General features: G+C 47.2%; 185 protein-coding genes and 8 pseudogenes (2 of these 193 running past the window's edge). 116 read left to right on the plus strand and 77 right to left on the minus strand.

Annotated elements, in window-relative coordinates; translation table 11 throughout:
- The 21 genes from EL628_RS23605 to EL628_RS23695 form a co-directional block, all read left to right on the plus strand.
- Positions 1 to 500 carry the final stretch of an O-methyltransferase gene (locus EL628_RS23605; RefSeq protein ID WP_161975713.1) on the plus strand. Its footprint begins 673 nt before the window's first position, so 500 of the gene's 1173 nt are visible here — the last part of the coding sequence; its start codon lies beyond the left edge, outside the window; its stop codon occupies positions 498 to 500.
- A gap of 42 nt (positions 501 to 542) precedes the next feature.
- On the plus strand, positions 543 to 1175 hold the full coding sequence (locus EL628_RS23610; RefSeq protein WP_126582470.1) for an HAD family hydrolase: 633 nt from the start codon (positions 543 to 545) through the stop codon (positions 1173 to 1175).
- Positions 1175 to 2020 carry a phytanoyl-CoA dioxygenase family protein gene (locus tag EL628_RS23615; protein WP_126582471.1) on the plus strand — a complete coding sequence of 282 codons (846 nt, stop codon included), beginning with the start codon at positions 1175 to 1177 and terminating at the stop codon, positions 2018 to 2020. Before EL628_RS23610 ends, EL628_RS23615 begins: the two co-directional genes overlap by 1 nt.
- Positions 2021 to 2036: 16 nt before the next feature.
- Complete coding sequence (locus EL628_RS23620; RefSeq protein WP_126582472.1) at positions 2037 to 3707, plus strand: hypothetical protein; 1671 nt, start codon at positions 2037 to 2039, stop codon at positions 3705 to 3707.
- A 102-nt stretch (positions 3708 to 3809) separates the two neighbouring features.
- The gene (locus EL628_RS23625) at positions 3810 to 5189 is read left to right on the plus strand and encodes a condensation domain-containing protein (RefSeq protein ID WP_161975714.1); all 1380 of its coding nucleotides are present in this window, start codon (positions 3810 to 3812) and stop codon (positions 5187 to 5189) included.
- Positions 5190 to 5200: 11 nt separating this feature from the next.
- Entirely contained in the window at positions 5201 to 5944 is a 744-nt protein-coding gene (locus tag EL628_RS23630; protein ID WP_126582474.1) for a class I SAM-dependent methyltransferase, read from the plus strand.
- Between the two features lie 21 nt (positions 5945 to 5965).
- Positions 5966 to 6952, plus strand: coding sequence for an NAD-dependent epimerase/dehydratase family protein (locus EL628_RS23635; RefSeq protein WP_126582475.1), 987 nt, complete (start codon positions 5966 to 5968; stop codon positions 6950 to 6952).
- An 11-nt stretch (positions 6953 to 6963) separates the two neighbouring features.
- Positions 6964 to 7110, plus strand: coding sequence for a hypothetical protein (locus EL628_RS29940; protein ID WP_161975715.1), 147 nt, complete (start codon positions 6964 to 6966; stop codon positions 7108 to 7110).
- A complete protein-coding gene (locus EL628_RS23640; protein WP_126582476.1) occupies positions 7107 to 7862 on the plus strand; it encodes a hypothetical protein in 756 nt (251 codons plus the stop codon). The genes EL628_RS29940 and EL628_RS23640 overlap by 4 nt, the downstream gene beginning before the upstream one ends.
- A gap of 44 nt (positions 7863 to 7906) precedes the next feature.
- Positions 7907 to 8635 carry a Stf0 family sulfotransferase gene (locus EL628_RS23645; protein ID WP_126582477.1) on the plus strand — a complete coding sequence of 243 codons (729 nt, stop codon included), beginning with the start codon at positions 7907 to 7909 and terminating at the stop codon, positions 8633 to 8635.
- Between the two features lie 24 nt (positions 8636 to 8659).
- A complete protein-coding gene (locus EL628_RS23650) occupies positions 8660 to 9424 on the plus strand; it encodes an alpha/beta hydrolase (protein WP_126582478.1) in 765 nt (254 codons plus the stop codon).
- Positions 9425 to 9448: 24 nt separating this feature from the next.
- The gene (gene asnB, locus EL628_RS23655; RefSeq protein WP_126582479.1) at positions 9449 to 11251 is read left to right on the plus strand and encodes an asparagine synthase (glutamine-hydrolyzing); all 1803 of its coding nucleotides are present in this window, start codon (positions 9449 to 9451) and stop codon (positions 11249 to 11251) included.
- 29 nt (positions 11252 to 11280) lie between these two features.
- Complete coding sequence (locus EL628_RS23660) at positions 11281 to 12096, plus strand: hypothetical protein (RefSeq protein ID WP_126582480.1); 816 nt, start codon at positions 11281 to 11283, stop codon at positions 12094 to 12096.
- On the plus strand, positions 12093 to 13640 hold the full coding sequence (locus tag EL628_RS23665; protein ID WP_126582481.1) for a class I adenylate-forming enzyme family protein: 1548 nt from the start codon (positions 12093 to 12095) through the stop codon (positions 13638 to 13640). Before EL628_RS23660 ends, EL628_RS23665 begins: the two co-directional genes overlap by 4 nt.
- Positions 13641 to 13719: 79 nt before the next feature.
- Positions 13720 to 14643: a glycosyltransferase gene (locus EL628_RS23670; protein WP_126582482.1), complete on the plus strand. Its 924-nt coding sequence runs from the start codon at positions 13720 to 13722 to the stop codon at positions 14641 to 14643.
- 13 nt (positions 14644 to 14656) lie between these two features.
- The gene (locus EL628_RS23675) at positions 14657 to 15700 is read left to right on the plus strand and encodes a glycosyltransferase family 4 protein (RefSeq protein WP_126582483.1); all 1044 of its coding nucleotides are present in this window, start codon (positions 14657 to 14659) and stop codon (positions 15698 to 15700) included.
- A 41-nt stretch (positions 15701 to 15741) separates the two neighbouring features.
- On the plus strand, positions 15742 to 17172 hold the full coding sequence (locus EL628_RS23680) for a glycosyltransferase family 4 protein (RefSeq protein WP_126582484.1): 1431 nt from the start codon (positions 15742 to 15744) through the stop codon (positions 17170 to 17172).
- 8 nt (positions 17173 to 17180) lie between these two features.
- Positions 17181 to 19007, plus strand: a complete 1827-nt coding sequence (gene asnB / locus EL628_RS23685; protein ID WP_126582485.1) for an asparagine synthase (glutamine-hydrolyzing) — start codon at positions 17181 to 17183, stop codon at positions 19005 to 19007.
- A gap of 227 nt (positions 19008 to 19234) precedes the next feature.
- Positions 19235 to 19393 carry a hypothetical protein gene (locus EL628_RS29945; RefSeq protein WP_161975716.1) on the plus strand — a complete coding sequence of 53 codons (159 nt, stop codon included), beginning with the start codon at positions 19235 to 19237 and terminating at the stop codon, positions 19391 to 19393.
- A 120-nt stretch (positions 19394 to 19513) separates the two neighbouring features.
- Positions 19514 to 21265: an ABC transporter ATP-binding protein gene (locus EL628_RS23690; RefSeq protein ID WP_126582486.1), complete on the plus strand. Its 1752-nt coding sequence runs from the start codon at positions 19514 to 19516 to the stop codon at positions 21263 to 21265.
- Positions 21262 to 23022 carry an ABC transporter ATP-binding protein gene (locus tag EL628_RS23695; protein ID WP_126582487.1) on the plus strand — a complete coding sequence of 587 codons (1761 nt, stop codon included), beginning with the start codon at positions 21262 to 21264 and terminating at the stop codon, positions 23020 to 23022. The genes EL628_RS23690 and EL628_RS23695 overlap by 4 nt, the downstream gene beginning before the upstream one ends.
- A gap of 74 nt (positions 23023 to 23096) precedes the next feature.
- Here EL628_RS23695 and EL628_RS23700 read toward each other — a convergent pair whose 3' ends face one another.
- Positions 23097 to 26405 (minus strand): AfsR/SARP family transcriptional regulator, encoded by a 3309-nt coding sequence (locus EL628_RS23700; protein WP_126582488.1) that lies wholly within the window; start codon positions 26403 to 26405, stop codon positions 23097 to 23099.
- 240 nt (positions 26406 to 26645) lie between these two features.
- On the opposite strand from EL628_RS23700, the gene EL628_RS31080 reads away from it, so the two are divergent.
- Positions 26646 to 26810: an IS66 family transposase gene (locus EL628_RS31080; RefSeq protein WP_126582489.1), complete on the plus strand. Its 165-nt coding sequence runs from the start codon at positions 26646 to 26648 to the stop codon at positions 26808 to 26810.
- Between the two features lie 595 nt (positions 26811 to 27405).
- A complete protein-coding gene (locus EL628_RS23710; RefSeq protein ID WP_126582490.1) occupies positions 27406 to 28029 on the plus strand; it encodes a P-loop NTPase family protein in 624 nt (207 codons plus the stop codon).
- Positions 28030 to 28067: 38 nt separating this feature from the next.
- Here the strand turns inward: EL628_RS23710 and EL628_RS23715 are convergent, their stop codons facing one another.
- On the minus strand, positions 28068 to 29219 hold the full coding sequence (locus EL628_RS23715) for a methyltransferase domain-containing protein (RefSeq protein WP_126582491.1): 1152 nt from the start codon (positions 29217 to 29219) through the stop codon (positions 28068 to 28070).
- Between the two features lie 291 nt (positions 29220 to 29510).
- Positions 29511 to 30146, minus strand: coding sequence for an HAD family hydrolase (locus tag EL628_RS23720; protein WP_126582492.1), 636 nt, complete (start codon positions 30144 to 30146; stop codon positions 29511 to 29513).
- Between the two features lie 464 nt (positions 30147 to 30610).
- On the opposite strand from EL628_RS23720, the gene EL628_RS31085 reads away from it, so the two are divergent.
- Both EL628_RS31085 and EL628_RS23730 read left to right on the plus strand, forming a co-directional pair.
- Positions 30611 to 30757 (plus strand): acyl carrier protein, encoded by a 147-nt coding sequence (locus EL628_RS31085; protein ID WP_371859704.1) that lies wholly within the window; start codon positions 30611 to 30613, stop codon positions 30755 to 30757.
- Positions 30758 to 30956: 199 nt separating this feature from the next.
- On the plus strand, positions 30957 to 32567 hold the full coding sequence (locus EL628_RS23730) for a hypothetical protein (protein ID WP_126582493.1): 1611 nt from the start codon (positions 30957 to 30959) through the stop codon (positions 32565 to 32567).
- Here the strand turns inward: EL628_RS23730 and EL628_RS23735 are convergent.
- Together EL628_RS23735 and EL628_RS23740 are read right to left on the minus strand one after the other, a co-directional pair.
- A complete protein-coding gene (locus EL628_RS23735; RefSeq protein WP_126582494.1) occupies positions 32564 to 32743 on the minus strand; it encodes a hypothetical protein in 180 nt (59 codons plus the stop codon). The genes EL628_RS23730 and EL628_RS23735 overlap by 4 nt on opposite strands.
- Positions 32740 to 33474, minus strand: coding sequence for a carbohydrate ABC transporter permease (locus EL628_RS23740; protein ID WP_126582495.1), 735 nt, complete (start codon positions 33472 to 33474; stop codon positions 32740 to 32742). Before EL628_RS23740 ends, EL628_RS23735 begins: the two co-directional genes overlap by 4 nt.
- A 285-nt stretch (positions 33475 to 33759) precedes the next feature.
- Between EL628_RS23740 and EL628_RS23745 the strand changes: the two genes are divergently transcribed.
- On the plus strand, positions 33760 to 34281 hold the full coding sequence (locus EL628_RS23745; protein ID WP_126582496.1) for a DinB family protein: 522 nt from the start codon (positions 33760 to 33762) through the stop codon (positions 34279 to 34281).
- A gap of 148 nt (positions 34282 to 34429) precedes the next feature.
- Here EL628_RS23745 and EL628_RS23750 read toward each other — a convergent pair whose 3' ends face one another.
- The 11 genes from EL628_RS23750 to EL628_RS23800 form a co-directional block, all read right to left on the minus strand.
- Positions 34430 to 36310 carry a DEAD/DEAH box helicase gene (locus EL628_RS23750; RefSeq protein WP_126582497.1) on the minus strand — a complete coding sequence of 627 codons (1881 nt, stop codon included), beginning with the start codon at positions 36308 to 36310 and terminating at the stop codon, positions 34430 to 34432.
- Positions 36311 to 37025: 715 nt separating this feature from the next.
- Positions 37026 to 37793, minus strand: coding sequence for a hypothetical protein (locus EL628_RS23755; protein ID WP_126582498.1), 768 nt, complete (start codon positions 37791 to 37793; stop codon positions 37026 to 37028).
- 589 nt (positions 37794 to 38382) lie between these two features.
- Entirely contained in the window at positions 38383 to 43311 is a 4929-nt protein-coding gene (locus tag EL628_RS23760; protein ID WP_126582499.1) for an outer membrane protein assembly factor BamB family protein, read from the minus strand.
- Positions 43312 to 43375: 64 nt separating this feature from the next.
- On the minus strand, positions 43376 to 46990 hold the full coding sequence (locus tag EL628_RS23765) for a glycosyltransferase (RefSeq protein WP_126582500.1): 3615 nt from the start codon (positions 46988 to 46990) through the stop codon (positions 43376 to 43378).
- 562 nt (positions 46991 to 47552) lie between these two features.
- Positions 47553 to 48302, minus strand: coding sequence for a thioesterase II family protein (locus EL628_RS23770; protein WP_126582501.1), 750 nt, complete (start codon positions 48300 to 48302; stop codon positions 47553 to 47555).
- 741 nt (positions 48303 to 49043) lie between these two features.
- Complete coding sequence (locus EL628_RS23775) at positions 49044 to 50693, minus strand: efflux permease Rv1217c-related protein (RefSeq protein WP_126582502.1); 1650 nt, start codon at positions 50691 to 50693, stop codon at positions 49044 to 49046.
- A complete protein-coding gene (locus EL628_RS23780; protein WP_126582503.1) occupies positions 50683 to 51609 on the minus strand; it encodes an ABC transporter ATP-binding protein in 927 nt (308 codons plus the stop codon). The genes EL628_RS23775 and EL628_RS23780 overlap by 11 nt, the downstream gene beginning before the upstream one ends.
- Positions 51610 to 51711: 102 nt before the next feature.
- A complete protein-coding gene (locus tag EL628_RS23785; protein ID WP_126582504.1) occupies positions 51712 to 52428 on the minus strand; it encodes a TetR/AcrR family transcriptional regulator in 717 nt (238 codons plus the stop codon).
- Between the two features lie 187 nt (positions 52429 to 52615).
- On the minus strand, positions 52616 to 53197 hold the full coding sequence (locus EL628_RS23790; protein ID WP_126582505.1) for an arsinothricin resistance N-acetyltransferase ArsN1 family B: 582 nt from the start codon (positions 53195 to 53197) through the stop codon (positions 52616 to 52618).
- 182 nt (positions 53198 to 53379) lie between these two features.
- On the minus strand, positions 53380 to 54228 hold the full coding sequence (locus EL628_RS23795) for an alpha/beta fold hydrolase (protein WP_245994396.1): 849 nt from the start codon (positions 54226 to 54228) through the stop codon (positions 53380 to 53382).
- A gap of 17 nt (positions 54229 to 54245) precedes the next feature.
- The gene (locus tag EL628_RS23800) at positions 54246 to 55448 is read right to left on the minus strand and encodes an oxalate decarboxylase family bicupin (protein WP_126582506.1); all 1203 of its coding nucleotides are present in this window, start codon (positions 55446 to 55448) and stop codon (positions 54246 to 54248) included.
- A gap of 546 nt (positions 55449 to 55994) precedes the next feature.
- Here EL628_RS23800 and EL628_RS29950 point away from each other — a divergent pair.
- The 3 genes from EL628_RS29950 to EL628_RS23810 all read left to right on the plus strand — a co-directional run bounded on the left by EL628_RS29950 (position 55995) and on the right by EL628_RS23810 (position 59926).
- The gene (locus EL628_RS29950; RefSeq protein ID WP_161975717.1) at positions 55995 to 56132 is read left to right on the plus strand and encodes a hypothetical protein; all 138 of its coding nucleotides are present in this window, start codon (positions 55995 to 55997) and stop codon (positions 56130 to 56132) included.
- A gap of 276 nt (positions 56133 to 56408) precedes the next feature.
- Entirely contained in the window at positions 56409 to 58163 is a 1755-nt protein-coding gene (locus EL628_RS23805) for an ABC transporter ATP-binding protein (protein WP_161975718.1), read from the plus strand.
- Positions 58160 to 59926, plus strand: a complete 1767-nt coding sequence (locus tag EL628_RS23810) for an ATP-binding cassette domain-containing protein (protein WP_126582508.1) — start codon at positions 58160 to 58162, stop codon at positions 59924 to 59926. Before EL628_RS23805 ends, EL628_RS23810 begins: the two co-directional genes overlap by 4 nt.
- A 186-nt stretch (positions 59927 to 60112) precedes the next feature.
- On the opposite strand, the gene EL628_RS23815 is transcribed toward EL628_RS23810, so the two are convergent.
- The 7 genes from EL628_RS23815 to EL628_RS23845 all read right to left on the minus strand — a co-directional run bounded on the left by EL628_RS23815 (position 60113) and on the right by EL628_RS23845 (position 66385).
- Complete coding sequence (locus EL628_RS23815) at positions 60113 to 61189, minus strand: metallophosphoesterase (protein ID WP_161975719.1); 1077 nt, start codon at positions 61187 to 61189, stop codon at positions 60113 to 60115.
- A 187-nt stretch (positions 61190 to 61376) separates the two neighbouring features.
- A complete protein-coding gene (locus tag EL628_RS23820) occupies positions 61377 to 61817 on the minus strand; it encodes an NUDIX hydrolase (protein ID WP_126582510.1) in 441 nt (146 codons plus the stop codon).
- Positions 61818 to 61924: 107 nt separating this feature from the next.
- Positions 61925 to 62485 (minus strand): GNAT family N-acetyltransferase, encoded by a 561-nt coding sequence (locus tag EL628_RS23825; protein ID WP_161975720.1) that lies wholly within the window; start codon positions 62483 to 62485, stop codon positions 61925 to 61927.
- A 114-nt stretch (positions 62486 to 62599) separates the two neighbouring features.
- Positions 62600 to 63580, minus strand: coding sequence for a P1 family peptidase (locus EL628_RS23830; protein ID WP_218028985.1), 981 nt, complete (start codon positions 63578 to 63580; stop codon positions 62600 to 62602).
- Between the two features lie 891 nt (positions 63581 to 64471).
- The gene (locus EL628_RS23835) at positions 64472 to 65209 is read right to left on the minus strand and encodes a YhfC family intramembrane metalloprotease (protein WP_161975721.1); all 738 of its coding nucleotides are present in this window, start codon (positions 65207 to 65209) and stop codon (positions 64472 to 64474) included.
- A 5-nt stretch (positions 65210 to 65214) separates the two neighbouring features.
- A complete protein-coding gene (locus EL628_RS23840) occupies positions 65215 to 65796 on the minus strand; it encodes a helix-turn-helix domain-containing protein (protein WP_161975722.1) in 582 nt (193 codons plus the stop codon).
- 37 nt (positions 65797 to 65833) lie between these two features.
- Positions 65834 to 66385 carry a hypothetical protein gene (locus EL628_RS23845; protein WP_126582514.1) on the minus strand — a complete coding sequence of 184 codons (552 nt, stop codon included), beginning with the start codon at positions 66383 to 66385 and terminating at the stop codon, positions 65834 to 65836.
- Positions 66386 to 66612: 227 nt separating this feature from the next.
- On the opposite strand from EL628_RS23845, the gene EL628_RS23850 reads away from it, so the two are divergent.
- The 3 genes from EL628_RS23850 (at position 66613) to EL628_RS23860 (ending at position 68029) form a co-directional block, all read left to right on the plus strand.
- Positions 66613 to 66906 (plus strand): hypothetical protein, encoded by a 294-nt coding sequence (locus tag EL628_RS23850; RefSeq protein ID WP_174719975.1) that lies wholly within the window; start codon positions 66613 to 66615, stop codon positions 66904 to 66906.
- 236 nt (positions 66907 to 67142) lie between these two features.
- Positions 67143 to 67370: a nucleotidyltransferase domain-containing protein gene (locus EL628_RS30165; RefSeq protein WP_126582515.1), complete on the plus strand. Its 228-nt coding sequence runs from the start codon at positions 67143 to 67145 to the stop codon at positions 67368 to 67370.
- Positions 67371 to 67456: 86 nt separating this feature from the next.
- Positions 67457 to 68029, plus strand: coding sequence for a hypothetical protein (locus EL628_RS23860; protein WP_126582516.1), 573 nt, complete (start codon positions 67457 to 67459; stop codon positions 68027 to 68029).
- A 227-nt stretch (positions 68030 to 68256) separates the two neighbouring features.
- On the opposite strand, the gene EL628_RS23865 is transcribed toward EL628_RS23860, so the two are convergent.
- The 9 genes and pseudogenes from EL628_RS23865 to EL628_RS23900 all read right to left on the minus strand — a co-directional run bounded on the left by EL628_RS23865 (position 68257) and on the right by EL628_RS23900 (position 79222).
- Entirely contained in the window at positions 68257 to 69087 is an 831-nt protein-coding gene (locus EL628_RS23865; RefSeq protein WP_161975723.1) for a HEAT repeat domain-containing protein, read from the minus strand.
- Between the two features lie 339 nt (positions 69088 to 69426).
- Positions 69427 to 69798, minus strand: coding sequence for a VOC family protein (locus EL628_RS23870; protein ID WP_126582518.1), 372 nt, complete (start codon positions 69796 to 69798; stop codon positions 69427 to 69429).
- 188 nt (positions 69799 to 69986) lie between these two features.
- On the minus strand, positions 69987 to 70712 hold the full coding sequence (locus EL628_RS30625) for a group II truncated hemoglobin (protein WP_245994398.1): 726 nt from the start codon (positions 70710 to 70712) through the stop codon (positions 69987 to 69989).
- Positions 70713 to 70850: 138 nt separating this feature from the next.
- Complete coding sequence (locus EL628_RS23880; RefSeq protein WP_126583598.1) at positions 70851 to 71204, minus strand: DoxX family protein; 354 nt, start codon at positions 71202 to 71204, stop codon at positions 70851 to 70853.
- 142 nt (positions 71205 to 71346) lie between these two features.
- A complete protein-coding gene (locus EL628_RS23885; protein ID WP_126582520.1) occupies positions 71347 to 71640 on the minus strand; it encodes a YciI family protein in 294 nt (97 codons plus the stop codon).
- A 112-nt stretch (positions 71641 to 71752) separates the two neighbouring features.
- Positions 71753 to 72208 carry a carboxymuconolactone decarboxylase family protein gene (locus EL628_RS31090; RefSeq protein ID WP_126583599.1) on the minus strand — a complete coding sequence of 152 codons (456 nt, stop codon included), beginning with the start codon at positions 72206 to 72208 and terminating at the stop codon, positions 71753 to 71755.
- A 123-nt stretch (positions 72209 to 72331) separates the two neighbouring features.
- Positions 72332 to 72505, minus strand: a pseudogene (locus EL628_RS31250) (DUF8691 family protein); the annotation flags it as partial.
- A 213-nt stretch (positions 72506 to 72718) separates the two neighbouring features.
- Positions 72719 to 75958 carry a winged helix-turn-helix domain-containing protein gene (locus tag EL628_RS23895; protein WP_126582521.1) on the minus strand — a complete coding sequence of 1080 codons (3240 nt, stop codon included), beginning with the start codon at positions 75956 to 75958 and terminating at the stop codon, positions 72719 to 72721.
- A 201-nt stretch (positions 75959 to 76159) separates the two neighbouring features.
- Positions 76160 to 79222 carry a tetratricopeptide repeat protein gene (locus tag EL628_RS23900; RefSeq protein ID WP_126582522.1) on the minus strand — a complete coding sequence of 1021 codons (3063 nt, stop codon included), beginning with the start codon at positions 79220 to 79222 and terminating at the stop codon, positions 76160 to 76162.
- Positions 79223 to 79552: 330 nt separating this feature from the next.
- On the opposite strand from EL628_RS23900, the gene EL628_RS23905 reads away from it, so the two are divergent.
- The 3 genes from EL628_RS23905 (at position 79553) to EL628_RS23915 (ending at position 82404) form a co-directional block, all read left to right on the plus strand.
- Positions 79553 to 80308 (plus strand): SDR family oxidoreductase, encoded by a 756-nt coding sequence (locus EL628_RS23905; protein WP_126582523.1) that lies wholly within the window; start codon positions 79553 to 79555, stop codon positions 80306 to 80308.
- A 267-nt stretch (positions 80309 to 80575) separates the two neighbouring features.
- Positions 80576 to 81430, plus strand: coding sequence for an alpha/beta hydrolase (locus EL628_RS23910; protein ID WP_126582524.1), 855 nt, complete (start codon positions 80576 to 80578; stop codon positions 81428 to 81430).
- Between the two features lie 332 nt (positions 81431 to 81762).
- Complete coding sequence (locus EL628_RS23915) at positions 81763 to 82404, plus strand: pentapeptide repeat-containing protein (protein WP_245994404.1); 642 nt, start codon at positions 81763 to 81765, stop codon at positions 82402 to 82404.
- Positions 82405 to 82691: 287 nt separating this feature from the next.
- Here EL628_RS23915 and EL628_RS23920 read toward each other — a convergent pair whose 3' ends face one another.
- Positions 82692 to 84350 (minus strand): FAD-dependent oxidoreductase, encoded by a 1659-nt coding sequence (locus EL628_RS23920; RefSeq protein ID WP_126583601.1) that lies wholly within the window; start codon positions 84348 to 84350, stop codon positions 82692 to 82694.
- Between the two features lie 108 nt (positions 84351 to 84458).
- Entirely contained in the window at positions 84459 to 84605 is a 147-nt protein-coding gene (locus tag EL628_RS29955) for a hypothetical protein (RefSeq protein ID WP_161975724.1), read from the minus strand.
- Between the two features lie 889 nt (positions 84606 to 85494).
- Here EL628_RS29955 and EL628_RS23925 point away from each other — a divergent pair.
- Positions 85495 to 85815, plus strand: a complete 321-nt coding sequence (locus tag EL628_RS23925) for a hypothetical protein (protein ID WP_126582525.1) — start codon at positions 85495 to 85497, stop codon at positions 85813 to 85815.
- A gap of 159 nt (positions 85816 to 85974) precedes the next feature.
- Positions 85975 to 86742, plus strand: a pseudogene (locus tag EL628_RS31095) (phosphotransferase family protein).
- Between the two features lie 184 nt (positions 86743 to 86926).
- On the opposite strand, the gene EL628_RS29960 reads toward EL628_RS31095, so the two are convergent.
- Entirely contained in the window at positions 86927 to 87094 is a 168-nt protein-coding gene (locus EL628_RS29960) for a hypothetical protein (RefSeq protein ID WP_161975726.1), read from the minus strand.
- A 45-nt stretch (positions 87095 to 87139) separates the two neighbouring features.
- On the opposite strand from EL628_RS29960, the gene EL628_RS23940 reads away from it, so the two are divergent.
- Entirely contained in the window at positions 87140 to 87559 is a 420-nt protein-coding gene (locus tag EL628_RS23940; protein ID WP_126582528.1) for an EamA family transporter, read from the plus strand.
- A 97-nt stretch (positions 87560 to 87656) separates the two neighbouring features.
- Here the strand turns inward: EL628_RS23940 and EL628_RS23945 are convergent, their stop codons facing one another.
- Positions 87657 to 88652, minus strand: a complete 996-nt coding sequence (locus tag EL628_RS23945) for an LLM class flavin-dependent oxidoreductase (protein WP_126582529.1) — start codon at positions 88650 to 88652, stop codon at positions 87657 to 87659.
- Between the two features lie 186 nt (positions 88653 to 88838).
- Here EL628_RS23945 and EL628_RS23950 point away from each other — a divergent pair, with 186 nt between their 5' ends.
- Entirely contained in the window at positions 88839 to 89693 is an 855-nt protein-coding gene (locus EL628_RS23950; RefSeq protein ID WP_126582530.1) for a helix-turn-helix transcriptional regulator, read from the plus strand.
- A 267-nt stretch (positions 89694 to 89960) separates the two neighbouring features.
- On the opposite strand, the gene EL628_RS23955 is transcribed toward EL628_RS23950, so the two are convergent.
- On the minus strand, positions 89961 to 90734 hold the full coding sequence (locus tag EL628_RS23955; RefSeq protein ID WP_161975727.1) for an LLM class flavin-dependent oxidoreductase: 774 nt from the start codon (positions 90732 to 90734) through the stop codon (positions 89961 to 89963).
- 133 nt (positions 90735 to 90867) lie between these two features.
- On the opposite strand from EL628_RS23955, the gene EL628_RS23960 reads away from it, so the two are divergent.
- Both EL628_RS23960 and EL628_RS23965 read left to right on the plus strand, forming a co-directional pair.
- Positions 90868 to 91341: a GNAT family N-acetyltransferase gene (locus EL628_RS23960; protein ID WP_126582532.1), complete on the plus strand. Its 474-nt coding sequence runs from the start codon at positions 90868 to 90870 to the stop codon at positions 91339 to 91341.
- Between the two features lie 476 nt (positions 91342 to 91817).
- Positions 91818 to 93224, plus strand: a complete 1407-nt coding sequence (locus EL628_RS23965; protein ID WP_126582533.1) for a phosphotransferase family protein — start codon at positions 91818 to 91820, stop codon at positions 93222 to 93224.
- A gap of 21 nt (positions 93225 to 93245) precedes the next feature.
- On the opposite strand, the gene EL628_RS23970 is transcribed toward EL628_RS23965, so the two are convergent.
- Positions 93246 to 94007: an LLM class flavin-dependent oxidoreductase gene (locus EL628_RS23970; protein WP_126582534.1), complete on the minus strand. Its 762-nt coding sequence runs from the start codon at positions 94005 to 94007 to the stop codon at positions 93246 to 93248.
- 774 nt (positions 94008 to 94781) lie between these two features.
- On the opposite strand from EL628_RS23970, the gene EL628_RS23975 reads away from it, so the two are divergent.
- Positions 94782 to 96425: a hypothetical protein gene (locus EL628_RS23975; protein WP_126582535.1), complete on the plus strand. Its 1644-nt coding sequence runs from the start codon at positions 94782 to 94784 to the stop codon at positions 96423 to 96425.
- A 177-nt stretch (positions 96426 to 96602) separates the two neighbouring features.
- On the opposite strand, the gene EL628_RS23980 is transcribed toward EL628_RS23975, so the two are convergent.
- The 5 genes from EL628_RS23980 to EL628_RS24000 form a co-directional block, all read right to left on the minus strand.
- Positions 96603 to 97052: an acetyl-CoA carboxylase biotin carboxyl carrier protein subunit gene (locus tag EL628_RS23980; protein WP_126582536.1), complete on the minus strand. Its 450-nt coding sequence runs from the start codon at positions 97050 to 97052 to the stop codon at positions 96603 to 96605.
- Between the two features lie 135 nt (positions 97053 to 97187).
- Entirely contained in the window at positions 97188 to 98462 is a 1275-nt protein-coding gene (locus tag EL628_RS23985) for a DMT family transporter (RefSeq protein WP_126582537.1), read from the minus strand.
- Positions 98463 to 98523: 61 nt separating this feature from the next.
- On the minus strand, positions 98524 to 98742 hold the full coding sequence (locus tag EL628_RS23990) for a hypothetical protein (protein WP_126582538.1): 219 nt from the start codon (positions 98740 to 98742) through the stop codon (positions 98524 to 98526).
- 505 nt (positions 98743 to 99247) lie between these two features.
- Complete coding sequence (locus tag EL628_RS23995) at positions 99248 to 100372, minus strand: gamma-glutamyl-gamma-aminobutyrate hydrolase family protein (RefSeq protein WP_161975728.1); 1125 nt, start codon at positions 100370 to 100372, stop codon at positions 99248 to 99250.
- Positions 100373 to 100473: 101 nt separating this feature from the next.
- Positions 100474 to 101874, minus strand: a complete 1401-nt coding sequence (locus EL628_RS24000) for a WD40 repeat domain-containing protein (RefSeq protein ID WP_161975729.1) — start codon at positions 101872 to 101874, stop codon at positions 100474 to 100476.
- A gap of 376 nt (positions 101875 to 102250) precedes the next feature.
- Between EL628_RS24000 and EL628_RS24005 the strand changes: the two genes are divergently transcribed.
- Positions 102251 to 102505, plus strand: a complete 255-nt coding sequence (locus tag EL628_RS24005; RefSeq protein WP_126582541.1) for a hypothetical protein — start codon at positions 102251 to 102253, stop codon at positions 102503 to 102505.
- Positions 102506 to 102735: 230 nt separating this feature from the next.
- Here EL628_RS24005 and EL628_RS24010 read toward each other — a convergent pair whose 3' ends face one another.
- The 3 genes from EL628_RS24010 to EL628_RS31100 all read right to left on the minus strand — a co-directional run bounded on the left by EL628_RS24010 (position 102736) and on the right by EL628_RS31100 (position 104439).
- Complete coding sequence (locus tag EL628_RS24010; protein WP_126582542.1) at positions 102736 to 103530, minus strand: SMI1/KNR4 family protein; 795 nt, start codon at positions 103528 to 103530, stop codon at positions 102736 to 102738.
- A complete protein-coding gene (locus tag EL628_RS24015; RefSeq protein WP_126582543.1) occupies positions 103527 to 104051 on the minus strand; it encodes a hypothetical protein in 525 nt (174 codons plus the stop codon). The genes EL628_RS24010 and EL628_RS24015 overlap by 4 nt, the downstream gene beginning before the upstream one ends.
- 154 nt (positions 104052 to 104205) lie before the next feature.
- Complete coding sequence (locus EL628_RS31100) at positions 104206 to 104439, minus strand: hypothetical protein (protein ID WP_371859682.1); 234 nt, start codon at positions 104437 to 104439, stop codon at positions 104206 to 104208.
- A gap of 20 nt (positions 104440 to 104459) precedes the next feature.
- Between EL628_RS31100 and EL628_RS31105 the strand changes: the two genes are divergently transcribed.
- The 4 genes from EL628_RS31105 to EL628_RS24030 all read left to right on the plus strand — a co-directional run bounded on the left by EL628_RS31105 (position 104460) and on the right by EL628_RS24030 (position 105942).
- Positions 104460 to 104591, plus strand: coding sequence for a transposase (locus EL628_RS31105; protein WP_443098314.1), 132 nt, complete (start codon positions 104460 to 104462; stop codon positions 104589 to 104591).
- Entirely contained in the window at positions 104588 to 105085 is a 498-nt protein-coding gene (locus EL628_RS31110) for a hypothetical protein (protein ID WP_371859683.1), read from the plus strand. The genes EL628_RS31105 and EL628_RS31110 overlap by 4 nt, the downstream gene beginning before the upstream one ends.
- A 116-nt stretch (positions 105086 to 105201) precedes the next feature.
- Positions 105202 to 105471 (plus strand): hypothetical protein, encoded by a 270-nt coding sequence (locus EL628_RS24025; RefSeq protein ID WP_126582544.1) that lies wholly within the window; start codon positions 105202 to 105204, stop codon positions 105469 to 105471.
- Positions 105472 to 105576: 105 nt separating this feature from the next.
- A complete protein-coding gene (locus tag EL628_RS24030) occupies positions 105577 to 105942 on the plus strand; it encodes a hypothetical protein (protein WP_126582545.1) in 366 nt (121 codons plus the stop codon).
- 156 nt (positions 105943 to 106098) lie between these two features.
- On the opposite strand, the gene EL628_RS24035 is transcribed toward EL628_RS24030, so the two are convergent.
- Positions 106099 to 106671, minus strand: coding sequence for an IS3 family transposase (locus EL628_RS24035; RefSeq protein WP_126582546.1), 573 nt, complete (start codon positions 106669 to 106671; stop codon positions 106099 to 106101).
- A 125-nt stretch (positions 106672 to 106796) separates the two neighbouring features.
- Here EL628_RS24035 and istA point away from each other — a divergent pair, with 125 nt between their 5' ends.
- Complete coding sequence (gene istA / locus EL628_RS24040; RefSeq protein ID WP_161975730.1) at positions 106797 to 108029, plus strand: IS21 family transposase; 1233 nt, start codon at positions 106797 to 106799, stop codon at positions 108027 to 108029.
- On the plus strand, positions 108026 to 108811 hold the full coding sequence (gene istB, locus EL628_RS24045) for an IS21-like element helper ATPase IstB (RefSeq protein WP_126582548.1): 786 nt from the start codon (positions 108026 to 108028) through the stop codon (positions 108809 to 108811). The genes istA and istB overlap by 4 nt, the downstream gene beginning before the upstream one ends.
- A gap of 78 nt (positions 108812 to 108889) precedes the next feature.
- Here istB and EL628_RS24050 read toward each other — a convergent pair whose 3' ends face one another.
- Both EL628_RS24050 and EL628_RS24055 read right to left on the minus strand, forming a co-directional pair.
- Positions 108890 to 110503, minus strand: a complete 1614-nt coding sequence (locus EL628_RS24050) for an ISL3 family transposase (protein ID WP_126582549.1) — start codon at positions 110501 to 110503, stop codon at positions 108890 to 108892.
- Between the two features lie 69 nt (positions 110504 to 110572).
- Positions 110573 to 110761, minus strand: a complete 189-nt coding sequence (locus tag EL628_RS24055) for a hypothetical protein (protein ID WP_126582550.1) — start codon at positions 110759 to 110761, stop codon at positions 110573 to 110575.
- A gap of 374 nt (positions 110762 to 111135) precedes the next feature.
- On the opposite strand from EL628_RS24055, the gene EL628_RS24060 reads away from it, so the two are divergent.
- The 4 genes and pseudogenes from EL628_RS24060 to EL628_RS31115 all read left to right on the plus strand — a co-directional run.
- The gene (locus EL628_RS24060; protein ID WP_126582551.1) at positions 111136 to 111390 is read left to right on the plus strand and encodes a hypothetical protein; all 255 of its coding nucleotides are present in this window, start codon (positions 111136 to 111138) and stop codon (positions 111388 to 111390) included.
- A gap of 1110 nt (positions 111391 to 112500) precedes the next feature.
- Positions 112501 to 112740: pseudogene (locus EL628_RS24065) on the plus strand (transposase); the annotation flags it as partial.
- Positions 112741 to 112908: 168 nt separating this feature from the next.
- Positions 112909 to 113571 carry a hypothetical protein gene (locus EL628_RS24070; RefSeq protein WP_126582552.1) on the plus strand — a complete coding sequence of 221 codons (663 nt, stop codon included), beginning with the start codon at positions 112909 to 112911 and terminating at the stop codon, positions 113569 to 113571.
- Positions 113572 to 113683: 112 nt separating this feature from the next.
- Positions 113684 to 113889 (plus strand): annotated as a pseudogene (locus EL628_RS31115) (hypothetical protein); the annotation flags it as partial.
- A gap of 228 nt (positions 113890 to 114117) precedes the next feature.
- On the opposite strand, the gene EL628_RS24080 reads toward EL628_RS31115, so the two are convergent.
- Positions 114118 to 115305 (minus strand): helix-turn-helix domain-containing protein, encoded by a 1188-nt coding sequence (locus EL628_RS24080; RefSeq protein ID WP_126582553.1) that lies wholly within the window; start codon positions 115303 to 115305, stop codon positions 114118 to 114120.
- A 163-nt stretch (positions 115306 to 115468) separates the two neighbouring features.
- On the opposite strand from EL628_RS24080, the gene EL628_RS24085 reads away from it, so the two are divergent.
- From EL628_RS24085 to EL628_RS24105, 5 genes are all read left to right on the plus strand, one after another.
- Entirely contained in the window at positions 115469 to 115729 is a 261-nt protein-coding gene (locus EL628_RS24085; protein ID WP_126582554.1) for a hypothetical protein, read from the plus strand.
- The gene (locus EL628_RS24090) at positions 115704 to 116081 is read left to right on the plus strand and encodes a hypothetical protein (RefSeq protein WP_126582555.1); all 378 of its coding nucleotides are present in this window, start codon (positions 115704 to 115706) and stop codon (positions 116079 to 116081) included. Before EL628_RS24085 ends, EL628_RS24090 begins: the two co-directional genes overlap by 26 nt.
- Positions 116082 to 116290: 209 nt before the next feature.
- Positions 116291 to 116488, plus strand: a complete 198-nt coding sequence (locus tag EL628_RS24095) for a hypothetical protein (protein WP_126582556.1) — start codon at positions 116291 to 116293, stop codon at positions 116486 to 116488.
- A gap of 150 nt (positions 116489 to 116638) precedes the next feature.
- Positions 116639 to 116944: an HNH endonuclease gene (locus EL628_RS31120; RefSeq protein ID WP_371859685.1), complete on the plus strand. Its 306-nt coding sequence runs from the start codon at positions 116639 to 116641 to the stop codon at positions 116942 to 116944.
- A gap of 230 nt (positions 116945 to 117174) precedes the next feature.
- The gene (locus EL628_RS24105; protein ID WP_126582557.1) at positions 117175 to 117642 is read left to right on the plus strand and encodes a macro domain-containing protein; all 468 of its coding nucleotides are present in this window, start codon (positions 117175 to 117177) and stop codon (positions 117640 to 117642) included.
- Positions 117643 to 117966: 324 nt separating this feature from the next.
- On the opposite strand, the gene EL628_RS24110 is transcribed toward EL628_RS24105, so the two are convergent.
- The 5 genes from EL628_RS24110 to EL628_RS24130 form a co-directional block, all read right to left on the minus strand.
- Complete coding sequence (locus tag EL628_RS24110) at positions 117967 to 119169, minus strand: hypothetical protein (RefSeq protein ID WP_126582558.1); 1203 nt, start codon at positions 119167 to 119169, stop codon at positions 117967 to 117969.
- Positions 119170 to 119425: 256 nt separating this feature from the next.
- Entirely contained in the window at positions 119426 to 120274 is an 849-nt protein-coding gene (locus EL628_RS24115; RefSeq protein ID WP_126582559.1) for a hypothetical protein, read from the minus strand.
- On the minus strand, positions 120271 to 121998 hold the full coding sequence (locus EL628_RS24120) for a hypothetical protein (RefSeq protein WP_126582560.1): 1728 nt from the start codon (positions 121996 to 121998) through the stop codon (positions 120271 to 120273). Before EL628_RS24120 ends, EL628_RS24115 begins: the two co-directional genes overlap by 4 nt.
- Positions 121999 to 122241: 243 nt before the next feature.
- Complete coding sequence (gene rpoC, locus EL628_RS24125; RefSeq protein WP_126582561.1) at positions 122242 to 125769, minus strand: DNA-directed RNA polymerase subunit beta'; 3528 nt, start codon at positions 125767 to 125769, stop codon at positions 122242 to 122244.
- 133 nt (positions 125770 to 125902) lie between these two features.
- Positions 125903 to 126622 carry a hypothetical protein gene (locus EL628_RS24130; protein ID WP_126582562.1) on the minus strand — a complete coding sequence of 240 codons (720 nt, stop codon included), beginning with the start codon at positions 126620 to 126622 and terminating at the stop codon, positions 125903 to 125905.
- A gap of 673 nt (positions 126623 to 127295) precedes the next feature.
- Between EL628_RS24130 and EL628_RS24135 the strand changes: the two genes are divergently transcribed.
- Together EL628_RS24135 and EL628_RS24140 are read left to right on the plus strand one after the other, a co-directional pair.
- Complete coding sequence (locus EL628_RS24135) at positions 127296 to 127490, plus strand: hypothetical protein (protein ID WP_126582563.1); 195 nt, start codon at positions 127296 to 127298, stop codon at positions 127488 to 127490.
- Between the two features lie 225 nt (positions 127491 to 127715).
- The gene (locus tag EL628_RS24140) at positions 127716 to 128267 is read left to right on the plus strand and encodes a peptidase inhibitor family I36 protein (RefSeq protein ID WP_161975731.1); all 552 of its coding nucleotides are present in this window, start codon (positions 127716 to 127718) and stop codon (positions 128265 to 128267) included.
- A 279-nt stretch (positions 128268 to 128546) separates the two neighbouring features.
- Here the strand turns inward: EL628_RS24140 and EL628_RS24145 are convergent, their stop codons facing one another.
- Positions 128547 to 129170, minus strand: a complete 624-nt coding sequence (locus EL628_RS24145) for a DUF2690 domain-containing protein (protein ID WP_126582565.1) — start codon at positions 129168 to 129170, stop codon at positions 128547 to 128549.
- Between the two features lie 1135 nt (positions 129171 to 130305).
- Between EL628_RS24145 and EL628_RS24150 the strand changes: the two genes are divergently transcribed.
- From EL628_RS24150 to EL628_RS31125, 3 genes and pseudogenes are all read left to right on the plus strand, one after another.
- Entirely contained in the window at positions 130306 to 132444 is a 2139-nt protein-coding gene (locus EL628_RS24150; RefSeq protein WP_126582566.1) for a DUF262 and DUF1524 domain-containing protein, read from the plus strand.
- Positions 132445 to 133707: 1263 nt separating this feature from the next.
- The gene (locus EL628_RS29965) at positions 133708 to 134115 is read left to right on the plus strand and encodes an IS3 family transposase (RefSeq protein WP_161975732.1); all 408 of its coding nucleotides are present in this window, start codon (positions 133708 to 133710) and stop codon (positions 134113 to 134115) included.
- Positions 134116 to 134312: 197 nt separating this feature from the next.
- Positions 134313 to 134459 (plus strand): annotated as a pseudogene (locus EL628_RS31125) (IS3 family transposase); the annotation flags it as partial.
- A gap of 93 nt (positions 134460 to 134552) precedes the next feature.
- On the opposite strand, the gene EL628_RS24165 reads toward EL628_RS31125, so the two are convergent.
- From EL628_RS24165 to EL628_RS24185, 5 genes are all read right to left on the minus strand, one after another.
- Entirely contained in the window at positions 134553 to 136535 is a 1983-nt protein-coding gene (locus EL628_RS24165) for a replication-relaxation family protein (RefSeq protein WP_126582568.1), read from the minus strand.
- Between the two features lie 8 nt (positions 136536 to 136543).
- Entirely contained in the window at positions 136544 to 139606 is a 3063-nt protein-coding gene (locus EL628_RS24170; RefSeq protein ID WP_126582569.1) for a hypothetical protein, read from the minus strand.
- A gap of 308 nt (positions 139607 to 139914) precedes the next feature.
- Positions 139915 to 142983 carry a VirB4 family type IV secretion system protein gene (locus tag EL628_RS24175; protein WP_126582570.1) on the minus strand — a complete coding sequence of 1023 codons (3069 nt, stop codon included), beginning with the start codon at positions 142981 to 142983 and terminating at the stop codon, positions 139915 to 139917.
- An 87-nt stretch (positions 142984 to 143070) separates the two neighbouring features.
- The gene (locus tag EL628_RS24180; RefSeq protein WP_126582571.1) at positions 143071 to 143331 is read right to left on the minus strand and encodes a hypothetical protein; all 261 of its coding nucleotides are present in this window, start codon (positions 143329 to 143331) and stop codon (positions 143071 to 143073) included.
- Positions 143332 to 143350: 19 nt separating this feature from the next.
- Positions 143351 to 144205, minus strand: a complete 855-nt coding sequence (locus EL628_RS24185; RefSeq protein ID WP_126582572.1) for a hypothetical protein — start codon at positions 144203 to 144205, stop codon at positions 143351 to 143353.
- Positions 144206 to 144888: 683 nt separating this feature from the next.
- Between EL628_RS24185 and EL628_RS24190 the strand changes: the two genes are divergently transcribed.
- The 18 genes from EL628_RS24190 (at position 144889) to EL628_RS24275 (ending at position 163612) form a co-directional block, all read left to right on the plus strand.
- Complete coding sequence (locus EL628_RS24190) at positions 144889 to 145713, plus strand: hypothetical protein (RefSeq protein ID WP_126582573.1); 825 nt, start codon at positions 144889 to 144891, stop codon at positions 145711 to 145713.
- A 716-nt stretch (positions 145714 to 146429) separates the two neighbouring features.
- A complete protein-coding gene (locus EL628_RS24195) occupies positions 146430 to 147179 on the plus strand; it encodes a class I SAM-dependent methyltransferase (protein WP_161975733.1) in 750 nt (249 codons plus the stop codon).
- Between the two features lie 920 nt (positions 147180 to 148099).
- Complete coding sequence (locus EL628_RS24200) at positions 148100 to 149089, plus strand: PP2C family protein-serine/threonine phosphatase (protein WP_161975734.1); 990 nt, start codon at positions 148100 to 148102, stop codon at positions 149087 to 149089.
- 48 nt (positions 149090 to 149137) lie between these two features.
- Positions 149138 to 150154, plus strand: a complete 1017-nt coding sequence (locus EL628_RS24205; RefSeq protein WP_161975735.1) for a bifunctional DNA primase/polymerase — start codon at positions 149138 to 149140, stop codon at positions 150152 to 150154.
- A 185-nt stretch (positions 150155 to 150339) separates the two neighbouring features.
- Positions 150340 to 150963 (plus strand): hypothetical protein, encoded by a 624-nt coding sequence (locus tag EL628_RS24210; RefSeq protein ID WP_126582577.1) that lies wholly within the window; start codon positions 150340 to 150342, stop codon positions 150961 to 150963.
- A gap of 243 nt (positions 150964 to 151206) precedes the next feature.
- A complete protein-coding gene (locus EL628_RS24215; RefSeq protein ID WP_126582578.1) occupies positions 151207 to 151410 on the plus strand; it encodes a helix-turn-helix domain-containing protein in 204 nt (67 codons plus the stop codon).
- A 226-nt stretch (positions 151411 to 151636) separates the two neighbouring features.
- The gene (locus EL628_RS24220; protein ID WP_126582579.1) at positions 151637 to 152122 is read left to right on the plus strand and encodes a hypothetical protein; all 486 of its coding nucleotides are present in this window, start codon (positions 151637 to 151639) and stop codon (positions 152120 to 152122) included.
- Positions 152109 to 152351 carry a hypothetical protein gene (locus tag EL628_RS24225; RefSeq protein ID WP_161975736.1) on the plus strand — a complete coding sequence of 81 codons (243 nt, stop codon included), beginning with the start codon at positions 152109 to 152111 and terminating at the stop codon, positions 152349 to 152351. The genes EL628_RS24220 and EL628_RS24225 overlap by 14 nt, the downstream gene beginning before the upstream one ends.
- A 1-nt stretch (position 152352) precedes the next feature.
- A complete protein-coding gene (locus tag EL628_RS24230) occupies positions 152353 to 152655 on the plus strand; it encodes a hypothetical protein (protein WP_126582581.1) in 303 nt (100 codons plus the stop codon).
- A gap of 181 nt (positions 152656 to 152836) precedes the next feature.
- Positions 152837 to 154687 carry an AAA family ATPase gene (locus EL628_RS24235; protein ID WP_126582582.1) on the plus strand — a complete coding sequence of 617 codons (1851 nt, stop codon included), beginning with the start codon at positions 152837 to 152839 and terminating at the stop codon, positions 154685 to 154687.
- Positions 154688 to 154833: 146 nt separating this feature from the next.
- Positions 154834 to 156225, plus strand: coding sequence for a hypothetical protein (locus tag EL628_RS24240; RefSeq protein WP_126582583.1), 1392 nt, complete (start codon positions 154834 to 154836; stop codon positions 156223 to 156225).
- A gap of 142 nt (positions 156226 to 156367) precedes the next feature.
- On the plus strand, positions 156368 to 157564 hold the full coding sequence (locus EL628_RS24245) for a hypothetical protein (RefSeq protein ID WP_126582584.1): 1197 nt from the start codon (positions 156368 to 156370) through the stop codon (positions 157562 to 157564).
- Positions 157565 to 157761: 197 nt separating this feature from the next.
- Complete coding sequence (gene dnaN / locus EL628_RS24250; RefSeq protein WP_126582585.1) at positions 157762 to 158970, plus strand: DNA polymerase III subunit beta; 1209 nt, start codon at positions 157762 to 157764, stop codon at positions 158968 to 158970.
- A gap of 218 nt (positions 158971 to 159188) precedes the next feature.
- A complete protein-coding gene (locus EL628_RS24255; protein WP_161975737.1) occupies positions 159189 to 160772 on the plus strand; it encodes an FAD-dependent oxidoreductase in 1584 nt (527 codons plus the stop codon).
- 298 nt (positions 160773 to 161070) lie between these two features.
- On the plus strand, positions 161071 to 161697 hold the full coding sequence (locus EL628_RS24260; protein WP_126582587.1) for a hypothetical protein: 627 nt from the start codon (positions 161071 to 161073) through the stop codon (positions 161695 to 161697).
- Positions 161698 to 161865: 168 nt separating this feature from the next.
- Entirely contained in the window at positions 161866 to 162051 is a 186-nt protein-coding gene (locus tag EL628_RS24265) for a carbon storage regulator (protein ID WP_126582588.1), read from the plus strand.
- 342 nt (positions 162052 to 162393) lie between these two features.
- Entirely contained in the window at positions 162394 to 163125 is a 732-nt protein-coding gene (locus EL628_RS24270; protein ID WP_126582589.1) for a hypothetical protein, read from the plus strand.
- Positions 163126 to 163312: 187 nt separating this feature from the next.
- The gene (locus tag EL628_RS24275; RefSeq protein WP_126582590.1) at positions 163313 to 163612 is read left to right on the plus strand and encodes a hypothetical protein; all 300 of its coding nucleotides are present in this window, start codon (positions 163313 to 163315) and stop codon (positions 163610 to 163612) included.
- Positions 163613 to 164009: 397 nt separating this feature from the next.
- Here the strand turns inward: EL628_RS24275 and EL628_RS24280 are convergent, their stop codons facing one another.
- A complete protein-coding gene (locus tag EL628_RS24280) occupies positions 164010 to 165077 on the minus strand; it encodes a tyrosine-type recombinase/integrase (RefSeq protein WP_126582591.1) in 1068 nt (355 codons plus the stop codon).
- Between the two features lie 439 nt (positions 165078 to 165516).
- Between EL628_RS24280 and EL628_RS24285 the strand changes: the two genes are divergently transcribed.
- Positions 165517 to 165834 (plus strand): hypothetical protein, encoded by a 318-nt coding sequence (locus EL628_RS24285; RefSeq protein WP_126582592.1) that lies wholly within the window; start codon positions 165517 to 165519, stop codon positions 165832 to 165834.
- Positions 165835 to 166016: 182 nt separating this feature from the next.
- Here the strand turns inward: EL628_RS24285 and EL628_RS24290 are convergent, their stop codons facing one another.
- Together EL628_RS24290 and EL628_RS24295 are read right to left on the minus strand one after the other, a co-directional pair.
- Positions 166017 to 166466 carry a hypothetical protein gene (locus EL628_RS24290; RefSeq protein ID WP_126582593.1) on the minus strand — a complete coding sequence of 150 codons (450 nt, stop codon included), beginning with the start codon at positions 166464 to 166466 and terminating at the stop codon, positions 166017 to 166019.
- A complete protein-coding gene (locus EL628_RS24295; protein WP_126582594.1) occupies positions 166463 to 166759 on the minus strand; it encodes a hypothetical protein in 297 nt (98 codons plus the stop codon). The genes EL628_RS24290 and EL628_RS24295 overlap by 4 nt, the downstream gene beginning before the upstream one ends.
- Positions 166760 to 166858: 99 nt before the next feature.
- Here EL628_RS24295 and EL628_RS30245 point away from each other — a divergent pair.
- The 8 genes and pseudogenes from EL628_RS30245 to EL628_RS24330 all read left to right on the plus strand — a co-directional run.
- Positions 166859 to 166993: pseudogene (locus EL628_RS30245) on the plus strand (transposase); the annotation flags it as partial.
- A gap of 277 nt (positions 166994 to 167270) precedes the next feature.
- Complete coding sequence (locus tag EL628_RS24300; protein WP_126582595.1) at positions 167271 to 168440, plus strand: Druantia anti-phage system protein DruA; 1170 nt, start codon at positions 167271 to 167273, stop codon at positions 168438 to 168440.
- A gap of 158 nt (positions 168441 to 168598) precedes the next feature.
- Positions 168599 to 169606 (plus strand): hypothetical protein, encoded by a 1008-nt coding sequence (locus EL628_RS24305; protein ID WP_126582596.1) that lies wholly within the window; start codon positions 168599 to 168601, stop codon positions 169604 to 169606.
- A gap of 133 nt (positions 169607 to 169739) precedes the next feature.
- Positions 169740 to 171029 (plus strand): hypothetical protein, encoded by a 1290-nt coding sequence (locus EL628_RS24310; RefSeq protein ID WP_126582597.1) that lies wholly within the window; start codon positions 169740 to 169742, stop codon positions 171027 to 171029.
- A gap of 24 nt (positions 171030 to 171053) precedes the next feature.
- Positions 171054 to 172787, plus strand: coding sequence for an ATP-binding protein (locus tag EL628_RS24315; protein WP_126582598.1), 1734 nt, complete (start codon positions 171054 to 171056; stop codon positions 172785 to 172787).
- 10 nt (positions 172788 to 172797) lie between these two features.
- Complete coding sequence (locus EL628_RS24320) at positions 172798 to 173622, plus strand: 3'-5' exonuclease (protein ID WP_161975738.1); 825 nt, start codon at positions 172798 to 172800, stop codon at positions 173620 to 173622.
- Positions 173623 to 173653: 31 nt separating this feature from the next.
- A complete protein-coding gene (locus EL628_RS24325) occupies positions 173654 to 174121 on the plus strand; it encodes an HNH endonuclease (protein ID WP_126582600.1) in 468 nt (155 codons plus the stop codon).
- Positions 174122 to 174324: 203 nt separating this feature from the next.
- The gene (locus tag EL628_RS24330; protein WP_126582601.1) at positions 174325 to 176079 is read left to right on the plus strand and encodes a DUF262 domain-containing protein; all 1755 of its coding nucleotides are present in this window, start codon (positions 174325 to 174327) and stop codon (positions 176077 to 176079) included.
- A 71-nt stretch (positions 176080 to 176150) separates the two neighbouring features.
- Here the strand turns inward: EL628_RS24330 and EL628_RS24335 are convergent, their stop codons facing one another.
- The 8 genes from EL628_RS24335 to EL628_RS24370 form a co-directional block, all read right to left on the minus strand.
- Complete coding sequence (locus EL628_RS24335) at positions 176151 to 177182, minus strand: tyrosine-type recombinase/integrase (protein ID WP_126582602.1); 1032 nt, start codon at positions 177180 to 177182, stop codon at positions 176151 to 176153.
- A gap of 594 nt (positions 177183 to 177776) precedes the next feature.
- Positions 177777 to 178622, minus strand: a complete 846-nt coding sequence (locus EL628_RS24340; RefSeq protein WP_245994411.1) for a PP2C family protein-serine/threonine phosphatase — start codon at positions 178620 to 178622, stop codon at positions 177777 to 177779.
- A gap of 100 nt (positions 178623 to 178722) precedes the next feature.
- The gene (locus tag EL628_RS24345; protein WP_126582603.1) at positions 178723 to 179598 is read right to left on the minus strand and encodes an MbnB/TglH/ChrH family RiPP precursor modification enzyme; all 876 of its coding nucleotides are present in this window, start codon (positions 179596 to 179598) and stop codon (positions 178723 to 178725) included.
- A 186-nt stretch (positions 179599 to 179784) separates the two neighbouring features.
- The gene (locus EL628_RS24350; RefSeq protein ID WP_161975739.1) at positions 179785 to 181950 is read right to left on the minus strand and encodes a glycosyltransferase; all 2166 of its coding nucleotides are present in this window, start codon (positions 181948 to 181950) and stop codon (positions 179785 to 179787) included.
- Between the two features lie 866 nt (positions 181951 to 182816).
- A complete protein-coding gene (locus tag EL628_RS24355; protein WP_126582605.1) occupies positions 182817 to 184172 on the minus strand; it encodes a hypothetical protein in 1356 nt (451 codons plus the stop codon).
- A gap of 381 nt (positions 184173 to 184553) precedes the next feature.
- Positions 184554 to 184931, minus strand: coding sequence for a hypothetical protein (locus EL628_RS24360; RefSeq protein WP_126582606.1), 378 nt, complete (start codon positions 184929 to 184931; stop codon positions 184554 to 184556).
- Positions 184900 to 185292, minus strand: a complete 393-nt coding sequence (locus tag EL628_RS24365; protein WP_126582607.1) for a response regulator — start codon at positions 185290 to 185292, stop codon at positions 184900 to 184902. The genes EL628_RS24360 and EL628_RS24365 overlap by 32 nt, the downstream gene beginning before the upstream one ends.
- Positions 185261 to 185518 (minus strand): hypothetical protein, encoded by a 258-nt coding sequence (locus EL628_RS24370; RefSeq protein ID WP_126582608.1) that lies wholly within the window; start codon positions 185516 to 185518, stop codon positions 185261 to 185263. Before EL628_RS24370 ends, EL628_RS24365 begins: the two co-directional genes overlap by 32 nt.
- Before the next feature lie 220 nt (positions 185519 to 185738).
- Here EL628_RS24370 and EL628_RS24375 point away from each other — a divergent pair, with 220 nt between their 5' ends.
- Complete coding sequence (locus tag EL628_RS24375) at positions 185739 to 187178, plus strand: helix-turn-helix domain-containing protein (RefSeq protein ID WP_126582609.1); 1440 nt, start codon at positions 185739 to 185741, stop codon at positions 187176 to 187178.
- Complete coding sequence (locus EL628_RS24380; RefSeq protein ID WP_126582610.1) at positions 187175 to 187696, plus strand: flavoprotein; 522 nt, start codon at positions 187175 to 187177, stop codon at positions 187694 to 187696. Before EL628_RS24375 ends, EL628_RS24380 begins: the two co-directional genes overlap by 4 nt.
- A gap of 291 nt (positions 187697 to 187987) precedes the next feature.
- Here the strand turns inward: EL628_RS24380 and EL628_RS24385 are convergent, their stop codons facing one another.
- Positions 187988 to 188272, minus strand: a complete 285-nt coding sequence (locus tag EL628_RS24385; protein WP_126582611.1) for an SbcC/MukB-like Walker B domain-containing protein — start codon at positions 188270 to 188272, stop codon at positions 187988 to 187990.
- 306 nt (positions 188273 to 188578) lie between these two features.
- Here EL628_RS24385 and EL628_RS24390 point away from each other — a divergent pair, with 306 nt between their 5' ends.
- From EL628_RS24390 to EL628_RS24405, 4 genes are read left to right on the plus strand one after another with little or no spacing between them, the layout of a single operon-like run.
- The gene (locus EL628_RS24390) at positions 188579 to 190954 is read left to right on the plus strand and encodes a type I restriction-modification system subunit M (RefSeq protein WP_126582612.1); all 2376 of its coding nucleotides are present in this window, start codon (positions 188579 to 188581) and stop codon (positions 190952 to 190954) included.
- On the plus strand, positions 190948 to 192216 hold the full coding sequence (locus EL628_RS24395) for a restriction endonuclease subunit S (RefSeq protein WP_126582613.1): 1269 nt from the start codon (positions 190948 to 190950) through the stop codon (positions 192214 to 192216). Before EL628_RS24390 ends, EL628_RS24395 begins: the two co-directional genes overlap by 7 nt.
- 1 nt (position 192217) lies before the next feature.
- Positions 192218 to 195295, plus strand: a complete 3078-nt coding sequence (locus EL628_RS24400; RefSeq protein WP_126582614.1) for a type I restriction endonuclease subunit R — start codon at positions 192218 to 192220, stop codon at positions 195293 to 195295.
- A 2-nt stretch (positions 195296 to 195297) separates the two neighbouring features.
- Positions 195298 to 196014: a M48 family metallopeptidase gene (locus EL628_RS24405; RefSeq protein ID WP_126583604.1), complete on the plus strand. Its 717-nt coding sequence runs from the start codon at positions 195298 to 195300 to the stop codon at positions 196012 to 196014.
- A gap of 22 nt (positions 196015 to 196036) precedes the next feature.
- Here EL628_RS24405 and EL628_RS24410 read toward each other — a convergent pair whose 3' ends face one another.
- Positions 196037 to 199822 carry a helicase-related protein gene (locus EL628_RS24410; protein WP_126582615.1) on the minus strand — a complete coding sequence of 1262 codons (3786 nt, stop codon included), beginning with the start codon at positions 199820 to 199822 and terminating at the stop codon, positions 196037 to 196039.
- Between the two features lie 18 nt (positions 199823 to 199840).
- Positions 199841 to 202972 carry a hypothetical protein gene (locus EL628_RS24415; protein ID WP_126582616.1) on the minus strand — a complete coding sequence of 1044 codons (3132 nt, stop codon included), beginning with the start codon at positions 202970 to 202972 and terminating at the stop codon, positions 199841 to 199843.
- Positions 202973 to 204349: 1377 nt separating this feature from the next.
- Here EL628_RS24415 and EL628_RS24420 point away from each other — a divergent pair.
- The 3 genes and pseudogenes from EL628_RS24420 (at position 204350) to EL628_RS24430 (ending at position 205832) form a co-directional block, all read left to right on the plus strand.
- Complete coding sequence (locus EL628_RS24420; protein ID WP_126582617.1) at positions 204350 to 204649, plus strand: hypothetical protein; 300 nt, start codon at positions 204350 to 204352, stop codon at positions 204647 to 204649.
- Positions 204650 to 204847 (plus strand): annotated as a pseudogene (locus tag EL628_RS31130) (DUF4145 domain-containing protein); the annotation flags it as partial.
- A gap of 58 nt (positions 204848 to 204905) precedes the next feature.
- Complete coding sequence (locus tag EL628_RS24430) at positions 204906 to 205832, plus strand: Card1-like endonuclease domain-containing protein (RefSeq protein WP_126582619.1); 927 nt, start codon at positions 204906 to 204908, stop codon at positions 205830 to 205832.
- Positions 205833 to 206044: 212 nt separating this feature from the next.
- Here the strand turns inward: EL628_RS24430 and EL628_RS24435 are convergent.
- Positions 206045 to 206326, minus strand: a pseudogene (locus EL628_RS24435) (helix-turn-helix domain-containing protein); the annotation flags it as partial.
- Positions 206327 to 206892: 566 nt separating this feature from the next.
- On the opposite strand from EL628_RS24435, the gene EL628_RS24440 reads away from it, so the two are divergent.
- From EL628_RS24440 to EL628_RS24470, 7 genes are all read left to right on the plus strand, one after another.
- A complete protein-coding gene (locus EL628_RS24440; protein ID WP_126582621.1) occupies positions 206893 to 207528 on the plus strand; it encodes a hypothetical protein in 636 nt (211 codons plus the stop codon).
- A gap of 11 nt (positions 207529 to 207539) precedes the next feature.
- Positions 207540 to 208907 carry a 7-cyano-7-deazaguanine synthase gene (locus tag EL628_RS24445; protein WP_126582622.1) on the plus strand — a complete coding sequence of 456 codons (1368 nt, stop codon included), beginning with the start codon at positions 207540 to 207542 and terminating at the stop codon, positions 208905 to 208907.
- A gap of 44 nt (positions 208908 to 208951) precedes the next feature.
- Positions 208952 to 210172 carry a helix-turn-helix domain-containing protein gene (locus EL628_RS24450; RefSeq protein WP_218028986.1) on the plus strand — a complete coding sequence of 407 codons (1221 nt, stop codon included), beginning with the start codon at positions 208952 to 208954 and terminating at the stop codon, positions 210170 to 210172.
- 184 nt (positions 210173 to 210356) lie between these two features.
- Complete coding sequence (locus tag EL628_RS24455; protein ID WP_126582624.1) at positions 210357 to 210752, plus strand: hypothetical protein; 396 nt, start codon at positions 210357 to 210359, stop codon at positions 210750 to 210752.
- Between the two features lie 1812 nt (positions 210753 to 212564).
- Positions 212565 to 213728: a glycoside hydrolase family 99-like domain-containing protein gene (locus tag EL628_RS24460; protein ID WP_126582625.1), complete on the plus strand. Its 1164-nt coding sequence runs from the start codon at positions 212565 to 212567 to the stop codon at positions 213726 to 213728.
- Positions 213729 to 213730: 2 nt separating this feature from the next.
- Positions 213731 to 216094 (plus strand): alpha-L-rhamnosidase-related protein, encoded by a 2364-nt coding sequence (locus EL628_RS24465; RefSeq protein WP_126582626.1) that lies wholly within the window; start codon positions 213731 to 213733, stop codon positions 216092 to 216094.
- Positions 216095 to 216503: 409 nt separating this feature from the next.
- The gene (locus EL628_RS24470; RefSeq protein ID WP_126582627.1) at positions 216504 to 217868 is read left to right on the plus strand and encodes a hypothetical protein; all 1365 of its coding nucleotides are present in this window, start codon (positions 216504 to 216506) and stop codon (positions 217866 to 217868) included.
- A 152-nt stretch (positions 217869 to 218020) separates the two neighbouring features.
- On the opposite strand, the gene EL628_RS24475 is transcribed toward EL628_RS24470, so the two are convergent.
- Positions 218021 to 219076, minus strand: a complete 1056-nt coding sequence (locus EL628_RS24475; RefSeq protein WP_126582628.1) for a LacI family DNA-binding transcriptional regulator — start codon at positions 219074 to 219076, stop codon at positions 218021 to 218023.
- Positions 219077 to 219501: 425 nt separating this feature from the next.
- On the opposite strand from EL628_RS24475, the gene EL628_RS24480 reads away from it, so the two are divergent.
- The 10 genes from EL628_RS24480 to EL628_RS24525 form a co-directional block, all read left to right on the plus strand.
- Positions 219502 to 220119, plus strand: a complete 618-nt coding sequence (locus tag EL628_RS24480) for a carbohydrate ABC transporter permease (RefSeq protein ID WP_126582629.1) — start codon at positions 219502 to 219504, stop codon at positions 220117 to 220119.
- Positions 220120 to 220155: 36 nt separating this feature from the next.
- Positions 220156 to 221070 (plus strand): carbohydrate ABC transporter permease, encoded by a 915-nt coding sequence (locus EL628_RS24485; protein WP_218028987.1) that lies wholly within the window; start codon positions 220156 to 220158, stop codon positions 221068 to 221070.
- Positions 221071 to 221505: 435 nt separating this feature from the next.
- A complete protein-coding gene (locus EL628_RS24490) occupies positions 221506 to 223359 on the plus strand; it encodes a discoidin domain-containing protein (protein WP_126582630.1) in 1854 nt (617 codons plus the stop codon).
- Between the two features lie 93 nt (positions 223360 to 223452).
- Entirely contained in the window at positions 223453 to 223779 is a 327-nt protein-coding gene (locus EL628_RS24495; protein ID WP_126582631.1) for a hypothetical protein, read from the plus strand.
- Between the two features lie 518 nt (positions 223780 to 224297).
- Positions 224298 to 224813 carry a MarR family winged helix-turn-helix transcriptional regulator gene (locus EL628_RS24500; protein ID WP_126582632.1) on the plus strand — a complete coding sequence of 172 codons (516 nt, stop codon included), beginning with the start codon at positions 224298 to 224300 and terminating at the stop codon, positions 224811 to 224813.
- Between the two features lie 34 nt (positions 224814 to 224847).
- Complete coding sequence (locus EL628_RS24505; RefSeq protein WP_126582633.1) at positions 224848 to 226017, plus strand: hypothetical protein; 1170 nt, start codon at positions 224848 to 224850, stop codon at positions 226015 to 226017.
- 15 nt (positions 226018 to 226032) lie between these two features.
- Positions 226033 to 226599 carry a hypothetical protein gene (locus tag EL628_RS24510; RefSeq protein ID WP_126582634.1) on the plus strand — a complete coding sequence of 189 codons (567 nt, stop codon included), beginning with the start codon at positions 226033 to 226035 and terminating at the stop codon, positions 226597 to 226599.
- A 606-nt stretch (positions 226600 to 227205) separates the two neighbouring features.
- Complete coding sequence (locus EL628_RS31135) at positions 227206 to 227706, plus strand: carbohydrate-binding protein (RefSeq protein ID WP_371859687.1); 501 nt, start codon at positions 227206 to 227208, stop codon at positions 227704 to 227706.
- Positions 227707 to 228337: 631 nt separating this feature from the next.
- Entirely contained in the window at positions 228338 to 229828 is a 1491-nt protein-coding gene (locus EL628_RS24520; protein WP_245994418.1) for an ABC transporter substrate-binding protein, read from the plus strand.
- Positions 229829 to 229948: 120 nt separating this feature from the next.
- Positions 229949 to 230686: the 5' portion of a carbohydrate ABC transporter permease gene (locus tag EL628_RS24525; RefSeq protein WP_126582635.1), read on the plus strand. The gene runs 243 nt beyond the window's last position; the window shows 738 of its 981 coding nt (coding positions 1–738); the start codon lies at positions 229949 to 229951; the stop codon falls past the right edge of the window.

The following is a 230686-nucleotide window of genomic DNA, read 5'->3' on the forward strand; positions in this document are numbered from 1 at the left end:
GTCTTGCATCTGCTGTTGCGCATCGTCCTCAGGCGCGAGTTGTAACCATTGATCCGCATCCGCGCACTGAGCGCTATTTTGAACGCTGGGATTTATGGGCCGCTTTACCTGAACCAATGCAATCCTGTATTGAGACACGCCAAACCCGCTCATTAGAAGGCTTAAAGGCTGCTCTGGATGCCGGAGAAGTGTATGATGCTATTCTTCTCGACTCTATTCACTCTGAAGAATATGTCTGGGAAGAATTTCAACTAGCCATTCAACTCGTGTGTGCTGGTGGTTTAATTCTGATCCATGATGCCATTCTGAAATTCGGCACAGTTGATCGAGCTCTCGCACGAATCGAGGATGCTGGTTACAATGTGACACGACTGTGGGCTGCTGAAGGTGGAGTGCCTGAAGAGGATCGTCTCGGCCTGGCAGTCGTTGAAAAGCGGCCTAGAAGTAGTAAAATTGAAATAAACGCTAGTAGTATTGATCTTCTTCGTAAGTCTCTATAAAACGTAAAAAGATTTGTTCATTCAGTCGAAAAGGTGTAGAGCATGCCCATTCGCGCATTGTTACTTGATTGCTTTGGAGTACTTGTACAGACCGCAGAAAGCTCCGTCCAGCATAGACTTGAGGAACAAGGCGGCTGGCAAAAAGGGACAATCGACAAACTGGGCATGACACTGCTCAATTCTCACTATTTCCAGAGTGCCACTATCGGCGATGTCTCTGCTGAATTGATCTGGAAAGATGTTTCCGTCCAACTCTATGGATGCGCTACGCACTGGAAGGATGTGCAAGAACTCTATCTAGCGGCTCACCAGCGCAATGATGAACTCCTCGCATATATTCAGGAACTGAGAAAATTATGCAAAGTGGGCATTCTTAGTAATGCATTTTCCGATGCGCGTACTTTTATAGCGGGGAGATTGGGTCTTGCAGAAATGGTCGATGATATTCTTATTTCCGCAGAGGAAGGGATAGCCAAGCCCGCTCGAAGTCTCTATCGAAAAGCGGCTGAACGTCTCCAGGTTGTTCCCAGCGAAATACTGTATCTTGATGACACACTCCTATATACACGTCTGCTTAAATCTATCGGAATGTCAACTATCTGTTTTCAGAACAACACTCAGGCTCTTGCTGAGATACAGCACTATTTTCGTGTTTCAGAAAGGACAGAGGCATAATGCCAGTGCTTACTTTAGAACAACGCCAATTTTTTGCTGACAATGGCTATCTTGTAATACATAATCTGTTTGATTTGGAGCTGATTAACCAGATCAAAGAGGCCATTTTTTCTATCTTTAATGGACAGCATACGGGCATTCGCCATCGTTCGGAAATCCAACGGCCTGATGGAACGGTGCTTACCAATATTCAACAGTTATATAGAGCTCATCCTGTTTTGTCTCAATTTATCAAGCACCCTTACATGGGCAGCATTGCGTCAGCATTGATGGATGATACGCCAGAAGTGAGATTATGGCATGATACGCTGATATATAAAGAAAAGCTGGAGGGAGGGGCAGTCCCCTGGCATCAGGACTACTATCTGCTTCAGCATGTTGCTCCGGCTGATATCGTAACTGGCTGGATAGCACTGAGCAAGAGCAACGAAGAAAGTGGATGCCTGTATGTCGTACCAGGCAGCCATAAATGGGGATTAATGCCTTCACATGCACTGAATAATATTGGCCCAGATAGCGAGCGATTTCTGAAACGTAGCGTCCATGAAGCACTTCGCCCCCTCATTGTGAAGCAGCCGCTTGTTTTAGAGCCTGGAGATGTCTCGTTTCATCATTGTTTGACCATTCATGGCAGTTATCAGAACAGGTCGGATTACCCTCGCCTTGGCTATATCCAGCATTATTTCCCTGCCCACCTGCGACGCGTCGCAGTATCAGGATTAGATTATGCCCAGGCGTATGAAGTGACAGTCCCAACAGGTGAGCTTGTGCGAGGTGATGCGTTTCCTTTAGTCTGGTCAGCAACTCCTAATGAGAACCACACTGATACTGACATTCTTTGCTAGAAATAGGAGCTAAGCCATGTTTATAGAGAAGTTGCATCAGGCGTTACTGGAAAATATATGTAGGAGCGATAGTAGTATAACTCTCATCGATGATTGTTTTCAAGAGATCAAGGAATGTCGCGATGAACGTTCTTGCCTACGAATAGCTGAAAAATTTGTGAGTAGTTATAAAAATATTTCTAACCAGGATGAGAAGGACAAGGCTCTTCTTATCAGATATTTACTCTCGGAAGTTGTAACATCTAAGCCATCCTGGTTTGGCAATGACGCTGATCTTTTACGTGATTTTCTTACTGAGAGTGCACAGTTATCTATCCGTGAGGACATGCAAAAAAGAGCTCAGCTTGACCTAGAACTGGCAACTATGGAAAGAGGTCAGCCTCTTCTCCAGCGGACGAAACACCAGGTCGATGCATTCACAAGAATACAGGCGCATAAACCTGTCGTTTTGGCCATGAATTCCATTGGTATGGGAGATGTTTTGTTACTACTTCCAGCGATATTGGATTTTGCGGAGACCCTAAATGTAGTGGGTTCTAAGAGCATACTCAAATTGGTTGTGTATGAAAAATTAGCCTCACTCCTTCAGCACATAGTGAAAGATTATGAAAACATCTGTCTTTATGCCAAAGGGAAGGAGAATAATGTCGCTTTTCTTTCATCATTAGCACTGGAAGAACAAGCAGCGAAGCAAGAGGAAATAAATCTTCAACTGACTGAGGACAGGCCTACAACCGGTGGTATAGTCATTCTCTTGAATACATATAATATAAAAAGAATATCAACAAAAAATAAAACTATATATCGTAGGTTGACTTTTATTATCAATAAAGATTTCAAGTTAAATAATATTTTTAATTCAAATAATTGCAATAAAGCTGCCCAGCGGAATATTTCAGCCATATTTGGTGCAAAAATGTTTACGAATGCAAATAATACTGCATTCACTGTATCTGAAAAAATGAAACAGTATATTCGCTCTTATCAAGAGGACCGCAAGCGAAGTCAGCGTTATATACATGAAAGCAAAAGCCATAGCACCAAAAATGGATACATTTGTATTATCGATAAAGGCTCCCAACCTTCTAAACATGTCATCCCAACTTTGTTTTCCTTTATTATAGAAATACTTTCTGATTTTTGTATAGAGAGAAAAATATCCATATTTCTTATAAAAACAGGAAAAGAAGAAAAAGACACTGAATATGATAAGTCTAGCACACTCGCGTTGCAAAAGAATGGCCTCTATTATGAAATATGTATTGATAGCGACCTTGCTTACACTTTGACTTATTTACATCAATCATGTGGTGCTATTGGACCAGATACATTTTTAATACACGCAGCAGAATATCTTATGAATATTCCTGTAGTAAATATTTTTGTTGATTCTAGTTGCCAGACATATCGTGTCAATAATGAAAGCATTGCGATTGAACACCCTATTGCGCACCAGGCGGATTGTAGTCTGGATATCTATGTCCCTGCCCTAAGCGAGATATATATGCGCGAGTGTATTCATCCATGTACTCCATTGATCAATGAAGGTGCGGCTGATCATTTGCATCCTCTTATCAAAGAAACGCAAAACATATTCACACAAAGATTGGTGCAAGGACTCGAGCTCTTTAAGCAAAAAGTCCAATGCTCATTTGAGAGAAGAGAAGTACAAAGCGAACATTTGTGAGGAAGAAAAAATATATGCGTATTGGTCTTGGTATTAACAATGCCAGTTCTCTTACTAGACTCATTTTTATTTTTAATAAAAAGCGATACAAGGAGGGTGATTATGGGCAATATTTTGTTGCCAGATAGAAATCAAGAGCAAGAAGCGATTACTGGAATGGTTCCCATTCCACAATTTTTACAGTGCCTCTTACAAACCACCAATCCTTCCCCAAATTCTTTTGTGCTTGTGCGGGAGTTTCATCTTTTGTATGATATAAAACCTGAAAAGATAGAAAAAGCGGTTTCGGCGATTGCCTTTCAGCATGATGCACTGCGTTCCAGATTTATGAAAGATGGAGGTGAATGGAAGCAATCTATTGTTCCTCCGGAAGAGAACCAATCTTTTCGGCTCGTGGATCTCTCTTGCTATCCTGAGGAAGAACAAAATCAGCACCTCATATCGATAATTGCTTCGGAAGTTTATACACTGGATATTACTTCTGGACCGTTGTTTAAATGCGTTGTCGTCAATTATGCAGAAAAAAAGAGCCAATCACTGTTCGTTAGTGTAAGCCATCTTATCGCAGACGGAATTTCACTCAAAATTATCTTGCAAGATTTGTATACTGCGCTAGCTCAATTAGAGCAAAACCAGAACATCCATCTTCCGAAAAAAACGACCTCTTTAAAGACATGGGGAGAGTGGTTAGCTTCATGTGTAGCTTCCAATACATACAATGCAGATGTTGAGAAGCTTATTCTCTACAAGAAGTCATGGCCTTCAACCGGGTTTCTCAAAGTCCTGCCATTAGATTACCCCCTTGGAGACATGACGAAAAAAGTTACTGATGCTGTTAACGTTCAATTGAGCGTCTCTGAGACGAAATCCTTTTTGGAGGTCACCCAAAAAAATGCCCATGTGAGCTCCCTAGATATCTTACAAACTGCACTGGCATTTGCTCTTGCGAAATGGTCTGGGATTTCCATTATTCCAATATGTGTAGTTGTTCATGGAAGAGATTCTGGCTCAGCCCGTGTTAATATCACCCGTACCGTTGGCTTTTTCTCGTTGAAATTGTTAGAAGTGATAACGGTTCAAGAAAACATGCAGCCAATTCATACTCCGCAGGCAAATCCGCAATTACGTTTCGCCCAAGAACTTCTTTGTTTTTCAGGAGAATATGAGAGAAAGTTTGAAGCTAATGTGAATAACAATGCATTTTATGATACTTATTGCCCGAATGTAGTGTTAAACTACATTCGTCAATTGGATGCAAATAAGATGGAAAAAGAATTGCTATGGGAACCTGTACCAGGTTATATAAGTGATTCAGAGAATAATAGTCCTCGGGTGGGGGCTCAATCACTGGATTGTTATGCAAAAATCTTTCACGGACAGCTTCATCTATTCATCCAATATAGCCCCCAATATTTCTATCCCGCAACCATAGAAAATGTAGCGCAACAATTTTTAATTGCTATCCAGACATACATTAAGTAAAGGAGTCCTTTATGACCATCTCGAAAACGTATGATAATGCATTAGATGTGTTAAAGCAGTCTTTTTCTGGAAGTGAATGCGAATTGTGGGTCGACGAGGTACGAAACCATTTTATTCCTCAGCCACTTCGTATTCTTGATATAGGGATAGGGACTGGAGAGTCTATCCAGAAAAGGCTTCTTCAACTCTCATGGAACGGCTATAGTGCTGATTTACATGGGCTTGATCCTAATTTATGCGTTGAGACTGTAACAAGGCATGTCTATGATGACGCACATTTATATAAGACTCGTTTTGAGGAAGCAACATTCTCACAAACTTTTGACGTGGTTAACGCATCTCAATCTATCTACTATATGCAGAATATTCCTGCTATGCTGCGTAAAATGACCCAATTGGTGCAGCCTGGCGGTATGGTGACTATCACTCTTTGGTCGCAGCATTGCTCACTGTATCAATTACAACGTACTGTCTTTGGAGCCGGAGCGACGCTAGTTACAGCGGAACAAGTTGCAGAGCAGTTAGTACAACAACATCTGTTGCGTGATGTAAAACTAGTCAGTTGTAAGGGCCAACTCAATCTCTCTAGACTACGAGCATCTGAACAAGGGCTTGACGCTATATTGACTATTATTTCACGAAAATTTGGTGATGTTTTCCTTATCCCTCAATATCGCGCCAAATTGGAAAAAGCGCTTCTCTCTCTTCCAGATGTAGCTCCTAGAATAAATTATATGCTAGTGGGCCAAAAATAAAATGTATAGGAGCTGAATAGCATGAAATGTATTGTCACAGGAGTTGCAGGCTTTATTGGGTCTTCGATCGCAGAAAAATTATTACAAGAGGGACATGAAGTTATTGGGATCGATATGTACAATGACTTCTACCCGCGCATTTTCAAAGAGTCTAACATTCAAGTTCTCAAAGAATACAGCCGTTTTCATCTAGTTGAGGCTGACCTGAATACTTGTGTGCTGGATGACCTGTTGTATGGTAGCGACTGGATTTTTCATTTGGCTGCTCAGGCAGGAGTACGAAAAAGCTGGGGACAAGATTTCCAGAGTTACCTCACCAATAATGTTGCGGTAACCCAGCGGCTTTTAGAGGCTGCTCTGCATATTCCCTCTCTCAAGCGTTTTGTCTATGCGTCGTCCTCATCGGTTTATGGAAATACAGCCACGTTACCAATTGCCGAAACTGCACCCACACACCCTCTATCTCCCTATGGGGTAACGAAACTTGCTGCCGAACATCTCTGTTCCCTGTACTGGCATGTACATCGAGTCCCGACCGTTTCGCTGCGCTACTTTACTGTTTATGGCCCTCGGCAACGCCCTGATATGGGATTGTTCCGCATGAGCATGGCATTGCTTTATGACCAGCCACTTTCCATTTATGGCGATGGTTTGCAGACACGCGATTTTACCTATATTGATGATATTGTTGCTGCAAATATTCTTGCAGCAACTACCCCCAATATAGAAGGAAACGTTTTGAACATAGGCAGTGGCTTTCCCGTCACTTTGCGAGAGGCCATTGAAGTGATCGAGCGCCAGTTCAATAAAAAGGCACTTCTCCACTACTATCCGCAGGCCCCCGGAGATATGCGTGATACCAGTGCTGATATTTCACTGGCCAGTCGTCTGCTAGGATATCATCCAGGTACATCATTAGAAGATGGTATCGCAGCTGAATGCGATTTTATCTATCATATCATGAAAATCAAGAAGTTACATAACAGGGTGTTTGAATATATACGATGAAAGTTGCGAATATGAAAGAAAAAGAAGTTGCCCTGAGCTTTGATCCAAACATCTCTCTTCAAACGAAAGGTGAAGCTATGTTACAAAAGTTTATGGCAAATTTAAAGTATAGTGAGGAAAGCTTGAGTGCTTTAGAAAGCAAGATAGAGCAATCATGATCATTTTTCGCTGGGCAATCTGGGGAAAAGCGTATGACGCTTGTATGTTAAGCCAAAGTATCGCCACCTTCCAACATTTTTTTGGCGATAAAGCGCGGTACATTGTTTTTACTGATGCACGCGAATATCTACTTTCCCGCATCCTGGTGGCTGCTGAAATCTATCAGTTCGATCAAGCGCCAGATCCAGAGTATCTTGATAAAGGGGCAACATGGCAAAAGTGGGCTCCGCATTGTCGGCTTGACAGCGAATGTTCAGAGTTCAAAGTAGATGCTGATATGTTTTTGCTTGCTGATCCTATTGAGCTCAGAGCTTTTTGTGACTCTTCCAACAGAAAGCAGCGTTTCATGGCGACCATGGAGCACTTTCGCGAAACTTGGCCGTATGGTAATTTCGGGCATAGACTCCCAGCTGACTTTACACCTATCAATGCTGGTTTTATCGGGCAGGCTCAAAGGGCCGATTTTTCTAACGATCTTGCTGCTCACTATCAATGGTGGAAAATGAATGTAACCGCGGATATGGTGAAGTACCACGATGAGCAAGGGGCTATTGCAATGACACTCCAACCTTACATTCAGCGAGATGAAGTCCTTTTGCTCTCACCCCAGCGCTATCGAATTGTCAGCCCGCTCAATCCGCTTGCTCCTTCGGAACGTGATGCACTGGTACTGCTCCATGCTACCTATCCAGAACATCCAGCTTTTTACGATTTTTTACCAGAAATTAAGCAAATAAGCGGGATACAATAATTTAATTATGGCTATTGTATCCATAAAGAAAGGACAAATAAAAAGTGGAAGCAAACATTACTCCCAGAAAATCTTACATAATATGTGCCACCAGGCGCGTTGGAAGCCACTTATTATGTGACCTCCTCTCACAAACCGGCATTGCTGGGAATCCGGCCTCATATTACTGGGATAGTGATTTTGGACAGCCTTCCCCCTATCCTACGTTTCTCCGCAAGGGGACTACTCCTAACGGTGTTTTTGGTATTAAAGTAATGTGGGGCTATTATGCGGATCTGGTCAACAAACTTCGCCACTTACCTGGATGTGCTGCACTAGAAGTGCCAGAACTAATGCAAAAAGTATTACCAGACTTACGCTATATATTTCTGACGCGTCACGATAAAGTGCGTCAGGCTATTTCGTATTGGAAAGCTCTACAAACAAATGTATGGGTGCTTGAAGGCAAGGATGCTCATAATCTAGAGCCTCACAGTAAGGTATATTTTGATTTTGCCCGTATTGAGCAACTCCTTCAGGAAATCCGGGACGATGAAGATCATTGGCTACAGTATTTTGAACGCTGTAAGGTAAGTCCCCTTGTGCTTTCTTACGAAGAAATAGTCTCTCATCCATTGGAAAATGTCAAACGAGTGATTAACTATCTTGATATTCCTGTCCAGACTTCTATTCAGGTAGGGGAGAGCAAGCTACGAAAACAGGCTGATATGACAACAGAAGCATGGATACAACAGTACTATGCCATAAAAATGAAAAGAATGTTGGATTCTTGAGTAGAAGGAAGATGAGAATAGCAGATGGAAGAGCCAATTCACTTTCAGTGGCAGGGAGAAACCCTGTTGGGTGTTCATCATCGCCCACAACGCAAGGATGTCCCGGGGGTGATTTTTGTGCATGGGCTGATGGGAAATCGTGTAGATGTACGACGACTGTTTGTGCGCCTTGCTCGACATCTCTATCACTCTGATATTGCCAGTTTGCGCATTGACTTTCAAGCCTCAGGTGTGAGCGATGGGACATTCCATATGATGACCTACACCAATCAGCTCTCCCAATTGTTGTATGTGATTGAAGAAGTACAGCGGCGAGCATTATGGGGTGGCCCTCTCATTTTGCTTGGAGCAAGCCAGGGGGCCAAATTGGTAATCGCTGCTGCTCGTTGCCATCCAGCCGTTGCAGGCGTCTGTTTATGGAGCGGCCTGCTGGCGAATGAGGACCGTGAACTGGTTCAAATTGCACCAACAAACAGGAAGCTTCGTAAGATTGGAAAAACCATTGCCTTTGATTCACCATGGGGCGTATGGTGCAATAAGCAATTATACAGCGATTTTCGGCATATGACGATTCATAGCCCTTATGATTTGCCCTTGATCCCTCTGCTCGGCATCTATGGAGACAATGATCCGGCAACATTGGCCACGCGCGCCTTTTTGCAGCAAACAGAGCATGAACTTGTTGTGATCCCTGGTGGTGATCATTTGCTTTCCCAACAGGTGTGGGAAGGGGAATTGATAGAAAGCGTTCCCAGATGGATAAACAAGCATTTTCAAGCAAATGAATAATAGCCAGATAACGAGGAGTTTTCTATGTGTGGTATTTGCGGTATCATAGGAAATCCAACTGAACAAGACACTTCCCTTGTCCTCCGGATGATGGAACATCAGTCTCATAGAGGTCCTGATGATGCCAGTATGTTTGCCTGGGAGCAAGGTTGCATTGGATTTCGCCGTCTCACGATTGTCGGTGGTGAAGAGGGAAAGCAGCCAATTATGAGCGAGAACCAGCGTATTGTTGTTTTTTGCAATGGTGAAATTTACAACTATAAACAGCTTCGGTCTTTTCTTCTTCACAAGCAGCATCAATTTTTGACCTCTTCTGATGTTGAGGTGATTGTTCATCTCTATGAGGAGTATGGGTGTCACGCCTGGGAGCATCTAAAGGGAGATTTTGCATTCGTCCTGATAGATAGAGATGCTAAACGTACTTTTCTTGTTCGTGATCGTGTTGGCGTCAAGCCTCTCTATGTTGCCAATGTGCATCAGCGTTGGTACTTTTCTTCCGAAATACAGCCTCTTTTGCAGGCGGCCCCTGAATTGAGGTGCATAAATGAGGATGCACTACGCTCCTTTTTTCAGTATCGCTTTGTGCCCCACCCTTTAACCCCTTTTAAGCATATTTATAAAGTAAGTCCAGGGAGTGAACTATGCTTTACGCAGGAAGGAGTTCAGCATCGGCAATACTGGCACATTCCTGGCAGCAGCCAGGGATATAGTGGAACGTTTGATGAGGCATGTGTTCAATTGGATGAGATAGTGCGCTCATCAGTAGCGGCCCAGGGGGTGAACGAAGTACCAACAGGCATACTGCTCAGTGGTGGTATTGATTCAAATGTCCTGTTGTCGCACATGGCAGAGAAATCCAGGCCTCCGTTCTATGCTTATACCGTTGATTTTGAACAGGCCTTTGATCACCAGGGAGTGTCAGAGTTTTCGCTTGCACACGAAATGTGTGAGACTGTAGGAGCTACCCATGTTCGCGTACCAATAACACCCCAAGAGTATGCTGAAGCTTTGCCTGCCACTATTGCCTGTACTGAAGAGTTTACCGCCGACCCTGCGAATACCCTGCTCTATTTAGTATTACAACGTGCTCATCGAGATGTTCGTGTCCTCCTTGCAGGAGATGGGGTAGATGAATTATTTGCTGGTTACCCTGCCTATCGGCGTTTTCTCAACAATCCTCATCAGCAGCTTTATGGACGCCGGATCCTCTCACCAGACTATGAAGCTTCTCTTTTGAAGACGGAATACCGCTTCGCCAGTGTTGGAGCCTGGCAACAAGCTAGTCTCCCCTCATGGGTAAAAGCCCAGGGGATCTTTCAGACTGATCCTCATGAACTCACTCAACTCCAGACTGACGATCAGCGTTTACAGAAGATGCTTGAGAACGATATACGCTTCTGGTTATGTGACAATTTATTGTTACGTATGGACAAGATAACTATGCGTTGGTCGGTTGAAGGTCGTGTACCTTTTCTTGATCACGATCTCATCAATTTTGCCTTGACACTACCCAATAACTGGAAGCTTCATCCTCAATATGAAAAATATATTATGCGTTACTATGCACGGCGATATCTTCCTACCCATCTTGTTGAAAGGAAGAAGACAGGATTTACGCTTCCACTCGATGCATGGTTGCAGGGCCCCTTGCGGTCTACTGCTAGAGATCTCTTATTAGACGCGCAATTCCTCAGCCGATATATACACCGTTCCAAACTTGAGGCGTGTATTAAGTCGTATTTTTCTGGAGAGCCAGGCATTCCTGCTCATATGATCATATCACTGATGTGTTTAGAGTATTGGCACAGATTGTTTTTAGCGGTATAGGTTCTCTACATTGAAAAGGTTAATGCAAAATGGCAGTAGAACAATTCTGGTTTGGCGATCCATCGCTTCGTCAGTTTGGTATTTTGCGTAATACTGATACAAAAAAGGGCTCGAAAGGAGTTCTCTTTTTTCCTGGATTGGCGGAGACCAAGGCTGGTCCGGTATTTCTGTTTACCCGGATCGCTCACGTTCTTCCAACCTTTTTGCCTGTGTTGCAGTTCGACTATGCCTGTTGGGGAGATAGCGAAGGAGAGATGGAAGAGAGTTCTCTTGAAGGTCTCATAGAGAGTGCTCGTCTCGCAGTGAAAGTCTTGCAGCAGCGCGCAGGCTGTGAAGAGTTTCTTTTTATTGGTCATGGCGTTGGAAACTGGATTGCGGCAACGATAGGGCAATGGTATGCAAAATCATCACTCATTATGCTTTTGCCATATGCCTCACCATTTAATAAGGATGATTTTTTGTTGCAGACACTGATTGAGAAAAAAGATAACACGCCTCATGTATTGCTTGACACAGGTCGTAGTGATCAGTGGCAACGAGGAGGGGCGATGCGTACACTGTTTTGTAAGCTGGGCGCTGATCATTATACAACCAAGGGAATAGTGATCCGTGAGCAATTGCTCAATGATATTGCAGATATAGATGCAAAAAAACTTTTGCGCAACCATACTGGCTCTCTCCTGGAGTTTCATCCTCAGGATCAAAATGCCCTGGCTTTTCTGGCTCATCAGCAAAGTATAGCTCTTCCATTTGAGGATAGCTATCTCACTAATCCTTACAACTGCGATTTTATTGTGGAACAAACCTGCGCATGGATACAGAAAGAATGTGAGAGCGTACTATGAAAAGTGATCAGCATACAAGTACCTTGATCAGTGATGCTATCTTCTCTGCTGCCAGCATCTGTCCTGAACGCGAAGCAATTATCGCTCCTGGGAGACGGCTTACATATAGTGCGTTATCTAAGCGTATAGAAGCTCTCCATATTGAGCTTCAAAAGCACAATATTCGTCCCTTAGAAAAAATTGCCTGGGCAGATGTTGGCACAAGCCACTTTGTCGAACTTCTCTATGCCATTGGAATGAGCGATGCCGTTGGTGTGCCTCTGCATGCAGGAGCTCCATCTGAGGAATGGAGCATGCATTGTGAGCTCTGCGATGTTTCTACTATTATCGTCCCTGCTGCGTTCATGCAGAAAGGACAGGAAATTTTTGCGCGTGATGCGAGGCTACAGCGTATTTTGCTTATCGAAGAACACAATGATAAGCCTGTTTTAACGCTTCTCCACACCCGTGAGAGAAAAGAAGAGCACGATGAAACGAACAAAAGCGAGCCAGGAGATGCAATCATTCTCTGTTCTTCAGGAACGACTGGTCGTCCTAAGGCGATTGTGTTAACCCATCGGAACTTGTTGATCAATCAAGCCTCTCTGATTCAGTATATGCATATTACTCAGCAAGATCGTTTGCTGGTAAGTAAACCAATGATCCACTCGTCAACCCTGATAGAAGTTCTCTCTCTTCTACAAGCTCAAGGAAGCATTGTGCTCAGTCCATGGCTGACGGCACGAGGAACCCTCGCAGTAATACAGCGTGAGGAGTGTACCATGTCCTGTATAGTGCCAGCAATGGCGCGAGAATTGTTGTCTGTTATAACGCCAGGCAGCGAGCAGTCTCTGCTTTTACGCGCCCTTTCTGTAAGTGGTTCTCCTGTCGCTTCTCAACTTCTTCTCGATCTATCCGCAAACTTGCCCCATTGTGGCATCTATCATGCCTATGGGCTAACGGAGGCGGCCCCACGTGTCTCCGCACTTCTGCCACATGAACTCCACCAACATAGCCGGTCCGTTGGTAGATCCATTCCTCATGTGAAGGTCTGTATTGTTGATGCTAACGACCAACCTGTACCCTTGGGGCAGATTGGAGAGCTGATCGTTTGTGGTGAAAATGTCATGCGTACATATTATGGTAATCCAGTAGAGACAAAAAAAGCCCTGAGAGCTCCTGGTTTACACACAGGCGACCTTGCTTATATTGATGAACAAGGGTTTATTTACCTGCAGGGAAGAATAGATGACCTCATTAATTGTGGTGGGCAAAAAGTTTATCCCTTAGAAATTGAGCAAGTGTTATTGAACCACCCCGCCATTGCTGAAGCGTTGGTTCAGGGTCAGACTGACGAGCGTCTGGGATGTATTCCTGTTGCTAGCGTTGTTCCCGTTGCTGGTCAATATTTGGAAGAACAGTCTATTCGTGCGTACTGTCAACTCCATTTGGCGGCATATAAGATTCCTCGCCACATCGCGATTTGTACCGCGCTTGCCCATACACCTTCGGGCAAAGTACAACGGCGGCGACAGATTACTGAAAGTGTATCGAATGTAAAATAGTGGCTTCATAAAATGATGCTGTCTGCTCTCAACCTGTTGGAAAAAGTGTGCAGATAGTCATCCATGAAGAAAGGAGAACATGATGAGCAGTGAAGGGGTGAGTGTGATTATTCCAACCTATAACCAGGCATCACGTCTCGCAATGACACTACAAAGCCTCTGCCATCAGCAAGTTGGAGCTGATGATCTCTTTGAAGTCATTGTGATTGATGATGGTTCAGAGGATGAAACGCCTACAGTTCTGCGTGATTTTGCCAATTTGCTCCCGCTTAAAAGCTGTTTTCAACAACGAGCGGGCCGGGCCGCAGCCAGGAATGCAGGAATAGCAATGAGCAGCTATCCGTTGATACTGTTTACTGATGCGGATCGCCCGCTGGAAAATACCTGGATCAGAGCTCATAGAACCTTTCATGAACGACAGAACCGGGCTGTGGGTATTGGCGATATTCAGGAGTTCTATTTTTCTCACCTTGAGGAGAAAATTCCTCTTCTTAGGGAGGAGATGAAAAGCAACTATACCGGTCTGCTCCGCCTTTCACGACCCTATCGTTACTGGAAACTCATCAAACAGACCCTTGACGACACAGGGTGTTGTCAACTCGGAGCTCCCTGGGCGATGTGTCTGATTGGCAATCTCTCAGTACGTCGGGAACTCCTTGAAGCCAGCGCTGGCTTCGACCAAACGTTTACCGGCTGGGGTTTTGAACATTTTGAGTTAGGCTACCGCCTTTATCAGCAAGGTGCCTCATTCTGGTACGTCCCACAGGCAACGAATTATCATCTTGCGCATGCTCGTCCTGATGGCTTTTATCGTGAACAAATGGCGTATAGTTTTGCTCAATTTGTAGCGAAGCATCCTGATGCCGCAGCGCAAAATTTTATTCATTTTCTTCAAGGAGAGATAACACTTGGTGATTTTGACAGGATCGCCACTGCTGGCGTTTCACAATTATCATTAGAAAAGCAGCAAATGAAGCTATCGGTTTTGGCATTTAATTCATAACTTAGAGGGTAACATGAAAATTCTGCAAATTGCGAGTAGCTGGGGGAGTACGCCGCCGTCTATCTATGGACCTGTGGAGCAACTCGTCAGTGATTTGACGGAAGAATTGAAGCAACTGGGTCATGATGTGACGCTTTTTGCGACCGCCAATTCGCACACAAGCGCGAAGCTAGCGTACGAACTTGAAGAAGGGGTTGGTGAATATAATCAAGAGCAGCGGGGACATTTTGCTCGCCGCCACGCGCAAGCCGCTATTGCTTTTGCCAATGCTCATGACTTCGACATTGTTAGTAACCACGAAACCAATTACTGTATTCCGCTCTGTACCCAACTCAAGCATCCTCAGGTTACGCGAATGGGCTGGCTGGGAGATGAGCGTCTGAAAAAGACTATACAGGCGCTGACAGTCCAGGAATACAGGCGTTTACAGTTTATTGCAGTCAGTAATAGACTGCGCCAGGTTGTTCCATATCTGCATTGGGCTGGGACCATTTACAACGGAAGACAGATCGCGCAATTTCCTTTTCAGAAACAAAAAGAACCTTTTCTCCTGTTTCTCGGACGCATGACAGAAGAAAAAGGACCAGATAAAGCCATTCGGATTGCGAAGGAGACGGGTATTCCTCTTATTATGGCTGGAGTCGTTCCAGCATATGCTCAGGACTATTTCCTCACGCACGTCAAGCCCCATATTGACAATCAACATATTCGCTGGGTAGGCCCAGCAGATCAAACAGTAAAACGAGAGCTTTTTGCGAAGGCGATGGCTTTTCTTATGCCTATCACGTGGGAGGAGCCATTTGGCAATGTAATGGTGGAAGCAATGGCTTGTGGCACCCCTGTCATTGCATTACATGCAGGCTCCGCCCCCGAAATTGTCGCTCATGGGAAAACAGGATTTGTGGTTCACACAGTCGAAGAAATGATCCAGGCTGTTCAGCACCTACCCACCATTCAGCCAGATGATTGCCGAGAACATGTTGAAGCTCATTTTTCTGTGCAGGTTATGGCACGTAATTATATACAAATGTATCAGCACATACTTGATCATCAATAGAAACTTGTTTGCGAACTATTCAGAAAAAGGAGATATCTACTATGAAGATTGCCGCTTTTTCAATGGGACCGATTTTTCCCCAATTTGTGCATGGTGGTTCTCAGAGGACCCTGCGGACCATATTAATGCATTTAGGAAAAGAAAAACATGATGTGACTTTATACTGTACCAGGCGTGACGATAATAATACCGATTTTCAGCTTGCGCCAAATGTATGGGTACGGCCAATCCTCCGTTTTAAACAAACCTATCCGGAAACCTATTACACTCCACCTTATAATCTTGCGAATGTCATCGGCACACTTGCAGAAGCGATTGATACGCATGATGCTTTTTATATCCATGATAGTGAGCTTGCCTTTCATTTTCTCTACACTAATATTCCCACAGTAGTTTCATTCAGGGACTTCGTCTATCCCGATACTCTGGCAAGCGCTTTTTCTTTTCGTCGTGATCATCTCGTACTAAATTCTTCCTATCTTAATAATTGTGTAGAGAGCATTTTCTCAACATTTCGAGATATCAGGTCACAGACAAGCATTATTCCCAATGGGTTTCAGATGGATCTTTTTCAGAGGCGGGACAGCCAACAATTGCGCTCTCGTCTGAAATTGAGTGATGATGCTATCCCAGTCCTGTATCCCCATCGCCCTGATCCCAAAAAAGGGTTGTACGAGTCTATGGATGTTCTTGCAAGAGCTAGAGCCTATATTCCGGCAGCACTTTTTCGTAGAATCAAACTCCTTATCCCTCGCTGGATAGATTCAAACGTTGTCGAGGAAGGATCATACGTTTTTCAGAACATCTATAAAGATATTCTTGACTATGCCCACCAACGCGATATTGCTGATTTGATTCATATCCATCCCTGGATTGGCGTCGAGGACATGCCTGCCTATTATTCATTGGGTAGAGCCACACTTTGCATTGGGAATTTTATTGAATCTTTTGGCAATTCCTCGATTGAGTCAGAACTGTGTGGGACGCCCGCCCTTATCTCGCGTGTAGCGGCTCAACGTTCCATTTTGCCTGAAGAGATTTCATTCAAAGTGGACTATCAGGATATTGAAGGTGCTGCATTCCTTTTAGGAAAGATTCTCTGTGAAGGAGCAAGTCATACCAGAGAGATTCGCGAGTATATCAACACCCATAATAATGAAAAGGATATGGTCAGACGCTACGCCCAAACCCTGGAGCAGACCACTGTCATATCACCAATCATGGAAAGCTATCGTTATACATGGAATGAAGATGATCTTATCAAAATACCTGCCTGGTGCTCAAATACAAAGAGCGGATACTATAACGACTATAGCTATGGTTATTCTACAGATCAAGAACTTTTATCAATTGTCCAACAGTTAGAGCATCCATGCACTCTTGGAAGCCTACAGCAACACGGTATTTCAGAAGGAAGCATCCTTGAATGGGTAGAAAAGGGATTTCTTGTAAGAATTCCATATGAAAGATAGGATTATTTATGTGTGGTATTTGTGGTATTATCGGCCCTGTTCGGATTGAGGATGGCCAGCACATTGAACGAATGAAGGGTGTTCAATCTCATCGCGGGCCTGATGGCACAGGTTTTTATCAGGGGAAGCAGGGAAGCCTTGGATTTAGCAGGCTGGCTATTGTTGGAGATGAGCAGGGTCAGCAGCCCATTTTTAATGAAGATGCCTCTATTATTATGATAGGAAATGGTGAAATCTATAATTATAGAACCTTGCGAGAGCAACTCATACACAGCGGGCATCGCTTTCATACATCATCGGATATTGAAGTGATTGTCCATCTTTATGAGGAGTATGGTACAGAAGCCTGGAGCTATCTGAAAGGGGATTTCGCCTTTGCCTTACTCGATGAAAAGCGTGGAAAAAGTTTCCTCGTCAGAGATCGTTTGGGGGTAAAACCCCTGTATGTTACAAAAATTGGTGAGCGATGGTATTTTGCGTCAGAGCTCCGAGCTTTATTGGCCATCCAGCGATCTCGAGTACCGATGAATACGACTGCTTTGCGTTTATTCTTCCGCTATCGTTTTCTCCCTCATCCCTTCACCCCCTTTGAAGGGATCTATAAACTGAGCCCCGGGCATGAATTGCAGCATGACTGCTCTGGCATACAAATCCGTCGTTATTGGAACCTTTCTGTCGAGCCAACTACGGATATTCATGATCTGGCGCAGGCTGCCAATCGTTTTGGCGAGCTGTTTGAACGTGCTACCTGCTTACAGGGTCTGAATGATGTGCCAACAGGTATCGTATTGAGTGCTGGTCTCGACTCCAGTTTGCTTCTCGCGCAACTGGCTCGGCAAACGGGCTCGCTACGAGCCTACACTATTGATTTTACTGACGAAAATGACCAGGAGCAAGTATCGGAATTTGCCCAGGCTCACGAGCTCTGTACAATGCTCAATGTCTCTCATACCCGCGTCGCAGTAAGCCCACAGGACTACCTTGAGGCGATCCCTGCCACCATGTCTTCTTTTGAAGAACCAGTGGGGGATGCTGCAGCCCCACTCCTTTATCTCCTTCTCAAGCAGGCCAGTCAAGACGTCCGTGTCGTCCTGGCTGGCGATGGCGGTGATGAACTGTTCGCTGGCTATCCCAGCTATCGCCATTTCCTTCAACAACCAGCCCTTTTTCCTGAAAGCCGCCACGTCTTTAAGGGCCATGATGAGCAATCTTTGTTGAGGGCTCAGTATCATCCTGATGTTCCTCTCAAGCAGGAACTGCAAAGGGCGGGTGGAGATTTTTGGCTGCAAGAAGGAGGAGTTTTCAATGATAGCCACTTCGCCAAACATGCCTTTTCGCCTGAACAAGATCGCCGCTTAAATGCATTGTTGCTTGGTGATATTCATGGTTGGCTCTGCGATGATTTGCTATTGAAACTGGATAAACTCTCTATGCACTGGTCAATTGAGGGCCGCGTCCCATACCTGGATCATGATCTCCTCCAGTTTGCTTTTAGTTTACCAGCCTGGATGAAGCTCAATGATCACTGTGAAAAAGTAGTCATGCGTACCTACGCTGAGCGTATACTCCCTCATCGTTTTGTTCACCGAAAGAAAACAGGCTTCTCTCTTCCAGTGCACAGTTGGATCTCTGGTCCATTGCGTGCTATTATTCAAAAAAAGTTGCGCGATGGTAGCTTTATTGCCCAGGAATATGTCAATGCTGACGCATTTCGTACATATGTTGACAACTACTTTCAAGGGCATACCGATGATCCGATCTATCACAGTTTTACACTACTTGGAATGCTGTATCTTGAATATTGGCATGAAGGTCTATCATGTTTGTATACATAAAATGTGAAGAGTGTCTAAAGTAAACTCATATATAAATGACTGTAAACAGTGTTACTGGAGGCGTGAACCCTATGTGAACAGCAGATGAGTACTATAAGTCTTGAGGAAAGATTGTTATCAGAAACATATTTTTCTGTTTTTCGCTTCTATTATCTCGTGCGAGGCTGCATACCATATTGGAAGCGATAAAATGGAGAATAGGTTTCATGCTTTTAGGAGTATAAACAATGAAACGTCGATTATCCATCTTGCTGTTTACTCTCGTTGCTCTCACCCTCTGTTTCTGTCTGATTAAAGAAGAGGTTTTCTTTGTCACCCATGCAAATGCAGCGATTTTTGTTGTTGCGCCTGGCGTAAGCTCTGATGAGGGTCCCTGGCCCTTGTAATGGTAAAACACATCTCTAACGCGAGAGTGTGTCTTCTACCTCTCCATTGTCTTTGTACTAGATTCATACCTACTTTGTAAAAAAACGTTGCCAGGCATGCAACGTGGAAAGCTACGATTCATGCCAAAGTTACAATCTTTTACGCAATACATTCGTCTACTTGCAAGATACCTGAAGCCTCAATGGCGAGTTACGCTTGTGATGGTTATGCTCATGTTTTTGAGCATAGTACTCCAATTATTGAGCCCGCAGGCGCTGCGAGCTTTTATTGATGTTACTTTGCGGGGCGGAATCACTGGGATACTTGTGCTGATTGCGCTCCTGTATCTAGCACTATCACTTCTAAACCAGGGAGTGACGGTTATTGCGAACTACTTAAGTGAGAAGGTAGCCTGGACTGCAACCAACCAGCTTCGTATCGATCTAATGGCCCATATATTAAGTCTGGATCTTTCATTTTACTATTCTCATACAGCTGGAGAATTAATCGAGCGTATTGATAGTGATGTGGACCAGTTGTCAAACTTTTTTTCAAAAGTTTTTGTTCAAATGGGCTTTTATCTCGCTTTGCTGGTTGGCACACTGATTGCGCTTGCTCTCACTAACAGGCTTTTAGGGCTGATTATGGGATGCTACGCACTTATGGTCTTGCTCGTTGTAATGTGGCTCCGTCGCCCGGTAGGTGCTCAACAGATGAAGTGGCGAGAAGCTGATGCCCGTTTCTTTGGTGCTTTAAGCGAGCAACTCGTAGGAGTCGAGGATCTTCGTGCCAATGGGGCTGTAGGGTATGTTATGCATCGTTTTATACAGCTTTATAATTACTGGTTTACGACGATCAAAAAGGCTGGTTTAACTGGAGCAAGGCCCTGGATTCTTTCTCAGATGATGTATACTTTGGGAGGTATCCTTGGGTTAGTGCTGGGAGCGTATTTGTGGGCTATTGGCCTGGCTACCCCTGGAACAGTCTATCTGATTTTCACCTATAGCACCCTTTTGACACAACCACTTGGTCAAATCATCTTACAGCTTCAGGATCTCCAACAGGCGCAGGTCTGTATTCAGCGCGTCCAGGAACTTCTCTCCAGGGTTTCGACCATTCAAGATGGCGAGGAGTCAGTTACTCTAAGAGCCGCACCAGCAATCACCTTTGAACAGGTTTGCTTTGGATATCAGAAGAACGAGCTTGTGATACAGGACCTGTCGTTTGTCCTGCCTGCTGGACGGGTATTGGGAATACTGGGACGTACGGGAGCAGGGAAGAGCACTATCGCACGTTTGTTGTTCCGTTTGTTCGATCCAGACTCGGGCGTGATACGCCTGGATGATCGCACCCTTCCTCAGATGCGCCTGCGAGATCTAAGAAAGCAGATTGGCATGATTACCCAGGAGGTCCAACTCTTTGAGGGCTCCGTTCGTGATAATCTCACCTTTTTTAACCGTGAGATTCCTGATGACCATATCCTGCACGCGCTACACGAAAGTGGCCTGGCCCAATGGTATGCTCGCTTACCAGAGGGATTGGATACTCAATTGAGCGCCGGTGGAGCGGGGCTTTCAGCGGGTGAAGCTCAATTACTGGCGTTTGCAAGGGTTTTTCTTAACGATCCCAAAGTCGTTATTTTAGACGAAGCCTCATCTCGCCTTGATCCCGCTACTGAGCAAACGGTAAAACGTGCAATGGAGAAGCTTTTCTGCCAGCGTACTGGGATTATTATTGCGCATCGTCTCACAACGATTGAGTGGGTCAATGACATTATAGTGCTTGAGAAGGGACGTATTGTGGAGTATGGTTCGCGGAGTGATCTTGCAAACGATCCAGACTCGCATTTTTCCGGTCTCCTTCAGCATACTGTAGAAGTGATGAACGCATGAAAATAACAAAAATTATCTGGAGCATAACGCGTTACCGACTATTTTATGAGGTGAGTAGATTTATCTGTGGCATCATCGCGAACGTCGCTACTCTGGCTTTCGGTCTTTTGATGCAACAATTGTATAATACTCTTTCATCTCATCCACATTTTGATCAACCATTATTCATATTGCTTTGTTTGATGATTGTGCCAGCTCTAACGACTATGGTCATGAGCTTCTTTGGCATCCATAACCTTATTGAGACGCATTTTCCTGTGCGTGGTCTGCTTATGCGTAATGTTTTGGAGCGTATTTATCAGCAGCCAGCAGCCAGAGCCATCCCTTGTTCTACGGGAGAGGCACTGAATAGGATGCGTGATGATGCAACAACCATCGCTGATGCTCCACGCGATTACCAACTGCCAGCCATGATCTATGCACTCATCGCTTTTATTATCCTGTTAAGAGTAAATGTTCTTGTTACTGTGTTTCTTTTTCTTCCGCTAGCTGCTGTTATTGCGATTGCCCGCTCGTTAATGAAACGCATAGAACGCTATCGTATTGCTAGTAGAGAAGCGGCCGGTCGAGTCAGTGGTCTCATTGGAGAGGTTGTAGGAGCGGCGCAGTCAATCCAGGTCGCGAGCGCAGAAGAGCCTGTCATCAGGTATTTCAGTCAAATAAATAATCATCGTTTAAAGCAGGTGCTGCGAGAACGTTTGCTCAACGACACACTTGATGCGTTTCTTCAAAATACAGTAGGTATAGGTGTTGGTCTGGTTTTGTTTCTGGCGGCATTGAATGCTCATAACTCGCCGCTCAGTGTGGGAGATCTGGCGCTTTTTCTCACCTACCTCAGCTATATTTCTGGATTTATGCTTGGTTTTGGTGGGCTCTTTGGCTGGTTTGCTCAAGTGTCCGTCTCTTTTTCACGCTTGAGGGCGCTGGTACCAGAAGCCAGTCCAGAGGAGCTTGTGGAACATCATTCCCTTGCCAGTGTGCCTGTTAGCCAGAACCAGCAAGTAGTAGTGAAAAGCACACCTCTGGAAAGTTTACGCGTTGAAAATCTAACCTATCGCTATCCAGAAAACGGCAAAGGTATTGAACCTATCAGCTTTGAAGTGAGTAGAGGAGCGCTCGTGGTTATTACAGGACGAGTGGGTTCAGGAAAAACAACATTGGTACGGGCGATCCTTGGCCTGTTGCCAAAGGATGGAGGGCAACTCTATTGGAACGGAGAACTTATCACTGACTCTGGCCGTTTTTTTGTGCCACCACATTCGGCCTATACTCCGCAAGTTCATCATCTTTTTAGCACAACGCTGCAAGAAAATATTCTTCTGGATCTCCCTGAAGATCAAAAAAGTGTGCAGGAATCTCTCTATCAAGCGGTTATGGATCAAGACGTTGCAGATTTTTCACAAGGGTTGCTGACTGAGATTGGGACACGAGGGATGAAACTCTCGGGTGGACAGGCCCAGCGTAGCGCTATTGCTAGAACGGTAGTGCGCCATGCTGAGCTTTGCGTTTTTGACGATCTTTCGAGTGCTCTTGATGCAAAAACCGAAAGCTTGCTCTGGCAGCGGCTGTTTCAGCGTGACTCTGAGCAGACATACCTGGTGGTTTCCCACAGTCGTGAACTTTTACGACGCGCTGACCAGATTATCGTGTTGCAAGATGGTCAAATGGTTGCTCATGGAACACTTTCCTTTTTGCTCGAACATTCAGCAGAGATGCAAGCCTTATGGCAAGATGAACATATTCCAAATGAACAATAATTCGTCACATAAATTAGCACGTGTTCTGTCTGTTACTCCGGAGAAGGCTAGAGATAAGAAAACAAAGCTGTTTTTTAATACACCTCCTCCGTTTGTATTAAGCGGCGATACAACTTCTGGAGTGTGGGGCCAGGAGTAATCGAGAGCTCTCTTTGAAGAACTTCGGTGCAATGCTGGTATTGGCGAATAGCCAGCTCGCGTTTACCCAGACGCTGATAACAACGCATAAGACCGTAATGAGCTTCTTCGGAGCAGTCATCGATATTCAGCAACTGTTGCCAGTGATGTAAGCTTTCATCGAAATTTTCATCTCTCCAGGTAATAAAAGCAATCTCTTTTCTGGCATTAACGTAGATACGGCGTAATTCGTCGCGCCTCACATGACACCAGTTATTATAGAAAGGCAGAAGGTAATCTCCTTTATAGCAACTAAGCATCTGAGTAATATAGTTATACGCAGTTTGATCATCATCTTCGGCAAGTGCCTGTTGAGCCTGTGTATAATACTGTCTAAAGACAGCAACATCATACCAAAAGGCGTTACCGTATACGGCATCCAGTCTCAGTTGGTAAGCATTTCCGATGTACACAAGACATTCCTGACCAATGATTTTACGTAAATGATATACCGTAGAACGGAACGTTTGCTGAATGGTATCGTCTTCATCAGGCCAGAGTGTGGCGATGATATGTTCTTTGCTAATGGCCCGGTCATGATCTAGCAGAAAGAAGTACAGTTCCTGTGAGCGTGCCATCCGCCAATGAGTCACTGGTGAGCCATCAATCAGAACGGCGGGCTCACCAAATGTGTGTATCTGTAAAGTGGGAGCATGGACACTGATGCAGGCTTGTTGGTAAGTAGGCTGGACTTCACCTGGGGCATGGATATGTGGGCCTTCCTCCAACTGGCTTTCAGCAAGGATAGTCGTGGTAGGTTCATAATGCAGTGCCTGTCGTACGAGCGGGAAACGCTGCACCTCAATTTTGACAATATGCTCTAAATCACCTTGCTGAGCCCGTTTGGAGACTGTCTGCATTGTTTGATATGCTTGCTGATATAGACCTAGTGCGACCTGACAACAAGCTAGACGAATAAAAGCTGACAGAGAATGGGCACGGTTATTATGCTGTATAACTATTGATTCAAGGTTGCTGAAGCAGCTGTGTGCATCTTCATACTGCTGCTGGAGCAACAAGATAGTCCCTCGTGTCAGTTCGCGATAGAATGTTTCATAGCTGCTAGAGGTTGTTTTTATCTGAACGCGTTCGATCAAAAGAAGAGCAGTATGTGTATCTCCCATAAATGAGTAGCTCATTGCTAACGAACAAAGCAAATGATTCTCGAGATAGCTATCTTCAATTTGTTGCGCAAGGATCAGGGCCTCCTCGCTCAGAGCAAGAGCTTTTTCAAAGGCTCCCTGAAGTTGATAGGCCTCACTCAGACTTAATTTCGCATATGCTTCACCACTGGGGAATTGTTCTTTTTGCGCGCTTGCGATAATATCGAGAAGCATTGCTATAGCATTTTCAATGTCTCCTCTATTTCGTTTGGCAATAGTAATCCAGATCAGATTATTAATGCGGCCACGAGTATCGCCAAGCTTATCATATAAAGTAATGGCGCGGGAGCGATGGTGGTCGGCAAGAGCCAAAGTACCGATTACCGTATAGGCATTAGCCAGGCCGCTGTGAAGATGGGCTAATTGGATGGTTACTTGTTGAGAGCCCTTTAATTGAAGCGCTTGCTGCATCTGAGCAATACCAGTAAGGTAATCGCCTTGTAAACAGGAGCAAATTCCCATCCTTTGATAGGCCTGGGCATATAAATCTTTTTCATTCTCAGGCAACAGCTGAATGGCTTGCATGCATAGTTCCTGCGCTTTGGAGTAAGCACCATCCCGGAAAAGAAGGGTGCTTTGAGCTATAAAGACCTCAGCCAGTAGCACGGTTGTAGAAAGGGTACTCCCCTCTACTTCCTTATCTTTCAACAAGGTACAGGCTCGATCAAGGAGTGGGCGCGCTTTTAAATAGTCGTAGTTGAGAAAGTAGATTTTTGCCTGTAACAGTAATAATACTGGAGAGCGCTCAAGCATTGGAAGAGCAAACATATGCAGCCATCGTATCACTGTCTCTACATAGCCCTGAGCCAGGGCTTGCTGAGCGGCAATTTGCACGATTTGGGCTGCGTTTTCGTCGTCCTCTGCTCCCAGGGCATGATGAATGGCCTCTTCGTAATTTTGTTGAGCGAAAAAAAAGTGTGCAGCACGTTGATGCAGGTGTTTTTTACGATCTGGCTGTTGCTGTGCTAACTCTGCATAGAAAAGTTCACGCAGAACAGGATGGCAGATAAAAAACTGTTGCCCCTCCTTTTCGCTGCGAACAACAAACAGCCCTTGTTGTTCTACATACATCAGCATTTTTGCTGAGCTTGTTGAGTCAAGAAGATAGTCGCAGATGTCAGATGTCATCTCTTGCAACAGAGATGTATCTTTTAAAAACGCATAAGCTTCGAGGTCCTGTTTAAAAACCTCATTTGCGAGATAGGCAAAGAGTGTCTGTCGATCCATGCTGATGGCTGGCGAGCCCCAGGTTGAGATAAAAGACTGAGACGAAAGAAATTGAATATTGCCAAGCCGAGTACCCAGTAAAATACCAGCGATCCATCCGTTAAAAGGCGCTATGAGTTGTTTCAGCTCTTTCTCTGCCAGCGTCTCGCTGTTTTGCAGTTGTGATAGAGCCAGAATTTCTTCGGTGCTAAAACGAAGGCTATTACTGCCGAGTCCAAATACCTGTCCTGTTACAACCAGTTTTGTGAGATCGAGAGCTGGAAAAGCTCGCGTTTCGATGATCATGGTACAGTGCTTAGGGAGATTAAGAAGCAAGTGATTCATAAATAAACGAATTTTTTCATTCTCGTTTACTATGTGATAATTGCAGAGAAAGAGTAGAAAGTGGTTTGGTATATCATTTTCAATAGCGTTTAGAATTGCATCAGTTAATGCGGTAAGGTGGTCGAAATAGTGCGTGTCATTGATGAGCGCAAAACGTGCTTGTTCTAACTGGCTGTCCAGTGCAGGTCCAAATTGAGGATAACATTGGCGAATACAGGTAATAAAAAGTTCCACGAAGACCCATATATCATTGTCTGATTCACTAAGAAAGTACCAACCGCATTGTAATTGTAGGTGATTGGCAAAATCAGCTAATAATGTAGTTTTACCATAACCGGCAGGGGCACAGAGAAGTATGAGCTTATAATTTGTCTGCGCAGAAGAAGATGTTGGAACGACATTTTGCAAAGCCTGAATAATTGACGAGCGATGAAGCAATTTTGGAGTAAGCGGTGGCGGTGCTAGTTTTCGTTGTGTATATGATGTGAGCATGTTTTAGCTTCCTTGACGATTTAACTAAATATTCCGCAACTACTCAGAATTTGCGCACGAAGAACACTTCTGGACCTGGACTGATGAGCTCAAAGACCTGTTGTTTCAGATGAAAGAAGCCGTTGAGCAGGCCAAAAGCTAGGAGCAGTCGTCTCTTTCTCCCCCTCATCTTTGCGAGTTGGAAGCCCACTATCAAGCATAGCTGCGATAGGGAGAGGTATTCAACTGATCGACCTCTCGATGTCCACAGGCACTAAACGAGGACCCAAGAAACGGGGTGTCATCCGGTGCCTGCTGGATCGTCTGCGTTCGCACCAGGATGAGGTCCTGACCTTTTTTCATGATGGTACGGTTCTCTTTGACCACAATAAAGCAGAACGGGATATCCGCATGATGAAGGTTTAGCAAGAAGTCTCGGGCTGTTTGCTGTATTCGTAGATACCTTTCAACTATGCGGCAAACAAGGGCATACCCTTTGAGGTGATTCTTGTCGGTCATGCTCTTTCCCCGCATTCGGGCCCCTACCTGGGTAGTTACAATATTCCAGCATTATGCAGAATCTCGTACATAGAATCGCACTATTTTGTATAATGTCGAATTTTTCTATAAGTTCCGTCCAGGCAGAACTTATACTTAATTATAAGCAACATATGGTGTGAATGTCAAGATATTTTGATGTATTACTTTCAGCAGGCGTAATGTTTTTGATCAGCAACTTATTACGACTATACTACTTTTCATGATTTTTTGAACAGCTCTATTATAAGATTGACTTTTCAACAAGAATTTTATATGATTGCTATTGTAGTGCAATTTTATTGTAATGGGCACTATACGTTTCATTGAATGATTTAAAAAATTGCAAAAAAAGATGAGGAGTGTATAAGCAGAAAAACTGTTAGTATATGGTTTAACTATTTTGTGAGTGGTTGTGCTCTTCCATTTGTGTATGTTGAATTTTTCAGATATTTGTGGATTTTTTTTGTAAAAAAGGCGTAGCATGAAAATCACTATTCTTGGTGGCTCTGGTAGTGGAAAAACAACATTAGCAACAGAAATCTCTGTTCTACTCAATATACCTCATTACGATCTTGATCAGTTTGGCTTGAAGCATGTTGCTAATTTCCCGGCTTATATCGAGGACACTTTTGCTCTTTGTCTTAAGCCAGACTGGGTTGCGGAAGGCTGTTTTTTGCTCTGGACCGATCCTTTACTCTATGATTCCGATTATATCATTTTGTTGGAGATTCCCTGGTGGATAGCATCCTACCGTATTCTCTGGCGCCATTTTTCTAAAACGCTTCGCCGCTGCAATCCTTATCCCACTAGCAAGCTCTATAGATTTATGAATGATTGTCGCAGGCACTACCTCAACCGTGCAAGAGAGGTAGAACAAATACAAATGCGCATGTATCTTGAAACCTATCCCGAGGTTATTCCTCCTTTTACTCCCAATCGTCTGCTAGAACATTGGGAAGAATACAAAGAGATTTGTTACCCACCAACTGCTACATTTTTACGTCAATATCTTATAAGATACAGAGAAAAACTACTAATTGCTCGTAATGAATATGAAATTAGGAAAATTATTAATGTTATCGAAAAATTGCATAAAAAAAGTTAAAAATATTTCATACTGAAATATGTGTTTACAGATTGAAGTTATTTCCTTTCTAAGCTATAAATACGTGGATGTAAACCTCCCTGATAAACTTTTAAGCATTCAACAAGCGTCCAACTATCGACAAAAGAAGGTAATATATTTTCAAATAATTGCACGTTATGCGTTATCAAAACAAAGCGAGCTTTATAGGTTGCAATTCTAGCGACTTCGCGCAGCATATTAGGATATAAAGTACTGTTTTCTTCAATGCTGCCGACTAATTGTCCCCATGGCAGGTCAGCGCAAATCACATCAAATGAGTTCTCTTCAAAAGGGAGCTGACACACATCAAATCTCATCAAGGTTATTTCGTGTTCGAAACCACTTGCTGAGATGTTTCTTTTTGCATTCAAAAGAGTATCTTTGTTGATATCTCCACCAACGATTGTTTGTACTTTCCCTCGTTGTAATCTTTCAATGAGAAGAGTGCCAGAACCGCACATAATGTTAAGGAAGCGATCATTAGCGTTTGGCTTTGTCATTTCTAACATAGCAGAGGCAATAGTTGCGTTAAGTGCTCCTTTCATATTGAATACCCGCCAACCTCTTGTCGCAAGTGGCCGTGGAGAAATACGCGTAAATACTTCCCAACTATCCTTATAAAGGATAGAAGGTCGAATGCGTAAAAAGAGATCTCCGTTGTTGGGATCGTAAGGGAGATGGATATCATCCTCAATGGCATCTTTTATTCGTGAAAATACAGAAGAATCCTTTCCGGGTGCGCTAATGCGAAAACTATCAAATGTTCCTTTCGGATACAAATTTAAAACCTCATAAATAGCATCTATCATTTTTTCTCTATTTTGCTGTCCTAGCAAAGCCTTTGGTCGCGGAATATGAAATTTGTTTAGCAAATATATAGCTACAATAGTTTTTACACTTAGCAAATCTTTTAAAGAACCTTTATATTCAAAATAGAGCATTTCAGCATCATTTGAAGGAATGATGCTGATCCTATTTTTAAATTTTCTATATAGTTCGTCTATTGCTATGTCTTTTAGACCCACCAATATATCCGCACATAATGTATAAGTTTTTTTTTCAAGATGATTAGAACGACCTCCATTGATTTTTTTGCTATTCGGATCTTTTAACACATTTATGGATTTTTGTCTTTTCATTTCACCCAAGTAAAAATTATTTTTTTGCACAACAATATCCTTTACATGTTGTAGAAAAAACTGAGTAATGCAAGCTTCTTTCAGTACCGAAGTTACCCGCACTAGTGAGAAAATCTAAAACCTCAAAATACGATATCTCATATTGTACCGTATTGTCAATGTTTTCCATGACTAGTCCCACTAGCTGATTAAATTGCTTGATAAAATACACCAGGCAGTTGCTTGAAATTCACCCTTTATTCGAATATCTATCAGTCTTGGCAAAAGAGGGCGCTGATGTCGTTTCCATCTTATTCCAAGCCCACGCTTTTTGGTTCTTTCCTATCTATATGATAGGTTTAATTCTTGAAATAAGGTTTTAGGATCAGTGAATACAAAGGTTGGCGACAATTGCACAAGAATTTCGCGATTACCTTCACCCCATAAAGCTGCCCCACTCTTCATGCCAGCAGCATGAGCTGCTTCAATATCGGTTAACTGATCACCAATATAAACACAATCATTGACATGAATGTCTAAATGTTGCGCTGCATGTAAAAGAGGGAGGGGGTGAGGTTTATGCTCTTGACAATCTTCTGCTGAAATTATTGTTTGGAAGTAGGATTTAAGATCAGTATTAGCGAGTACTTTTTCAGCGAAAATTCTTAATTGTGAAGTAACTATTCCCATCTTCAGTCCTGCTGAAGACAACTCCTGTAGCATGTCGTGAATCTGATCGTAAGGCCTAATCTTTTCGAGGTGTTGCTCATAATAGTAAAAAATTGTCGTTAGTATCTCTGTCTCCTGGCCCGGAAAATTTGTAAGAAAAACAGAAATCGGTTTTCCTGCAATGTGCTGTATTTCTAGTGGAGACAAATCACGTTGTACAACTTGCCTAACGCCATAGTTATAAGATTCTTTTGCCAACCATTCGCTATTAATCAAAGTGCCATCTAAATCGAACAAAATAGCTTTCATGTATTCTTTCTCCTTACCATATTGTTTAATACAAGCATCACTTGCAGCAAAATTACATATGAAAGTAGATGATATGGTGATTGATATCGCTGCGTCTTTCCTCTGCTGAGATAATCATAGGAGGATTGGATAATGACCCAACTTCAGATGACCTATATAATGTAGCAGAAGAGATTATTCTTTGTCTAGATATATAGGAACGATAGGATACGGCTCGGATTTTTACAGTGATATAGGTAGAAGAAAGAAAAGAGGTAACCTGCAACTGACCTTGACCCGGTTTCACTAAACCGGGCCAATGACACAGTGAGGTATTTTTATTGTGGTGAAGAAAAGTGTTAACTCCATTGAAGAATGGAGTTAACTAGGTGTGAACCTCGTGACTACATGTCAGACGTTATGCTTTTTTTATCGAAAGCAAGAGACCCCAAACACACTCAGCGAAGAGTATAAAGCACTTAGAAATTTGGAGGGATTATGGTGTTGAAGGAGATTTCGGTCCTGATACCACTCTCGTTGCGTTAAGTTTCGATTCTTTAAGTCCTCTGGAACTAGTAGTAACACTTAAAGATCACTTTCAGATGGCATTTAATGATGAAGATCTGACGTAGCTTCAATATGGAGCAAAATGTACGATCGCAAATGGCATCTGTTGGTTGATACCCTTAGCTTGCGGCCAGGATTTATTTAGATCTTCTTATTGCTGGACTACTTTCCGCTCTCATTCTGGCATACTCTTATACAATAAGGTAACAGCTGCTAAAGCGCCCTGTTTTTACAATAGTAAGATTCTTTTTTTAAAAGAACGAAATGAAACAAGAACATATGAAGGAAGGTGCCATTATGCATATTGATTTGAGAATATCAAATGCTCCCCAAATGATGTGTTTTGAAAAAGCTATTGCAACAGTAGCAACTTCTTTAGACCGAAGGTATGAAATGGCTTTTTCGAAGACATTATTTTTAAGTTTCCAGATAAAAGATTACACTATGAATAGTACAGCTGATATGTTTTCTATTGGTGATTGGGAAATAATTCAGTTATTAAGTACTTTCCACAGTTTGAATTTTGTGAATAAAAGCACAATTGATATTGATGAGATAGAAAAGCTTTTAAGTGCTAATATTCCATCTGTGGTACAATTTAATAATGAACTTTTAAAAGGGACGAATGATGCCGAAAAAAATTCTACCATTGGGCCTTATTTAGTTGTATCAGGTAAAGATGATAAGAATATTTACTATCACGATGTACATAGAGGATTAAATAATCATATTTGTTTTGAAGATTTTTTTAACGGAGCAACTTTCTTCCATATTCCTGAATTATCTCATACTATAAATACACAACTGGATTGCTTAAACTTTTTAAGTGAATATTTGCATAGCATAAAACAGGCAAATTCTGAAGGAATGGATATATACGACCAGATTAAAAACTTTGCAAACTTTATTGAAAATGTTTTTGATCCAATGCAAGAATTTGGGGCGGAAAATTCATATAATGACTTTTTGTGGGTATTGATTTCAATAAGTAGAGGAAGAGGGTTATTTGCTCTCACTCTCAAATACTTAAGCGAAATTTGTAATATTCCTGAATTTTTATCTCTATCTTGTACGATGCAACAAATTTCATCAAATTGGGTCTCTATTAGAGGCCTGATACACACTTTTTCATGTTCTCATAATTTTAATCAATATAATAGAAAGCGAATTTCAAGAATGATAAAACAGTGTGCAGAGAATGAAAAGCTTCTCATTAATAAATTTTTAGAAGTGGCAACGGGTATAAAAAATGGTATAATTAATAATGCGGAAAATATTTTTTATGAATCTCGTCAAATTGTGCCAAATACTTTTAATTACGTTAAAAAAATAAATATAAATAATTATTGTAATGAAAAGGGATTTGGGTCTCTTCATTCGATAAAACCAATCGGAATGTCAGGAATGGGTGAATTTTTTCTAATTGATAAGAATGCAGAAAAAATGGAATGGATTGTTGATAATATGGTATTTGATGTATGTAACATTGTTGGAGAGCAATATGATAATATTTCATGTAATAGACAGGTAATATCGATAGATAATGGTGATTATTCCACATTAATGCTTCTTGGTTGTTCCTTATTAGGTGATCTCTCTGATGTTTTAAACGTAGAGTACATAGACGGATATATCGAGGAAGTAAGATTTGGTCTAACACAACTAAATCAAAGGATACCTGTTTTTGGTGAAAGAATTGCATGGGAGGGAAAAAGAGCCTCTCTTCCAAGCTGGTCTGATGCTATTACCTCTACAGATGAACCATCGTGTTTATTTGCCAAAGAACTATTATTAAAGCATAAAAGCAAAATAAAAAGTATTATTTTACCTAATTGTCCTGAAATACATATATTTGCTCTTTCATTGGGTCGTTAGAGGACAACTATGCACACAACTTCTGAAATCTTGTCACCACAGCGGTCCAGGCCGTATTTGCAGCCCTTTTTATAATGGAGAATGAGCAGTGGCAGGATAGAACCACGAAAGCGCCGCCATCGCCGTTGATGTAAGAGTGTGTTCGTCGGTGCCACCCGACCAGATGTAATGTTCATGCAATCACCTCTCTTCGTCGCAGTAAGACCAGCGCGATCACTGAGATCACCAGGATCAGTAAGAACGAGAAGAGCCCGGTCGCCGAGGCATAGCCGAAATTGAAGAGGGTAAAGGCCTGCTGATACACGTCGATCAAGATCGTTTGTGTGGCATAGGCCGGTCCTCCATTGGTCATAATAAAGATGATATCGAAGACTTTGAGAGAGCCAATGATGCCCAGGACCAGGTTGATGGTAAAGGCTGGAGCGATCAGGGGCAGCAAGATCTGACGTACGCGTTGCAGATAGGAGGCACCGTCTACCCGTGCCGACTCTAACAATTCCGGAGGAACCGATTGAATCCCCGCCACATACACGACCATGCTGAAGGCCACCGATTGCCAGAGAGCTGCCACAATAATACTACCCAAAGCGGTATGGGGATCACCTAACCAATCGTGCGTCCATGCCTGCAAGTGTACGGCTGTGAGCATGGTATTGAGCAAACCACCATTGGGCGCGTAGATGTAATCCCACACATAGCCAACCGTGATCCCGCTGATCAGACCAGGGATCAGAAAAATGGTGCGCAACACCCCCACGCCAGGCAAGCTTCCAACGGTGTCCAGGCAGAGCGCCAACAACAGAGCCAGACCATTTTGCAAAAGCACCGCGACCACGGCATAGATACAGGTTGTGCGCAGTGACGCCCAGAACTGGGTATCGTGCCACAGTTGCTGAAAGTTGGCCATCCCCACAAACGCCGGTGAGGGATCGAGCGCATTCCAATTGGTCAGGCTGTAGTAAAAGCCGCTGATGGACGAGAGCAGTCAGGGTCTTATGTTGCCTTACGATGGGCTCTGCCCGCAACTTTTTTTCGTGATCTGGTGCACATATCTCAACAATGCCATTCCAACCACATTTCCGCTTTTGAAGCCTTAAGAAAGAAGAGCTATTAAGGCCCTGGAACACGAGTTCTCAGCAGAGCTCCACTCGGTATGTAACCGTAGTGCTTCAAAAGTAAGGAGTAAGGACTAATGCCGGAACAGACATATCCACTGATCACGTTCTACAAAGGCTGGGAGAATTACCAGCGACGACTGGTTGAAATGATTGCGCCGCTTTCATCCGAACAATTGGCATTGCCTGCCTCATCACATACATGGACGCTTGGAATGCTGGCTCAGCATATCATAGCCAACCGGGTCTGGTGGTATCAGGTATGGATGGGCGAGGGAGATCCTTCTCTTGCCCATATTGCGCACTGGGACCCTGCAGATATCGCGTGGCAGCCTGTAGTTGACACGGCCACCCTGGTTTCCGGGCTTGAGTCCACCTGGGAGATGGTTGCCAGTGCCCTCGCTCGCTGGACTGCTGCTGACCTTGAGCATGTCTTCCAGCCTCCATCGGCATTGAGAGAAGACGAGCGAGAAAAATTTCCTCCATTCTCACGGCGGTGGATCATCTGGCACGTTCTCGAACACGAGATTCACCATGGGGGTGAGCTTTCCTTAGTGCTTGGTGGGCATGGTCTCCTGGGGATCTATGGCGACATGTAATGACAAGATCCGGAACACGTTGAATGAGTTGGTTTGCATAATGTTTCCCGGGGTAGAGCGCACTCTGGCAAATACCCTGTCCAAACCCTCTTAAACACAGAGCACCCGTCTCAACCTGTGAGGCGGGTGTTCTGTGTTTAAGAGAGTGTTAGCGGGTGGATGCTGATGTTCTGCGTCCACGACCGGCGGGAGCTGTTTTGAATTTTGGTTTGCCTGGACGCTGTGAACCTGATGCTGCAAACGAACTGGATCGAGGCTTGCTTGCAGAACCTTTGCTGAAGCTAGAGGATCGAGCGCCCTCAAATGGACGATCAAAGCCTTCAGATTTTCGAACACTAACAGGTTCCTGGCTATCCTCTTTCACACGTTTGCGGGTGCTAGAGACCTTAGGCGCATCATCTGACTTGGGCCAGGTGAATGAGCCATGAGCACCTTCCGGTGAGAAAGAGCGGCGAGAGCGAACTGGTCGACCCTCACGACCCTCACTAAAGTGTTCGCGCCCAAACTCTTGCCCAAAGGATTTGTGGCCTCGAGGTGCATGTTGTTCGTGGTATTGATCACGTTTCTCTTCGCGGCGGAAATACCGATTCTCTGAAACGGGGCGCTGCTCGCGCTCAGCTTCCTGAGCAAAAGGCTTGCGATCGCGTACAGGAGGCTGTTCACGTTCGAATTCAGGAACAAAAGGTTTACGTGTACGTGTTGTTTCCTGTCCACTGAACTGATCGCGCTCAAAATCCGGAGTAAAAGAGCGGCGACCGAAGGTAGGGCGCTTATCTGCATATTGATCGCGCTCACGATTGCTGGCAAAAGGCCTGCGATCACGGGCTGGGCGACGATCGCTAAAGCGCTCGCGTTCAGGCTCTTGCACCACCTCAGGCTCTGGTCGGAGGACTGGTTTTGCCGTCATATTACTCTCATCGAGCGTCAATTGATGCAAGGTCACCGTCTGCTCCAGGCTACGGGCCATGCGGCGCCATTTTGCAAGCTCAGAAGGAACAAGCAGCGTAATCGCTTTACCCTGGCGGCCCATACGACCAGTACGGCCAATCCGATGCGTAAAGAGCTCACTGGACTCAGGAAGCTCGTAATTGATCACCTGATGAATACCCTGGATATCAAGCCCACGGGCAGCCACATTTGTTGCCAGCAGCGTCTGAACTTTGCCACGGCGGAAAGCCATCAGCACATCCTCACGAGCGCGCTGACTCTTATCACCATGGAAAGTTCCCACAGTAAAGCCCAGCTCACTCAACTCCTCGCCAAGTTTCTCCACCCCTAACTTTGTTTTTCCAAAGATCAGAGTGCTTTCACCTTCCGCAGAGTTCAATAAATTGCACAGAGCAACCATCTTTTTGCCACGAGGGACTTGATAGGTAATCTGCTCAATAGTGCTCTCGGCTCCGGTAGCAGGCGTAATCTCAACCTTCACAGGATCTTTCAGGAACTTCTCCTGGAGCTTGGCAATCCATTCAGGCATAGTAGCTGAAAAGAGCGCCATCTGGCGATTCTCGGGAGTGGTCGTAAGAATCTCTTCGATCTCGGGTGCGAAACCGATATCCAGCATCTGATCGGCCTCATCAAGGACACAGATGCGCAAATTTTTCAAGACCAACGTTCCGCGTTCGATATGATCCTTAATACGGCCAGGCGTCCCGATAACAATCTGAGCGCCATAGCGGAGAGCGGAGATCTGGCTATTATAGGGTCGGCCACCAACCAGTAAAGCTGTCGTCAGGCGACGGCGACTGGCAAAAGTGCTTAAAACATTGTTCACCTGAACCGCAAGTTCACGGGTAGGGACAATCACAAGCGCCTGCACTTCGCGCTTCTCGCGGGTGAGACGCTCCACAATAGGAATGCTATAAGCGAGCGTCTTGCCGGAACCGGTAGCAGACTGTCCAAGGACATCGCGGCCCTCAAGGAGGGCTGGAATAGCTTGAGCCTGAATGGGTGTGGGCTCGGAGATCTGCATTGTCTCTAGTACTGAGCGTGTTGCGGGCTGCAAAGAAAAATCGTTAAAAGATGGCATGAACAAACAAAACCTTTCGGCCAAGGCGCCTCAAAGGGCGCGATACAGTTTTACTGAAGGCACAGTGCCAGCAGAGAGTGTACTAGGAGCAGGTCGTAGGATATAGGAGCGCTAGCTGATATCAGATACGAACGTGCATGCAAGAAGCGAAAATTCTACAGAGGATTGCCTAAAGGTCTTTCTTTAGCATCTTGACTGGGGAAAGGGACTTGCTCGCCGCCTGCTTCCTAACTCGTGCGGCTGAATAATCCGTCTTCAAGCAGGGGAGAAAATGCCGCTGTTTTTCTCTATGTTATATGACCCTGTTTCTCTCGCGGGAGGACCCATGTGATAGGTACGGATTGCGCCGGTAACGTTTGCCTCATAAATGATAGGTGATAGTGTACTGTCTGAGTTAAGGGCTTGAGTATTTAATGAACACCACCCAGAAGTGCTAGTGCAAAGAGCTGGCACACACCCTTTGATTGGATCTGGTCCCTGCACCTATCAGAGCTCGATGATCTTGTTTATCAGATAGCCATCGAGAGTGGACAAGCAAGCTTGTGCGTCAACACAAGTTCACAGTTTCTAGCCGTGAAGATCTTGAAGCCATGCAAACATCATAACTTGTAGTAGTGTACAACCTCTAGCACGAATAGTCAAGCCTCTCAGGCCCTTTGTTTTGAGAAGGTAGCCAGATGTGAGGTTATTGGTCTGAATGTCATTCGTATCTTCCTCACGAGCCAGTCTGTTCATGCGCATGGACAATATGACGAGCTATTCCCTGGAATGCATCGGCTATATCTTCGTGGTGGAGGTGAGCCATGAGAAGTCTTCCGCTTTCAAACGCCTCCGCACAGAGAGGATTAAAGTCAATCGACGAGCATAAACAGGACAACGCCTCCAACAATGGCTCCCCTGGCTGAAAGTCGACATGATTTGCAACAATCTCCTGGGGAAAGAGCATCTTGAAGCGTGTGAGGTTGGCTTGAGCTAAAAGTTCACTCCGAGGAGTAACCTGGATGCCGCGAACCGTTCCCCCCTTTCTTGCCAGCAGGCCAGGGCCATCCAATCGATAGGCCATATCCAGCGCTAGCAGTGCCGCAGTCACTCCTTGCAGATCGTTCGTTATGCGTTGCTCGATTGCACGACTGTATTTCTTGGGGTCGTCCCATGACAGCAATAATCTCGTTTTGTAAAACTGGAGGCTCGCCAGCCTCATCCGGACCTTACCCGTTGCGAGAGGCGCATCGGGGTCCCAGGGGGCTTGTCGCATTCTCAGGAGATTTATATGTAGAACCAATGTGTTTAGGAACACGAAACCAGTGAGAAACAGGGGCTTTCGGAGTTGGTTGAAACTAAAGAGCACCGCAACAACAGAGATCCAGAAAGAGCTGAAGATACCAAAGTCGTGCCCTCCTTTGATATCCAGGATAATCATGAAGAGAGAGATACTCAGCAGGAGTATTGAAAAGGCGATGACCAGACGAAATCTTTTTCCCACAACTGTCTTCTTCCTTGTTGGCAGGCTTATAGGCTTGTAGGAAATGGCTCAGTCGAGCCGATGTGCCGCTTCAGGCTTGTTTCTTCTTGCTAAAGAGCAGAATGCCTCATGTAAGATGAAATTCCTTTTGTCTCACCAAAACACTTACGACGTATACTATCCTTTTCCAATGCTGGACTGCTTATCGCAAAGCATTCGAGAGCCTGATCACGTTGTGCCTCTCAGAGAGACGTAAGCGATGCTGATGCCCGTGCCATAACCGATTGCCTCTCTCTTTGAAATGGGAGTATGCAGAACGGTCACTCCTCAAAGTATACTTGATACGATATAGAATGATCAAGAAAATACGACACAGAATTTTGTCATTGACACTTGATGACCATCATGATGATGCTCACCAATAGCTGCGTTGGTTTGTGTCTGTTTCGCGCACACGGTATGATGATGGCTGACCCACAGGAGACTTCAACGGCCTCGGTCCCTGCTTGACGCAAACGCTATATGATGGCCATAGACTGCAAGGGGCCTGAGTCCCCCCGCAGTCTGCAACCGCCATCAGGCTTCTCTGAATTGCCTGCTAAGATGTGATCTATCCGATTGTTACTGTATCAAATGTCGCGCTACTCAGACTATTCTCATTATGAGAATTTACGGCCAGTCCTGCCAGGAGGGAACCATTCAAGGAAAGCATGACTTGTGATCCCGCGATAGGTATCCAGGTAGTGCCATTCTGAGAGGTGTAAGCGGTATAGGTTGTTCCCGTATGATCGACTTTGAGATAGATCCCAACCCCGCCGGGAATAGCCAGCGTGGTCGTAGTTCCTCCTACAGTAGAGCGGTATTGGACCGAGATTCCATTGCCTGGTGTGATAAAGATCCCATAATACGGGGAGTCGACGGCTGTTGATTGACGGAGCATTACACCTGCCCTGGCCCAGGGATCTGTGTTCCCCTGAGCAGTGATATGGGCGCTGATTCCACCATCTATTGTCAGTGTTTGCCAGATAGCGTGGAACTCATCGCTTGTGCCCCAGAGATCTGCTCCATCTCCCTGAATAGTCCAGGTTCCATTGGTTAGCGTCTGAGATCCCGGTAGAGTGGGGGTTCCAATATCTGCACAGGACCAGTTAGTGGGACAGGCTGGTGCAGGTGGTGGTGGGGCTACCGGGCTCTGTGTGACGGTATCCAGTACAATGGTTGCCAGATAGCCATCATTGTGGGATGTTGCGGCCAGACCAGTCAGCAGTGTGCCTGTCATATTCAAGCGGACAGACGAATTGGGGATGGGCGTCCAGCCTGTCCCATCTGTTGACGTATAAGCGGTGAAGACATTGCCTGAGCGAGCAATCTGCAGATAGACAGGCACAAGACCTGCGATCTGTACCTGTGTCGTTGCCCCACCCTGCGTTGATCGATATTGAACAGCGATTCCATTGCCCGGCGTGACAAAAACGCCGTAATAGGTAGAGCCCACATCCGTGGATGTGCGGAACATCACGCCAGCTTTGGCCCAGGGGTCGGTATTGCTTTGTGACGTTATATGCGCACTAACGGTTCCATCGGCAGTCAATGTCTGCCAGATAAAGTGGAAGGTATCGGCTCCATTCCAGATATCCTGTCCGCCTGTATTGATGGTCCAGGCCCCATTCGTGAGTGTTTGATTGCCAATAATGGATGGGTTCCCGATATCAGAGCAACTCCAGGTCGTGGGACATGGTGGAACAGGTGGCTGCGGAGCTGTCGTGGTGACAGAGACAGTATCGAATGTGGCGTTATTAATGAGCGACACGTTATGCGAGGTGACGGCCAGACCCGCGAGCAGTGGACCTGTCAGGTTTACCATACGAATACTCGATTGTGCCAGTGGCGTCCAGGTCGTTCCATCGGACGAAGTATAGGCGGTAAAGACAAGGCCAGAGCGTGCTACCTGGAGATAGTTTGGAGTGGTCAGACCTGGAAAAGTGAGTTGAACGGTATTTCCTCCAAGCGCTGTGCGGTATTGGACGATGAGACCATTATCGTGAGAGGCAAAGGCAGCGTAGTAGGCTGAGCCCTGATCGGTGCTTTGTCTGAGCATCACGCCAGCTTTGGCCCAGGGATCAGTATTGGTCAATGTGTTGACATGGGCTCCAATGGTGCCATCTCCATTCAATGTCTGCCAGACATAATGGAATTGATCTGTGCCTCCCCAGATATCGGTGCCTCCTCCACTGACGGTCCAGTTGCCACCATTCAGCGTCTGGTTGCCAATCAAGAGGGGGTTGCCAATATCCAGGCAGTTCCAGGTGTCTGGACAGTTGCTGGGAGGAGGAGCCGCAGACGTCGTTACGACAACGTTATCAAGGACCGCTGTGGTGCGAATGGCCGTACTATGGGAGGTGACTGCAATACCAGCCAGGAGCGGGCCTGTCCAGGAGAGGCGCAGGCTACTGCCAGCGATTGGCGTCCAGATCGTTCCATCTGCTGATCCATAAGCGGTAAAGACGGCTCCTGCTCGGGCAACTTTGAGGTATGTGAAGGCCGGATTTGTGGCTGGTATCAGCATCTGCGAGCTGGGTCCAAATGTGGTCAGACGATACTGCACCACAATACCGTTGCCAGCCGATTGAAAAACTCCATAGTAAGGTGAACTGGCATTGGCATTCTGACGAAGCATCAGTCCCACTTTGGCCCAGGGATCGGTATTCTGAAGCGAGACAATATGAGCGCTTAGCGAGCCATCGGCGGGAATTGCCTGCCAATCGAAGTGAAACTGGTCATAGAGCCCCCAGATATCGCTGCCACCTGCGCGGATCGTCCAGGTGCCGTTGGCGAGTGCTTCACTGCCCGTCGGAACCGAGTTCGCGACATCGCCACAACTCCAACCAGTTGGACAGAGGACAGGGGGAACAATGGCCGTGTTCGTCAGGATCACAGCCTGCATGGTACTACTGCCAATTCCCCCCGCAGCCGAAGTCATGGCCAGCCCAACTTGCAAGGTTGCAGGCAGATTGAGGGTAATGGTAGAGTCATCAATCGGCGTCCAGGTTGCACCATCTCCCGAGGTATAGGCAGTAAAGATCGATTGCCAGCGGGCAATGCGGAGATAGATCGGTGTATTTCCTGCAGCACTACCGAGATTGATTGTATTAAGGCCAAGGGTATCCCGATATTGAACAACAATCCCTTTTTGTGGTGTGACAAATACCCCATAATAGGGAGAGCCAGGATTGGTGCTCTGACGCAGCATAAGTCCTGCCCTGGCTCCAGGGCTGGTATTATCTTGCGCCGTAATCTGAGCACTCAAGGTCGTATCGCCTGTAACGGTTTGAAAGACAGCGTGGAAATGATCGGCATAATTGGCTATCTCGTTCCCCGATGCCTTGAGCGTCCAGACGCCATTCGTGACTGTCTGATCCCCAACAAGTGTTGGATTGCCGATATCGGTACAGCTCCAACCGGCAGGGCAGGGTGAAGCGGAGCCTGGAACCGCTACAGCACTCAGCGGACCAATTGTTGGCGGAGTGAGAAGCGCCGTCCCGGTTATTCCGTTGGCCCCCGAACTTACGGCAACGCCAGTGACTGTTGTAGCCGGGAAGACCTGCGTCACGGTACTCCCAGGAACAAGCGTATAGTTGATGCCATCGGTTGAGGTAGCCGCCTGAAGGCTATCCCCTTTTCGTTGGAGTGCGAGATAGATAGGAAGTTGAAGCCCGGTCAATTGTTTGAGGAGAGTGGTGTTGCCACCATAGCCAGCGCGATATTGAATCGCAAGACCATTATTGGGAGTCACAAAGGCCCCATAATAGGAAGAGGCCGGGTCAGTGCTCTGGCGAATACTTATCCCTACCTGTGCATTAGCCGTCTGGGGCTGTGCCAGAACCTGTATTGCAATCTGTTGATCGCCAACAACTGTCCTGGTGATTGAGCGATAGTGATCCGCTGTACCCTGGAGCCCTGTTCCAGCGGCGGAGATATTCCAGGTCGTTCCAGTGCTTGTTTCACTCCCTGCCGGGGTGGGATTTCCTATATCCTGACAGCTCCAGCCAGATGGACAATTCGCGTCAACGGGTGGAGGCGCAGGAATGGGGGCAGGCGTAAAGGCATAGACGGTTCCATTCAGTGCTCCATCGACAAGGAGCCCATCGCCAACGCTGGCCGCGCCATAAAAACCATTTGCTGAATAATAGGTCGAGAGCCGCTGTCCAGTAGAGGCATCGCGAACCTCAAAATTCGGGCCAGCCTCATCGATAATCAGACCATTAGAATAGGTGACAGCCGGAATAATGGGATTGGGCGTCCCCTGTTCCCAGAGAATCTTGCCAGTGCTGGGATCAAGAGCACGAATAGAACCAGGGTAGCCCTGACCTCCGATCACCGTATTGCCCCCCGCCATATAGATTCTGCCACCACCATACGCCCCCGTTGAGACCGTTCCATTGCCACAGGGTGGGCAATCCCCCGTTTCAGCCACTACCGTCTGCCAGACCGGACCGGCTGCAAGATTCGCTGGATTAAAGGCATAGAAGATCCCATCTTTATTGGCAGCCCCAACCAGTTGATTGCCATGAATATCTGTAAAAAAGAGGGGGGAATTGCCCCAATCAAGATCAATGCCTGCCTGGTCAGGAGGGATCTGCCAATAATCTTGAATCTGTAAGGTTGTGGCATTGATTGCCACTAAAGATTGTGCATAGAGTTGAGTTGTGAGACTGATCGTGCCCGTATCCATAAAGATAGTATTGGTGGCAGGGTCGATCAGAGGTGTTGTCCAGACTCCAGCTCCAACCTCACCAGTATTGACAAGATTTAACGTCTGGCTAATCTGATGGGTTGTCAGATCTACTTTAAGAAGCTGTCCCTGGACCAGTGGTCGATCACAATTACTCGCTACGCCAATATAAGCATTGCCATTGTAAATAAGCGGGCTGGACCAGTTATAGTGTCCTCCAGTGGCACTATTATCGCCCGTGTCTACCTTCCAGAGGATTGCCCCACTGACCGCGTCTAATGCATACCAGTAGCGATCCCCGCCGCCTACATACACGATTCCGTTCTGAACAGCCGCCGATGAATTAATCCCAATCGTTGCGGGAACGCAATCGGGAGCTATCGTTTGCCCTAAAAAGGTCTTCCACTTTATTGCCCCGGTTGTCGCATCAAAGGCATATTCGTAGCCATCCCAGGAACCAATATAAACGACGCCGTTGACGATCGCTGGTTGAGAGGAGATGCCCCCTCCTGTCTGGTAAGTCCAGAGTGGTTTCAGTTGATTGGCATTAGCGGTGCTAAACGTTGTATCAGTACTCGCGCTGGTGTGTGCAATATCATGTAAATACATCGGCCAATCGTTACTGACAGCTTGCGGAAGCGCAACCGAAACAGCATGTGCCGAGACGGTTTGCCCGTTTTCCCAGAGCAAGGCAGAGAGCAGGATGACCAGGAGAAGACCATGCACCCCCGCGTGCGGGCTGAGTCTGAAGAGCGCTCTGTGCTTCCAGGCCTTCATGGCCTGGAGCACGTGGAATCTGTGTATCATACAACCTCCTTGTTAGAAGCCAGTTTTTACAGTGCTGAAGAACAGGGAATAGCCTGTATATTGCCTATGGTTTATGGTTGGGGTCACCCTGACCACATTGAGCATGAAGATTGATCAGTTGTGTTGAGAGGGTATGAGTAGGAAGGGGGGCCAGACCCTTGCGATGAAAGAGAAGCAAGCCTTTGGGTTCTTGTGTCACAACCTCATACTGAGCCAGAAACTCAGGAGTATGCACATCGATTTTTTGTGCAATAAGATCATCAGGATTGGTTGGATTGACAAGAATCCAGTCTACAGAGTGGGTAGGATGAGCGAGGGCCGCCTGCCACAATGGGCCAGAACCCTCATAGATCACATCTTTAAACGAGATCTGTGGTACGGGCGAGGTAAACGTATCTTCTAGAATCAGCCCATGGTCATAGTGTTGGGCAAGAAAGAGAACGCTCTCATGGAAGGGGGCGCAGTCCAGTCCATAAAGGCCATCGTTCAGCGAGACAATCCCATTATGAGCGGTCCAGCAGGCCTGACCAAGAATGACCCCTAGAAAGAGGATCGGCAGCGAAAACAGATAGACCTTCTGAGCCATTGCTTTGCGAGCCTGAGTCAGCGAGAAATTCTGCAGTGGATGAGCGGCAAAAAAGGTATGAGTCAGAAATGTTTTCACACGTTGCCCAACCTGTACAATATGAATCTGCATTAAGCGACTGATCAGTACCGCCACAAAAAAAGCTGTTGGCGCGACCGATTGAACGCCATAGCGAGCATTATAGAGGCCATTGGGCGCACTGGGGGGAACTGCTGCTGTCACATAGAGCGCGGCCTGACCGGTATAGAGAGAGACAACATAGAAGATAAAAGGAATAAAAATCGTCAAGCCAGCAATGACATCGGGCGTGAAACGGCGTCGGCAGAGATACACGATCAGCGCAACCCCCCCCAGGGTAAAAGTGAGCCAGCCAACATTCTCCAGCGAATCAATCGTAAAATAGCGTATTGATTGCCAGAGATTATGATAGGTGTAGAGAATATGCAGCTTAATCAAGGATGTTTGCTGAGCCTGCGAGGAGAAAGGGCCACGCTGGAAATAGAGCGGATCATTAAAAATAATCGCATTCCAGAGCATCCATAGGAGAATCCCTAAGCCGCCAAGAGCACCAAATGTGAGCAGATTAGCCTCAATCTGTTGACGGCGCTGACGTTTTAAGAGACCAACCAGCACAATCAGCCCCAGAAGAGCCAGGAAAAGAAACCAGGCATCATAGCGCGAAAGGGTTGCAAAAAACGTACCCAGTGCTGCCAGCAACAATTGCAGCAGCTCCTCATCCTGAGTCCAGGCAATAAAGTAGTAGCAAGCCATCAACATGGACGCAATCAGAACAATCTCACTCAATGGAGTCGTCTGAATATAGAGAATGTTGAGATTGAAGACAAAGAGCAGGGTGCCAATAAAACTGGCACTTCGATTCTGTGTCAGCCGATACGCCGAAAGATACAGATAGATCGCCGCAATCACAAAGCAAGGCATCGCTGCAAAGCTTCCTGCCAGGCCAGTAAACCAGAGAAAATTGTTCCAGATAAACGGCAGCATCAGCAGATGAGGGAGCGGGAGCCAGACGCCTCCGATCTGGGCCAGTCCGGGGGTCGCGCTATCAAGAATGCGGCGTGCAATCAAGAGATGTGAATAGGAGTCGCCATACGTGAGAAGCTGATCGTTCTGATAGAAATACCAGAGCGCTCCCAGGCTGGTGAGGCAAGAGAGCAAGATCAGTACCAGCAACCAGGGATCAAAGGCATTGTGCTTTTTTGTCGGCAGAACCTGTTGTAAGCGATAGAGCAGCGTATCTGTATTGCTTTTCTCACTGGTTTTGCTCTTCAATTGTATTGCAGGTGAGAGCGTCAGAAGCGAAGAAGAGATGCTGGCTGCAGAGAGCTGTAGTCCAGACGAGACCAGGCCCGTACTGGATGAAGACGTATTTGGATCTGATTGGACTTTTGCTGTCTCCAGTGATATGTCCTGTAATACGGGAGCTACCGTCTTTCCAGACGCGAGCACGTTTGTTGTGACGGCAGAGGTATTATTCTGGGCATAAGCGAGATGCAGGCCATGTTTCGTCTTTTCCCAATAGTGAGGCTTAAAGATCAGCTGATAGAGTGCAATAAAACCGGCCAGACTCGTCATCGCCCAATAGATAGGGATCAATAAAGTGGCGAGAACCAGTTCGTAGCGCTGCCGTTTCATACATCCAATAATATGGGAGTAGAGATAGAAGAAGTTGCCAAAGACCAGACAGATCGAACCAGTATAGAGGACCGAACGCGGGAAAAGTGTCTGATAGGCTTCCCCCACAAACGGACGAAAGGCGAAATAGAGGATCACCATCAACCACATCAAAGGATTGATAAAGAGGACCGCCGTACGCGCTCCAATCACAATCTGAAGCCCCAGGAATTCTTGAAGCCTTTCAGGTCGTAGATATTGCGAAGGTTTGCGCATATAGACCAGATATGTCTGCATGTAGCCTTTGATCCAGCGCGAACGTTGACGCAACCAGTTGCGGAACTGCGAATTGGCCTCTTCATACGTTGTCGAGTCCAGAACCGCCGTTTTTAAGTGATAATGAGCCAGACGTTGTCCCAGATCACAATCCTCCGTCACATTGAAAGGGTCCCAGGCACCAAGCATACGAAGAGTCTCAGCACGAAAGTGATTAGAGGTACCCCCTAAAGGCAGCGGAAGGCCAGCACGTTGCAGGCCTGGGAGCGTCAGATCAAACCAGAGCGAATACTCAGCCGTAAACCAGCGCGTTAAAAGATTTTGATTGGGATTATAAAAATTAAGTTTTGCCTGAACACAGGCAACGGTAGGTCCTTGTTTGGCAAAGGTCAGGACCGCCTTTTTGAGCTGGAGCGGATCAGGAATATCCTCTGCATCGTAGATCACAATATAATCGCCGGTTGCCTGGATCAGACCATAATTACAGGCACGCGGCTTGGTACGAGGTTCGCCAGCGGGGACAGTAATCAGAGAGAAATGTGAGGGAACATGCATCTGACTGATTGCATCACGCGTCTCCTGATCATCCTCTTCGGTCAGCAAGAGAATCTGGAGCTTCTCAACTGGATAATCCAGAGCCTCCATAGCTTTAATAAATTGAGGAACAACCTCCACCTCGCGATACAGTGGGCAGAGAATCGTATACTTTGGCCATTCGGCATGGACCAGCGCATGAACAACCTTATCCGTAATATCTTCTGCCGCAGAGCTCTTTAACGTACCAGTTGCGAGAAAGAACGTAAAGAGCAGATCCCCTGCGTAGATAATCATCAATACAGAAAGGATAAGAGAGAGCAGAGTAATACCCCAATAGAACAGCCCCACAAGCAGGCCAAGGATCAGGCAGCCGATAGCCACGATCTGGAGGCGGGTCATCGTATGAAATGCGGAGAGATGGTAGCGAAAAGGAGCGAAGGGATTAATTTTTTTGCCACGGATCGTAAACGTCTGTGAAGCCTCATGTATGTACTGTCTGGCCTGGTCTAATTTGCCCGGAACAGTGTCATTCGCGAGCCAATCGAAGTAGATAGCAGCCTGTTGACCAGTCGTCGTTAAGATAGAATCTTCCTCTTGAAAATCTTGTACGGCAACAGCATGCGTATGGTCATTATTATCCTTAATCATCAACTAGATCCCTCTAAAGTCGCACCAGGTATAAAATACATTAAAAAATTTGGACACACAAAAGAAAGCCTTTACATGATTGCGGATCACACATTCTTTGTGTTTTTCCAGCACAACCTGAAGTAAAAGCCGGACGAGAGGAAGGAATGCTTCTATGGCGAGGGCTTCAATGCCGTTTTACTAGCTCATTCTGAGGGTTATGTAATATATGAACGGCAGACAGATAGAAAAATGGGCTTCCATTATTACGCTATACTTCGCGTGGAGAAAATGGCTTGAATTACAGAAGATTCTCTAATGTATAAAGATTGTATCCATTATCTTTCTCTGAAAAAGCAAGCGGGTAATGTATTCTACAGGCAAGGAAAAATAACATTATTTTACTTTCATCGAGAGAATACAAGTAACTATTATCATAAGTATAAGTATTTGTCAATGCAAAGCAGAATAGAGTAAGAATAAATAACCTTTTGGGCATGAAGGCATAGCAAAAATTTTCTATGAGAAGAGCTTCATCTTTACAGATAAAGGAGCGTGCTCTGTTCTTTGCCCGGGACTCTGGTTAGCACCTGGCAAGAGCCTGGTTCAGGACATACATCACGTCCTGTCTGACGGGTTGAATAAAAAAGTGATTCCCGGCAAACATATGGAGGGTAAAGCGGCGATTGGTCTGTGTACGCCAGGCGTCCAGTTGACTCTGAGACACCTCCGGATCGGAGAGACCGCCCAGTGCGGCAATAGGAACTGCGAGAGGTTCTTCTTCCTGATAGCTATAGGTTTCGCAGAGCTCAAAATCGGCTCGTAGAATGGGTAAGATAAGCTGAAGGAGCTCGGGTTCGCGTAAAACAGCTTCTGGCGTGCCACCTAATTTTTGAATGGCAGAAAGAAAATCTGGCTCTGGCAGGTTATAGATGGGATCTTCTTTATGCCAGACCTGAGGAGCACGCCCACCCGAGACAAAAAGATAGCGAGGAAGTGGTTGTTGAGCGCGGCGTAACCAGCGAGTAAGCTCAAAGCTGACTAACGAGCCCATACTATGCCCAAAGAATGCATAGGGTCGATCCAGGAAAGGCAGTAAGATAGGGCCCAATGTCTCGCACAACAGTGGGATCTGGTTAATCGATGGTTCTATTAACCGATTTTCGCGGCCTGGAAGCTGGATGGGACAGATATCAATATCTGGTGGTAAGAACCGGGACCATTCGCGATAGATACTGGCACCTCCGCCTGCATAGGGCAGACAGAAGAGGCGTAGATGCGCTTGAGGATTCGGGCGTACTTGAAATAACCACTTATTGTTCTCAATTTTCATGCATTGAAATCCATTTCTCTATAATCCTTTGGATAAATTATAGCGCAATACATGCCCCTGTTGTCAATCAATCTTCAACGTATGCTATGAATAGGGAATGGTGCAGGATTGGCGAGAGAGGGAAGAGATCCTGCCATGGTACCGTTTAAAGCACATAAGATACTATTTTCACTGTAATAAATGAAAAGTAGGGTGTCTCCTTCCTGATTGTGAAGCTCCACTCTGTGAGCCCCTCCATAGCATCGTTTCCAATGGAGTCATGGAGGGGCTCACAGAGTGGAGGGGGACGAGAGGAAAGAGACAAGCGGCTTTCCCTACTTTACATCGTATGATATGTTTTTAGATTGTGAGAGGATAAAACAAGTAGGGAAGGTTGCTTGTCTCCTTCTTGAACATCAATCTCCGCTATGATTCCCCCTCCATAGGAATCGTTTCCAATGAAGCTATGAAGGGGTTCACAGAGCGGAGTGAGAACAGCGGAAAGAGACAAGCGACTTTCCCTACTTGGTATTGTTTTATATCATAAATAGAGCATAATATTATAATAGAAGTAGGGAAGGTTGCTTGTCTCCTTCCTGATGGTGCAGCTCCACAATGGTAGCCCCGCCATAGCATTGTTTCCAATTGAGCCATGGAGGGGCTTACAGGGCGGAGTGGGAATGGGAGGAAAGAGACGCCCTACCTGGAATTATATACGATGTAAAAACGCTCCTGGTACCGCAGAAAAGATATGGAGACCACTTATCGTCCAATATCTTTGCGGATAAAACGGATAGAAGCCACCGCTAATGCTACTACGGCGACTGCGAGCACCCCCAGCATATCCAGGAATGGCAGACCATGTAACAGCGGTGTTCCATAATAATAAAAGGCTGAGAGCCTCAGCGTCGTCTCTGACCAGTTCAAGCCAGGCCCAACAAAGCTGATAAAGAACCAGACGATCAACAGAAAGCTCAAGAGGCCAGTATCTATCGCTGTACGTAGCCAGCCAGCCAGCAAATAGCCCAGAGCAGCCATCAGTAGCCCCAGTGGAATAATTGAAAGCGTTGCAGCAGCCAGATTGCTATCATCGAGAGAGAGGCCACTGGCTAGCGCGGCCAGTGCTGTAACGGCCAGCGTCACAACACTGATACAGATGGTAGCAGTAGTGAGCGCTGCAAAACGCCCTAAGAGCACCCGCAAACGTGGCTGTGGCGTAGAAAGCACCAGATCCAGTCGTCCCTCTTCCTCATCGGCAGACCAGCGATTGGCCTGCGTAATGGCAAAGATCATGATCAGTACCGGAAGAAAGACAAAGAGTGCACTCAGAATAGTCGCATTTGTTGCAATATCGCCCCCTCCAACTTTCGTCAGAAGATCTTTCAGGACTGGAGAGCTCTGGAACAGAGTTGCCATATTCGCCTCTGTCTGTTTGACAATGGCAACCATCCAGCCAGCAAGTCCAGCAATGGCTAAGGTCCACCAGCAGGTAGGAGCTATAATCATGCCCAGGCTCCGTGTATAAATGGAACGTAGCGACCAGGCATTCACTGGAAGGGCCTTCTCTCTTGAGACGGTTCGAGCTGGCTGGTGCAGGAACGCAGGAAGAGCCACCGTTCCTCCGACATCGCGCCGCCTGAAGAAGAACAATGCGGCCCCACTGAGCAGAATATTCAAAGCCAGGAGGAGCAGCATCGCGCCAGGATTCGTTCCATACCCAGGAACCAGCGGTTTGCTGAGATTATAGTAATAGATGGGAGAGATCTGGCTGATCCATTCTGTACCAGGGATAACTCGATGGACGATATCTAGCAGAATGAATAGAATCAATAAACCAGTTGTCCACCCAGTAGCGGTACGACGTTCCTGAGTGAATTGGGAGATGAAGAGGGTAAGAGATCCAAAGAAGCCACCAATCAATATCACATTGAGACTGAAGAGCAGAGCATCGCCCAGTGTAAAGTTTGCGCTTACACTCTGACCACCTCCAAAGGTAAGCAACGTAATCAGTAGACCCATGATCAGCAGGGTCGTCCAGACAGCGGCCAGCTTTTCCAGTAGAATACGCACGCGCCCCTGGGGGAGTGAGAGCAGAACGTCCAGCGAGCCACGTTCTTCTTCTCCACGTATGATGCGGCTACATGTCAGCAGCGGCCAGATGGCTATGACCAGGATGGTCAGACCATATTTCCAGGTCACATAGCCACCAGGCGTGTCCACACCCACAGGATCAGCAAACCAGGCAAACTCTTTTGCCAGATCGATAAGCGAAGCGCGAGCCTGTGGTGTCGTCAACAGAGAAGGGACAGCAGCCAGAACCGCATACATAAGGAGTCCCATACCGATGCCCCAACTAAACATCGCGATGCGGAACTCGCGTAGCGTTTTGAGATAGATACTTTTAAACCACATGAGAGGCCTCCTTCGCAGCCTGTCCGTCACTTTCGTAGTAACGGAGGAAGATATCTTCCAGGCTGGGCTCGTGGCTGATCAAACTCACAACAGCATACTGGGCTGCGGTTTTGACCACAGCATCAGCTCCCCCCTGTAGAGAGAGATGCAACGTACGTCCATCCGCCAGGAGCTCCACCTGTTCTACGCCGTCAAGCCCCTGGAACGCATCGAGAGGTACCTCACTGGCAAAGGTAATGGTAAGCTCGTGGCGTTTAATATCCTTCAACTCGGTGACCAGACCCACACGCACCAACTGGCCCTCTCGAATAATTGCAACCCGATTGCACGTTTGCTCTATCTCAGTCAGAATATGTGAAGAAAGAAAGACAGTCCGTCCGTCGGCTCGTACCTCTTTGACCATGCGCTCAAATTCCTGCTGGTTCAACGGGTCCAGACCACTGGTGGGTTCATCGAGAATCAGCAGTTGAGGTCGATGCATAAAAGCTTGAATGATACCGATCTTGCGTTTATTTCCGCTGGAGTATTGCCGAAACTTGCGACTGGGATCACAATCCAGCCGTTCAATCAGTTGTTTGAGATAGGCTTGATCAACACCACCACGGAGATGTCCAAAGTATTCCAGAATCTGCCCACCTGTCAGATTGGGATCGAACGAAAGCTCGCCTGGTAGATAGCCAATCAGCCGTTTGATCGCGATGGATTGTTGCCAGACGTCCAGTCCAGCAATGCGCGCGGTGCCTGCATCTGCATGCAGGAGAGCCATCAGCAGGCGAATAGTCGTTGTTTTGCCAGCCCCATTGGGGCCGAGAAAGCCAAAAACCTCTCCTTCTTGCACCTGGAAGGATACATCGAGAATGCCCCGTTTCGTGCCATAGCGTTTAGTCAGACCAGCAACTTCGATAATCGCAGTCATGTCCTTTTCCTTTTTGGCTTGATTATGTATGAGATTAAGAATGTCAGTGTCGAGATTGCTCTCTCAAGTGAGTTGAAAGAGTACTGATCTATCACGTTCTTGTCAGGGCGATGCGGGCGGTCCATGCTCGGAGGATGAGACCAGCCATTGTGAGAGCTCTGTGCGCGAAGCACGCTGTAAGCAACCAGCTGGTGCTCCTAACACAGATTCGAGCGCATCGGTCGTAGCGGAGACGATGCGTTCAAGACGAGAGAGATCTTCGCGCTTCTGTTCCTCTGCCAGAAGAATTTCGGCTGTAGCATAGCCAAGATCTTCAAGCAAGGTGAGGATCATTCTTGCCGCTTGATCAGGATAACGCGTCGTCAGGACCCCCTCTTGTATTCCCTGGCTAACAATCTTCTCCAGCCAGGGAGTAAAGCGTTTGACGCGCGCCAGATAGAGTTTTTGACGCACAATAGCATTCTCATCTGCATACCAGATACGCAGGTAGGCTAGCACCAGATGCTTATGCTCGATTTTTCCATGGTCCAGTGCAACAAAGAAATGGTGAAGTTTGTCCAGAGCACTAAGGTGGGGATTGTGGACAATCGGGAGCAGCCGTTGTTCGACCTCATCTCCGATACGTTCAATGAGTGCCAGGAGCAGTGAGAGTTTGGAGTCAAAGTAGTGATAAAAAGCACCTTTAGAGATCTGGAGCGCAGCGAGAATATCTTGAATGGCCATCTGCTCATAGCCTCGGGTCTCGACCAATCGCTGCGTGACATCAAGAATGGCGCTGCGTCTCTCGGCATACTCCTGTTCGTTGACTGTACGTCCCATCTCTACTCCTTTTAAATAAACCGACCGTCGGTTTATTATTATAACTATAGCTCAGGAATACGCAACTGTCAATGCTAGCGCTTACGAAAATGAGGTCAGTGCTTTTTTGCACTGACCCTATGAATAGTAGTGATGCCTGGGTGTATGGTAGTGTCCTACTGTTGAACGAGAGTATGGTCTGATGATGCTATTGTCCACTGGTGAGGGCTGTTTGCCAGCCTGCAAGAAGTTGAGCTTCAGCGAGACTGAGGGGCGGAAGAGGATTCTCTTGATAGTCCTGGAGATTTCCTTGCCACCAGCCTACATCCTGCCAGGCCCCGTTTTTATAGCCAACCTTCTGATAGATGCCAACAGGGATCATCCCCATCGCTTCATGGAGTGCGACACTCCCCGGATTGGGGAGGGAGATACCTGCATACACATTATAAAAACCTTGCAGACGAAGAAGTGCAAAGAGCGAGGTATAGAGTGCTCGTCCTAAGCCCTGTCCCCGATTCTGCTCAGCGATGTAGACCGAAATATCTGCCGACCACTGATAGCCCAGGCGTGAGCGATGCTGGCTGGCATAGGCATACCCCAGAAGGTCTCCCTCTTTTTCTGCAACCAGCCATGGATGCGTCAGAAGCGTTTTGATAATACGCTCCTGTATTTCTTCAGGGCCAGGAGCTTTGAGCTCAAAAGAGGTCGCTGTTCGTTCGACAATGGGAGTGTAGATAGCTGAAATTGCGTCGGCATCGGAGGCCCGAGCTAAACGAAAAAGTGTTTGCATAAAAATTGCCGATCTCTCCTTTAGCAAATGACGACTATACTGGTGATAAGTAAAATTATTTACCATTATAGTCACAACTTTATAGTCATTACTTCAGGAGACGATCGCCAATTTTTTACCTATCCAGAGTGGAATTCTCTCAATAAAAGGAAAGGATTCCACTTTGCTGCATAGGCATTGTGCTATGCTTTAAGAAAGCTCAGGAGATCCGTATTAAACTTGTCTTTATGCGTGCTGAACAGGCCATGTGGCGCTCCAGGATAGACCTTCAAGGTCGCATTTTTGATGATCTTGGAGGAACGCAGAGCCGAGGCACCGATTGGTACAATCTGGTCATCATCTCCATGGATAATCAGGGTAGGGACGTCAATCTTTTTGAGGTCTTCCGTGAGATCGGTCTCTGAGAATGCCTTGATGCAGTCATAGGCCCCCTTAATCCCTACCGTCATGGACCAGAGCCAGAACTCCTCTCGAATGCCCTGAGAGACCTGGCTGCCAGCTCGATTAGCTCCATAGAAAGGTGCGCTGAGATCCTTATAGTATTGCGAGCGATCGGCGAGAACACCTTTGCGGATCTCATCAAACACCTCGATGGGCTGACCATCAGGGTTGGCTGGAGTTTTGAGCATAAGTGGAGGAATAGCACCGACAAGGACCGCTTTTGCCACGCGTGAGGTGCCGTGGCGGCCCATATACCGTGTTACTTCTCCCCCTCCTGTTGAATGTCCCACTAAGAGAATGTTGCGCAGGTCAAGCGCTTCAATGAGTGTAGCGAGATCATCAGCGTAGGTATCGAGATTATTGCCATCCCAGGGCTGGCTGGAACGACCACCTCCTCGACGGTCATGGGCAATGCCGCGAAATCCACTCATCGCGACCAGATTGAGCTGGTCGTCCCAGGCATCGGCGGTAAGTGGCCAGCCATGACTGAAGACAACAGGCTGTCCGCGTCCCCAATCTTTATAAAAGATCTGTGTGCCATCCTTTGTCGTAATCATATTTCGAGCATGTTCTGTCGCAGTTCTGCTCATGGCTTGTGCCTTTCGGTTTATCTGACAATGATTTTCTTCTGTTTGGATAGTGCATGTAAAACGTTCTGGTTCAGATTTAAATGAGCCTGAACGAGCTCTGGCGGTGTCAATGCCAGCCACTGATTGAGTGAGATATCGGCGAAACGTGCGCTCTTGAACATTTCCAGAAAGCGCAGGGGCGTATCACCACTATTTTCGATATAGTGACCCATCGCAAAAGGGACATACCCTACATCACCAGCCTGGTAATTGAATGTACGTGCTTTGCCTTCAGAAGCAAATACGGTCATCCGTCCACGTCCCTCGATGTAGTATTGCCACTCGTCATTGTTGGGATGCCAATGCAGCTCACGCATAGCACCAGGATCAACCTCTACTAATGCCGCTGCAATAGTGGAGGCGGCAGGAAAGTTTTTTGAATCGACGATGCGTACGCGGCCTCCCGTGGCCTGTATCGGCTCCTGATCCAATAAGCGGTAGGTCAGGTTGAGCTGCCCTTCGGTATTGTTGGGATCATTGACCCTATCTCTGTTGAGTGGACCAGGTACAGGAAGAGGGAAGATATAGCGTATATGCTCAAGATCTTTTGTGGGGAGATCAGCAAAATCATCTTCCGACACCCCAAAATTCCTGGCCAGGATTGACCGGGGTGTATGGGCTAACCAATCTGTCAGCAAGAATGTCGAATCTTCAGAGAAGTCTCCATCGTCAAAGACAAGAAGAAACTCACAGCCTTCCTCCAGAGCCTGAATCGAATGCGGAAGGCCAGCCGGAAAATTCCATAGATCACCAACACCAACATCATCCAGAAAGTTATGACCAGCCTGATCAATCGCACTGACGCGGGCTCGGCCAGCAAGCATATAGGCCCACTCAGCCTCTTTATGCCAGTGTAGCTCGCGGACGGCCCCAGGTTTCAGGCGCATATTCACACCGGCCAGTGTTGTTGCAACTGGCAGCTCGCGTACGGTAACCTGTCGTGCCCACCCTCCTTGCTGGAGTCGATTATGTGCCATGGAGAATGAGAATTTCAAGTTGGGGATAGTTCCGGCGTCCGTAGCGGGAGGCGCGAGCGTATCCGGGTTCTGTTGATCAAGCGCTACATTGCGAGGACCAGGATCGGTTGCACCATCTATGCCTCTGATTGGTTGTGGCAACTGATGGTCTGTTCCAGAGCGTTGCGATGATACGTTTTTGATGGTAGTGCTCCTTCCAATCATTCATGCTCTGAGCTAATGGCGTTTCACGTGGTGGTTGATGGGAACGCTCTCACCCCTTTTTGTATCAATGTGCACTGTACAATGAGTGGAAGCTTTTCAGTATGCCATCATCTCATACGGATGAGTAGATGTGCGTTCTTCCGCATGATAAAAAGATAGGGCAACACCCCCTCCTTTGGCTTTCTTTATAGCTGATGAAAAGCAGAAAGAGGAAAGACATTCAGAGAAGTTGTGAGTAACCTTTCTTGATCATATGTTTTCGCTTGATTGATTGTCAAGCAGAAGTATGGATCATTCCGATAAAATCGAGAAATTGTCTCTTAGAGAGGACATGTTTTTTCATCTCTGCCGAGGGGTTCGCAAAAAATGGATCGTCCTCATCCTATTCGGAAAGCTTGACATATATTCACTTGTTCAGGTAGAATTTTATCATAGTACTCTTATTTCAGGTAAAGGAACAAATCCTCCTTATGGCGAAGCAGTTATGTCGCCCAACGGCAGTTTGCTAGACACGCGCTGTCTTTGGGCTATGATGGGACAGATCAAATGGTGAAGCGTGTCTCACGGTATCATCCCGATCATTACTCGCCGGTCGATACCGTGTCGATATGGAATATTATGCGCTATGCTCTGCTGGTGCTTGCCTCGATACGTCTGAACGTTGCCTCAAGCGGGAAACGGTAAGCGGCGTATTTGCTGACCAGGGATGCGCCTTTTCATGGCCTTTCCTTTTCTTTTTGCATGCGCTGTTTTTCCTATCAGATTCTCCTGCGTTTCACCCTCTCGTTTTCCTGCAGAGCCTTTCCTCAAGGATGTATTTGGCATCCTTGCGAACTTCTTTCTCTGAAGTCTACTCAGCGCCGTGTGTTGCTGTCTGAGAAGATTTTGGGCCATTTTCTGCTTTGTCTCCTCACAACACACGACGCCTTTGTATCCAAAAGCACGAAGGTGATTCTTCCTATGAACACATTCTTGTCAACGTATTGGTCCTTCTGTTGGATCTATCTTCGCCCCTATCGCTGGAAGGCGTTATTCTTGCTGCTTCTTTTGCTGAGCAGTATCGGTCTCCAGATCTTGAATCCACTCATCTTGCGTTGGTTTATCGATGATGTGAGCACATATCAGCCCTTTTCGCTGTTGTTGCACACAGCCCTACTCTTTGTGGTCATCGCGCTGGGAGAACAGGTGGTCTCGATGCTCGAAAACTACCAGGCCGCCGATCTTGCCTGGCTGACGACCAACGAACTGAGGACAGATGTCATGCGCCATTGCCTCTCCCTCGATCTGGATTTTTATCAGGCACATACGCCTGGGGAGATGATTGAGCGGATTGATGGTGACGTCAACTTGCTCAGTCAGTTTTTCTCGCGCTTTCTCATGGCAGTGATCGCGAATGTCTTATTCCTGCTTGGAATCGTTGCAGTAATTTGGGTGATCGATTGGCGCATCGGCTTATCCCTCGGTCTATATATGCTGTTCGTCCTCTTCATCCTGGTGCGTATGGGCCCTCTGGCGATCCCCTTCTGGACGGCCAGCCGCCAGGCGAGCGCAGATCTGTTTGGCTTTCTGGAAGAGCGGCTCTCTGGCACCGAAGAGGTGCGTGCCTTTGGTTCAGCTTCTTACCTGCTTTCCCGCCTTTTTCCGCTCATACAACGATCTCTACATGCAGAGCGCAGAGGGACACTGGTCAGCGTCTTGCTTTGGGGGACAAGCTCTCTCCTCTTTACGCTTGGGACTGCTATGATACTCGGCGTGGGGGCCGGTCTTTTCCGTGCTGGAGTGCTCACATTGGGGGTGGTGTTCCTGTTGTTTACCTATGCACAGCAGGTGGCACAGCCGCTCATGGAGATCACTCGGCATCTGGGCTCATTCCAACAGGCTGCTGCGGGAATGAACCGCCTGTTCACCCTTCTGCGCACACAGCCAACGCTCACGGATGGAAGCGGGACACAATTGGCTACCAGGAGACCAGGAGCACCAGCCGTCGAGTTTCGAGATGTGTCCTTCAGCTACATGGGTGGAGAGCCAGCTTTGCAGAACCTCTCCTTTACCGTTGCGCCGGGTCAGGTACTGGGGGTACTCGGTCAGACTGGGAGTGGCAAAACCACATTGGCGAAACTCGTGTTTCGGCTGTACGACCCGCAGCATGGCTGCATTTCCATCGACGGTGTGGATATCCGCAATGAGCGTCTTGCCGGGCTGCGTGCAAGCATCGGTTTTGTGACGCAACAGGTGCAGATTTTTCACGCCACCGTGCGCGAGAACGCGACTATGTTTGATTCCTCTATCACAGATACTGCGCTTCTCGCCGCCCTGCGCGATCTTGGCCTCTGGGAATGGTATCAGCGCTTGCCTGATGGGCTTGATACCATGCTCACTGCCGCTGGCGATGCGCTCTCCGCCGGGGAGGCTCAGCTTCTTGCACTGACACGCATCTTTCTCTCCCAGCCATCTCTGATTGTGCTGGACGAAGCAACTGCACGCGTTGACCCGGCGACAGAAGGGCTCATTGAGCGCGCGCTGGACCGGCTCTTACACGACCGCACTGTTATTCTCATCGCTCATCGTTTATCAACGGTGCGACGTGCGGATATGTTACTTGTCTTACAAAACGGACGCATGCGTGAGTATGGGACGCGTGCGTCGTTAGAAAGTAATCCCCAATCGCACTTTGCCCATCTACTCCGTACCAACGACGAGGAGGTGCATGCATGAGCCCCGCGAAAGTTCTCTGGCGATTGGCCTGTTTTCGTCCAGGCCAATACCTGGCGGTTTTTACGCTGCATCTGCTCAATCGGCTCTTTTTCCTGGTACCGGGATTGCTTGTGCAGGCCGTTTTTGATCTGCTGACGGGGAAGGCACCTTCTGGACGCGATCTCTGGTTGCTGGTTGCCTTGCTGGTCGCGGCTCAAGCAGCACAAACGGCAACCACCCTGGCCACATATCTCCGTGAACTGAATGTCCGCTTTGCACTCAGCTCGCTTTTGCGTAAAAACCTCTTCCAAAGCATTCTGCAGTACCAGGGTGCTTCTGCACTTCCTTCTGCGCCTGGAGAAGCAGTGGCGCGCTTGCGTGATGATGTCGACCAGATCGCAAAATACCTCAGCATCGAACTGTTGGATTTCCTGACGATCTGCCTTTCATCGCTCGTGGCGCTCGTGGTCTTATGGCGTACCAGCGTAATGGTGACGTTGGTTTCATTCTTGCCATTGTTCGCGATCATGCTTGCAACCCATCTGGCCCGCATGCGGATCGATGCATACCAGAAAGCCGATAGCCAGGCTTCAGCGGAAGTAACTGGTGCGATCGGCGAGATGTGTGGAGGTATCCTGGCACTCAAAGCTGCAGGAGCAGAAGAGCGTCTCCTCCAACGCTTTCGGTCTTTGAGCGCGACGCGACGAAGAGTTGCGCTGCGTAACACGTTCTTTGGGAGCGTACTGGACACCCTCTATCAAGGCTCGACGACCTTTGGAACGTGTCTGGTGTTACTCGCTGTGGTGGGGTTGATGCATACCGGTTCGTTCTCGGTAGGGGACCTGGCTCTCTTTGTGTACTACCTGGGCTATATCATGGGAACGCTCGGCGGTGGGGGATCAGTATTGGCCCATTTCCGTCAGATTGGCGTGGCCTGGCAGCGCCTCTGCGCACTACAGCCAGATGCGCCCAGTTCGCAATTACTGGCGTATGGACCAGTCTACCTGCGTGGAACGGTCCCTGCACCATTCTATGAGGAAAAACGACCGATACATCGTCTGGAGGCACTTGAGGTTCATGGACTTTCCTATCTATATCCTGGCTCCAACGGTGGGATCAAGGAGTTCAATCTCCAGATGCGCCGTGGACAGTTTGTGGTGATCACAGGGCGCGTCGGCTCTGGGAAAACAACGCTCCTGCGAGTGCTGCTGGGGCTGCTGCCAAAAGCCTCGGGGCAGGTGTTCTGGAATGGCCAATTGGTGGAGAAGCCCGAGATGTTTTTCACTCCACCACGCAGTGCCTACACCGCGCAAGTTCCCCGCCTGTTTAGTGAGACACTCAGAGAGAATATCCTGTTTGGCCTTCCTGCTGAGTATGCGAACCTGTCTGAAGCAATACATGGAGCGGTGCTGGAGGCAGACCTCGCTCAGCTTGAGCATGGGCTAGATACGATGATTGGCGTGCATGGAGTCAAATTGTCTGGAGGCCAGGCTCACCGTGCGGCAGCAGCGCGGATGTTTGTGCGCGATCCTGAACTCTTAGTTTTCGATGACCTTTCGAGCGCCCTGGATGTCGAAACCGAACAACGCCTTTGGCATCGACTTTTTGCACAGAGAGAAGTAACTTGTCTGGTTGTCTCACACCGGCATGCTGCCTTGCGCCGCGCCGACCATATTATTGTGTTGAAGCAAGGCCAGATCGAAGCACAGGGAACGCTTGATCAGCTTCTGGCCACTTCTGAAGAAATGCGGCAATTGTGGTATGGCCAATCACAAGGAGCGTAGTCTCAAAGTGGGTGCGAGCAGAAAGGCTCGCACCTCTTTTACCACCGTGAGAATCTGAGGAGCGCTTCTTCTTTTTTCAAAAGCGTACATACTTTAACTATTGAGTAATTGTACCGTTCCCGATGTGATGCCATTTCCAGGTGCACTGCTTATCCATCTGCCTGAGCTCCTGCTCTTTATTGCTGGCTATGATGTCAGATGCCAGGTGTTCTCTTCCTCGGGCGACTTGATGTATATGTCTCTGGTGGGAACAAAAGGTTGTTCGCTCTTCGCAATCGGCACATAGGCGAAAACGTATTTCTCCGGATTATTGAGGCGAATCAGCAGCCCTTCCAGATCTTCTTCATATTTGCCTCCGTTGTGTTTTTCTGGAACAGGCGTATGCCCATAAAACCAGCGTTGCACCTTCTCCCTGATGCCCAGATTGTCCAGCGTCTCCTCAAGGGCTGTGGGATGAATGCCTCGACTGGAGGTCAACTCCTTGACCACCTCGCGCGGACGCTCAGGATTTTGTAGCTCCGCCCGGGATAAAGGGATAAGCGGCAATGTGTGCGTTACGACATAATAGTTTCCTTGTGCAAATAGGGGTAATGCCCGCTCAAAGCGCGTCCAGGCGTCGAGAAACGTCTCCCCCCACCCTTCTCTGGTGAGCACCCAGTCTTTGACTATACCTGATTCACCTTTATCAGCAGTGAAAACAGGCTTCCCATCAATTTCTATCACTTCTTTCTGATCGTTACATTTGAGCCCGACAAACTTTCTATATGGTCCCATTTCCATTGCCATATCATCGTGATTACCGCGTAAACAGTGGAAATGTTGGGGATAACATATTTTGAGATACATGATCATCGCACCCATTCCCAGTGAGTACGTCATCTCCCTCTCCAGCAGTTCAGGCGTCCACTCCCCATCCAGATTGACTACCCAATGATCGCGTTTTTCCGAGTGCACAATGTCACCAACGCAGACGACCTGCAAACGGCCCTGTTGGAGAAGCTCAAAGATTGAATAACCACTGAGGGGACCTTCGCTGAAGCGTGTCCCCAGAATGGTGACGAGCATCTCTCGGCGCGCATGCAGATCAGGGATGATGATCGTTGGCAAATCTTGTAACTCGAGCAGACTACCCCGTTGAGGCAAAACATTGCTAACAGCGTCAAGTGCCGCCAGATAGGTTGTAGGGAGCTCAAGCTGATCGTGTTTTGCAAAGGCGCTGAGCGCGTCCAGGCTAACGGCAGGATTTACAAATGGATGGTGCATAAATACGTTTCCTCCACGATACATGACAATAATATAATTGTATATTTCTTTGCTTGTATTTTACTCTATTCCAATTTTGATTGCTATTGGTATTCCTGGATTGAACGGGGGTATAATCGCAGCTGACAAGAAATTACGGACGGTTCCGGACCGGTAGGATGGGAATTAAAGACGCATGAAAGCATCCTCATCGAATATTTGTCTGTTGAAGATATGCAACCCAGGAAGCAATTGACTTTTTATATCCTTCAGGCATATTGAGATGTGGGATCTCCTCAGGAGTAAATTGACCTACAGCTTTATGCTCTAGGCTATGAGTGACTTGAGCAAAAGGAGTTGGATAACAACCATAGCTGAGAATGAGAACAGATACTCCCTCAAAAATATGATAAACCCAGGAATCGAGCAATGGGCCAGTTTGAGCCGTCAACCCGAGCTCTTCTTCAATTTCTCTGGTTACTGCGGATTCTGGAGATTCCCCAGGCTCTAATTTGCCGCCTGGAAGCTCCCATTCGTCACGCTCATTTTTGAGCAACACAACTTTCCCATGATGATAAATAATCCCTTTTACCGAGACGGGAAAGCGATAGGATGTATTGTCTGGTGGTATTGGATGTAAAGAAGCCATCAATAGGAAGCACTCCTCTCCGTATTTGCTTGCTGTTTGATGTATTCGATGCTACTGAAAGTATATCATCTGGAGGGAGGTATTCAGAAAAAGGCAGCAAAGAACTTTTACTGAAACATGCGGATAAACCACATCGTGAAGCCTAATCGTTCGTAAAACATTGCAATTTTCTTCCAATCTTTGCTTGAAGAATACAGAGAAAAATGCTCAATACCCTGGCTCCTTGCCGTTTGCATCACCGTGTTCATGAGTTGCGTCCCGACCTTTTTTTCTCGATAGGGCGCAAGAAGGTAGAGATCGTCAATCTCTAGATAGGAGCCACCTGTCGGGAAAAGAGCGATTTCCCCTGGACTTGCCTCATGAAGAGATGCTGTGAGAAATCCCACAATTGTTTCGCCGTCAAGGGCAAGCAAGAAAAAAGGGCTGATTTTCCCTCGAAAATAATCTGCATCATCAGCACCATAGCCGGTCGTAATCTGTTCTTCTTCCCAGTGTGACGACAATGTTACGACATGCTGAAGGTCTTCCTCCCGGCAAGGGCGAATGGTCAATGAGACCATTTGATTAACAGATTCGTTCGAGAACATGAAATTCCTCTGCTTTCTTTGTTGATCGTACCATTTGTCCGTCAACCATACTCCAATCGGTTTTTCCTGCTTAAACGTCATTTGATCTTTCATCCGGGAGAGCGGCAATGTCCAGATGCAGAAAGGAGATGTATCATCTTGATCTCCCCTTTTCATTGTAGATGAATGTCTCGTAAGGGAAACTGCCCCAGTCTCTTATTGCGTTGGTCCGCTTGCGAGAACCGCATCCCAGGCCAACTCTGATGCCAGTATCCCCAGCATCGTTGGACTGATGAGAGAGTTCTCCACTTCGTTGGTGGTCGCTGTATAGAGTACATCGCCATCGTTGAGGGTCTGAAATGGCTGAATGGCGCGTGACATAGAACTATGGACGTGTCTTCCTACTTGCCTCAACTCTTCTGGACGCAACCTTTGATTCGTAACGACAAGTGTCAACGTGGTATTGCCAAAGGCTGTTTTCACTGCTTCACCACGAGCAAGACGCTGTTCCAACTCCTCGATTGGAGAGAGGCGTAGACCTGTTTTAGGATCGCGGTTGCCTCGCACAATCTGCCCTTGTCGATTAACAATGACGCCAACTGCGTTAACGACTGTAAAGACGCCGATCTTTGTTGGGCCAATCTGACGAAAGGCCCCACCTTGTCCAGAGGCTTCCTTGTGTGCGATATTCATGATATTGCCGCAGGTTACTGATCGGCCTGCTCCCCGTGCACCGAGAGGAAAGAGACCCGGACGCGCAGCAAGGAGGGCAGCCTTTCCCAGTTGATGATCGGGATAGATGATATTCTCACGGAAAATGTAATCGTTGAGGATGGCCCCAGAAACCACTGCCACATGTTGACTCGAAATTGCGGCCTTCGTTTGCAGAGCCATGGCTCGCTGCTCAAAGAGTGCTGCTGTTACTCCACTTGCGGCCTCAAGCCCATATACAGAGCCCCCTGCGAAACAAAATGCATGCTTGAGGTGATCGCGTTCATAATCACCTGACGTAACAACAAGGCCTCCACGTGCATCCTTCGCTGTTGCTACTCCATCAGGGAAGTAGAAAATGGTACATCCTGTTGGTCCCTCAGCATATTCAGCGATGCCAATATGTAAAGCAGGAAAATTAAATTCTAAGGTTGGTCCTTCAAAGGAGGTCTGAGGAACAAGAGGAAAAGAGCTATTCATCAACATTTACTGTACTCCTTATCTACATATAACGGCTACTTATGTAGGATGTGTGGATCTTGTTATTAGAGAAGAGAACTCATACTGGCAAGAAAAGCGATATGACGGAATATTTATAATGGCCTTTGGCGAGAAAACCACGAAGTCTTCAGCTTCGTGGATGAATCGCCGGATGTGCAGAACCCTTCAAAAGAAACCAGCACACCCATGGACTCAAAAAACTCCGGCAGAGCCGGGTGATGCGTATCTACTGGCTGTGACCACCAGGAGAATCCGACCTCATCTCGACAAGGTTCAAAAGGCTTGTTGTGCTTGGAGCACCGATCCTTTCCTCAAATCTTCTTAACTCCAAACGACAGAGCAGCGGTCTGATGCGTCAACCGCAGGTGTCATGACCAATTGAACGGAGCTCCCATTTCTGGGGCTGAGTCTGGTGAACTTGAGCTTCCGAAGAAGCGACCAAACCGTCGATCCAACGGCTTCCGAAGAAGCCGCTGAGTCTTCAGCTCAGCGGTAGTTCACGCTACTCACTCCTCTGTGTAAACGCGATCACTCATCAAGTATACCATGTATAGAGAGTTCAAAGAATATGAGACGCATGGAACCCAGGGCTTTCCAATTTTCACAGGGTTTTCCATTTCTGGGTGAGTCCTCTGACAGCCAACACGATTCTCGCATCGGGAAGAGCACAAAGAAGAGGAAGATATTGCATCAGGTTATTTATCGGGCGCGACTGCGGTCTGGCCCGTGTCATCAGCCACAATGAATTGATCCCTGACACCTTCTCAATTCATTGTCCCCCAGATAGACCGCAGTCGCGTCCGCTGAGCTTGCCCACCCACCTCGCTTCCTCTTCCTGGCTCATGGCCTCTTCTGTGAGAATCAGACCAGTAGTTGTTAGATGCGACCGAAGATTGCCAGTCCGGCGACAAAGATCAGGGCGCTAATGATGAAGAGGATGATTTCACCCAGCACAACGTTTTTGCGTGTGAGAGCGACGATCATGGCATTGATACCACTGTGTGTTGGTATCGTGAGCAATACCAACCAGGGGAGCCAGGCGAGCATAAGGGTAAAGCTAATGTGCAAAAAGCTGGCTGAGAGCCGCTCTAGCATTCCTAGAGGAGCATTTGGCTGGATGTTGCCCTGCCCCGTTTCTGCCAGCGCCGTTTTTGCTTGCCGTGCTTTCTCATCATCGCGCGACAGGAGGGCCACCGTCAAAATACTCTGCACGATGGCACACCATGCCTCAATGGCTGCCCAGCCCAGGCCGATAGAGAGCGCAATTGGAAACATCCGACCAAGTAGCAGCAGAGCAAGCAGACGCACAACCTCTTCGCATGGCCCTGAAGCAAGCAGGATGACTCGTGGTATAGTTGTGTTCTTGTGAGCAAGCTGTTTTGTCAGCAGTACTATAGGTAGGCGTAGTGATAACGCAATGATCCAACCCAATGCGCCAGCCCCTACAGCCAGCCAGTTGAGTGCTGTGCCCGTCAAAATGAATGCCAGAAACAAGGCGACTATCACAACGACAATCCCGACACACGTCAGAAAGACGTTGCGCTTATATGTAGGGGTAATGGTGAAACCACTGGTATCTACGTTGTTATTGCTGTATGAAGGTGAAACTTCCATGTTTATCATTCCTCCGGTGTTACATGTTGACCTGATTCTTCTTTATCTTGGAGAAGAGACGTATCTGTTTGATGATCAGTAATAATGACTCTGCTAAAGAGACGTCGTTTGTGTTCTTCGTCTGGCTGTTTTGTCAGCCAGGGCAGTAGAAAATTGTGTAGCTGTTGTATGAAAAGAGGCATTTCTTCATCGCTGATATAGAGCGGCGTCTGGCGATAGCCTACATCTTGATAATTCGGGTCATGTGGCCCTTCAAGGTAACGTGCCATATCGCCGAGCATGTTTATGGCGAATATCTGAAAATACTTCATCATCTGTTCAGGTGCGATCTGTGAGAGATCTTCTGGCCTCAACACAGCTCCCTCTGCTGGCAAGGTGTATGTTCTTTCATATGTCCCGCGCTTCTTCTGCTCTTTGACAATCTCGATCAATCCTGCTTTCAGAAGAAGGTTTAGATGATTGTAGAGCGTTGGAGTGGCAACCTCTGGTAACTCCTGACCAAGCTGTTGCGCTGTTTGTACTCCACGACTGATTGCCGCCACAATTTTTATTCTTACAGGGTGCATCAGCACTTCAGCTTTATCCATCGCCCCTCCTTTCATTATTATAAAAAAATAGAATAATCTATAAATTAATAATAATCTCTAAACTAGAAAAAGTCAACGGTTGATGGCACGTAAATGGGGCTATTGTAAAAGTTTGCTGAGGCAGGTAGCTATCTTCTCCCTGCCGATACCAGGGCACTTCGCGAATATCCCCATAGACGAGATTGAACTGCTCTCCCTCTCGGCTCGCGGCCAACAAGAGGCCATGGATCACCTGTTGCTTGACGAGACGCCCTGCCTGCCCGATGTCGCTGGGGAGATCGCGCCGCAATCTCTCCTCGTAGAGACCAGGATAGGTAAACTGACTGAACCCGCGATACTGTTGAAGAAACAATTTTTGCATGGGATATCCTTTCTGTGTGTTCGCCAACAGAGCGAACAGATCGTCTGTCAACGTTTCAGCGCGGATGCTAGAAACCAGTGGCTGCTCTTTTCTCAGGTCGATGATATGTTCAGGCTTCCTGCTCCTTTCAATGACCAAAAATAAAAAGCGCGGGAACCGAATTTTCGTTTTTTCGGTTCCCGCGCCTGGGATACTGTGCTTTTTTTGTTGTTGGTCAGCCCTGTTCATGAGGAACCCATCCTCCTGCGAACATAGGCAAACGCTGTTGTTGTTTTTCTGGTTTCATATCAACCTCGCTCTCGTGAAAGCATACGATTTACCCGTCGTATTGTCAAGAGAATTGGAGTGAGCCCTCAGGACAATCACTTTTAAGCTCAATCAAGAGTGTCTGGAAGATTGGCCCACGTGGTGTCAAGCTCTCCGGGGGACAGATACAGCGTGCTGCGGCAGCGCGGATGTTTGCGTGGAATACAGACCTGATCGTCGTTGATGATCTCTCCAGTGCCCTCGACGTTGAGATAGAACAAACGTTGTGGGAGGAGGAGCGCATTGCGCAATTGCGCCACGTCTCCTGCTTGGCCGTCTCGCACCGTCGCGCCGCCTTGCAGCGGGCGGATCATATTATCGTCTTGCAGGATGGCCGGGTTGAGGCCCAGGGAACGTTGGCCGAACTGCTCTCCACGTCGCCGGAGATATGCGCCGTCTTTGGGTGTACAGCCAGCAAGAGGAGCAAAAGTGGACACCGATGATGATGCAAGCTTTCAGTTTAAGTTTGATCTTTCCCATCATAGCCCAAAGACAGCGTGTGTCTAGCAAACTGCCGTTGGGTGACATAACTGCTTCGCTATAAGGAGGATTTGTTTCTTTACCTGGAATAAGAGTACTATGGTAAAATAGTATCTGAACAAGTGAACGTATGTCAAGGCTTCCGCAGAGGACAGGGGCGATGCATTTTTTTGCGAACCCCTGGCAGAGATGAAAAAACATGGTACCAGAGAAGAAAGGCTTCAATCTAATGACGCTGCCCAATTGGGTCTCCCCTTCAGTTCGCATGCACATTCAGATGCTCAGTGAGCACCTCCAAACGCTTCTCAATGACAATTTAATTGGAGTCTATCTTCATGGCTCATTAGCAATGAATTGCTTCAACCCTCAACACAATGACCTCGATCTCCTGGTGCTTAATCAGCATCAGATATTTTTTTATTTTTAATGGGTGTAGGCGTTCTTCATATTGTAATGATATTTTCCGATGATGGTGGTACCGCCGCTTTTTTTTCAGTATAAGGAGCGACATAGGTGCAAAAACAGCAAAAAACACAAAAATTCGTGCTTCAACAGACTGAAGAAGGATGGACAATCACCAAACGGCCCTTTGATGAGCACGTTGAATGGCCACTCCGTATCATCCGTGTCAGTGGCGGGTATATAACGGTTCCGCAGGGCAAACGCTTGAATGACCTTGCATCGATATCCACTCTTCTTTTGCGAATAAAATTGGCCGGATTGATATGCGGGTTATTAACTGGTATAGCCACTATCATAGCCGCACTTAGCGGCTATGAGTTTTGGGCATTGCTGGGATCGTGTTTTACTGCCGCCTCTGCTGTCTACGTGGGTTTCATGGGCCCCTGGAGTGTTCGAAGGCAGCTACGCGCATCAAGGGTTCTGGTCGTTCCAAAAAATCTCATGGCAAGGCATGTTTATAGAACGTGCAAAGATTTAGATATAGAGCTGCCTATTGCCCTATTCCTCTACAATCCTGCGGCTAGTCGGCGCTTAGTTGAGCTGTATAAAAGAGAAGGGTTCACCGCAGCGGTCAAAAATTTGCTTGAGGACCTGATTCGCAGCGCTCCTGCTAATGGGCAGTAGTTTCAGTATATCAAAATCTGAGATGGTACGAAGCCTTCGCCAGCCTAGTGTAAAAAGACGCTTTTCTGTGCCGGATCTTTCTGTTTCAGGGTAACCCTATGTATATAGTGGTGAGGGGGTGAACCGACCAGAAAGAAGCGTCGCTCAACTGGTTGATCGTTGGGTGTCGCAGCTGGTGCTTCAAGACCCGTTAATGATGGTGAATAAATGCCATGATCCTTAGTTGATCAAGAAATGTCAAAATACGATGGCAACATCTGTGTGATGCGTTCAATATCCGAATGGAGGGAAGGTTCTTTATGGAGGATGTCTTGTAGCGTAGAATGAATCCCTTCTTGATCTGTTGTGAGATCAAATAGTGAGCTCTTTTCTACCAGATCAGAAAGGATCATAAGCACATTGCTCATGAACTCATAATCATTTGTTTCTGAAAGTAATGCGAGTAGAGCATAGAGATGAGATTGGTGCCCCAATCGATAGCTAAGAGAGGATAGCTCGGCTTTGATCAGCGGATCTTTCTTCTCATCAAGCAGGGCACTGGTCACAAATGGTGCAATTTTGGGATCGTGTAAAAATTGACCAAGGGCTTGTATAGCAGAGCGCTGAACCTCTAATTCAGAATCGGAGGAGGCATGCAGAAGCGCTGGAATACTACCAGGATCTCCCAGACGTCCAAGTGCTTCAGCTGCGGAAGAACGTACGAACCAGAATGGATCTGCCTTAAGGAGGTTTTGTAATGGTCCAGTAGCAACTTCATACTGTAGAAAACCAAGCGTCTCGGCAGCGTTATTTCGCACCTTCTCGTCTCCATCAGTGAGAGCAGCAAGGAGTGGAGGCCCAACAGTCGGCAGTAGAGATGATTGATGCCCGAGAGATCTGAGTAAGAAGGCAGCTTCGGCACGCACATCTTTGTCTGGATCTGTGGAGAGGAGATGTAACAAAAGAGGAGCGATCTCAGAATATTCAAGCTCGTTTAATGTATACAGTGCTTCGATGCGAGTAGATGAATCTTCTGACTTTGTCGCTTGAATATACTTTTTTTCCTCTGGATTATTCACGGGTAGACAGTCCTTTACTCCTGGCAGAACGAGATAATACAAACTGCTGACTTTTATTATTTCCCTTTTTTACTACTGTTTTTCCCTGTATTATCTTTACCATTGTTATTCTTTTCCCGTTGTCCACGTTCTAATTTCTTCAACCCTTGCGAGCAACTCTCCTTAGCTCGTGTCTTAATAATTCTGCCATGCCTGCTCGTCCTTGTTTGAGATGTGCGCCGTAGTGAGCCGCTCGATGGCGCACATCTGGACTCGCCAGCCTTCCTTCTCCACACGCATCCCAGTTTCGTCTTAATGCAAGACCTGTGCCTTGCGGATCGTTGCCTGATCCTCCCTCAACTAAGCCTGAACCACCAGCCAACGGTTGCCATCGGGATCAGTGATCTCAAACCACTTGACGCCAGAGCCTGGGCCATAGAGATCATCCTTCACTTCGTTGACACTGGCCCCCTTTGTTTGAAGCTCGTTGTATGCCGCTTCAAGATCCGAAGTTGTAAGATAGAGCTTCATCGTCCCAGGCTGCATGTTTTCATGCATGGTGGTTAGATTGAGCGAGGCGCCTCCTCCGGGGAGCTCAAGAGAGACCCAATGCTGATCGCCCTGCCCGAAGTCTTTGATCACACGGAAGCCTAACTGCTCCGCATAGAATGCTTTTGCTTGTGCCATCTCGGTGACCGCTATCGTAAACATCGAAATTTTCTCATTTGCCATGAGTATTATCTGCCTTTCCTCTATCGTAACAGAATATGTTTTGTGTTCTTCTTATTAGACTGGAGCCAGCGCGTTTTCGTTCGCGTATCGTCGCATGTTTATGCTTCACTTCTCTGACGCGCACAGTATGCAGAAATGTGACTGACTTCCGGCTCATCTGCGTTCGCCGCTCGGAACCTGCCTCCAGGTTAGCGAGCCATACCAGAGGTCATCCAGCGTTGGAAGAGTTCTACTTGTTCGTGTGGCCAGGTACCATCACAGGGCATCGACCCTTGCTGGAGCCGGTGGAAAATGCCCTGCGCGTGCCTGGTCACATCTTCGTAGGACCAGAGATCAAAAGCCCATTGCATGGATTGGCGATCCTTCGCGCGGAAGAGGGGTTGAATATGCTGCGTGAAGGTAATTGGTTCGTTTGACCTCTTCTGTCCTTTTGTTTCTTGTGAGGAACCTGTGGGTTCCGGCAAGGCTTCCCCCCAATCCCAGTGTGGGACAGGCTGATGCAGCGGTGGATTTGCTCCGGGGGCCGAGTAGGTGACCGCCAGATGCGTTCCCCACTCAATATAGGAGACAAATGCCGCGCGAAATGCGTGATCTGTTGGCAATCCGGCGTCATCAGCTGCCTGACAGATGAGACTGGCCCAGCGTGCCCGCTGCTCCTCACTCAAACCTTTGTCGAGATGACGGGAGATCATATGTGCATGACCACCATAGCGCTCTGTATATGCCTCTGGCCCACCGAATACCTCACCAAGCCAGGTGGCGACGCGTTCCGGGTGGTCAGGTGCCATCCCTGCAAACAGCGGAGCCAGCAGTTCATCCTGAGGAACATACTTCTCGTAGAAGATGTGGGTCAAACGTATGAGTGCTGGTAATCCTCCCATCCACTCATAGAGAGTTGGTTTCTGATTTTCCATAATCATTGAATATCCTTTCAAGAAGTGTGCATCTCCAAGACGGCCTGGCAGGCTCAGACAAGAAATTCTCCGAGTGCTTTGGCATGAGAGAGGTTGAGATCAGGCCGCACCGCACCTGCTGACCCGCCAATTGCCTGTTTATGCCCGTTTCAGGATACTGCCGAAACTCTCGGTCAGCTTCCCAAGGGTGCGACTTTGGGGTCGAAGCGCCCAGGAAGCGACCACGATCAGAAGGACTGAGCCAGTATAAATGAGATGAAATTTGCTATCGCCAACAATGGCGTGGGAGAGAAACGCGCCAGTCATGTTGAAGAACATACCAGCATATGCCCATTCCTTGAGCCGAAGAAAGCGCGGCATGACGATAGCTATGACCCCGAGAATCTTCCATGTCCCGATGATATTCAGGAGGAAGAGTGGATATCCAAGGACCGTGTGTGTTTCCACGGTTCCAAACTGCTGTGTCAACTCTCCTATAGCGCCTGAGAGCATCACAAACACAAGAGCCGCAGTGACCGTCCAATAGGCTATCGCTTTTGTTTTTCTGAGAGTTATTGATCCTGTCTGTTCCGATACTGTCTGTTCCACGTTGTTGTTCTCCTCCTGATGTGAGAATGTATGGTTGTCTAAAGTATTATTTTAAGGTAAAAATCTCCACCGTGTATTCATCACCAAGAGAGAGATAGGGGTGGCTCTGCACCAGGCGCAGGGCTTCCTCCCTCTCTTCCGCTTGAATGATACTGTAGCCATTCATGGGAGTCGCGCGCTCATCGGTTGAGCCATCCCCATTGAGAGCGCATCCCTGTTTTATGGCCGATCCCACGTCAATCAGGTGCTCTCCTAGCCCGGTAAACCATTGTCGCCATCCGTCGTGTGAGGCATCTGGCGATGTAGCTGGCCCTTTATAGAGCAACAGAAACTTGTTCATAGTCTTCTTCCTTTCTGGTATGAATCTCTGTGTGTCAGCATATTCGGCTGGTCAGTTGACGTTCACCCGGATGTTGCAAGGATGCACGCCAACTGGCCAGTTTCTGATCAGCTTACCAACCCTGGCCCGCCATCTGCCTGGTTGTGGCGTTCAGGCGATTAAAGAGGTTGGTCGTAGCAATCATGAGAATAATCGCCGCCAACCCCTTTTCATCGTAGTGCCGGGTGGCCTCTTCCCAGATCTCATCGGGGACCGCGTCAGCCTTATCGGCCAGACGTGTGGCTGCCTCGGTGAGCGCGAGCGCAGCACGCTCCGCATCGGTGAAGTAGGGCGTCTCTCTCCAGGCAACCACGGCAAAGAGCCGCTCGTCTGTTTCTCCAGCCTTCCTGGCGCTACGCGTGCCATAGTCCACACAGTAGCTACAGCCATTAATCTGGCTTGCGCGTAAATGGACCAGTTCAAGCGTCTTCTGTGGCACACCGCCCTGTCGAGTAGCCTTGAGCAGCGCCTGGATGGGTTGTAGAACCTCAGGAAAGATGGTTGCCGGATTGCTCATTCGTGCTTGCATGATGAATAGTTCTCCTTCAGGTGTTTTCAGTTCTGTCTGTTTCGATAAAGCTGCATCGGGATGGCCTGCATCCCATCTTCGCTGTTCTTGCGCTTCGGCAGCCTCATATGTCTCAAGGGAGAGCAAGATCAAACCCAAACGGTGGATCTTGAGCAGCACCCCAAAGAGGGCCGCCTGATCAGGCAAGGGACCGGCAAGACTCGTAGTTCCAACTGGCTCATGGACCATCGTAAGTCCAGCTAACCAGTCCTTCCAGAAAGGATCAAGGTATCCTTTGATCCGAATGTGATAGTGCATCAGCCGCTTCTCCCTGTGTGGTTCTCTCCACACACATAAGGATAGCGCACAGACAGCCTGGAGACAGTCGTCAAAAGTCTACCGCAGGGAGAATATTGCGAAGGGAAAGAGCAGTGTGTTGGGGTTCTCCGTTGGGGAGGAAAATCGAAGTCGATGCCGCCCGCCACCACCAGGGAACCTGCTGTCGAAGTTCCAGGTGGTGGTGGAAGCTGTTTAGAGGAGAGAGGCAGCGCGTGCCTGGGCAATCGCCTGAGTGCGGCTCTCTGCTCCCAGTTTCGCAAGCAGACTGCTGACATGTTTCTTAACGGTGGAAAGCTGGATCACGAGCGCGTTCGCAATCTGCTGGTTGGAGGCACCCTCTGAAAGCCACCGCAAAACCTCCAGTTCACGCTCGGTCAGCGGCTCGATGATCTGTAGTGAGGCAGCTACAGCGCGTTCTGGAACAGGCACAGCTTGAGCTGTTTGGATTGGAAGGGCATGAGGCGCGCGCGTTGACTGTTCCTCCTGTTCAAAGGCAGCCAGCAGGCGTAAGATGTAGGATCGAGAAACGGCCACCGTCGCTCCATCGCGTTCATCCTCCTCCGGCTCCACGTCCAGCAACGCCACCAGGGTCTGGCGCATCGGTCTCCCTTCATCGAGATAGACACGCAGATGGCCTTCCGGTTCTGTGAGCGCAAACAGGCGTGCCGCGACGCACATTGCTTGCGCACTCTTGCCCGCGTGATGCAAGGCGAGCAGGTGTAAGGCGAGAAACTCGATGACTGTGTCAACAGAACCTTCTCGATCAAGGTGGTGGCTGAAGCGCGAGAGCATCTCGCCCGCCTGCTCGTAGTGCTGTTGGGCCACAAGTACCCGCACCAGCATCAGCAGTTCCCAGCGACGTAAAGGATTCCAGGCATCGGGGGAGAAGGTGGTTTGCGCCGCCCATGCTGCTGCCTCCGCCAGCTTCCCTTGCGCCAGCCACAATTTGACGCGCAGAACTGTGACCCAGGGGGCATGATAGGCCAGCCCACCTTGCTCAAGCAGGGTTTTAAGCTGGTGCAGAGCTTCTTCTGCCGTTGCCAGATCTCCTCTTGCCAGCCCAAGCTGAGCTGAAAAAATCTCAGTAACAGCCAGGAGCTGCATGTGTTGCCAGTTTTGCGCAAGACGTCGCAAACGCTGGAGCCAGTCGGGGGCCTCTTCCAGTCGATTCCAGGCGTAGGAGATCACAAACAGGCAATAATACAGATAGCCTTCCCAGGGAGTATGCGCACCAATCTGTTCAGCCAGGGCGAGGGCTTCCAGGCATTCCTGCTGTGCCTGATGTAATTGGATGGCGTAGGTCGATCGGATTTGAGCTGACCAGCTTAAGACGCGGGTCGCCATCAAGAGATCTCTTTCTTCCAACAACTGGTGCTTTGCCGCGCTGAGCCGGGGAAGCAGGGGAACCCCATATTCCTGGTACATGGTGGTCAGCCAGAAGGTAAGGTAGAGCGGGATGATGTTACAATGGGTATCCTCATCTGGAGGAAGCGCATCAAGTTCACGAATCAGGTTCCGCAAGCGCCCGGCATCGTTCTGCCTGAGGATGCCTCTAAGCTCGATCAAGGCTCGCAACTGGAACAGACGCTGCTCGATCCATACCGCCTCGGCTTTAGAGATCTCGCGGTATGGTTGTTCCTGCTGCAGCCGTGTATGGGGAGAAGGAAGGAGCGCTTTGAGGCGTGTAAAGGTGTGCTCTACCTGGGCAGCTATGCCCACATAGATCTCCTGGCTACTCAAATTTATCGCGTCGAAGAAGCGAAATGCGGCACCAAGAGCCAGGTATAAGTGTTCACGCAGCACAGCGTCTGGCAGCGAGAAGACCCAGCTATGCAGCGTTTTTGTTTCTCCACGAGACCAGAACGATCCCGAAGCTCTCTCCATCAAGGCGGCGGCATAGACGTGGTCTGAGGCAGCCAGCGCGTGGGTAATAGCCTCGCGCCACTCGCTTCGAGCCTCATAGAATCTGGCGGCACGCCCGTGCAAGAGCGGCACCAGTTGGGGATGGCTGGAGTGGAGACGAACGAGCAGAGCCTCTCGAAAGAGATCATGATAGCGGTACCACTGGCGCTGCTCGTCGAGCGGGACGAGAAAGAGGTTGGCCTGCTCCAACGCCTGTAATCGCTGCTGGCTTTCAGACTCGCCTGGAGCTTCGGTAATGGCCTGGCAGAGAGCCGCATTCATGCGAGGGACAATCGCTGTCTGCAGCAAAAAGCTTTGGAGGGACTCAGACAGCGGCGCAAGAATGTCCTGCTGCACATAATCCAGCAAATGCCGATGGGTACCAGCAAAGTTTTTCACAAAAGCAGCGTGATCTGACCGTTTGCGCAGAGAGAGCGCGGCCAGATGCAGCCCGGCGATCCAACCCTCCGTTCGCTGGGAAAGGGTGCTCACGTCGTCTTCCGAGAGAGGCAGGCTCATCGCATTACGCAGAAAGCTGGCAGCCTCAGGCTTGCTAAAGCGCAAATCCTGGTCGCGAATCTCCAGGAGTTGTCCACGCACGCGTAAGCGCGAGAGCGGAAGATCAGGGTCGGTGCGGCTGATCAAGACCAGGTGCAGGCTCGTGGGCAGGTGCTCGATCAGAAAGAGCATGGAATCAATGATGGCCTGGTCAGTGATCACATGGTAGTCATCCAGAAGCAGGATGAGATCTTGTGCGTTCTGTTCCACTTCCTGAAGCAAGGCTGCAAGACAGATTGAGAGCGGCAGAGATTGGGGTGAGTGCAGCAGGGTGAGCGCCGTCTCTCCTAAAGCGGGACGGCATCTGCGCAGGGCTGCAATGACCAGGTCCCAGAAGTGGATCGGGTCATCGTCCAGCTCCTCAAGAGAGAGCCAGGCCAACGCGTGATCGCTTGCTTGTGTCCTCCCGCCGCGTTCCTGTTCCTTCTTTGACGCTGCCCATGCCGAGAGCAAGGTGGTCTTGCCACTCCCGGCAGAGGCTGAGATGAGTGTCAACGGGTGAGTGCTGATGAGATCCAGTTCAGTCAGCAGGCGAGCACGCTCTACGAGAAAGCTCGGTGGACGGGGGACCGAGAGCTTGCTAGAGAGGAGCAGGCCCTTCAACTCAGATGATGGCACATCTGGCCTGGGAAGAGCTGTGGCAGACACAGGTTCTCCGGCCAGGGCCTGTGCCTCCTGCTCTAAGCGAGCGAACGTGACCTGATCCGTGAGTCCGAGATAGCGTTTGCGGGTGCGCTGACCCTGCCTGTGATAGGCGTACCAGTAGCTGCTTCCACGGGGCCGGGCTTCTTTGAGGACGGAAAGTCGTCCCGCCTGCCCCACAAAAGCAAAGGCGGTGTGTATGTCCAACCAGTGAGAGAACGTGGAGTCATCGCCCTCGTGAAACCATTGAACAGCTTGTCCCTGGGTTTGGAGTTCATACCGCTGGCGGTCGTTTGACCAGATGAGCGTGTGTTGCGGCGGTTTGGGCATAGTATCCTTCCTATGATGTTGGGAATCATCTCGTTAATACCCAACAGAGGCGAGTATACCACAGAACCAGGGAAGCGAGCAAAGAGGCGGCAGGAGCCCTCAGCGAAACACAGATGAATGACGGCATTTTCTCAATCGAGAACGCATTTTTTAATAGACATCACCAATTATATGAGCAAGCGTTGAAAAAGATATTCTCGCTCATTCTGCTTCAGCAGTGATAGGAGTACTGATCCACGCGCTCACCGTTTGATGATGCACGCCCATAAGGCTCGCGATACGACGGTAACTCATACCCTGTTCCGCAAGCGCCATCGCCTCGGCTTTTCGCGCCTGATCGGCTTGTCGGATACTTGGCGCAGGAGTGAAGTACAATTGGCATGTCTGGCAGTACAACCGCTGACTCCCCGATCGATTTTTTCCGCGTTTGAGGACTCCCGTCGTTTGCTGGCACTGAGGGCACGCAGGAGTTGCGCTGACCACGGTGCTCTGCTCCGTTGATCCCTCTCTCCTGCTGGTGAAAGTCCTCTCCCTTGGAAGATCGGGTGATCCTGGTTGTGCTTCCTCCAGTTGTACTGCTTCCTGGGTGCAACCCATGTGATGCAACAGCTCGATCAACTGCTGGCGGGTCTCGATGGTCCGGGAATGCGCTCCTCCCAACGTGTGGCTTCGAGCTGCCAGAGCGCGTTTGTAGAGTGAGCAGGCTTCGTCGTTGTGACCTTGAACCTGTCGCAAGAGAGCGAACTCGTGCAAGGCTTGAGCCACTTGCGGATGAGTGGAGATAAACACCTGTTCATTGATGGCGAGAGCACGCTGAAACAACGGCTCCGCCTCGGCATATTTCCCCTGCTCCCGATAGAGCATCGCCAGGATCACCAGATCGAGAGACACATAGGGATGAAAAGCCCCCAGATGCTCTTCGTGGATATGTAGCGCCCGCAGAACGAACGCTTCCGCCTGTGTATCCTTGCCCAGTTTGAGAGAGAGCAGCGCCAGACAGGCCAATGGATCCCCTGTGTGAGAATGAAGAGGACCCAGATGCTGCTCGTAGATGGCCAGAGCACGCTGACACAACGTCTCTCCTTCCTGATAGCGCCCTTGATCCGTATATAACAATGCCAGATTGTATAGAGACATTGCCGTATAAAAATGGGAAGAGCCGAAGTGTTGTTCAACGATCTCAAAGCCACGTCGGTAAAAGGATTCTGCCTCGGCATACCTGCCTTGCTCCTGATAGAGCCCCCCCAGATAGCTCAGGGTGCTAGATGTTCTGGGATGGTGAGGATCGAGCTGCTCGCAGATGTGCAATGCTCGCTGAAACAATGGCTCCGCCTGTTCGTATTTCCCCTGATCTTGATAAAGGATCGCCAGGTGGTGCAGAGTGGCAGCAGTGTCGAGATGGTGAGGACCCAGATGCTGCTCGCGGATGTGTAACGCACGCAAGTAGAACGGTTCTGCCCTGGCGTAGTCTCTTTGAGACTCATAGAGATTCGCCAGGTGGTGCAGGCTGGCGGCGGTATCGAGATGGTGAGGACCCAGATGCTGCTCGCGGATGTGTAACGCACGCACGTAGAACGGTTCTGCCTCTATATAGTTGCCATTCCCTCGATAGAGGATCGCCAGATGGTTCAGGCTGGTCGCCGTTTGAGGATGCTCCGGACCAAAGTACTGCTCGCGGATGCCAAGGGCGTGCAGGTACAAGGACTTCGCCTGGGTATACATCGCGTGTTCCAGAAAGTAGCTGCCTGTTCGGTCAAGCAGCTCCGCCGCCTCAGGCAGCAGGAACTGATGGTGCTGAATCAACGTATCGCATGCCTCAACCTGCTCCAGGTAGCGCAGACACGTCGGCCAGGTCGCTACGTCTTTCGTATTGGCAGGAAAGAGAGAGTGCATGGCGCGCACCACCTGTTCGCCCCAGAACCGTTGCGTCTCGGCTTCCATGCGATCCATTTGCACAGCCTGTACCAGCCGGTGGATACTCAGCATCCGTTCCTCAGAGAGCCGCTTGATCAGAGAAAAGCCCAGCAAGGTTTCGAGCATCTGGTTGAAGGTGAAGCGATCCGCTATCGCCTTTTGAAGCAGAGGCGGCCAATAGGGAGCACCTTCGGTCAGCAGTTCTTCGGGGATGTGATCTGGAGCAAGAAAGGCACAGAGCTGCAACAGCTCGGCTGCTGCCGGGTTGATGCGTTGCACCTGCATAAACGAAAGGGACCAGGTGGTTGCCACCGAATCGGGATATGGTGTGATCTGCTTCCCACGCCGCGCAAGAAGCTCGGTGCGATGCTGCTGATGGATGCGAAGATATTCGTGCAGGCTGCATCCTGTCTCTTCAATATAGGCCCCCGCCTGATCTATGGCCAGAGGAAATTGTGCAAGCGCAATGACCACATTGATAGCTTCGTCTATCTCGTTAGGTGAGGAGGTCGAAAAGCTGTGGTGAGCCCGTCGTAGTAAGAGGTGGGTTCCCTCCATGACCCCCATCGTATCGACTTCGATGGAGGACGCAAGTACACCAACGGCGTGGGCCCTCGTCGTAAGGAGAATGTGTCCATTGCCCAGGCGAGGAAGATAGGGCTGCACCAGATCGAGATCGTCGGCGTTGTCAACCACAAGCAGCCAGGGCAGTTCGCGCTGTTCTAACCAGCGTAGGATGGTGGTAATGATCGTGTGTTGATTGGTCTCTTCCGGGGGTACAAGCGCTGGCAATAAACGCGCAAGCTCGACAAAGCTGGTGAGAAGCGTCTCTGAACTTCCTGCAGAAATCCACAGGATATCGTGATAGCGTCCCTGGAGGCTGGCCCGATAGGCATATTCGAGAGCGATCTGCGTCTTGCCAATCCCACCCAGGCCCTTAATCGCCTGGGTTTGGGTTAAAGCTGCCTGACGAATACCCATCGGCTTGCCTGATTGCTCACTAAAAAACAGGTGTTCCAGTTGTTGGAGCAGATCATCGCGTCCAGTAAAGTGCGGATTACGTGCATATGGTATCGTCCAAAGCGCCGTCTCCTCGGAGAAAGCACTCCCGGCTTGCTCAGTAGCTGCCGTGATGCTCTCCGCTACTGGGAAATCTTCCTCCAATCCTAACTCCTGGACACTCTTGCCAAAGAGGGTCGAGAGCTTGAGGCGGTAATAGGTGCTCGGTTGTTGGGAGCCTCGTTCCCAACGTTGGACCGTAACGACCGTAACACCTAAGTGATCGGCCAGATCTTGTTGCCTCCAGTTGCGCTCGCTACGAAGCCTCCGCAACTGCTCGTTCCTCTGCATGGCATCCCCTTCTGAGTAGCCCCTGCAAAACGAGGCGCTCGCTCACTATCCTTCCCAGGGATCAACCGGGCAAGGAAGTCATATTCTGGATAAGATACGATACTCTGGATAGTATACGATATCCTGGCCAAGCTCTGCCTTACCATTTCACTTCGGCGAAAAACGTTGGCTAGAAGATCACTAACGCTCTCTGAAAATCCGGGGACATCGCGTATGATTGCTACAGAGGAAACGCTGCTGGAGAGAAAGAACTCATCTTCTTTGGAGAACAGTCTCATCAAGCAGAAGAGGTCATAAGGTAAGGTTATCCATAGAAAGGAAATGAGTGGTATGAGCTCACTTGCAGGAAAAGTTGCGTTAGTGACCGGCGGTAATAGTGGGATTGGGCTGGCAACGGCCAGGGAATTTCACGCCAATGGAGCAAAAGTCGTTATTTCTGGACGAGACCCAGAAACTCTTGAAAGGGTCGCTCGACAATTGGGTTCTAATGTGCTGGCCGTCCATGCTGACGTGACCAGGCTCAACGATATCGATCAGTTGATGGCTCGTGCATACGAAACATTTGGCAAACTGGATGTGCTGTTTGTCAACGCGGGCATTTTCAAAGGAGCTTCCCTCGAAGAGGTGGATGAAGCTGCTTTTGACGAAATGCTGAACGCCAATTTTAAAGGGGCATATTTCACCGTCCAGAAGGCCCTCCCATTTCTCAATGAGTCGGCATCCATCATCTTCAATGGCTCGGTCAACGCCCTGACCGGGATCGCCAATAGTTCTCTTTATACCGCCAACAAAGGAGCGGTTCACGGCCTTGCGCGGGCGCTGGCAGCCGAACTGATTGGTCGTGGGATTCGCGTGAATACGATCACAATTGGCCCCACCTCTACGCAGCTCCTGACCCGCTCGGGGTCCTCGCAAGCCATCCTGGATGCTCAGGATGTTGCACGCATCAGCCGTTCGCCGGTCAAGCGCCTGGGACGCCCCGAAGAAGTGGCAAAGGTGGCTCTGTTTCTAGCTTCTGATGATTCGTCGTTTGTGGTGGGGGCAGAGATCGCAGCCGATGGAGGCTGGCTTTTAAATATTATCTGAAATCATTAGCTGGAACCTCTCTTCGCATCCAGGCAGGTGTCTCAGATGCCTGGCGGTTATTGACGATGGCGTCACCATTCTCCCAGGCGGACTCCAAGGGTTCTTTGAAGCGTTGCGTCACTCTATCTGGCTTCCCAGTTGGATATGCACGTGCTCAGAGTACTGACGTAGCGGTCAGATATGGTCTGGCCCCTATGACAGAATGATCCCGGTATGTTCCCTTCTACACACTGAAATAACGTCCACCGACATAGCAAGGAGTACATCATGACAGTTCTCACGATCCATGAACAACAAGAAATCGACCGCGCCAACCAGGAGGGCAAGCAGCCAATAGTCTTCGTCCACGGCCTCTATCTCCTGGCATCCAGTTGGGAGAACTGGCGCGTCTTCTTTGAAGAACAGGGCTATGTAACCCTCGCGCCCGGCTGGCCCGACGACCCGGAGACCGTCGCAGAGGCCAATGACGACCCGGAAGTTTTTGCCAACAAGCGCATTAAGCAGGTGACGGAACACTATGCCCAAGCCATCGGTCAACTGAAGAGAAAGCCCGTCATCGTTGGTCATTCCTTCGGTGGCCTCATCGCTCAACAACTGGCCGACGAAGGCCTATCGGCGGTGACGGTTGCCATCGACCCTGCCGGGTTTCGTGGTGTGTTGCCCGTGCCGCTCTCCGAACTCAAGTCTGGTGCGCCAGTCCTCTCGAATCCCGCCAACTATCACCGGGCCGTCACCCTGACCTACGAGCAGTTTCGCTATGGCTTTACCAACGCGCTCTCGGAAGAGGAAGCCCATCAACTCTACGACCGGTACGCAGTCCCTGGCTCCGGCACGCCCGTCTTCCAGGCCGCTGCCGCTAATCTTAATCCGTGGACAGAAGATCAGGTCAACACCAGGAACCCCGAGCGCGGACCCCTCTTGCTCATTGCGGGCGAGAAAGATCATACAGTCCCGCTGGCGGTCGTCAAGGCTGCATACCAGTTGCAGAAACACAATCCCGCCGTCACGCAGTTCCGCGAATTCGCGGGTCGTGGACACTCCCTCACCATCGACCACGGCTGGCGTGCGGTGGCTGAGATTGCTCTCGCCTTCATCGCAGAGCAGCTCCAGATCAGCCAGTAGTCTGTCCTGACCTGTCACCTCCAACGGAGACCTGGAAGTCCCTGGTTTTCTGTTGGAAGTGGCAAAATTTTTTGACACAGATGAGGACTGCCGCATGCACACGGCTGGCAACCGTGGTGCCGTCAGGCGTAACAACGTCTCCCGATGGCACAAAAATCCTTTCAGCACATGGGGACGCTGTTATCAGAGTTCAGGGCTACTGTGCATGGCGTACTTTCACTTCCGATCAAACGTGTTTTTTATTAGAAGCCAGAAGATGTACAACAAATTGCTGATCTTTTCTGACCTTTTCTCTTCATAAATTAGTGGATATAGTGGAAAGGAAGGATACTGTGAAAGTTTCATCCAGGCGTGCGTGGTATCACATACACCATCATTGGATAGCTTGTGAGATTGCCACGCTCATACTGATAGGGATTATTGTATTACTTATGACCGGCTATCAACTTGATTGGACCGGATTTAAAGGCAAGACCCTCTGGGATTGGCTCAATGTCCTTGGAGTTCTGGCTATTCCTGTTGTTGTGGGTATTGGGACCGCGTGGATCAGTACCCAACAAGCCCAGGAATCTGCGCTTCATCAATACCTGGATACGATGGCGTCCCTCTTACTCAACAAGAACCTGCGCGAATCAAGCGCGAATACAGAAGTGCGCGCCGTTGCGCGTGCTCGCACATGGACAGTATTACGGTTGTTAGATCCAGCCCGTAAAGAAATCATCTTCAAGTTTCTGCAAGAATCTGACCTTATTCATATCATCGATTTAAGTCAGGCCGATCTCAGTGGCATGAGTTTTCGTAATATTGATTTGCGGGAAGCCAATCTGAGTAATGCTGATCTGAGTAATGCTGATCTATGGGGTGCCAATCTTGATGGGATTAACTTCATGACAACGAATGTGACAACCAGGCAACTCCTAGAAGCCAGGTCTCTTAAGGGCTCAATCATGCCTGATGGATCTATCCATCAATGAATTGTTCATAGCATATAATGTGAGTAGTGCATAGGCGTGTATGGATTGAAAGTTGGGCCTTTCGCAGTAAGAGCAACAGTGTATCTGGGAACGTTTCTATGGTGCTCAGATCAGCGCAGAACCGAATGACGGCGATGAGATCATTGGGTTATCCTCTTTGCCTGGCGATAATGCGCAGCATGGAGGTCAGGTAGGGGTTGAGAACATGGCTGGGAGAGGGTTCCACTTTCTGGTTTACCCTTCCTCTTAAGTGAAGGATGAAGAGGAAGGGCATGCTAAGGATTAACCTATCCCAGGTAGCGATGGATCAGCAGCACCGCCATGGAGCCTTCTCCAACACTGGACGCGACGCGTTTGATTGAGCCATGTCGTACATCTCCGGCGGCAAAGATGCCTGGTACGTTGGTTTCCAGGTAGAAGGGATCGCGCTCAAGCTGCCAGTGTTCAGGTTTATGATGTTCTGCATTCATTAGATCGGGACCAGTCAGAATGAAGCCCCTCTCATCGCATTTGACCGTCCTTTTTAACCAGCCTGTGTGCGGTTCGGTACCGATAAAAATGAACAAAGACGCTGCGGGTAGCGTCTGTTCCTCTTGCGACTGATCATTGACAATGGTAATACTTTCTAGATGGTGCTTTCCATGTACCGCGACCACACGAGTGTTCGTCTTCACTGTAATATTTGAGGTGTGGTTGATCTGGTTGATCAGGTACCAGGACATATCCTTTGCTAGCGAATCGGCACGCACCAGCATGGTGACGCTGCGTGCATATTTTGAAAAATAAATAGCTGCCTGCCCGGCTGAATTTGCTCCGCCGACGATATAGACATCTTCATTTTTACAAAGTATGGCCTCGGAAACGGAAGCGCCGTAATAGACGCCCGCGCCGACGAGAGAGGATATGCCAGGAACTTCTAACTGGCAATAGGAGACACCGCAGGCGAGCAGAAGTGTGTGGCAGTATACTTCTGACTTGTCTTGCATGACAACAGAGCGATACTGCCCATTGACCTTGATTCTGCAAGCTTTTTGTGGGGTAACTATTTCCGCACCAAAGCGCTCTGCCTGGACTACTGCGCGGCGCGCCAGTTCACCTCCGCTTAATCCTGTAGGAAACCCCAGATAATTTTCGATGCGTGAGCTCAAGCCTGCCTGACCGCCAGGGGCCTCGCGCTCTACCAGGAGCGCTGATAATCCTTCGGATGCACCATAGACAGCGGCTGCCAGCCCGGCTGGCCCTGAGCCGATGATAATAAGGTCATAAAAGGGTTTCTCTGCATGTGTTTTAAGCTTAAGCTTATCCGCAATCTGTAGTAGCTCAGGATTAACCAGATAGGACCCGTCGGGAAAGATCACAACCGGCAATTTTCTCCGATTCAAGTTCAGGTGCTCTAGCAGACGCAAAGCATCTGGCCTGTTTTCGATATCTAGCCATTGGTAAGGTACCTGATTGCGTGCCAGAAAACGGCCGATTTCGTATAGTTTTGGAGACCAACGATGATCAATGACGCGTAGCGGTGTTAAGGACGGATCGTAGGTGATCAACCAGCCGGTCAGGATATCATCCACGGCTGGATATAGGCATTGCTCCGGCGGGTCCCAGGGTTTGACAATATAATAATCGATACGACCTTCATTGATCTCGTGAACCGCCGCGTGTGTATCCATATAGGAAATCAACAGGATGCGTTTGGCCTGCGGAAACTGCTCTCGCGACACCCTCAACAGATCCGATCCACTTACTTCGGGCATCTGTTCGTCCGCTATCAACAGGGCTACAGGTTCATTAAATACGCTCATTTTTTTTAAGATGTCTAGCGCCTGTTGACTTGATTGCGCCGCTATGATGCGAAAAAGGTCACTATACTTCTGTTCCAGATCATGCTTAAGTTGCTGCACAATTTCAGGTGTAGCATCGACAATGACAATGGCTGGCTTCTCCATCATGGCCTCCGGAAGCGATAGCATGAAGATCTAGGGCCTCAGTAGCAAGACGCATTAAAAAGTATTGCGAAAGAAGTCGTTTCCTTCTACTTAAAGAGAGAGCACCTATTACAGCATCTCAAGCGGACGCGGCTCAGTTGGCGCGGGAAATACGCGGTCGAGCTGAGCGAGATCCTGTTTGGTCAGGTGTACATCGAGCGCAGCATGGTTCTCTCGTACGTGTGCCGTGGTCCCTGCTCTGGGAATAGTGTTCAAGTGCCCACTTCAATGTTGGTCGGATAATCAATAGCCTTCTGCTTCCTGTCTCTCGACTCTTAATCTCACAGAGCACGAGATCGGCACCGAGAAATTTCTTCACTCAAAGACCTCGATGGATGGCTAGGTTTGTGAGCAGATTACCGTTGGGTGACACGTATTGGTCTCACAAAAAGTTACTCGTCTATTTGGACTGCGTGCCGATGGACTTTGGACACGTAACGTTTGTCAGCTTGAATACCCCAACGGCGTGGAGTCATTCATGAGGAGACACTTGTAAACGTCAAGGTGATACTGGCTCTTGCTGTGGAGCGATTCCCATTGATCTCCGACAGTTTTTTGACAGTGGTGTTTCCCTTGTGGAGTGTCCCAATTGTACCAGCACTAGCTCGCTCATACTACACAAGGGAATACTACAATTCAAGCCGCACAAGCGGCACAAAACGTGCTCGACTTCAACAGAACCACGATAGGCGAGACACGAAATGGTCTGGGCAGTGGTAAATCAGTAGCGCCTTTTTCTGTCCGAATATCCCCTTTATTTACAAAGGAGCACTGAACACATCCAGATGTGGAGTGATACTGAGTGGAACCTGTGTCGTTGAATAAGTAAGTACAGGCGGAACACAGGTGTATGCCGAACTCCCCTGTTCAGTGGCTGCATTATGTTGTATTTACTGTCAGGCTAGGGGAAACCGTTCTTGTGCCTCCCCGAGGATTTGGTTCGCGTTTATGTTACGCTGTTGTGACAGGGGATACGATCTCTGAGTGTGAAAGATGACTGGATGAGATTTTCCACCTGATGCAAATTGAACTAGAACTGCTGTAAAGTGCTATTCAAATAGGCAAGAAGGAGAGTAATTGTGAAAAAAAGGTTATAGTGAAGAGCTTGTCTGGATTCAAAGTGAAGATGATCTGCGCCCAGTGCGCAGGCCCTTCTGGACTGGTTACCTGGCAGCCCGCTCGATGTATTTGGCATGACGACACAGAAACCGCTCATCGCAGATATACAGACTCCGTTGCTGATCTTCTATGGAACCAGAGATATTGGTACTGTACTGATGCTAAGTTAGTGCGTATACGGGAAAATGCGATCTCCGCTCCTCAGGTAGATACACGGCTTGTTGCCAATGCTGATCATATGTATAGCAAGCATGAACAAGAGATTGCTGCAATGATTGCCAACTGGCTGGATGCACATTTGAAGTAAAGAGGTCTGCCTGGTAAAGAACGAACTGATCTTGCGTGAGAACTGGGCAATGGCGAGTACAACAATGTCTACCTGCTAGAGTTTGCTAAGAGGGAGACGGTGATACTGTGAGTGGCTCCCCGGTCAGCAGAGCACGTAGGATGGCTTGAGCACAGTCTCATGCGGCGCGAGTATCTGCTCCAGCCGTATTTTGCTCCGATAGCACCGCTGCTGCCGAAAATCCTCATGATAGACTTTACTCATCAGCTTACCCCGCGGGATTATATGTTCCAGACGTATATGCCCGGCGAACTGTGGTCAACCGTGATGGATGAGTTGACTGAGGAGGAAAATGATGCATTGTGGCGACAGTTCGCCCACATTGTCAGGACGATAGCTACTATCAAAGGGGACGTTTTCGGTATGCCTTATCCTGGGCGGCATTTCACTACCTAGAGTGAGAAGGTACTGAAAACGCTTGAACAATCACAGCGAGAGGCAATGAGGAACGGACTCGATAGTGAACCTATGCAGAGGCTGTGTCATATTGCTGCCACTCATATTGACCTGATTGATGAAATTACCACGCCCTGCTTGTTACACGGAGATCTCTGGCCTTTTAATATTCTGATTCAGCGCAGAGATGAGGGGCCGGTCATTAGTGCGGTTCTCGATGCAGATCGAGGCTACTGGGGCGATCCGCTCGCCGACTGGACATTTCATCTGCTGGAGCGCAAGGTTTCCCCTCATGTGCGAGAGGTGTTCTGGCAAGCGTTTGGTCGGCCTGCAGAAACCCCTGGGCTCCATTTCAGGGAGTGTCTCTACAGAGGGATGCATTGTTGTCATGTTCTCAACGAGTTACAGCGATGCAATCTCACGAAGCATATGGAGGCGGTATATGCAGACCTGCACAAAGCGCTGGCAGAGCTGCAGGTAGTAGCACCATAGAAAGAGCGAGGGCCCCTTGTCTCATCACAAGAGACAAGGGGAAGGGCTGTGCCTTGCTTCCAGTGCCCCTTGAGCACTATAATCTGGCAAACAGATAGGATTGGTTCTCTCTTTCTTTAGGAAGATAATATTGGTATGGAATACACTCTCATTTGCCCTACATGTGGAGCTACCAACGAGCGAACTAGCCTCGATTGTTTTGCCTGTGGGCAATGGTTATCGAAGGCTTTACGACAAAAACAGGCCTCCTTCCTCCAACAGCAAAATCTTGATCATGCCGTCCATCCTGTAAAGCGCTTTCCCTTTGCGTGCGGACGGCGCGAAGCAGGCGATAGGCCATGGTTCGCTTCAATGGGACATCTGATCCTTTGCTTGCCTCTTCGCAGTTGGAGCTTCGCTGGCAGCTGCGGCCTCCTATGGTATTGCCAGTGTCTATATTAAAGTCACTCTTGGGAACAAGGTAAGTTCATTGGCAATAGCAACATGCAGTCAATTCTTTGCGGCCCTCTTTTTGGTTCCGCTGGCGCTGGTTGTCCCTCCGGCACAAGTACCGGCCCCCAGTGTATGGTTCGCAGTCGCGGCACTGGCTCTCCTTTGCACTGCGGTCACGCTCCTGCTCTATATCTGGTTGATTACCCACGCTGGCCCAACGAAAACGCTGATGGTGACCTTTCTGGCCCCCGTCTTTGGCGTTTTTTGGGATATGCTGTTCCTGAAAGAATCTCTCACGCTGAGTTTGCTTATTGGCCTTGTTATCATTCTGGTGGGAGCTGGCTCCTATTTCGTAGTCATCCGAAACGGGACAATAATACTTTAAAAGAATAACAGGTATATAGTATATTGAAACAAAAAGTACATTATTCTCAGAGAAAGGTACCATTTTGTTTCAACGAGCCTGCTGAGAACCGCCCTCTTTAAAGAGAGCCAACCAGATGGATCAACTGTTTTCGTTCACGTTCCTCGTCAACAATGGGAACGAGTTGCAGCATTAGCTCATCCAAGCCACTCGCCAAAAGCTCTTTCAGACGACGACGTATTGTTTCCTCAGAGCCGCTGACCACTAATGTTCGTACTAAAGCATCGATTTCTTCTTCATTGCCCTCCGCTGCTCTCTTAAAGCCAGCAGCCGCCCACATCCGAGTGAAAGAGCTAAAGCGTGCGGCAAATTGCACCCCCTGGCGCATCTTTGACCGAACTTTCTCTTCATCAGTACTCAGCGCAATCCGCACATGCGCAATGATTGGAGGAACGGAACGCCCTCGCTCCTCAGCTCCAGCACGCAGTTCGGGAAGTGCCGACTCCAGAAGATAGGGGATCGGGCAGGCCCAGGAGATTGCTCCATCAGCCATCTCCCCTGCCAGCCTGAACGTTTTGAGACCGACTGCTGAAGTCAAGAGAGGAAGCGAAGCCCTCCGTGGCATAGAAGCGTTCAGGAGAGTATGCTCCACGTTGAAAAACGTCCCGTGGTGAGAGATCGCTCCATCCTTGAAAATGCCGCGCAGGATCTCCAGGTACTCCTGGAGATAGGACAGTGGAGTCGTCTGCGCGAGACCATACGAGTTTTCAATCAACATTCGATTGCCGGGACCGATTCCTAACCGCAGGCGTCCAGGAGCAAGATCCTCTATTGCGAAAGCCTGCCTTGCCAGCGTCAACGGGTGACGTGTATACACGGGAACAATCGCGCTTCCAAGCCTGATGCGCTCAGTTTGTGTAGCAACCGCCGCAAAGAACGTTACAAGGTCGGCATCTCCGGCATTCTGTGCCCAGATTTGTTGGACCCCTGCCTGCTCTGCTTCGCGGACTTTGGTGATGGCATCCAGGATATCAGTCGCCTCAGAAAAAATCCCAACGCGATCACGAATGGAGCGCGGAGTTTCAATTGTTGAAAAATGCTTTTTTTGCTGCATCAGATGTTCTCTCTTTCTCTCATCTGCACGTTTTTGTCCTTTGCCGTGACCGCATGGATCACGGGGAAATGGACGAGCCAATCGATCTGGTGGTATTATGGGGCAACACCCCTGCTGAAACCAGGAGTGTGTTTTCTCATAGGTGTAAAAAGTAACAGTTTTTCGCTGCTGAATGATGAGGAACAGATGACAGAACGCGTAAAGCGTCGAGCCGGGCTCTCCGATTTTTTGCGCACCCGTCGTGCTCGCTTGCGTCCCGAACAGTTTGATTTCCCAACAGGTGCGAGGCGACACACGCCTGGACTCCGACGTGAGGAACTAGCAGGACTCGTGGGCGTGGGTATTTCCTGGTACACCTGGCTCGAACAAGGCCGAGATATTCAGGTCTCCGATCACGTCCTCTCTCGCCTCGCAGATATCTTGCAGCTCGACGTTGAGGAACGTCGTCATTTATTTACGCTGGCACGAGATCGCATTCCGCTGCCAGGAGAAGCAGATAGAGAGAAGCTTTCACCGCACACTCCCTATCAAGCTATCCTCGATGCCTTTCTCTACCCGGCCCAACTGCTCGATCATCGTTTGAATGTGGTGGCGGGGAATAGCAGTGCCAGCCAACTCTTCGGCGATTACTCCACCCTCTCTGAGCGCGAACGCAATCTGGCCTGGTCGCTCTTCATGAACCCGTTGCAACGCCAGCGTTTTGTCCACTGGGAACGTGCCGCACGCGGTTGCATTGCGCACTTGCGTGCGATAAGGGACCAGTATGGCGATGAAGCATGGGTGACGGAATTGATTGCCGATCTGCAAGCCGCCAGCCCTGAATTTCGGGCCTGGTGGCCTGCGCATGAAATTCTCCTGACATGCAACAGTTTTGGTGAACTGTATCATCCCCTGGTTGGCAACCTGGCCTTGCAGATCACGACGCTCACCGTTCCTGAAAGACCTGATTGGGGGATGGTTGTCTATACTCCTCTGTCGCAGACCGACACGGCAACCAAGCTAGACGCGTTGATGAGAGGGGAAGCTTATCCCCATCTTTGATCTGGCAAGATGAGACAACAGAGCTTTTTGGGGACAATCATTATTTTCATCATCAGAATGAGGATCACGGCGAAAGAGAAACCGCCTCACGGACCCATAAACGTAGCATATCTCTTCGTCTGAGAAAAGGCAAGCTTTTTAATCCAATTTCGTCATTCATAGGAGTCTACATCGTAGCAGGGAGTGCGTCCCAGATCTCTCTTGAGAACAGGCATAACCCACATGATGAGAAAAAGAGATATGTCCCATGAGAGAGCAAGAAACTTGTTACGCAAGCTTTTCTGCTACATTGCACAATGCGGGAAGAGATGTGAAAGGATGCCAAAGGTTGAAGTACACACGAGAGACACCCATCTTCTCTAATGCTTCAACCTGCTGCTCAAATGCTGCTACTTCCTGGTCCCAGCCGATGGAGAGTTGAACAGGTCTTCTTGATTTCGCGATATGGAGGCTCGCTTGTCGCAGCATATCTTCTCCCCATACATTGATTTCATCTGCGTACTTGATCGCACTTCGTACAAGATAGCTTGATCCGCCAGCACCAATGACAATGCGGGGGGGACGGGCTGGAACTGGACGGCACCCAGCTCCTTGTGTATGGAGATAGCGACCCTCAAAGGTAACGTGTTCACCAGTCCACACTCGTTGTAACAACATGATGGTCTCTTCCAATGCATCTACTCGTTCATGACCAGCAGGCCAGGGCTCTCCCCATGCATGAGGCTCTGGTGGGTAATCCCCCGCTCCAATTCCTAGTTCAAAGCGTCCATGACTCATCATCGCCAGCATGGTTGTTTCCTTTGCAAGGCGACCAACCTGCATATTTGGGTGAGAAAGAACCATGGGGACCAGACTCACGCGTTGAGTTGCCACTGCGAGTGCCCCATAGAGTGTGAGCCCAGAAAGAAAAGGGTCATCAGCATCGCCATAGTAGCGATCCCCAATACCAATGGCGTCAATACAGCTTTGATCTGCTTCTTTTGCTGCTGCAAGCATATCTTCCCATTCCGTTTTGGCGTAGAATATTACTCCAATGCGCATAGGCGTTTTTGTCTCCCTCACTCGTTCATCAGCCTCTGTGCTGTAAAAGCAAGTATACCCAACACCTGCGAAAAATACCAGATCCCGCCTCATTATCTGGATCTGTCCCGATTTTGACGATAGATAACAAAGAATGCAAACTCAACTTGAAGTTTGCCGTTTGACCACCAGGAGTGGCCATTTTGGTGAGAACTCGTCGAAACAGGGAATATGCCAGCCTTTCGTGATCGTTGATCTTGCCAGTGGGCGCATTGTTGGCGAGACGCGGTACGTGAATATCATGGTGCAGGATCGCGGTTTAGAAATCGGCTCGACCTGGCTGGCCCCATCGGTTCAGCGCACCGGCATGAATACCGAGGGCAAATATTTACTGTTGAACCATGCCTTTGAGCAACTAAGCGCGATTCGCGTGCAACTGAAGACGCATCACCTCAATGTACAATTGCAGCGGGCTATTGAGCGCCTGGGCACGGTGAAAGAGGGCACCCTGCGCAACTGTAGGATTATGCCCGATGGCTCCTATCGTCACTCAGTTTACTACAGCATCATCGAAAGCGAGTGGTCGCAGGTCAAAGCGGGGCTTGAGGCAAAGATGCATCGTGCTTGAGAACAGATGGACATCACGTTTTTGTGTGAGAGGCCCCGGCTCACCTGAGCCGGGGCCTTTCGTGATGAGGATGAATGGTAAGCTTTCATTGGACGATAAGATTATTCAATGTGTATGCAGTAATACAAACACTGGATGAGGAATAGTAGAGCGGAAAAGAGTAAAGGACTAGATGGAAAAAATGGCATATATACAATTAATCTGTATGCATTTATAATTAGAGAAGATACTGTTGGCTGCCAAATAAAACTTCGTTTTGGCTGTCCCATATTTTTTCGCCGATTCTCTACCAACTGACTAGAGAAGCTAGAAACGAGCAATGGAGCATGTTTGTATCTGCTAAAACCGTCGGCTTTTATCTGGCAACTCTGCAAGAATCTTCAGGCAAATGATAGAGCACGTCATGAACATACAGGCGGTTCAACGAGACGGTATTGAGCAACTCCCACTTGTAAAGCAAGGAAAGGCACTTTTGAATGACTGAGCATCACATAAAACCTCCTGCCGTTGACCTGATCGTGTTTCGTCAAGCAGACTTGCAGGTCCTGCTCCAGGCCAGTGGCGAGGAATGGGTTCTTCCAGTTCTTCCACTGCCCCAACGTCCCTGGCCTGCCGATGTCCAGGCACTCAGCGAGTCAATGAAGCAATTGTTTGGGCTTCCTCGACCCTGGCCGGTTGTACGCTGTGTCGCGATGCAGGAAACGCCTCCCTTCTCGGCATTGTGCTTTTTTGTGGAGTGCCCCGATCCTGCATGGCAGCCCACTGCCCCAGATCTGCAATGGGTCGCGTCCTCGCAGCTTGAGCATTTGCCGTTCGCCAGAGAGGAGCAACGCGCTTCTATCGAGCACGTGCTTCACGAGGTGGAGACGGGCTATGTACCACCGTTGCGCACGCCCTGGGAGCGTCTGGGCTGGTTAAGCGAAGCCTCCTCCTGGATCGTTGAGCAACTGGCACAGCATAACTACCAGGTGCGTGAAATTGAACAGGTGAAGCACTGGTGCATCTCCTGTGTCTTGCGTATCCATACAATGTCGGAGACGCTGTATTTCAAAGCGACCTTGCTTCCCTCACATACGAATGGATATGCGACAAATCCGCTATTGTTTTCCAACGAAGCGGCATTGGTTAGCTTCTTGGCCTCCCACTTCCCTGAGCATGCACCTGTCCCTATCGCGGTTGATGAGCAGCGAGGCTGGCTCCTTATGCGTGATTTCGGCCACGCCCTCAGTAACCAAAAAAAGGATCTCGACCGCTTCACGCGTGTGGTTAGCGTGCTTGGTCAGATGCAGACAGCGCTCAATCACCAGGTCCCACAACTCCTCGCGCTTGGTTGCAAGGATCGAAGGTTGGGCACGCTACTCGACGAATTTGCCACCTTGCTCGCTGATGAAGCGGTATTGGCAGACCTGCAGGAGGAGGAATGCGCTCGTGTGCGTGCCTCTGTCCCCGTGCTTCACGAGCTGGTAACACGACTGGAACGCTACAACATTCCAGCATCCCTGGTCCATGGTGATCTGCATCCAGGCAATATTGGGATACATCAAGAACGAGTTGTCTTCTTCGATTGGACCGACGGCTGTGTCTCGCATCCTTTCATTGATGCTCTGATGATGACTGCTGGACAGTATCTTTTTCCTGATATTGCTGATGCTCGCTCGCAATTACGCGAGGCCTACCTTGCCGCCTGGTCAGCCTATGAGACGCCAGAACGGCTAGAAGAGGCGCTCACGCTGTCGCAGCCGATCACCATGTTGCTTCTGACGATCAGCTTCCAACGCCTCTTCAACAATTGCGAGCCACTCTGGCAGCCATTCTGGCGCGAAGGGGTCGCGGCCTGGCTCCGCGATATGCTCGAAAGCCTGAGCGAGTGTCAACTATCGTAGCGAAAATGTCAAGACTACCATTTAAGAAAGACGAGAAGGACCTTGTCGGAGACGTTGACGTTGTGCAATTGCATCTCGATTCCATACTGACTCAATCCACCACGTGACACCAGCTTTCGCATATGGAGCAATGATTGCAGCCGCTCTCTCTGGATCATCTCCAGGCGTCTCTGCCTCAGTAATAATGTCAAAGGGCATAGGAGACAGGCGTTGGTTTTCAACCAGGGCTTTCCATTGCCCAATCTCATCTGGCGTTCCCTGTACCATTGCTCCATCCGCATGAGTTGCGCGCCTGAGCTGACTCGGTTTTTTACCCCCAACGACCCAGGTTGGAATACGAGGAAGTTGTAAGGGTTTGAGACCAGTCATTTCTTCTAAATGATAGTGCTCCGCACTAAATGTGAATGGTTCACCGCTCCAGAGGCCATTGATAATTGTAAGCCCTTCATCGAGCATCCTGGCTCGAATTCCATAGTCCTTTACGACTCCAGTCTGATCCAGTTCAATGACTCCAAGACCAACTGCAAGAATGACACGTCCTTGTGAAAAATGATCCAGTGCTGCTGTTTCAAAAGCCACAGTCCAGGGATGATGCAGTGGCAATGCTGTCACCATCGTACCTAAGCGAATATGCTGTGTATGAGCAGCAATAGCTGTAAGCGTGACCCAAGAACTTCCCCACTCGTCTGTGACAAAAACACTATCCCATCCTGCGGCTTCCGCTTCCTGCGCCATTTCGATCTTTTCTTGTAGAGTACCAAGGAGAACAAAACCGTACTTCATAAAGAAAGCTCCTTTTTCTTTCAGAGTGCAATCCAATATACGATACTCTTGTTAACATACCCTGTCATATTTGGCTCTTGAGTATTACGGCTTAGGAATACTCAAGGGTCTTTGTTCGCATCAGTATGAAAGAATTGGTTCAAGTCAAACCTTCCAGGGTGGTTTTCATACTACTGAAGCTCTTTAGTTTCCGTAATGCCCCAATATTGACCTTGACCCGCGTTTGGAGGTCATCTCCAATTGTTGCAGATACCTGATACATTTTATCTCTCCCATCCTCTATCGCAACAAGCGACTGTTTCTTGCGATAAAATTGTAAGAGACGATGGATCAAACTCCATTGTAGAACAATGAAAATCCCATCCATTTGCCAATGCCATCGGAACAAGTAGAATACTTGTCATGTCAATTATTCATGAAGTAGCTTATTTCTATTGACTTGACGGTAAATCTTGTGTACATTAGTAGCAGAAGCGTTTTGTGCCAATTGGTTCGTGGGGGCAAACGATCTGTTGCCTTCACACAGACAACGAAATAATGTGCCAGACCTGGACAGAAGTGAAGATGCTCCCCATCGTTGACGTTGCATCCTTTGTGTTGGATCGAGGGAGTGAAGAATAACAACGTTTCTTCCTCATCGTATACCTTTTATCCAACTCTTTCCACGAGACTGATCCTTTCCCCCACCCTGTTGAGAACGATCCTCGTATCGTATCGGCTGTTCACGGAGTGCTCTTTCGGAGACCGTCTTTTTTTCATGAAATTGAGCAGAATATGATTCTTGATAACGCTCACCTTGTGGAAGACCAGAACACAGGCCTTGTGGTACCAGAGAGTCAACGTTCAGTATCACTATTTCGCATGGAAGACCAGGATTCTTTGCAAGAGGTTATTGACCTCCTCCGTCAACAAGAATGTGCTATCTTTCTTCTCTTACCAATTTCTGGACAGATATTTCTCCAGGCTGACCATTTTCTTGCGCTCCGCTCTTTCCTTGACGAAAGAAAGCATCCTTCCTTTTTTGCTCTGGTCATCCCATCTCATCGCACCCAGGAAATAGCCCTGGCCACTCGTTATGGCATCGAGCATGCTGCCTCTGTTGAAGCGGCACTTCAATCGCTTCTCTCTTTTTATTCTCGTGACTTTGAGGGTGCACATCCACCTATTGAGATGATGAGACACGATCAAAGAACAGAGCCCATTCCAATGATAAGGGATTCTGCTTTTGGGAATGGCTCGCCAGGAGCATTCACAGCAAGAAAACGGCCATATCTGCTCGGTATGGGGGTCGTTCTTGTCCTGATGCTTCTCGCGAGTCTGATTGTCGTCCCGCTCCTGCTCCTTCCAACACATCCAACCACGATCAAACGGAACACAGAAACAGGACCAATTGGAACGCTCATGTTTGGGAGTAGTGGGCAATTTGACCCGAGTATCACCAGGGGATACAACGATATCATTATGATGTCACTTCACTCCATTCCACCGCCCCCAGCAGGTCTGTGTAATGATGTGTGGTTACTTCCAGATGCAGGCGATGATACCATCCCCCCATTGCTTATCGATTCTCTTCATACAGGAGGAGATGTTCATGTGATGTACACATCTCCCGATCATACCAATCTGCTTGCATCGTATAGTGGGGTACGTGTGATTGCCCAATCGAGTACTATCACGCCCGATACTCCCAGCCAGGATCCCGCAGATTGGCGATGGCAGGGATTTATCCCAAACACGCCAACGCCAGGGGATGGAAAACACTATTCCTTACTCTCTCATTTGCGGCATCTGCTTGCGAAAGATCCAACCCTACAGGAGAACCAGCTCCCTGGTGGACTGGCGACCTGGCTTACCCGTAATGTCGCAAAAGTCGAAGAGTGGGCTTCAGCAGCACAAGGGGATTGGCATGGCCTACAGACAGATGGGACACAAATTCACAACCATATGCTCCGTATTTTAGCGTATCTGGACGGGTGGTCCTATTATCTCCAGGATGTTCCCGCAGCATCGCCGTGGATTGTTGATCCACAAGCTGGAAAGATCGGGCTTCTCAATCGTGTTCCCAATCAAAATCCCCCCGGTTTTCTGGAACACGTTGCGATGCATCTGACAGGTCTGGCTGAAGCGCCAGGTCATACTGCCCAACAGCGCCAACTTTCTATCCTGGTAGATACAGCCATTCTGAGAATGAGAACAGACCTACTTCAAGTCCGGACGGACGCAGCGAAACTGGCGCAAATGAATGGGGAGCAGTTACAGCAACAAGATACTGATACGATCCTCAATGAAATGGCAATGCTTACCACGGAGGTCAAATCGGGCTGGTTTGATCCCAGTACGGGCGAAAATATGGGAGGCGTTTTATGGATTGCCTCTTGTCTTCAACAACTTACGACGATACCAGTCACCCTTCCATAACCTCAAGCGTAGCAGCCTCTTGTCGAGCTATCAGGGGAGGAATGCGCTCTCCTGTGCCTTCTGTTGATAGTACCCTTGTCCAACGTTCGCGTTGGATGAGGGTGCTATGTTTTTCTCTTTGAAACGTCGATGCACGATATTCCTTGCTTATGGTCTGGCTTCTTTGCAACGGAACATTTACCTTTTGTGTATTTTTACGCCGATAACGCACAGTACGTCGCCTGCATCAACCTTCTTTCCTTCTTCTTGCTTGATTTCCAGCAGCACTCCATGGTGAGGTGCCTGGATATCGAAATATCGTTCAGCCTGTACCGTAACAAGGCTTTGACCAGTCCGTATAGTCTCCCCTTTTGCAACATGCCACAAGAGAATGTGTCCTTCTCCAAGAGGATTCATGTCAGGAATACAGATGGAAAGATGATAGAATGTCTCATCCTCACTCCGATGTTTTGCAGCACGCCGTTGTTGGAGCCTGATCACACTGATGAGAAGCATGATCACAAGAATGATGACGATACCCATCTGGCCTATCCCGATGATACTACTATGTAACCAGCCTCTCAGGAGAGACGCATCAAGTGGCTGAAAGGCTCTTCCTTGAGCAAGAGATCCGCTTAGTTCTCTCATGATGTTGTCTGCTCTCCTTTCAAGAAACCCCTGGGCGAACTCGAGAGGAAGACGAGAGAAGCGAGAACCCTCTTCCCTTTGAAAAAGGACGATTTTTTCTCTTGTCGTGATGAGAAAAAGAAGGAATCGCCAACGCTATCGATTGAAATCTAGCTGGAGGTGTGTTGATACACACCATGATGGATGAATTCTGTAACATGGTATCATACGAGCATTCTGGTAAGAAATAATGTATCCCCGTTTTTTTAAGATGCTCAGAAATCGATGTAAAGAGCCAGAAGGAAGACCAGTCAAACAGTGGAGTGTTGGGAGATCAACGCCTTCAGACATCGGCCAGAGTGTTGTCAGCAGTTGTTGCGTATATCTTCCTTGAGGCAGATACATTCTTGAAACGGAGGTTTGCAGCAGCCTCTCTTGCTGGAATGGTTGGTGTTTCTCTTTCTCGTTCATTGGTTTCTCTGTTGTGCTTGTCCACGCTTGCAAGACAAGACTTCCTACGATCAACGCGCCGCTTAGATAGACAAAGGGCCCAAAACGCTCGTGAGCAAAGAGATAGGCAAAGGCCGCTCCTGCAACGGGTTCGAGGGTCCCAAGGAAGGTCAAAAGGACTCCATTGACATAGCGTCGCATCGTGATCATCGTAATCATTGGGAGAAGTGTTGTTGCCAGACCCACATAGGCAAACGTGAGGTTATCCTGTGGCAAGATGAAATGAACCACCTGCCAATGACCAAAGAAGAACGCATACAGAAGCATTTCGATGACCATGGTCAATAACTCTATCCCAAAAACAGCGCGGAGCGATATCGTGTTGTTCTGTCGTGATTGATGCCAGAGCCTTTCGGTCAGAAACGAATAGCTCAACAACAATACCCCTCCCACCAGAGCAAGAAGATCACCAGCCCAGTGCATCGTTGAGACGGAAAGTAAGACGGCGATGCCTATCGCAGAACAGAGGCAGGCCAGCCAGGTGAGCAAAGAAATCCGCTGTCGACAGAGGAGCCATAAGAGAAGCACAACGATAAGACCATTCAGACAAGAACATATCGCCGTCTCTGTCATGCTTGTACTGGTCATTGCCAGCGTCAGGCACAGCAATGCGATCGACATACAACTTCCCAAACCACATCCCCAGAGGAGGATGCTCCAACTCATTCTCCAGTGAGACCAGATGAGACAAAAAAGTGCAGCCGGAAGGAGCCAGACCATTTGTGCTGCTAGAAACAGAGCGGTATCGATGTGCTGAAGCGTTGGTTTCGCAACGGGATAGAATGAAGCGGAAAGCAAACTCATCAGAATAAATGCCCCATATCCCCAGAGGCGTCGTGAGCAGACGACGTTCTGAAAGAGCAGACGTCCGTTCCTCAACACGCGCGTACGTTTCGAGATCGATCGATCAGGTGTTTTCATGATCCTTTTCTTCCTTTTCTGTTTCTCGTTTTTAAGCTTTTGAAGGTATAAGTTTGTATCCTTATGTATTCATCTGTAGGTAGTGAATAGTGTGTGCATGACCATCTGTACAGGCAATACCTGAGAAGCCGCCAGAGGAAGCCAGTGGAAGGAGGTGTAAGCGTTGTCGCAGATGGACCACCTCGCTCAGGCTGTGTAGTTCTTCCTTCCATTCAGATGAGATCCATTGATCTGGCCATGTGTTTGCCTGTCCATTCAGTGGTTCAGGTGGCAGTCTCATGATCCCTGGTGATTTTTCTATTGACCAAAGAGGAACATTTGGGAAGAGGAAAGGTTCTGGAGCAGGCTGTCTCTTTGAATACTGCCTGGGGATGAATAGTAGCAGCATCCAGAGGAGAACACCAACGCCTGCACCCGCCCCGATCACTCCACTCAGAGACAACGCATAGAAGACTGGGGGAAACTGGAGAGAAACAGATGTTCTTGAACAGAGAAAGCCGACATTTGCGAGCAGGCTGAGTATGCTTCCAAGAAACACGAAAACAAGAACTCTTCGGCACACTCCCAGAAGCGATGAAGAGGAGGATCGTCGACCATCATCTCTTGCCTGCCCTGATCGATGAGGAGTGTCTGGTCTCTGTTGTTTTTGGTGCCTGTGTTCCTTGTGGAATGGCTTAGAAAATGACATGACTGGCGTCTTCTTCTGTGAGACGAACTTTTTTGTATGTGTTGTCATTAGAGAGCACCTTTCTTGTTCTACTCCGCCGTATAAGGAGGCGATAGATTTATCGTGACATGCCTTTTAATTTCTGCCGTTTGATTCTGCTCCATTCTTCTTTTGTTGGCGGATGTGCGCGCTGTCGCATACGTTCTTGTCCTCCTCGACGCTCTGTTGAGAGAGGCGTTGAAAGGGAGGAAGAGCGCGGTTGTTTTTCTTCCTGGATAGATTGATGAGGCAGGGGGACCAGTGATTGTCCGTGTGTGACGAGGTCATAGACAGTCCGACAGATCGTATGGCGAGCAGATTCCCACCCGCTTTGTTGATGTCTGGTCTGGTCAAAAGACTGGCAGGCATGAAGAAAGGCATCAAACAGTGTCGTCCCATAGATGTGATCAAGTCCCCAATCAAGTCGTCCCACCATCCCCAGCCCAAAGGCTTCATCTCTGCGCTCAAATGCGACAACTGTTCCATCTTCGGACTGCGCACAGGATCGTAGTCCTGGTGCAATGTGCTCCACACCCTGGTTGGGCATAAACGGCAGCTCCCAGGGCTTCTGTTCGCCCTCTTGTCCTGTCAGCGCTGGTTGGAGTGCAGTCGCAAGCGTACTTTGTGCGCGGACGCGAATGGTCCGGCGGTCCCAGGTATCGGGCGTGAGTGCAGAGGTCGATGCATCTGTCGCCACATGGCTTCTGCGCTTGCCCCCTAACGCACTATTCCATGTTTCTGCACCATCGCCAATAGCAAGGATGGGCATGCCAATGTAGGTTGCTAATTGGGCCAGTGCCATTTCCCAGGCCATCGGCCAACTTTCTGGTCCTGATCCCTGCTTCTGTTCTTTTCCCAAGGGGTGCCAATCTCCTCCCTGGATACCTGCTGGGAGAACCAATCCATCCATTAACTGGATCAGCGGCCAGAGAGATTGATACTGGTGCTTGTGAGTGGGAAAGGGCCACAGCGGGATGAGAAAGATTCTCCCTTGCATCCGTTCTATCGCCCATGCACTGACCGCATCGGTTACCAATAGCGGTCCTTGATGGCTCTGTTTCACTGGAATAGGAATGCCAATGATGGGTTGATGGCTGCGTGAGCCGGGAGCTTTCCACGCATCGAATGGCTCTTCACGTCGTCCTTCAGTATTCCCAGCCATCTTTGTAGCAAACAGTGTGTCTAGGGAAGAATCAGTGATCATTGTTTCTGTTCCTTTTCTTACGTTGTGATACGAAAAAAAGATGCGTTTCACGCAGAAAAATAGCATTGACTCACTACAATGGTTGTCGAGAGAGCATCTGTTTATCTTTCGGAGATAGGAACATGCCAGATGGCTACCTGTGATCCGAGCGCACCTCCAAGAAAGTGGCCCGTAGGAGACCATGAAAGCGCCCTTGGCACCTCCTTTTGTCGTTGGATGAACAACGGGGTACGTCTTTGTTGAGACCAGATAATGAGCGTGTGATCCTCTCCACCACTGGCAAGGAGCCTTCCATCAGGAGAAAAAGCCAGCGATCGTACGGATTGTGTATGCCCTTGGAGATGGATCGCTTCGTCCAGACAATGCGCTCCAAAGGTATCAAGTTCCTGATGCTGACAGATGCGCCCATCCATCCATAGGGAGATCACATGGTCATCACCTCCTATGGCAAGGCTTCCTGTAGAGGAAAGGGCTGCACTTCGTAAGGCTTGCTGATTCACGGAATAGTAGCCATGAAGCTCTTGCCCGTTGAGCGCACTCCACATCCGAGCAAGACCACCTTCCGAGACCGTGACCACCGTTGTTTGAGCGATAGCAAGCGCCTCAATAGCAGAGGTATGGTGGCGGAAGATCACAAGCGGTTGATACGACTGTCCACTCCACACCACTGCCTGATTATCAGTTCCAGCAGAGAGTGCACGTGGTACTGACTCCTGCGTCCATCCCAGTGAGGTAAGAGGTGCTGTGTGTTGTGTCGCATTTTCAGCAAGCAGGACACCTGTAGCAGCATTGAAAAAGGAAACGGTATTTGATGAGCCGATGAGGAGATGCGTTCCGTCAGGGGACCAGGCCATGGCTTCTATAGGGGCTGAAAATTGATATCTGGAGCGAATAGTTCCTCCCTCTCTATTCCACACAAACGCGCTCCCATCGGTGCTACCTGAGGCAATGATCCTTCCATCAGGGGACCAGGTCAGTGTTCTTACCGGTTGCTGATGGTGAGCAAACAGGGTCTGTAGTGAGAGGAGCGTGACTGGTTCTGGGGATGGAGTCATGAGGTGTTGGGTGAAAGCCGTCGTTATGCCAGATCCCAACCCAAAGCAACTGGAAATGGCCAGCAGACTGAGCAGTGAGCGTCGGGAACAGGGCAACACTGTCTGCGATTTCTGATGGATTCGACTCTTTTCCCGGGCATGCTTCCAGCGTGATGTTGTGTGCGGACGTTCTGGTTCAAGGACGAAGTGGCTTCCAGAAGGAAAGCGAGCATCTGCAAACTGACCCGTTGTGAGGAGCAAGTGATTTCCAGACACTGCGCGTAACTGATACTGAATGGGGGTGCCAAAGGAATCAACGAAAGGATAGCCAAAACGCGCAGCAAGCGTCATAATCCATGGACCAATTGCGGCCTGATCATCTACCTGTACTCGATGCACGCGCATTGCGGTAGGATCAATCATCCCACGTTGGGGTCGTTGCTCGATAATGATCTCTCGTCGTGCCATGCTCTCTTTCTCCTGGTTTCTCATCCTGCGAACAGCATCCTGGTCAAGGATGGGAAAAGGACAATCAACAGGAGTGAGTATACCAGCTGAGGAGAGGGAGCAGCGGGGGAGGGCAGGGAGAGGTAGGAGGAGGCAGAGGGGCGATGGAAGCGAAGGGCAAAGAAGAGGAATGAGGGGGGGCGACGTCAGAACATGTCTCTCATCTGCTGATTGCTGCTCAAGATCGCCTGCCTTTGTGCTGCCTCTCCAGTATCATCAATACTTTCCCCTCTTATCAGCTAGACTTCTTGTAAAGCATGAAAAGAACAAACCTCACTCTCCTTGCTTCACAGAAATGTCAAAGCAAGAGAGTGAGACAACCGAGAGAGGAAGAGTGATGGCGACAAAGGAAACCGAGCTGACTCCAGCCAAACGAAAGCGGCTTCTCAAGAAGTTTGGTCCCAGTCCAAAAGGATATACGACCAGAGAACTCGAGCAATTTCTTGATCTGCTCTACGGAATGTATAGTCATGTCTATACTGCCTCCCAACTCTCTGAAGTGGTAATTAGTGATCCATTTGATCGATCTGAGACTCCTCGACAGATCAAGTTGGTAGAATTTACCGATTGGCTAGAAGCAGTACTTGTGTAGCCAGGGACTTTGAAGCCGGTTGCCCGGTATGGCTTTCGTGGCCTGGGTCTACCCACCTGGAGCGACAAACTCTTGCAGGAAGTGATACGCCTCATCCTGTTTGGTGGAGGAGAAATTTTCTCGTAGAAAAATCCCATGAGGGTGAACAAAAAGCTCTATCTGTGGTATCCCCTTGTCAATGAGTTTGGGTGAGGTGAGGTTGAAGAAAGAAGTGAGAAGCATCTCTGTTCTCACGCTTTGTAGTATTGGGCCTGGAATGTGCCGTCAAGCCAGCGTTCCCACCAATCTTCAAACGATCCATCCTGGCGATGGAGACGGGAAAAGGTCTTTTCCCCGCTCAGTGTTTCTTCGCCATATCCAACAGTAACGAGGTAGAGGCGACCGCTTCGAGCGTGCAGATAGAAAGCATCCTCCGATTGCCAATCACAGATGTGTAAAAAAGAGGTTGGCCATTCGCGCTCAGAAAGACGGATCAGCCTGGGATCTCCGTGCTCCTGTTCAAACTGTTCGAGGTCAATGTCAATGGTTTGGAAGAGGAACGGATAGTTCTTATGGCAAAATGCTTCTCCGAACTCTTTCACAAGGTCGTTCATCATCATTTCTTTATAGCGAGGATCCTGGCGAACCCAGTAGCAGAACCCTCCCAAAGAGCCAATCAGGCCTGTGTCGGGGCCGAAACCGCCATTGGCAACCTGGAGATAAAGCGCACGGAGGAGGGGAGGATGAGCAAAGCCCATCACTTCTTCCGTCATCTGAAGTTGGGCTTCTGAGGCTTTCGGAAATTCGAAGCCGGTGTGTGGGTCGTGTGTCAGCTCTCGAGAATGGAGGCTCCCATTCTCAAAATAATGACCACCATGTTTGCCCAGGTGGATATCCGGACCGTACCAGCGTTGCTGATGACACCGTTCCAGGATACGTTGACAAAGATTGGAAAAGTCGCTCTCCTTCTCATGAGTCGCTTGAGCCATAATAGATCCCTCCATACCATTTACCGCCATTTTGCCGATCAGAGGGAGAGATGTCATTTCTCTGCTCTCCATGCAATCACACTGCCGACAAAAGCAAGAACCATGCAGGTGAGGAGACCATCATAGCCCCAGTTGTCAATGTCACCGATTTTGCCACTTGGAGCACTGCCAGGTATGTTGTGTACTGGCCAGCCAGGCCAGCGCCCAAACTGGCTGACGTTCGTGCAAGAGCAAAGGAACAAAAAGAGCATCAGGCCGAGTGCCAGAGCTATCGCCAGCGCACATCCTCGGAGAGGCCGTTCATCGTGATGAAACGTGCGATCCTGCCAAAGGGCGCCCAGCGTTGCTAGGAGCACCAGCCCACCAAGCACCGGGATCACCCAAAGATTCGGCACATTTTGGAGGATCTCGTGATCGGGAAGAAGAATCTGACTGCCTAAGTTGAGGAGCTGCCAGCCTGTAAAAGTTACAAGGGAGCCATCAGAGGTGGAAGTTGTCAAGTAGGGGAGAAAGCAAAAAGCAATCAGAGCGAGAATACAACTCGTCATCGTTATCAAATGGCCTTGAACGCGAGACATCTTTTCCTCCATGTGACATGCTCAAAGTACCACATTTTCTTTTTTTTGCATTGTCCTTTCGAAAGGAGATCGATATGAAGCCTTCACAGCATACCACATCCCAGCCCGTTGAGCCAGCTTTGCAGGAAATCAGCGGTTGGTACCAGAGCATGCATCACCGCCTGAGCCCCCGCTTTGCTCGATCAGAAGTCCACCAGCACATGCTCTGCAAGCCATCCTGAGCGATATTCCGCGCAAAAATGGGTGGCAAATCGCGGAACACGCCCGGCAGGATCGACCCTACGGCATGCAACGGTTGCTTTCGCGTGCTGTCTGGGATGAAGACGGTGTGCGTGATGACCTGCGAACGCTGGTGTGTCAGAGCTTGCTTCCCACCCGTTCTGAGCACACATCTCCCCCGTCCCGGTCCTGGTCATCGACGAGAGCGGTTTTCCCAAACGGAGACGGCATTCCGCTGGCGTGGCTGCTCAGTATTGTGGGCGCACCGGCTGCGTCGAGAACTGCCATATGGGCGTCTTTCTTGATGATAAGTGGAATTGAAAACAATTGCCACTTATCTCCTATTACGTAGCTTTGACACTCGTTCCTCTCCTATTCTTAAATGCCTTGATGACCCCACGATCGTGTCATCCTTCCTGGTCTACGCACCTGCTGACACACCGTTGTCGCTCATGGTTCAGGCCATCGGTGCTCGTTGGCGCATTGAAGAGGACCTGGAAGCCTGCAAAGCACTGGGTCTGGATCAGTATGAGGTGCGTGGGTACCGCAGCTGGTATCGCCATCTTACGCTCGTCTTGCTGGCCCAGGCCTTCCTCTTAAGCATCACGGTTCAGGCGAATCTTCCCGTTTCGTCACCAGGACCACGTTCCCCACGCATCGCTTTGACCACCTCGGAAGCCCGTCACCTGCTGGCCCACCTGTTTTTTCCAGCTCCCAGCAGTGCATCGCTGATCTGTCAGTGGTCACTTTTTCGACGCACCCACCAGTATTGGGCGGGCTACTATCACCGTCGTCGCCGTGCAAAAAGCGACTGAGTTGGCTTTTCCCTAGGCCCAATCACCGATCCTCTCATTTCCCGGGAGTTTTCCGGGGAAATCATTCAGCTCACGCTTGCTTTTTGGTGTTTGTTTTTCACAAAAGGAGTGTTTCCATGACGTTTATCTCAGTTGCGGAAGCGGCTACCCATCTGGGGATTAATGTCAAAACGCTGCATCGCTGGCTGGCGGATGCACATCTTTGTCTGCAAAGCCATCCTCATGATGGCCGCAAAAAAGGCATTAGTGACCAGCAGCTCCTGCTGCTGGCAAGCCAGCATCATCGATCCACCCCCTCCCTTCCTTCGGAGCCGCCCGCACTGCCAGATGCACTGCTCACCTTGCCAGAGCAGATCACCGGATTGCAGACGCAGATCGCGGCATGACAGCAACAGGTGGCTGATCTCACGCACCTCTTCACACAGCACGTGTCCATGTCCACCATCCACACAAGCACACTATTGTCCAAGACTGCCAAGGCGGACAAGCCGTTGTCCAAACCCACGCCTGCTCGTGCAGCACCGAAGAAGCCTGCCAAGCCAGCACACGTCATCGCACGCGTCGAGTATGCAGAACACGGGCGCTACGTGGTCACCTGTCCCAAGCACGGTGTGCTGCCGTTTGAGCCAGATACACAGGAGTGGTTTGCCTGGGTGGTGGAGCAGGAATCATTTCGCTTTGTGGGCAAAGAGGGGTATTTCACGACCCATCATTGGTGGAAGGTGCCTCAGGGAGCCTGGCGAGCGCATCGGAAGATCCGCAACCAAACGCACTCACTGCGCCTGGCACCCAACCAGGAACTGACGATTGCCGTCCTGGAGCTGGCTGCGCAACAGATCCAAGCACACCTCGCCTAACGACAGGGGCATGGTCCTCGTATTGCTGAGCTTTTGGGGCTGGCGTTGGTCATCATGCTTCAAAAGAAGTACCACTGTAGTGCTGCCTTTGGTTTCAAGCCCGACTGGGCTCCACAGGGTTGGACTGCACCCAAGAGACCACACCACAAGTAGGTTTCAGGTGAGTAGTTGTTGATAATACATCAGCTCAAATTCGTCAGGAGGTCGATAGCCCAGAGCCGAATGAAGCCGTTTTCCATTGTACACGGTCATCAAAAAGTGCTCAATATTGGCTCGTGCGTCCTCTAAAGAGTCATACTCGTTCATCAAAATCTCTTTGGTTTTGATGGTTTTCATGAAACTCTCGGCATGGGCATTCTGATAGGGATTGCCAACCGCAGCCATACTAATGCGGGCTCCCACCTCGTGTAAACGGTTGACATACGTGGTGTTGGCATATTGGACTCCTTGATCAGAATGGTGAATGAGTCCTGGTTTCACATCACGACGCTGTAACGCCATTTCCAGGGCCTGGAGCGTGAGACTGCTCTCGAGACCACGACCTCGATGCCAACCGACACATTGGCGTGTCCATATGTCAAGCACACACGCCAGGTAGACAAACTCGCCTTTCAGGCGAATGTACGTGAGATCGGCCACCCAACAAAGATCGGGAGCATCAAAGTGAACACCAGCAACCAGATTGGGATAGCGACGATAGCGATGCCGTGAGTCCGTTGTGTGAACCACCTATCGTTATTAGCGCCGATGGTATACTGAGCCGAAGTTAAATTGACCAACCCCCAAGAAGGCTGTACTCTGGAGGATAACAAAATCAAATCCCCAGGAGAACAGCCATGCTTAGGAGTCAGACAGTGAATACGATACATGATTTGCACGCACAAGGGAAGTCTATCCAGGAAATTGCTCAGCAGCTGGGCATTTCGCGGACAACCACGCGCAAATATCTCAAACATCCAGAGGCAGTTATCCGGAAACCGCGCTCCAAACAACCTTCAAAACTTGATCCTTTTCATGAGCAGATCAGACAATGGGTTATGGAAGATCATTGCACCAATTGCGAGGTTCTCTTTGAACGTTTGCAGAAAGTAGGATACACAGGAGGCATGAGCATTCTCAAAGCCTATGTTCATCCGCTGCGCCCGGCGGTCGCAGGCCATGCTCCCGTTCAGCGCTATGAAACGAAACCGGGAGAACAAGTCCAATTTGACTGGGGCGAGTTTGTCTATGAACATGATGGCATTTCACATAAATTCTATGGATTTGTAGCTATCTTAGGCTATTCCCGCATGCGCTTTGTGACCTTTGTCAAACGGTGTGACACACCAACACTCATCCGTTGCTTAATGGAAGCCTTTGAGTCCTTTGGTGGATTAACGAAGACCGCACTCACCGATCGCATGAAGAGCGTGCTGTTAGAAATGGAAGACAACAAACCACGTTGGAACCCTCGTTTTGCCGATTTCATGGTTTCTATCGCCGTTGTAGCACGTGTCTGTAAAGCGTACACTCCACAGACCAAAGGCAAAGTTGAACGCACCGTCAGCCATGTCAAAAAAAGTTTCTGGGCCGGAGTGGTCTTTACCGATCTCGATGATCTCAACCGTCAAGCCTATCGATGGTGTGAGCGCATCAACGCTCGCGTTCATCGAACCACCCACGCTCGTCCGATTGATCGACTCGCTCAAGAGCAGCTTCGATCCTTACCAGAGGCCTTTGCCTGGGAACGCTTTGCCTCCGAAGAACGCAAAGTCACCTGGGATGGGTATGTCTCTTACGATGGGGTTCTCTATGGATTGCCAGGTGCGCTCGAACTGGCAGGCAGATTCGTGCAGGTACGTGAGCGCAAAGGGCTGGTGTCATTCTGGTCGGCGGGCGTTCAGGTGTTTGAAACCGCCAAGCGACCTCGTTCCCAAGACAGCGTTCCCCATGCCGAACAGTGGAGTATGGTGGCATCTGTCTCAGAGATACGCCGGATGCCGGTCCCCGTTGGCCACTTGCAACAGGCTCCTGAAGTGGAGCGTCGTTCCTTACAAGAGTATGATCAGTATTGTGGGGTTGAAGCAGTGAAGGAGGTGTTGGCATGAGCGGAGCCTACAAACAACTCAACTTGACTCAATTGGAGATGGTTCTGCCCAAGCTTCTGGAGCAGGCTCGTCGCGAACAATGGACCTATGAGACGTTGCTTGAACGTGCGCTCACTGCTGAATTGGATGGACGCGAACGCAAGGCGATGGCTCGGCGCCTCAAAGCAGCGCGTATTCCCGGAAAGAAGACCATCGATGGGTTCGATTTTTCCTTTCAGCCAACCCTTTCTGAGCGACATCTGCGAGAACTGGCAGATCTTTCTTTTGTCAGAACAGGTACCAATGTGATTTTTTTGGGCCCTCCAGGAACCGGAAAAACGCATCTGAGCTTGGCATTGGCGAACCAGGCACTCGCACAAGGTCATTCGGTGCTCTTTACCACGTTAGCAGAACTGGCACAAGCGCTCGAAAGTGCATCACATCCAGGGTTGATGCGGCAACGCGTGCGACGATACATCGCTCCCAGTTTGCTCGTGATCGACGAAGTGGGTTACACCACGTTATCTCAGGAGCAAGCTCACTACTTCTTCGAACTGGTCACGGCGCGCTATGAGCATGGTTCGATCATTCTCACGTCCAATACCAGTTTTGCTCAATGGGGAAATCTGCTGGGAGATGAGGTCCTGGCCACGGCACTTCTCGACCGACTCTTGCATCATGCCGAGGTTATTGCTATCAATGGGCGTAGCTATCGCATGAAAGATCGACAGGGTGATCGTGGAGATCTCTCAACCCAACCGGCTCGCACACCCATCGGCGCACCATCAACTGGCGTTCGTTAGTCGGCGTTTGTGACAGAGTATTTTCAAGAAGTCATTTTATTAGGGGGGACCAATTTTCGACCGGCTCGCAAATGCGGCTCATGAAACTTTTTGGTGAAGCATTTTTTTACGCAGAAGAGAGAAACTTGCTCGACCATACATCAGCCTTTTGTGTGTTTTGATTTTGTTCACGGCTCCTTCTACTGGCCCCTGGCTCCAGGTATAGGTTAATCCCGCCCGAACAGCATCATAATCTCGGTCAATCCCATTCACAAAGCTGACAAGTTCTGTAATCTGACTCTGCCGTACCTCCTTCATCCATCCATTCAGGAGATCAGGTTTCAGTTCACGCACCAGGTGAAGAAACGAGTGAAGGAAGCGATGAATCTGGCAGATTTCTTGAGACTCCTCAAAGAGCTTTGCCAAACAGCGTTTCTCTTCTGGTGTGAGATCCTCTTTCCTTTTCGCAAGCAACCAGCGCAATTCCCTGGCAGAAAGCGTTGAGGGAACTGGCCTCACTGTGATGGATTGCGGAGGCTGTTTTAGGCCCGGAAGCCCTCGACGAAAGCGTGTGACAACATCCTTCACAATACTGATACCTCCTTGGAAGCCTTTCTCCTGTAATTCTTCAAAAAGCTGGAGTGCAGTAGGCATTTCGTCATTCCAGCGTTGACACACATACTCATAATAGGGATCAAGCAGGCTCGGCTTTCGGGTGCGTGGAGCAATGCGGACTGGACCCTCGATGTGAAGATACTTTCGAACCGTTCCACGTGCCAATCCAAGTTCAGCGGTAATGGCATGCCCACTTTTGCCCTGTCGGTGCAGTTCCCGTACCTTTTCGACAATCACTTGTTTTCTCTCAAATGTAGCCTGAGAAAGACGTTCCTGCTTTCTTTGTTCGTAAGCTGGTTTTTCCTTTTTATCTAAGGCCGGAGTTGGTGGAGAAGGTGCTGGAATGGACAGTGGTTGCCGTTTGAGGTAGCTTTCAACAGCATCCCCAAGATTTTTGCACACATGCCATCGATCTGCACATTGAATCGCTTGTGGGGCCCCTTGTGCAGCTCCATCAGCATAAATCCCATCGCGATCTCGGCTCACGATCTCGATTTCGGGATGCGACTCCAACCACTTTTTGACACTTTTTGCTTCTCGATCTGGGAGGAGATCAATAATAGCATGTGAATCTAAATCAACAATGACCGTTCCATAGCGTTTTCCACGTTTCCATGCAAAGTCATCAATTCCCACATGCTCCACTTGACCAACAGGCGTGATCTGAACCTGTTGCAAGGAAGATAAAAAGGTGGTTCGAGAGAGCTCAATCCCTAATTGTTTGCCTAAACGTGCGCCTGCTTTCGCATTGAAAGCGCCCACGATGGCTTGGACGATGCTTCGCAAACGGGATGTGAGGCGTGACGATGGTTCCAAAAAGTTTGGGAGCCGTTCCGTAAAGATTTTCTGGGAGCACTCCTGCTCCCGACAAAAGAACTTTTTAACCGACAGTTCCAGGCGTACGACTTGCCCAGCACAGGGCAATTCCAGCGGCTTTCGCCGATAATAACTATGAATCGCGCTTGATGGTGTTGAGCAGAGAGGGCAGGCGCAACTCGAACGATTGGAGACAACTCGAATGTGTACTCCCTGAACGGTGGTGCTTATTGCAATGATTTCAAGCCCATCGGGTAAGGGAAGTAAAGGTGTGGTAGGCATTCCCTGGCTACACTTTCCATGTATTTTATACAGAAAGTGTAGCAGGCCAATGTCCTTTTTTCCAGGGCTTCACCAAAAAGTTTCATGAGCCGCAAATGCATCGGCCTTGACAGGATAGCCAAAACGCGCAGCAAGCGTCATAATCCATGGTCCAATTGCGGCCTGATCATCTACCTGTACTCGATGCACGCGCATTGCGGTAGGATCAATCATCCCACGTTGGGGGCGTTGCTCGATAATGATCTCTCGTCGTGCCATGCTCTCTTTCTCCTGGTTTCTCATCCTGCGAACAGCATCCTGGTCAAGGATGGGAAAAGGACAATCAACAGGAGTGAGTATACCAGCTGAGGAGAGGGAGCAGCGGGGGAGGGCAGGGAGAGGTAGGAGGAGGTAGAGGGGCGATGGAAGCGAAGGGCAAAGAAGAGGAATGAGGGGGAGGTGTGAGACCATGTCTCTCATCCGTTGATTGTTGCTCAAGATCGCCTGCCTTTGTGCTGCCTCTCCAGTATCATCAATACTTTCCCCTCTTATCAGCTAGACTTCTTGTAAAGCATGAAAAGAACAAACCTCACTCTCCTTGCTTCACAGAAATGTCAAAGCAAGAGAGTGAGACAACCGAGAGAGGAAGAGTGATGGCGACAAAGGAAACCGAGCTGACTCCAGCCAAACGAAAGCGGCTTCTCAAGAAGTTTGGTCCCAGTCCAAAAGGATATACGACCAGAGAACTCGAGCAATTTCTTGATCTGCTCTACGGAATGTATAGTCATGTCTATACTGCCTCCCAACTCTCTGAAGTGGTAATTAGTGATCCATTTGATCGATCTGAGACTCCTCGACAGATCAAGTTGGTGGAATTTACCGATTGGCTAGAAGCAGTATTATTGTAGCCAGGGACTTTAACCCTTGCAGAGACATGTGTGCCTCTGCCAGGGCGATCCCATTCCATTGTCCACCCATCTGTTCTTTTAATGTTAGGTAGGAGAGAGACCATTGATCCAGGAATCATTGGCGCTCATACAGTTACAGAATCTCATCACGAGTAGCAATGGTTACCTGAGAAAGAAGGGAGACATAAAACGTTGGGGGAATAAGAAGTCTGAGACGTTCTCTATCTGTCATTCTTCAGCCGGTTGCCCGGTATTGCTTTCGTGGCCTGGGCCTACCTACCTGGAGCGACAAACCCTTGCAGGAAGCACTTCCTCTTCCCTAGATATATGCTTACTCAAATGAACAGAGATGAGGCATATAATGAACCGTAATTCAGTTCCCATACACGGCTTTCATTCTGGGCGGGGATGTCATACAGCTCTAACAGCCATACGAGACGACTCTCAGTGGGAGCGTCCAAACGCTCTTTGCGGTAGGCGGGCAGTTGCGCCCCTGAAGACGAGAGTTCAGGCAATCAAACGTTGACCATGCTACACGAGTCTTGTGGTACCAACCCTGACTCCAGCGTTTTTACCTGTTACTGCTTTCCCCTTTGCCTTTTGGCATCAGTTAAGGAGGTGATCCTAGAACCATCCTTCGAGTTCTAGCTTAGTGCCTGGGTGATACCATACCGCATGATACGCCGCACTCAATCTCTGCTGAGAAGCAATGGGTATTTCGCCTCAAGCAGAAACATCCCTCAACGCCTTGCTTCTTGCATTTCAATCTCTGCCGAGAAGCACCAGGTATTTCACCGCAACATGCTTGAGTGTAGGACTATCGTACTGGATGTTTCAATCTCTGCCGAGTGAGGGGTGCAACTAATTCATTTGTAGAGATTTGGCTAGCCCTCGACTCTCAATTCCAAACGACTTTCCACAAAAACAAGAGCAACTAATTCAAGAGTTGGATGCATTCCGTTTTTTTCGCAAAAGTCCTTTTTGCTTGACAGAAAGGGAGCTCCTTGTGCAGAGTATTCATAACCTAAATCAACTCAGCAAAGGGGTCTCATCTTTATGATACCCGCATTATCCCTTTTTGACCAGTCCACCATGGCTTCCATCCTTTGCCGAGTAGGAGAGCAACTTGATATATGGCTTGCCAAGGCCGAAGAGAGTCAGATCCCAGAGCTGCGGAGCTTCGTAGCGGGCATCAAGAGAGACAAAGCCGCTGTCAAAGCGGGTCTCACCTTGCCTCAGAACAATGGGATTGTTGAGGGAAAGGTTCACGAACTCAAACTGATTAAACGGATGGAGTATGGCCGCGCAGCATTCCCCTTACTACGTCAACGTGTGCTGCATGCCTTGTAAAGACGAAAGGGAAATCATAAAACATCGGTCTGTTGCAGAAAACAAACGAGCATCACCAAAGCTGTGCCAGACCCTTTGCGCGCGTCAAATAAATTGAAAAGCCTTGCAAATATACGAGCTTCAAGTTATACTTGAAGCGAGACGACCATGTGAAGAAAAAGGATGCTCATGGAGACACAGCAGCAAGACAAGCAACGGATTCGGCGGCGCGAGAAGATCATGGTTGTAGGCACAGGCTGTCACACTATCTTCTTTCTGGCGGCTCTGTTTGTTCCTTTTGTCATCTATTTGATGATTCCAGTCTTCCAGACAGTAATAAGTGTAGGTCTCTTTGTAGGTCTCTGGCTTTTCAGCTGGATGGTGACATACATACTGGTCGCTTTCGTTCTGACACGGTATATCACTACTACCTTTGCACTCAAACATGCATGGCTTTCACGCTATGGAATTGAAAGCAAAGCAACAATTACTCGATACGACGTGAAGCGGCACGTTACTCCATCAGGAGACGAATACCCCTCTCTGTGCTTCGAGCTGAGCTGGTCTCATCCTATCAGTTCAACCCCTATTTCTATCTGGAAAAAGCTTCCTTCTGATGTTTGCCGCGAACGACACTCTTATGATCATAAAGAGTTATCTGAAGAATGCCTACGCCAATTGGAATACTTCAAACCTGAAGCTCCTTTTACCGTGCTTTGTGATCCTACTGATCCTTTCTTTTTTCTGACCATTCATCCGATCAAGCCTTCTCACTATCCTCTTCCTACTCCTCAGGGACATCATCTCAGCGTAGCACGTATAATACTGAGAAGACCTGGTAACACTCTCTAGTCAACTGTGTTCTAGAACGACTCGCGTTTGAGCCCTCCCCAAACGTAGAAATCAGGTCAGTGATGCAAGGGACAACCACTAGACCAGGAGGTAGCGAGGAGCATACGCTGCGCTCCTCGCTCGTTTGGGACACAGGAACGAACAAGTTATCCATCCCTATTAGAGCGTAAACCGTTTCCAATGGCCTTCGGAGACCACTTCGACGGCTCCATCGATCACTTTGATAGCGGTCTGATCATCAATTGCATACGCTGGTACACCCACTTCAGCGGCCCTTTTTCTGTATTGGCAAGGGAATTGTCCGGCATCTCCTCGTGATCCAGGTGCGGAAATATCGAAAAGCCAACCACCCCCAGCGTCTCATCGCCGCCGGTGGGCGGCTTCCACCTAACAAAGTCCTCCCCGATCCTGGGGGTCATCATCATACTCTGAGGTAAGACTAGGATCACTGTAAAAATCGTAACTATTCAGAAGGGTGACGTGAAAGGTTCATTTCATGTAATTGCCACTGCATTTGCGACTTTGTCACACTTCTGAATAGTTACGTTAAAAAAATAGCTCCTCTAAAGCATTCACTTTGTTCTCATGAGGCCAGCGGTTAAGCATTCCTTGATGTGTTTCAGCCAACTTACTTAAGTAGAGGCGGGAACCTGTTACACGAGCAAGTGATACGCCTTGTTCTATGTAGTGGCAGCTCCCTTCTAAATCGCCCATATCACTAAACGCTTGAGCATGGTAGTATCTCAGATCGACATGTGTCAGTGGGTCAGTATGAGCCTCTACAATATGTTTATCAGCATGCCTAAAGCTTTTGACGGCCTCCTCTGGTTGTCCTAGATAAAGGTGCGTTTGTCCAGAGCCAAAGACATGTAAAGAATACTGAGTAAAGTTTGTGTAGGGAAATGCAGGGTCATTTGCTGGCTTGTCTGGATAGTGTTCTTTGGCTAATCCAATATAGGATAATGCTTCAGACTTTTGTTGCATCATGCCAGTAACCTCTGCCATTCCTGCATAGGTTCTTCCTCTTAGGAGGGGGGTTACTGTGTTAATGAGAGGTGTTGTCTTTTCATAGGCATTAAGAGCGTATTTGGGTTGTTTCTTATGGAAGAAGATATTTCCGAGACGGATAGAGGCAGCCACATATAAATTGTTATCTTCCGCAACTTGTGCATACTGAAGGGCTTGTTCGACAGCACTACGCGCTGTGCCAAAGTCCTCTTTATCTGTACAAAGTTCGGTATAGAGCTGATAGGCTTGCGAACAAAGATGAGCGGCGAGCTTTCTGTTTCTGGTATCTTCTTGTACGGTTTTTTGTAGTTGAGGCAGGTAGATATGTAAGTATGGCTCAATAATATCGGAATTGCCGTTGAAGTAGAGACGCCAGCACATTTTCAGGCTGTGCATACATTGGAGCAAGTAGTCTGATCTCGGTATGAATGGAACCCCGGTTAATGCAGCTCCAATAGCTAACATAACTTCTCTTCTATTTGGGTCTGATTCACTCTTCTCTTTCTGAGGCTCATCAATAAAGCCTAGTTCAAAGCTATCAAGGCCAAACAAATCACAAAGTTTTTCCTGATAGTGCAGACTTGGTACTCGTTTTCCTGTTTCCCATCTGCTGATTGTTGCCTCATCAGGAGCTTCAATAGCGGTAGCTACACGCGCCTGGGACCAGCCCTTTTTTTCACGTGCATGTTTCAATCGTGTATTTGGTATTTTCTCTGCCTTAACCATATTCACACCGCCTTGTCAACTACACAATAGATAGATAAGCTTTATAGGATTATAGCATAGAATAAACGGCACATCAAAGAGGAAAAGTTTGACATGTAAACGGAAATTCACTACCGTATTTTTACTGTATCCTATTTTTAACGGGATAACGATTAGGGAAAGGATGCATTTTGTGCCTGCTAGCGAGATACAGCGGATGAGAGAAAGACTTGAGCAGGAAGCACAAGGGGCAAGAAACGGGCTCTATGGTTTCTCTGTTGTCTCTAGTCATGAGGCAATCACTGCACGAATGGAACGCATGTATGACTATTTAAAAGGTCTACAACAGGCAGGAAAGCATGATGAGGTGAGAGCCTTTTTGATGAATGACAGATTATGGACTGAAAAGGAGTTGTTTGATGGATCAGACACAAGAAGCAGTTAAAAAAGCGGTAATTATTAAAAATTGGAACTCTGTTAGAGTACTACTCGAGATTTATCTCCGCCGCGAGTTATTTGCAGTAAGAATCTATGATAACCACTTAGCTGCACTAACTGAACTTCCACAGCTCACCATCAAACCGGACCTCATGGTGATTGACCTGGATAGCAACAATCTGTCGAGCATCGTTACGGGACTTCACTCCTGTTGTCCGTCTACCAGGGTGATTGTTCTGTTAGATGAAAAAGATGTACAGGTTGTTGAAGAACTACGCCATCTACCCAATGCATGTATCCTATTCAAGCCTTTTATTGTCAAACAATTTTTGAATTTGGTTCAGGGGGGTCTATGTTAAGCCGACGAAAAAGACTACGCGATATACCAGTAAAGAAAGACAAACCCACTTCCCAAGCCTCTTGAAAAAGGGGCTCTAGACACAGCCACATGGGCCCGTGATGATCCGTACTGGTAGAGGTTCCTGTGGCGGTGCCTGGAGCTCTAACAAGCTACCAGGACTCTATCAAGGAAGAAAGATGTTTGTCATTACTATTGATGGAGAAGTAGGTGAGGGGAAAGAAATTTTACTGTGATATTGATGGTGTACTTGCTGTCATGCTTTCACAAACAGGATTCAAGCCTTTTGTCGAACACTACACAAAACTTCTTGCTATTCCAGATCGGCTTGCTGATTATAGCGACTTGATCGTCCATCCCGTATTTCAAGACTGGTACTCTACTCATGAAGAGAAAGGGAGCAATTAATTCATTTGTAGAATTCCCTTGTTGATTGATTTCGCTCGACTCAGAGTACGTACATTTATAACTATATAGGTCAGGGTATTGAGATTTTTCACTGATTGAGCATTGCGCACCTTGGGTCGTTCAAATGCCAACTCTTTGGTTTGACTCTTGATGCGTTCGCAGCTAGTTGGAGGAATACAGCTTATCCCGCAACCTCAAACGGTGATCTGGGATCACCTTCCAAAACCACTCAACACTGGCACAGAAATCCTTCAGCGACTTCTGGCAAATGAGTGCGAAATCTGCAAATCTCCACAAGATGTGGAGGCCCACGATATCAGAAAACGTGCAGATCTTCAGGTAAAAGGAAGACGAGAACAGCCAGCCTGGATGAAGTTGATGGCAATGCGACAACGAAAAACGCTTGTTGTTTGTCGCTCCTGTCACATGAAGATACACGCAGGGCAACCAACCTGAACCATTTCGGGGAAAGAAGCACTGGAGGGTTAAATACAGCGAAAGCGGTATGATCAGTTCGGAGGGGCCGAAGGAAAAGGACGCAACCGCAAACCTCGCTAGCACCCTACCCGGCGCAAACAAGGTTGTTCTCTGCCTGGGGCCATGATCGCTGTCTTTACCCAGTCCCTTTTGCCTGTGGCATGGGGATCTGAGGAATGACCCCTTTGTTCACAGATATGAGGTGATGTATGGCGACGCTCTCTTATCGCAAAGATAACATTTTCGACTCAGCGGCCCAGGTGATCGTTAACCCTGTGAATTGCAAAGGTCACATGGGGAAAGGTCTTGCGCTGGCTTTTAAACAAAGATATCCAGACATGTTTGCAGTCTATCAACAAGAGTGCCGCGAAGGGAAACTGCGCATTGGCCAGCCGACCCTCTACAAAGCGAGTACGCCCTGGATCCTCAATTTTCCGACAAAAGATCATTGGCGCGACGACTCAAAGGTTGAATACATTGAGGAAGGTCTTCGGTATGTTGTCGACCACTACAAAGCGCTCGAGATCCAAAGTATTGCCTTTCCTAAGCTGGGAGCAGGGCTTGGCAACCTCTCTTGGAACGTGGTCGGACCGCTCATGGTCACCTATCTCAGCCTGGTAGATAGTGATGTCTTTATCTACATCAGCGAGGAAGATCAAGAATACCTCCTGAAGTAACTTCCCTCACGTGGTGGCAATGTCTCGCAATTGTCGTTGCCTGAGGGACACCTGAGTAGTGACGAAAAAGCAAAGGCTTTACTGAGAGAGTCATTTTGATGACGGCTGAAAAACAGGGGGAGGAAATAGGAGCGCCGGGAAGGAAGATGTGCTCTCTGTACGGAGCAATCTAATGCTCTGTATGAGGCTTTGGCACTTAGCATGATCTTGCATCACTCGGAAGGTTGCCATTTCTTCTTTGAGGAGGAAGAGGAACGATCTTGACAGATCTCTGCCATCTTGATCGTTCCTCTTCCTCATTTTCCAGGTTCAGTTTATCGCTTGTCAAAGAGAGGGATTCGTTGCAATATCAGGAAGGGTCGTGGTATCGAGCTCATAGGTGTTGACAAGCCAGCCAGTCCCTCCCATGGGCGCATTTTCACCTTGATTCTGTGGAGGAACGCGTACCAAAATCACTGTCATATGATGCAGAAGAGGCTGGTTTGTTTTCGGATCGATTTCCAGCCCTTCGGTACGATTTTTACTGGTCGGATCAATCTTTGATTGAAGGAGTTCAAAGGGAATGCTGAGCCAGGCAAATTGGTCTGGTTGTCCCTGAATCGGTACGATCTGAAATTTGAGGAGTGCAGGTTGAGCCTTTGGCACGACCTGTTGAATGATCTGAGAGGTCTGTATCTTGTTGTAGAGGACATTATTGATCATGCGGACGTCATTGTTCACAAAACGGGTTTTTCCGCCCGACGTGAGCAAAAAGGTTGAGCTGGTAAGTGTCCCACTATGATTGGTTGGCGTCCCACTATTGCGGTAATCATAGCTCATCTCTCGATCGGTAAAGGTGCTCCCCGTCCTGAATGCTTCAACTGCATCTCCAACGGTGAGTCCAGCCTGTGTCCATCCACTCTGGCTCAGCAGTTGTGTCGATGGAAGCGTCTCTGAAGGAGAAGTGCCTGTGTTTGAAACTCCTTGATCTGGATGTGAGGGAGCAGATGTACTGGCCACAGGTGATTTTGCTGGTGGGTGTGTTGAGGATGGTCCTTGTGTCGACATTCCTGTTGGACTGGATGATGTTCCGTTCGTGTCCTGAGGAGGCATCGTGTTTCCAGATAGCGTATTTGGAGCAGTTGTTGCCTGGGCAAAGACAAACAAGCTTGCGCCAATAATCGTGATGAGCACAACACCCCCAATAAGCAGCACTTTGAGCAGTTGAAACGTGCCCCAGTGTTTTTTTGTGATCGGCGTGGCTACTGGTGGTGGCGTCCCCTGACCTTGAGCGTTCGTCGTCGCAAGCGTTGGCATTGCAGCAGAGTTCTGAAACGGTAAGACGAATGGGCTCCCGTGATTGCCCTGCTCATCGAGAAGGGGAAGATGGAGATCAGCATCGTCTTCTTCTACCGTATAGAAGAGCGGAGGCTGTTTGCCTGATGGGGTTGGTTTCCCTCCCTGAAGTGGTGGTTGGGAACCAGATAGCGATGATATTGGGTTGAAGACATTCTGCTCTTGAGAATCCTGTGGTGGTGTGTTCTGCATGAGATAACCTTTCTTCTCCAGAGAGTACCTGGCTTAAGATGCTCTGTATTCTATCCATGAAATGAATCTTGGAGTGTTTCTGCACTCAAGAATGAGTGTACAAAGCATCTCGGAAGAGTTGGCAGGGAGGTGAGGTGCACCGGAGTGGTGGGAGAGGGGAAGGGAAGGTTCAGCTATTTTTAGATTGTCGAGGCGTAGGTCTCATGACGCCTTTTTCTGTTATCCTCGCAATTCTCAATGCTGTTCCCATGTGATTTTAAACAATCCGAAGGATGTGTGTAAGCGAGGTATCCAGGCTTTCAGGTATACTTGTCACGTAGATGTGTTCGCCATTCCAATACACTCCAGGCGCTGTAGCTACGGTCTCTAAGAAGGAATGTGTACCCTGGCGCGAGAGGAGTGTGTTCAGTCGATCGATAATTCCATCAAGTGTTGATTGGGATGTATCGATCAGGAGTAAGGCAATAGCTGGTTGAAATATCGATGCTCGTTGGAGAAATGCAGAAAGCTCCTGAGTACTGACATGTGAGGTTGATTTGCATTCTATCGTGAGCGTGAGATGATCAAGAAGTGCAACAATATCAAGATCTCCACGCTCATACCCACGATAACAGGTGACACCATGTCGTACTGGAACGAGATGATCAAAGTGTGGATTGCGTCGAAACCATTCAGCAATATACCATTCAAGCGTATGACCAAGGTCTCTGATCCCAAAACAGCGAGCGCCCCTTTTCCACCTGTCCTGGTCTTCTCTCAGGAGTTCCTGGTCCTGCAAAAAGGTCTGGATGGTGTGCCAGTCTGCATCATTGGGAAAAAGAGCGTGCATCGATGCTTTTAAACAAGGTCTTTGAGAGAGTAAGACACGCAATAGTCGACGAAAAGCGGTTTTGCTAAAGAGATGATAAAAGGTGGTATCTGTATACGTGGCTCCGTTGGGACAGAGGAGCCAGCTCTGTCTCACGACATCGGGATCGCTATAGATTGGGCGCGTCGTTGCGACACTCAATCCACGTTCTCGCATCTGTTGAAAAAAACTATCTCCTGTAATCACTTCGTTTCGCAAGGAGTACGGGACAGGAATGGCAAGAGTTGTCTGGTTCATACATGTTCATCTTGACGAGATGGAATCTGAGAGGAGAAGCGATAGGCGCTCGTTGTCCTTTTGGCTTCGATCACATCACTTTCGGTGTCCCGATCAGGTTTCCAGTTTCCCTCAGAAAGTGTTGCCATACGTTCTTTAAACGCTAAATAGACCTGATCAATCATATCTGGATTGCCGAGTTTGCCAAGCTCGACGACGCAACGGCGCATCGCACGTGCAGCTCTGACCACCCGTTCACCATCTTTGCCTGCCCGATAGGCAAACTTCAATTTTTGATCCCAACGCGTATTAACGGCATACATTGCATAGTCATGGAAGAGCTGAGCGGCTCTTCCAATGTGATGCCGACGGTGCTCCTCATTTTGCTCAACGGACAGATTGGGATCAAGAAAGCTCTTCCCCAGTGCACTTTCATAATTTGCCATGATCAAGAGTGCATCTAAATATTTGTCTCGATAGAGCGTGACTGGCTCTTTGACCCAGGCTCCAAACTCTTCAGGGAACTTCTCCAGGAACGATTGAAGGAAGTCACCAGGATAAGCACCAATAAGATTCTGGCACGCTTCTATGACCCACTCAGGAATGGTGCCATTAAGCTTCTCGTCCAGGACACCTTCTTTGCGTGCAATCTGGATCGCATGATAAAGATCATCAATTTTTTCCAGGTCAATCACTCTACAAGATGGGTGGAGCCAATAGAAGCCTGGTTCATTACTGAAGAAATCAACGTCTGTTGTGACCTGATGGCCGTTCTTTGCTAATTCTTTGATGGCGCGATCTAAATCCTGTCGAAGATATCTTTTGGCGGCATCGAAGACTTCTCCAAGTTGATCCGTATTCATTTCACGTCTTTTTCCACGAGCGAGCACATAGGTCAACATTTTGTCGCGGTCAACTGACGCCCCTTGTTTCCAGGCAATGTAGGCAAGTTGAATCAGGCGAATTGCATTCTCCCCTCTCCGTAACTTCACTTCTATACTTGTCCCATCATCGGCGCATACCCAACAACGTATGTGCTTCAAGAGTGTTAATGTGACCGGTTTTGAGAAATCAGTGGGTTCTCGTGATTTCTGTAAGGAAAAAAATGTTTTCGATCCCTCTGCTGGGATGATTTTCTCCAGTTCCTGGGGTTGTAAAGGGACATCAACGACAGGTGATTGCAAGATCTGTTCTGCCTCTATGGCCTTCTCTTCTTCTCTCTCCTCTCCATCTGCACCGTTTTTCGACTTTTCAGAAGCGTCTGGTGGAGACCAGAGAGGGTTTGTCATTGGTAATGGTGTGATAGGAAGATGTGCCTGTTGCCAGGGATTGGTTGGATCTTGCTGGAAGAGGGGAGGGGCAGCGATAGGCCTTCTTGTTTCCCATTCTTTGTGTGGGCTCTGATGTGCGGTCATTCGTCGTTCAAGTTTGTATCGAGGTTTTTGGGTAGTTTCCTGCATTGGTCGTATGCTTTTTGTGCTATGGTCGTTTTTTCGTAAGGAGAGCCATAATTCCCCTATCAAGAGAAAGACCCAGACCCATCCTGCCGCAAGGAGGAAACTAAGAAGCGGGGAAAGAATTTTTACAATAATTGCGGTACGCACCAGTGGAGAGAATTGGGATAGTTGATCCAGCAGCGATAACGAGGGAAGCCATATCCGAATGGTCACCAGGATAGCTATCAGCATCCCAACAGAGCATGCAACAATCAAGCGTGTTCGAGTATGCTTTCCTTCTTGAGGCATATCTCACTCCTTTCATAGAGATATGGAGGATCTCATAAGGCAGCTATGAGATTTTTCTCGATTTATTGAAACCGCGAAGCATTTTGTTCTTACACCTTCCGCCTTGTTTATGATAATTTACAGCATTTGCAACTCTATGATTGCAACAGGGCAAAAAAAGTATCTTGATAGAATCAAGTATACAACAAATTATGAGCTGTGGTCGATGATTGTACAGGTGAATAGTGTTCTCTGCAATTTCTTCTATAGATGTGATTTTCCTTTGTCATCCTGTGTCAATAAGATTTTTCCCACGATGAGGCGCTCCTTCAGGCCGACTAAATTATCCTGCTGGTGCCAGATTGCAGCGCGGGAAAGAACACGGCTCATATCTTGAAATGAGGCAGCTGCAATCCAACTGGCTGTATGCAAAACGGTATTCGTCAGTCCAAGCAGGTGTGGTTGGGCCACTGGTGGCTGACCACCTTGTGCTAGAACGGAGGCGACACACTGTAAGAAGGTAAAGCGGTCAATAATCGAACCAGGGAGGAGGTCGGTGTCTCCGGCATCACAGACGAGCACATGTCTCAGCATTTGTCGAACAATGACCTCGATATGTTTATCATGAATCACTGCACCAGTCCCTCGATAGACCTTTTGTATCTCCTGAATAAGGTAGCGTTGTGTCATGTCTTGTCCAAGAAGTTGGAGGATATCGTGAGGATTGAGTGGTCCTTCGACAAGGGGGGTTCCTCTTTCTATACTTTGTCCTTCTTGAACGACTATCTTTCGCCTGAATGGAATAGTTGTGATCCATTCTGCTGGTTCCTGGCTGTTTGTTGAGGTAAAGTGAATATGATATCCTCCTGTCTGTGGCTCTGTCTCGATCTGTTTTACGATGCCACTTCTTTCTGCCATTGGAGCTGCTTGAGTTGGAGGATGCACTTCAAAGAGATCATTGACCCGAGGTAAGCCTAAGGTAATGTCAGATGCATTGTTGGCGATTCCACCTGAATGAAATGTTCTCATTGTCAATTGTGTTCCAGGTTCTCCAATAGCCTGTCCTGCCAGGACTCCAACGGCGACTCCCAATCGGATGAGTTTTCCTGTTGCCAGATCTGTGCCGTAGCAGGTCTGACAGATCCCATAGGGAGCCTGACAATAGAATGGAGAGCGAACACGTATATGCTCAATACCGCTTTGCAGGAGGGTATCAACCAGGTGTTCATCGAGGAGGGTACCAGCAGCAACATTGCCAGTGTGCTCTGCCAGAACTCTTCCGATCATTCTGCTGCGCATCGTTGGAAGTCCCATGCGGTGGGATTCTTCATGCGTAATAAGCAGGCCTTCTCTCGTCTGGCAGTCTCTCTGGGTGACAATCACTTCCATACCAGCTTCGACAAGACGGCGCGTCAGGTATCCGCTCATGGCTGTATTGAGACTTCTATCCATGAAACCCTTTCGAGCTCCAGATGCTGCAATGAAAATTTCCCAGACAAGTAAGCCGAGGCGATAGTTCGAGAGAACAGGAATAGGAAGAATTTTGCCTGAAGGGCTCGCCATGAGTCCACGAATTCCACTCAGCTGACGGATTTGCTGGAACTTCGCCTTTGTTGCTCCTGATTTGACAATGGTCATGATGGTTCCAAAGGGGTCGAGGACATCTTTGAGCTTTCCACTAATCTCTTCAGTAATCTGCGTCCAAATCTCAATAGTCTGGCGGTACCATTCATCATAAGTCATTTCACCAGTCTTATAGAGTAGATCACCTTCACTCACTTGCTTCCGACCCTTTGCGATCAGCGTTTCTCTTTCTGGGGGAATTTTAATATCACTGATGGCGAAACTTATCCCACTTTTCGTTGCATAGTGGTAGCCAATCCGTTTGATTTCATCCAGCAGGTGAATAGTGTCCTCATCCTTCCCTGTTGAGATACACTCTGCAAGAAGCGCTTTGAGTGTGTCTTTCGTCATTGGATAGTTGCGATACCCAAGTTGCGCAGGTAGGATATCATTGAAGAGCACTCGTCCAATGGTGGTTTCAACACGTCCATGCGCTGGATGCGTTGGTTCTGCTGGTGGTGGAGCAGTATAGACAAACATATCACCAATCCGCACCTGGATTTGTGTATGGAGATCGATGTGCCCCGCCGTATAGGCAAGTCGTGCCTCGTTTCTATCGGTGTAGACATGCCTGCCCTTTTTTGAATCTGGCCGATCCTCTGTGAGATAAAAACAACCCAGTACAATCTCCTGACTTGGAGAGATTGACGGTTCGCCAGAGGCAGGATGACGTACGTTCCTGGTCGAGAGGAGGAGCCGATGAGCCTCCTCCTGAGCTCTTTGGGAGAGTGGGAGGTGAACTGCCATCTGATCGCCATCGAAGTCCGCATTGAATGCTGAACAGACAAGAGGATGCAGTTGAATAGCTTTCCCTTCAATCAAACGAGGATGAAATGCCTGAATGCTTAAACGGTGTAAGGTTGGTGCGCGATTGAGGAGAACAACACGTTCGAAAAGGACTTCGTCGAGGACATCCCAGATCAGCCCATCGCGCTGTTCCACCATGCGTTTTGCCTCTTTTGGGCTGCGGGCATACTGATGGTCCAGGAGCTTCCCAATGACGAATGGTTTAAAAAGCTCATAGGCCATCTCCTTAGGTAATCCGCACTCATGAAGTTTCAGGTTTGGCCCTGCAACAATGACAGAGCGCCCTGAGTAGTCTACTCGCTTCCCCAGGAGATTTCGACGAAATCTTCCTTGTTTGCCCTGTAACACATCGGTCAAACTTTTCATGGGACGACGGCGAGAATCGGTTGTTTTTTTCTTTTTGTGCGCATTATCAAATAGTGCATGACAGGCCTCTTGAAGAAGACGGCGCTCATTGTTCAAAATAATTTCCGGGGCGTTTTGTTCAAGAAAGCGCTTCAGACGATTGTTGCGATGAAGAATATGGGAATACAATTCATTCAGATCGGAAGAAGCAATGCGACCTCCATCTAATACCAGGAGCGGCCTGAGTTCTGGAGGAAGAACAGGGATGGTAGATAAGATCATCCAATCAGGATGTTGACCAGAAGTACGAAAGGCATTGATGACGTGCAGACGGCGGATCGCTTTTTTTGCATTGGCTCCTTGAACTGCGATCTCCTGCTGAAGCGTTGTTGCAAGTTGGTTCAGGTCAAGGGTTGCTAAAAGATGGTGTACGGCATCCCCTCCCGTCCTGGCGATGAAAATCCCAGGAAAAAGCCGAGATACTGTTTGATAGTGTCCCGTTTCTAACAGATCTCCAACAGTGAGTTTGAGGAGGCGCTGATAGGCTTCCTTTTCATGCTGATCACCAGTATCGTAGAACTGATCGTGCGTGTTCCGTCGTTGCTCTTCGTCAATCTGTAGAATAAGGTAACGTTGATAGGTGAGGAGGGACGCAACTTGCCAGGGAGAGAGATCAAGCAATAGACCAATTGTGCGTAGATGCCACGGATGAGCAACAGGTGTTGCCAGGTCAATGTGTCCCATCCGTTCTCGGCGTACGGCTGCTGGCGCAAGTTCTACTCCACATTTCTCACAGATGATGCCTGGCTGTCGTTTATAATGGTATTTGCCACACGTGCATGACCAGTCGCGTATCGGTCCAAAGATGACCTCGCAGAAAAGACCATCTTTGACAGGTTTCTGGGTTCGAAAGTGAATAGTCTCTGCTTTAGTGACCTCACCATGACTCCAATGATGAATGTCTTCTGCCCTTGCGAGACCGATGCGAAGTGCTGCAATAGTATCAAAGTCTCTCATGGCTTTTCTTTCCTCACTCTTTGTTGTGGTCTTCTCTCTTTTTTTCCTTGTGGTGAGAACTGCTTTTGGTACCCACTCCTCAAGCAGTTCTCAGGAGGGAATTGCTTCTTCTAAAAAAAAGTATTCTTAGCGGTTAATTGCCTTTGCCAGACCAGAAACGTCTCAAGGGAGATTGCTGAAGCTTTTGCTGTTCAAGCAGACGAAAAAAGTCATCCTCCTGTTCCTTCCACTTTGCTTCGTTGGCATCATAGATCCTTTGCAGATCTGCAATCTCTGCTTCATACGCCTCAAAGCGACTTTGTAGGACCGCAATAATGGCCTCCTCATCGCTTGCAAATCCTTCACCCTGAAGTTCACCCCATTGCCATTCCCAGGCATTCATATGTCTCTCTTCTGCAAGCAGATTTTGGAAGATCTTGATCCCATGTGCATACAGCCACTGTCGAAAACGAGGCCATTGCTGGAGTACACCCTCTGTATACCAGGGGAGTGGAGCAGGTGCGTAGGAAGGGGAGGATTCCCATGAATGCGGAGGTGGCACGTATGATTGATCTGCTTGAGACCACTGAGATGCCGTTTCGCCTAAAAGTGCGTTATGTTGCTTCCACATTTCCTGATACGATTGGTACATCTCGTGTTGCGTATCGACCAGGTAAAGCGTCTTTCCATCCTTTGCTTGCTCTTTTTTTACCCATCGTTCGCCGTTGGAATAGGCCTGTTGAACTATTGGACTCATGATGTTGGGAGAAATTTCAAGGAAGGCACAGATTTCATGGAGAGAGACCCAACAAGGGACGGTATTGTGGGCTTCTTCTGGTGGCTGCTTCTCATCAAAAAAACCGCATCCAATCATAAGAAAAAATCCTTTCTGGAAGGTATGCACCATAGCTGTATCTGGTTTGTGTCTGTTCTCAACTGCCTGCATTACATGTGGTATTCATCGAGGAATGATGTGCTCCAGACGAAGAATGCGGTGGACCTCGAATCTTTTGAACCCATGACCATAAGTGGTTGCTTGTTCTCACAAATTGTCTCCTGATGCTTGAATGAGCGTGATGAAATGGGTAATGTGATCACGTCTGATTGCCTGTGTATCATCAGCATAGAAAAATTGCCTGGTGAGCCTCGGGGAAGGTGAGGTAAAGGGAGGGAGGGAGGGAGTGGAGGAGTAGGTTCCCCCGGACTGACCAGGCCAGCGTTTTCGTCGATGGTAGGCGCTGCCCAGGCTGTAGTTGTCCATCGAGAATGCCCCAACGCATCTAGAGATAGATCTGGCGATGCAGAGGTAGGATCGAGGTACGTAGAGAACCAGGGCTGCAAAGTGACCCCATCAACATACCCTAAAGTGACCCTTGTCACAAGGTTATTGCGTCCGTATACTTTGAACATATGATCTAATAGAGTGGCAGCCCGACTTCTCAGTGTCTGAAGATGGCTGTACAGCTCTCTTGGACATAGCCTCGGGTACATTTGAAAAAAACACCTCTTTACAAAGAAAGAAGATGTTTGAGAAAGGAAAAGGTTCAATGTTTCGACGTTTGTTATGGTTAGGGGTCACTCTCATGATGAGCCTGCTGGTCTTTGGAGCCGCTCGCCTGCTCCCTCCTCCGCTACGCGTTCTCCCTGCCACACAGTCGCATGTTCTGTTTGTGGGGAGTCAACCTCCAGGGCAATCGAGAAGCTACAATCCACAACCCTATCCGGAGTGGATTGGTGGTTAGAGACAACGATTGGAGTGCCCCGGACAACCGTTGTTTGAGGACGCGCTTCTGACCACGCAGAGTTCCTCTGCATTCGCTCACCCATCAAGGACATATAACCCTGGTCTTCGTCACACTGTTATTCTGGGCCTCTTGCTTAGTATGAGCGAAAAGGCAACTATTCTATCCTTCTCAGAGAAAACCAAACAAAATGCCAGAAAAACTCATGCAAGAAAGGAATATCGCATGAAAGTGATTCAACGTCTCTGTAGTTTTGGCGCAAGTATGCTTCTCGTCCTTGTGTTCTCTGTGGGCGTCTTCGGCACTAATCAGGCCCATGCAGCAACAATTCCTGTAAGCCAGACCGCTCATTCAGGTATACAACAACAGGTAGCTACCCTGCTCCAGCAGGTGCCCGGTAGCAAACAGACTGCCTGGAACGCTGTTTCTCTGGATAATGGTAAAACCATCGTGACCTTTACGACGAAGGCCTATTCCGTCGCTTCAGGACCGAGTAACTGCCGGAGTGGTTGGTTCTGCTTGTGGTATGACACAGGGTATACTGGGGCTGAGGTTCAGTCATCCTCCTATCGATGTGATAGTAGTAGCGCACTTGTGTTGCTGAACTACTTTCCTACCGATGGACTTGGATCTTATATTAATTACAGTCCGTACACGTTAAAAATATACAATGTCTATGATTCGACCATCGATTACGAAAGCCCGGGTCATTGGTCGTCCAACACATCAAGCAACAACGATGTTTACAACGCAGCCTCCGTAGTGGAATCTTGTTAAGAAAGGTGTTTTGAACCTTCGATCTTCTGGTTGATACTCTGTTATTCTGAGGAGTGACAAGATGACGGCGGGAATACCAACGCGAAGCACTTCACGTTGGTATTCCCGCCTATGATGGTGGATATCCTCCCGCGTTGAAGCAAGCGAAGAAGCATTTCTTTGTCAGCGATAATCTCTTGCTGTGTCGGGAATGCAGAAAGAGTGGCAGAGAGTCCCCGGCTCCTCTTTTGATTTGCAGAAATGACAGACATGCTGACAATGCCTGTCATTTCCGATGTCCTACTCATAATTGGGAAGAGGGTTCCCTTTATGCATCGAACTGTTGGCCTGGCCAGAGTTTAAAACAACTGTGAGCGGTTGTGTTTCCCCCACCATCTCAAAGCTCCCCGATCCGGAATATTGAACCAGCGGACCAGTTGTCATATCCGTCCATGCAACGTAGGGGATGCGAGGGTCAGGAAAAGTAGGCGTTCCAACAATATCCTCTTTATTCTGATTATGAAACAGAAGCATTGCGTGGATCGCTGTAAAGACTTTTTGTGCGCTGACAAATGCAATTGTACGAACCCAATACGTCTTACACGTAGATGAGTACCGGAGATCAACTTCACCAAGCGTTGTTGTTTGCTGATTACTTTGGAATACGGGATGTTGTTCGATTGTTTTTGCATCGTGAACGCATCCCTGAATGATCGGATCTTGTTGTTCGCACAAAGCTGGTTGTGTTCCTTTTGTTGTTGCGCAGGTCGCAGTATTCGAGGTTGCTGCATGGGCTCTCGTCATCAATGATGAGAAGCCTCTGGTATGGAGTACGGTTACGCCTAGAAGCATGAACGTTGTCATGAGACAGATTCCAAGAATAAGCAGGATGCGGACGGTAGGATTGTTCATCACTTTGACCATGGTGCACCTTTCTTTCACTATGAGACGAACTTGCTGTCGATGAGCGACTGCTCTTTGCTCTTTTCAGAGTAATATGTTGACCGGGTAAAGCAGGGAGGGAACGGGCAGGGAGTGCGGGGGTAGGGGAGGGGTAGGATCTTCATGCCTCGTATGGAGGAGGGATAGGAACTTTAACATGTTCTTCAACGGGTCGTGGCTCTATGAGACGTTGCTTTTTTCCTGGTATCTTGGTGACATGATTTCTAAATAGCTCTAGCTCTCCAGTATGGTAAGAAGCATCTCGTACTAACCTGCTTATAGTAGTGTGACGCCGTTTATTGTTTTCAATATGCGCGATGTAGGTATGTTTTTAGTCACAATGGCCGTATGGTCACGTATTCGTAAGCAGCCTCCACAGAAAAGAAAACCGCGTATTTTACTTATTGATGAGACATGACGGTTTCTTAAATTAAATGCAAGCGTTGAATTTTTGGTTCATATTATCCGACTTGCTAGAAAGCATTATGTGAGCGTCTGTACCAATATTCATGATTCAACAGAATTTTTTGCGAATGAATGGGGCAGGGCGATCTGGACGAATTCGGCGCTGAAGTATGTGATGAAGCAAAATAGTAGCACGATTAGTACAGTTACAGAAATGTTAGGGCTCAGCCTGGGGGAACGGCGTCATCTATTGAGCTGTTGAATAGGAGAGGGCTTGATATGCGCTCGTGGGGTGCGTATCCCTATGCAAGTGATTGCTTCTGATCTAGAGTATGAGCTTGCAAATACCCAAAGAACTGCAATCAAAGAAGAGTTTGATAAAGAAGAGGAAACAATCAAGATGCTAAAAGTGGTGAGAAGCTAAAGAAGAGGGTCATTTGTATCAGTTCATTAAGCAAAACTACGCATCTGCAAAGTATATAGTTTCGCTTAATGAACTGATCCCTGTTTAATGATATCTCGTCTAGAAACATTGTAGTCAACTAACTTTCTAATGTATAATATTGCATTATTAGCTGAATAAATCTTCTGAGCCCATTCATGGGTAATCTAAGTTCCTATAACATAGATAAGATTGCTCCGCAGGACTAATTTTTGACAATTTGTGTTGAGATAAACCCTTAAAGTAAGGGAATTAAACAAAGGAGCCTTTATGCGTGCCAATCAAATCCAATTTTTACCCTTTTTGGAAGGGAAAAAGCAATTTATCACTCCTATTTATCAACGCCCCTATAGCTGGACAAAAGAACAATGTATGCAACTATGGAATGATATTGTGACTGTCGGAACTGATGAAGCAAGAAGCAACCATTTTCTTGGTTCGGTAGTCTTTATTCAAGAAGGACTGTATCAAGCAGCAAGAATGATACCTTTGTTAATTATTGACGGTCAGCAAAGATTAACCACCCTTACTATTCTTCTTGTTGCTTTGGCCCAAATATCTAAAGAACCAAATAGCTCTATGGCTATAGATGACAAAGATATTTATGATTCATATTTAACCAATGCACATGGTAAAGAAGAAGAGTATTATAAAATGGTATTAACTGAGAAAGATAAAAAAGCATTGCAGCAGTTAATAGATCACCCAGAAAGAATAAAGGATTCTAAGATTAGTCATAGAATTTTTAATAACTATTTGTTTTTTATTGAACAGCTTCAACATGAATCAATTAATCCTCAAGACATATATAACGGTATTAGCAAACTAGTTATTGTCGAAATTTCTTTAGATAAGGATCGTGATCATCCACAGCTAATATTTGAGAGCCTAAATTCAACAGGTATGGATTTATCTCAATCAGATCTCATTCGCAATTATATATTTATGGATATGAATACAGAGGAACAAAAAAGACTTTATAAGTCTTATTGGGCTCCAATGGAGCAGTACTTCGAAATTAATAAGAACAAACATTCTTTACTTGAAGAAAGAAGGTTTAGCTTTTTTAGAACCCCTATGGACTCTTTCGATAGATTTATGCGGGATTACTTAGTAGCTAAAAAGCAAAGGTTAACCTCAAACATATATGCAAGTTTTAAGAAATATCGCCAGTCTAATATTGCCACTAATGTAGAAGACATTATTTCAGATCTTTATCGTTATGCAGGTTACTACATGAATGTTGTACTTGCTCAAGAAAATGATAAAGAAATTAAACAAATATTTCAATCTCTTAGATATTTTGGAAGTAGTATTTCTTATTCATTCATAATAGAAGTGTATAACGATTATTCTAAAGGGGATCTTTTTAAAGAGGATTTTTTGATTATTTTAAAATTTATAGAAACATACTTCTTTCGTCTCTCTATTTGTTCACTACCTGATTTTTTTCTAGATAGATTATTTAGATCAATTGAAATAGACAAAAAAAATTATCTAGCGAGCGTCATAGGAGGGCTTCTTAAATCTGAGATTGATAAACCTAAATTTCCGACAGATGAAGAGTTCAAAAGTGCTTTCATATCAAAAAATATGTATAATAGCCCATTAAGAAACTATATTTTTTTTAAATTAGAAAACTTTAAAAGGAAAGAGATTGTTAATATTTCTGAGTATACAGTGGAGCATATTATGCCCCAAAACATAAAAAAATCATTAGAGTGGCAAGAAGAGCTTGGTGATAATTGGAAAAAAGTACATTCTCGCTATTTACATACTATTGGTAACTTAACTATCACAGGTTATAATTCAGAATTAAGTAATAGATCTTTTAAAGAGAAAAGAGATATGGTGGGTGGCTTTGCTGATAGCCCTCTTCGCCTTAATAAAGGTTTAGCTAAACTAGATCACTGGAACGAAGAAAGTATACAAATCCGGGCGCTGACATTGGCAGAAAACGCGTTACAAATATGGAATATTCCTTTACTAACTAGTAGTCAAGAAAAATATATCAAAAAGTTTGATAATTCATCTAATGATAAAATATATACACTTAAAGATCATAAAGCTTTAAAAGGTGGCATCTATGATTTATATTTAAAGTTAAGGACACTTATTTTGGGACTGGACGTAACTGTTCAAGAAGTGATAAGAGAGAAAGATATAATATTTAAAACAAAAGATGAATTTGTGTGCATTAAACCTGTGAGAAAATATTTAGATGTAATTCTAGACATACCTCTGTCAAGTATTGATGACCAGAGACTAACAGTTGAAGAAATTCCTGCGGATTCTCTATTTGATATTGCAAAAGTTAAGACAAGAATAATAAATGAGGATCAATTAGAAGATGTTATGAAATTGATACGCCAATCTTATGAAGCTCACTTGGAGAGTATAGAAGATTGAAGGAATTTAAATAAGTATTTAAATGATAAAAAGCTCAATAAAAGAGAAAGGAACAGCCACACTATCCGATGGAGAAGCTCAAATAATTTATGCACAAACGAGCTCAAATGAGAGGTATTCTACCACCTAATGTTGCTCTACTAAGAGAAGTAGGAACCGATTGGCTTTGAGAAAGATTTATTTAAGCTTGACTTTCCTTAACTTTTTGTGCTCTTTGTATTAATAAGTGTTTGCTATTAGAGTGTGTCTTAAGAGCCGCCAATGCTGATCGAGATAACCTCGATGCTTCATTATTGAAGAGATATTGTCTGACGTCATATACATGACAAGTGTATATTTCATTCATCTTTGACAAAAAAACCGTCCGTTTCTTCAAGCTGGAAGGGACATCAAACGTGTCCCCCAGGCTCTTAAGACATACTCTTACAACTATCTATATGTTTGAAGCATCTGAAAAAGAGGTTTGTAATGTATAGGATTACAGACTAAATGAATAGATAAAAGCAGTAGCCTCGTCTGCTGCGCTGGAGGACCTCAACAGCCCCGCTTGTAGATGAGAAGCGCCATCTTTGCACGGAAAGAAGCATCTATTACAATGCTAATCTGCGGGGAAATTCCTTTCCAAAGTGGGCCGCGTCTGGTCTCAACCAAAAGAGGCGCGGCCTTTTTCGTAGCCAGAGCCAGTGGGTACTATCTTCGTTCACAATCAGTTGATGTAGATCACTAAAGATATTATAATAAAAGTGATGCGCACAATTGTGTGAGCAAGGGAGAACCAGTTGAAGGATCATCGCCAGCCGACGATGTGTTCTTTCTGGTGGAAAGCAAGTGGTTTTCCGAGCGTCTCGGGACTGGCCTGGATGAGCTCAGATTCTCAGAGTACTCCACAGGTGGCTGGAAAGGCAATGAGGACAGGAAATGACCGCATGTTTTCTCCCAAAACACCTTCAAAAAATGAGATGCTCGGAAAATCTTGTATCGAACGGCTTCCTGTGCTATTCTACAAGGGGAGCTGGTGGCATACCCTATGGATCCCAGTCGGGCTTGAAACAATTGTTTTCGTCACTTTGCTACCACAGTCAAACAGGCGACATACCCTGTGGGGCCCAGTCGGGCTTGAAACTTTGTTTATATGTGCACTGGATCCACAAAACGTTCCCTGGCTACATAGTCAGGGGAGCCCAGTCGAGGGGAGCAATTAATTCATTTGTCGAATTCTTTTTCTGGTCGATGTTGATCAATTCGAGATTCTTTTCTTGCCATATGAGGCACTTTTCATGTTATTTCTGGTTAAAACGTCGCGAATTGGCCCAGCAGTTTCCGACTGCCTTCGAGCAAAATCTCCAGGTCTACGGTAGCCCACAGTCGCACGCCGAACTGCAAGCGCAAGGCATTCGCTGTGGACGGAAACGGATCGTCCATCTGATGCAGGAATTGGAGATCTCGGCTCGCTGCCTTGTCCATCGGGTTGTCACCACGCACAGCGATCCGAGGGTACGTGTGGCTCCCAATATGCTGCAGCGTGACTTTCCGGCTCAGACAATCAATGGTAAATGGGTGACTGATGTGACGTATGTCGCGACACAGCAAGGATGGTTGTACCTGGCTGCCGTCCTCTCACGAGCCGTGGTCGGATGGTCAATGGCAGTGGTGCAGATGAACGGCTGGTAGAGGATGCCTTACGTCTGGCGCTTCTGCGTCGAGAGCCGGGGAGTGGTCTGCTGCATCATTCAGACCGGGGAAGTCAATACACCAGCTAGGGATACCAGAAGTTACTGGCGGACCGGGACATTCAGGTGAGTATGAGCCGCAGAGGCAATTGCTATGACAATGCCATGATCGAATGATTTTGAGCCACACTCAAAGGAGAATGTACCTCACGCTACGTCTTTCAGACCCATGAACAGGCCCGTTCCGTCATTTTCGAATACATTCACTGTTTTTATAACCGGGTTCGTCGGCATTCTCCCTTAGAATACCTCAGTCCTTTGCAGTTTGAGTTCTTACGATCTTAGACTTTCAATTCTCTGCTTCCACTAAAGCGGGTCAATGACATCTCTGATGAAAATGGGGCCAGGTCAGGGTAGAGTAGGGAGAGAGGGACCTTCCTAGGGGGAGAAAAGACGAACTACCAGAGAAAGACCCTCTGAAAGAATCTCTTTCTCTAAAAGAAGAAGAATGTGTAACGATCCTTGGAGGGTATTCAACACCTGTTGCATGCGTTCTGTGGCTTTGTGTGACGATGTTACGACGAGGAGAGGAAGAACTGATCCTGTCGCTTGTTGGTAGTCAAGATAGGCCGTAAATTTGCGCGAGTATTGAACGATTCCTGTTGTCCCACGGTCATATTCGAGGAGGACCATTCTTATCGGCTGATCGGTTGGTGAGAGGGCAAATATGAGCTCGGCATCTGGTCGCGTGTGTTCATCGTCTTGCGTGATTGTATCTCGGTACCAACGGGCAGCCTCATGCGCACTTTTCCACTGGTAGATCATTTCTCCTCGTATGTGTGCACTTTGATAAAGTTGACGCATGAATGAATAAAGTGCATGGGTATGCCACATCTGCCCACTTAGACCGCGTGTTCCCCATTGCCGGTCAAGTTGTTCATCATCGCCTTTTTGATACTTTGGTGGGATAAAGTAATAGCTATAGGGTTCGTCTTTGCGATAAGCCATAAACTTGAGGGCAGTAGAGGTAAGAAGATAGCGCTGCTGTTCAAGTGGAGTGCTACCTTGAGACCAGATTCTGGCCTCAAGTAAGCCAAGCTGAAACAAATGAGTGATATGGTGTTGAAGAGGTTTCATGGCCTGAGGATCTGCCGCAGGTCGTGTTAAGGTCTGGAAGGTAGGCACATCAAGTAATGGATGATGTGCAGCCCACTCGATTATTTCTTTTTCTGCTACTGTCAGCTTCAGGGTGAGCAAACCAGCCCCTGCGACGCTTTGACGGTTTTTTCTTGTGGGAAAGAAGAGCTCGTTGAGGCGTTCTCTGCTGAGATGTGTTGCTTCATCTTGAAGTGAATCACCAACATAGCGTGTTAAGCGTTGTTTGGTGCGTGGAGGAGGAGCAACCGCATCTTTTAGAAGCATCTCGTAGAAGTGGCGCTGGTGTGAGAATTGTTCCACGAGATCTAGCGATGCTGGCTGACGAAGCAAGTGAGCAAGGGAGATCTGGCGGTAATCATCTGACGATGCCAGGGTGTCCAGCTCCCACCAGATGTTTGCATAAACTCCCCTGCTTAACGCATCAAACGTGGTAATTCCTCCCGAAAGAGGGGGCGTGTTTCGTTTCAGACTTACCTCTTCCTGAAGACGAGCCCAGAGAGGAATGCGGTTGCGTGTGGAAATGATGAAGAGATCTGGCCAGTGGTGACGATAGAGTTTCATGCTCTGGCGTAGATCGAGAAGCGATAGTAACCATTTTTCTATCTCGCGTTCTGCCTTTTGGTGCACTTCGCTATCTACATGGATGAGAAAGGCATAAGCTCCTCCTGGCTCCTGGGTTTCAAGGAGGAAGGCTGCGTGGCTCGAGAGAAGATGTCTCTTATGAGCAAAGGTATAGGTGTGTTGCCAGGGTTGTTGGTAGCTGATGAGGCGATGGCCTCTCGACGGCCCTTCGGCAATAATGCGCGTCGCCAGTGACACACATGCGAGATGAATGTGTGGGTGGGCGAGACGAGCCAGGAGATCATCACGTTCTACGTAATAGGATTGTGCGAGTCGTGCAATAGAAAGTGGAGGAGATGAGTGGATGGCAGAACTATAGAGATATAATCCCAGGTCTGTGACATAGTAGCGCTTTTGAATTCCACATGAGGGTTCACGGAGCCGGATTGTCTCAATCAGCCCCAAACTCGACATTTTTTTCAGCTGTGCAGAAAGATTGCTTGCATGAATCTGTGGCTGTTCTGGGTGTACAAGCACACGAAGAAGTTCCTCATGCGAGAGAAGTGAAAACCAGATAAGCCAGGAGAGCACAGAGAGATGAAGTGGAGTGTACTCCTGTTTCTTCAGGAATGCTTCAAGATCCTTTCGATAGAATGGTGTCCAAATTGTGGACGCATATTCGAGAGCGATGTCGCTGGTCATTGTTCACCTCATTCTTGTTCATTTTCCCTGGACAACCTTCTTCCTTCACTGCTGTCTGGCGATAATGGGGGGTGATACTCTGTTTCTTGTTGCTGAAAGGACTCCCCTTGTTGTGCTGGAGGGGCTATACCAACAGGATCCTTTGTCGTATTCTGTTTGCGCTTGCTGCGTGGATGATTCCGCCTCCCATCCCGACTTTCCTGGTGCTCTCCGCCTTTTGACGATGTGTTCGTTGGAAGGTTGTTTTTAGGTGTTGCTGGCGGATCATCACTCTTTTGTTGTACCTGTTCTTTTGTTTTGGATGGCGAAGACGTACCAGGAAATGGAGTAGTTCGGTCTGGTCCTGCTGTTTGCTGACGTATATCTGCTGCTCTCTGCTCTGCCTCCTCTCGTTCCTGCCTGATCTTTCGATCTGCCTGTGCATCGCGCTGTACTTTCTGTGCAAATGGTATGACATTGAGAAACTGTGACAAATGCTGTGCATAATCTCGATCAATATCGGCCGCTAGCGCATTTTGTTGCTGGTTCGATTGGCGGATCTCATCGGCTTGTCGTATGTGCAGAGGGGTATGTTGCCATGAAGAAGGTTTGGCAAGCGTGACAGACACGATTTGCACCGGGTAGCCCGTAATGGCAAGTCTGGCGTAACAATGAAGTCTGGGTTGACTGATAATGTGTTTCTGTTCAACGACTTTCCGTAACTCTTCTTCGAGCAGCTTTGCATCTGCCGCTGACACGTTAAAGGCACAGATATTGTCGCAGGTCGAGAAGACCATTTCGAGCAGACCATCTCGTATTTTGTTCAGTCTTTTTAGATTCTGTGTTGCCAGGAGCATACTGCATCCAAATTTCCCGTCCTCTGAGAGGAGACGGTCATAGTCACCACCAGAGAATGCATGAAATTCGTCAACAGCGCAGAATACTTTTCTTCTTTTCAGCAGTGGGAGCGATTCTTGCATGCGGAAGGCACGATGCAACAAATTGATGAGGGTACTTCCAAGCACATTCACGGCTGCATCATCCATATCACGTGAGGAGAGAGCACACAGGACAATCTTGCCCTCAGTAATACTCGTGTGTATGGGGGCTCTGGTGATTGGTTGACCAACAATTTTCCGAATTTGTTGGTTATCCTGAAAGACACCAAGCTTTGTGACAATTGGCATGATCACCTCGCTACGAAATGAGCTCTGTTTAGGAAGGGCAAAATAGACATTTTGCCACCAGACAAGCAATTCTTGATGCCAAATTTCTGACATATCAAGCTCATCAAGCACCTGAAGGGCGTAATCGGGATATTGTAACAGTGGATTAATATCTAAAAGGGTATATTGTTTCTTTGCCTGTCCTTGCTGAACTTTTTTCTGATTGAGCGTATACAAGAGCAAGCAGACGGCTTTTAGGAAGTAACTCATCCTTGGTCCCCAAAAATCTGACCAGACACGCTCAAAGCTCGACATCAGGTTTGCGACAGCTTGATCTCGGGTAAAGCCCATACTGGCATCAAGCGGATTGAGTGCCACAACATACTGAGTATCTGTCAGATCGAGGAGAATCACGTCTTTGGACCGATGAGGCGGAATGAGGAGCAGGAGATCTTCGATCAAATCTTTGTGAGGATCGATGATAAAAAGACCTGGCTGGGGGGTGTGATCTCGTACCGTCTGCATTGCTGCTTGTGCAAGCAATTGAATGAGCGTCGATTTGCCGTAACGAGATCGTGCCACGAGAAATTTATGGCTGAACAAGGTTTCATATGGCAGATACACTGGAATAGAGAACCCACGATGGCGAGAATGACCAATGAGAGCGGGTAGAAGAGGCGCAGGTGTCTGCTCAATCTCCTGGGCAATTTGAGGAGAAGCCAATAAGTGCTTTACTGATAGGCGTCGGATCAGCGGGAGATCTGTAACTGCCTGGGGTAAGTGAAATGCGCCTGAAAGTTCCAGACCATTACAGATATCCGGGCCTGGAGCACCACCATGGATAAACTTGAGCCATGGATGATGATAGGGGAAAGCGGCTGCAATACAGGGAAGAAGTGCGGCCTGTTTGTATTCTGGCTGAATATACTTTGTGTGCTTCAGAAACAGGCTATTGGCAGAAGACAGCGTAAATTGGCGGTATGCGACTTCCAGTCGTTTGATGTGGGTCTTTAAGTGCTCTTCTGTTGAGTTTATGTGTTGCCCAATAGCCACTACTCTCAGGTGTGTATAAAAGGCCTGACGAGAGAGTTTTTCGGATACCAGTTTCATATCATAAATGTCCTGACGGCTCTGTTTGATATGCCACCAGAGAAGGGCGATTCCAGTGGCAACCAGAGCTATGAGGAACAAGGTGAGAGAGAACCAGGCATGCATTATATACCAGTGATAAAAGAGCAGCGAGCCAAAGATGCCACCAATCAGCAGCATCGTTTTGAAGCCTTCAGATGCCTCAGTAGAGGGTTTCCTCTCACGCGTACGTGCGTCACGCTCTCCTTGCAAAGGATGTTCAACGGATTTGCGAATATAGCGTCCAATCCAATTATCTGGAGCTCGTACAAGGGCAAGTTGGCAGATGCAGCGTTGTCCTGATCCGAGTGGCTCCATCGCAGCAAGAATGCCTGCTAACGGATCTGCCCCAGGTTCTGTCAGCGTTTTGCCGCTGAACGTTTTGAGCGGCATCCATGGCTTTTGTGAAAGCGCAAATTCTCCGACAACTGCATGTTCTCCAGGACGCAAAAAGAGAGGATCGGCAGCAGGTTCAATACGGTGGAGCTCAGCTTGTGGATACTGTGCAGAGAATTGTTTGCAGAGCAGTACGAGTTGTTTTGCAGAGGAGGCTCGGAGAACAAATCCTTGCTCTCTCCGGGTCCCAACGAGTTCCAAGCCAAAAACCTCATCTGTCGCGCAGGCTTGAAAAAAATTCTCCATCGCGCTTGCTTGTAATTCTCCCTCTTCGCTCGGCATAATGAGCATCACGTGCTCGGTACCGACTGGGGCCGTAATACGCTCCATCTGTGGCAAGGGCGCAACTGGGGTGGTTGCAGCATCGGCGTGATGAATAGTGGAAGTCATTCGCTGCCCCATATGGTCTTCTCCTTCCTATAGTTCAACGGACGCAACGAGAAGCTAGTTCAACGGGCGAAACGAGAAGCGTGTATGAGACGTGGGGATGTATTGAGAAAAAGAGCGGCCATACCAGTAAGAATGTCAGGGTTGTTGCCAGAAGCAGCGCTATGCGATACTGTATGCGTGGTTGGAAAAGGACATATGGACACCCTTGTAGACCCTCGATGGTACGCTTGATCTGTCTTAAAAGCAGGATCCATGCTATCGAAATGAGTGAATGGAGAGAGTTCATTGGCTTGCTCCTGTTTCTGTGGTCTAAGGGAAAATTAAGAGACAGTTTTCCCCTGCCTGCTCGCTTTTTGTCGCATAGCGCGTTGTTCAACAGGGTCCGTCGTAAAAATGGCGCGGTAGATAGGATTAGACCAGATGGTAAGTGAAGCGTATTCGTTCCCCATGCGTAGCACACACTGACCAGGAATGCTCTGAATGAGGATGCGCTCCAATTCTTCTGGAAGATGAAGTTTTTCCACTGCGGTTCGTTGCATTCCCAGGAAAAAGACGGTTCCTGCATTCGAGAGCACCACTTGACCAGCTTCCAAAAAGTCCCTCGGATGCTGAGAGAGGGTGATTTGTGCAATACCAAGCTTTCTAAATCCTCGACTTCCGCTTTCGAGGTAGCGACGACCAGCCGCATTTTTCAGCAGGTAAGACGCCTCTTCAACAATATAAGCCAGGTAGCGATCATCTCGTCGAAGCGCCCGATGTCGCATGAGAAAATTCTGAACAACATAAGTCATCAGTGCAAACCATTTGCTATCTAATTCTTTAATGGAAAAAATCGTGAGCGGTTTTTCGAGCGAGATACTTGTCTGACCCTGAAAGAGATAGGCAGCTTTTTCTAATCGTTCAAGGAGTGATTGGCGCATGCTCTCAGAAGAGGCAGGTGTGGTCTGCATTTTCGCGATGAAGTCAACCAATGTTGGCGCTTGTTTGAGGAGGGTATCGGGATGATGTCGAATGGCCTCTGACGTGATGCCTGAAGCGGCGTAGGCAGCACGTGCGACCGTGATAAGATACGCTTCCTCACTTTTGGTGAGCTTTGTATCCTCATCGGTGACAAGCAAGGCAAGTCCAGCCATCAGGGAATTATCGAAAAATTCTGCAAGGATATCTGCTGGATCATCTGGGTCAACGTCGGCTGGCCCAAACGGAATGTCAAAGAGGTTTATCGGACAACTCCGCGCCAGATTATAACGCTGGCTTTCTCCTGAGAGTGTTTCATGTAAAGGGAAGTAATCGTCGTCTTTATCGAGGACAATGACATCGGCAAGCCCAAGCCCCATACATCCTGTGGCAATGGTTTTTCCTAGCCAGGACTTTCCCTGTCCAGTCTCGCCAATGACGACGATATGTGGGTTCGCGATTTTCTTATCTGAGGACCAGGGATTGAGGTAGACAGGCCGACGGGAGAGGTCACTGCCCGTATAGCCTAGAAAGACGCCTGTTGGTGTCCCCACCGTTCCGCTTGTTCCTGGAAGCATTGTTGAGACAACATCACTGGTTAACTTGACCCAGTTTTGTAAGAGATCCAGGCCAGTTGGTAAGCATGATTGCCAGGCAAGATCTTGCTGATAGAGCGCCGAGCGAGCTTGAATCTGCATATCTCGTAAATGAGAAAGCAGATAACGCGAGCGTTGTTCTAGCCGCTCTCGTGTGCTTGCATGGATACAGATGGTTATCGAAATGTCGAAGATTTTCAATTTTCGAGAAGCCAGGGCATTGGTGACGCGACGAATTTGTTCTGCTTCGACGTTCTGGTCTGCTTTAGTGATGCGGAGTGTTTTTTGATCGGAGAGTCGCTGGCTCTCTAATTTTGTTAGCGCTTGCTCTAACTTCATAATCATGAACCGGCTGTCAATGGGTTCGAAATGGGAGGAGATAAGGAGGGGTAAGCCTAGATCATGGAGATTATTGATCCATCCACAGAGCAGGTGATGACCATATCCAGTGATGGTGAACGTTTGTGTATAACGCTTTTGTGTTCCTGTTTGTATCTGTAGGACATCTGGCATGAGGGTAATTGCAGATGGGGCGAGAAGATCTGCAACCTCAATGACGCCGGTTTCATATCGATTCTGGTTACTCGGGCTTGTATAGAAAAAGGTTCCATGGATCCCTCGTACCTGTTTTTTATAGGTGGTCTGAGTTTGTTTGATCGTATGTTGTGGTGTTTTTATGTGGTGAGCTTGAATGGCTTTCTTCTTCTCTCCTCTTGTTTGATCATGTACGGAAGCGATTGGTGCTGTCGGGAGCAGAGAATGCTTGTTTTGATGAACGTGTGTTTGGTATGACCTCTGTTTTTCAGAGGGGACCAGTTCTGGAATAAAGGTAGGCAGCGCACTTCCTGGAGCCAGGCAACAGGCAAAGAGTTGCAAAAATTCCTCATTTTCGAGTGTCCAGATCCGCATATCTAGCTGTTGAATGGCTTTTCTCACAATAGAGACCCGAATACGAAGGTGATCAAGCACTTGCACCTGCGATAATAGAGCCGCTTTGCGAAAAGTGAGGAGGTGAGCGATGCTAGAAAGTACTGATCGTGATGCCCCATCTGGATGTCGTAAAGAGGTCTCTGCGTTCGAAACAGAAACAATAAGAAAATGTCGTGTCCGTGTACAGGTGGTCATCTGTCGTTCCTGCTCGTGGAGACTCGCCTTCTGGAACGCCTGTAAATGTGGGGTGTGAGCAAGGAGAGAGAGTGCATCTTTCTGGAATGTCAGCGCTGGAGCGTTCTGTGGATCAATCTGCTCAGAAAGAGAGAGGAATTGAAGATGAAATTCTAGTCCATTCAAAAAACCTTCAAAACGGCGAAACACACGCACCTGTTCACTTTCTGGAAGCAGACAAATGTTTTTCCCTTCAATTTCTAGCGCCATCCAGTAGCGTGCAATATCCCGCTTTTTCTGCTGATGGATCTTGCCACCAATGCCGTTTTGGAGAAGAGCGATAGGCATCCATACGGCTTGAACTGATGGATACTGTCTTTCACCTTGCGGTGAGTTGGCCCGATTCTTTTGTATGGGATGCCAGATTGTTTTCGCCGGGATTGTCTTTGATCTCATGAGTAAATAGAGCCAATAGGCAAGCGACCGACCTTGAATCTTCCCATGAACAAAGATCATTGCTGCTATAGTAATCAGTGCACAAACAATCAGACGAGGAATGATAGGGAGCGATCCTGTAAAGGAAAAACTCCCTGTTGCAATCCCAAGATCTGTCAGGAGTTGTGTCAGGTTCATCCCGAAGATTTTCTCTTCAAACGTGAAGAGATGTCCGGAAACTTCCTTTATAAGTGGATTGGCATCAAGTGGATAGGGATGAGGTTCTTTTTGCATCATGGCTCTCCCTCGTAGAGAGGATGACACTTTTTATGCGCCATCCTCAGAATATTTGCACTGAATAACTGTTATAAGCGTAAGTAGTTGTTAGCCGTGAAGTGCTCCTCCGATTTGCTGCCCAAAGGTCACAATTGCGCCCGCTGCTGCAATAAGAGCTGCGCAGAGAAAAACTTTCCTGAGATTATCCCATCGCTTATTGTATGAACTGACGTTGGTATCATCCGTAAACATGATCATGATCACGGAGACAATAATCATCAATCCTGCGATAGTTAAGCCCAGGGTGGCTGCATCCGACTGAAGATCTTTTAAAATGCTATTAAGGGTAGAGAGTGTTCCGTATTTCATGATGGTTCCTCCATGGTGCTCAGAGGAGAAGTCTGGCACCGATAACGACTGCTCTCATCACTTGATCAATTCCCTGTGTCCCCTGGATGGACGTCGATGGGAAGCGTGCAAGGAAATCAGGGATTTTTGCAACGAAGAGCAGCATTGCAATAGCCAGTAAGAAGCCGTTCAGTCCAGTTTGCCCTGCACTTGCGAGGAGTGTAAGGCCTAATGTAAAGGATAAAAACTGTACAAACTGTGTAAAAGTGACAATGATAAATAAACGTCCCCAGTATGAGAAGACGGAGGAGGTTTGTGGGAGGAACGAGAATAAGATTGCAATCGGAGCAAGAACGAATAATAAGTTCCATAATACTAACCGTTCAAACGCCTGGAATATGAGACGAATGAGTGTAATGTTCAACAAGGTGATGAGACCAAGGTAGAGCCAAAGTCCCTGCCCCTGGGTGATCTTTGCGCCGTTGTTCACTGTGTTAAAGAAATTTGCAAGGTTCGCATTGATCGTACCGCACAACAGATTGTTAACGATGAGCAGATCCTGACCAAAGAAAAAGCTGAGATTCATCATGAGCGCTGTCACAATGATTTTCGGGACAAACTGGCTCAGTGGAAGGGTAAGTGATCCAGTACTATTGGAAATCATGATTTGAATCGTTCCAATAAGAATTAAGAGGAGAAAAAACGCATTCGCAATAGACAACATGAGGCCCCAGGTTTCAATTATCACCTGGTTTGTGACAGTCAACTCCATTGGAGTGTTGCTCATATATTTCACGACAATGGGTTGCAATGGTCCAAGGACACCTGTTCCAACTCCCTGGTTTGGTGAATTCAGAATGACCTGTATCGCCTGGAATAAAAGTTGATAATTCATGAACGATTTCCTTACTGTTGGATCTGTTTTCGTTTTGAGCTTTTTGGTGTGACGCCTTTCTCTTCTGACACTCTGAGCACAAGCTTATCAATCCGACCGTGGTAGCAGGGATGGAGATGAGGGGGAATGGCCTGTATGATAAAGGTAGAGGGAAGAAGGAAGCACTGAGTAGTCTCATGCTAGCAAGAGAAGGTTGCATGAGAGATAGAGTGCTATCTTGCTACTCTCAGCATTGTAAGTCCCATCCACTTGAAAATGTCAGGTCTTCTCTATAGCAGTATTCTATCTTCTTGTTCTTGTGGGGCCTCTGCGCAAAGGTATCTCTGACCAAAAAGAAGAGCACATATCGTGTAGAAATGCTTCTGAAGCTGTCTGATCCAGCGGTCAAATGTTGGCAGATCACCGTTTCATGTCTCATTTCACCGCTCGTGTTCTGCGACAATCAACCTTCCCTTCTCATTCCTCTCGCCTTCGCCTCTCTTCCAATCTATCTACCCCTGTCTTCTTGCAACTCATTTTGTACAGTAGGTGTAGTCCTCATGCATAGGACGAGAAAACGTGTTTGTTTTTACTACCACCATCGCAGAGACATCTGGAGGAATGCCTCTCTGACGATGGTGAAAGCCTTCGTCATGGACATCCTCAGAGCAACAGCGGTGTGGAAGAAAGAAGAGGGAGCTTCCATGATGAACTATGACTCACCCAGTACTGCCAAAATCAATGCCCCTATCGTTGCTACTGCCATGTTTGAAGGTGGGCAGGCATTTCTGAAGATGATCAGTCGTATGGCCTCTGAGATTGATGAGACTAAGCTTGCTCAGAATGAGCAACAGATGGAGCAACGCTGTGATCGCGCCTTGAGCAATGCAAAGCGTGCTCGCAGTAATCCAGTTCCTCATCTTCTATCAGCCGTACGCAACTGGTCGCGCAAGCAAGCCCTCGTCCTTCTTCGCGAGAAGTTGGCAGGCAAGTCAGTGCAAAAGGATTTCTATGAACCGTTTCAATTTGCTCTTCAACAAGAGATCTCAACGATGATGCTGGATCTCCAACTGTTCTGGGAGCAGGAAGATGAGCAACGTGCAGAAGCAGCGAGAAATCAAGCGGTAGAGAAACGGAAAGAGGCTGAACAGGCCTATGGCGCAGCATATCCCTACGTGCGCGGCCTCAACGAAGCTGTGCTGGATGGGGAACGTTATCGTCAGGTGATTTTCAATGATGGGCAGCAAGCAGCTCACATGTGGGCAAACAAATATGAGGAGAGCGTGAAGGCACGTGAGAAGCAGCTTGAGGAGCGTGAAAAACTCATCAAGGTGCAAGAGAAAGAGGGCCATGAGCATCAGATTGCTCTGCGTTCCCTTACCAAGTGGGACGATCGCAATTCCTTTGCAAACACAGTTGTAAACACAGGAAAAAATACGATTGGATGCCTCGTGGTATGGGTCCTGGTCATTCTTGGCATCTTGCTTGCCATTTATCTCGCGTTCCCTCATCCTCATAGTCTCTTATAAGGAGGTATATCAGGTTTATTCATTTATTGGCCTGGAAGGGGCAGCTCTGCTGCATTCCTTCCTTTTCACCCAACCTTGTCCTGCGCATCCGGGACAGACGTCACTCGTGTGAAGAAGAGGGCCTGAGCTCAAATACTTGAGCCAGGGGTCCTACGAGAGGATGGAAAATGTGTACGATCGCTCCCTTTCTGGTTGAGCTTGCTCGTGTGACACCTTCTCTCCTCTCACTGATGCCGGTATGAGTCGAGTCTTGTTCACGTTCGCTCCCTTCCGGGTTGAGCTTGTTCTTGATACGATGCTCCACTTTTATCGTGACGTATGATCATAGCTCAAAAACAAGAGAAAGAGTACCTGGGTTTTCCCTCCTCTTCTCTTGTTTTCGTCTATTGTGCAAGATGAGTAACCTTCTACGTATTTGACACGGGAGGAGAGCCTGTGCTATTGTTAGCCTGGAATTCAGCAGGAAGCAGTTCAAAAAAGCTTTGTAAAGGATCTCTCCATTGGATCATGCGGCGATAGCGATACCATTTCTCGCTGTGTGGGGACTCGACAAGCATCCGCTTAGCTATGAAGTCGCCCACCGCCGTATTATGCCCTTTTTCAGCTAACCGACTTTACCACCAGAGCGCATAGACAAGGAAAAAACCAGGCCGTGGGCGACTCCTCCAGTATCCATGGCTTTTTTCGTCTCCAAACATTTTTACCTGGAGGAAAACATGACAGGAAGCTTTTACGACAATATTGCGAAGAAATTCGGTGCATCCGGCCAACAGGGGCAGCGCAGCACAGAATATCCCGTAGGTGATCCAGAGAAACTCTTCGAGCAGAAGGTACTCGAACTGGGCAGGAAAGAGACGATCGCTCTGGACGCAGGCTGCGGCAGCGGAGGGTTTACGCTGCGGATGGCACCTCATTTCCAGCGGATTATCGGCATTGATAGCTCGGGAGAACGAGTGACTCAGGCGCGGGCAGAGCAGCAAGCGCAGGGCATCGGCAATGTGCAATTTGAGAGGTGCGTGGCGGAGGAGAGCGGCTTTGCTCCTGCAACCTTCGAGGTCGTCTACAGTCGGCGCGGGCCGACGCCTTACCGTGAGTTTCACCGCATTCTCAAAGCAGGTGGACACATCCTACACATCGGCATTGGCGAGAAAGACGCCTGGGAACTGAAACGCATCTTCGGGCGCGGCCAGGGCTTCTGGGAATGGAAGACCGGAGCCCTTGAGCAAGCCGAAGAGCAGCTCCGGCATGCAGGCTTTCAGGTTGTCTATGGTCAGAAATTCTTGTACGACGAATACTATGCCTCCTACCATGATCTCGACCTTTTCCTGCAAAGCGTGCCAATTTTTGAGGATTTCGATTCAGAGCAGGATAGAGCGCGATTGGAAGCATATGCTGCCACGTCTCAGACCGACAAAGGTATCCACCTGCCACGACATCGCTTTGTCGTCGTCGCCGTGAAATCCTGATCGGCAACGTATACCTTCCCTAATAAGGGGTTACGAGATGACTGCAAGCTGAGCGCCTACCTTACCCGCGGTCATCTCGTGACCCCTTGGTGACAAAACTCAAAAGCTCAGCAGTGCAAAAACATAAGGGGCACCCACCTGCTAATGTGCCATAGACGAAGCCTGGCCGAGAAAATGTGAGAAGAAACCGACTCATTTTCCTGTTCCTACCTCCCTCCTCCCTCTCAACTCCCCCTCATCTACAGGGCGGTATTCTGTATAGTTGAAATGAAAAGAAAAAAGATACCGCGGATGACTCATCTGCACCTGGTAGCAATACCGCCATTGTGTCGTCGTTTTCCTTCATCATTGAGAAAGAGGATGTCGACGATACAAGCATTGTCAAGAGACTCTCTTGAAATGAGCTGAAAGAGGATTGCAGGGCCTTCATAGTTTCTATGAGCGAACTCTCCTACTGGTCAGTACCTATCATCTGTTCTCTGTATGTTGTAGGGAAGAAAGCGTCCTCTGTAGGTTGTTGCAAAAGATATATCTTGTGTCATGTTTTGTGCGTTAAAAGGAGAAGTGTTGCTCTCTGCTAATTGTTCCTGCGTCTATCGAGAGTATGATGGCAGGAAAAGTGGAAAAGGGAGAGAAAAGACACGTTGTAGGAGCGATACAGCATTGATCCTCGTATATTGTTCTGTCAATGGCGTTTGTATGCAGGTTGAAGCATTGAGCAATACCCGCTTCTTGTTTTGTTGCTGTGTTTGTGTCAGTCAGAAATCAGTTGGTTGAAAAGGCCATTGCCCCCATCTTCTCAGAAACAACAGCTTGATCTGGAATAACGAGTGCAGAGGAGGGCTTTTTGTGCTTTTTTCAGCACCATGATGAGGCTGTTTTGTTCCTGTTCATCAGTATTTTTGAAGAAAGGAAAGAGTATGCCCATAGATATCACTCTGTTTCTCCAAAATATCCAGGCAGCACTTATCAATCGCCAGTATCACTATGCGCAATTCCTGGTCGACTATACCATCAATGTTGTACAGGATGATGCTCGCCTTGAGACTCAGTTCTCCCCTTTTGATGTCAGTATTGGATTGCACCCGGGACGTGTCCGTCAAGAAAATGAGGATTGCATTTTAGCGGTGCAAGGAATGAGAACCACGCAGGAGGAGTTTGGACTCTTTGTTGTGTGTGATGGGATGGGAGGCCATGACCGCGGTCAGGAAGCTGCGCATCTTGCCGTTCAAACCATTCTAGAAACGGTCCTTCCTGTCATCGGAAAAACCAACCTCCCTCTCAGCGAGCGCATCTTAGTAGATGGTATTCAAGCAGCGAATCGTGCTATTTATGTACGAAATCAAGGAGTGCACCAGGAACAGGTCGCAGCAGGAAGCTCCCCCACGCTCTCTCGACTTCATCATATGGGGACAACTGTGACTGCTGTCCTTCTTTTTCGCAATATTGCCTATATTGCCAATGTTGGTGATAGTCGCACCTATCTCTACAATCAATCCCTCAAGAAGATCACAAAAGATCATTCTCTGGTAGCTCAATTACTTGCGGATGGTTACCTTCAAGAAGAGGAGGAGATGTACACCCACCCCAGCCGTCATCAAATCTCGCGTGCATTGGGAGTCAAGCCTTCTGTAGAAGTCGATACCTTCATGGTTCCTCTGCTCGGAGATGAAATTCTCCTTCTGTGCAGCGATGGATTGTGGGAAATGACCCGTGATCAGAAGATCGAAGCCATTCTCGCTTCTTCCTGGGCGAATGCTTCATTGATGAGCAATCGCCTTGTGCAGATAGCTCATGAGGGTGGAGGAAAAGATAATATCGGATGTATTGTTGTCCAGTTGCAACGACGTGCTGATATCAGTTCAGAAGAAACAGTGCTTTTTGGGCCCGTGGTTGCATTGAAGAAATGATGTTGTGCTTCACCATTCAAGATGAGAGTGGCGAAAGGAGTAGCGGTGATGAATGAGTCATCATCTGGGTCCATCCGCACTTTCACTCTCTATCAAACCGCACTTGCTGCGATACGTGCAGGCATTAGTTTCATCCCCATTCTGGCGGACGGCACCAAGAGTCCTGCTATCCGTTGGAAAGATTTTCAGCAGAAGCTTCCAACGGTGCGTGATGCAAAAACGTGGTTTTCTGGGAAAAATCGTGGAATTGCCTTTATCACGGGTCAAGTGAGTGGTGGGTTAGAGATGTTAGATTTTGATGCTCATGGTATCTATGAGCGGTTTGCTGAGCGAATGCATCAGGAAGGGTTCGCCGCGTTACTCGAGCGTATTGAACAGGGCTACAAGGAGCTTTCGCCAAAGGGAATTCATCTCTATTATCGCTGTTCATCTGCGGTCGAGGGAAATAAAAAGATTGCTCAACGTCTGATTCAAGGTCCTCCCTATGCCCTGAGTCTCATTGAGACGCGAGGGGAGGGAGGATATAGCATCGGAGCTCCTTCCAGCGGAGCGGTTCATCCCAGTGGTCGGCCTTATCGAGTGCAGTCTGGGAGTCTGGAAACTATTCAACGCATTCAACCTGAAGATCGTCTGCTTCTTCTTTCTGTTGCCCGTACGCTTGATGAGGTGCCTCTTGTGGGGCGGCCAGTCAGTCGATCTCGAGCAGACGTACAGCAGAATGCAGGAAAACGATTGCCAGGTACCATTTTCAACGAGCGGGCAACGTGGCCAGAAATTTTGGAACCTCATGGGTGGATACGGGTGAGAAGCATTGGGAAGGAAGATTTCTGGAGAAGGCCAGGGAAAGAATGGGGAATAAGTGCTACGACGAATTATGAAGGAAGCGATTATCTCTATGTCTTCTCAACTTCAACCCTGTTCGAGTCACGTGTGGGGATAAGCAAATTTGCAGCCTATACCTTCCTTGAGCACGCTGGAGATTTTTCAGCAGCGACAAAAGCTCTTGTGGCACAGGGGTATGTCGAAGATGATAGGCAGCCATCTGTGCGTGAGTGCTCCCCTTAGCAACCTGTTCATGCTTCAAGCGAGATCGGCATCTCTGCCGATCTCTTCTTATTCCAGAGTCGGCCATCAGGAACGTCGGTGTCATGACGCATGTGAAGCATCACGATGTCTGCTCCGTTTTTCTGATTGTTGTGATGTGTAGTGGGAAATGCTGGTCTGAGTAATGAAAAGAAAGAGGCTTCTCGATGAAAAAGAAACCCAATGATTGTACTGCTCTCATGTCACATCCGTACCTTGCTACTGGCTCAGTGCAGGTTCGCGCTGCACTGAATGCTCTGGAGCATCTCCTTATGTCCAGTACGCAAGAAAAAGTTCTTCTCCTCCTTGAGCAAGCGTCCCTAGAAGAGCTGGCGCAGCTCTGTATCGAGCGTTTACTGCTCTACACTCCAGTAAAAAGCATCCTTGTCCTTGTCCCTCCAAAGATGAAAGGATCACTTATTGCGTCCTGGAAACACCTTGTCATATGGAACAATGAGTGCACCTATGCAGAACAGTGCTCTTTGCAATTTCAGTCAATCTCTGATCAGGCCGCCCATGTCTGTCTTACGACGCTTATTGATATACAGAAGCAGGGAGGGATTGATTCTGTACAGACCTTCTTTCGCGCATTTGATGTTCTCGTGCTCTATGACGTCCCATCCAATCCAGGCCCTGTATGGAGTCAGGTTGTAGATTTCTTCGCTGTTTCAGGGACGCGTGTGATCGGATTGAGCTCGCAACTCACTTCAGAGGATGGGTCCTTGTTCTTTGGGGCGGTTGCTGATGGAAAAAGTCCCATGGATCAGAAATCGAGACAGGCGTGCCCCTGATCTTTCAGTTGTCTGTTTCCGATTGTTCATGGCATGTGTTTTGAGGCCAGGTCCCCCATTGAAGGAACGCTTTTTGGCTCATTCTCTTCATTGGCTCCCTGGTCTTTTTTGTTTTCCACACTGTGTCTTCTCTGATACGTCACTCAAGCGCCGATCTCTTCCATAGGTGAGAAGAGAGGTGTTTTTGTGCTCATAGACAGGCTCCTGTGAGCCAGATGTTCTTAAAGAAAGGAGAAGTGCCTTATGTCTCCTCACGTGAACCATACGTTGCTTACTACTGGAGAAGTAGCTCGAACGTTACGTGTGAATAGTACGACTGTTCGGCGCTGGGTCAAATCTGGTGTCTTAGCCGCAGTCATTTTGCCTCATACAGGGAAAAGACAGGAGTATCGAATTAAGCAATCGACACTTGATACCTTGCTGAACTCAGGGCAACTTCCTCAGTAAATCTCTTTCCACGCTTTTCAGTGCATGTCCAGATTTTCAGCTCTTCGCCGTCAGCATGTTTCCAGAAAACGCAACCATACAAAGGATCAGGTCCATTATGAGGTTTTTACGGTGGCCTCGCGCACCTCCATCAGTTCTCTGCGGCCTCTCTCTACAAGCCGTGTCCGGCTTTTTCTTATTGTATCGCTATCCCTATTCTCTTCCACACACAAGGAGTAAAAGAACCATGAGTCATATCGAAGAAGGAAAAACAAATCTGCTGTTTCAAGAATTCCCTGCATTGCTCCGCCAGGGGAATCAACAGGCTCTGGCACAACATCCCTGTATGAAACTTCTTCATCAAGCCGCTTTGCTGGTTGCCAGGCAATACGATGGAGAGCTTCTGCCCTACTATTATACCTATTTTGGACAGGAACGACTGGCCAATACAGGCCTTGCTGTGCATATTCCTGTACGAGCTGGCAAACCAGAAGGTGAAGCCCTTCCTCGTGGAATCGGGCTCATTGTCGATGAACAAACAGGTGAGTTAAAGTTCCTGGGCGATCCCTGGGGTGTTGATGAGCACTTCTACCAGAAAGTGCAACATGCCATCGTGCAAAACTATACCGTTCTTGCCCACATGGCAGTCCTTCAACACATGCAGTATCAGGTAAGTACACAACAGATTGATGAGCACATTGCCATCACTGGAGGAAGCTATGCCGTCGCTTAAAACGATTCATATCCTCGTGAAGGAAGATGGCTCTGTCACAACCGATTTTCAGAACTTTACTGGTGCTGACTGCCTTGCAGCAGGCAAACACCTGCACGCGTTGCTCGCACAGTTTGGCGTGCAGGTCGATCAGACAACCGTTACCCCAAAGCCTGAATTGCTTGCTGCGCAAAGTGTACAGCAAGAGGTTGTCGCAGAAGCAAATCAAGAAATGACCATGGAGGGATAATATGGCATCAAACCAATGGTATCTGCCAGAAGAATGGAACGGCATTGATGCGTTGGATCAGGAACAGCAAGACACCTCCGCATCGTTTCCTCGCGCCCCTGAATTGCATATCGCGATTGAGTCTGATGCCTCTTACAAGATTGGGACCTGTGAACATTGTGTTCTTTTTGAGCAGGGAAGACCTGATCGGGCCTGGGATGCTGAAGGTGATAACGATCTGGATTTCAATCGTGACCACTACTTTTCTTTGCTGACAAAGCTTGGCATTGTCATGAACGATCGCCAGGCCTATGTTTGTCCTTGATAGAGGTGCGTTGCTAGATGTGAGAGGGGTATTGTTTGGTGGTGAGACCCGGAAGAGAGCTTTTCGCTTTCTTCCGGTTTTTTTCTTTTCAAGGAGTCGCTATGTGGAAGCAATCAGTGTTCTGGTTTGCTCTTAAAAACGTGCGACCGGTGGAGTGACGGTAAAAAGAAGGAGCATTCAAATGACGATGGATATGTCCATGCCAGAGGCATTCCCTGCCTGGTATCGCGAGTTCCGCAAACTCTTTTTTGCTGGAGCTGGTCATTGTTTTATTCTCTATGGAGATGTACATGGAGTGACCTCTCTGCGAGGAGCATCACAACTCCGTTTTATGCAGCGCATCCTGCATACGGAGCGTCGTAGCATCATTGCCTATTATCATCGTGCAATTGGGATTACGTTTGCCCTCCCCTCTATGCGTACCGAAGCACTGGCCCTTCTCGGACCTGATTGGGGACTGCCACCTTCTCATGACGATTTTGCCGCTGCCTTGAATGCAACTGGACTTGCACAGCCAGTCGCTCAAGGAGATGTGTTCAGTAGTGCGCGTCGACCACGAGAAGCGCTCTCTCTTTTAGAAGCACTCTTGCGTGCAGGAGAGCCAGAAGCGAGAGGAAAAGTTGCAGTGATCCTGGATGGGGCAGATCTCATTTGTCCAGCGGCCAACAAAGCAGTCATGAGAGATGATCAGCTTTCCATCCTGGCAACCCTTCAATATTGGGGGCTTGATAGTAGTCTTGGACTGCAAGACAACCCGGTCTTTCTTCTGACTCCTCGATTGAGCGATCTTCATCCTGATCTACGCACGAGTGGCAGCGGATACAAAGTCATTGAAGAAAAACTACCAGACGAACAGACGAGGCTCGCATACATTCGCTGGTACTTAGATGATCATCGCAAAGAGAATCCCATTGATTTAATCGATCTTACCAAAGAAGATCTGGCCCGCAATACTGCAGGCCTTGACCTGCGGCAGGTAGAAGATATCCTCCTGCTTGGAGCTGATAATGATCCGTCCCATGAGATGGTCGGCGTCACGCGTCTTCTGGTGAAAACGCGAAAGGATGCGATTATCCGTCAGCAGTATAGCGAAGGTATTGTCATGCTTGATCCTTTGCCTGAAGGGTTCGCAGGGCTTGGGGGAATGGAGCAACTGATTCATTTTACCAGAGAAGAAGTCATTGCACCCTTGCGCGAGGGATGGAGTCGAGAGGTTCCCAAGGGGATTCTGCTTGTTGGCCCTCCTGGGAATGGCAAAACCCGCTATGTAGAGGCAGCAGCCAAAGAGCTTGGCTACAATGCTCTCTCCTTGCGCATGGCAACCATTCTTGGTGGCGTGGTAGGTGCCTCAGAGCGTAATCTTCAGGAACTTTTTGATGTGGCTCGCAGTCTTGCTCCCACACTTCTCTTCATCGATGAGATCGATCAGACCCTGGTTGCGCAACGTGGAAGCACCTCAGGGAGTCCTGTCGCAGCTAATTTGTTTGGGGCGCTCCTCACGTTTATGGGCGATGAAGCGATTCGTGGACAGGTCATTGTCGTCGGAGCAACGAATCATCCAGAGTTGTTAGATGCCGCTCTGTTGCGCCCTGGACGTTTCGATGTCATTTTTCCTGTGCTTTGTCCTGATGAAGAGGCACGCCGGAGTATGCTGATGGTCCAGGCTCGACTTCAGCAGACGACGATAGCGCCAGATGCCCTTTCGCTGATTGCTCAGCAGACACAGCACTATAGTGCTGCTGACTTAGAGGCCGTTGTGAAAGAGGCTCGTTTGCTTGCTCACTGGAATGCGCGCACGACCATTGGCCTCCAGGATGCCCAAGAAGCACTGGAGAATATTCGGCCAGGAGCATTAGCCCTTGTTGAAACGTTTACCAGACGGGCTGTGGATGCCTGTAATAATCTCCGATTTTTGCCTGCTCCACTGGCCACGCGAGAACGAGAACGTCGTCGAGCTGCTCTTTCTGCTCAGGAGCAAGAGGCCGCGTCGATTACCTCTCTCTCGGAAGCTCGCTCATCACGGCGTATCTAGCTGCTTCTTCACTCTTTCTGGTTTCTTTTCATGCCGCTTTTTCGCAAGGAGAGCGATGAGCGGAACGTCCTGGGGTGGTCGAACGAGTCTCTGGAGCGATCTCTGTTTCTTCGGGCACCCCATGCTATCCTATGAAAGAGGTTTTTATGACCCAAACTATCGACTCTTCACAGATGGTCCAGGAAGGACACGCTCTCCGATCTCATCGAAGACAGATCATTGCCACTCTTTTTGGCGCATCTTCCTTTGAAGGTATCAACTGGCAACGACTGATTCAAGATGGTGTGGTCGTACGGTTGCATATTCGGCGCTGTCGCTTTTCCACGCGCCTTGTTCTCGAAGATATTGGTGTGCACGTCGATGATGACGCAGTAAAAGAGAAGCTCTCCGAGTGGCTCGTTTTAGGTGAAAAGCGCTTGCTCCCTGTAGAGTATATGAAGGCTCTCTCTCGGATTGAAAGTAGTGCCAGACATGCGCTTAAAGAGCGCTCGTTTCGCACCGAGCTTGGAGCCTTTGTTCCTTCCTCGGCCTATGTCGGATGGCGAGATACCACAGAGGGCCTCAAAGCGCAGTATGAGGCATTACGCGATGATATCATTGCCAATCATCGCGCGCTCTCGCAACAAGTCCTGACGCAATATGAGGTGATTGCTGCTAATACCTATCAGCGTTTGCGTGGGACCCACCCTGAATTGATGACAGAAAGCCAGGAGCACTTTGTCACGAACTATTGTAATCGTATTAGTGCTCAGATTCCCTCTCCAGACCGCATTCGAGATACGTTTGATTTCAACTATTTGCTGGTGAATGGTCTCTCAGAACTAGGGGCGACACCATTGGAGGCGGCAAACGCTCAGGATAGTAGCACCACACAGGCCGAACCAATGGTCACGGTCGATGTGGCACGTCCTCAGGTACCGCAGAGAGAATGGCAACGTTCTGTCCTGGACCATGATCTACGGATACATGCACAAGAGCGCATCAGTACCGCTCTTGATAGTTTTCTCTCATCAGTTGTGTCACACCTGCGTAATCTCACCTACGATGTCACCTGTGACGTACTCTCCACCCTGCAACGGCGCTCAGGGGAACGTTTTGCGCATCAATCGGTCAGACAGCTTACGAACCTTTTGACACAGATGCGCGAGCTGAATTTCTACGGAGATACGGAGATAGAACGCATGATGGACCAGATTCAGCAGATCGTTGAGCAATCTCCAGAGGAACGGCAACAGAGTATCGTTGATATTCAACGAACCTTGCGGGCCATTGCAACCGTGACGAGGTCAACATTGCTTGATCTGGATGAGGAACCGAGAGTGGCTCGTGAGATCGCTATTCCTGATCTGCCTACTGAGGCCTCTGTCCGTCAAGCGCGTGCTGAGTTGGGATTAGATCTGAATACGATGCAACTTGCTACCCTGTCCCAGATTCGGGCTGATGCCCGCGCAGAGCGTGCAGAAGCAAGTGGAAATGGAATGCAATCTCTCTGGAGCTACATGCAGAATGAAGAACACAGAGGAGCACGGACCCTGTAGCAAAGCCTTACGCTTGAGGAGTGTTGATCGCAACTACAATCAGCATTACGCCTGGTTGTGTGCAGAATTGATCAATAAGCATGCAATGATTCACGAATGGACCGCGGTCCTCGTGGGTCATTTCATCAGGAAAGGAGTCATTATGTCCCTGGTTGATGATCTGGAGTCATTACGACAGCATCTCGGACGCAGTATTGTATTGCCCACTCCACCTGCCTGTCAGGCTCTGTTTGAACAAGCAAAAGCCGAGGGAATACCAGTGGGAAACCTGTTCATCCTCTCACGATCTCTTGCTGCTGGCGTTCGTGGAAGCTATGAGCGGCGATCTGGTGATGTGTGGTGTCATTATGATAGCCGCTCTGACGAAGGCGCACTTGATGTATTGCAATGTCTCCTCACGCTCATTGCATACGTGAAACTCTCCCTTCCACCTCCCATGACGATTGAGGAAGATTGGCATCAGTTTCGCTTAGCACACGAGGAGACATGGGCCCTGGCAAAAGCATGGAAGCGAGAAGAACTCTTTACTGCCCTGGATCTTGAAGCATTTCTGGCGCATAATTCCTATTTGTATCGCTGTCATGCGGCTGCTGGAGATCTTGCAGGAAACCTCCGCCCCTCTAGCGCTCGTAATGCCTATCTTGCTTTGCTGGATGTGCAGCGGCACTATCAGTGGAGTGATACGCAGTTTGAAGCCGCATTAGAAGGAAGAAGAGAGGATGATGAAGAGGCTAATACGGTTGTCCTTGATTTTGATCGCTGCTCGCTTCGTGCTTTCTGGTTTCCTCCAGAGAGAGACAAGCGAGATCAAGCGTCTTGTCCTTTCGGGCAGTTCACACTTCCACAAACCACCCAGACTGCTCGCGTTTTGCGTTCTGTATTGGCGCTCGTTGCTTCACAGAGTATTGAAGCCAGGCTGCCCAAAAGCGCAGACGGTCCTTCTCCGACCTTTTTTTATCTGGAATGTGAGCAAGACCTTTCGATCGTTATGGCACATATAAATGCCTTGTTCCTGGAGGATTTTCCTGACTATTCTCTCCGAGCCCAATTTTCTCTCTATGCTGACGTTCGCTGGAAGGACACTGTGGCCCCATCGCCTCATCTCTACAACGTACGTATGGAATATCTCACCTGTGATGGGAAGCAGGAGTGCACGCTGATCCTTCGTGAATTATGGATGTTAGTTCCTGCACGAAAGCGAAATGAGATCATTGAAGCAGCCTGGCAGCGCTATCTTCGTTCCTGGCTGACCTGTGCGAGTGTCTCTACGTATGATCTCTATACTGGCCTGCAATCCCTCTGGCCCTTCCTTCAGTCCTCAATGCTTCCTTCCAAATAGTCCCTCTGATGGATGCGTGGTCATCTCTTTCATAACATTGTCAAAGAGGTGCGTATCGACTGTCCCACCCAATTGCCCTCACGAGAACGTGAAGGCATTCGTTTGTCTGTCTCGCCCTGAGGGAAAGCGCTCTTTTCTCAGGGCTTCTCGTTCTGCAACGCAGAGCGCTGCTAGTGACCATCAAAAGGAAAGAACAGATGAAATTCACCGCGAAACAACAGAACCTCCATCGTGGCCTTACGATTGTCAGGCATGCTGTACCCACGAATGGACCCTTTCCGATTCAGAAATATATTCTTGCAACTGCGAATGGAGGGCATGTTCGCCTGAGTGCGAGACGGGAAGACCTTGGAATTCATTATTGGATCACTACTGAAGCTATTGATGATGAAGGAGTTGCCCTGTTGCCTGCCTATCTGCTCTCAGACTTTGTGAGAAATGTCCCTGCTGCATCTATTATAGTTACCTCTCCGTCGCCGCTTCATACAGATTCCTGTCATGTACGATGCCTGCGCAGTAGCGCTGATATGAAGAATGCAACAGATGATCCTGCTGAATTTACTCAGCCTCCATTATTTCAAGAAGGGGGAGAGCTCCTTATACAGTTGGATGCCTGGCGGTTGAAAGAGATCATCGCGCAGACCGCCTTTGCCGCAGCCGAGAAAGAAGGGAATAGTTGGTCCTGGGCCGTGGGACTTCGGATTGAGATCGCAGAAGGAAAAGCCCTCTTCGCAGCGACTGACTCATTTCGTCTGGCAATGTATACCCTTCCAGTTCCCGATGATCAGCTTCGATGTCGCCTTCTTATCCCCGCTAAAACGATGCAAGAGATGGCAAAGCTTCTTCCCAATGGGGGAACGGTACAGATGTTACTGACACCAGATCGGAACATGGCCCTCTTCCATAGCGACATTGCTCACCTGAGTGAAGCGGTAGATGTTTCTACAAGACTTCTCCGCAGCGAAAACTATCCCAGTCTTGAACATGCTGTTCCTTCTTCCTGGACCACACGCGCCCTTATCAGTACGCAAGAACTTGCGTCAAAAGTGAAGCTCATGTTGCCATATGCTCATGACAATCGGTATGAGATTCATTTCAAATTCTTTGGTGAGCAAACAGAACGCGTAAGTCTGGCAGAAGTCGCTCATACTATTGCTGTAGAAACCTTTGCGACGGATGTTGGCACGATTGAGAATATGATACCTGCCCAGGTACAGGGTCCTGATCAGGAGATTACGCTTCATGCAAGATACCTGCTTGAGGTGCTTGAAGTCCTTACAACCGCACAGGTCGCTTTGGAAGTGACTGACGGGAATCGTCCGGCTGTTCTCAGACCGATAGGACCAGAGGAGTATGTCTATGTCATGATGCCAATCAAAAAGAAGGAAGCTGGTGCCAAGCGTTGACACAGGCAAAGCTGGGCTGAGTGCCCTTCGTTTCACACGACCCTGAAGATCTTCTTCGGGGTCTTTTTTTATCGAATCTCCTGGTAACCCTTCTGAATACTGATCCTGTTTTGAATGAAATAACGATCATATGTTGAAAAATTGTTTGCGCATGCGTGTGCGCTACTGCATTAGAAGTCTCGTGCCGTCAAAAAGACGGAGAGAGGATGGAACTATCTATGAACGAGAACTTTCCAGCCGTGGCGATTGTTAAAAAAGAGTATCCCCAAACAGAGCCCCCCCTTCGTTCTTTGCTTGCCCAAATGCTAGCCGATAAAGGCATAGGGCGCGAGACGATCTGCTATCTCGCGCACCAATCACCGCACTTTCTTGGAATGGTCTTTGGTCACTTGATCATGCGATCTCCTTATACACAGGAGCACGGTCATCTGCTGAAACGCACCCTTTTGAGCCTTCCATCACCTTTGCCAACGCCCACGTATCAAGGAACCAAAAGTGAAAATAGTGCCATTGACGCTATTTGGGAGCATCAGGGACAGGAGTGTGGGCTGCGCAGTATCACCTGGCGTGGAGCAGCGGGAGCGTATGAGAGTACACAGCAGATCAACGTGCCTCTGCACATGAGGAAAATGACCCTGGTCGTCATCATTGGAGCGGGAGCCGCAGGAATTTTGGCAGCTCGTGCGCTTCTCGATGTGGGTTTTCCTGTTGTGCTTTTCGACCAGACAGGGAATGCTGGTGGCGTATGGAATCAGGATTTCCTCCGTGATGCATCAAGAGCCAACCCGTTCCCATTACGTTTTGAACAGCACCAATTAGACGCAGCTCCTGGTTCTGGTAGTGCGGTGATGGAATGGTTAGAGGCAATTATGAAGAGTGGAGTCCATCCATTTCCTCTCATCAAGAAAGCACGCGTGATAGAGGTTCGGCCAGGCGATGTATCTCACACCGTTCTCTATGAGAATGAACGGGGGGAGCGACAGGAGTTTGTGGCACCGATTGTGATCAATGCAGTCGGTGTTGGCGAGCCACTTCCTCCTTCACGCCCTGGCGTGATGACGACCGATATCGATCCGGCTCAGGCTGGTACGCGTTGGCAAACCGTCTGGAGCCCGAAGGAAGCGCACCGTCATCATGGACGCACGATCCTCTTTATTGGCCTCTCGAACTCTACCATAGAGATGGTGAAACAGATCCAACGATATCGACGTGGGGGACTGGATATCAATTATCGGATTCTCACCCATTATCCGCAGGAAGCGTTGTTTAATCCGTCGAATGTTGTCTTCCATAATGGGCATAAGATGCGTCTCTATCGCAATCCCGATCGTCTCCAACTGCTCCGATTAGCTGGCGATATTCCAGAAGTTGCAAGAGCGTTTGAGGAAGCTCGTGATACGGACCACATTACCTCGCACATCACCTCCTGGTCGCTTGAACATGGTGCACAACCGCAGGTCGTTGCGGTGCGCGAAGATGGCGTAGTGCAACGCTATCCGTATAATCAACTCTATACGCTCATTGGCTATGGGCCAAAAGCAGAGACCCTCTCAGCTCTTGGATTGCATATCAATAATCCCTATCTCGGAGCAGTTGATCTGGACTATGATTCTGAAGTCCAGCGAGCACCAGGGTGTGTTGGACGATCTCGATTATGTCCAGGCTATTTCTGCTTCGGCATTCGAAATGCCTTCAATATGAATGAAGTAGTACTCCCAGGCTTGCTCTTTCGCTTGCCTGATCTCGTGGCTGGTGTGATTCTGCGATCTAGTGAGTATTGCTTGATGAACCAGTCGTTTTGATGTGACCTGTACGCATGGCCAAAAGACCCGCTTTCTTCTGCCATTTCTGTTTCTCTGTCTCTGGGAGCAGTTCCTCCCCCCTCATCTCACACTCAGATTTCCGTACCCAGAAGTTCAGAACTGCCAGCTACGGTGAAAAAGGGATCTGAATGGCGAAACGTGCCCCATCTTTAGCGTCATCAGCAACGAGTAAGATGTCATTGCTGGTTTTTATGATGTGTTTGATACATCAGATAGAGGAGATGTCATATCCTCATGTCTATGAGCCTGAGGACATCTCCTGTGGAGAAGGAGATCAATGGATACATTTTCTCAAGCACACAATCACCCTGTGAGAGAGAAACGTAAGCAAGACTATCTCGATGATGATTGTTCCCTCCGCGCTGCTGCGGCCATAAGAGCTCATCCCAATACCTGCTTTACCAACATCCTGGACCTGTTCCTCACCCCCTTTTCAAGGGTCTTCTCTCTCTACGGAAAACTGATTGAGGGATGGTATGTTATTGAGCTGGATGATGAAATTGTGCTCAATGAGCATGGATGGATTGAGATGTCAGACGGAAAGATTATTGATCCCACGGTCGTGCTCCTCTTACCCCTGGAGCAGCCAGTCTACTACTTTTCAGGAGTAGAACGATCGTGGAACGAAGTAAAAAGTATCATGCGCAAAGAAGATGCCTGGCTTCCATATGTGCGATTTAGTGGAACGTATGGTTCCGATGGTATGGGACATCAGATGTATAAAGCGGCGCATGATGCAGCGGTACAGAAAGTCTTCTCGCTTGCCACGATGACACAGCCACCGAAAAAAATGACATTTTTGACAGCGCAAGATCCCCTGGATGTTCAACGAGAGATGGGTGTGAGTATGCAGGTCTTTCTCCTCTCTCCTGATCACGAGGAGGAGCAACATGAGAAAGCATGAAGCGAGAAAAACGGACGAGGAACGATGGTCTCACCGTTTGGAGCAGGCTTCAGGTCTATCACGGACGTTTTTTTACAGGAATGGCACAGGTCAGCGCACAAAGAAGGCTGTATGTACTTCTAGAGAGTCGTATTCTGCGAAGAGCACTATAAAAGAAGGAGAAGGACGATGCTTGTTTTACGACGAAGAGCCGGTGAAAAAGTTATCATTGCTGGAAAGATCATTGTTTCAGTGTTAGCAGTCGAGGGAGAGCGGGTGAAAATTGGCATCATTGCGCCCCCAGAGGTCACTATTGTTCGAGAAGAATTACTTCATGCGAAAGAAGGGCACACTGACCAGGAACCATCTGCTTAATCACGCTGATGCAGTGCTATCGTCTCCAAGAAGACACTTTTGTGTGAAAGATAGGATTGGTGCTTTATGCATGCCTGTCAAAAACGCCCTCTTGTCTGGCTTGTTGATGATTCAGAGACCATTCAGCACCTTCTTGCTCTCATGAGAGAGTATTCTCCGCATTGAGATGTTTGTAGAGCATCAACACTGGATACACCACGCTCGTTCTCTTGAAATGCTCCGTCCCTGCTCAAAGTGTTTGCGCTGTTGAGTTGATGACAGGACAAAATGATCAGAGAGAGGAGCGTGGTGTCTGTTTGTGGAAGCCTTGTCTGGGATTGAGAAGAACAATAAGGAGGAAGTATGGCACAAACGGCCTGCGGATGTACACAACAGCGTCCGAGTCCGACCTGTGAGCCAGGAAAGAAACTCTTTATACGAGCTGTAGAGGTTCTCCCTGGCAAAGATGGGAGAACCTCTACTCCGGAAGATGACGAACGTTGGGAGGTATATACCCATGCGTATCTTGCGTATCATGATCATGTACGAGGGTGGTCAGAGGGGGATGTGAAAGTGCAGCGAGGTATGGGTGAGTGGATGATCTCTCTCCGCTCCTATGGCCGGTGGATCTTTCACTTTGGGACGCAGGATGCGAGCTTCATATATGAATGGCTTCAGGTAAAGGGGTATCAACAATTTGTAGGGCAAGGCGAACAGGCAAGAGATCGCCTCTCAGGTTTTTATCGGAAGCATACGAAGCCTTCGCTGCTTTTGCGAGAGCCCATTGCCAGAGGAGGAGAACAACCTGCAAAATTGGCTGAGCAAGAACGTGCACCAGGTGTTTCTTCTCATATTGATCTGAAAACACTGGTCACGATCTTGATTGCACTCCTTGTAGCACACATTGCTCATACCCCTACGGTTGTGGAACGATTGTTGGTACAACGGAGAGCTGCGAATCTTCTTCGCGTTCATGGAATACACGTTGGGTTATCAGATGAACAAGTGATCCAGGAGCTCATCGAGGAGGTTGTTCGACAGAACGAGCGAATACGCGGAGCTCCTCTGCACCATCCTCAAGAACTTCTGGTATAAAGCCGTGCTGGCCTGACAGGTTGCCAGCATTTCCTTTCTGAGTCAGCCTCAAGCTGTCAGTCTGATCGCTTCCCTCAATGAAGAAGCCAATCGATAACGGATTGTGGTTTCCTTCATTCTTATATTCATCAATGGTGCATTCCTCCAACAGCGTGTTTTTTTTCACATTAAGAAAGTGAGCAGGTGTATGCTTCGTCAGTTATTGACAAAAGATGTGCCCACGATTAAAAAGCACATCCAAAACCAACAGGAGAACGGCCCTCTCGTTGTTGCTCGAATAGTAGGATTTTCAGATCTTCTACAAGTGTATGATGTGCGCGAAGAGATGTATCCTAGGAGCTCGAGCCAGAAGCAAGAATGTTGGTTGCTTCAAGGATTGCCGGATGGACCACCTCTACCCAGGCGACTGGAAGTTCAGATCTCTCCACATCGCCGTCTGCCCTGGCACATTGCGCAGTCCATCTATCTACAGACAGAGGAACAGTGAAGAGATGTTTTGTGCTCTACAAGCCTGGGCCTTGATTTCATTCACATAAACAGAGAGGATAAAACATCTCAACGTCACTCGAATGGAACGAAAAATCGATAGAAAGACAAGAAGATCTGGCTGATTCTCCATCTTGATCTTCTTGTCTTCTCACTGTACAAAGGAGTATCGCTCTTGCTATTCACACCGTTTCATAGCAGAAGCGTCTTTTGCTGAATACGTCAAATTTTTTTTTGGTTTTTATTGATGAGCTTAAAGAGGGATCTGTTCGAGTGCACTCTCAACGCTTCATCAGACGCTTCCCTGCTTGAGATAACGATCAATCACAGCATGCTTTTCTCATGTAGAGCGAAGAATGGCTGAAAAAATGGAAACGCTGGGTTGAACCACCAATCTCCTACGAATCTTCTATCCCCATTTCATCAAGAATCGTGCTTGCAAAAGTATTTTCATCGCTCGTCAAGCTATGTAGATAACGACTGGTTGTTGCGATATTCGTGTGTCCAAGCCTATCCCTGATGTCCACAATAGTTGCTCCTGATTTGAGCATCATGAGTGCAAACGTGTGCCGTGTTGCATGGATCGTGGTCATGCCAAAATAGCGCTTGAAGATATCTGCAAGCCCACGTTGAGAAATGGCTTGTCGATACCGTTTATGGGAAAGGGACAGCCAGAGGGGTTGTGCTGGATCGATAGTGACAGTACTCTGTTCCTCTGGATTGAATGAGAACATCACCTTGAGATAGGTCAGAAGAGCACGAACGACGCGAGGCTCCAACGTATCATAGAGATATTTTCCACCTTTACAGCGAAAACAAATGGTGATTTCCCCATCGCGAAATTGTAGATCTTGCCAGGTAAGTTGGCGAACCTCACTCCCACGTCGCCCTGTTCCAAGAAGCAGCAAGATGAGTGCACAATCACGTATTCCAGTTATCGTCTGTTTATCAATACGTGTCAGCGCTGCTGAGATCTGCTCTTTCGAGAGTGGGCGGGCTGAAACATACTCTTGAATCTTACGCCGTGTAATTTGCTCAATGGGATTATCCATGATGAGCAACCTGCGATCTTTGGCGAAGCGGTAAAAACTGCTAATGATGGTGAGACGATTGTTGTAGGTCGTTGCTTTCACTCCTCGTTGGAGTTGTTTTTCCTTTTGAGCTGAGGAAGCCCATGCCTGGGCCATCAGACCAAGTGCAGCCAGCGCATGCTCTCTATCGTCAAAAGTGATAGGCTGAGTGAGCATATCAGGCGGAAATCCATCCAGATCGATCCCTGCTGCAATAGTCATAGTGCGAAAGGATAGGATAGCCTGCTCATACGCCTCTTTTGTTCGTAGGCTTTGAGATGCTTCAGCTTTCGTCCTGATCCAGAGCTGTATAGTAGAAGTAATAAGATCCGTTCGATTGGTATGAAGAATGAGTCCTCCTGTCATAATAGTGACCGCTCCCTCACGTATGTTCATGAAAACGAGTATTTTCTCGTTATACTACGAAAGTAGCATCACTCTTATTCCTGGTCAAGAGGAACAGGATGTCACAAGAAAAATCCAGGAAAAATCCCTTTTTTTGAGGCCTCTACTAGAAAGCGGATACCCTCTTCCTGATGCCATTGGAATCGCACTGGTTCGCTCCGTCGCTCATAGTTTGTAGTATGGAGACTGGACGTTCTCTCGTTGGGAGCTTCCGCTTTTTGTTGCCTTCTCAGGGTAGACATACCTCGTCTTTCCTCAGACCCAACTCTTCTTCCTGAGAGACAACGGTGGTGGTACTGTTCCCATTCTCTGTGATCGAGGTCGGCCAGGTGCACCAATCAGAAACAAGACATAGCCGAATACTTGCGTGCACGCAGGACAACTTTGAGAAAAAGAAGCTCGTTGAAAGATACGAATTGAGGAACTTTTTATGAGAACGAACGATTATTTTCTTGAGTTTGGTGGGTTTACCCCTGCTGGGGAGCCGTATTTCTCACACACCCAAAAAATCGAGCATGGAGGTATTCCTGAGGGGTATGCCCTTTTCCTCTATAAAGAGGTATATATCCCGGTGAAGGAACAGAGAATTGTCTATGCAAATGGTGAGACAATTGTTCAATATTTTACCTCGTATCGGGGTTCTGGCTCAAACCCTGATACGATGAATGTTCCGATTCACTATGTTGCAAATCGAGGTGGATTGCGCCGAGCCCTGGCATATATCCAGAAGCGAGCTCAGCATTGTTAGTAGAGTTACATCAACTGGTAACTGTTTCTTCAAAAGGGCTCAAATATTCATCCATTTTGGGCTCGTTTGAGGAATACTGCGGTTCTACCAATGACCCTGCAGAACGTGGGAAAAATGGTTTCACTTAGAATTATTCGATACAAACGAGAAGAGCTGATGGACCTATAGCATTGGAGGTCTGGTTAAGGGATACCAATTCCGCCCAATGCATCACTAAAGGTAACTGTCATGTGGTTGTTGGCATCGGTCGTGGCAACATAGCTATAGGTCTGGCTATCGCCTGATGGGCTGCCCAATCCATACGTTGTACAGGAGGTCCAGGTACCTGACAGATTTGGACAATTGGTCCCTGGTTCGGAGCTTGAGCCCTGGATAGGATCACGGACCGCAATCACTTGACCGAGGGGATCATATATAGTGATGGTTCCTGCGACCGAGTGACCCTGACTATCAGTTGCCCCATTGGGATCAACCCATCTACTTCCATGAGTGACGAGGTATGGCTGACTCTGGAACACCGTATTGTTACTGGGATTATGGACGGTGAATGCGATAATATCATGCGTCGCATCGGGGCCTGGGGATCGTGTTTCGACGGCCTGTGCCATACTATTGTAGAAGGTTCGGCTCACGGCTCCGCTATAGAGCGATGAGTTGGCATCGACTTCTGCACAAGTAAGCGTACTACTGTCGCTGCATTGCGAAGCAACAATCGATTGAGCGGTACAGCTTCCCGTTTCTCCAGGTAGCTTGTCCTGGACTGTTCGATCGCCATTGCTATCATAGCTATAGTTGTAGAGAGTCGCCTGTCCGTTGGCATCAGTTTGGCTGGCGTTGGTCGTGATGCTGGTTGATTCTCATCATAGGTATTATCCCGGCATTGCCAGACGTGGCCACTCTGATCATCAATTTCACTACGTATCACGTTGTGAATGTTATACCCTCTATCATCAGTGACTTGATACGTCCACTTCTTCGTCAGGGTTGGAGCATTAGAACTGCTGGTCTTCTCTTGAAGGGGGTTATGATAGACACCACTAACGCCATTGAGTCAGTGAATATGTCTCTGCTCAAGGTCACGTGCAACCACCGCAGTTTTCCCTCAGATGAGGCAGTGTACAAATTAGTGTACCTGGCCATGCACAACATTACCAAGAAGTAGACCATTCCCATTCGAAACTGGGTGCTTGCACTCAACTGTTTTGCCATTTAATTCTGGGAGCCCTTTCCCTAATAGACAAAAACACATACGCAAAGTATTTGACAGACTCGCTTGAGGACGAGTTGTCTTTTTTCTGCTTTGATCGTATTGTGGATTAGGAGAGCCTGGAAAAACTGAGATGTTGCGGTATTGTTTGTGATGATTGCTAAACCTACAGACAGTCAGTTTATTTGTATAGTAAAAACTATATCCTCCTCTAAGAGAATAAAGTGTGATGCCAATCCTGATTGAGTCTCCCTGTAAATATTCACTAAACATATATCAGATGGGAATGCAAAAGGAAGCTGATCATTTGGCCGAAGCTATATTACATGAAATGGAATATTTTCAATCCTTTGTGCTAGAAGAATCAAAGAAAGGTTATCAAGCTTTTTACGAAGAGATGCGATTATCTAATCTAAAAAACCATCAATGTTGGATTAAAAAACACTGGTCAAAACATCAACATATTTTTGCCTATCCAAATGAATTGCAACCAGCAAGAATCGAACCTTACTTAGAATTAGTTCAAAATCAGCATCAAAGTAACATTTTTAGACTGGCAAGATTAACCTGGAATCTTCCTTATAGCTCGGGGTATGGCAGGCGCTTAAGATATCTTGTGTGGGATAGATCGAATCAGAAATTAATGGGTATTCTTGGTTTACAATCTCCTCCTCTACGTCTTCCAAACCGTGATAGCGCTTACAGAATCCCTTATGAGCAAAAGATAGATTTGGTCAATCAAACAATGGATGCTTATACGCTTGGAGCTCTTCCTCCTTATACTGATTTGTTAGCAGGAAAGCTTCTTGTATTGGCTGCAGCATCGCAGGATGTTAGAAGGGATTATGAGCAGAAGTACAATGGTAGGCTAACAACTATGAGAAAAGCAACCATTGACTCATCTTTAATCGCAATAACAACATTGAGTGCTTATGGTCGAAGTTCCCTTTATAACCGTGTCAGCCAGGGTTTTGAAGATGGTAAAAATATCTGGGCAACGACATCTTTGGGTCCCTGCGAGGGTTGGGGTACAAGCCATTTTAGTAATGAGCTTTACCAGGAAATAAAAAAATTTTATAAACTACTGTATCCGCAAAAATCAGTGAGTGGTTTTGGAACAGGCCCTAAAGTTCGATTACAGATTATTGCCGCCATACTTCATGATTTAGGACTTCCCAAAGATTTTATGAGGCATGATATTCCTAGAGAGGTTTTTATTATTCCGCATATTTCTAATCTGGAAAAAGTTCTTGCTGGTTGCGGCGATGCGCCTATTTATAATGATCAAAGCTTTGAAGCTCTCGCTCAATTCTGGAAGGAACGTTACGCCTTTCCGCGGTCTCAACTCCGATGCTCACTACAAGGAAATTCAACTCTTTTTCGCGATGTGGCAATGTAACAACTTGCTATCCAAGAACGTGTGTACGATCAGAAGGTTGGTTCTTAAACTGGACTTTGTTACCAGTTTAACGATTATTTAAAAGGAAGATCAGACTCTATGTCAGAATAGGTTTTACCTAGAAGATAAAAGACTGTGCCTTATCAGGGGCTTTTCCAATGGTTGGTAGAAAAATATCGCGAGTATCTCCTGATGCCGTACAACTCCCCTTAGACTTTGATCAAGCGCCAGAGAAAACTGTTGGAGTTCCAAAAGTTATTATTCCAATAGGAACTACGTTTGAACCTGGTTTGGGAATAAGGCAAGCTCTCGTAAACTGGGAAGCAAACAATCATCAAATGATTGATATAGTGTTCAATGGTCATCATCTTGAGTTAGCCGAAAAATACGCTTCAAACAAAAAGTATGACTTTACTGAACAATATATAGTTGGCGAGGGTGGGCTCGTTAATTTGTCTGTTTTTATAAATATCCTACGTTGTGAAGAACGTTTGCGTACCTGGTCGAAGGAAGTACAACAGCAAACAGGAACTCGTGCAATCCGCGGGATCTCATTTGACTGTCCAGACGAAAACTCTTCTGTTGGTCTCCTATGGAAGAACCTTGGGAGTTTTCCTTATAGTAAAAAAAGCGATGTTAGCCTGTTCCAATCGCGTTATATTACTCCTATTTGCTGGATTAATAAAGTCACCAAAAAGCAGGTTTTTGAAGACTTAAGTAAATGGACAGGTTATATTACTTATCGGATTGGCAATGAATTCAAAATTGATTTAGATCTGTTCTTAAAAGAAGTTACCGAAACTCTCTTAACCCATAAATTAGCTCAAGGGTACATTTGTCTTTCTATATGGAAATCCGGACAAGTGGAGGTCATTTGGACAAGCTATGAAGATACTGTCGAGAGACAAGGCATTATCCACAATTCACTGAATGATCCAGTTGGAACTTTGAATGAAATTCAGTCAAATGAAGGAATAAGGCACATTTATGAAAATTTATTACAAAAATATCACGGAATATTTGTTTCTAGTTACAAAGGCGCCCAATTCACATTAAACTCAGATGCTCGTTATACTGTTCAAAGCCGAAGTAATTACGAAAGATCAAAGTTTCAACCAAACAGTGTCCTTTTTACTGTCCATCTTTTCTGTCCCAAACCTCTGTAGCGTCAAATAGCAGTAAGAAAGGCTCATCTGCAGATTCGTAAAGCCTGTCGTGGAGATCTTTAGATAGTTTCAAGTTTCTGTAAGGAAGTAGTGATAACGGTGTCTTGTGCCACGCAGAAAGGGCTGAAAGGATATGGACAATTATAAAGATTTCAATAAGATTTTTGCAAAAAGGCTAGAGGAAGGTTTTGATGATGAAGTCAGTGAGAAAGATGTACCACACTATAGAACTGTACATCCCAAACTTATGCATTCTACTCATCATGTGGGAGCTCTTGATGGCTCAGATCAACAATTATTTGCACTAGAAGGTAACCCTGATGCTGGTCTGGCTATTTGGGCAACCCTCTATATAGAGTATGCTCTTTCTCATCCTCATGAGGAATTGTATCGTGAAGGGCCTGGAAGCGAGCCATGGGCAGCACATGATGTTCATTATTACCAGCTCGCGGTAAAGTATGGAAAATATCAGGATGATAAGAATAGAGGTTTGCGCAATGATTATTATGCTATACGGCAGATATTGTCTTCAGCACGTGCAACAGAACCTCCCTTATATGAAATAGAAAAAAATCCGCGAAATTTTACTGTGCGCGAAGAAGCGGCTCTGGCAAGAGCAAATGAGGAGTGGCGTGCCTTGAGGCGGAGCTATACATATCAGCTAGCACCTCATGACCTTCTTCTAAGAGATGGGAGGTTCAATTGCCAATTAGAGCAAGCAGCTTCCTCGGTAGATCAATCCGGAAGAGAGGCTTCAATTGCCCAAGTGCGTGCAATTGCAGTAGTAAAGTCTGGAGATATGTACGGATATTTGTATCCATGTATTCAATACATATCAAGAAAAACAACATCTGCCTTCTATTTTCGTATTCCTAAACACATGATAGAGCAGTGCTACCAAAATGAAGTTTATAAAAGGCGAAAAACTCTCATGCTGGGAGGAAGGGATCATACAGATTTAGCTGGCATAGGCGCTGCCTGGGTTGCTTTTTGTCCTGATCCATACAAGCCAGAAACATTCGTTATTTTAGAATTTAACCTTTACGATTTATTTTATTATAAAAAGCTGGCTAAGCAAGCTATTATTCTTCATGACTGGCAACAAAACTATCTTACAGGACCCACTCATCATGGAGATGTTTATGTTACAGATATTTTAATTCATGAAGAATATGATGTTGAAAATCTTATTGAACCAGCGGTTCAGGAAATTTTGTGGCTGTGTGATCAAGAGGTAGGAAGATTTAATTACCCTAATCTCTTAGGGACAGCGCATCATGATGTTGTACTTACACAGAAAAAAGCAAAATTTCTCAGACCTCACTATTACGAGGAGATTATGAATGATTCCAATATTTTACTAGAAAGACTTATTAGCTTTAATTTTGTAGAAGATCCTCATAAAATACACAACATCTATTAGAATTTTTACAATGAGGAGGATACCATGAACACAAATGAACAAGCTATGCAGAGCGATATTTATACACTTTTCCCTGATCGTGTCATTTTGCCACGGAAACAAATAAATTTTGTGGTGGGCACGAAAATGGAAAACGATCAGAAACTGTATTTAATTGAGCTGGATCCTACCTTTGAGACTCGTGTAGGAGAATTACTGGAAGCTTTAGACTCAAGAACTGGCCGCCAATACCTTTTTATGGTTACAGATATTGATTTTGCCTATGCTCACCGTGAAGAGCATGCAGATATGCTTGATACTTTAAGGCGCCGTCCTGACAAAGATATGGATGAAGTAACCTTCAGTATGCTTTGTAAAAACCTTGCCATATGTCTTTTTAAAGGCGAGATTGAGAACAAAAATACAGTTGATCATGGTTATCGCCCTAACAAGTATACAACCACCGCACAAAAAGCTGGAGATGAGATTGAACGACTGCTGGTTACAAACTGGCGTGCTGGGACCCCTTTAGGATGCCTACGCATGGGTATGGCCAGTAGAAAGGATATGATTATCCATTTTTCCACAACTCAACTTGTAGGTCAGCGATTTCTTGTTGTGGGACAGACTGGAAAAGGAAAGTCGACCGCAGTGCGACATCTTTTAAAGGGACACATGAATACAATGAATAGTAATTTAGAAAAGCGAAAGGTTGGGTTTCTGGTTGATGATTTCAAAATGGAATATCCCTTTGATATTCAAAACCAGCATGGAGAAATAGTTCCAGGCTTAGTGACATCTTTAGGTCAACTTGCGAAGCAGAAACTCGTTGTACTTACTTGTACCCCGCATCTTTATCAAAAACAAAAAGTGTATTTGAGAGATATTCTTAAATTAGAGATTCCTCTGGCGAGTCTACCTCTTTCTGTTTTTTGTGATATATCAAATTTAAGCGAGCCTCAAAAAAATGTAGTTCGTCTGGTAGATGATAGTCACAGGACCTCTTCAGAAAGTTTCTTCAAAGATATCCTGGCTGTAGACGAATATGGGATGCCGGATACCCTAGTTTGGGGCAAAAAATACGGAAAGACGTTTTATAGTAAAGAAGGGAAGAAAAAAGCTATCAGCGGAAACGATATAGATGCAGAAAGTGATATCGAAACAGGTTTGCGTGATCGTTTGGAATATGTTCGTCGAGCGACACAAAGATTGCTTAAAATGCCATTTATGACAGAAAAGACAAGCTGGCAATGTTTTTCAAAATTGAAAGAATATTTAAGTGAAGGTTGTGTAGTGATTGTAGATAAAAGCCATCTAACAGATTATCAACGTGAAATGTTATCTATTTTGCTTTTCACTCATCTCTTCCAGTATAATCAGGATAAGGCGAACAACCAGATTGCGACAGAAAGTTCTATGCTGCCAGTCATTTTTGCAATAGAAGAGGCACAATATCTTCTTTCAAAAGAAAGAGTTGCTGACCCAGATTCAATTTTCGCGAAAATTGCATTCACAGGACGTAGCTATCAAATTGGCCTCCTTGCTGTAACGCAGCGTCCTCAAGCGATTCAAAAAGATTTGCTAGGGCAGTTTGATGGATTTCTGGTTTTACCTTTAGAGCATGCGAATGACTTTCATCATTTGGCGGAGGCATGTCCCTCCCTCTCTGGCTATCGAAATGATCTTGCCAGTGCGCCTATTGGTGGCGGAGTCCTTGCTTATGGAACACCAAAGCGAGTTGTTTCGTTGCAAATTCCTAATTACACGAAAGACCAGTGAAGGAAAAGAAATGGATATACATTTTTGTGATATTTGTCATCAGGAGATGCATTCGGATGAGTTGAAAATGTGTAATCAAACACTAACGGATAACTGGTTGGTATGCTCAGAATGTTACCCGTATTACAAAGACTACTTGCAAAGTAAACAGGGTAAAAAAGATAATAAGTCATCTTCTTTAAAGAGTAATGTATGCTCTTCTGAGAAGCCTTTAAGTAATAGTGCTCATCTCAAGCCGCGCATTACTGAGAAATACACTGCGTCATACATATCCTGGGAGACTAAAGCACATTTACGAGCATGGTTGGAATCGTTTGATTTTTCCAATTCCTTGAGACCTGTTTTTCTTGATACAGAAACAACAGGCACACAAATATATTCAGAAGTGATTGAGATTGCGATTGTGGATGAACATGGCTATACTCTTTTTCATACTCTCATTAAACCTATTGGCTCCTTTGATCCGAGAGCAATAAGAGTGCATGGCATCACATCTAAAGATGTAAAAAATGCCCCATATTTTGAGGATGTATATAGTACAATTTTTAGTTATTTAAATAATGTTATTGTTATTGCTTACAATGTTTCTTTCGATATAAGGCTGTTAAAACAAACATCTGAGATACACAATCTCACACTTCCACGCTTACATATCGCGTGTCTTATGCATGCATATTTGAAGTTTAAGGGTGTGGAATATAACCACAGTAAACCCTATAAACTTGAAGATGCTCTGACAAATGAACAGATTCCTTTTCCTCCATTACATCGTGCTGAGCGAGATGCACAATGTGTTTATCGTCTGTTTCATTTTATGAGAGAAAAAACTGATTAATGGAAAGCTTTATTGAATGGGAGAAAAAGTTATGCAATTGCGGCTTACTATCGAACTGGTTCCGCGCCCTTGCTGGTACAGTAATATGCGCAATGTAGTCCCACGATCCTTCTGGGATGCGTTACGTAAGCAGGTATACGCTCAGTATAACTATCAATGTGGTGTGTGCCAGGCAGGTAGACCGCTTCACTGTCATGAGATCTGGCACTATGATGATGATACACACATCCAGCTTCTTCAGGGATTTATTGCTCTCTGTGAGTGGTGTCATCATATCAAGCATCTTGGTCTGGCTGGCATTTTGGCCAAGGAAGGAAAGCTTGATTATCATCGTGTGGTCGTTCATTTCCTGACTGTCAATGACTGCCATCTGGAAGATTTCGAGTCTCATCGACAACAAGCATTCGCCCAATGGAGAACACGGAACTATTATGAATGGAAGACTGATCTTGGTGCCCACTCCAATCTCGTGCCACATTCTAAAAGAGAGGAGGGATAGAAGGAACAGTATCAATAAGGTACAAGCCGTCGTTTTATTGAGTATGCTTCAACGGCTCTTCGATGTGTGTTTGAGCAAGATGAATTTTAAAAAAGTGAGGTTTTTGTGTCAGTCTGTTTCTGTAGATGTAGGAGCATCTATCTTCAAGGAGAAATTTTTAGATTTTAGCTTGAAGTATTTTTTTCTTCAGTGAGGTACTTAAAATGAAAAGTGATATTCGGACGATTTCCGATGTTTTTCAAAATGGAGGTAATACTCATTTTATCCTTCCTCACTTTCAGAGAGAATATGTATGGGATCAAGAGCAATGGAAAGAATTATTACGTGATCTTTTTTTTATTTATAAAGATTATGCTTCGTTTGGATATGATGATGAAAAAATACCAATTCATTTTTTAGGGATGCTTGTAATGTCTTATGATAGCATGAAAAGTAGAACAATTCCAGCTTATAAAATTGTAGATGGCCAGCAACGAATGATTACTGTCTCACTTCTTCTTTGTGTTTTGCGTGATCTTACAAAGAAAAGAAAAAAAGATATCGATCTTTCTAGAAAAATAGATGCGTTACTTGTCAATCCTCTGGAAAAGAACAATGCTCATTTCAAAGTGTTACCAAATACCCGCTACAATGATTTGAATACATATACATCTATAATCAATGGAAATACTGTTGTATCTAAATCATCGCGTATTTACAAAGCATATAAATATTTACATAAAGAAGTAAGTAGGTATATTTCAAAAGAAAATGTTCCTATCGAACATTTGTATACAGTACTTGTTCGGGGCTTCCAGGTTGCCTTGGTCGATCTAGAGGATGAAAGCCCTTATAAGATATACGAAAGTTTAGATGGTAAGGGAAAGGTATTTTCTCAACTAGATGCTGTCCGTAATTATATAGCAATGATGCTTCCAGCAGATGTGCAAGAAGAGGTGTTTGAGAGAGACTGGATCAAAATTGAAGAGGCTTTAAATGAAAGAAATAAAGTTGGTAAATCAGGCGAGTTAAGTGCATTCCTTCGACATTATTTAGCAATGTGTCGTTGCACGCTTTATCCAGAAGATCGTGTCTATGCTCGCTTTCGCGATTATATAGAACAGGAGCATCCAGATGCTATCAAATTCACACAAGAAATTGGAAGGTTAAGGCGCTTCGCTGAATATTATCGATCCCTTTTAGATCCACAGCATGAGCCAGATACATTAGTACGCCAAGCGCTACTCTGGCTTTCCCAGTTTGAAGCTACAGTAACATATCCTTTTTTATTAAAAGCGTATGATGCATTCCATTTAGGAGAAATTGGCTCACAAGATTTTTCTCAGTTATTAGCCATGCTAGAGAATCTTATGGTAAGACGTTATTTATGTGGTGAAAGTGTGGGTAATATAAATAAATGGTTTCCACTAGCCTGGTCTGAAATTGAGAAGATAAGAATCTCTTCAAGTTTCGTCGATGCTTGCCGCCAGGTATTATCAAGCAGATATTACCCTTTGGACTACCAGATACGTGAAGCTGTACAAAAGACTACCATTTACAATGGTAAAAGTGTGCTTTATCGAGCTAAATTAACTTTTGTTTTAATGAGTATTGAGAAGCACCTCTGGTCCAACACGGATGTTGCTTCACTTGAACTAAAAAGTCCTACTACGATTGAGCATATTATGCCCCAAACGTTAACTGATCTGTGGAAGATTGATTTGGGATCAAGTTGGGACCAGGTACATAAGACATTCCTCCATACGCTTGGTAATTTAGCTCTAGTTTCTCAAGGGAAGAACATACAACTTTCAAATGCAGGTTTTGTTGTAAAAAGAGAAATTTTATTGAAGCAGGGGTTTCGCATGAATACTTACTTTACAAATAATATTGTGCGCTGGGACGAAAACGCGATTCGGATGCGTTCTGAATGGTTAACTCAATATATATTACAAATTTGGCCCTCTTTACATACTTAAATGTGAATATGACATTTTATAATTTTCAAAAATTTGTTGTGATTAATCACGCAAATAATTCTTACAGAGCTTTATTCTAAACCAAATAAAGAAGCAAGCGTATCTGAATACTTATTATCTGCTTGCGTAAGGGCAGCTAAATATCGGCCTGTTGTTGCCAACGACTCATGTCCTAATCGCGCCTGGATTTCACTGACTTTAGCTCCTGCGTCTTCCATTGTACGTGCATATGTATGCCGTGCTATATGGACTTTGGAAACTCCCAGACGCTGCTTGAATATATTGGCTACTGATCGAATAGTAAGTGGCGCCAGCACATCTTTACTGTTATACTCTGTTTTTGCGGATTGACGAGTGAAGCTAATCCAAAGAGGAGCATCGGCAGGTATATTTTCTAGTTTTCCATAAGCCACGCCCATCCACTCAAGTAGTGCCTGGGAAACAGTGGTTGGAATAGTATCACGCATTGTTTTTCCACCTTTACATTTTTCAAAGGTGATTGTTATCTTCCTATCCTTCCCCTGCAGATTGATATTATGCCAGCGCAACGCAATAACTTCGGAGAGACGTCTACCAGTTTGAAAAAAAATAGCTATCATTGCATAGTCTCGCGCTCCTTTACCAGTTGTGCGATCAATGGCTTTTATGAGCCTGGCTACTTCTAAGGGTTCTAGTGGCTGCACATTTTTATATGGTTGAACTTTTGCACGTTCGACAGAGTTAATAGGATTACCACATGTAAAAAAGTGGCGCTTGTTAGCAAAATTGTAAAAGCTGCTGATAATAGCTAGTCGTTGATTATATGTAGTCTCCGAGATTGCGCGATTTCTGGCAGATATTCCCGCAAAGATCTGGGCAGCTAATGTAATTTCCATGATTGCATGTTGATAAGCTTGGGCTGATTCATCACCATTTGTATTTGACTGAGGATTGAGGTCGCGTCCACCTTGCCAGAGAAATTCTCTGAAAGATGTTAAGGTATCTTTGTAGGCTTGATACGTTTTTTTACTTCCTGAAAGATGTGTTTTTGTATCAAGCCAGAGACCAATAACGATATCAATTGTATTTCTGCTATTAGTCTCTAAGAGATTTTGGTCACCCATTGTATAATACCTCAGTGGTGAATGCTGATACGTTCGTGAGTTGCGCTTTTATTCCTGTACTATTGACTGTCTAATCGACAAAAACTGTTTGCTTGATAAACGTTTGAAGAAAGGCCATTGTTTCTCAACTTTCATTGGGTAGTTAGTATTATCCTAAGGAAGTAAGTTAAGTATCCAAAATACGTAAGAGTGAGGAAGCTTGAAGGCATATGAGTGAGCAGGAATAAGAAAGCATTCCTTAACAGATGCGCATCCTATTCAATGTTCGGGATAGTAACGCGCTTTGTGACAATTATGGGAAAGTATATGTGATGATCGAAGATGGGGCGCGTCGAAGGAAGGTGAATAGAGCTCGGCGACTTAATAAATAGTGAGTGGTTATATACGAAATAGGGAAACGAATAAACAACTATATAGACTGAGGTTGAGATAGCAATCAACTGATGACCAGGTGGGTGTACGCTGTGAGAGAACTGGTGTCTGAGAGATGAGGCAAGGAGGCGAGCCTGCGGTTGAATTGTGGCTCCCATTGCTCTGCCTCTCTCTGCAAAGCGGTTGTTTCTGAGGAGTGTGAAACGCTGATGCGTTCTTCTCTCAAGAATAGGAGACGACTATCGCCGTGATATCATCCGGCTTGGCTCGAAAATGCATTTGCTGCGATCTCTGGTACGCAGCGCTTACGAGCCTTTGAGCTTTGTTTTCGTCTGATTGGTGCAGCACTGTTGCGATTTCGTGATCCGTCAGATTATCATGAACGCCATCCGTACATACCACAAGAGTATCTCCAGGAACAAGTGCCAATGAGCGCGTCTGAATGCGAGGGAAGTCAGACCAGCCGACCGCACAGGTAATTTGATGTCTTCGCGCAAAGTGGGCCTGCTCCTCAGGTGAGAGATCACTGGCCCTTTCCGCTTGCTCAATCTGTCGGCTTGCCTCCTTTGTAATGATTCCTCGACGAACCGCGAAAGGGAAATAGCCATTATCTTCTGTCAGGCGCTGGAGTGCTTCAGACCGTAGGAGATAGATGCGGCTATCTCCTATATGTGCTGTGGTTGCATACACTTGATCCTGTTGGAGCGAAAGAACAACCAGTGCTGCGGTGGTGGCAGGTCGTTTCTCTTCTGGCGGGATTTCGAGTGAGGCAATGGCTTTGTCCGCAGTGTGTATCATGGTCTGAAGCTCTTCTTCAATACATGGAAGCGCTTCGCGTTGCTCAGAAGAAAGGGCACGCCACGCCGCTGCAATCGTTTTTCCAGCCAGATGGGAGACGAATCGACCATGATCTCGTCCTCCTACAGAATCAAAGACGCCGAACAGACCCATCGTGGTGTCACTGAGGATGAAATCTTCACTTTGTGTATGGTGCGGTCGAGCCTGATTTGCACTTTCAATCCAACATATGTGAGAAGACCGTTGAAAAAGAGCTTTTGTGTTTTCCAATAGTTGTTCCTCTCTGTATCAATATCTACAATCAGTGTCTCTTATCGAATCTGCTTTCTCCACGTGTAGGTGTGAAGAAATTCCAGGTGGACAGGGAGTATTATGCCTCTTTGAATCCAATGCCTTCAGGTCTCAATCTTTGGCTGGATTGCAGTATCCTTCGTGCATATGCCATTTGGTGCAAAAGATCGTCCATCGATGGAAAGTGGGCATCATGTTCAAAGATGACATTTTTGATGGGGCATAGCGAAGCAAGCGTTTGAAACAGAGAGAATATCTCTGGTGAGACAAGTTCACTGTGCCCATCAACCAGCCAATCACCTCGCCAGTAACCGCCTGCTAGATGAACCTGGACCAGGTGGGAGAGAGGCATTTGACGCAAAAAGTGCTCAGCATCAAAATGGTGATTGGCTGCATTAATAAACGCATTGGTCACATCCAGTAAGACGCCACAACCAGTTGCACTGACAATCTCTTGAAAAAAAGTCGCCTGGTCAAGAGAGCTGTGCGGAATCTCGAGCATGTAGGTTACATTTTCCAGAATAAGTGGCTTTTCAAGTGCATCTTGAAGCGTAAGCACCCGACTTATCAGGTGTTCAAGCAGTTCTTCAGTAAACCACAGTGGAGCAAGGTGCCCAATATCCTTGCCTGGCACACGTGTGAGACAGAGATGCTCGCTATAATAGGGAGACTTCGTCAGATCCGAGATGCGCTTGATCCCTCGCAGATAAGATGGTTCTAATGGCATACATGAACCAATGGAGAGATCGACCCCATGGGGGATGACAGGAAAAGAGGCGCAAAGCTCTTCTAAAGCTATGATAGCTTCTGGGGTGGAAAGATAATTATCTGTAATGATCTCCAGAAAATCAATCTGATCGCGATGGGCAAAGATTCCCGCTCTTAGTTCAGAACGATATCCTAGACCAACCCCGAGCGTAGGCAGAGAGGCCGTCAGATTCTTTCCTCCTGACATGGGGAGCTCCTTTCTTTCTGTTCCATCTGGATTGATTGACGCTGAGATGCGACCATAGGTATCTGTGAGAACGCTGTTTTTCTCGTGCGAAAGAAACAATGTTGACAACGCTGACAGCCAGAATCAGCAAAGAGCAGTGTGCGCGAGGTACTTCTCACCTGTTGAAATTGGAAGGGTGATGTGACTTTATGCTTCTGATGGTGAATCATTCGACACTCCTATGATGTGTTGTTCTTGTAACGTGAAGAGGATCTCCAAAATGTCGTCAGTCAGGTCAGTGGCCTGGAGATACTGTTCAGTTTTCTCAATGATGGCCGCAACTGGATGATGTTCCTGACACAGATTCAGGAGAAAGGAGGTCTCTCTATTGAATGTAAAGACTTTTAATGTGAGCGAATGAGGTTCTCTTTGAAACACAAGGTCATAGTGCCCTGACTGGATCGCTATTTCTTCGAGCGCTTGCTGATTTTTCAACGCATCCATTAGAGAGATGATAGGATAGACAAATGTTTCTTGAAAGACACCAGATAAAAGCGTTGGAATGGAGTTCAACTGTATCGGAACAGTAGCAAATGAAGGATTTAGGTTAATTGAAGTAAATGCATCATCTGATGTCGTCTGATAGGTGTAACGATAATGCAATCGTTCATATTTTGCAATCTCACTGGCATAGGGAGGAGCACTTTCGTCAAGAGCCAGGGATTGTTCCATGAAAGTGCCAAATGCAAGCATGCGAGGAAAGAAGTCTTCCTGAGGATGTGCAGGGTAGTACTGGTAAAAACGATTGAACAAGCGTTGGATGAGTGTTTCTTCCAGCAGAAACGTTGCGGGATAGATGGAACGAAAATAGCCCTGTTGCTTCATTTTCAGCGATGTTGCAAAATAGTCTAAAAGGCGTCGATCAATGGCCCGAAGTGCTTGTTTCTCTTGCTCTGTTAAAAGATAGTGGGCAAACGAAACATCTGGGGCGATGGCGAAAAGGTGACGAAAGGCATCATTCGTATAAAGATGAGCGAGATGGGATTGCATTTCAGCCAGACTCATACGCATTCTCCTTTGCTGAATATCTTCATAGATCTGCGGAAAGAATCGCTGCCAACCTTGTTCAGCTGCCATTGTCATCTGCTGGTGTGTCCTTCCAACATCTTGAAAGCCCTGTAGCCCAATCTGCTGGCTGGAATGAGGATGTTGAATGATGGTGCGTAATGTTGCCGCCAGTTCATCCTGATGATGGGGATCGACGAGAAAGACATTGGCTCCATGGTGCAGATGATGATAGTATGGTTGCTTTTCAGCTATTTCATGAGAGAGAACCTGACAGGTGCCACAGGCAAAGATCTCCTGAGGGATGAGTGGCGTGTGAATAGGGATAGGAAAATCCCGTTCCAGGAAGCAGACGGCGGTACAGGCACGAATAAATTGGGGAACAGTCCAATGGGGAAGAAAGGGAAGGAGCCACGTGTGAGTGGCTATTCCCACTTCCTCAATGGTTTCGGCAAACCTTTTGAGCGCGGAAGCGCTTCCTTGAGCCAATGTGAGAAATTGAAAGGCAATCCCTTGTCGTTGAAGACAAGCGAGTGCTTTTACCAGATCAAAGCTCCCTTTCACCTCACCAATTTTGCCATATATACCTATGGTTGGCACCTGAGGCTGGAAGGTTTTCTGTGCAAAACGGCGAAAGACCTCATAATAAGGATCAGCTGGGAGATGATCATGCATCCACGCAAGTACTGCATTGACATCAAGAGGTGGGGTATCTGGTGTGAACATATGTGGAGGAAGATAAGAACCTGCTGGGAACGTAAGTTTCTCCTGGGAAATTCCTAGATGTAAGAAGCCTCTATAGGTAGCAGGTGTGGCCACAATATAGTCTGCGGACAGAAGAACTTCGCGATAAGCTGTTTGCAACTCCGCAGACTGAAAGAGTGACCCTATATCACTGCCAGCATGACGGATTCCAAACGGAACCCCTGTCCAGGATGAAGCCAGGGATGCAGCGACGGCATAAGGCTCCAGGTAATAACTATAAATCAATTGGCACTGATGTGTGCGAATAACCTCCGTTGCCATCGCTGCAAGTTTTGTGACGAAAGGATTTGCATAGGGGATATAATGGCGACGTTCTTCTTTTTGGGTCGTATGAATCGTTATTGATCCCTGACAATCCGCAGGCAAAGGTGGAAATGCTGTCCATTCCAAACATCGATAGTGTGGTTCAACTTCTTCCGCATTCGTCACCACATGAACGTGAATGCCAGCCTTCGCCAGGATATAGGCTAACCACTGATTATCCTTACTTACGCCTCCCTGAATAGGGAAAAATTTACCAATCAGACAAAGAGTTAAAGGCATGGCCCTTCTCCTTTTTCTCGGGATTATTATACGACCTCTGCGCATCAGCCAGCGTGAGGGAGGACGTTGATCACCGTCTCCTCCCTTGTGTTCAGTGTGTCTAAAAAGAACGAAGTGTTCAAGCCCTCATTTTTGAGAAAAAAGGGTGGATCAGAGAAACTGCTTCTAGAAACTTATCTAGAGATCAGACTTGGGGGGATCTCTTCCTGCAAGCTTGAGAAGGGTGCGCCAGAATGACATTCTAATTTACACGTATTTTTACATGTTGTAGGGACACTGCACGTTTCCTTACAGGTATCTCCATAGCTCAACGAAACAAGGGAATGAGACACCAGCGCAAGCTGGAAACGAGATGGGCGCGAATCTTGGGAAGTATGTCCAGTAAAAATGTTCACTGCATTCATAATTAAAGAGCTCTCCTTTCGATGAAAACAAGTGCCGACAAAGAACAGGCAACAACATCTTATTCAAGGCGATATCGGTTGCTGCTGGCAGAGATCGTCTATGAAAAGAGTAGCATACAATGTGATCCATTTCTCCTCTAAAGTGTTCATTGCACTAAAAAGTTGAATGTGCAGAGTAAATCACAACGTGAAGTGAAGCTTATCACTATGGGGTAAAAGCGTCTTTGCTCTAGAAGATAAAAGCTACTGTTCGACACTTCGTTATATGATGTTTGAAAGGGGACGTACTCGAATTGGGCATAAACTCGGTCTTCTCAAATGGAAACGACGGTAATAAAAATCTTGCGCAGACTCAGAAGAATTGAAGCATCTTTTCCTGGTCCGTTGCAAAATGATAGGCGTGAGTAAAGACCGTGCTGGCTGCTGGAATATCAGCATGTGTACAGATGTGGAATGAGAGTGTCACGTCAGCACCTCCTTACGGGCCTGATAATACGAACGAAGCATAGTTTTTAAGTAAAGTACATCTGGGTCTTTCTTGTACGAAGTCAAAAGGAGTTGGCAGTAGATGCTATGAATAATATTGATATTCACGGTCAGATTCAACTCACGACAAATTTCGAAAGCATTGAGGAGTTTCATAATCACGTCATAATAATTCTTTGCACTCATCGCTGCGTGAGCCGACACAATATCGATCCAGGCCTGCCTTCTCAACTGGTTTCGTGCAATTCCTCGGATTCCTTTTAATGAGGAAAGCTGATCCAATTCCTCAAGCGCTTTCTCAGGACGTCCAACACCGGTCAGTGTGATAGCATGTCCAAGAAGAAACATACCTTCATTCAGACTATGAATCGGAGTATGGTGGCTTATGATATGATCTGATCCAATAGTTTCCTTTGCTCTTTTTGCAAGGTCAAGCGCAATAGCGAGATCAGAGGAACTTCTCTTGAGATGGACATAGGAACGACTGAGCTCCATCAAGAGCCGACCTTTCAGGGAGGAAGGGGCAGATGGAAGGGCTTGCTCAAAATCGCTGATAGCAAGCCCTATCCTTTGTGGATTAATCTGAAATGACCCTGTCTGATTTTTTTCTCCAAATAAGCCACTCACTAGATGCGTGTATCCTCGGGTATAGAAAGCCTGAGCAACCTCTGTTGTTCCTTGCGTGGCGTGTACGATATGGACAGCATTGTTCGCGTAGGCCAGAGACTGTTGGAATTTGCCTTGTGATCGCGTGACCTCGGCTCCAAGCTGATAATACCCATTGAGAAGGGATTGGATGTGTTGCTGTAAGCTCCCTTTACTGGCTTTTCTCGCCGGTTCGAGCGTCAGGATAGCTCGATCTATATCACAGAGGAGTGTTCCAGCAGTGTTCGTATAATGGAGTTTCCAGAAGAGATCAAGCTCCTTGTCGTACCGTTGGGGATCTTCTAACACACGTTCAATCAGCGGAGAACGCTTCAAAGATGGTTCATGAGGAACCTTGAATGCAACCTGGCTCAGAGGTAAAAGACCGAATAGCGCATATGGAATCTGGAGGATATCAGCAAGTATCCGACGACGGTGAATATGGGTTGGCACGCGATTTTCATTTTCCATACTGAATATCCAGGAAGCCGTAATGCCTTTTGACTTCTTGCCTTTCTCATCATCTCCCTGTATTTCAAGGGCAGTGCTATACAATCTGGCTGCTTCTTCAGCACTTATCCCCATCTGTTGTCGAAAATCCCGCATGACTTGACCAGCGTTGGGCCAGCCATCTTTTTGCAGGGTATAAGGCCCGTATTGGCCGCCTTCGCCCCAGAAAGTTGACATGAACAACGCCTCCTTTATCTTACCATATGTGCAATTTTACCCATTGAGCATTGATTAGATCATTCTCTCGTTTTTTTTTTTCTTGATGAAGTCAGGGAGTTGAAGTCTCGTTCTCCGTTTCTCTCTTTCAGAGGATTATTTCCTTCTGTGACCCTCTCCCTGGCTTGGGCCATAGGCGAGATAGAAAATAGAGGAGGTCTTGGAACGAGTTCATCTTCTGGACGAGTCTTGATAGTCTCTCTACAATCTATGAACCGTTCAGCATCAGAGCTCCAGGAACCGCCACACAAGCTCCTATCAGGAAGGATGGATAAGCAAGCCCACTCTGATCCCTGTGGTTGTGTCTAGAGCCTCTTGAAAAAGAGGCTCGACTATGACGCTTCAACCTCTTCTGGATGAAAACTCTGGATTGGAGACGGTTGTCTCTCCTGGTCCTTCAACAAAGCGCATCTCTCCTCCACCTGGAAGGTGAAGGGTAAACCGGTGTAACGATCCATGAATGGGTTCATGGTGCTTCCTGGTTCCATCGGGGAAGAGCAAACTCAGTCGGTCAGACGCATCCTTGAAACAGGTGACGCCATGTTGGAGGAGCCATCGATAGACCTGTAATTGCTCTTCTGGTTTGAGAGGGGGGATCGTGATTCTTTGTTCACTGAAGTCTTCTCCCTCTTCTGATGTCAGCTCTGTAGTCGGTTTTAAAAACGCTTCCCCGCCTCGTTTTTTCTGTTTATCTAGGATTCGTTTCAGTCTCGTTAACACTTATTTCTCCTCTTATAAGCTCGAGCAATGCTTTCACCGTAAACGGCTTGAACAAGATATGTGCGTTGTGTTGATGGCGTAGTTCTTCAGCGACCTTCGTCTCTTTGGCATCCACCAGGACGATCAACCGGGCAGACGGACAACAGGAGTGAAGTCCTGTGACTATGCTCGGCAGATTCTTGCTATCCAGGTCAATTACCATGAGGTCCGGTTTGATGGTGAGCTGTGGAAGTTCACTGAAAGCGATCACATGATCCTCAAAACTTTTGACAGAGAAGTGTTCTAAGCGGAGCTGGAGTTCAATGATCGCGCAGACGGAGTTCCAGGGTTTAATGATGACCGCCTTCTGTGTCAGGTCCATCAAACAGCTCTCCTTTCATGTTCCATACGTCATCATCGATAAGGATGGCTCGAACCTCTTCCTGCTTTCCTGCCAGGTGCAATTGCTGTAAATGGTCATATATGCGCTCCATATGGGCAGTGATTGCCTCATGATTAGAGACGACAGCGAGACCATAGAGTCCATTGCTTGCCCCTTGTGCTTCTCGCTCAAAATTCTCTCTCATCCGCTGTATATTGCTTTTCATTGCTCCCTCAAAGTAACAGATCCAACTCATTACGAACAAACGCTTTAAAACCTGGTTTGTATTACTGTCTATTGATACAATACCCTAGAATTATGAAGAATAGATTGCCCATACTATGACAAATGTTGCAATTTTATTGATAAATGAATGAGGTATGATACAATATGCGTAAAATATCCATTGTTCTATGCTTGTCAATATGTTTGAGGGGAGCTGGATCATGGTGCCATTAAAAAAAGGGAACGACAAGTTACGATATCAAAGGGAAGTGCGCGGTTGGTCTCAAGCTGTCGTCGCAATGAAAATAGGGACTGCTACAGAAGTAATATCTAGATGGGAAACGGGAGGGCGCACCCCTGGGCGATTTTATCAAACAAAGCTTTGTGAGCTATTTGAGCAAACAGCAGAAGAACTTGGGTTTGTTGCTCCGATAGAGGGAGAGAAGACTGCCGTCGTTGTTGAAGATTTGCCAAATGATGCCAAAACAAACTACATCTCTGTAAACCACCTCTCTACGGCAATTTCGCAAGGTATAATTGAAGCAGTAAAAGATATGGGAGGTTTGGATATGGAGAGTACACGTCGTGAGGCTCTGAAAACCATCGCAGCACTTTCTAGTGGTGCATTCTATACCTATCAGACTACTACAGATATAGAGGTTTTAGAAAGACTTTCAAAAGCTTTAAAGCGTAATCCATCTGGATTAGATCAGCAGGTCCTGGAAAGCCTGGAAGCCGTTGTCAAAAAGAAACGGTTACAATTTGCAAGTAGCGAAGGCCAGGAATGGAAAGATATTTTACAGGACGCGTATGGAACACTTAGCCTCATAACTCAGCATCTAGAGCGCTCTCAACCTCCAAAAACGTATGCGAGACTCTGTAACCTTGCCAGTGAGACCAGCTATCTTATAGGGAATATCTTTTATAATGAGGGACGCTATGAGATTACTGATAGATATTATGCTGAAGCATTAGAGGCAGCGAAAGAAGCGAAGAATGATGCTTTAAGCTCTGTCATTTTTACTGGTCGTGGGCTTGTTTCAATTTATATAGGTGAGCCGCTGAAAGGGTTACCGTTTCTTGAGCAAGCAAAGATTTTGGCCGCCCGTACATCTTCACATGATATGCTACGCACCTGGATTTGTGCAGTTCATAGTGAAATACATGCCAGATCACACAACTATACTAGCTTTCTACAAGAAATAGAGAATGCCAAGACTTTTCTGGCGAGAAATAATGGAGGTATAGCTCCCCTTTCCTTTGAGGATGCGATCATACACGCACATATAAGTGAGTCGAAACTATTTGGATTTGAGGGAATCGGATACATACAATTTAACAAATCAGTAGAAGCACAGAAAGCTCTTACAACGCAGCTAAATCGTATAAAAGAAACCCCGAATGCATCACGGCTGAAGGATCAGTCCGTTACCCTTGTAGATTTAGGTCTTGCCTATACACAACAGGCGGAAATTAAAGCTGCGTGTGATTGTATAGGCCAGGCCCTTGATTGTATTCAGGTGACTGGTCTAACAAGCTCTTTTCAAAGAGTCGTGAAAATAAAGCAAGAATTAAAGCCGTGGGAGCGTATGCCACAGGTAAAATCTCTCAATGAGCAGATGGCGCATACTTTAACAACTCTTCAAGGAGGATATGCATGACTACTTGGAGACAAGGAAAAGGTGTTCTTTACGTTGTTGCTTGTGGAAGCTCAAAGGCGGAGCTCGTCTATGCCTTTGTAGCCAGGGCACAAGAAGAGGGTTGGAATGTGTGCGCAATTGTTACTCCAAGTGCAAAAAAATTCTTGAATATTCCGCTGCTCTCCAAAGTGACAGGATATCCAGTACGAAGCGAATATAAACAACCAGATGAGCCTGACCTCCTGCCACGTGCTGACGGTATTGTTGTGCTTCCTGCTACCTTCAACACGATAAATAAATGGGCGCTAGGCATTAGCGATACACTTGCGGTTGGTATCCTCAGTGAGTATACAGGATTACATACGCCCATTGTTGCTGTTCCCTGTTGTTCCGGTGGACTTGATACCAATCCAGCTTTCAGGCGCAGTCTTCGCATGCTCAAGCGATATGGCATACATGTGTTATCGAATGAATCATTAACGAGCGATCCCTTTCTCAATGAAACTATTTTAGACAATCTCACACGAGGTAGGGAATAAACCTGGGATGCTCTGATGGTTAGCGTAAGGTTGCTCCGCTAGTCGTGTCTCACACAAATCTTCTGCTACGGCCATACAAATGATCAACATATACCGAGCCAAGGGAATCTCTAGAAGCAGTTCACAGAAATATTCTATCAGATGTGGCAGGCCCTGGTGTTTTAATGATGAAAGTATAACCCCCTGATCTTTCTAAAAGAGAATCCACTCCAAAATGAATCCTCCTAACAGTGGAACTTCTTCTGGGGAAGGTGCAAGAAAGCCGAATTGGAAGTACCACTGTACCGTATATTAAATCCTGCTAACTTCAGTGCTTCCGTCGACAAGCTTCATTTGATACTTGTTTTCAAACTCATTAAAAACCTCGTCCTGATGTGAGACAACAATCACACATGCTAACTCGTCTTTCAATGCCTGGAGGACGTGGATCATATCTTGGCAGCCAGTTGTGTCCAGGCTTCCAAAGCCTTCATCAATAATGACAGACTCTACGCGGTGGCTTTCACCTCCAGCGTATCGACCAATACCCATCGCCAGGCTGACAGCAATGCGGAACTGTTGACTTCCACTCAGCAATTCAACATCTAATGGCTGCTCTGTATGGTGTTTCTGGTGAGATTAGTCGGCTGAAGCCAGGAATTGCGTGTCTGCCATCTTGCAAGGTAGCAGACACTTGAGTTAAAATAAAAGACACATCGTGACGCTAGCAGTTCGAATGACGCTGGCAATCATTCTTCCTTTTTCTATTCTGGTGGCACTCTCTTTTTTTATAAGCAGAGTGATTGGCTCCACAACGGGACTCGTGTCATGTTCGTGTGGATGGTATCTCAAAATCTTTCCCAGACTGTACCTCTTATAGAAAGTTGATGGCAAACGTCTTTCATGGCAGTAAAGAAAAGTGAAATTTATAGTTCGTTGTGGAAGCTGTGCGACGAGCTTCGTGGTGGGATGGATGCCTCGCAGTATAAAGACTATATTCTGGTCCTTCTGTTTATGAAATATGTCTCCGATAAGTATGCTGGTGATCCCCATGCTGAGGTGGTCATCCCCGAGGGTGGTAGCTTTGCGGATATGGTGGCATTGGACGGCAAGAAGGATATTGGCGATGGCATTAATAAGATTATCGCGAAACTCGCTGAGGCCAATAATCTCCGCGGCGTGATCGATGTGGCAGACTTTAATGATGAGGATAAGCTGGGCAAGGGCAAGGAGATGCAAGATCGCCTCTCAAATCTGGTGAAGATTTTTAATTCACCAGAGCTCGACTTCCGCAAGAATCGCGCTGAGGGTGATGACCTGCTGGGTGATGCCTATGAGTATCTGATGCGCCACTTTGCGACTGAGTCTGGTAAAAGTAAGGGGCAGTTCTATACTCCAGCTGAGGTCTCGCGCATTATGGCGAAAGTGATTGGTATCAGTAAAGCGACGAGCGCCAGGCAGACTCTCTATGATCCAACCTGCGGCTCCGGCTCACTACTGTTGAAGGCCGCTGATGAGTCGCCGGTGGGCATTTCGATCTATGGCCAGGAGATGGATAACTCAACCTATGCTCTGGCTACCATGAATATGTTTTTGCATAATCATCCAACTGCTGTTATCCACCGCGATAATTCGCTGGCGCACCCCTATTTTAAACAGGGCTCTGAGAATAAGCCCGAAGATACACGACTGGCGACGTTTGATTTTGCGGTTGCCAATCCCCCCTTCTCCAGCAAGGCCTGGAGCAATGGTTTTAACGCGTATGCAGACCCCTATGGACGCTTCGCACTGGGCGTGCCACCGCAGAAGAATGGAGACTATGCTTTCCTCTTGCATATCCTGCATTCGCTCAAAAGTACCGGACGTGGCGCAGTGATTCTGCCCCATGGTGTGCTGTTTCGTGGCAACGCGGAGGCGGAGATCCGTAAGAATATTATCGAGCGCGGCTATATTCGTGGCATTATCGGGCTACCTGCCAATCTGTTCTATGGAACGGGCATCCCGGCCTGCATTATTGTGCTGGATAAAGAGAACGCCCATGCCCGTACTGGGATCTTTATGATTGATGCCAGCAAGGGCTTTATGAAGGATGGCAATAAGAATCGCTTGCGCCACCAGGATATTCATAAGATTGTCGATGTCTTTAACCGCCAGCTTGAGCTTCCGCGCTACTCGCGTATGGTGGGCCTGGATGAGATTATCGAGAATGATTATAATCTGAATATTCCCCGCTATATTGATAGCTCGGAGCCTGAGGATCTGCACGATATCGAGGCACACCTGCTCGGTGGTATCCCCGATCGCGATATCGAGGCCCTCTCAGGCTACTGGGAGATCTTCCCATCCCTCAAACAACATCTGTTTGCCGCTGATCTGCGTCCCGGCTATAGCCAGTTGCGTGTTTCCAATGACGAGATCAAAGCGACGATCTTTGCCCATCCCGAGTTTGTGCAGTACAACCAGGCGATCACCGAGCTCTTCAAGCGCTGGCAGGCCAATAATAGTCCAGGCCTGTATGGGCTGGGTGTTGGTAGTCATCCGAAACAGCTGATCGAGCGGCTCTCCGAGGATATCCTGCAGGTGTTTGGACAGGCTCAGCTCGTCGATAAGTACGATGTCTATCAGCACCTGATGAGCTACTGGTCGGATGTGATGCAGGACGATGTCTACCTGATCGCGCTGGATGGCTGGAAGGCCAGCAGCGATCTGATCCCTGCTAATCTAATCATCCAACGCTACTTCCAGACGGAGCAGCAACAGATTGAGAAGCTGGAAGCCGACAAAGAGGCGATCACGCTCAAGATGACCGAGCTGGAAGAGGAACATACCGGTGAGGGTGGCCTCTTAGAGGAAGCGGTGAACGAGAAGGGCAAGCTGACCCGCGCTAGCGTCAAGATCCGCATCAAAACCATTTTCGGCGAGCCCGATAGCGAACAGGAACGCGAACTGCTCGATACCTATCTGACGCTGCTGGATCAGGAGGCCGAGGCAAGCAAGAAGGTGAAGACTGCCCAGAAGGCCCTCGATGCAAAGGTGGTAAAGAAGTATGAGCAACTGAGCGAGGATGAGGTGAAGGTGTTGGTGATTGAAGATAAGTGGCTGGAGACTCTGAATGGAGATGTGCAGGGTGAGCTGAATCGGGTTTCGCAGGCGTTGGCGGGGCGGGTGAAGGAGCTTGCAGAGCGATATGATGTTCCGTTGCCTCTTCTTTCAAGAGATGCCGAAGAACTGACTCATAAGGTTGAAGCTCATTTAAAAAGTATGGGGCTTGTATGGTAGCAACATCAAAAGTCACGATGGTAAATCTGGGATATAAACAAACAGATTTAGGCATGATTCCGGAAGATTGGGAGGCCAAAACTTTCGGTGAAGTTATGACTGGGTTTACGAGCGGGGCCACGCCTTCTCGGACACATCCCGAATTTTTTAAAGGGGATATACGTTGGATCACCAGTAGAGAGCTGGGTTACAACGTTATTAATGATACAATTGAGAAGATATCAGTTGAAGCTGTTTTCAAGACAAATCTTAAATTGCTTCCTAAAGGAACTTTTTTAATAGCAATTACGGGAATGGAAGCAGAGGGAACAAGAGGAAGATGTGGAATTGTTGGTGAAGAGGCGACAACTAACCAGCACTGTATGGCTCTTTTCCCATCTAAAGAGCTGAATACTTCTTATCTTTTTCACTATTATATGTATAAAGGAAAAGCTTTAGCAGTACAATATTGCCAAGGTACAAAACAACAAGATTATACAGGCAAGATTGTCAAATTACTTCCTATTGTGTTTCCTCCATCTATTAAAGAGCAACAAGCCATCGCCACCGCCCTCAGCGACATAGATGCCCTGATCACCTCGCTCGACAAGCTGATCTCCAAGAAACGTGCTATCAAGCAGGCGACGATGCAGCAACTGCTGACTGGGAAGATGCGGTTGCCGGGGTTTAGTGGAAATGAAAATGGCAAATTAGGAGATCTTTTTGACCTAAATCCCAAGAGAACTTTGATTAGTGATACTGACTCAGTAACTCTTATTCGTATGGAAGACATTTCAGAAAATGGAACCATTCTTAATCAAAATGTTGTGCCCCTGTCGTTGATCAAGAAAGGGCTTACTTTTTTTGAGCGTAATGATGTGCTTGTGGCTAAGATAACTCCATGTTTTGAAAATGGAAAAGGCGCGTGCCTTGATACTCTAAAGACCAGATTTGGATTTGGTAGCACTGAGTTTCATATACTTCGGGCGAAGAGAAATGCAATTTCTCGATATATATTTTATCAAACCCAAACTGTTGAATTTAGACAGCAGTTAGAATTGGAGATGATTGGTACCGCGGGTCAAAAGAGAGTACCACTGCAGTCTATAAGGAATTATGTATTGCCTGTGCTTCACTCGAGGGAGGAACAACAAGCCATCGCCGCCGTCCTTTCCGATATGGATACCGAGATCGAGGCGTTAGAACAGAGGCGAGACAAGACAGTCATGGTAAAGCAAGGAATGATGCAAGAGCTACTCACAGGGAAGACGAGGTTAGTTTGATATGAGCACCGTTGGCCGGCCTGAACGGGCCACGCAGGATCATGTTATCGAGCTTTTCAAGCAGCTGGGTTACACCTATCTGGGCAACTGGATCAATCGCGTGGCCAATAGCAATCTAGAGGAGGGCCTGCTGCGGGTCTATCTGCGGCGGCAGGGCTATAGTGAGATCCTCATCAATAAGACAGTGGTCACGCTGGAGAAGCTGCTCAAGGATCAGATTTGCAGTCTCTACGATATCAACAAAGACTTTTATGGGCTGTTGCGCTATGGAGTCCATGAAAAGGCCGATGTCAGCGAGAACACTGAGACCGTCTGGCTGATCGATTGGGAGCATCCGCTCAATAATGATTTTTCTATCGCCGAAGAGGTCACAATTACCGACGGCAACGAGAAGCGGCCCGACATCGTCCTGTATGTCAACGGCATCGCCCTGGGTGTACTGGAGCTCAAGAAATCAGTCACCTTTGTCAGCAAGGGCATCCGACAGAACCTGCTCAACCAGAAGCGGGAGTTTATCGGCTCGTTTTTTTCGACTGTTCAGCTGGTCATGGCTGGCAACGAGAGCCAGGGGCTACGCTATGGCACTACTGGCACCAGCGAAAAATATTATCTGACCTGGAAAGAAGCCAGTCCGGTCGAAGACCAGCTGGATCGTGGTCTGCTGCAGCTCTGTGCCAAAGAACGCCTGTTGGAGATCATTCACGACTTTACCATTTTTGATGGTGGCATCAAAAAGCTGTGTCGACCCAACCAATATTTTGGTGTACGAGCAGCCCAGGAGCGCGTACGCAAGCGCGAGGGTGGGATCATCTGGCACACCCAGGGGAGCGGAAAGAGTCTGACTATGGTCTGGCTCGCCAAATGGCTGCGTGAAAACATACATGACTCCCGTATCCTGATCATCACCGATCGCGAGGAACTGGATGAACAGATCGAAGGCGTCTTCCTGGGTGTCAACGAACAGATCTATCGCACAACAAGCGGTCCGGATCTGATTACGCAACTAAATAAGACAACCCCAGCGCTGATCTGCTCGCTGATCCACAAGTTCGGCAGAAAGACCGACCGTCAGAGCGACGAAAACGACAAAGCTGCCGTCGAAGCCTTTATTAAAGACGTCACAAACAGCCTGCCATCTGGCTTTAAGGGCAAGGGCAACATCTACATCTTTGTCGATGAATGTCATCGCACTCAATCGGGCAAGCTGCACGAGGCCATGAAAGCCATCCTGCCCGGAGCCATGTTTATCGGCTTCACCGGCACCCCGCTGCTCAAAAACGACAAAGACAGCAGCATCGCCACCTTTGGCACCTTTATCCACACCTACAAGTATGACGAAGCTGTGCGCGACGGCGTCGTTCTCGACCTGCGCTACGAGGCCCGCGACATCGAGCAGAGCCTCAGTTCGCCCGCAAAGGTTGATCAATGGTTTGAGGCCAAGACTAGAGGACTCAACGACATCGCCCGCGCGTATCTCAAGCAACGCTGGGCCACCATGCAAAAGGTCCTCAGCTCGCAGGATCGGTTGGAAAAGATCGTCGCCGACATCTTGCTCGACATGGAAGAGAAGCCGCGTCTCATGAACGACCATGGCAACGCCATCCTGGTCGCAGGCAGCATCTACCAGGCCTGTCGCTACTACGAAATTTTTACCAGCAAAGGCTTCAAGAAATGTGCCATCATCACCTCCTATAAGCCCGGTGTCAAACACATCCAGGACGAAGAGAGCGGCGAGGGCGAGACCGAACGCTTGCAGCAGTACGACATCTACATGAAAATGCTGGGTGGCAAATCGATCGAGAAGTTCGAGGACGATGTAAAAGAGCAATTCATCAAAGAGCCGGGCCAGATGAAGCTGCTCATCGTCGTCGACAAACTGCTTACCGGCTTTGATGCTCCCTCCGCCACCTACCTGTATATCGACAAAAAGATGCAGGACCATGGACTCTTTCAAGCCATCTGTCGCGTCAACCGTCTGGACGATGAAGATAAAGACTACGGCTATATCATTGACTACAAAGATCTCTTCAAGAGCCTGGAAAGCTCCGTCAAGACCTACACCTCAGAAGCCTTTGCCGGTTATGAGCAGAGCGACGTCGATGGACTGCTCAGCGACCGCATCACAAAGGGACGTGAGCGGCTGGAGGATGCACGGGAGGCCGTCAAAGCGCTCTGCGAGCCTGTGCAGCCACCAAAGGGCAGCGCCGAATATCGACGCTACTTCTGTGCTCGCGACGCCAACAACGAACTGACAGCAGAGAGCGAGCCCAGACGTTTAGAGCTCTATAAGCTCACTACAGCCCTTGTGCGAGCCTATGCCAACCTGGCCAATGACCTTCCCACTGCTGGCTATTCAGCGCAAGAGATCGAGACCCTCAAACAAGAGGTTGACCACTACGAAAAGATCCGCCAGGAGATTCGGCTCAGCAGTGGAGACGCCATCGACCTCAAAATGTACGAGCCAGCCATGCGCCACCTGATCGACACCTACATTCGGGCCGAAGACAGCGAGGTCATCACCACCTTTGAGAATGCGGGTCTGCTCCAACTGCTCGTCGAGCGCGGGCCAGCGATTGTTGATAGCTTGCCAGAGGATCTCAAAGATCCGGAAGCCATGGCTGAAGCCATCGAAAACAATACACGGCGTGTCACCATCAACGAGCGGCCTCTGAACCCGGTCTACTATGACAAGATGTCCGAACGGCTTGATGCATTGATCAAACTCCGGCAGGAAGAGGCCATCGAGTATAAAGAGTACATTCTGCGCATGCAGGCCCTGTTGAGTGAGTTAGGAAATCAGGGCAGCAGCGGCTCCTATCCTCATTCTATCAACACACGTGGCAAGCAAGCGGTGTATGATACAATACAGCGGTACGGCACAGAGCATCAGGAGCAATCGCTTGATAGTGAGAGCCTGACCAACGGCATCAGCGAGGAGATCCGAGTCAGTGCTCATCATGGTTGGCGAGGGAACCAGATGAAAGAGCGAAAAATGTTTGCTCTTCTGCACAAATATATTACCGATGAAGAGTTATGCAACCAGATTCTCAAGATCATGAAGGGGCACGCAGAGTTTTAAGTATGCATCAGATTACTGTGAATGGCTATGTTGTGGATGTGGTGAGGAAAGATATCAAGAACCTGCACCTGGGCGTGTATCCACCGGAGGGCCGGATCCGAGTGGCAGCCCCGTTGCGCGTCAACGACGAGGCCGTCCGGCTCTTCACCATCTCGAAGCTCAGCTGGATCAAGCGACAGAAAACCAAGTTCATTGACCAGGAGCGTCAGACCGAGCGTGAATATGTCTCAGGCGAGAGCCATTATTTTCAGGGGCACCGCTATCTGCTCAATGTCATCTATCGACCAGGCACTCCACAAGTCGTTTTGCGCAACCACAAATATATCGACCTCATCGTGCGACCTGACAGCAACACCTCCGATCGCGAGCGTGTGCTGTTGGGTTGGTATCGTCAGCAACTGAAAGCCGAGATCCCCGCTTTGTTGGAGAAATGGGAAAAGATTATTGATGTGCAGGTCGCCGAATGGGGTGTCAAGCAGATGAAGACGAAGTGGGGGACCTGTAATAGCAAAGCGGGGCGTATCTGGCTCAACCTGGAGCTCGCCAAGAAACCTATGCATTGCCTGGAGTACATCATCGTCCACGAACTAGTCCACTTGCTGGAGCGGCACCATAACGAACGCTTCCAGGCATACATGGATCGTTTTTTGCCGTTATGGCACCACTACCGTGAAGAACTCAACCGGTCACCGCTGGGACATGAGACCTGGGAGTATTAGAGAGCGTAAAATGCTTTGTGGACTACTCATCTTTTGAGCTCATTAATAACATGTTAATGATATTAAGCTCTTGAGACATAAAGAGATACCTTCCTGTAAACATCTTGCTGCGAGCTTCATTAAGGGTGAGGCTGCGGAAAACAACAAATGGGAACTCTTCATAGCCTTTACCAATAGGGAGAACGCTATCAATTGGATAGAGTGCTCGAAGATAGCGTTCCAGTAAGGTCCGAAACGATTGGCCTTCGTTGTCGTCCTCATAATCTTTTTTGTGAGAGAAATACTCTTTCATCGTATCATAAGCGAGAAACGTAACGAGTGGAAGTGCAAAGTGCTGATCTGTATGGTTGCTTTCTTGCTCATAATGAGGATCTTTATGATCGGTCACCGTTGCTAATGCTTGAAGAAGCGTAATACCATCGCGTAGTGCGAGCTGAAAACTGGGAGGGCTGATCGGATGAGTAATGAGCTCACGCATAGCTTTAAGCAGGTCAAATTTGCGTCTTTGATCGCGTTTGAGTACTTGTTCTACCTGCATCCAGTAAGCTTCTTGTATTGACATATTAGCGATAGGAATAATCAACATATTTCCTGCTATATGGCCGGGTTCCATCACTGCATAATCGAGAAGTCGATCAAAACCTTGACGTATTCTGTTCTGGAAATCCAGGGTAAACGTGGGAATGCGAGGAATATAGTGCTCTTTTTTCTGATCGCTCCTTTTTGTAAGATCAGCTGGGCGCAAACTAATACGTGCGTGTTCAAGAAGAAGAGAAATACTTTCGTGTATATGCAGAAGGTCGCGGATGTCAGGATTGCTATAGTAGAGGTTTTGTGCTTCTTTAATAAGACGATTCATACGTGACGTGAAAGTCTCTCCTGCTGCATTGACTGACTTCCCACCAATTGGTATCATAATAAAATGCTGGTTTATCCCCAACTTCATACTCCCAGAGATGCGTGTCATCATTGAAAGCTTCAGAATGAGCAAAATATTCAGGATATTGAGCATACTTTCGCGGACTGAGACCTCTCGATCCATGTCTTTTGTGTAGACGACACGATCAGTCAGATAGAACGTAAGGTATTTCTCTGCCTGATCCAGTTCTCCTCCTCTGCCTCGGTAGATAACCTGCAAAATTTCCATCAAGTTCTGCTCAATCTCAAAATGTGGTATTTCAATAAGGATATGAGTAGCATTCGGAAAAGAAAGCCCACGGCTTGCTGATGCCGTCATAAAGACGACTTTCACTTTTGTTCGATATTTGGCAATCGCATCTCGACCATTTTCTGAAAGATTAGCATTAATTTCTAGATAGTGAATGTATAATTCAAAAGCAGCGCGTTCTTTTTTGACCATTTGGATTAAGTCTGCCAGGCGTTTTTTATTCTGGATATAAACTAGAAGTTGGGGGGTGTCTGTACTATCTAATGCGCTGATGATATCGGCGCAGATCCGACTTTGCGTTCTTTTTTGAAGTTCCTTACTGCGATCAATAAAGGTCGTCTCATCATAGATCAAGGTATCGACGCCGATGCGATACGTGATATGAAGTTTGTTCGCGGGATAGGCATTGGCATTGATGACGGCAGCGCTTCGCGTTTTGAAATCGGTATAGTCAAGACTGAGTGGTGCCATTTGTTGTTTTTGTGCTGGATTTATACGGCGGAAGTAGACTTTATCGGGTTCGTAAGTTGTATCTCTAAGATGTTGTTGGATAATTTTTGGATCGACAATAGAAGCATCTGCAACAATAACCTTAGTATCAATATATGGTGATGTGAATAGCTCATATTGCTCTAGAAAGGAATGTAATCCATGTAAGAACTCGACGCCGCTCTCATCTCCCGTAACCTCATCAATCATGATAAAAAAGTGTCTTATTTTATTGCCTAGCTGCTGGATCTTTTGAGGGATAACCTCGCCTTGCGGACCGCGCAAGCCTTTGAAGATCTTATCAAAGTGATGAAGTGTACTGCCCTTTTCTGTGCCTAAACGTTTGAGCGATTGTATAGCTACCGTAGCAACGATAGCATGGCTTAAGGGTTTCTCTAAAGTTACATGAATTGCGCTACAGAGGCTATCAAGAACACCACTTACACTATTGCCTTTGTCGATTAATAGCCCTTCTTGTATTTCTTCAAGATGCTGTTTTTTTGTTTTTTGTCGTTTAGCATCTTCGCTATCAGCGTGGATAAAGGAAATATTCTGTTCCACAAACGTATCCATACGTTGTTGTGAATAGTAATGAACCGCTTTTTGTGCTGCATTGTTGCGAATGATTACGGAATTTGTCGTCAATCCAAATAAATGCTCGCAAGGGGGTTGGCCTGTATTCTCGCGAAATTTCTCTATAATATCAAGATTGACCTGTTTGCGTGGGCTAATGTAGAGAAATAGAAAGCCCTCTCCATTTTGCTCTGCTTTTTTCAAAAAATTCACAATAGCAGTTGTTTTGCCAATACCCGGGTTACCTGTTAAGAACACATAAGGATGTGACGACTGAAGAGTTTTTGTAACCAGTGCAGCGTGGGAATCAAGGATCGATTGCCCTTCATAGTCTTCTGGCTGGAGAACCGTTTTCGCTAGTGGATTGAGAGATTGAGCACTCAAAGGTGCGCGAGTATTGATAAATTGATCAAGGGTTTCTTGATGTTCTAGCCAGCGTATACCATCGCCTTTGTCGACCAGATGGAGCAGATTCGAAGTGAAGTCGCGTCCTTTTTCAAAGCTCCTTGATGCTGCTTTCTGGACATCAGCAAGGACTTTATGACGAGCTTCCTTAATGGTTGTACTACTGATATTTTGCTTATAAATTTCCGCACACTTGGCAAGCAGATCAACCTGGCTCTGGTTCACTGACATGGCATTAATGGCGCGATCCGTATAACCAATGATATTGAAGAGAACTTCATCATCAATTTGAAGTATGCCCTTTTTGAGCAGAAAGCCATAGAAATCGTACGCATAGCTGGCAGCTTGAATAAGTTTGGAGGTTTCTTTATCTTCGCGTTTGAAGGCTGTAAAGTAATTTTTGAGCTGTTCCGACAGAATATTTTCTGGAGAAGTTGTTGATGTATCAGCATCAATACTCAGATTTGTAAAGACGCTTTTAGAGCGCAGATAGCGGAGTTCAGCTTCCAGCATACGCTTAATATTATCGACATTTCTAAGGTTACGCGTCTCATCCAAACTAGCCAGAGAGAAGATTGAAAGATCAAGGCAGAGGATACGCCAATGTTTTCTGCCATACCGAAGGAGCAGCAGTGTATCAGCTTTCAGAAAATTGCCCTTTCGGCTATGTTCACGCCTCTCTTCGCTTGTTGTAAGCGTTGGTAAGCCTTGCGCGATCAGCTGATGCATGAGATCTTGAGCCGCAACCTCCTCATTTTTGACGAACGTGTTCAGGCTGTTTTCATCATGAAAGTTGCATTGTAGATAGACAATATGCCTTTTTAATTTAGGCCGATCCTTACTAAAGGAGTGAAGATATTCTCCAAAGAGGTTCAAACCAGCCAGAAAACCTTTTTGTATAATATAGAGCATCCACAGACGAAGAGAGTCTTTATCCAATTCGCCAAATACACCAGTGCGTTTATACATGTTTTCTACGAGAGCAGGGAAGCGGAGTTGGTGAAGATCCTGCTTATATACATCACCGAAGTAATGTGTAATTTCTTTGTGTTGGCCAATGGCCGTAAGGAAGCCCGTATTGAAGCCAACTTCGAATATCCTGCCTAAATTCTCAGCAAATTGGCTATGAATTGGTGCTTTCTCATCATTTTTTTCATTTTTGTTCTCACGCATATATTGACCCTTTGACAATTATTTTGTATGAAGAACTGCACGCACCAATGTTAAAAAAGCGAGTGAATTGAAATGTACATTCCCTTTCATAGCAGGGAAGATTGCATCTTTACTAACCGATGAGTCTCCGATAATATCCATATATGGATCGAGCTTGAAGCCAAGCTGACTGGATTTTTCATAGCGGGCAAAATGGAGAAGGGTAAGAAAATCCAGAATATCAACCTTTAAAGAATTGGGAAGTGGTTCGCTTAGCAGATCAGCCCAGATATACTGATCGTAGCTTGGATCATCGTACATGTTAATCAAAGTGGCATAGGAAATCACACCATTGTAAATAGCTGTTGGGTTAACCTTGATGCCGCTAAATAAATTGAAAAAGATAAGAGATTGCTTGCTTGGGTCTTTAGCGACAGATGTTAATTCCCCAATGTCATCTATGTAGAGCGAATCAGCTTTGAGATTTGGTTTGCCTGGAGATTGTAAAGCGTTTTTGCGATTAATAACATAATATTTATCATAGAAGATGGGATAAACCTTAATGTCATTGTCAATAGAACGCATTGACTGAACGACATCTTTATTCATGAAAAAGAGATCTTCTTTACCTGTATCAGAAATATGGAGAGTGCTCGTATAAGGGGCACGGGCAACATATAAGAAGTGTTTGTAGCCAAGAGCGTGGCATTGTTTGACTTGTTCCAACAACACATGTGGTCTTTGAAACATATCTTCATTATTCTGATTAGCTGAAAAAGTCGAGAGTGTTTGTAAACGCATTGAGCCATCTGGTTGACGTTCAATGCCAATGACTTTGCCAAGAATGGTGCCCTCGTAATACTGAGGTGAATGTATATTTTCATCGCATTTGCGGCTAGAAACAATGATAATGGCTAATTTTTGTAACATACTTGCCGGGTTATAATGCGAGATCTGTTGTGTACGGCGAAAAATGATAGGAAGCGCAGAATAGAGCGAGTGGAGAGCATTTTTCAGTTTAAACGCATGTTCGCCTCGTGCTGTATCAAGGTAAAAACCTTGAGATCCGCTAGTATAATCCACAGATAGCATATGGCTCAAAACTTTCATGAGGGAATGGATGAACGTTTCGTCTGTGTATTGCTCATTGCCTTCATCTGGTAGTTGTTCCTCAGAATGAATAGTCAGGAGAGGGCAGAAAATTTCGCGCGCCTGAATCTTTGATACACTTCCAGCGAGTATATCAAGAAACAAGTAGGCCAGTAGTGTGTAGGTAAAACGATAGACGAACGCTTGAGCGGGGTCTGAATGGACATGGGGCCGATGTCGATAATAGAGAAAAACGCGTTTGACATCCCTGTACACATCCTTATATTTCTGAGCTAATTTGCCTCCCATAGGCACAAAGAAGACGGGAAGAACTTGAATATTTTTCGTTTCATGAGTAATAGTAAATGTTTCGGCAGCATCAGCTGTAGGATAGTAATAGATAGGTTCAAAGGTCAAACGGAGTGGTAGTTTGCAGAGCGCTTCTGTACTGGTGCTATCTTCTTTAACTGAAACATATTTAAGCGCTTTCTTGCCGTTATAGCCATCAAACGTATCCTGGAAAAAAATATTATTCATGACCATTTTATTCACATCTTTTATCAAGATACTTTTATCAAGACTGAGAACAAGAGGATCTTCAAAGCGTTTCGGTCCAATGCTTGACTGTGTTAAGAAGGCAGTCAAAAGCGATTTTAAGATCTCGATATTGCCGCTTACTTCGGGCGTGGTAATTTCATTTTTCAATTGCTGGAGTACTTGTATCTTCTCAATATCTTTCCCATCGCGCAGGATTGGGAGTAGTTGTTGTTCAAAATAGGCTCCAGCTCGGAATGTATTGTTTCTCATCTCCTTAAAAACGAAACAGTAAAGCAATGCCACTTTTACTACTTTCTCATAAAAGCGTTTCGGTGAGCGAGCTCCAGCCAGACGGGCTGTGTAATCTGTACTCTCTGGATCAAGGAGAGAGGTATTGTACTCAAAGACAGATTTGCCGCTCCCTCCATGTACATTGACAGCACCATTCAGCTTGAGCTTAATGCCAGTTGTGAAAGTTTTAGTTTGATGGTTCAGGTCAGTACTTTCTCCCAAAAAACCATCAATTTCGGTGATGATCGGAAGTTGGTCAAATGCATCTGCACGTGAGAAAATATCGCGATAGTTGTAGGTTTGCCCACCAAAAGAAACGTCGTAGTAGCCATAGTCTTTCTCTTCCTGGCGAATGTAGGCATCCAGCCCCTGGAGCCGTTTTATAAGGTTATTAAGTAAATGCAGTCCCTGATATTGCCTTTCTTCGTTATCATTTCTTGCTGTTTTATTGATAATATCTTTTTTCCATTCTTTTATTCCGTTGAAGAGATAGCGAAGATATCGGACTTTCGCGTCGCGGTAGATGCGAGCGACAGACTCTTTGATCAAAACAGTTCGCAACTGACTAAAATTAGATGTAGGCTGTGCAATCTCTTCTCCCAATGCTTCGCGAACCTCTTCAATATCATCATCCTGGCAGTTTTCCTGTTGTGAAAGATAGTTACAAATGTTGTCTATAATCTGCTGATGGAAACTACCAATATTACCTACAGTAAGTGTCAGCTTATGGGCTTTGAGCCAGGGAGTTGACTCTGGTTTGTGCGCATGGGCGTGCAGACGTTTTTTCTCTAAAGACTGCTCCTTAGATAAAGGGTAATTCAGACCAGTTGTTTGGTTGTTGGCAAAATCCTCCATAGGGGTGAGAAGCTGGTTGGCAAAATGTTCAAGTGAAGTTTGGCCAGTACCAGCCTTAATATGTGCGAGAATTTGTTGATGAAGTTGTGGCTGAATTTTATCTTTCAATTGTACATGAAAGGCGCTTTTTTCAGCGAGTGAGAGTGCATGAACAGTTGCATAGCTCATACCCTCTTTTATTTCAAATGGATATTCGTTACTTTTTGCGAATTGAACTGCGACTTTATCGGCAAGAGCATCGATGTCGAAAGCAATCAGATCTGTTTTCACATGAATTAATCGTTCTGGTGAACCCTGTTCTGAGGAAAGCTGTTTAATTGCTTGGGAGATAGCGCTAAGAATTTTCTCATAATTTACGGGGGCTAAATGATGTTCAATGACTTCAATGTTATTACTCATAGATAGTATTGTAAACTTCTCTTTGTCTTTAGAAGAGAAGTGTTGGCTCCTTCCTGAATTTTCCATCTTTAGAAACAAAGAATATAGCACAAAACTTGAATAACTCTTAAGGCATGAATGATAACATATGTCAAAATAGAGCGCAAGTATCACGTTTGTTCTATATGACAATTTACTGATTTCTGTAGATATATTTAATACTCTTATCAGAAAATCTACGTGCTTACGCTTCAGCTGAAAGGGAGATAGAGTACAACTTCGTTTTATGTGATACCATCTTGCTGTTTGGTTAAATAATTTATTAGTAATAAATGCCTAAAATTCCAGTGTGTGGATACCGGAGCCTGGCGAATCCGCTCAATGAGATAGTGTTCAGCAGCAATACTGGTATCTGGTGATTGTGCGCGCATATTCTTCCCCGTTTTCTTAAAATGTACGCTGTATCTGGTGGTGTGTCAATAGAAGGAGATGTTCATGTTTTTCTCACTTCTATACGAATGTATTTTAGAGCATGTCAGTGGGCGGAGGATACGTGTCAACTTGTTCTCGGATACGACGTATGACACCAGGTGCATTCAATGCATCATCTGTGGCCCGATGATGTCCACATTCCTAAATACCCAGTTCAGGATGCTACCTTAGATCATCTTATTCAACAATTCGCCTTGTTATCTGGCATCTACAAAGCGATCGACTCTCGTATACTGGTCTCTTTACAAGTCTATAGTCATCCCATTTGGTATGATATGAAATAGCTTCGGTTGTTACAAAATAATTTTAATGTGTTCATAATTATCGTTGCCACAAAAATATGGTAAAATACTTACCAAGTACTATATCAACGTTCTTCTTTTAACCCGATCACTGATCGTTTTTCCACTGTGGTCTCTCTTCCTCAATGAAGAAGGGAGGGTGCTCCAGGAAATCCTGGTCTCTTGAGAGAAGAGTGAACAGACTCTTTGAGAGTGATGCAGGAGCGTTTTTTATACATCAGGAAGATAAGACTCGCAGTGTCGTTTTGATTGATGGAGAGAATATATCTCTGCGCTTTGCCAATTTTTTCTCTTTATACCTGCTCGAGAAGGGCTTTTTACATGTGTCTGCATCTATGAGGATGCCTCGGTTCTCAAGAAATAGCAACCAACCATTGATGAACGTGTATTTGATATCTGAGAACATCAGATTGGCAAAATCTTCTTCTCTTTGCGAAGCAGTAGGGAGGATTTGCGATATGTGCCTGGCAATAGCAGTAGCAACGCTATCAGGTTCATTTTTTTTGTGGCTTCAGGGGAGTAGAACAAATAGGTGAAGCATGCCAGACCTATCGTAATAGGAGAATTGAAAGGGCTTCAATTACGGTAGAAAAGGAAGAACAATATGCCCATAAAGATGGTCGTACAATGCTGCGGTCATTGTGGAAACAAGACTGCTTTTACGATTGCAGCTTCTGGATCGCAACCAAATGGCATGTTCATTCAAGAAAAAGAAATCACTATCTGGACAACCTGGCGTGTTTTGTTATGCTCAACGTGTGCACAACCTACGCTAGAACGCGATATACAGAAGGTAAAAGGATCAACAGGATCTATTCCCCCAGGAAGGAGTGAGTCTCCAGAGGTGCTCTACCCTGTTGAGCAGTCAATCCACTGGCGGCATATTCCTCCCAGAGTTCAGTAGATGTATGATGAAGCACAAAGAGTGGAGAAAGTGTCTCCTCGTTCGTGTGCGATGATGGTGGGTTTAGCCCTCGAGGCTATTTGTGAAGCTGAAAAAGCCAAAGGAAATACATTATCGGAACGTTTGCAGAGCCTCGCAACGCTAGGACGTATTCCTGGCACGTTGGCGGAAATGGCTCAGCACCTCAGGCACTTTCGGAATATGAGTGTCCAGTCGTATAAAATAAAGCAAGTAAGAAAAAGAAAGATAAAAACGTATGACTATGATGATCGCTCTGGTAGGAGATCAGCCACAGCCAAATTTTCTACCAGCATTACACTATCGTCCGGATACCATTCTGTTGGTTTACACACAACAAAAGCAGGAAAAGTACGAATACTTAAAAATAATGCTTGAACAACAAAGGTTTACTATCATTGGGTTAGAAACGGATCCTTATAATATCACTACGATAGTAGCCGCTTTAAAAGAGAAGATTGCTGAAATAGTTGCATTGACACCTCAACCATTGATATTCAATTTGACCGGTGCGACAAAAATCATGTCACTGGCAGCCTATCAGGTTGGAGAACAATGTAATGCATCTGCTTTGTATATGCAGAGTGAAGGTGGACAAAGTAGAGTTGATCACTATATCTGGCAACGCCACCAGCTTCTTTATCAGAAGCAAGAAATATTACCAGAGCACCTCCATCTGCGTGATGTACTAGACCTCCAACTCGGACAAGGAAAAGAGCGATGGGAAGCAAAGGGCCCAAGCAGTGATGATAAAAATTATGGCCATCTCTTTGAATTGGCGATTGCACAAGCACTACGAAATCATGGTTATGAAGTCATGTGTGGTGTCAAAGGGAAGAATAATCAGATCGATATCGATGTTATGGTTAGGTACGAAAATCAAGTAAGTATTATTGAAGCAAAGACTTCTGCAACAGGGTCGGTGACTAATCTTGATGCGGTTAAACAACTTAGTACTGCATCAAATTATTTAAGAGGAACATATATTAACTCATTTCTAGTCATTAATGGCAAAGCATCAAAAGATTTAGCGATGATGTGTGGTTTATTGAAAATTCCTATCATTTCCCTACCACATTATAAACGAGGTGCAACGGCTTTCTCTTTGTCTGAGGAAGATAGCAAGACATTGCTAACTGAAATTGATCGCAAAATGAAGAGATGAGTGTGAGGATCGAGGACCAGCTCAAAGCCAAAATCAATGACGAGAAGAGGATGCTCTGCAAGGAACGCCTACAACTCCTGGCTGTAGATAATGCCTTCTTGAAGGCGTAAAAAGGGACATTTTAAGATGGGCAGTCATAGGCCGCTCTGTAGAACTTCTGTGTGAAGAGCGCTGTTGGAGCCAGATATTGATGATGGACCAATCAAACAAGCTCAACACTTGCTCCAGACCTTTGTCGAGAGGGCTTGTTTTGATATTAACATATAAGGAAAAGAACGTTCGGTAGCGTTGGAGCAAGTCCACTCTTGCTCAGCAAAATCCTCGGAAACATCTTCAATGAGCACGTTCACAGGAACCGCAAGGGCTTTGGCAAGTTTATTGATTGTTGTCGTCGCAACTTCACGATAGGGGTCTCGATAAATAGCTCGTAGGATATTGGTCGCCATATCAGCAGCCCTCGCCAACTTCCCCTGACTTAAGCCTTTCTTCAGCGCTACTTCTTTTACTCTTCATCTTAACATACTTGGATTGTAACAAGGAAATACGCTGAGTAGAAGCTCCTTTATAGGTATATCTTTGTAGCTATTACTTCGTAAAGATATCACTAGAAATATCTACTTCTGTGAATCATTTATCGAATGGCTCATTCACTTTTGAAAAGTGCCTGTGGTGTGCATGGATGAAGATCGCATCACAGCTTTGACGAGAGATCCTGAAGGGAACCTGTTTTTTCTGCTTGCTCTGGAGTGTTCGCCGAAAAGATCAACCACTTCCACGTGAATATGCTTACTTGGATGTTGGAAGCAGTCGATCCAGAAAGGGAGAACCGCTCTTCTCTCCACATAGAGAAATTTGAACGTAGAACAGGGTTTGCTTGTTTGTGCGCCTGTCAATTGTCATTTTTCAAACAAAATAATTTCATTTTTATGGATAAAATTGTTGACATGTCAGATTTTAGTGACTATAATTATGGAGATACACCATGATACACCACCTGTAATGCGTCATCGTGAGCGAGTAGAAAAGTATGATGAGCCATGTGTTCAGAGGTGAGAAGCTTATGCCTGATGGTGATGAGGTACGCGAAACGGTAGGACGAAACTATCAAGGTGCCTATAAAAGAATATGTGCGGACAAAAGTGAAGACGATGATTTGGTGATTGCCGTTGTGCGCTCAACTGTCGAGCGCCTGAAGAAGTATGGAGATGAAGCTGTTCAGCTTGTAGCAAATATAGCCCATTTATGTGAAGCTATGCATCTGGACATATCCTTGTTCAGTCGTTCTATTGACTATGCCGTATTGAGAGAAAATATAGCTACTATTGCGCAAGAAACCTGTATGGATAAAAGAGCAAAGAACCTTGTGTTACAGGGGTGTAAAGAATCTATAGAAATGATTCGTCGGGGAGGAAACGTTTCCAATATCCATATTGAAATGTTACAAAGTTACTTTTGGAGCGTCTACCGGTCCGACTTTGAGGCCTATGTTGAATCTGGGAAAGACCACATGCATAACGCATCACCTTCAGTCGTGAATGCAACCCTGGCTCGTATGAGACCACACGTGCGAGAGCGATTGCAACAGTTTGCTGAACGAGCGTATCGAGATAACACTCTCACGACATTTCGTCCAAGACTGCGGTACTCAGGAAAAGAGAAAGGGGTTCCAATAGACCTCAACCTGTTAAACATCTAGGAGATGAATGCATGAAGAGCGATTTTGATTATACATATGAGTACCAGAGTATTCACGATGAACTCAAAAAAGGACACGTGCTACGTGTTGATCATTGGACTGGAGAGGCCAGGAATCTTAACATTGCCCTCTGGGATAGAGATTTATTGCTGCGGACAACTGCTGATGAGGTGAGCTCCTTGATTGCTGATTTAAGCGATCTAGCAGTCGCTGTCTACGTTGCAGATCATCTTTCCGAGAGAAGAAAAAAGAGAACGACACGTCTCCTTATCAATCTCCCAATACGGAGCGTTGAATTAAGAGAGAGGAGTACGTTCAAGCAGGAATTGCGTGATCTCTTATACTGGTTTACGGAAGACCTATGGAGTTTTCAGTTTAGTACGTATCGAACTAATGGGCGTCAATCGGAGTTGCATAAGCGTCTGATCTCTGATTATCCAAAGTCATCGAGACGCGTTGCTTTGTGGAGTGGAGGATTGGATGCGCTGGCGGGACTCTATCTGCAACTGGTGCAAGAACCGGAAACGGATTATACTCTAGTAAGTACAGGAAGTAGCCTGATGATGGGAGGGAAGCAAAAAAAAGTTTTTCAGCAAATGAATGAGATCTTTCCAGGGAGACTGAAATTAATCCAACTCCCGATCCGTCTTGGGAAAAAAGAGGTGAAAACCGAACAGGGTAATCGAACACGTGGTTTTGTGTTCCTCTTGTTAGGAGCACTCTGCGCCCTCCAGGAAATGCAACATACGTTGTACATTCATGAGAATGGTATTGGAGCAATCAATCTTCCATTTCGTGATTGTGAAGTTGGTTTAGATCACTCTCGTTCGGTTCATCCTCTCACACTTGCACGAATGGGTACCTTTCTTGAGAAACTTCTCGGCCATCCCTTTTCATTCGAGAATCCATTTTTGGGGACAACGAAAGCTGAAATGTGTCAGCGTCTCTTGCGGGAGCATCCTGAGATTGTTTTCTCCACGATGAGTTGTGATCATTGGCATCGAGAGATCCCTTTACAGTGTGGATATTGCTCGTCCTGTTTGTTAAGGCGTCAGGCAATAGCCGTTTCTGGTATTGAGGATACACTGTCCTATAGGATTACCGCTGCGAAAGATAGAAAAAGGCAAAAAACTGATGGTGTCCATCTCAGAGCAATGCTTGCTCAAGTGGATACGTTGCGCGATATACGAGACACAAAAGAGGGCGACATCTGGGGAGCACTTATTGCGAAATATCCAGTGTTAGATGACATAGTCAGACAAGATGAAAGAGCTGAGAAGCAACAGCAAGTAAAGAACCAATTGTTGCATTTATACCAGACATATGTGAAGGAATGGGATCAAGTGAGCCCTCTTATACAAGAGGATATGCATCTTTAAAACATGAGAGCTCCACAAAGCAGCTTGATGAAAGAGGAATGAACATGAATGATATCTTAGAAACAATTGACATGAACATGTTAGGGAAAGAGCTTCAGCAAGCGCGTGTGAAAAAAGGGCTGACTCAAGAACAAGCTGCTCGTATTATCGATGTTGCACGTACGACAATGCTCTCGATTGAAAAGGGTGATAGACGTATTAAAGCTCATGAGTTGATAGCATTAGCATCTGCTTATGATGTACAAATAAGCGACTTTCTGCGGGATCGCTCAAATCTCAACTGGTCAAAGCCACAATTTCGTGGCCCTACATTAAGAACAGAGCAAGATGATCAGATTATTGCGCCCTATATTGAACAATTGGCTCAGTTGGCCCGCAATTATTTTGAACTAGAAAGAATAAATGCTGCACCATTCCTTCGAAAATATCCCCAAGAATATAGCATTGGTGGCCTGTCGACACGTGAAGCAGCTGAAAACATTGCTATAGAAGAACGAATACGTCTAGGAATAGGCGATGGACAAATCCCTGTATTACGTGATATTCTTGAACAAGATGTGGGTATACGCATTTTCTACTATCCATTGCCTCCAAAGTTCTCTGCAATTTATTTATTTGAAGAACAAGTAGGAGGGTGTATCGCAATCAATAGTAACCATCCTGAGGAACGCCGTCGCTGGTCGTTAGCTCACGATTATGGCCATTTTCTGATTCATCGAACCAAACCTATTGTGACGAGTGAAGATGGGTATCAGCGGAAACCTGAAAGTGAACGTGTGGCAGATGAATTTGCAGGCTATTTTCTTCTCCCTACCAGCGGTGTCACCCGGCGTTTCAACGATATTCGGAGAGCCAAAAAAGCGGTGACGCCAGCTGATTTATGTACGCTTGCTGATTATTATGGAGTCTCGGTGGAAGCCATGACCCGGCGGTTAGAAGATCTAAAATTATTATCATCTGGGATATGGGAGAAATTACAGGCTCGTGGTTTTAAAGTGCGTGAAATGCAGAAACAGTTGGGGATAAATTTCAGAGAGGACCAGATACAAAAACTGCCAAAACGATATCAATATCTGGCGCTTGATGCTTTTGAGCAAAATTTAATGAGTGAAGGTATGCTGGCGCAGTTCTTAGATATTGATCTATTAGATACAAGGGCCCTTGTAGAGAGTATGAAAGGAGAGAGCATGGACGCTAATGCTTCGGTTGCATTGTTTCATGCGAGTGAGGAAGTCTCAATGCAAGAGGATGAGCATGATAGATGATATCGTCTGGAGGGAAGCATGTATGCTCACTCCGTCCTGTCTTATGAACCTGTATGCATCAGGTCAAATGGAACGTATTCTAAAATCTCTTCCTGTTGCTGCAATGTGTGCTGCAATGATCTCTACGAAACCATATTGTATCTACAGTGGGCCTGAGGAGGATGTTACTCAGAAGAAAGAATCAGTGAATATACAACCTTTTGTCGAGAAGAATTTGTTATCTATTGCCGCAATGGATCGTGATATGATGACAACTGCGGTAAATATATCATCGAGAGGTGTGATCGATGATGGAGAAGTTATTCCTGGTGCTATTGCCTTCCATAATCGATGGCTGCTCGTAACGGATAATCTCTATACCAGAACACTCTTTTCGCAGCACTTACCAGAACTCTCATCTCTATCCACAATTGATATATTTAAATATTGGGCAGATATGCTCTGTCCAGGAGCTCAAGAGATTGAAGATGCGGTCAAAAGCATGTATAAACGAGCGCGTTATATGCCTCATACAGGTCATCGATGGTATCACTGGTGGGATCATTTAAGGCAAAATTCGAGCAATATGCGGGGCAAATAATTTCTGTATGTGATAAGAGGTCATTCGTCTGGTTAATACGTCTAATGAAGAGACATCGTCTCTTCAGAAAGAATTATTGTGAATGCAGCAATGCACTCACATTTCTCCACCCCGTCGTAGGCGACCTGGACAAGCACAGCGCCCCGATCCTCGAACTCTCCTTCCATTTTTGGTATGAACTGACTACCTCGTACTTCATAGAAGCGACGGGCAAAGGTATTGCAAACATTAAGGGGTCAGGTACGATTGCGTTGCATCAGAAGGCAGAGGAGATGCCGGATCTGCAAGTAACGTTTGTGATGCAGTGAGAAATATCATCGCAATCAGGACGCACTGCTCACGCCTTCGGAGCAGCGTCAACTCGCCAACCTACGCACGCAGCTTTCTATTGTGCAATGAGTCGAGTTTGATACAATTGAGCGAGCGTATGGTGAACTGTCCTGGTCAACTGGGCCCTTGGGAAAGATAGCGACCGCTTTACTCAGCAACCAACCATGATTGAACAGGTTACCACTTTACGAATACCGAAGCTGGTCATTCAGGGTGCGCTTGACCCGCACCCTACCAGAGTAGCCCAGCATTTTGCGAAGTTGGTGCCATCCGCCAGCTACATTGAGCTTCCTCATGTGGGACATTTACCATGGATAGAACAGCCAGATCTCTTGAAAGAAGTCCTCCGGCCATTTCTGACACCTCTCTTGTGAGCCGTGAAAAAGCGGAAAAGGGATACTTACTTATGAGCTGATCCAACGTTCCTTCAAACAATTGGCACCTCACCTCAAGCATGAAGTGCACCCCTATGTGATTTCACCATATCAATTCAGGCATGCGATAGCCACCGAGCAGAAAAAATGCGCGGGAGAAGTCTGAGCAAAAGCGCCAGGCCACCTTTGCTGCAATTCGGGAGCTTCAACTTTGATCGCTACGAAGGCATGCACCGGGCTCCCTGGGGCGATCAACTCCCCTTTCATCTTCGCTAGTTAAGACCCTCCCGTTCTCAATAAGCGCATCACAATTTTCTTGCTGTGTACAGACGTGAAAAAAGGCACTCTTTTAAGACCACCGTGTTGGATGGACCTGTTGACACAGCGCCGTCAATGCTTAGGAACATAAACTGGAGTCAGGATGACATAGAGAGGCCGAGTTGTGGGTTTCAGACGAGAGTTTCCAACCTCTGGAGACTCTCCGAAAACTGGTCAAGGTTACAATCAGCGTGTTTTTTGGTTGAGAAAGTCCGTTGATGAACAACGCTTTTCATTGATTGAGTGCATCAGGAAGAGCGGAAAGTTATGTATAGTTGTACTAGAGAATAAGCTCCCGAGGCTCTCATAGAACAAGAAGGATATCATGTTTGGACAATGGGAGATCAGGTATGCAGAGCAATGATTGGGTCAGGTCTCTCCTTTTTCTTTCTTCTTTTCCCTCGAAGCGTTTCTCTTTCTCTCTTTTTCCCTGGTTCACACTTGTTGTGAGCCAGGAGAGACAAACGGGGTAGTTTGTTTCGACGTGATGCATACGCACTGGAACCTTTACTCCCACGAGCGGAACGGTTCAGCACTTTGCCTTCACCGCGCAGACCGTCTCGTTTGTACGAGTGCAGGGCACCAATCTTCCGGGGAATGATGGTGGTACGTATAGAATGGCTTTTGCTGAAGTTGAAGCATCCTAACATTGGGTAATTGTTCAAAGCTCTGATTCTTCGCGCTCATAATAGGAAGAAGGAGATTTCATCATGCTGGAGATACTTCTATTCTCCTGGTAAAAGTATCTCCAGCATGATGAATCCACCGCTCTATAGAAAGAAAGATTGGTATGACTAGTATGCATCAAGATTATATTGTCGGGGTCTATTATTTCCCCAACTATCATCGCGACGTCCGCAATGATGAGTGGATGGGAGAAGGCTGGACTGAGTGGGATCTGCTACGGCAGGCGCAGCCGCGCTATCCTGGGCATCGCCAACCGCGTGTCTCTGCCTGGGGCCAATTTGATGAGTCGGACCCGGTATGGGCGGCACGTGAGATTGATCTGGCTACTGATCATGGTGTGAATACTTTTCTCTATGATTGGTACTGGTATGATCAGCGTCCCTATCTACAGGATGCCCTTGAGCGTGGTTTCTTGCAGGCGCCGAATCGAGAGCGGATGAATTTTGCGCTGATGTGGGCCAATCACGATTTCCGCTCTATCTTCCCCGCCCCGCCTTCGAAAGATCAGCAGTTGTTGGCCCGGGGGAGTGTGACTGCCGAGCAGTTCGACGTAATGACTGATTATATCATCGATCATTACTTTTCTCACCCAAATTATCTTAAAGTGAACAATGCTCCCTACTTTGCGATCTATGATCTGGGAACATTTGTGAAAGGGCTTGGTGGATTAGAAGCCGCGCATAACGCGATAGAACAATTCCGTACCAAAGTGCGGGCTCTTGGATGGTCAGATTTGCATTTACATGGACATATTTTTAGTCGAACGATTCTTACCAGCGAAATGAGTCTCACTAATCCCAGCGAGGTGATTGAGCAACTCGGGCTGGCCAGCACAAGTATTTATGCATGGCCACATTTTTATGATCCAGATGCTGGAGGTTTTCCGAAAAGCGATTACCGACTGGCCATGGCATCGATTCATGAAGCGGAAGAACAGTACCGGACTGCTTCTGTCCCATATTATCCCTGTGTCTCTGTTGGTTGGGATTCTACCCCCCGTACTCCAGCCGAAGAGCCATATATCGCGTACGGCTATCCCTGGACCGCAGTCCTTGAGGGAAATACACCTGAAGCATTTCGTGAAGCCCTACAATGGGCGAAAGCATATGCTGACCAGACGCAAGCACAGACGCCACGCATTATTACTATCAATGCCTGGAATGAGTGGACTGAAGGAAGTTATCTTTTACCTGATACCGATTATGGGAATGCCTATCTGGATGTTGTGCATGAGGTCTTCGGGCCATCACGAGAAATGAAGAGCTAGCGATGCGTGTGATCCTTAGTAATCCTCCCTATGAGCCACACCTCCAATCGGAGCACCGCTGGCCCTGTGCCTGGATTTCACACCCTGCAGCACCTGTGCCGCCATTTGTCACCGCCTATCGTTGTTCAGTTGTACTCAACACTGCAGGGCGTATTCGATTGCATATAAGTGCCGATGAGCGGTATGTTTTCTATCTTGATGGCGAGGTTATTGGGCGGGGAAGCGAACGGGGAACACCTGAGCTCTGGTACGTGGAAACGTATGATCTGGATGTGCTGGCTGGCGAGCATATGTTCGTTGCAGTTGTCTGGTCTCTTGGTGAACTGCGTCCAGCAGCTCAAACAACTGTTGCTCCTGGCTTTCTCTGTTCGCCGCAAGAGCCTGAGTATCAGCAAATGTTAGGGACGGGCATTGCCCCATGGCAGGTCAAGCTGCTTGAGGGATATGGCTTTGCGCTCGATCCATATCTGCCACCTCCCTATGCCTTTGGACCAGGGCAGGTGCTCGATGGCCGAAAGCTGCCCTGGGGATATGAACAAGGTGCCGGTGCTGGCTGGGTCGATGCTCACAGAGACGCGTATGCTGGTGTTCGTTACAACCGTTATGGGTTTGCTTCTCGTCTGGAAGAGCCTGCCACTCTTCCTCCCCAATCAACGGTTTTGCGTCGTGCTGGTATTGTTCGTCATATTGACGACTGTGCTGATGATGCGCGAGTAGAGGTGCAACAGCATCGAGAAGATGAGGCACTCGGATGGGATCAGCTCATCCAGCGCGATGTAGCACTTATTTTGCCCCCACAAACGACTCGGCGTATACTTCTTGATTTGCAGGACTACATGTGTGCTTACCCACATGTTACCGTTTCTAACGGAGAGGGGAGTGTGGTCCGTATTGCATGGGCGGAATCGCTTTTCCATGATCGTAGCCTGTCAGAAAAAGGGAATCGTCACATTATCCATAATAAATATTTTAGGGGGTATCAAGATACTTTCGTCCCCGATAGTGGGGGGCAGCGGCACTTTACCACGCTCTGGTGGCGTAGCGGACGCTACTTGCTACTATCGATTACTACTGGCGAGCAACCGTTGCTGATGACGCGGCTTCAGCTGGAAGAAACCTGTTATCCACTCGAGCAAGAAACGCACTTTACAACGAATGATATTCATTTAAACTCGATTACTGGATTGAGTCTGCGTACATTGCAAATGTGCATGCATGAAATCTATATTGATTGTCCTTATTATGAGCAATTGATGTATGTAAGTGATACGCGTTTGATGTGCCTGGTAACAATGGTTATTACCCACGATGATCGACTGGTTCGTAAAGCTATTGCTCAATTTGGCGCTGCACGTTTGAGCAATGGTTTGATCCGTGCCAGTGTTCCCGGAATGCACTCACAAGTGATCCCTTCTTTTACCTTATGGTGGGTTGGTATGGTCTACGATTATGCATTATGGCGAGGTGAACCAGAGTTTGTGTATCAGTACATGCCAGTTGTGCGCATGATTATCGAGACTTTTCTGGCACGCATAAATCTGCAGGGGCTGATCCAGGTACAGGAGGGATGGAATTTTATTGATGGCGTTCCTGAATGGGAAGATGGAAATGCTCCCGACGATGATCATAGTCGTATTACAGGGATGAATCATTGGCAGGTAGTGCTGGCGCTGGAGTATGCTGCAGCCCTGGAGGAGTGGATTGGCGAAGATGAATTAGCACAGCGTAACCGGCGACTCCAAAAGCAGTTAGCCATAAATGGTATCGAAACGTTCTGGGTCGCAGAGCGAGGTTTGTTCGCAGATGATTGTAGTCATACACGTTTTTCAGAGCATACACAATGTCTTGCGTTACTGAGTAACACCCTGCCAGAGTTCCAGCGAACAAGCCTTGCAGACACGCTCTTTACGTCGCCAGATCTTACACGCATGACGATTTCGTTTAGACACTATCTTTTTGAGGCCTGTGCTTTACTCAACAGGCCTGATGTTCTTTTAAAACTCCTGGATGTGTGGTATGAGCTGCTGGCCAATGGCTTATATACAACCATAGAAGCGCCAGAACCAACGCGTTCAGATTGTCATGGTTGGGGAACGCATCCGCTTTACCATCAGTTTGCAACCCTGCTGGGTATTCGTCCTGCAGAAATGGGCTTTGGCACAGTGGTTATTCATCCCCGTTTTGGGTCGTTGCAGCGGTTGAGCGGCAAGATGGTCCATCCCTCAGGCTTTATTGTGGCAGATCTTGTGCGCACTGATGAACACTTGACTGGTAGCATTGAGTTACCTGATGGGGTAACTGGTTGGTTAGAGTATGCCGATCAGCAGATAGAATTACGCTCAGGCTACCAAAAAATAAGTGTGTAAGGCTGCATAGACTCTTTCGCGAAACACTCTTCCACCCAAAAGAGCGTTTCGCGAAGCAGATAAACCTCTAAAAAATATGTCCAGCCAATCTTTTGAAATAAAAATTTTCGAAAATAATTCACTGTAGTGGGTTGCAAAGCTATTGGCTGACTCTTCGTTGAGAAACGTTGTGATAAGATTTGCCCCGGGAACAGATAGAGAGGTGCCGAAAATACTTCTTTTTGCTCGATTTTCAGATACCTTGACAATAGCTTAGCTCTCTATTATACTTTCCTTGAAAGAATATTTTCCTTAATTTTTCGAAAAATTAAGGAAAATTACTTACTTTTTAATTCATGCTTTTCGTTACTGGAAACAGTTGTACCCAAAGATCAAGTACATCGAGGTCTTGAATGAGCAATACACGTATATGGACACCTCGATCTACTATGGTATCTACAAATCATTTTACCAGACCATCAACTACATCAATCAGACATTGAATCCAGATATCCCGCTGCTGGTTGGTGGGCCTACGACTGGCAACGATCAGTGGCAGTATTTTCTGGATACGTACAAAGCGGACACTGATCCCGCAAAACGACTCGACTTTCTATCGTACCATCCCTATATGTTTAATGGTAGCCGTCCCAACTATGGGCCTCTGGATTATCAAAACCAGTATAAGGGGGTGCGACAGTATCTTGATGGTCTATTGGCTGCACGTGGACTTTCTACAGGTATTCCAATTATTGCCTCGGAGTATGGTGCTTACCCGGTAGATAGTAGCAATAACCGTTTGATGTCTACTGCTGCTGATGCATCAATAGACTACTACTTTCTTGATGAATCGAATACGTATCCGATCCGTTTTGCAACGCGCAAAGACAACGAAGAAGGAGTCGAGGCATTTTTTAATCAGTTTGCCATCCAGCCTGGCAAGGTCACGACACAATACAATTTGATGCTCATGCAAAGCCAGATGAAAACAACGCGTGTTGCAGCCAGTTCTGACTCATTGGATACACATGGCTTTGGCGTTTATGGCGAGGCCAGTAGCGATGAGAGTGGTGTTTCAGTGATGGCGTGGAACTATCAGAGTGATCGTAGTATCCAGAACTCCTACACGACAACCATCAATGTCAACAATCTACCAGCTCAATTCAGCGGCAAAAACATCCGCGTACAGCGTTATCTGATTGATGCTACTCACAGTAACAACCAGTTTGATGCCAGTAATTCGGATCTACAGCAGGTCGAAGATACCACTTTAGCCCCCAATAGTTCGTTCAGCGAGACAGTGAGCCTCGGCCCGAATGCAATGACCCAGATCATTCTGACCTCTGTCAGCGATTCTACTGGCAACACTATCACCGATAATCTGAATGATTGGAGTCAGCTTGGAACGAATGGTTCACATAGCGATAATTGGCGTTTTGATGCCAGCAATGGTGCAAACTTTGAAGGTGACACCTCGCGAGCTACCAGGACAAGCGATAGTGTCGAAACAATTGTGTATAATTACACAAACATCAGTACTTTCTCTGCACGCATCTACTACTTTAATGGAGCAGCTAGCCCGATAAAGTTTTACATCTCTGGAGATGGCAGGAATTGGACACCTCTCTCCGTAAGTGCGGCCTCGACAGCATATATTACAGGCAACTGGACGCGTAGCGTGTTTAGCCCATCAACATCTTTTTCATCAGGAACGAACTATGTGAAAGTTGAGTTTTCTAGCGATAGTAATATCTGGACACCACAACTCTCACAGATGACCTTTACGACAGGCTAAATCATCTGTTTTGAGTAACTGGAGTGAGGGCCATTGAAAAACAAGGCCCTCCCCTTTCAGCTCCCAAAAAAGAAAAGAGCTATATATGTAGAAAACTTCATTCGCTTCAAAATGGCCTGGTTAGATGTTTGTTGGACGCATAACAAAACTTGTTATAATGGGCTTTTAGCGCATGATTGACGTATAATTAAGCTTGTTGGAAGTTCGACACGTGTGCTATCTAATGGTTTATTCTCCAATAGACGAAGCAGCATTGATGTCGCAGTGCGCCCCATCTCAAATAACGGCTGTCTTACCGTTGTCAATGTAGGCAGCATTTGAGAGGCAATAGGGATATCGTCAAAACCAATGACGCTTATGTCCTGAGGGATGCGGATACCTCGTTCAAAAAGTGCTTTATAGACACCAATTGCTTGTGTGTCGTTGCTAGCAAAGATGGCTGTAGGAGGATCTGGTAAATTTAAAAGAGCATTTGCTTCCTGATAGCCCGACTTAATACCTTCAGCTTCTTCAAAGACGCCATGACGAATTAAAGCAGAGTCGACTGGAAAACCTTCTTCGGATAGCACGGTATGATAGCCAGCTAAACGATCACGTGCACAGGCTAACGTGAGCGGTCCGGTAATTATCCCAATGCGTCGATGCCCTAAAGAAAAGAGATGGGCGACAGCGGAGCGCCCACCTGCAAAGTTGTTGATACCAACTGATGGAACTGTTGGGCCTAATTCGCTTAAATGATCGACTATTACAAAAGGGAGATGTTGTTGTTGTAAAGTATCTTCTACCTGCGCATGGTGTTGATCTCCGAAAACTAAAATTACTCCATTCAACGCTGTATCTGACAATTGCATCAGCCACTGATGAGCATGGGTAGGCTCATTGCTGCGCTTTATCAGTATCAGATGATGATTTATTTCATTTAAACCTGTATCAACCCCGCGTAGGATCTCTAATTCATAGGAGCTCTCTAACAAAGGTAGAACCAGACAGACAGCCGTTTTTTCTCCATTTCGTGCTCTTTGTAGGGCACGCTGATCAAGATAGCCATGCTCTAACAGAATCTGTTCGACACGCTCACGTGTTGCCTGAGAACCATCATATTGCCGGCGGAGCACTTTTGATACGGTTGGCACTGAGACTCCAGCTACTTCAGCGATCTGAGCCATGGTCATTTTCTTTCTGGTGATAATCTGACTCCTCTTCTTCATGCTTACTCTTTTCTCTGTTTTGATAAAATCTATTTCAAAAAAATTATACACTGTTTTTCAAAAATTTACGAGACTTTATGAGACCATTTCCATTTCTTTGCTTTCCCTTTGTTGTTATTTGTCTGTAAAAACGCCCAAACGACCTGGTTTTTGATGCTTCTCTGAAAAGGATTGACAAGCTAATCGTTCCATTGTATGCTCATCATAGTAATTATTTTTTGAAATATTTTCAAAAAATAATTACTATGATAGTAAGGTTTTTGTGAACCTGTGACAAAAATTGTCTGGCGGTAGTGTGTATTGACTGGCTAGTTTTTCATACAGAGAGTTGCATGTATCACTATTTGACGCGGTTGCTGTTATTTTAGTACCAATGGAGGTATGACACATGTCGCATCTATCTGCATCTGGCAATCTAGTCCCATATTCCCGTTTTTCTCGACGACGTTTCCTTTTTCTATACTCCTTCAATTATTCCTGTTGTTGCCTCAGCGATCATCTGGCAGCTCATTTTTGATCGGAATTCAGGGGTGGCCAACGCGTTTGTTGAACTTTTTGGAGGTCATGCGGTTTCCTGGCTGCTTGATCCGACCGTCTTTTTTGCTCTCATTGTGATGGTGCTCTGGGGGGTAGGAGGTGGTATGGTGCTTTCGCTTGCTGGACTGCAAAGCATACCTCAGGAATTGATTGAAGCAGCACGAGTTGATGGCGCAAATGTGTTCCAGAGCTTTTTTCGTATTACTTTACCGATCCTTTCACCGGTTCTCTTTTTTCAAGCGGTGACAGGTACGATTTATGCGCTGCAGACTCTGATACAACCGCTGTTGCTATCACAAAATAAAGGCATTGGCCATTATGCTGGAACCATTCAACGCAGTAACTACCTGTATATGGTTCATGTGTATGAGCAATTTTTTGCTAATCAACGCTTTGGCTACGGTTCAGCCCTTCTGTGGATCCTGTTTGCTATTATTCTTGCTGTCACATTGCTTGTTTTTCGGTCTAGCACATTCTGGGTTTATTACGAAGTTGATCAGGAGTAGCTGGCTGATCTGTAAGAAAGGAAGCGCTTCTCAAAAATGCTCATATCACACACATCCGTTCAACCTGAACGTACAGGAGAAAATTCCAGCAATACAATGCAATCTGTGCAAAAAACAAAGAGACAGAATAGAGAGCTCAGGCGTGATGCAATGGTGCTGATCACGCTTTTGATCCTGGCACTCCTTTTTGTAGGACCGCTGCTCTGGCTGATAGGCGTGGCGCTGAAGACACCTGATGAGCTTTCAGCGTATCCTATTCGGTGGCTACCAGCAGTTTTTCAATGGGAAAATTTTGCCCGCGCGCTCACTATGATTGATTTCTGGCGCTATCTGACCAATACACTGGAACTGGCAACGATCTATGCAAGCCTGGTCACTGTCTCATCAGCGCTGGTTGGGTTTGGTTTTGCACGCTTACGCGGTAAAGGAAAACAGTTGTTGTTTCTTGTCATGCTTTCAACCATTATGTTGCCACCAATTTTGACTGTTATCCCCACGTATTCGCTTTTCACTCATTTACAATTGATCGATAGTTACTGGCCCTGGGTGTTATGGGGTATTGCCAGCACACCGACAATTACGTTTCTTTTTCGACAACACTTTTCAACCATCCCTGTTGCTTTAGAGGAGGCTGCGCTGCTTGATGGCGCTTCCTACTTCCATATCTTCTGGCGCATTTTTCTGCCTCTGTCAATTCCAATCTGCGTAACGGCCTTTATTCTTTCATTTACCTGGGCCTGGGGTGATTATTTTTCACAGGCGCTTTTCCTTAGTGATGATCAGGCAACTCTGGCTGTGGCGATTGCAAATGGATACAGTGATCCTACAGGTATGCCATTTACGAACATTTTAGCTGCAGGGACGCTACTGTATATCGTCCCTATCCTGATCCTTTTTTTGTTCGCGCAACGGACTTTTGTTCGCGGTATTGTTTTGTCTGGATTGAAGTAGCACGTCTTGAGCCATCCTAAAGTTTTAAAAGCCGACCAATTCAGGATGGCTCGTATCTCCCAGCACTTTATCGGTGTCTGTTTGAACTTCCAACTCGCAGGCCTCATGAAAATTCCACCAGGCAGTAAAAACCCATTGATCAACAGCGCTTTTTTGTTGATTGATTGCATCAGAAACAGATGAATGTCATTTATAGTTGTAACAGAGAATATAGTCTTGAGTCTCTCGTGATAAATGGGATACCTCATGTCTGGACAGCAGCAGGTCTGTGGTGCAGAGCGATGATCAGACCAGACCTTCTTTTTTCCTTTCTCCCACTTTTCTAGAGACGTTCATATTCTCCCACTTTTCTCTGGCTCACACCTGTTGTGAGCCAGAGAAAACAAACATGGTGGTTTGTTTTGACATAATGGATAGTTAAAAGGAGTTTCTTCTATGAAGAAGAGCGCGGTTTTTCGTCTATTGGTGGGGTGCGCAGTTATCCTTTCAGCGCTGGTGCTGGGCTTTTTGGCGACCCCATTATCCCATCCCATCCCAGCCCATGCCGCAACTGTCAGCGGTTTTGTGACCCGCTCCGGGTCTCACCTCATGCTTAACGGCAATGTTTTTCGTGCTTCTGGTGGTAATAGCTACTGGTGGGGTCTAGACGACACCCCCGTGACCCAGTATCGTGTGAATGATGCCTTGATCACTGCCCAGGAGATGGGTGCGACGGTGATGCGTGTGCAAACGCTGGGGATGTCAGTTGGATGCGCTCTCTGTATTGAGCCGACATTAGGCAATTTCAGCGAAGATGCGCTCAAGCGCGATGATTATGCTGTTGCCCAGGCTGGTGCACGTGGTATCCGCCTGATCATTCCGCTGATTGATAATTATCACAATGAGGGCCTTGGCGGCAGATTCACCTTTACGGGGTGGCGCAACCTGACCAATGATGATGACTTCTACAGTAACGCACAGGTCATCAGCGACTTTGAGCAGTACATCGGCGTGCTTATGAATCGGGTCAACACCTATACTGGCGTTGCCTACAAAGATGATCCCGCCATCCTGGGCTGGGAAACGGGCAATGAGATCTACCCGCCTGTCAGCTGGACCACAACAATTGCCAATTACATCAAGAGCGTTGATGGTCATCACCTGGTAATTGATGGCTTTCGTGGCGTGAACGCTGATGATTTAGCCATTGCTAACATCGATATCGTTGGCGACCATCAGTATCCCATGTCGATCGATACAACCAATCGCTATGCTCAGCAAGCTGCCGATGGAGGTAAGGCCTATTATATTGGCGAGTATGATTGGGACAACTGGGCCGAGCAAGGAGATGGGAATGGCCCTGCATTGAGCGATTATCTTGCCAATCTTGAGTCTAATACAAACGTTTCTCTCGATACCTACTGGAATCTCTACTCGCATGATGATAACTATGGGTATCGAAAAACTGACGGTTGGGACCTTGTGTATCCTGGGGTCAGCGCTGATAAGCAGGCCCGTGCTCAGCAGTTACGCGCCCATGCCTATCGATTACAGGGCATCACCACCTTACCAGCTGATAGCATTCCTGCCGCACCCGTGATTACCAACATTTCTGGCAGTCAGATCGCCTGGCAAGGAGCTGCACTGGCAGCAAATTACTCAGTTGAGCGCTCAACAACGGGCACAGATGGCTCGTGGACCGTGATTTGTGATCAATGTGCGACTGATCTTCATACACCCTGGACCGATAGTACCCAACCGACCGGCTCAAATTCCTATTACCGGGTGAGAGCCTATAATCGGGTGAACCAGCCTGGACCGTATTCCCAGGTGTTCCAGGCAGGACCAAACCTGGCAGCGGGCGCGACCGCATCGGCGAGCAGTTCAGTGGAAAATATCTCCTATGGTTGGGGACTGCGGTTTGCCAATGATGGACAACGGAGCTCGATTCCCGGTAGCTCTCTCGGGTGGATCAGCAGTAACAATACTGATATTGATCATAACGAATGGTTCGCGTATGATCTGGGGTCTGCTAAGACGATCAGCAAGGTTGTGTTGTATCCACGCAGCGACGGCAGCATGGTTGGAACTGACTTCCCCACCAATTTCGAGATTGATGTCTCCAGCAATGGCAGCAATTGGACTTCCGTGCTCCAGAAAAGTAACTACCCTCGTCCAACCGGTGGAGACGCTCAGATTTTGAGCTTTACTACCCAGACCGTGCAGTATGTGCGGGTATATGCGAACAATTTGCCTGGCAATGATGGAGGAACCTATCGTATGGCCTTTGCTGAGGTCGAAGTGTACTAAGCTGGTTCACGCCTGAAGATCTTAAGCTTCCCTCTACTCAGCCCTGTTCAGATGTTTTTTGCTTGGTTGCTCTTGATTCCCGTAGGGATATGTTTGTTTGCTCCCTTTAGCGCCATGGTTGTGATGGGGCAAGACTATCTGCCCCATCATGTGAGAGAAGCCGCAGCACGTGACATGAAGGTCTGGCTCTACGACGAATTCAACTGGCCTTCTGGAGCCGTAGGAGGTCAATTGTTGGCAGCTTATCCTCAGTATATGATGCGTGTTTTAAATGTCGAGTCGCTGATGGTACCCTTTAAGCAGGAGGTAAACATCCCTTTCCCTGGCCAGTTCTTAGCAGCTTTTTGCCTTGATGAAGAGCACAGAACGTATAGTTCCCTAGAGGGAAAGGTCATACCCACACGCGAATATATTCCGTGAGAACCTCATGACCTGTAGTCATGATGACTATTTATCTTTGCCCACCCCCGGTGCTGATCCTCCTGTACCAGAGGCTCATCGACATCATCATGCACAAAGTATAGAAGGCAAGGAACAGTAGCACAAGATGGCCAATCAGCGAAAAACCATGTGCAGCAATGCAATCATTCTCAACACTCTTTACAGCTATGAATCTCGCCAGCCTCTTTAGCTCAGGAGCTCAATCCTTTCCACCAATGCCTTGCTCTCCTTACCTCCAACTTCTCCTTGGGCTGAGTCTGCATACTTACGATAGGAAAAGCCAGTTGACAAACTCAATACTCCCAGATATAATTACTTTGTGATGCAAAATAAAAAAGGTGCAATTATTTAGTGTCGCAAATTAAAAGACAAGAGAATTTCAACGTTTTTGTTTCTCTTGGATATGGTACACTGGTCACTTTATCCATTTTGAGAAATTGTGTTCTCAGGGTCTGTAGCGTAACGATAAAGCCAAATACATATCAGGGGAGATAAACATGTTAGGTGATAATGAGCAGGAAACACGCGTAGCCGAGAGCGGCGAACAGCGAAGGGCCGCAGCGTTTGGTGTATTCGCTCAAACGCTCCAGATGCATGTATGGCAAAGCCACAAAATGAATACTCTCGCAGCTGAGCGGATGGAGATTACCTGGCCGCAGCTTGTCTCAATGCTTGTCCTTGAAGCGCAAGAAGGAAACTGCACAATGCAAGAATTAGCTGCACTCACCTATCAATCGGGGGCGACGGTGACTGGCATTGTGGATCGCCTTCTCAACACGGGTATGGTAACACGCAAGCATGATGAGAAGGATCGCCGCGTTGTGGTAGTAAGCTTGACGGATGCTGGACGCGCTCAGCTCGCCAGGACAAAAGCTCAATCGGACAAAGATATCATGCAGGTGACCGAGTCATTTAGTGATGACGAGTTGGAGGAATTTACAAGGCTCATCCAGAAATTTACCGACAGCTTCAAATCACTCGTCGGCCACGATAGTCCTCCATTTCGCCGCTAATTTTTAAAGCCGCATCTTCATTAAGGGGAAACATATGTCTCAAGCAATTGGACGCCGTTCTCTATTTGGCAACCTTGCCATGCCAGTTCTACGCTGGCTTCTCAATCTACGTCTCTTCTCGGGTCTGGGTATACTCCTTGGAGGAGTGATCACCCTGGTTGGAGTGAGTTGGGATATTCAATGGCATGTTTTCGTCGGACGCGACCGTACGTTAACCGCTCCACATATTGTCATGTTGTCTGGTATCGTTATTGGAGGTGTGCTTGCACTTATGGAGGTTCTGATCGAAACAAACTGGGTGAAACGTAACTCGGCACTCAAGCAATACACGACGCGCTTTGCAGGGTTGTTTTCCAGCTCTATCGGCTCCTATATTGCGGGCTATGGCGCACTGGCATCGGGTCTCGGGTTTGTGCTCGATACCTATTGGCACGCCCTCTATGGCGTTGATGTTGCTATATGGGCTCCTTTCCACCTCATGATCTTTGTTGGGATGTCGATCATGGTGCTGGGGTCTATCTATATTATTGCCTCGGTAAGCAGGTTCACCGGGCGTGAATTGGATCTCCGCTCTGCTAAGATTGGACACAGCGGGACTGTAGTTGCTATAGCGGTCTTCATGGGGTTTGTGAGTATTCTGGTTCCACCTGCAATCGATGCGCGTGGATCGCTACAGATTGGTGGCCTTTTGATTAATTTCTACCCATTTCTTGAGGCACTGCTCGTATCCTTCGTGTTCGTCGCTACAAAGGGAGTACTGCCTTCTCGTCTGTCTGCGACTCTCGTTATGCTTGTGTATATAGGGGAGGCAATCCTGTTCTCTCTCATTGTCCCTCCGCTTACCAACTGGCTGCTCCCAATTGAGGGGCTCCACTACCGCCAGGGAATTGGTCTCTTCAGCGCTATCTCTATCATTGCAGTGAACTGGCCGCTTACACCTATCGCGATAGCTCCACTTGTCGATGCCTGTTTCGTCTGGGCAAGGCGTCTGGCATGGACAGAGCGCAGGCGGAACCTCATCCTGGGAGTGATTTCTTTTATAGCTTGTATACCCGTCTTTGTTCTACCTGCTCGCGATGAGACAGAAATTCTGGCACACGCCGGGATCGTTGGCGTCACAGTCTCGTTGCTGCTGGGCATCGTTGGTATCGTGATAGGCATTCGGCTTGGCCACTACACAGGCGAAGTGATGAACCAGAAATAGGGGGTCTATAGAATCATGCGTATGTTTTTACAGGTCGCGTTGCTCATTGTTGGAATCATCTCACTGGTGGTACTGCTCGCAGACATGGCAGTGTCTCTTCTCGCAATTTTTCCCACTGGTACGCCTGCGAAGATTGTTCAGGTAGAGGCGGGTCCGTATCCCTTGACGATTGGTTTCTCGAAGTATCCTGGTAATGCTGGATATACCTTGCCCTTTAGTATTGCATCAACCCGGTCACTCACCTACCACGCTGAGACCATTCCTGGTAGCGGTCTTGCCGCACAGACGGTACAAGCCAGTATCAGTCCGAACACGGGCAAGCAGGTTCAAGGGGACGCAGAGATCACTGTACGCGGGCTCTGGCATCTCCATATTATTGTAGATGGTCCGCAAGGCCGGGGCAGCGTGGAGGTCCCTCTTTCCGTGACCGCACCACCGGCCATCCCAGAATGGATGGGCTGGGTTATAGGTTTCATTCCCATCATTTGCCTGTTCATCTTCCTCTTTATGCAGCAAGGAAGCGATAACGAGAAACCCAAAGAGACTCTGCCGCTTGGCGAACAACTTGCAACCCCCCGATAAGGCCAGTGCGAAATAGCGGTTATTGCATGCAGTGGCGAACGCCGCTCTCCTCTTGTCTGCCAGACGACAACGGACATGCGCCCCGGCTCCGCCCAGGCGTCTGGGGCGCATGTCCGTTGCAGCGATGATTCGCAAGGATGGAACGCGCCACCGATCGAGGTAGGCCCAGGATAAGTGTAAAATTCTAGCGTGCTGTGTCAGGTACATATGAAATCCCTACTACTCTGTCAAACTTCATTCGTTGGCGATTGGTACAGTTATGGAGAAGGTAAATACATCTCTATCACCATCGAGCAGGATGGGACTGGTATCTATAAAGGTCCCGCAGGCTACAGCGGCTGGACCTACGGTGACCCATTCTACAAAAATATTCGAGGGAGCGGGGCCTCGTTCACGGGAGACCGCTATATTAGCCCTATCAGTAGCAGTATAGTGTCCAGTCAAATCTCAGTCAGTTCCGATGACTCCTCCTTCACCAAAACTCTTCCTGGATAGGGCAACTTTACCTGCTACCGCAATCAATGTCAGGCGCATACTCCCCAATATACCTATGGCGATACCATCCAGGCCTCCAACTTTGACGACAATGGCGGCAATACCAGGATATTGACTCCCACAGACAATGGGGCTGATGTGATGAGTCTTGGCAATCTGGATGAGGGTAGTTGGGCTAAATATAGCTGTGTTGATCTCAGTCAGGGTGTTAGCGCTATCGATGCTGATTATGCAACTGGCTCTAACTTCGGTGGCACTCTCGATATCCATATGGACAAACTCGATGGTCCATTGCTGGGTACCATCCAGACCAGCAGTACCAGCGCCCCAGATATCTATACAACGCTCGACACCAATCTCTCCAGTGCCACCGTCGCCACCACTGGCGGGACCAGCATCCCTGCTACCAGCGTCACCGGAATACACGATTTCTATGTTGTCGCTCATCTTACCACTGTTTCTAGCTATGTCGCCAACCTGCTTAGTCTCAAGGTGCAACCCAATAAGTCCTTCAAGGGTTCAGTGCTCCTATTCTATTGCATGGCTTCAACAATAAGGGTGATGGTTCCAGCAGTCAGACCGCCTGTTCAAATGAACATGTACCTGATTTAGTCGAAGAGAAGGACAATAGATCGCCTGACGATTATTATTCTGCTTTCAAGCCCATGGTAATGGTATGTCGATTTCCAGGGCTGGAGAGAGAAAAAATGGAATTGGTTTCTATAAATAGAAAAGAAAAAAGCTTTGATATGGTGCAGTCAATCAACGAAAAGGAGTAACTGATCAATGCATCTGTTGGAAGCTCATGCTAAAGTATGAAGAGTAGGTCTGCCAGTGCGTCGAGCAGAGAGTGAGAATATGATAGACTCATGTGGGGCTGTTCTCCAGCTGACTTCAGAGAGCCGCCTCTGGATAGGGAGAGGATGGCACAGGTTTTTCAAGAGTATGGTATGCATCCGGTAAGCGAGCCAGATGTGCTACGCCATGAAAGAGGGATCAAAGAGCCTTAAGAGACAATGATTGCATTGATGCGCATGGTTTTTCGTTGATTGGCCATCTTGTGTCACTGTTCCTTGCCTTCTATACTTTGTGCATGATGATTGTCAATGAGCCTCTGGTATAGGCGGAGCAGCACCAGGAGCGAGTAAAGATGAATAGTCATCACGACTACAGGTCATGAGGTTCTCATACAATGTATTTGCGTGTGGGAACAATGTTTTCTTGACTCAGGAGGTCTGGTATTATGTATAGAATGCAAGAAGCTCTGGCACAGACGAGTCGCCGTCGCGTTTTGCAAGCAGCGGCAGGTATCGCAGGCACTGCTGTCTTTGGTGATCTATTAGCAGCCTGTGGTGGATCTACCGCATCAACCACAGCGACAATCAATCATTGGGATTGGTGGGTATCGCAGGCCCCCTGGCTTGACAATGAGATTAAGCTTTTCCAGGCTGCCAACTCTAGCATCAAGATCAAAAAGACGACCCATAGCAATTCGTATGATACGCTTTTCTCTCTGGCGTATAAGAACAAAACCACTCCCGACGTTTTCATGATTCCGCAAAGCTTCAAGCTCAATGAGCAGGTTGCGAAAGGCTGGCTTTTACCACTCGACAAATGGGCCACCAGCTCATGGCGTTCTCGCTTCCCCGAAGGAACCTTTTACGAAGGCAACAACATGATCAACGGGAAGCTATACACGGCACCATTAACTGGATCTGCCTCCATCTTACAGCTCTATGTCAACAACGCTGTTTTCAAGCAGGCAGGACTTACCAATAGTGATGGTTCCGTCAAAATACCCCAGACCTGGGATGATCTGTCAAATGCCGCAGATGCCATTGTTAAGAAGAGTAATGGGAACGTCTATGGCTTCGGCATTGGAAACTCGAGTGCGATTTTCCCCTGGTGGTTGGAGGTCCTGGTCCGTGGAGCTGGTTCACCAGGAGGTGGTGCTGGTACTTTTGGTCCGCTGGGCAGTATGGACTACCGTGTTGGCAAATACACCTATGCTACCGATCGCAATTATGCAGATGTGTACAACCTCATTCTGGACTGGAAAAACCACAAATACTTTTACCCCGACTCAATGAGCATTGGTGATGAGGCAGCACGTGTGCTCTTCGAGCAAGGAAAGTTCGGCATGACTGTTGGTGGTGTGTGGAATCAGGCTGAGTGGTCACAGCATAATTTTACTGATTATTCGTTAGTCCCGCTTGTCGCCCCCTCAAAGACGCTGCAAGGATACTACTATCATGTGCCAGGAGGTCAGTTCCTCGCTATTTCGTCGCAAACGAAGCATCCTGATGAAGCATGGGAATGGTTCAATTGGATGTATAGCCTGGATACTGCGAAGCGTTGGGTGCAGGCTGGCGAGGACATTTCGGTCTTCTCACAGGCGAATGATCCTGCTTCAATTAAGTTCAAGCCTTTTGCCCAATATGCAGCCACAAGTCAGGTGTCACTGGTTGGTCCAAACATTTCTCAACGCAATCCAAAGACTGCGAATGTGATTTTGCCAGCTGTGAAACCCGATATCTCTGATGTGTCTACAGGCATCTATACAGGCCAGATCGGTGATATTCATGCGGCACTCTCTGACCTCGCTGATCGCTCACAACAGGCTGTTGACAAGGCTCTTGCACAGGCGCAGCAGCAAGGAAATAATGTAACTATTAACGATTACATTTTCTCTGACTGGGATATCACCAAGCCATATACGACAAAACCTGCGTAAGCGCTGTGCTTTCTTTCTTATCCTTTATGTATCAGTTACCGCTTATCTTGAGGCATGACAAAAAGGAGACCTGGTAGAACAATACCAGGTCTCCCAAAGTACTAGAAAAGAGCCTTTGCCATGCAAGCACCATCTTTGCCAACGACGCCACCGCAGATCCCATCGAGGCGAGCTATACCGCAGAAGCGTAGCCTCTGGATACAGATACTGAGTAGTGGCTGGTCATATGTGTATCTGACCCCAATGCTCATTCTGCTGGTTGTTTTTGTTATTTACCCCATCTTTGCCTCACTGACCTATAGCTTTTATCAGTGGAATGGCATTGGAGACCCAACGCTGTATGTTGGACTGGACAACTTTACAAGCGTCATACATGATTCCATTTTCTGGGGTGCATTTCTGCATACCTTCATATATATGGCGACCCTGGTTCCTATCCAATTGTTCCTGGCGCTGATTCTCGCGCTTGTTTTAAACAATCCCAAATTGCGTTTTTCACCTTTTTACCGCTCTGTCTATTTTATTCCGGCTGTGACATCTGCAGCGGTCGTTGGTGTGGTGTTTCAATTGATTCTCGCGGACTTTGGAAACAACATCAATCAGCTCCTGCTCAATCTGCATATCATCCGTGACCATATTGATTGGCTGGGCGATCCGCGCTTTGCTTTGGGTTGCGTGATTGTGATTGGCATCTGGAACACGTTGGGGTATAACATGGTCTACCTGCTGGCCGGTCTGCAGACGATTCCAGCAGAGCTCTACGAAGCGGCAAGGATCGATGGGACAGGAGCATTTGGGCGACTTTTTTATATTACCCTACCGCAGCTCCGCGGGATTGGTATCATGGTGCTGATCCTG

It is taken from the genome of Tengunoibacter tsumagoiensis, from assembly GCF_003967535.1.
In the GTDB taxonomy this organism is placed as follows: Bacteria; Chloroflexota; Ktedonobacteria; order Ktedonobacterales; family Ktedonobacteraceae; genus Tengunoibacter; species Tengunoibacter tsumagoiensis.

What these genes read in the sequence shown, in the direction of transcription:
- EL628_RS24405 (WP_126583604.1), top strand. Translation starts at nt 195,298, where the DNA reads ATGCATCAGATTACTGTGAATGGCTATGTTGTGGATGTGGTGAGGAAA.
- EL628_RS31080 (WP_126582489.1), top strand. Translation starts at nt 26,646, where the DNA reads ATGTCCACAGGCACTAAACGAGGACCCAAGAAACGGGGTGTCATCCGG.
- EL628_RS23665 (WP_126582481.1), top strand. Translation starts at nt 12,093, where the DNA reads ATGAAAAGTGATCAGCATACAAGTACCTTGATCAGTGATGCTATCTTC.
- EL628_RS24485 (WP_218028987.1), top strand. Translation starts at nt 220,156, where the DNA reads ATGCTCATATCACACACATCCGTTCAACCTGAACGTACAGGAGAAAAT.
- EL628_RS23710 (WP_126582490.1), top strand. Translation starts at nt 27,406, where the DNA reads ATGAAAATCACTATTCTTGGTGGCTCTGGTAGTGGAAAAACAACATTA.
- EL628_RS24470 (WP_126582627.1), top strand. Translation starts at nt 216,504, where the DNA reads ATGGACACCTCGATCTACTATGGTATCTACAAATCATTTTACCAGACC.
- EL628_RS24200 (WP_161975734.1), top strand. Translation starts at nt 148,100, where the DNA reads ATGCCCATAGATATCACTCTGTTTCTCCAAAATATCCAGGCAGCACTT.
- EL628_RS23675 (WP_126582483.1), top strand. Translation starts at nt 14,657, where the DNA reads ATGAAAATTCTGCAAATTGCGAGTAGCTGGGGGAGTACGCCGCCGTCT.
- EL628_RS24285 (WP_126582592.1), top strand. Translation starts at nt 165,517, where the DNA reads ATGAGAACGAACGATTATTTTCTTGAGTTTGGTGGGTTTACCCCTGCT.
- EL628_RS23850 (WP_174719975.1), top strand. Translation starts at nt 66,613, where the DNA reads ATGTTTGCGTGGAATACAGACCTGATCGTCGTTGATGATCTCTCCAGT.
- istB (WP_126582548.1), top strand. Translation starts at nt 108,026, where the DNA reads ATGAGCGGAGCCTACAAACAACTCAACTTGACTCAATTGGAGATGGTT.
- EL628_RS23625 (WP_161975714.1), top strand. Translation starts at nt 3,810, where the DNA reads ATGGGCAATATTTTGTTGCCAGATAGAAATCAAGAGCAAGAAGCGATT.
- EL628_RS29940 (WP_161975715.1), top strand. Translation starts at nt 6,964, where the DNA reads ATGAAAGAAAAAGAAGTTGCCCTGAGCTTTGATCCAAACATCTCTCTT.
- EL628_RS23765 (WP_126582500.1), bottom strand. Translation starts at nt 46,990, where the DNA reads ATGATTAAGGATAATAATGACCATACGCATGCTGTTGCCGTACAAGAT.
- EL628_RS23965 (WP_126582533.1), top strand. Translation starts at nt 91,818, where the DNA reads ATGACTGAGCATCACATAAAACCTCCTGCCGTTGACCTGATCGTGTTT.
- EL628_RS24165 (WP_126582568.1), bottom strand. Translation starts at nt 136,535, where the DNA reads ATGACCAGCGACATCGCTCTCGAATATGCGTCCACAATTTGGACACCA.
- EL628_RS24460 (WP_126582625.1), top strand. Translation starts at nt 212,565, where the DNA reads ATGACTAGTATGCATCAAGATTATATTGTCGGGGTCTATTATTTCCCC.
- EL628_RS23635 (WP_126582475.1), top strand. Translation starts at nt 5,966, where the DNA reads ATGAAATGTATTGTCACAGGAGTTGCAGGCTTTATTGGGTCTTCGATC.
- EL628_RS24080 (WP_126582553.1), bottom strand. Translation starts at nt 115,305, where the DNA reads ATGGTTAAGGCAGAGAAAATACCAAATACACGATTGAAACATGCACGT.
- EL628_RS24130 (WP_126582562.1), bottom strand. Translation starts at nt 126,622, where the DNA reads ATGATTGGATGCGGTTTTTTTGATGAGAAGCAGCCACCAGAAGAAGCC.
- EL628_RS24420 (WP_126582617.1), top strand. Translation starts at nt 204,350, where the DNA reads ATGCCCATAAAGATGGTCGTACAATGCTGCGGTCATTGTGGAAACAAG.
- EL628_RS24025 (WP_126582544.1), top strand. Translation starts at nt 105,202, where the DNA reads ATGACGTTTATCTCAGTTGCGGAAGCGGCTACCCATCTGGGGATTAAT.
- EL628_RS24140 (WP_161975731.1), top strand. Translation starts at nt 127,716, where the DNA reads ATGAAAGTGATTCAACGTCTCTGTAGTTTTGGCGCAAGTATGCTTCTC.
- EL628_RS24115 (WP_126582559.1), bottom strand. Translation starts at nt 120,274, where the DNA reads ATGAACCAGACAACTCTTGCCATTCCTGTCCCGTACTCCTTGCGAAAC.
- EL628_RS24390 (WP_126582612.1), top strand. Translation starts at nt 188,579, where the DNA reads ATGGCAGTAAAGAAAAGTGAAATTTATAGTTCGTTGTGGAAGCTGTGC.
- EL628_RS24225 (WP_161975736.1), top strand. Translation starts at nt 152,109, where the DNA reads ATGCCGTCGCTTAAAACGATTCATATCCTCGTGAAGGAAGATGGCTCT.
- EL628_RS23810 (WP_126582508.1), top strand. Translation starts at nt 58,160, where the DNA reads ATGAGCCCCGCGAAAGTTCTCTGGCGATTGGCCTGTTTTCGTCCAGGC.
- EL628_RS24170 (WP_126582569.1), bottom strand. Translation starts at nt 139,606, where the DNA reads ATGGGGCAGCGAATGACTTCCACTATTCATCACGCCGATGCTGCAACC.
- EL628_RS24355 (WP_126582605.1), bottom strand. Translation starts at nt 184,172, where the DNA reads ATGTCAACTTTCTGGGGCGAAGGCGGCCAATACGGGCCTTATACCCTG.
- EL628_RS23615 (WP_126582471.1), top strand. Translation starts at nt 1,175, where the DNA reads ATGCCAGTGCTTACTTTAGAACAACGCCAATTTTTTGCTGACAATGGC.
- EL628_RS24325 (WP_126582600.1), top strand. Translation starts at nt 173,654, where the DNA reads ATGCAATTGCGGCTTACTATCGAACTGGTTCCGCGCCCTTGCTGGTAC.
- EL628_RS23955 (WP_161975727.1), bottom strand. Translation starts at nt 90,734, where the DNA reads ATGCGCATTGGAGTAATATTCTACGCCAAAACGGAATGGGAAGATATG.
- EL628_RS23830 (WP_218028985.1), bottom strand. Translation starts at nt 63,580, where the DNA reads ATGTTGATGAATAGCTCTTTTCCTCTTGTTCCTCAGACCTCCTTTGAA.
- EL628_RS24240 (WP_126582583.1), top strand. Translation starts at nt 154,834, where the DNA reads ATGACCCAAACTATCGACTCTTCACAGATGGTCCAGGAAGGACACGCT.
- EL628_RS24260 (WP_126582587.1), top strand. Translation starts at nt 161,071, where the DNA reads ATGGATACATTTTCTCAAGCACACAATCACCCTGTGAGAGAGAAACGT.
- EL628_RS24450 (WP_218028986.1), top strand. Translation starts at nt 208,952, where the DNA reads ATGAATGATATCTTAGAAACAATTGACATGAACATGTTAGGGAAAGAG.
- asnB (WP_126582479.1), top strand. Translation starts at nt 9,449, where the DNA reads ATGTGTGGTATTTGCGGTATCATAGGAAATCCAACTGAACAAGACACT.
- EL628_RS23845 (WP_126582514.1), bottom strand. Translation starts at nt 66,385, where the DNA reads ATGAACAGGGCTGACCAACAACAAAAAAAGCACAGTATCCCAGGCGCG.
- EL628_RS24475 (WP_126582628.1), bottom strand. Translation starts at nt 219,076, where the DNA reads ATGAAGAAGAGGAGTCAGATTATCACCAGAAAGAAAATGACCATGGCT.
- EL628_RS23880 (WP_126583598.1), bottom strand. Translation starts at nt 71,204, where the DNA reads ATGCTCTCAGGCGCTATAGGAGAGTTGACACAGCAGTTTGGAACCGTG.
- EL628_RS24520 (WP_245994418.1), top strand. Translation starts at nt 228,338, where the DNA reads ATGTATAGAATGCAAGAAGCTCTGGCACAGACGAGTCGCCGTCGCGTT.
- EL628_RS23785 (WP_126582504.1), bottom strand. Translation starts at nt 52,428, where the DNA reads ATGGGACGTACAGTCAACGAACAGGAGTATGCCGAGAGACGCAGCGCC.
- dnaN (WP_126582585.1), top strand. Translation starts at nt 157,762, where the DNA reads ATGAAATTCACCGCGAAACAACAGAACCTCCATCGTGGCCTTACGATT.
- EL628_RS24085 (WP_126582554.1), top strand. Translation starts at nt 115,469, where the DNA reads ATGCATTTTGTGCCTGCTAGCGAGATACAGCGGATGAGAGAAAGACTT.
- EL628_RS29965 (WP_161975732.1), top strand. Translation starts at nt 133,708, where the DNA reads ATGAGGCACTTTTCATGTTATTTCTGGTTAAAACGTCGCGAATTGGCC.
- EL628_RS23780 (WP_126582503.1), bottom strand. Translation starts at nt 51,609, where the DNA reads ATGACTGCGATTATCGAAGTTGCTGGTCTGACTAAACGCTATGGCACG.
- EL628_RS24110 (WP_126582558.1), bottom strand. Translation starts at nt 119,169, where the DNA reads ATGCAGAACACACCACCACAGGATTCTCAAGAGCAGAATGTCTTCAAC.
- EL628_RS24235 (WP_126582582.1), top strand. Translation starts at nt 152,837, where the DNA reads ATGACGATGGATATGTCCATGCCAGAGGCATTCCCTGCCTGGTATCGC.
- EL628_RS23795 (WP_245994396.1), bottom strand. Translation starts at nt 54,228, where the DNA reads ATGAGCAGAACTGCGACAGAACATGCTCGAAATATGATTACGACAAAG.
- EL628_RS23690 (WP_126582486.1), top strand. Translation starts at nt 19,514, where the DNA reads ATGCCAAAGTTACAATCTTTTACGCAATACATTCGTCTACTTGCAAGA.
- EL628_RS23975 (WP_126582535.1), top strand. Translation starts at nt 94,782, where the DNA reads ATGATTCTTGATAACGCTCACCTTGTGGAAGACCAGAACACAGGCCTT.
- EL628_RS24410 (WP_126582615.1), bottom strand. Translation starts at nt 199,822, where the DNA reads ATGCGTGAGAACAAAAATGAAAAAAATGATGAGAAAGCACCAATTCAT.
- EL628_RS23640 (WP_126582476.1), top strand. Translation starts at nt 7,107, where the DNA reads ATGATCATTTTTCGCTGGGCAATCTGGGGAAAAGCGTATGACGCTTGT.
- EL628_RS24220 (WP_126582579.1), top strand. Translation starts at nt 151,637, where the DNA reads ATGAGTCATATCGAAGAAGGAAAAACAAATCTGCTGTTTCAAGAATTC.
- EL628_RS23750 (WP_126582497.1), bottom strand. Translation starts at nt 36,310, where the DNA reads ATGCCATCTTTTAACGATTTTTCTTTGCAGCCCGCAACACGCTCAGTA.
- rpoC (WP_126582561.1), bottom strand. Translation starts at nt 125,769, where the DNA reads ATGAGAGACTTTGATACTATTGCAGCACTTCGCATCGGTCTCGCAAGG.
- EL628_RS24465 (WP_126582626.1), top strand. Translation starts at nt 213,731, where the DNA reads ATGCGTGTGATCCTTAGTAATCCTCCCTATGAGCCACACCTCCAATCG.
- asnB (WP_126582485.1), top strand. Translation starts at nt 17,181, where the DNA reads ATGTGTGGTATTTGTGGTATTATCGGCCCTGTTCGGATTGAGGATGGC.
- EL628_RS30165 (WP_126582515.1), top strand. Translation starts at nt 67,143, where the DNA reads ATGGTACCAGAGAAGAAAGGCTTCAATCTAATGACGCTGCCCAATTGG.
- EL628_RS23825 (WP_161975720.1), bottom strand. Translation starts at nt 62,485, where the DNA reads ATGACGTTTAAGCAGGAAAAACCGATTGGAGTATGGTTGACGGACAAA.
- EL628_RS24380 (WP_126582610.1), top strand. Translation starts at nt 187,175, where the DNA reads ATGACTACTTGGAGACAAGGAAAAGGTGTTCTTTACGTTGTTGCTTGT.
- EL628_RS24210 (WP_126582577.1), top strand. Translation starts at nt 150,340, where the DNA reads ATGAAAAAGAAACCCAATGATTGTACTGCTCTCATGTCACATCCGTAC.
- EL628_RS23660 (WP_126582480.1), top strand. Translation starts at nt 11,281, where the DNA reads ATGGCAGTAGAACAATTCTGGTTTGGCGATCCATCGCTTCGTCAGTTT.
- EL628_RS24445 (WP_126582622.1), top strand. Translation starts at nt 207,540, where the DNA reads ATGAAGAGCGATTTTGATTATACATATGAGTACCAGAGTATTCACGAT.
- EL628_RS23995 (WP_161975728.1), bottom strand. Translation starts at nt 100,372, where the DNA reads ATGATCACTGATTCTTCCCTAGACACACTGTTTGCTACAAAGATGGCT.
- EL628_RS24175 (WP_126582570.1), bottom strand. Translation starts at nt 142,983, where the DNA reads ATGATGCAAAAAGAACCTCATCCCTATCCACTTGATGCCAATCCACTT.
- EL628_RS23745 (WP_126582496.1), top strand. Translation starts at nt 33,760, where the DNA reads ATGCCGGAACAGACATATCCACTGATCACGTTCTACAAAGGCTGGGAG.
- EL628_RS23700 (WP_126582488.1), bottom strand. Translation starts at nt 26,405, where the DNA reads ATGCTCACATCATATACACAACGAAAACTAGCACCGCCACCGCTTACT.
- EL628_RS24070 (WP_126582552.1), top strand. Translation starts at nt 112,909, where the DNA reads ATGGAGACACAGCAGCAAGACAAGCAACGGATTCGGCGGCGCGAGAAG.
- EL628_RS24205 (WP_161975735.1), top strand. Translation starts at nt 149,138, where the DNA reads ATGAATGAGTCATCATCTGGGTCCATCCGCACTTTCACTCTCTATCAA.
- EL628_RS24010 (WP_126582542.1), bottom strand. Translation starts at nt 103,530, where the DNA reads ATGACATCTCTCCCTCTGATCGGCAAAATGGCGGTAAATGGTATGGAG.
- EL628_RS24195 (WP_161975733.1), top strand. Translation starts at nt 146,430, where the DNA reads ATGACAGGAAGCTTTTACGACAATATTGCGAAGAAATTCGGTGCATCC.
- EL628_RS24270 (WP_126582589.1), top strand. Translation starts at nt 162,394, where the DNA reads ATGGCACAAACGGCCTGCGGATGTACACAACAGCGTCCGAGTCCGACC.
- EL628_RS24345 (WP_126582603.1), bottom strand. Translation starts at nt 179,598, where the DNA reads ATGTCAGGAGGAAAGAATCTGACGGCCTCTCTGCCTACGCTCGGGGTT.
- EL628_RS23985 (WP_126582537.1), bottom strand. Translation starts at nt 98,462, where the DNA reads ATGAAAACACCTGATCGATCGATCTCGAAACGTACGCGCGTGTTGAGG.
- EL628_RS23620 (WP_126582472.1), top strand. Translation starts at nt 2,037, where the DNA reads ATGTTTATAGAGAAGTTGCATCAGGCGTTACTGGAAAATATATGTAGG.
- EL628_RS24415 (WP_126582616.1), bottom strand. Translation starts at nt 202,972, where the DNA reads ATGAGTAATAACATTGAAGTCATTGAACATCATTTAGCCCCCGTAAAT.
- EL628_RS24365 (WP_126582607.1), bottom strand. Translation starts at nt 185,292, where the DNA reads ATGGACCTGACACAGAAGGCGGTCATCATTAAACCCTGGAACTCCGTC.
- EL628_RS24150 (WP_126582566.1), top strand. Translation starts at nt 130,306, where the DNA reads ATGCGTGCCAATCAAATCCAATTTTTACCCTTTTTGGAAGGGAAAAAG.
- EL628_RS23970 (WP_126582534.1), bottom strand. Translation starts at nt 94,007, where the DNA reads ATGAAGTACGGTTTTGTTCTCCTTGGTACTCTACAAGAAAAGATCGAA.
- EL628_RS24050 (WP_126582549.1), bottom strand. Translation starts at nt 110,503, where the DNA reads ATGCCTACCACACCTTTACTTCCCTTACCCGATGGGCTTGAAATCATT.
- EL628_RS24060 (WP_126582551.1), top strand. Translation starts at nt 111,136, where the DNA reads ATGGCGACAAAGGAAACCGAGCTGACTCCAGCCAAACGAAAGCGGCTT.
- EL628_RS31120 (WP_371859685.1), top strand. Translation starts at nt 116,639, where the DNA reads ATGCGTTCGCAGCTAGTTGGAGGAATACAGCTTATCCCGCAACCTCAA.
- EL628_RS24315 (WP_126582598.1), top strand. Translation starts at nt 171,054, where the DNA reads ATGAACACAAATGAACAAGCTATGCAGAGCGATATTTATACACTTTTC.
- EL628_RS24005 (WP_126582541.1), top strand. Translation starts at nt 102,251, where the DNA reads ATGGCGACAAAGGAAACCGAGCTGACTCCAGCCAAACGAAAGCGGCTT.
- EL628_RS23900 (WP_126582522.1), bottom strand. Translation starts at nt 79,222, where the DNA reads ATGCAGAGGAACGAGCAGTTGCGGAGGCTTCGTAGCGAGCGCAACTGG.
- EL628_RS24215 (WP_126582578.1), top strand. Translation starts at nt 151,207, where the DNA reads ATGTCTCCTCACGTGAACCATACGTTGCTTACTACTGGAGAAGTAGCT.
- EL628_RS29945 (WP_161975716.1), top strand. Translation starts at nt 19,235, where the DNA reads ATGAAACGTCGATTATCCATCTTGCTGTTTACTCTCGTTGCTCTCACC.
- EL628_RS24510 (WP_126582634.1), top strand. Translation starts at nt 226,033, where the DNA reads ATGCGTATGTTTTTACAGGTCGCGTTGCTCATTGTTGGAATCATCTCA.
- EL628_RS24265 (WP_126582588.1), top strand. Translation starts at nt 161,866, where the DNA reads ATGCTTGTTTTACGACGAAGAGCCGGTGAAAAAGTTATCATTGCTGGA.
- EL628_RS24120 (WP_126582560.1), bottom strand. Translation starts at nt 121,998, where the DNA reads ATGCCTCAAGAAGGAAAGCATACTCGAACACGCTTGATTGTTGCATGC.
- EL628_RS24505 (WP_126582633.1), top strand. Translation starts at nt 224,848, where the DNA reads ATGTCTCAAGCAATTGGACGCCGTTCTCTATTTGGCAACCTTGCCATG.
- EL628_RS23910 (WP_126582524.1), top strand. Translation starts at nt 80,576, where the DNA reads ATGACAGTTCTCACGATCCATGAACAACAAGAAATCGACCGCGCCAAC.
- EL628_RS24395 (WP_126582613.1), top strand. Translation starts at nt 190,948, where the DNA reads ATGGTAGCAACATCAAAAGTCACGATGGTAAATCTGGGATATAAACAA.
- EL628_RS24430 (WP_126582619.1), top strand. Translation starts at nt 204,906, where the DNA reads ATGACTATGATGATCGCTCTGGTAGGAGATCAGCCACAGCCAAATTTT.
- EL628_RS24055 (WP_126582550.1), bottom strand. Translation starts at nt 110,761, where the DNA reads ATGGCACGACGAGAGATCATTATCGAGCAACGCCCCCAACGTGGGATG.
- EL628_RS24180 (WP_126582571.1), bottom strand. Translation starts at nt 143,331, where the DNA reads ATGAAATACGGAACACTCTCTACCCTTAATAGCATTTTAAAAGATCTT.
- EL628_RS23630 (WP_126582474.1), top strand. Translation starts at nt 5,201, where the DNA reads ATGACCATCTCGAAAACGTATGATAATGCATTAGATGTGTTAAAGCAG.
- EL628_RS23815 (WP_161975719.1), bottom strand. Translation starts at nt 61,189, where the DNA reads ATGCACCATCCATTTGTAAATCCTGCCGTTAGCCTGGACGCGCTCAGC.
- EL628_RS24280 (WP_126582591.1), bottom strand. Translation starts at nt 165,077, where the DNA reads ATGAACATACGTGAGGGAGCGGTCACTATTATGACAGGAGGACTCATT.
- EL628_RS24145 (WP_126582565.1), bottom strand. Translation starts at nt 129,170, where the DNA reads ATGGTCAAAGTGATGAACAATCCTACCGTCCGCATCCTGCTTATTCTT.
- EL628_RS23960 (WP_126582532.1), top strand. Translation starts at nt 90,868, where the DNA reads ATGCAAACTCAACTTGAAGTTTGCCGTTTGACCACCAGGAGTGGCCAT.
- EL628_RS24400 (WP_126582614.1), top strand. Translation starts at nt 192,218, where the DNA reads ATGAGCACCGTTGGCCGGCCTGAACGGGCCACGCAGGATCATGTTATC.
- EL628_RS23670 (WP_126582482.1), top strand. Translation starts at nt 13,720, where the DNA reads ATGATGAGCAGTGAAGGGGTGAGTGTGATTATTCCAACCTATAACCAG.
- EL628_RS23920 (WP_126583601.1), bottom strand. Translation starts at nt 84,350, where the DNA reads ATGGAGAAGCCAGCCATTGTCATTGTCGATGCTACACCTGAAATTGTG.
- EL628_RS24230 (WP_126582581.1), top strand. Translation starts at nt 152,353, where the DNA reads ATGGCATCAAACCAATGGTATCTGCCAGAAGAATGGAACGGCATTGAT.
- EL628_RS29950 (WP_161975717.1), top strand. Translation starts at nt 55,995, where the DNA reads ATGGTGAAGCGTGTCTCACGGTATCATCCCGATCATTACTCGCCGGTC.
- EL628_RS23730 (WP_126582493.1), top strand. Translation starts at nt 30,957, where the DNA reads ATGAAACAAGAACATATGAAGGAAGGTGCCATTATGCATATTGATTTG.
- EL628_RS23885 (WP_126582520.1), bottom strand. Translation starts at nt 71,640, where the DNA reads ATGAACAAGTTTCTGTTGCTCTATAAAGGGCCAGCTACATCGCCAGAT.
- EL628_RS23800 (WP_126582506.1), bottom strand. Translation starts at nt 55,448, where the DNA reads ATGATTGGAAGGAGCACTACCATCAAAAACGTATCATCGCAACGCTCT.
- EL628_RS23740 (WP_126582495.1), bottom strand. Translation starts at nt 33,474, where the DNA reads ATGGCCAACTTTCAGCAACTGTGGCACGATACCCAGTTCTGGGCGTCA.
- EL628_RS24310 (WP_126582597.1), top strand. Translation starts at nt 169,740, where the DNA reads ATGGACAATTATAAAGATTTCAATAAGATTTTTGCAAAAAGGCTAGAG.
- EL628_RS24135 (WP_126582563.1), top strand. Translation starts at nt 127,296, where the DNA reads ATGTTTCGACGTTTGTTATGGTTAGGGGTCACTCTCATGATGAGCCTG.
- EL628_RS24320 (WP_161975738.1), top strand. Translation starts at nt 172,798, where the DNA reads ATGGATATACATTTTTGTGATATTTGTCATCAGGAGATGCATTCGGAT.
- EL628_RS24500 (WP_126582632.1), top strand. Translation starts at nt 224,298, where the DNA reads ATGTTAGGTGATAATGAGCAGGAAACACGCGTAGCCGAGAGCGGCGAA.
- EL628_RS23980 (WP_126582536.1), bottom strand. Translation starts at nt 97,052, where the DNA reads ATGAGAGAACTAAGCGGATCTCTTGCTCAAGGAAGAGCCTTTCAGCCA.
- EL628_RS23820 (WP_126582510.1), bottom strand. Translation starts at nt 61,817, where the DNA reads ATGGCTTCTTTACATCCAATACCACCAGACAATACATCCTATCGCTTT.
- EL628_RS24335 (WP_126582602.1), bottom strand. Translation starts at nt 177,182, where the DNA reads ATGGGTGACCAAAATCTCTTAGAGACTAATAGCAGAAATACAATTGAT.
- EL628_RS30625 (WP_245994398.1), bottom strand. Translation starts at nt 70,712, where the DNA reads ATGGAAAATCAGAAACCAACTCTCTATGAGTGGATGGGAGGATTACCA.
- EL628_RS24190 (WP_126582573.1), top strand. Translation starts at nt 144,889, where the DNA reads ATGATGAACTATGACTCACCCAGTACTGCCAAAATCAATGCCCCTATC.
- EL628_RS23805 (WP_161975718.1), top strand. Translation starts at nt 56,409, where the DNA reads ATGAACACATTCTTGTCAACGTATTGGTCCTTCTGTTGGATCTATCTT.
- EL628_RS23870 (WP_126582518.1), bottom strand. Translation starts at nt 69,798, where the DNA reads ATGGCAAATGAGAAAATTTCGATGTTTACGATAGCGGTCACCGAGATG.
- EL628_RS24370 (WP_126582608.1), bottom strand. Translation starts at nt 185,518, where the DNA reads ATGAAAAGCAATATACAGCGGATGAGAGAGAATTTTGAGCGAGAAGCA.
- EL628_RS24305 (WP_126582596.1), top strand. Translation starts at nt 168,599, where the DNA reads ATGGTTGGTAGAAAAATATCGCGAGTATCTCCTGATGCCGTACAACTC.
- EL628_RS23840 (WP_161975722.1), bottom strand. Translation starts at nt 65,796, where the DNA reads ATGGATAAAGCTGAAGTGCTGATGCACCCTGTAAGAATAAAAATTGTG.
- EL628_RS23770 (WP_126582501.1), bottom strand. Translation starts at nt 48,302, where the DNA reads ATGAAAATTGAGAACAATAAGTGGTTATTTCAAGTACGCCCGAATCCT.
- EL628_RS24015 (WP_126582543.1), bottom strand. Translation starts at nt 104,051, where the DNA reads ATGTCTCGCGTTCAAGGCCATTTGATAACGATGACGAGTTGTATTCTC.
- EL628_RS23790 (WP_126582505.1), bottom strand. Translation starts at nt 53,197, where the DNA reads ATGCAAACACTTTTTCGTTTAGCTCGGGCCTCCGATGCCGACGCAATT.
- EL628_RS23945 (WP_126582529.1), bottom strand. Translation starts at nt 88,652, where the DNA reads ATGCAGCAAAAAAAGCATTTTTCAACAATTGAAACTCCGCGCTCCATT.
- EL628_RS23895 (WP_126582521.1), bottom strand. Translation starts at nt 75,958, where the DNA reads ATGCCCAAACCGCCGCAACACACGCTCATCTGGTCAAACGACCGCCAG.
- EL628_RS24185 (WP_126582572.1), bottom strand. Translation starts at nt 144,205, where the DNA reads ATGAATTATCAACTTTTATTCCAGGCGATACAGGTCATTCTGAATTCA.
- EL628_RS24350 (WP_161975739.1), bottom strand. Translation starts at nt 181,950, where the DNA reads ATGCCTTTAACTCTTTGTCTGATTGGTAAATTTTTCCCTATTCAGGGA.
- EL628_RS24255 (WP_161975737.1), top strand. Translation starts at nt 159,189, where the DNA reads ATGAACGAGAACTTTCCAGCCGTGGCGATTGTTAAAAAAGAGTATCCC.
- EL628_RS23760 (WP_126582499.1), bottom strand. Translation starts at nt 43,311, where the DNA reads ATGATACACAGATTCCACGTGCTCCAGGCCATGAAGGCCTGGAAGCAC.
- EL628_RS23990 (WP_126582538.1), bottom strand. Translation starts at nt 98,742, where the DNA reads ATGAGACTGCCACCTGAACCACTGAATGGACAGGCAAACACATGGCCA.
- EL628_RS23720 (WP_126582492.1), bottom strand. Translation starts at nt 30,146, where the DNA reads ATGAAAGCTATTTTGTTCGATTTAGATGGCACTTTGATTAATAGCGAA.
- EL628_RS23950 (WP_126582530.1), top strand. Translation starts at nt 88,839, where the DNA reads ATGACAGAACGCGTAAAGCGTCGAGCCGGGCTCTCCGATTTTTTGCGC.
- EL628_RS23905 (WP_126582523.1), top strand. Translation starts at nt 79,553, where the DNA reads ATGAGCTCACTTGCAGGAAAAGTTGCGTTAGTGACCGGCGGTAATAGT.
- EL628_RS23680 (WP_126582484.1), top strand. Translation starts at nt 15,742, where the DNA reads ATGAAGATTGCCGCTTTTTCAATGGGACCGATTTTTCCCCAATTTGTG.
- EL628_RS23835 (WP_161975721.1), bottom strand. Translation starts at nt 65,209, where the DNA reads ATGGAAGTTTCACCTTCATACAGCAATAACAACGTAGATACCAGTGGT.
- EL628_RS23775 (WP_126582502.1), bottom strand. Translation starts at nt 50,693, where the DNA reads ATGTGGTTTAAAAGTATCTATCTCAAAACGCTACGCGAGTTCCGCATC.
- EL628_RS24330 (WP_126582601.1), top strand. Translation starts at nt 174,325, where the DNA reads ATGAAAAGTGATATTCGGACGATTTCCGATGTTTTTCAAAATGGAGGT.
- EL628_RS24275 (WP_126582590.1), top strand. Translation starts at nt 163,313, where the DNA reads ATGCTTCGTCAGTTATTGACAAAAGATGTGCCCACGATTAAAAAGCAC.
- EL628_RS24300 (WP_126582595.1), top strand. Translation starts at nt 167,271, where the DNA reads ATGCCAATCCTGATTGAGTCTCCCTGTAAATATTCACTAAACATATAT.
- EL628_RS23735 (WP_126582494.1), bottom strand. Translation starts at nt 32,743, where the DNA reads ATGAACATTACATCTGGTCGGGTGGCACCGACGAACACACTCTTACAT.
- EL628_RS23610 (WP_126582470.1), top strand. Translation starts at nt 543, where the DNA reads ATGCCCATTCGCGCATTGTTACTTGATTGCTTTGGAGTACTTGTACAG.
- EL628_RS24245 (WP_126582584.1), top strand. Translation starts at nt 156,368, where the DNA reads ATGTCCCTGGTTGATGATCTGGAGTCATTACGACAGCATCTCGGACGC.
- EL628_RS31090 (WP_126583599.1), bottom strand. Translation starts at nt 72,208, where the DNA reads ATGCAAGCACGAATGAGCAATCCGGCAACCATCTTTCCTGAGGTTCTA.
- EL628_RS24090 (WP_126582555.1), top strand. Translation starts at nt 115,704, where the DNA reads ATGGATCAGACACAAGAAGCAGTTAAAAAAGCGGTAATTATTAAAAAT.
- EL628_RS24490 (WP_126582630.1), top strand. Translation starts at nt 221,506, where the DNA reads ATGAAGAAGAGCGCGGTTTTTCGTCTATTGGTGGGGTGCGCAGTTATC.
- EL628_RS24000 (WP_161975729.1), bottom strand. Translation starts at nt 101,874, where the DNA reads ATGGCACGACGAGAGATCATTATCGAGCAACGACCCCAACGTGGGATG.
- EL628_RS23695 (WP_126582487.1), top strand. Translation starts at nt 21,262, where the DNA reads ATGAAAATAACAAAAATTATCTGGAGCATAACGCGTTACCGACTATTT.
- EL628_RS24105 (WP_126582557.1), top strand. Translation starts at nt 117,175, where the DNA reads ATGGCGACGCTCTCTTATCGCAAAGATAACATTTTCGACTCAGCGGCC.
- EL628_RS23650 (WP_126582478.1), top strand. Translation starts at nt 8,660, where the DNA reads ATGGAAGAGCCAATTCACTTTCAGTGGCAGGGAGAAACCCTGTTGGGT.
- EL628_RS24440 (WP_126582621.1), top strand. Translation starts at nt 206,893, where the DNA reads ATGCCTGATGGTGATGAGGTACGCGAAACGGTAGGACGAAACTATCAA.
- EL628_RS24375 (WP_126582609.1), top strand. Translation starts at nt 185,739, where the DNA reads ATGGTGCCATTAAAAAAAGGGAACGACAAGTTACGATATCAAAGGGAA.